Genomic DNA, 226,228 nt, shown 5'->3' on the forward strand with positions numbered 1-226,228 from the left:
CTGGCCACTCTGACTCAAGCAACGCAAGCCGACGTGGACGCAGCCGTCGCCGCCGCGCGCAAGGCGCAGCCCAAATGGGAAAAGCTGGGCGGGCCGGGGCGCGCCCGCTATCTGTATGCGCTGGCGCGGCTGTTGCAAAAACACGCGCGGCTGTTCGCGGTGCTTGAAACGCTCGACAACGGCAAACCCATCCGTGAGAGCCGCGACATCGACATTCCGCTGGCGCAACGGCATTTCTACTATCACGCGGGCATGGCGCAACTGATGGACAGCGAACTGCCCGACGCCCGCGCGCTGGGCGTCTGCGGACAAATCGTGCCGTGGAACTTTCCCCTGCTGATGCTGGCGTGGAAGATCGCCCCGGCGCTGGCGATGGGCAACACCGTCGTGCTGAAACCGGCGGAATGGACCTCGCTGACGGCGCTGCTGTTCGCCGACATCTGCCAACAGGCCGGTCTGCCCAAAGGCGTGGTCAACATCGTCACCGGCGACGGCGCGGTGGGAGAGAGGGTCGTGGCCGCCGAGGTGGACAAGATCGCCTTTACCGGCTCGACAGAGGTTGGCCGCAAGATCCGCGCCGCCACTGCCGGGCGCGGGATTTCACTAACGCTGGAGCTGGGTGGCAAATCCCCTTACATCGTGTTCGAGGACGCCGACATCGACAGCGCGATTGAGGGACTGGTGGACGCCATCTGGTTCAATCAGGGGCAAGTCTGCTGCGCCGGGTCGCGCCTGTTGGTACAAGAAGGCATCGCAGAGGTGTTCCACGAACGCTTGCGCACCCGGATGGACAAGCTGCGCATTGGCGACCCGTTGGACAAATGCATCGACGTGGGCGCACTGGTCGATCCCGAACAACTGCGCCGGGTCGAGGCGCTGGTGTCCGGCTCTGACGGGACGGTCTATCGCGCCAACTGCGATCTGCCAGAGGGCTGTTACTATCCGCCGACGCTGATCTATGGCCTCTCCCCGGCCTCGCCGCTGATGCAGGAGGAAATCTTTGGCCCGGTGCTGGTTTCCACAACCTTCCGCACCCCGTCCGAGGCGGTTGAGGTGGCGAACAACACCCGCTACGGGCTGGCCGCCAGCCTGTGGTCGGAGAACATCAACACCGCACTGGACATCGCGCCGCAACTAGTGGCCGGCGTGGTCTGGGTCAACGGCACCAACATGTTCGATGCCGCCGCCGGGTTTGGCGGCGTGCGCGAAAGCGGCTTTGGCCGCGAAGGTGGCTGGGAAGGCCTGCGCGCCTATACCCGCCCTGTCGAAGATGCCAAACCTCAAACGCCCGTTGTTGCATTCGAAGGCGACAGCGCCGAACCCCAACCGGTGGACCGCACCGCCAAACTGTACATCGGCGGCAAACAGGCCCGGCCCGACGGCGGCTATGCCCGCAACGTCTTTGACGCCAAGGGGGCGCTAATCGGTCAGGCCCCCATCGCCAACCGCAAGGATATCCGCAACGCGGTCGAGGCCGCCCGCTCCGCTGGCGGTTGGGCCAAGGCGACAGCGCACAACCGCGCGCAGGTCTTGTATTTCATTGGCGAAAACCTGTCGGCCCGAGCGGGCGAATTTGCCACCCTGATTGACCGGCTGACCGGCGGAAAATCCGGCAAATCCGAGGTCGAGACAGCGGTGAACCGGCTGTTCACCTACGCCGCATGGGCCGACAAGTTCGACGGCGATGTGCGCAGCGTGCCGATGCGCGGCGTGGCTTTGGCGATGAACGAACCCTGCGGTGTGATCGGCGCGCTGTGCCCGGATGAGGCCCCCTTGCTGGGCCTGATCTCTGTCATGGCCCCGGCCATCGCCATGGGCAACCGCGTGGTCCTTGTCGCGTCCGAGCCGTTCCCGCTCGCCGCGCTGGACTTCTATCAGGTGCTGGAAACCTCTGACGTACCGGGCGGGGTCGTGAACATCCTGACCGGCTCTCACACGGAACTGGCGCCGACGCTGGCCACGCATATGGATGTCGAATCGGTCTGGAGCTTTTCGTCGACGGATCTGGCCCAAACCATCGAAAACGGCGCTGCGGGCAATCTGAAACGCACTTGGGTCAACAACGCCAAGACGCGCGATTGGCAGGGTCCGGCAGGCGAAGGCCGCGCCTTTCTGGAGGCCGCAACAGAGGTCAAGACGGTCTGGGTGCCCTACGGCGCATGACGAAACGGGGCAAAAAGCGCTTGAAAAGAACGCTTCCAGGCCCCACCTGCATGCCTCGACACTGGCAACCAGTGCCCGAAATGCAAGTTTGCGCAGCTGATCACGCGCGCAGCGATCACCCGCCGACCGCGTGACATTGAGAATTTACTTTCGGGATGCTATGTTTATGACACCGCTTGGCGTCCGGGCATTGGGCGTCTGCACCGACAAAGGAGGACATTGTCCTGTCTTCGACGACACTTGCGGCACAAGCCGCGGATCACGGCCGGGGACTCTCGGCCATGGCGCAAAGCCTCCCGACCGCAGAGACACTTCTCTCGGTCGTGCTCGAAACTCTGAATGACAACAAGGCCGAGGAAATCGTGCAGATTGATCTGCGCGGTAAAACCGCCGTTTGCGATTACATGGTAATCGCATCGGGTCGGTCGTCGCGTCAGGTCGCGGCGCTGTCAGAGAATTTGGCCGATAAACTCAAACAGGACCACGGCGTGCTCTCAACGACTGAGGGCAAAGGCACCGGGGACTGGGTGCTCATCGACGCGGGTGATGTGGTGATCCACGTTTTCCGGCCCGAGGTGCGTGAGTTCTATCAGCTAGAAAAGATGTGGGCACCAATGACGGCCCCTCAGGCCTGAGTGTTGCGCCTACATGTCTGCGTCGTCGGCCGGCTCCGGAAGGGGCCGGAAAAGGCGCTTGTCGACGATTACCTGACACGGTTCGACCGGACAGGCCGGGCGCTGGGCCTTGGGCCTGCGCAGATGACAGAGGTTGAAGACCGCAAGGGCGGCGGCATGAGCGCCGAGGCCGCCCTGCTGAGCCGCGCCATTCCCACAGGCGCGCGGCTGTGCGCGCTGGACGAGCGCGGGCAGACATGGTCCTCACCTGAATTTTCCCAAAAGCTGGCAGGCTGGCGCGACACCGGCACACAGGATCTGGCTTTTGTGATCGGCGGGGCGGATGGCATAGACCCCTCCCTGCGCGCCGAGGCCCAGGATCTCATGTCCTTTGGGCCAATGGTCTGGCCGCACATGCTGGTCCGGGTGATGCTGACCGAACAGCTGTATCGCGCCGCCTCTATCCTTGCCGGCGCGCCCTATCACCGGGCCTGACGCACGGCGTCAACGGTAGGCGATCCACAGCAGGATCACGCCCAGAATGACGCGGTAGATCACATAGGGGGTAAAGCTGACCGACCGCAGCAGGCGCATCATCAAGGTCAACGCCCCCAACGCCGACACAAAGGCCAGCACGGCAGCAATCGCGCCGTCCCGCGCGGCCTGGGCGTCTGCGGTGGTGATCACCTCTGCCCCCAGCAGGACAGCGGATGCCAGTATGGTCGGGATCGACATAAGCATCGCCAGCTTTGCACCGTCGTGACGGGTGTACCCCAAATGTCGCGCTGCCGTGATCGTGATGCCGGACCGGGAGGTGCCGGGGATCAGCGCCACCGCCTGCCACAGCCCCATGATAACGGCGTCGCGCAGGGTCCAGTCGCCTTCGGTCTTGACCTGCGCCCCTCGCCGGTCAGCCCAGTAGAGGACAACGCCAAAGATCAGCATGGCCCAACCGATCACCGCAACAGAGCGCAGCATTTCGTCAAGCCCGGTCAATTTCAGCGTCAGCCCGACGACAACCACCGGAATCGTGGCCATCAGCAGTAGAAACGCCAGCCGCGCGCCGGGCGTGTCGATACGCCCCGTGATCAGGCGCAGCGTTCCCGCCGCAGCCAGCCGCACGTCGGACCAGAAATAAAGAACCACCGCAAAAAGCGTGCCAAGGTGCGCCGCAACGTCGATCACCTGCCCCTGATCCTGCATACCGGTCAGACTGGGCAAGAGAATCAGGTGTCCAGAGGACGAAATCGGCAAGAATTCGGTAACCCCTTGGATCAGGGCGAGAATCAGCAGTTGCGTAAAAGGCATTGTCGGGGTCCAATCGTGATCACGGCCCACGGTATAACCCCTTGTTTCGGGGGAGAAAGCGACTATTTAGGTCCGGATCGGAACAAAAAACACCTGCCTGGCCGAATGTTTTCAACAAAAAACCGATCAGAAAGCCATTATAGGTCAATAGTTCTGACTTTTATTCCCTCGCAAGCTTTTGTATGGAAGCCAGGACTGACGTGGGATCACCTGCAAGGGGATATGGAATGGCCAAGCAGCCGATGCTGAAATTTGTCGATATTGCGCGCGAAATGCCGTCCAAGCGGGATGCCTCGGATCGCCGAGCCGACTTTGACGAAATCTATGCGGAATACGCCGATGCAAAGGCGACAGAACAGGCCGCCCGGTGCAGCCAATGCGGCGTGCCCTATTGCCAGACCCATTGCCCGCTGCACAACAACATCCCCGATTGGTTGCGCCTGACCGCGATGGGCCGTCTGGAAGAGGCCTATGAGGTCAGCCAGTCAACAAACACCTTCCCCGAGATTTGTGGCCGCATCTGCCCGCAGGATCGCCTGTGCGAAGGCAACTGTGTCATCGAACAATCAGGCCACGGCACCGTCACCATTGGCGCGGTCGAGAAATACATCACCGACACCGCTTGGGAAAACGGCTGGGTCAAGCCGATCACCCCCACGCAGGAACGGACCGAAAGCGTTGGCATCATCGGGGCCGGACCCGGCGGGCTGGCCGCTGCCGACATGCTGCGCCGCGCCGGTGTGCAGGTCACCGTCTATGACCGCTATGACCGCGCGGGCGGGTTGCTGACCTATGGCATCCCCGGCTTCAAGCTGGAAAAGGACATCGTCACCCGCCGCAACGCACAACTGGAACAGGGCGGCGTGCGCTTTGTCCTGAACTGCAACGTGGGCGAGGATCTGTCGTTCGATGACATCCGCGCCCAGCATGATGCGGTCATTATCGCCACCGGCGTCTACAAATCGCGCGATCTGGGCGGACCGGGCGCGGGTGCCAAGGGCATCGTCCGCGCCATCGACTATCTGACCGCGTCGAACCGGGCGTCGAACTTTGGCGACAACGTGCCGGAATTTGACAGCGGTGAGCTGAACGCAAAAGGAAAGAAGATCGTTGTGATCGGCGGCGGCGATACCGCGATGGACTGTGTTCGCACCGCGATCCGTCAAGGCGCGACCAGCGTCAAATGCCTGTACCGCCGCGACCGCGCCAACATGCCGGGTTCGCAACGCGAAGTGCAGAACGCCGAAGAAGAAGGCGTTCAGTTCGAATGGCTGACTGCGCCCAAAGGCTTCAAGGGTGAGCCGGTCAATGCCGTCATCGTTGAAAAGATGCGGCTGGGACAACCGGATGCCACGGGCCGTCAACGCCCCGAAGTCATCGAAGGATCGGACTATGACGAACCCGCCGATATCGTCATCAAGGCGCTGGGCTTTGAACCCGAAGAGCTGCCGACGCTCTGGGGGTGCCCGGAGCTGGAAGTCACACGCTGGGGCACCGTCAAGGCAGAGTTCACCAGTGGCCGCACCGCGCTGCCCGACGTCTATGCCATCGGCGACATCGTGCGCGGTGCCAGCCTTGTGGTCTGGGCCATCCGCGACGGGCGTGACTGCGTCGAGGCGGTTCTTCAGGATCTGGCGGCAAAGGCAGCCATTGCAGCGGAATAAGCTGCGGTATTGAACAAAAGAGGCGCGTTTCGGCTGCGACAGGCAGTCTAGTCGTGCAAAAACCGGGCGCCCCTGTGTGGTTTGGTACAAGCGGGGCCTGAACACTGTCGACCTAACCACGGACGACGAGAACAACACCGCTGATCCGGGAGGGCAAAACGTTGATGAATGGCAAGGCAATGATCGCGGTCCTCGTTGGTCTACCTGCTGTGGTGTTGTTTGCCTCTCCGGCGGCAGCGCAGGTGCAGGGCGGGCTGTTCACCCCGCCCGAGGGCTGTGAAACCTATCTCACAGTGCAATCGCGCAGCTGCAATGTGAGCAATCATTTCATCTGCCCCCAGATCGACCCAGACCACAAGTTCCGCACCGATTTCGGTGAAACGGGCCCCTTCTTCACCAGCCACATCGACGGCGACGCCCAGTGGATCGAAAGCGGCCCGCCAGAGGCCCCGAGCCGGACCCGCACCGTGGCCCCGATCACCGATCCCGGCAGTGTGTCTGAACTGATCGAGACCGGCGTGGATAGCTTTGACTTCTACCAGTACTCGGAAGAGGATGGCCGCTACCGGGTGACCGGCTTTGACCGCATCATGGGAGAGGTCGAAATCGACGGTGAACCGCTGTTCCGCACCGAATTTGAAATGACCCGCCGCGACGCGGACGGACGTGTCATCGAACAGGTCCGGGGCAACGAATATGTGTCGGCCCGGCACAAACGGTTCTTTTCCGGTTTTGCCACCGACATCACCGAAGACGCGCGCGCGACCAATGCCCGCGACCGCAGCCCGGTCGAGTTCATCTATCCCGATGAGCCGGGCTTTCGCGGCACCTATCCGCGCTATGATTGTGACCTGATGAGCGCCCTGCGCCATTCGGAGGACATCGCATGAGCGGTACAACAACAGGTGGCTGCCTGTGCGGCGCGGTGCGGTTCACTGCGCAGAACGTCCCGGCAAAGGCAGGTGTCTGCCATTGCGAGATGTGCCGCCGCTGGACCGGCTCGGCGCTGATCGGTGTGACCGTCGCGCTGGAAAACGTGGACTGGCAGGATGAAACCCATCTTGGACGCATCCAATCATCGCATTGGGCCGAACGCGGGTTCTGCACGCGCTGCGGCACGGGGATGTTCTTCCGTGTAACGATGGACTCGGACTATTCTGGCGACATCGAACTGCCCATCGGCGTCTTTGACGACCCCGATGGCTTTGAGATCACCAACGAGATCTACATCGACGTCAAGCCCGACAGCTATGCCTATGAGGGGCAATCAGACCGTAAACTGATGACGCGGGCCGAATGTCACGCGAAATTCGGTGTTCTGGCAGAGAACGCCGACTAAGGAATTTTCGGCGGGAGGATCCCCGGATGGGATCGCCGCCATGACAGAAGAACCCGGGCCGCTGCGTGCGGTCCACGAACGGAGGGCTTGAGCCATGACCAAATTCGACGCCGACTGGGTACGGGCCGAGGAAACCAAGCGCAAGTGGATGTCTGAAAACGGCATGTACCACGAGAGCGAGGAACACAGCTCTTGTGGGGTGGGTCTGGTCGTCAGCATCGACGGCAAGGGATCGCGCCGCGTGGTCGAGGCGGGCATTTCCGCGCTCAAGGCGGTCTGGCACCGCGGCGCGGTTGACGCCGACGGCAAGACCGGTGACGGCGCGGGCATCCATGTCCAGATCCCGGCCCCGTTCTTTTATGATCAGATTGGCCGTACTGGCCACACCCCGCGCAAGAACGAACTGATGGCCGTGGGTCAGGTGTTCCTGCCGCGCACCGATTTTGGCGCACAGGAAACTTGCCGGACCATCGTGGAAACCGAAGTTCTGCGCATGGGATACTACATCTATGGCTGGCGCCACGTTCCGGTGAACGTGGAGGTTCTGGGCGAAAAGGCCAACGCCACCCGCCCCGAGATCGAACAGATCATCATCTCGAACTCCAAGGGTGTCGACGAAGAGACCTTTGAACGCGAACTGTATGTCATCCGTCGTCGCATCGAAAAGGCCGCCTCGGCGGTTGGCATCGGGCAGCTGTATATCGCCTCGCTGTCGTGCCGGTCGATCATCTACAAAGGCATGATGCTGGCGCAGGACGTGGCAGAGTTCTATCCCGACCTGCAGGACGAACGGTTTGAGAGCGCCTTTGCCATCTACCACCAGCGTTATTCGACCAACACCTTCCCGCAGTGGTGGCTGGCGCAACCCTTCCGCATGTTGGCCCATAACGGTGAGATCAACACGCTCAAGGGCAATGTGAACTGGATGAAAAGCCATGAGATCCGCATGGCCTCCTCGGCCTTTGGCGACATGGCCGAAGACATCAAGCCGATTGTGCCCAACGGGTCGTCCGACTCTGCCGCGCTGGATTCGGTGTTCGAGGTGCTGGTCCGCGCCGGGCGCAGCGCGCCGATGGCCAAGACCATGTTGGTGCCGGAATCGTGGTCCAAGCAGGCGGTGGAACTGCCGCAGGCATGGCGCGACATGTATTCCTACTGCAACTCGGTGATGGAACCCTGGGACGGCCCCGCCGCCTTGGCCATGACCGATGGCCGCTGGGTCTGTGGCGGTCTGGACCGCAACGGTCTACGCCCGATGCGTTATGTGGTGACCGGCGACGGTCTGCTGATTGCCGGCTCCGAAATCGGCATGGTGCCGACGGATGAGGCAACAGCCCGCGAAAAAGGCGCGCTGGGACCGGGCCAGATCATCGCCGTCGACATGAAAGAGGGCAAACTTTACCACGACACCGAAATCAAGAACCGTCTGTCGTCCAACCAGCCGTTTGGCGACTGGGTCGAAAAGATCACGGAACTGGATGAGCCGCTGTCCGCCGTCACCGAAAAGCCGCTGTTCGAGGGCACTGAACTGCGCCGCCGTCAGATCGCGGCCGGCTACACCATGGAAGAGTTGGAACAGATCCTGGCGCCCATGGCCGAAGACGCCAAGGAATCGCTGGCCTCGATGGGCGACGATACCCCCAGCGCGGTCTTGTCCAAAAAGTACCGCCCGCTGTCGCATTACTTCCGCCAGAACTTCAGCCAGGTGACAAACCCGCCGATCGACTCTCTTCGCGAATATCGCGTGATGTCGCTGAAGACACGGTTCGGCAACCTCAAGAACGTGCTGGACGAGGATTCCTCACAGACGGAAATCCTTGTTCTGGACACCCCTTTTGTCGGCAACGCCCAATTCACGGAACTTCAGGCCCATTTCAACGCCCCCTGCGTTGAGATCGACTGTACCTTCAGCGGCGGCCCCGGTGCCCTGCGTGAGGGACTGGCCCGCATCCGCGCCGAGGCAGAGGATGCGGTGCGCTCCGGGACCGGTCACATCATCCTGACGGATGAGCATTGCGGCCCCGACCGGGTTGCCATGCCGATGATCCTTGCCACCAGCGCGGTGCACAGCCACCTGACCCGCAAGGGCCTGCGCACCTTCTGCTCACTCAACGTGCGCAGCGCAGAGTGCATCGACCCGCATTATTTTGCCGTGCTGATCGGTGCAGGTGCGACCATCGTAAACGCCTATCTGGCCGAGGACAGCCTTGCCGACCGCATCAAGCGTGGTCTGCTGGACATGACCCTGACAGAGGCGGTCGCCCGTTACCGCGAGGCGATTGATCAGGGCCTGCTCAAGATCATGTCCAAGATGGGCATCTCTGTCATTTCGTCCTATCGCGGTGGCCTGAACTTTGAGGCCGTGGGCCTGAGCCGTGCGATGTGTGCCGAATACTTCCCCGGCATGGTCTCCCGCATCAGCGGCATCGGCGTCAGCGGCATCCAGAAAAAGGCCGAAGACGTGCATGCCCTTGGCTTCATCTCTGGCCGTGACGTGCTGCCGATTGGCGGCTTCTACAAGGCACGCAAATCGGGTGAGACGCACGCTTGGGGCGCGCAGACCATGCACCTGCTGCAGGCCGCCTGTGACCGTGCCTCTTACGAGATGTGGAAGCAGTACTCCAAGGCGATGCAATCCAACCCGCCGATCCACCTGCGCGACCTGTTGGCGATCAAGCCGCTGGGCGGGCCGATCCCGATCGAAGAGGTGGAAAGCATCACCTCGATCCGCAAGCGGTTCGTGACACCGGGCATGTCCCTTGGCGCGCTGTCGCCCGAGGCACACAAGACCCTGAACGTGGCCATGAACCGCATCGGTGCGAAATCCGACAGCGGGGAGGGCGGCGAAGATCCGGCCCATTTTGTGCCCGAACCCAACGGCGACAACCCGTCAGCCAAGATCAAGCAGGTGGCCTCGGGTCGCTTTGGCGTCACCGCCGAATACCTCAACCACTGCGAAGAGCTGGAAATCAAAGTCGCCCAGGGTGCCAAGCCCGGTGAGGGCGGCCAGTTGCCCGGCATGAAGGTCACTGACTTGATCGCCCGTCTGCGCCACTCGACCAAAGGCGTGACGCTGATCTCCCCGCCGCCGCACCACGACATCTACTCGATCGAGGATCTGGCGCAGCTGATCTACGACCTCAAGCAGATCAACCCGCGCTGCAAGGTGACGGTCAAGCTGGTGGCCTCGTCCGGTGTCGGCACGATTGCGGCCGGCGTGGCCAAGGCCAAGGCCGACGTGATCCTGATTTCGGGCCACAACGGCGGCACCGGCGCATCGCCCGCGACCAGCATCAAATACGCTGGCCTGCCGTGGGAAATGGGTCTGACAGAGGCGCATCAGGTTCTGTCGATGAACAACTTGCGCGGCCGGATCACCCTGCGCACCGATGGCGGGCTGCGCACAGGACGCGACATCGTCATGGCAGCCATGTTGGGGGCCGAGGAATACGGCATCGGCACCGCCGCCCTGATCGCCATGGGCTGCATCATGGTGCGCCAGTGCCAGTCCAACACCTGCCCGGTCGGCGTCTGCACCCAAGACCAGGCACTGCGCGACAAGTTCACCGGCTCGGCAGACAAGGTTGTGAACCTGATCACCTTCTACGCGCAGGAAGTGCGCGAGATCCTCGCCGAAATCGGCGCGCGCAGCCTCAAGGACGTGATCGGCCGCGCCGATCTGCTCAGCCAAGTGTCGCGCGGCTCCGATCATCTGGACGATCTTGACCTGAACCCGCTGCTGATCCGCGTCGACGGCTCGGACGACATCGTCTACGACCGCGCCAAACCGCGCAATGAGGTCCCTGATACGCTGGACGCCGAAATCGTGCGCGACGCCGCCCGCTTCCTGCAGGACGGCGAAAAGATGCAGCTGTCTTATGCGGTGATGAACACACACCGCACCGTGGGCACGCGGATCTCCAGCCACATCGTGCAGAAATTCGGGATGCGCAACGCGCTGCAACCCAACCACCTGCACGTCAAGCTGACCGGCTCCGCCGGCCAGTCGCTGGGGGCTTTCGCAGCGCCGGGCCTGAAACTGGAGGTGTCGGGGGACGCCAACGACTATGTCGGCAAGGGCCTGTCCGGCGGTCTGATCGTGGTCCGCCCGCCGCTGGTATCGCCGCTGGTGGCGTCTGAGAACACGATCATCGGCAACACGGTGCTCTACGGCGCCACCGATGGATATCTTTTCGCTGCAGGCCGTGCCGGCGAACGATTCGCGGTACGCAACTCCGGCGCGTCGGTGGTGGTCGAGGGCTGCGGCTCCAACGGCTGCGAATACATGACCGGAGGCGTTGCGGTGATCCTTGGCGCCATCGGCGCAAACTTCGGTGCCGGGATGACCGGCGGCATGGCCTATATCCATGACCCGGACGGCACCGCCACGGCGATGATGAACATGGAAGGGCTTGTTACCTGCCCGGTCACCGTCACCGCATGGGAAGACCAGCTCAAAGGCCTGACCGAACGGCACATGCAGGAAACCGGCAGCCGCAAGGCAACCGACATCCTGCAAAACTGGGATCTGGAAAAGGCACATTTCATGCAGATCTGCCCCAAGGAGATGCTGGACAAGATCCCGCATCCTCTGGGCATCGAGGGCGATCTGGCCGTCCCGGCCGAATAAGCCGTCGTGTAACCACAGTCCCAAGGGCCCGGTCACGCGACCGGGCCCTTTTTCGGTCCGCCCGACCCACCCGCCTGTTTCTTCTGTCCGGAAATATCCCGGGGAGCGCGAGGGGCTGGCCCCTCGCCTGCACAACATCCAGCACCGCACCACCGCTCAGGCGTTGGCGACCGGCACCGGCTGGGCTACAGAGACGTCATGGCAGTCAAGTCAAGAAAATCGACACGCGGCAAGCCGCGCGGAAAAAACAAAAAGGCCTCGCGGTCGTTTCGTCCCCTTGCCTTTGTCCGGCGCTGGCTGTGGCGAACCGGCTTGGCCCTGGCTCTGCTGGCGGTGTGCGTCGTTCTGCTGTTTCGCGTGGTCAATCCCCCCACAACACATACCATCTGGTCTGAATCGCGCCGCTTGGACGGCGTGCAGCGTACATGGGTTGATGCCGCGAACATCGCCCCGGTCATGCTGCGCTCGGCCGTGGCCGCAGAGGATGCAAATTTTTGCACCCACTGGGGCTTTGACATGGATGCCATCCGCGCCGCCATCGACGACGGCGCAAGCCGGGGGGGCAGCACGATCAGCCAGCAGGTGGTCAAGAACGTCTACCTCTGGCAGGCGCGCAGCTATGTCCGCAAGGCATTGGAGGCGCTGATGACCCCCCTGTTGGAGGCGCTCTGGCCCAAACGGCGTATCCTAGAGGTCTATCTCAACGTCGCCGAATTCGATGAGGGCGTCTTTGGCGTCGATGCAGCGGCGCGTCACTATTTTGGCGTCAGTGCGGGGGCGTTGACAGACCGGCAGGCCGCATTGCTCGCCTCGGTCCTGCCCAACCCCAAGGAACGCGAGGCCAACCGCCCCAGCGCCGCGATGAATAGGCGGGCGGCAACCATCATGGATGGCGCTGCGCTGATCGCCAAAGACGGCCGCGCCGCCTGTTTCGAAAACTGACAGGGTTTGATCTGATGATCCGATCACCCGCACGCGGCTGCCGCGTGCGGGTGTTTTTTCGGGCGCCTCAGAAGTCCAGCTTCAGCCCGTGTTCCAGTTGCAGGGTCTCTGCCTCCGGCATCGACAGCCGCGTCACGATCGCGCCACGGCCATTGGCAACCGGACGCTCCCGCTTGATGTTGAAGGTAAAGCGGCGGTTGTCGTCGATCTGCTCCACATCCACCTCAAGTCCCCAGGTCAAGCCGCTGGCAGCATCCGTCCGCTCCCAGGCAAAGGCCAGCCCCACACCGCAGTTCGTCGCGTCGTCGTACGACGACAGCTCGCAGACAAAGCGCGGGGTAAAGGCCGTGCGCATCATGCCGGCCAGTGCCTCTGCCCCGCCCGGTGCGGCCAGGCTTTCGAACCGGATTTCCGCCGTGGCGCGCACGCCGCTGAAATCGTCCAGATCGATCACGCCGTCATGGCTCAGCCCCAGTTGCGTGGCGGTGACATCCGCATCCCCGGCCTTGGCATAGGACAGGTCCAGCCCGACCCGCGGCTTCATCACAAAGCTGTCAAAGGCCCGCTCCCCCGAAACGCCAACCCCGGCAAACCCGGCAAGATAGCTGTATTGGCCGGTGGCGTTGATCGGCGCGGCGGCGGCATCAAAGTCGATGTCAAACGTGTGCCGCCCGGCTGCCCCGGCGACGTAGTAGTCCAGGAACAGCCCTTCCGCAAAGCTGCGCGCGCCGTACAGACCGCCATTGACACCAAATCCGTCGATGGACCCGTCGCCCAGTCCACTGACGTCGGTGCGGCTATAGTAGCCACCCAGGAAGTAACCGGACAACGCCTCATCGCTGATGAACCGCTCTCGCTGCCAGGCGAACTGCAACAGGGCCTGAACGCCGGTGTCCTCTGTCTTGTTCAGCGAGAAGGTGCCATCGAGGATCTCACGCGTGTCGGTAACACAGTTGTAAGCGTCGCGACCAAAGGTGCCGCGCGCAGCGCCGGTTCCGTCCTGCACCTGGACACTGCCATCGACGTCAAAACCCTCGATTGTTCCGCAATGCAGGTCACGTCCGGCCTGCAGGCGCTGCAACGCGCCCTTGGCCATCCGGCTGAACGCCTTGGTCTGGGTTGTGATCGTCTCCTTGAGATCGTCTTCAAGGATCTCGGTCAGCGGTTCACGGATCTGGTCGACAAGGTCGTCCGTCACCGTGACCGTCGCCAGTGCCAGCGGCGCACCGTCATAGCGGGTGTCGCCCGAGCTGACCACGACAGTCGGCTGACAACTGTGCGTGCCTTCCACCTTGTCATCGTCGATGGCGCGGATCGTCAGCGCCTGCGGCACCGCGTAGTCCGCCGACGTGAAGGTCATGCTGGCCGGGGACACGGAACACTGACTGTCGCCAGCAAAGCGCAAGGTGACCGGCGATGTGGGTGTTCCCAGCAACGCAAAGGTCATGGTGGCATCGTCGCCGCCGCCTTCGTTCGTCACAAGATCCACGTTGACCACCGCGATGTCGGCAAAGTCGTCATCGGCAATGTTGGCGCTGCGCGTGACCGTGGTGCCCAGCACCGTGGTCAGGTCACCCGCTGTAACGCCGGTCAGCGTGATCTCGACCGTTTCCGGCCCCTCGATCTCGCCGTCTTCCAGAACCGGCACGGTGATCGTGGCCGATATGGCGCCCGCCGGGATGGTCACGGTGCCCGAAAGCGCGGTGAAGTCCGTGCCGGACGTAGCAGAGCCTGCAACGGTGTAGCTGATCACCGTATCCACCGTCGAAACACGACCCTGCGTGATGGTAAAGGTGGCGTCGGTTGGCGCGCCGGCGTTCGCCTCTGCCCCGTCGGACGAGGCGGTGACTGTGACTAGGTTCTCGGCGCACTGTGTCATCGGGATGTTGTTGGACAGGACAAAGGGGTCGCCCGATTCAATCACAAAGCTGGTATAGAACGCCGGGTTTGCCGCCAGTGACGTGTCGGCAAGGAAACCGGTCGCGCCGGTCTCGGACGAGCCGATCACCGCCGGGTTGGCTGGCAGCAGCGTTGTCAGATCCAGCGTCCCAGAGGACAGCCGCGCCGTGCTGGGAATGCCCACCGCCGTGGGATAGTTGAGCGACATGGAATAGGTGCCCGGGCGCTGCGCGAACCACTGGATTTCGCCGGTTGTCCCGTCGCGGGTGATGTTGATGTCATTCAGCGTGCCCAGAGACCCATTGCTCCCCGAAGGCCCCGAGACGGTGAAGCCGCCGCCGGGGATGATGCGGCCATCGTCCTCGCAATAGAAATAGCCCTGCGGATCAAAGTCCTGATCGTCGGGGATGGCGTCACCGTCGCGGTCGCCAGTTTCTAGGATGTCGGCAACGCCGTCACCATCTGCATCCGGCAGCGGGGTCGGATTGGGCGTGCCGGTCAGGTCGGTGGTCACGTTGATCGCCGTGGCTGCATCGGACAGGTTGCCCGCCGCATCCGCCGCCGCGCCCGCGTCCAACGCGATTTCCACAGTGCCATCATGGTCCGGTGTGACGGTAAAGCTGTAGTCCGTGCCGCTACCAGTCAGCGCCGAAGCGGTGCCGTTGACCAGCGCGACACTGGTCAGGTCCAGACCGGTGACCACCTCCGAAAAGGTAAGCGTGGCAATAAAGGGATCGGCCTGAGGTGTGATCGGTCCGGCAAGGGTCGCAGTCGGAACAGCCACATCCTTGAGCTTGGTGTCTGTCGCATTCGCGCCAGTGTTGCCTGCCGGATCGGTCAGCGCAACACTCAGCGTTACAGTGCCATCAGACAGCGGCGACAGGTCCATACCGCTGATCTGATCGGTGGCGCTGGCGATGGTGCCTGCGCCGCTGACCGGCGTGCCGCCCCCGTCTGACGAGATGGTATAGGCAAAGCTGGCGCCGACCTCGGCCCCCGCAAAGGTAAAGCTGACCGCCGCCTGATTGCCCCCGTTGATCGGGTTCTGATCAAGGGTCGCACTATACCCGGCGGGCGCAACGACGTCCTTGGATACACTGGCAATGGCCTGCGGGGCCGGGTTGCCGGCTGCGTCGCTGGCATCGGCAGTCAGGCCAAGGGGGCCATCCGCAAGGGATGTCAGGTCAAGCGACACGGACCATGCTCCGCCGGTCACGGTGGCCACACCGGTCACAAGACCCGCTGCCGCATCGCTGACCGATACATTGACCATTGCCCCATCAAGCAGATCCGTTGAGGTGCCCGAGATCACGGTTGATGCCGCCTCTGCCCCATTGACCACGTCATCCCCGGCCAGCGGCGCGTCGAATGCCAGGCTGGGGGCTGTGGCATCCTTGATCGCGGTGTCTGTCGCATCATCGCCGGTGTTGCCCTTAAAGTCGGTCAACGTGACGGTGAGGGTCAAGGTGCCGTCAGGCAGGCTGGACAGGTCGATGCCGGTCACCTGATCGGTTGCGGTTGCGATGGTGCCGGTGCCGGTGACAGGCGCACCGCCCCCGTCCGAAGCGATGGAATAGGCAAAGGTCACGTCGGTGCCGGGCGCGCCGGGTCCAACCTCAGCATCGGCGAAGGTAAAGCTCACCGCTGTTGTGTTCGCGATGTTCACCGGGTCCTGATCCAGCGTGGCGGAATAGCCGGTGGGCGCGACAGTGTCCTTGAGGAAACTGGTCGAGGTCGAGGCGCTGTTGCCTGCGGCGTCGGAGACTACCGCCGTCAGGGTGATGGTCCCGTCGCCAAGCGACGACAGGTCCAGCGCATCGGTCCAACTGTGCGCAGGCGCGGGACCGGCGGTCAGGCCGGTCGTGACCGAAACGCTGCCCGCTGCGCCGTCGGTGGCGGTCAGGACAACCTGTACCGCGTCGGCGGCGTTCAGCGCCGTGCCCGATGCGGTGAACGCCGCAGCCTCTGCCGCGTTGACCGCGTTGGCGTAGAACGCGTTGGCGCCCGCCGCCGGATCGAGAATCTCGATCGTGGGCGCGGTGGTGTCCTTGGTCAGGGATGCGGTGTCCTGCACTGCCGGGTTGCCGGCCAGATCGGTCACGTCCGCTGACAGTTCATAGTCGCCATCCGCCAGTGCCGCGATGTCGAAAGTCAGGCTCCAGCTGCCCGCGCTGACCGGGGCCTCGCGATAGTAGACCGCCGTGCTGGCGCCGTCGCGCAGGATCAAGCGGACAATCGTGCCATCAACGACGCCCGTGGCGGTGCCGGAGACCGCAAAGGACGCGGCCTCGGCCCCATTGATCACATCATCAACCGCTATCGGCCCATCGATGGTGACAACGGGAACGTCGGCGTCTTTGGTGGCCGTGGCCGTGGCCTGCGGTGCCGGGTTGCCCCCGGCGTCCGAGGCGTTGGCAGTAAGGTTGAGAGCGCCATCGGTCAGCCCCGTGACATCCAGTGACAGCGTCCAGACGCCGCCCGCCACAGTGGCCGTGCCAGTTGCAAGCCCCACGCCGGTATCGGTCGCATTGACGGTCACCACGGCGCCATCGGCCAGCCCCGTCGAGGTGCCTGAGACGGTCACAGCTGCCGCCTCGGCGGCATTGATCACGTCATCTCCGGCCAGCGGGCTGTCGATCGCCAGACTGGGCGCATCGGTGTCCTTGGTCGCGGTGCCGGTAACGACTGCGCCCGCGTTCCCGGCCGGGTCGATCAGGATCACGCTGACGGTCAGTGTGCCATCGTCAAGCGAACTGAGGTCCAGCCCGGTCACATTGACCGTTGCCGTCGCCGCGGCAACCGTGCCGGGTGTGACAAGCGATGCGCCGCCATCGGACTCGATCCGCAGGGCGACAGTGGCCCCCACCTCAGCGCCGCTGACAGTGATGTCGATCGCGGTCTGGTTAGAAAGGTTCACCGGATCCTGATCAAAGGCCGCCGTGTACCCTGTGGGGGCGACGGTATCCAGTGTGGCGCTGGCCGTGGCCTGCGGGGCCGGATTGCTCGCCGCATCAATGGCATCAGCGGTAAGGGCCAGCGCCCCGTCCGCAAGTGCCGTCAGATTCAGCGTGGTCGTCCAGACGCCGCCCGTGACCGTTGCAGTGCCCGTGACGGATCCGGCAGCACCATCGGCCACCGCGATATTGACCGTCGCGCCATCCGCGAGGTCGGTAGAGGTTCCGGAAACGATGACCGCCGACGCCTCTGCCGCGCTGATCAGCCCGTCGCCCGCAAGGGGCGTATTGATCGCCAGCGCAGGTGCAACAGTATCCTTGCCGACAGTATCGGTGGCCTCCACGCCGGTGTTGCCCGCCACATCGGTCAGCGTGACCGTCAGGGTCAACGTGCCGTCACTCAGCCCCGACAGATCCAACCCGCCGATCACGTCGGTGATGGTCGCAATCGTGCCGGTCCCCGTGACAGCGGCACCGCCGCCATCCGACGCGATGCTATAGGCATAGCCCGCGCCAACCTCAGCCCCGGCAAAGGTAAAGCTCATCGCCGCCTGATTGGCCCCGTTCACCGGGTCCTGATCAAAGGCAACCGTATAGCCCGCAGGCGCGGTGGCATCCTTGGTCGTGGTGTCCGTCGCGTTCGCGCCGGTGTTGCCCGGCACATCGGTCAGCGCAACAGTCAGCGTCAGCGTGCCATCACCCAGAGCCGAGACATCGATGCCAGTGACCTGATCCGTCGCCGTGACGATGGTGCCTGTGCCAGTAATGGCTGCCCCGCCGCCGTCCGACGCGATGCTATAGGCATAGCCCGCGCCAACCTCTGCCGCTGCAAAGGTAAAGCTGACCCCCGTCTGATTGGCCCCGTTCACCGGGTCCTGATCAAAGGCAACCGTATAGCCCGCAGGCGCGGTGGCGTCCTTGGTCGTGGTGTCCGTCGCGTTCGCGCCGGTGTTGCCCGGCACATCGGTCAGCGCAACAGTCAGCGTCAGCGTACCGTCGCCCAGAGCCGAGACGTCGATGCCAGTGACCTGATCCGTCGCCGTGGCAATCGTGCCTGTGCCAGTAATAGCTGCCCCGCCGCCATCCGACGCGATGCTGTAGGCAAAGTCTGCACCAACCTCTGCCGCTGCAAAGGTAAAGCTGACCCCCGTCTGATTGGCCCCGTTCACCGGGTCCTGATCAAAGGCAGCCGTATAGCCCGCAGGCGCGGTGGCGTCCTTGGTCGTGGTGTCCGTCGCGTTCGCGCCGGTGTTGCCCGGCACATCGGTCAGCGCAACAGTCAGCGTCAGCGTACCGTCGCCCAGAGCCGAGACGTCGATGCCAGTGACCTGATCCGTCGCCGTGGCAATCGTGCCTGTGCCAGTAATAGCTGCCCCGCCGCCATCCGACGCGATGCTGTAGGCAAAGTCTGCACCAACCTCTGCCGCTGCAAAGGTAAAGCTGACCCCCGTCTGATTGGCCCCGTTCACCGGGTCCTGATCAAAGGCAGCCGTATAGCCCGCAGGCGCGGTGGCGTCCTGCGCCGTGCCGCTGACCTGGATGTCATAGACGGCTTCATCAACGTCGTTGCTGCCCAGCGAGAGATTAAAACTGAACGGCTGGCTGATGGTGGGATCGGTCTGAATCGCCGCTGCGGGCGTGTAAAGAATGGTGACGGTCGTGCTTCTGCCGATCGCAACAGAGGTCGAAAGCGGTCCGGTGACGCTGTCCACCACCACATTGGTCAACCCGAAAAAGACCGGCGATGGGGCCAAGGTCAAGACATCCGACCCCGTGTTGGAAATGGTCAGGGTCAGCGTCTGCTGCACGCCCGCGTCCAGTGTCCCCTGGATCAGTGTGCCGCCATCGGCAACCGCCCCCCCGACAGAGCCAGAGATGTCGATTTCCGGCGAGATCACGGTCAGCGTGGCCGACGCCGGGCCCGAATTGCCCAAAGATGAGGTCAGATCGCCGGTCAGATTGTTCAGCGCGCCCGCGGCCGTCGGCACGACATCGACATTGACGGTACAGCTGGACGCGCCGGCAAGGCTGCCGCCGGTATAGCTGAGGGTCCCTGTCCCGCCCGTGGCGCTCAGCGTTCCGCCGGTACAGGTGGTCGACGCGTTCGGGGTCGGCGCGACGACCAGATTGGCAGGCAGGGTGTCGATGAAGCTGATCGAAGTGGCGGCAAGACCGGACCCTGTGTTGTCGATGGTAAATGTCAGCGTCGAGGACTGGCCAAGACTGATGCTGGCCGGAGAGAACGCCTTGGTAAAGGCCGGCTGCGGCACAACGGTCAGCGTGTCGCTGGCGCTGCCCGAGTTGCCAAGGGATGAGGTCAGGTCGCCGGTTGTATTGACCAGGGCACCCGCCGTGGCGGCGGTCACATCAACCGCGATGATACAACTCGCCGAGGCAGCAACAGCCCCCCCGGAATAAGAGACGGTGCCGCTGCCCGAGGTAGCGGTCAGCGTGCCCCCGGTACAGGTGGTCGAGGCATTGGGCGTGGCCGCGACAACCATCCCGGCGGGCAGGTTATCGGTCACGTCCAGGGAACTGGCCCCGATGACTGCGGCACTGTTGTCCACAGTCAGGGTCATCGTCGTCGCAAAGCCTGCGGCGATTGTCGGATCGGCAAAGTCTTTGGAAAAGGTCGGTGCCGGAACCACCACAAGCGTATCCGACGCGGCAGATGCTGTCGGCACGCCGCTGACAAACAGTTGGCTGGTGGTATTGGAATAGTTGCCCAGCCCGGCGCCGCCGGGCACCGTGACCGTGGCGGTCAACGTGCAGGTCTGCCCCACTGCCACGCTGTAACCCGAGGCCGTGAGAAAGCCGCTGCCACTGAACGTGCCGCCGCCGCCACAACCTGCGCTGGCGGCGTGGCCAGTGGCCACCGTGCCGCTCAGCATCGCATCCAGATCGTCGGTAAAGCTGATGCCGGACACCGCTCCGCTGCCAGTGTTGACAACGGACAGGCTAAGCACGGTGCTGCCGCCCGCAGGCACACCCACATCGGCAAAGGACTTGCTGAACATCAGGTCAACGACCGCCGCCACCTCAAGCGTATCGCTGGCGGCATCACCTGTCACATTAAAACCGCCAATGGTCGCGGTGACGTCGGACGTGGTGTTCACGACCGTCCCCAGCGCGGCCGTGCCGGGAATGGTCAGCGATGTCGTTATGGTACAGGACGCCCCGCTCGCAAGCGCTACGCCGGACACGATGAACGAATCTGTTCCGGTGCCACTGAATGAACCGCCACAGCTATTGGACAGAACGCTGTCAATGATCGTCCCCGACAGCATGGCGTCCAAATTGTCGCTGAACGTGATGGCGCTGGCCGCGCGCGCTGGATCCTCGTTCGTCAGGGTGAATTCCAGCGTCACAGCGCCGCCCGGGGCAACTGGATCGTCGGTGAATTCCTTTGAGAGCGTGATCAGATTGCTTTGCACCTCCAGCGTCGCTGTCGCCGGATCAACGATGATTGCGCCTCCCATGTCCGCGGAAAGCGAGCTGGTCACGTTGCCATAAGTCCCGTCCGGCGCGCTCGCCGGTACCAACACCTCGACCTCTATTGTGCAAGTATCTCCGGACAGGACGGCCCCGCCTATATAGGTAAGGAATGTCGTTCCGGACAGCGACCCGCCGCAGGTGTCCGTGCTGGCCGGTCCCGTGGCCGCAAACCCCGAAAGATTGGCCTGAAGGTTGTCGGTGAAAAAGGTGATCGTCGCGTCATCGGTCGGGTGCACGTTCTCGATTGAAAAGCGCAGCGTAGTTGTCTCACCCGCAATCACCGGGGTGTCCACGAACTCTTTGGTAAAGTTCAGGCCGACCACGGACAGATCGTCACGCGCCGTGCCAAAGCCGAACGTCGTCCCGTTTGCTGTGCCGGACAGGGCATCTGTGGTGTTGCTATAGGTGCCGATTGCGGCGGAGGCGGGAACGTTCACTGTAACCGGAATGGCACAGGAATCCCCGTTCGCGCTCAGCGCACCGCCGGTGAAGGTCAACAAGGTGTTCCCTGCCGACCCTGATAGCGTCCCGCCACAGGCCGAGATCGGCAGCCCTGTCGCCGTGGCCCCGGACAACATGGCATCCAGATCATCGGTAAACGACAGCGCCGAAACAGCGGCGGATTCCGCGCCGGTGACAATATCAAACGTCAGGGTGACGGTACCGCCCGGCACCGCGCTGCTCGCAAACGTCTTGTTGAACACAACGTCCGCCCCGGCCCCCACGACAAAGCTGTCGCTGTCTCCCAGACCGGTGACGCTGCCGCCCGCAAGGGTGGCGGTCACTTGATCTGTGACCAGCGTGTAGGTGCCGCCCGACAGATCGCCCGGCGTGGTCAAAACAACGTCAAAAGTACAGCTTGCGCCGATCGCCAGCGAACCGCCCGTCAGTTCGATTCCCTGATCATCGGCACCAGGAAACACAAAGCCAATGCTCGAACCCGCGCCACAGGGGGCCGCAGGCAGGGTCGCGGTCAGCGGGAAGGACAGCGGCGGGATCGGATCCAGCAGCACCCCCACATCCGACGCGGCATCAGTCGTCGAGGTGTTGGTGATCGTGTAGCGCAACACGATGTCATCGCCCGCAGAAATCACCGGATCGGCGGCAAATGTGCCATCTTCGAGAATTTCGAACGCCAGCGTCGGCGCGCTGCCGCCTGCTGGGATGATCAGCGTATCAGTGGCCGCGTTGCCGGTGACCGGAACAGCGCCCACAGTGCCGGTGATCGTCGATGTCGTGTTGGGATAGCTGCCACCGACCGCACCGCCCGGCACCGCCAAGGCCACCTTGATCTTGCACTGATCGGCGGCGGGGACTGTTCCGCCAGTAAAGCTGATCGTCGAGGTGCCCGTGCCGCCAACTGTACCGCCGCAGGTGTTGGACAACAGGCTGTCATAGGTCAAACCGCTCAGAGCCGCGTCCAGATCGTCGCTGAACGCAACGCCCGTCGCGCTGTCAAAGCGGTTGAAATTGTTGATTGTGAATTCCAGCTCGGTGGTGCCGCCGGCATTTGCCGGGTTGATCAGGAAACTCTTGGCAAGGTTCAGCGCCGCCACCGTGACAGACAGCGTATCCTGAGCAGAGCCGACATCGACGAAATCGGCCTGCAGGCTGGTCCTGTTGACCAGATCGCCACCTGCGGTGGCCTTGACGTCAACCGTGACCGTACAAGAAGAACTGACCGGCAGAACCTCGAATCCGGGGAAACCATTGAAGCCGTTTGCGTCAAGCTGGATCGAACCGGACCCAGCCACCGCCGTCAGGGTCGTGTCCGGCGCGCTTAGGCTGATACAATCGGTCGTGGCATTGGCGGGGCTGGCAACCTCCATCCCCAAAGGCAAGGTATCGACAAGATCAAGGTTGCCGACCCGTACGCCGGCAGAGGGGTTGGTGATCGTAAAGGTCAGCGTCGATTTACCGCCCAACGACACGGAAGCAGGCGAAAAAGACTTGTCGAACGTCACGGCATCGGCGTCCACCGTCAGTGTGGTGCTCGCCGGGCCGGAATTTCCCAGTGTCGAGGTCAGGTCGCCCGAGGTGATGGTGCCGGTCGATGATGCCATCACGATCAGCACGATCTGACAAACACCGCCCCCAGCGATATCGGCATCGGCAAAGCTTAGCGTCGTACCGCCCGACGGCGCGGAAACGACCGCACCAACGCAGTCGGTATCCACTTCCGGATCACCCCGAAAGGTCATGCCTGCAGGCAAGGTAGTGGAAAAGGCCGCATCTAACGCCGCGCTCGCGCTGCCAGAGTTGTCAATCGAATAGGTCAGGGTTGAAACGTTGCCTGCGCCGATGGTCCCGGAGGACAACGCCGCGTTGAAGACCGGCTGCGCCATGGCGGCCGCCGATGTGAGAAGAGCTATGAACCAGACCGCCACAAACCGATTAAAAAGCTGACCGACCGACATAGAATTCCCTCCGCAAACGCCAAACCGCACATCTGCCCGCCAACCCTGAATGAGGGGGCACGCGACAGGTGTCCTGCGTATTTCACTTTTTCGTAACTGAGCGGTTTACCGCTGGGAAGCCTGCATGGTGGAAACAAGGCCAATTCTACCAAAGCGCGAAAAGAAGTGCGGCTTTCCAGAGACACCCATTAACGTCACCCGCCAAACCCCCGAAATTGAACACGGCTTGGCAATCAAGGGGAAAAGCGGCACCAAAGCCTCGTTTCAGGGCGCAACCAGCGTTTGCAGGTCAAAGATCGGCAACAAAACCGACAGCACGATTACCAGCACCATGGCCCCCACCAGCATCATCAGCGCCGGTTCCATCAACGAGGCAATCCTCTTGCGCTGAGTCGACAGGCCGTTTTCCACCAGCGCCGCCGCACGGCCCGTCATCCGTGCCAGTCGTGCCGACACCTCTCCGGCCCGGATCAACTGCCGCGCCACCGGGGGCACGACGCTCAGCGCCGTCAGCGCGCTGGACAGGGTTTCGCCTGCGCGGATCGCCTCTGCCACCTTGTCGGATTCGGCCCGGAACCGGGTGATTGTTAGGACCGATCCCGCGCTTTCCACCGCAATCGGCACCGTGTGGCGCGCATCCAGCACCAGCGCCAGCGTGCGCAGGTATTGCACCGCCGCGCCTTGCCGCATCAGCGTGCCCACCACCGGCAGCCGCAAAAACGCCGTGTCGCGCTTGTCGCGCAGCGACGGCACCCGCCCGCTGATCACCCCAAAGGCAATCAGCGCCAGCGCGATCCCACCCAGCAGCACCATATGTCCCTCGATCCAGCGCGACAGCGCCATCATGCGCCGCGTCAGGTCGGGCAAGGGACGGCCAGAGGTTTCGAACAGCGCCACGATCTCTGGCGCGACGGTCACAAACAGCACCCCCGCCACCAGAACAGAGACCACCGCCACAAATGCCGGATAAACCAGCGCCGACCCCAGTTGCGCCCGGTCGCTGCGCGCGGTCTCAAGATGCTCCGCCAGACTGTTGAATACGTTGGATAGTTCGCCTGCCCGCTCTCCCGCCTGTACGGCGGCCAGATAGTACCGGGGAAAGCCTGCTCCGCTGGTGTCCAACGCCACCGACAACGGCTCTCCCTCCAGCAGGGCGGCCTGCGCGCGGGCCACTACCTGATCCAGCGCCGCCGTGCTGCCCGCGCTTTTCAGCGTGCCCAGCGCGTCGTCCACAGCCATTTCCGCGCTCAGCAGCACCGCCATCTGCCGGGTAAAGACGGCCTGCAAATCCCGCGACAGCCGCGCCGGACCAAAGCCAAGGCTGCGCGCCCGCACCGTGCGCCCGCGCGACCGCGCCGTCAGGTCCGACACATACAGGCCCTGCGCCTTGAGCTGTGCAGAGGCATCCACCTCGGTCTCGGCCACAATCGTGCCCGCCTTGCGCGCCCCGTCGGCGGTATAGGCGACATAGGCAAAGGCCTTCATGCGCCGTCCCCGACCACGCGCAGTGCCTCGGCAAGGCTGGTTTCTCCAAGGGCCACCGCCCGCAGCGCCTGCCCGATCAGCCGGTCACGCGGCTCTAGCGTACTTTTCCACAACGCCCCCTCGCCCGCGCCATAGTTGATCGCCTCGCGCAGGTCTTCATCTACCGGCAGGATCTCAAAAATCCCGATCCGCCCGACGTAGCCCGACCCGTTGCAGGCCGGACAGCCCTTGGCCACATGCAACTCTGTCGGCAGCGGCATATTGATCATATGAAACTGCCTGACCTCGGATTCCGTGGGCGGATGCGGCTGACGACAGTCCTGACACAGCCGCCGCAACAGCCGCTGCGCAATGACCCCGCGCAGGGTCGCCGAGATCAGGAAATTCTCCAGCCCCAGATCGCGCAGCCGTACAACGGCGGCGACCGAACTGTTGGCGTGCAGCGAGGAAAACACCAGATGCCCGGTCAGCGCGGCCTGCGCGGCGGTGCTGGCCGTCTCCCCATCCCGGATTTCCCCCACAAGGATCACATCCGGGTCTTGCCGCAGCGTCGCCCGCAGCCCGGCGGCAAAGGTCATGCCAATCTCGGCGTTGATCTGGGTCTGCGATATCCCCGTCAGATCGTATTCGATCGGGTCCTCGACCGTGACGATATTGCGCTCTTCGCGGTCCGCCAGCTTCAGCAGGGAATACAGCGTCGTCGTCTTGCCCGCCCCCGTCGGCCCGGTGGCAAGGATGATCCCGTTCGGCGTCGCCGCCAGCTTTTCCAACAAGGCGATCTGCGCCTGATCCAGCCCCAGCTGCTCCAGCGGCATCAACCCGGCGGCCCGGTCCAGAATCCGCAGCACGATCCGCTCGCCATAGTTCCCCGGCAAGGAACTGACTCGCGTGTCGATCATCCGCCCGCCCAGCCGCAGCGGGATGCGCCCATCCTGCGGCAGCCGCGTCTCGGCAATGTCCAGCCCCGCCATGACCTTAAGCCGCGACACCACCCGTTTCACCGGTACGTCCGCCCGGTCCATCACCGTCTGCAAAAACCCGTCGATGCGCATCCGCGCGCGCAGCCCCCCCTCATGCGGTTCGATATGCAGGTCCGACGCGCCGTCCAGCACCGCCTTGCGCAGCAACTGGTTGACCAACTGGATCACCGGCGCCTCTTCGGCGTCCTCCAACAGATCGCGCCCGCGCCGCTGCGCCGCGTCATCGACCAGATCAAAGCTGACCCCCTGCGCCTCACCGTCGCGCTTGGCGCTGTGGTACAGCCGCGCCAGCACCGCCTCGAACCCCGCCGCGTCGGGCATGTCCAGCGGGGCCGCCAGCCCCGCGCGCCGCTGCGCCTCGCGCAGGCCGGTCAGCGTGGCCGCCGGTCCGGCCACCACCGTGCTGCCATCCAAGGCGACCCCGTGGTCGCGCGCAAAGGCGTAGGGCAGCGCCGGCAGCGGCTCCGGCGAGATCAGCAACAGCGGGTCCTCAGGGGTCTCGGGCATCGGGTCGTGTATCCTACGCAGGAGGTGCGCCACCCTTTGTGCCCTCAACACCACCGCCACCGCAACGATCTTTCCCAACTGCCTGCAATGCTTGACAAACCGCACCGCCGTTAACCCTATGGGAACCACAACGAGGCGCACAGCAGTATGACAGCACCACAGACCGTCCCTGACGGCCCGAAACCGGAATACCCGGATCAGGACCAGATCACCGCCTATGGGGCGATCTCTTTTCTCTATATGCGTGCGCCGAAATACGACCGCCTCGCCTTTAGCGACATCCGCCTGCTGATCCAGCCGCCGGTCGACCTACGGTTCTACTTCATTCGCCAGATCGAGGGCGTGCCGCGCGCCGCGATCACCTGGGCCTTTCTGTCACCAGAGGCAGAGGCGAAACTGCTGTCCGGGCAGATGATCGCCCCGCGCGACTGGGCCTCGGGCGGCCGTGCGTGGATCATGGAGCTGATCGCCCCCTACCCCGGATCAAACCTTGGCGCGGGCCTGACGCGGACCTTCCTAAAGGCGCTTGGCCCCAATCACCGAACCGCCCGCTTTCCCCGGTTCAGCGCACCCGGCGTGCTGAAACACGTCACTGAATTCCGCCGCGACGGCCCGGACAAGTGGACCAGCCACCGCATCCCGGCCCTCGACTTTACCTCCATTTCATAAGGACAAGACACATGGGCGCTTCCGGCACTATGCAACTTACCAATCCGTCATTGATGGCCTCCAGCACAACGCAAGAAAATGTTGGCCAACCCTACGCGACTGACGACATCTATAATTTTGACATCGATTTCAGCGCCATAGGCCCGACGTTTGTCTTCACCGGCGACTTTAATTTTTTCGACGGAGGCAACGGTAGTGGTTACACCTTCATCCCGTCAGGCGCGTTTCCCGGAACTTTCAATATCCACCCAAGCGATGGGGTCTTCACCTATACCGTCACAGCGGCGCAGGTGCAGGCTAGCGGCCTCAACAGCCATTCCGGTACGGTTAGTGCCAGTAGTTCCTTCGGCAGCTCCGATGTCGACACGCTGAACTTTAACTTCACCCTCTGTTTCGCGGTGGGCACCGGCATCGCAACGCCCGAGGGCGAACAAGCGGTCGAGGATCTGGCCATCGGCGATCTCGTGACCACCGCCGATGGCCGCAGCGTGCCGGTGAAATGGATTGGCCGCACCAGCATCCATCCGATGTTCAAACCCGCCGACCGGCTGGAGCCGGTGCGCATCCGCGCGGGGGCCTTTGCGCCGGGCGTGCCCAACCGCGACCTAATCGTGACCGCCGATCACGGCATGGTGCTGGACGGCATGGTGATCACGGCGGGCGCGCTTGTGAACGGCACCTCGGTGCAATGGGTTGACTGGCGGCGTTTTGGCCAGACCATCGCCTATTACCATGTCGAGACAGCGGCGCATGACGTGATCCTCGCCAATGGCGCAGCGGCGGAAACCTACATCGACTATGTCGCGCGCAGCAGTTTCGACAATCACGCCGAATACCTCGCGCTCTACGGGGATGAGGCCGCAATATCAGAGATGCCCCTGCCCCGGATCAGTTCCGCCCGGATGGTCCCGGCGCACCTGCGTGACCGGCTGTCGGGAACCGAGACGACCGGCCCCGCATGCGCCGCCACGTAACGGTCGCGGGCAATAGCCTAGGGCAGTGTCACCAACAGGGCCAATCCGGCCGGGAACGGGGCGCGCCCTGGCAAGCCCGGCCCGGTCCAACCCGGTCCGGCCCGCCTCTGGGCGATTGCCGCATTTCGGAGCCGAGGGCCCGGATTGCGGACCTGCGTTTCGAAAAAGGTTAACATGAAAACATCATCTTACTAAAAAGGCAGCACGAACGATTCATTCGCGCGCAGCACCGTGTCAGCATCAGGCCGGACGCCGCGAACTTTATTGCTAACGAGGAAAAACATGGCCACCTATGACGCAGGCTCATACTTCAGCTATGCGCTGAATTCCGGGACAACTTACGACTTTCTGGAGCAAGTTTCGTCGCCGCCATTTACTTACGACGATACCGAGGCGGACAACACCTTTGAGGTCGGCGACGACATCAATTCGAATGAGGTCGTCACGACATTTCTGGGAACGATCATCCTGCCGATTGCGGGCGGTGGCACGGTCGAAGCCATGGTCGGGGAGTTTTCCTCGGTCGGGTCCAACCAGCGCGTCTTGATCCTGCCGGATGGTCTGGACCCTTTAAACGTGACACTGCCCGCCAGCATCGACCTGAACGATCTGGACACCAGCGATTTCGTGACATGCTTTGCCAAGGGCACCGGGATTGCAACCGACCTGGGGACTCGTCCGGTCGAGGACCTGCGGATCGGCAATATGGTCACCACCGCGGACGGACGCCAAGTGCGCGTCAAATGGATCGGGCGCCAGACGATCCTGCCGCGGTTCCGCGGCGACCGCGCCCGGATGGTCTGCATCCGGCAAGGCGCCCTGGCAGAGGGGCTGCCGAATGCCGATCTCACGGTGACCGCGGATCACGGCATGGTGCTTGACGGATATGTGGTGAATGCCTCGGCCTTGGTGAATGGAAACGGCATCGACTGGGTTCCCCTTTCCGACCTGCCCGAGCGTTTCACTGTCTATCATGTCGAGACCGAGGCGCATGACGTGATCCTCGCCAATGGCGCAGCGTCGGAAACCTACATCGATTATGTGGCGCGCAGCAGTTTCGACAATCACGCCGAATACCTCGCGCTCTACGGGGCCGAATTTGCGATCCCAGAGATGCCCCTGCCCCGGATCAGTTCCGCCCGGCAGGTTCCAGAGTTTCTGCGCGACCGCCTGTCAGGACAGGGCCGAAACGTCGCCTAGGCGCGGCTCCTGCGCCGTCCGGATGTCCGGTGCGGCGCGGGCACAAATCCTAAGACTTTGTAAATTCGCCTCTGTAACCCATTGATTTTTGGTGACCTGATGGCTGTCCACGCGTGGACAGCCCAAAAGGTCAGTCCGAAAATTTCAACCGGCTGGGCAGCGGCGGATAGTTTTTTGTCTCCGCCGCGCGATCGATAAAGGTCGCGTCAAAGGGCTGGTTCAGATCGGCCCCGTCAAAGGGCAGCGCCCCCAGCGGGGTCTGTGGAAAACGCGTGCTATCCTCTGGCTGAATCGCAAGGCTCGCCTTCTTTGCCTCCCGCGCCAGCTCACGGGTCAGACGCGTCGCCTCCTTGTCAGAGGCCACGATCCGGGGCCGCAACAGCACCAGCAAAACCCGCTGGTTCTTGCTGCCTGATTTGCCCCGAAACAGCCCGCCCACCAGCGGCAGCTTCGAAATCCCCGGCACCCGCTGTGAGCTGGACCCAAAGCCGTTCTCCAGCAAACCGCCCAGCATGATCACATTCCCGTCGCGCACCAGAACCGTGGTCGACAGCGCCCGTTTGGCGGTGATCTCTCCACCCGCCGATGAGACCGCGTTGGTCAGGTTCGACACCTCTTGCTTGATCACCATCCGCACGGTTCCATCCGCATTGATCTGCGGCATCACGTTCAGCGTCAGACCCACGTCCTGCCGCTCAATGGTCTGGAACGGCTCATTCACCGCCCCCTGCCCCACCTGCGTGAACTGACCCGTCACAAAGGGCACGTTCTGGGCCACGACAATCTCTGCCTCCTGCCCGTTCAACGTCAGGATCGACGGCGTCGACAACAACCGCGTGCTGCGCGTCTCTGCGATGGCCGTCAACAGCCCCGCAATCCCGGTAGAGTTGTCCCCCGCCCGCCCGCCGATCACGCCGCCGTTGCCGGGGTTGGGCGTGTCGCCGTTCAGAACGGTTGAGACAAGGCTGGTCAGGCTGGGCCGCCCTTCCAAAGCAAACTGCACCCCACCGATGATCGCATCGTTAAGGATCGCGCCGAACTGGACCGACAGGTCGGAAAAGCCATCCACCGACATCTCAAAGATAACAGCCTCGACCAGCACCTGCGTCGGGCGGCGGTCCAGATGCTGCACCATGGTGATGATGTCCTGCATCCGGTCGGCCGGGGCGGAGATCAGCAGCGAATTGGTGCCCGGCTCTGGCACGATGCGGATCTGACCGCCCGTGCCGCCGCTGTCCGCGCCCTGAAAGCTGCGCAAGACCACATCCGCCAGTGTCGACGCCTGCGCATAGTTGATTTGCACCACGCGGCTTTGCTGGTTGTTTTGCTGCGCATCCAGACGGCCCGACAGGATACGGATCTGTTCGCGCAGGTCACGCGGCCCCAAGACCAACAGCGCGTTGGACCGCGCATCAACGCTGACGCTGGCGCCGTCGGGAACGATGCCCATGGACTGGATCACCTGCAGCACTTCGCGCGCGTCCGCGTTGCGCAGGCGGATCATCTCGATCGGCTCAGAGCGCGGCTGGTCGAGTTGGGAAATCAACGCCTGAATACGGCGATGATTGCCGGACCGATCCGACAGAATGATCAGCCGCGCGTTGGGCACGGTGGAAATCACCGCCTCGGACGGCAGCAGCGGGCGCACCACATCGACCACCTCAGAAACGGGGATGTGTTGCACATGGATGACACGGGTCTCGTAAAGGCCCGCCCCGGCCCCACCCGGAGACAGCTCACGCGCGGTGTTCAGCGGGACAATCCGGTCGGCATCGACACCTTGAACGATGGTCAGGCGGTTAACCTCCAGCACGTTGAGAAAGATCTCATACAGCGCGGCAGAGGTGACGTTTTCCGGAGCCAGCACGGTAACGGTGCCGCGCACGCCGGGATCAATGACAAAATTGCGCCCCGTTGCCTCTGACACGATTTCGACAAAGCTGCGCATGTCGGCATCGCGCAAATCCAACGCCCCTTGCGCCCGGACAAGCCCCGGCAACAGCATGAGAATAGCGATGATGCCCGCGAAAAACCGTGCGCGGAATCGCACCGGTCCGCTCATGTCGGTCATAGTTCCTGCCCGCACTTTCGTGCCCTCTCAATCATGTCATGCGCCGCGTGTTTCACGGTCGTTGCGCATAACATACAGGCAAAAAAAGGGCTTGTCTCCCCCCGGGCGAATCGTTCGTGCAGGCGGTCAGTCGCGGAAGGCCAGAAAGGCGTCTTCGCCGTGGTTGTCCACGCGCAAGCCCCCGGTTTCGATCCCGGTCACGATGACATTGTCGGTCAGAGTGTCACCAACCCGGATCAGGCGTTCGCCAGTGGGATGCGATATGATGGCCCACCGGGTATCCCCGTCGCTGACCACCCCTTTCAGCGCAAAGCCAAGGCTGTCCAATGGCGGCGCAGGCGGGCGCGGCGGTTCCTGAAAAACCGGGGTCGGCGGGCGCGGCGGCTGCGGTTCGGGCGGCTGATAGCTGCCGAACAACGACGGCCAGCGGAGCGGCGGCTGGGGCTGGGGAATATCCAGCTCTAGCGTGTCATCCACCGGCGCAGGTGCCAGCACCGCCGCCTCTGGCAAAGGGTTTTCCAGCGCGTGATACAGTCCCTGACCGGCCCAGATGGCGGCGGCAAGGGTCAGTGGCGTCAACAGCCAAGTAAGCCAGCGCATCACGCTCTCCATCCTATCCCACGGGCGGTCTTGGGTTTTCGTGGACGCCGCCCCCTGTCCAGTGGTATCATGCACGTCGATCAAGGCAAACCTTGGCGACGATAATGAGGACAGAGCAGATGACCCCCAAACGCATGATGCTGGCGTTCATGGCGCTAGGAGTGCTGTTGCCCCTTGCGGCCTGTGGCACCGCCGAGAGTACGTCTTCGGGTTTTCGCAAGAATTACGTCGTGGCGCGGTCGGCCCTTGAAGGGGGCGAATACGGACAGGCGAACCGGCAATATGCTCGACTGATGAGCAGCGCAGGCCCGTTCCTGCCCCGTATCCAGCTGGAATATGCCCACAGCCTGTTGCGCGCGGGCAACTATGCGCAGGCCGCCCAGATGGCCGAGGCGATGTCGATGGCCAGCGATGGTGCGGCCAGTGCGGCGGCGTTGGCGGTGGCGGCCACGGCCCGGCACGAATTGGGCCTTGAGGCGCTGGCAGAGGGCAAAACGCAGGCGGGCAAGATGCATCTTGAACACGCACAGGCCTCCATGGCGCAGGTGCTGTCCACGCACCCGGAGCTCGACCCGCTGGGATCACTCGCTGGACGTCAGGCCAGCATCGCGGTGCGGCTGAAGGCGCTTTAGCGGCGTCCCCAGCGCGAGCGTCGCCCTGGCGCGGGACGTGCCTTGGCCTGTTCGCGCAGAAAGACAAAAACCCCCGCCCCGATGATCAGCAGGCACCCGGCCCATGTCGCCGGAACCGGCCATTCGCCGAACACCATCCAGCCCCAGAAGATTGCCAGCGGCAGGCCGATGTATTCGAACGGCGCAATGGTAGCGGCATCCGCCATCCGGTACGCGGCTGCAAGGCAATAGCCGACCACCCCAGAACACAGACCCAGCCCCAGAAACACCACCCAGTCCCCGGGCGCGGGCCAGACCCAGGCCCGCAGAAGAAAGATCAGGCTTTCGTTCTGCACCCCTTCAGCAAAGCGCCCGTCTCCGGCGATCAGAAAGAACAGAGTTGAGACAATCAAGAACGTCCCCTGCACATAAACAGCAAGCGCCGAAGCGCGCGTGGTCATGCCCAACCGTCGTGTTAGCACCTGCATCAAGGCGTAGAACGCCGCCGCGATGACCGGCAACAGCAACACAAACCGCGAGGCGGACACTTCGGCCTTCCACGGTTCCTGCATCACGACCACGCCCGCGAAACCAACAATCACCGCGCCAATTCGCAGCGGCCCTACCTTTTCCCCAAGGACAGGGATGGACAGCAGCGTGATCAGCAAGGGCGCGACAAAGAACAGTGCCGTCGCCTGCCCCAGCGGCAGCACTGCCAACGCGCAGAAATAGGTCATGTTCGACAGCACGACGAGCAGCCCGCGCAACAGATGCAGGCCCGGTGTGCTGGTCTTCAGAACACCAAGGCCCCCTTCGGCAAAAACAAAGCCGAAAGAAAACACCAACCCGATGGCCGACCGGACAAAAATCATCTGATGCAGTGGATAGCCGCCTGACAACACCTTGATCAAAAGATCATTTACCGAAATAGCGACGATCCCGAAGCAGATGAACAGGATGCCAAGGGCGGGGCGGTTGAGCTTTGTGGGGGTCATGCCTTGGCCTTAGGGGGCGCCGTCCGGGGCTGCCTGTCTGTTTGCGACATGCATGGTCACTATGCGTTTGTGCGGAATTGCGCATCACGCAGCGACGACTAGGTTGCGCCACAGCGAACAAGGAGGGCCAATCATGCCCATGGTCGACATCCGCGACGTGCGGAAACAATACGATGACGGGTTCGAGGCGCTCAAGGGCGTCTCGCTTTCCATTGAAGAGGGTGAGATTCTCGCCCTGCTGGGGCCGAACGGCGCCGGCAAGACAACTCTGATTTCAGCTATCTGCGGCATCACCCGGATCACCGACGGCAGCATCGCTGTCGGCGGCCATGACGTGATCACCGACTATCGCGCGGCGCGCAGGCTGGTTGGTCTGGTGCCGCAAGAGATCAACCTTGAACCGTTTCAGAAGGTCGCCGATGCCGTACGCTTTTCGCGCGGGTTGTTCGGCAAACGCGGTGATGAGGCGCTGGTGGAACGGATCCTGCGGCGGCTGACGCTGTGGGACAAACGCGACTCCAAGGTGATGGAGCTTTCGGGCGGTATGAAACGCCGGGTGCTGATCGCCAAGGCGCTGGCACATGAACCGCGCGTGTTGTTTCTGGATGAGCCCACCGCCGGGGTCGACGTGGAACTGCGACGCGATATGTGGGAGACCGTGCGCGAACTGCAACGCGACGGCGTCACCATCATCCTGACCACCCATTACATCGAAGAGGCCGAGGCGATGGCCGACCGGGTTGGCGTGATCAACAAAGGAGAAATCCTGCTGGTCGAGGACAAGACCAGCTTGATGGCCCGCATGGGTCGAAAGGAACTGACCATTGATCTGGTCGATCCGATCGACACGCTGCCAGAGGCGCTGTCGGATTATGAGTTGCGCCTGACCGGCGACGGCAAGCAGATCGTCTACAGCTATGACACGCAGGCCGACCGCACCGGGATCGGACGGTTGATGGGATTGCTGGCACAGTCTGGCTGCAATGTGCGTGACGTACACACAGCGCAGAACTCGCTAGAGGACATCTTTGTCGGGCTTGTGGCCGATCAGAAAAAGGAGGCCACGGCATGAACCTCCCCGCAGTCCTGTCGATCTACAAATTCGAGATGCTGCGGTTTTTCCGCACCATCCTGCAAAGTTTCATTTCACCCGTCGTATCGACCTCGCTCTATTTCGTGGTGTTCGGTGCGGCCATCGGGTCGCGCATCGATCAGGTGGAGGGCGTCAGCTATGGCTCGTTTATCGTGCCGGGGTTGGTGATGCTGTCCGTCATGACGCAGGCCATTTCCAACGCCAGTTTTGCTATCTACTTTCCAAAGTTCATTGGCACCATTTACGAGTTGCTCTCTGCGCCGGTGAATTTTCTGGAAATCGTGCTGGGCTATGTCGGGGCGGCGGCGACCAAGGCGCTGTTCATCGGGGTCGTGATCCTTGGCACTTCGGCGCTGTTTGTGGATCTTGAAATCCAGCACCCCGGCGCGATGCTGGCCTTTCTGGTCCTGACCTGCGTCAGCTTTGCCCTGCTGGGGTTCATCATCGGCATCTGGGCCAAAAGCTTTGAACAGTTGCAACTGGTGCCGCTGCTGGTCGTGACGCCGCTGGTGTTTCTTGGCGGCAGTTTCTATTCGATCTCGATGCTGCCGCCCGCGTGGCAGACAGTCGCCTACTTCAACCCGGTGGTCTATCTGGTGTCCGGGTTCCGCTGGTCATTTTTCGGAATTGCGGATGTCCCCATCGCGGTCAGTCTGGCGGCCATCGCCGGGTTTACGGCGATTTGCATGATTGCGATCTGGTGGATCTTCAAGACCGGTTGGCGCATCCGTAGCTGAGCAATCCGCCCCGTCCGGTACTCCGCTGCCGGGCGGGTCCTTCGCGGGCCGAGAGCACGCCGTGATCCTCGGCAAAGGTCGTGATGATCTCTGACCTTCCCTCCATCAACATCACGCGTTCGCTGCACTGTCCGGAGATTAGGGTCCGGGGTCATTGCCCTGATGGAACTTGCGGCACCACCTCGATCACCGCCGAAACCAGCCCGTCTTCGGTCCCCCGCTCTATGCGGAAAGCGGCAAAGCGATAACCCCACAACGGCTCTACCTGGGTCAGCCAGGCGATCAGCCGGTCAAAACTGACTGCGTTGAACCGCATCTCGATCCCGTCCCCGCGCTGTGCCGAAAGCGTTGTCACGTTCTTGATCAATCCCGCGCCTTCCAGGCTGCGCTGCACCGCCGCAAGCCCGATGGGCGCGGCCGCGCCGGGACCGGTGGCAGAGCGCAGTACCTCGGAATCCCTGACCCGCGCCGCGACCCAGACGTCAACGGCCCGCGCCTCATCCAGTGCCGCCTGCGCCGCTGCCCGCCGCTCCAGCAAGGGCCAGAGCAGACCCGCCGCCGCGCCGCAGGCGAGGACAAGACACATCACCAGCAACAGCGCCCGCTCTCGCCCCGTCAACCTCAACATCTGTTCAACCAGCGCGCGCGTCATCCGCCATTCTCCGGCAGGCCAAGTTCCAGATCGGCTGTCACGCGGCCAGTGTCCTCGGCCAACCGAGCGTCACGCACGATCACGCGCAGTCCGTCTGCGGCCAACGCGTCAACCAGCGCATCGACCGCCTCGAAATCATCCGCCTTCAAGACCACCCGCATCCCGCCCGCTGGCTCCCAGGCAACCGTTTGCAGGTCAGCACCAGCGCCAGACAACACAGGTGCCGCATCGGCGAACAGATCAAGCGGCGACGCCTCATCGCTGCTGGCGCGCAGGGCGGCGCGCTCATCCGCCAGAACCCGCGCCACCTGCACCCTGATGTCGAGGATCGGGCCAGAGGGGACAAAATGCTGTCGCGTCGCCTGTAGCGCGCGCGCCGTCACGGTCGCAGTCTCTTCGTTCACCGCATGGATCACCGTCAGTTGCGTGGTAGCCCAAAGCGCCGCCGCCGCCGCCCCCGTCAACACAGGCCATTGCCACGCCCGAACCTGCCGCCGCAAACGCGTGCGCGCGGCCTGCGGATCGGCACGCAAATCCAGCGTCAATTCCCCGCGTGAAAAGGCCCGCAACGGCGCGGACCCGGTCCTGTCCGGATCGGTCTCTAGTGGAATGCCGACCTGCTGCAACCACCCCTCGAAGGACGGCAGAGGCGCTCCGTACCGCAAGACCTGTTGGGGGATCTCGCCCGCTGCAACCAGTCGCGCCGCCTGCAGGCACAGCGCGCCTTCAGTGGTCGTCGCGCCATCGCCGGGGCCAAACCGCACGCGCACCCGGTCGGGCGTGCCTGCGACTGTCCACATCCCCTCGGCCACCGGCAGCGCAAGGTAGTCGGGCAACACCGCCGCACAGCGCCGTCCGGACTGCCCGCGCCACGCTGCGATCTGCCCGCGCTCTGCGACCATGACCTTGGACCAGGTTTCGGCCATGCCCTCGGGCGCGAAGGGCCGCAGTTGCAGCGTCGCGGCGTCCGCGCCCAGCATGTCGGCCAGTTGCCGTTGGGCGACCTGTTCACGCCCGCGACCGCGCAATCCCTTTGGCAGGTCCAGCGTCACCACTGGCACCTCTTCGCCCGGCACCAGCGCCACATAGCGGCCACGCGGGGCCGGTTCCGTGATCGGGGCCGTTGCCAATCCGGGGTCCGGAGGCGGCGCTTTTATGTCTACTTTGTCAATCATCCGGCAAACGATAGTCGACCAACACGCCAACAGGAAGCGGATGCCGCGACAACACCACACGCCGCGAAGCAACCCGCCCGTCCAGCCGGGCAGAGGCGCGGGCCAGAAACCACTCTGATCCGATAGAAATCCGCGTGTCATCAAGTTCGGCAGCAACGGCGGGGGACAGCTCCAGCAGGAAATCTTGCACCGACGTGAACGGCGCGCGAGTGCGGCGCGCCACAAGACGCTGCGCCCGTTCGGCCGTCATGCCGGGCAGCCAGACAGCCAGCACTTCAGGCGTGGCGGTATTGACGTTCAACCGGGTGTCGCTGGGCAGCGCCGCGATCAATGGCTCCAGCCGGTCGAACTGTGCCCGCGACAGGCCCGGCATCCCCAGCAGTTGGCGGGTGTCCAGCAGCGGCCCGCCACGCGGCCGGGTGGCAGGGTCCAAACCCGAATAGGCATCAACATTCAGAGGCCCGCCCGGAGATAGAAACCCTGCGATTTGTGTGCCCAGTTCTGGCGGCATGCCCAGTCCGGCCAGCAGACGGGCAAACCCCTCTTGCGCGCCAAGGTCATCCGGGATCGCCAGCCAGTTCACGTTAAAACGCCCTTGCAAATCCTCGATAGTCCCGGTGACGGCACCGCGGTCCAGATCGACGGCGACAATCGGCTGCGCCCAGCCTTCGGTCGTCGTGTCCGGTCCCCCGGCGGGGTCCGCCTCAAGCACGGTTATCGCCAAGGCCTCGAACGCGTCCAGATAGGCGTCGATCTGCGCCGCGCCTTGCCATGCGGCCTGCCGCTGAACGCTCATTTCGGCGCGGATCAGCAGCACCGCCGCCGCCGCCGCCAGCGCCCCCACCAGAACCAGTGCATTGACCAGAATAAAGCCGCGTTGCGCCCTCATTGCAGTACCTCGATGAGGCGGATGTCTCCCAGCCCGTCGATCACCAGAGTGATCTCGATCGCGGCGGGCAGCGTGTCGGAATAGGTGTTGGCGACCAATGCAAAGGCGGTGTCACCGTCCGCAGCGCCGGGCGGCGGGGCATTGACGAACAGGTCTGCGCCGGTCCCCTCAATCCAGCCGTATCCCGTCCAGTAGCTACGCAGGCGCAGAGCCTGAACCCCGTCCAGCAAGTCCCGCGCAGGGGTGCGTAGACTGTCTCGAGCCGGGGTTGTGACCGGCCAGTAGCGGCGCGACAGAACGCCAGCCTCACGGTCCAGCCGCCATTCCGCGCGTTGGAACGGCGCATCGGCCCCGGCTGGTGCGGCAATGGTCAGCCCAATCTGCCCCTCCGACGCGCCCTGATACAGCGCCGATTGCGGCGGGCTGGCAGGCGGAAAAAACAGCAACGGCGCAACATGGTCCAAATCGGACCGGAGCAGCGCAAGCGTCACCCCAAGGCTTTGATCCCGGTCATCGCGGGCGGTCAGAACATCCCGGCTGCGGATCGTCCCGCTGAGGGTCTGCACCCCCATCACGGCAACCAGCGCAAACAGCGCCATCGCAACGACCAGTTCGATCAGCGAAAGCCCCCTGTCGCCCCGCACCATCATGGCACCCGCGTCGGAGGCAGCACGGTCACCAGCGTCGCGCCCGGACCACCACGGGAGGTCACGCTGACATCGGCGCGGGTCAATCCGGCGGCAGTGGTCCGCAGGCGCGTATCAATGTCAAAGCTGTAGGGACCAAGAGTGACCGTCGCGGGCAGCGGGCCGCTGTCGGGCAGGCGCAGTTCCTCGGCCCGGTTCTCTGCGGCCAGTTGCGCCAACAGACGCGGCGTTGCCCCGCCCAGCGTGGTGCGCGCCTGACCGATGGCGTTCAGTGTCGCCAGTGTACCCAGCGACAAGATGGCAATGGCGATCACCAGTTCCAGCAGGGTCAGCCCTCTGGGGAGATCGGGCGAAGGGGTCACTGGGCGCTGCATGTCAACTTGCTCCACCCATCAGAGGCACACCGCCATGCCGCGCCGCGTCTGCTGCTGAAGACCAGCGCGAAGGCGGTGCTGGTGCCGTCAGACCGGAACACGATGTCCGGCGTGCCGGGGTCCGGTAGCGGGCCTGACGCCGAAAACTGCGCCTGCCCACTCCAATCATAGAGCCGCGCGCCGGTGTTCCAGCCGTTCTCGCCCTTGCGGGTCAGGGCCAACGCATCTGGTGTGACGGACAGACCGCGTTGCTCTCGTCCTAGGATAGCCAACGCCCAGTTCTGGTCATGCGCACGGCGAAACCGCTCCGCATCGCGCGCGGCGGGTGACACGGCAGACCCGGTGGCCAGCCCAGCCCCCACCGCCAACACAGCCAGTACGGCGACCGAAACCATCAGCTCCAGCAGGCTGAAGCCCGCGTCACGCGGCGCTACCCCTGCGTCCACGACCCGATGTCCGCATCCGCCCCGGTGCCGCCGGGCACCCCGTCCGCGCCATAGGTAAACACGTCAAAATCGCCGTGAACCCCCGGTTGCAGATATTGATAGGGCCGCCCCCACGGATCCTGCGGCACCCGGTCCATATAGCCACCCGACGCCCAGTTCTGCGGTACGGGTTCGGTGCTGGGACGGGTCACCAGCGCCTCTAGCCCCTGATCGGTGGTGGGATACCGAAAATTGTCCAGTCGGTAGAGATTGATGGCCGCCTGCACCGCTGCAATGTCCGATTGCGCTCGGGCGGCGCGAGCCTGATCCGGGCGGTCGATGACGCGCGGCACGATGACCAGCGCAAGGATCGACAGGATCACCACGACCACCATCAGTTCGAGCAACGAAAAGCCGGCGTCGGCGGCACGGCGCGGCGCGGCTTGTTTTGTTTGTGACATATGCTCCCCGGGGGCTCTTGACGTTTTGCGACGATCCTAGACAAGAACCCACAGGCAGACAATTGCCGCCTGACAATGAGTTGGCGGCTCAAAGGAGGCCCATGACAGCCTTGCCGACGCTCTTGCTGTTGCTTCTTGCCCCGGCGATCGGATCGTTTCTGGCTGTGCTGGTCGACCGACTGCCGCGCGGCGAGGACGTGGTGGCGCGGCCCTCGCACTGCCGGAGTTGTGGCGCGCGACTGGGGTGGCGCGAACTGGTGCCGCTGCTGTCCTATCCTATTCAACGGGGGCGTTGCCGCCATTGCGGCACAGCATTTCCCGGCTGGCTCTGGCTGATGGAAGTCGCAGCTCTGGGGCTGGCGGTATTGGCACTGTTGCGCGGCGGGTCCGATTGGCAGGTCTGGTGTTCTGCCGGTTTGTTGTGGCTGCTGCTGGCACTGGCAGTCTGCGATCTGATCTGGTTCCGCCTACCCGATGCGCTGACCGCCGCGCTGGCAGCGTTGTGCCTTGGCGCAGCACTGGCGCAGGGCGTGTTCGTTCAGGCGCTGGCGGGTGGCCTATTGGGAATGGGCAGTTTTTTGGCCCTTCGCCTTGGCTACAAGGCATTGCGCAGGCGCGAGGGGCTGGGTCTGGGGGATGTGAAGTTGATGGCCGGCCTTGGTGCCCTGACCGGCCCGTTTGATCTGCCCTTGCTGGTTCTGGTCGCGGCCGTGGGGGCGCTATGCGTCACCTTTGCCCTCCACCGGACTCTGAAAGGCGACCTTGCTCTGCCGTTTGGCTCGGCCCTGTCTGGTGCGGGTGCGCTGCTCTGGCTGTTTGAAAAAACCTTGCTGTGAATGCACTACCCCCTCGCGCATCGTGTCAGGATCGCTAGGATCGCCCCGCGTTGCCCTGCACCCCGCCCGTGAAGAACCGGAGCCATCCACCATGACGTCCCTGTTTCGACCCTTTGCCACCCTTTTGCTGGCCTCGGCCACCGCTTTTGCCCCGCTGCCGCTAATCGCGCAGGACGTGGCCGACCCGCCCGCCGAAACGCTGGACGTGCCGGAAATGGCCGCGATCGAACGCGCTTGGGCAGCCGGGGATTTTGTCACAGTGCGGCAGGGCCTCAAGGCACTGGCCGAAGATCCTGGCACGGCACTGGCGCAGTACCGGTATGGCCGCGTGCTGATCGAGGGGCGCGGAGGCCCGCGCGACCCTGCGGGCGCGGCGCTCTGGCTGGACAAAGCCGTGCAACAGAACCACGTCGAGGCCGCCACGCTGCTGGCCCGGATCTATCTCAGCGATGTAGCGGGCGGGCCAGGGCGCGATGCAGCCAAGGCCGCCGATCTGTTAACCCGCGCCGCCACCCGCGGCGATGCCAGCGCGCAATATCTGCTGGGTCTGCTGTATCAAAACGGCCAGGGCGTCGCACGGGATCAGGACGCGGCGTTCAACTGGCTGCTGGCCGCTGCGGAACAGCGTCACGCCATGGCCCAATTCTCGCTAGCCGCGGTTCAGTTCGAAAACAACGATCAAGTCGAGGGACTGCGCTGGTTGCGCGCCGCCGCCGGTGAAGGCCTGACAGAGGCGCAAATCCAGCTTGCCTTGTTGCTGGACAATCCCGACAGCGGTGCCACCAACCGGGTCGAGGCGCTGGACTGGTTCCGCCGCGCGGCAGAAACCGGGCATGTCATGGCCCAGCGAATGCTTGGCACACGCTATCTGCAAGGCGACGGCGTGCCTGCCGACCCGCAAGAGGCGCTCCGCTGGTTGACGCTGGCTGCAAAGGCCGGCGACGCGGGAGCGATGAGCAACCTTGGCTACGCCTTTGCCCGAGGCGAAGGCGTGCCGCAGGATCTGGAACAGGCGGCGGGCTGGTACGGCATGGGGGCCGAACACGGATTGGGGCGCGCCATGGTCGCGCTGGCGCGGCAGATGGAGATTGGCTCTGGCGTGCCCGAGGATTTCGACACCGCGCTGTCGTGGTACACTCGTGCGCTGGAAACCCCGGACGCCCGCCTTGCGCGTATAGAACTGGGGCGGTTAGCGGCCGAAGGGCGTCTTGACGGACGGGCAGCGCCGCAGCGTGCGGTGCCTTGGGTTCTGGCGGCAGCAAAGGCGGGTCGCGACGGTGCAATTGACTGGCTGGACGCGCAGGCGAAGGCCGGAAATATCCCGGCGCAGTCGGCCCTGGCACGGCACTGGTTCGACACTGATATGGCACGTCACCAAGAGGCGCTGACGCTGATGCGCGCGGCGGCGGATGCTGGCGACGGCCCCGCCCAGTTCACCCTCGCCGGAATCCTTGCGCGCGGCGACCATGACGGCACGCCGGACTATGTCGAGGCGCACAAATGGTACAACATCGCGGCTACCTTCGGGCATCCCGACGCGCCGGAAAAACGCGAGGTACTAGGCGCATTGATGACGCCTGATCAGATCGCCACAGCGCAGGCTGCCGCGCGTACATGGTTTGAAACCGACGCCCTGCGCGTGCCAGCCCCAGAGGGCAACTGACCATGCGCGGCCTGCTTTGCCCCCTTGCCGTCGTGATTGCGTTTGCGACCGCGCCTGTGCTGGCGCAGGGCGACTTGCTTGCCGCCGCCGAGGCAGGCGATCCGGCTGCGCAATTGGCCATCGCCGAAAGATTTGAAAACGGCGATGGCGTAGTGCAGAATTATGCCCGGGCCGCACAATGGTATGACCGCGCCGCAGAGACCGGTAACCGAGAGGCCGCCAACCGGCTGGGACGGTTGTATCACGCCGGTCTGGGTGTACCGCGCGACCTGCCGCGCGCCATCGCCCTGTTGGAACGCGCAGCGGAAAGCGGCAAAGCGGGCCACCTGTATGACTTGGCGTTGGTGATCGAGGCCGCGCAAACGGACGAGGCGGCGCTGACCCGCGCGGCCACTCTTTACCGTCGCGCGGCAGAGGCCGGGCATCTCGATGCGGCGGTCAGCCTTGGCGTTCTGTTGCAGAATGGCAAAGGCGTGGCACAAGATTTTGCCGAGGCTGCCGCGCTGTATCAGAGGGCCGCTGACACTGGACATGCTCGGGCGCTCAACAACCTTGGCTTGCTCTTTGTGCGCGGCGATGGAGTGCCTCAGAATTATGAGCGCGCCGCAAAGTTGTTCAAGGCGGCGGCGGACAAGGGTCTACCCGAGGCCTTGACCAATCTGGGTGTGCTCTACGAAAACGGCTTTGGCGTTCCGCAAAGCGATGACCTGGCCGCGGCCTATTACCGCCAAGGTGGACAGGGCGTTGCGGATCCGCAACAAACCGATCACCTGATTTACGATGTCCGACTTACGCCGCCGCCAACCGACGAAGCCGCGTTGAAGGATCTGGAAAAAGCCGCCCGCGCGGGCGACCCGGTGGCCGAGTTTCAGGTGGCCTATCTAGTGCTTGAGGACGATCTGCGTGATCCGCGCCGCGATATCCGCGCGGCACTGATGATGCACCGCGCCGCCGAAGCGGGGCACGCGCCTGCAATGGCCAATCTTTCGCTATTGTACTTTCGCGGCCTTGGCGTGCCACAGGACTTTGTCCTTGGCCAGATGTGGCTTGTGCTGGCCGGAACCAGCGGTTTTGACGGCGCCGCCGGATTGAGCGCCCATTGGAGCGGGAAGATGACCGCAGACCAGATCAATGACGCGCAAGCACGCGCCGAAAAGAAATGGGCCGAATGGCAAAACGAAAGCCCTTAAATACACCCCAAACGCGTATCAAACTTGACCATGCGGAATCTTTCAGGGCATTGTGGAACCGAATAAGAGCAAACTGTTACAGTCGTGTTGAAATTGATTTACCCCGATACAAGGGAACCATAATGCGCAATGGCACTTCTCTTCGCGTCCTTGTGACCGCCGTTTTCACTCTGTCAGCGTGCATGGCTCAGGCCGCAGACCCTGTGGCGCAGCACAATTCCACCGCTTTTTGGTTTGTGAACTGGTTCGGCCTGTCCAATGCCGAGCTTGACGTGGTGGCGCCCAATGGCGAGATGACAACGGTCTTCGCGGCCTCGGGAACGCCGGTCTTCGAACTGGATCGCGGTCAGGCAACAGACGGCGTATACAATTATGAATTGACGGCCGCGACCGAAGAGCGTGTCAAGATCGTCAACCCACAAAACAACGGGCGCGGTGACGCCGCCTCGGACACTGCGGCGAAATCCTTTTACCTGACCGGACGATTCGTCGTTTCCCGTGGCGTCATAACGACACCTGACGAGATGACCGAAGAAGAAAATTGATTCGATAAACGAACAAACGCGCGCGAGGAAAGACACCATGGCCAACAAAACGAAATCGACGCGGAAGATTGCCGCGGCAGGCCTAGGTGCCTGGGTGGCGCTGTCCAGCAGCGCCTCTGCCGACGTTCAACACCTTGATGATGTCATCATCACGTTCAGCCTGTGCGTCGGCAACGACTGCAACAACGGCGAAAGCTTTGGTTTTGACACGCTGCGGCTCAAGGAAAACAACCTGCGGGTACACTTTGACGACACGTCAACGTCCGCGAGCTTTCCCAAGAACGACTGGCGTCTGGTTGCCAACGATACCAGCAATGGCGGCGCCAGCTATTTTGCGATCGAGGATTCGACCGCCGGTCGCATTCCCTTCCGGGTCGAGGCTGGTGCACCGGTCAACTCCCTGTACGTCGAGGCTGACGGTGACGTCGGCATCAAGACAGCCAACCCAGTTGTAGATATCCACGTCGTCGAGGGGAATACACCCACCCTACGTCTTGAGCAGGACGGCAGCGACGGTTTCACCGCGCAGACCTATGACATCGCCGCAAACGAGTCGAACTTTTTCATCCGTGACGTGACCAACGGCAGCAAGCTGTTCTTCCGTGCCAAGCCTGGCGCCCCTGGGGACAGCCTTTACATCGATTCAACCGGTGAGGTTGGTCTCGGGACTAGCAGTCCGACTGCCGCGCTGCATGTTCGCCGCACCGACGGAACAGCGGCTCTTTTGATTGACGAAGTGAGCAGTACTCCCGTTCTTCGTGCGCTTATGACCCTGCAAAACAACGGTGACGTTCTGTTCCGCTTGGACAACACCGATTCCCCCGACCACTGGGATTTCGCAACTGCCAAGGGCCTGAGCGCGCTCGCAATCAACGCCAATGGCGGTGCGTCCGAGTTCCTGCTCAACAGCAGCGGCAACCTGACCCTGCTTGGTACAATTACCACGTCGGGCAGCTGTGCGACCCCTTGCGACGCGGTCTTTGCGGATGACTACAACATCTTGCCGATCTCGGCGCGCGCCGAAATGATGTATGACCTTGGATATCTGCCCAACGTCGGTCCGACCGTCGAAAAGGGACAGTATGACCTGACCCAGAAGGTGCTGGGTATGCTGAACGAACTAGAGCATGCGCATATCTACATTTCGCAGCTGAACGAGCGTATCGCCGTTCTGGAAACTGCGCTGACCGACAAAGCCGACTGATCCAGCACATGATCACGCTGCGGCGTAGCTGATCCACGCCCCGCTTGCAGACCGCAAGCGGGGCGTTTTACATTCAAGACGAGCTTGGCCCATTAGGCTGTGGCGATCATGGCGACGCTTCATGACGCCATCACCTCAAACGACCCAAATCAGGAAAGACAGACCGTGGACAGCACCGCCCGAACTGACTGGCTTCGCCTTGCCATCGCATCCACCATCGTGATCGTTTTGGCCTATCTGTTCTGGACCGGATCGCGTTACCCTGCGCTGGACGAAAAGGCGATGATGTCAGGCGGCATTCTTTTGGAGGATCCGCTGGGCTTTGAGGCAAAATATCCGCTGACCGAAGACATGACTGTGCTGCAGCGCATGTTCTGGTCCACGCTCAACTGGATCAACACCAACAAAAAGGGCATGACCTTTGGCGTGCTCTTTGCCGCGGCTTTTCTGACCGCAGCGCCCTACGTCCGGCGCAAGAGCTTTAACGGTGGCTTTGCCAACAGCGCACTGGGTTTGGCCATCGGCACACCGCTGGGAGTTTGCGTGAACTGCGCCGCGCCCATCGCGCGCGGCATGTATACCGGTGGTCTCAGGGCGGAAACCACACTGTCAGCCATGATCGCCTCACCGACGCTGAACGTCGTCGTGCTGACGATGTTGTTCAGCCTGCTGCCGTTCTACATGGCCCTGACCAAGATCGCGCTCAGCCTACTGGTCATCCTTGTGTTCGTGCCGCTGATCTGTCGCCACCTACCGCAAAAGGAAATCCCCCCGGCACAGCGCGTGGCCACCGTGCCGCCCGCGCCTCTCAGCGACGTACATCGCGCATTGTGGGACGTGTTGGTCAGCTATCTGAAAAACCTCTGGTACATCGTCAAGATGACGGTTCCGTTGATGCTGTTGGCAGGGATGCTGGGGGCGGTGGTCGCCACGCTGCTGCCGCAGGATCTGATCACTGGGCTGAATTTCAGCTTGATCGTGCTGGTGTTGATCGCTCTGGTCGGTGTTTTCCTGCCGGTGCCGATCGCCTTTGACGTGGTCGTGACCGGCGCGCTGCTGGGTCTGGGCCTTAGCCACGGCTATGTCATGGCACTGCTATTCACCTTGGGCAGTTTCAGCGTCTATTCCTTTTTCATTGTGGCGCAATCGGTGGGCTTGCGCGCCGGTCTCTGGCTCGCCGCCAGCATCGCGGGACTGGGCATCCTGTCCGGTGCGGGCGCGCACTATTATCACGAATGGCAAACGGATCGCGCATTGCGAATGTTGACCGGCGAGGCGTCCCACGCGCCCCTTCTCTGGGCGGCACAGGCCGCCGAGGGCGATCCGTGGACTGTCACAACGCCCGACGCGCCCCGCATCATCGTCGAACCGCGCCCCTTTGCGTCGCCCTCCCCAGCCGCTGAGACTGTCTTTACACGGCTGGAAGGCTGGGAGATCGGGCTGGCTCAACCGATCGAGTTTTCCATGGCCGACATGTGGCCCCCGTTCTGGGAGGGGCGCAGCCTTGCCTCTGGTGACATTGACGGCGACGGCGATATCGACCTTGCTGTCGCCTCGACCGAGGTGGGCCTGCGCCTGTATTCCAACGACGGCACAGGGCAGTTCACTCCGATGGAGATTGACCTCGGCCCGCTGTCAGATGCGCCGGTCTTCAACGCCGTTCTTGTCGACATCAACAACGACGGCTGGCGCGACCTGCTTCTGGCCACCTACCAGCGCGGAAACTTCACCCTGATGAACGGCCCGGACGGATTTGGCGTCCCGCAGCAGGTCGACAACACGCCCGACGCGCCGCTGAGCATGGCACTGACCTTTGGCGACCCGGACCGCGACGGCGATCTTGATCTTGGCGTCGGCAATTGGGCGGCAGGCTGGTATCGCCGCATACCGGGCGAGGAGTCTCGCAATCGCGTCATTTGGAACGAAGGAGGCGCTTTGACGGGCACAGCTCATACCGTCCTGCCCGGCATCCCCGGTGAGACGCTGTCGATGCTGTTCACCGACCTCAACAGCGACGGGAAGGCGGATTTGCTTGTCGGCAATGACTTTGAGGTGCCGGACTATTACTATTTGGGTGACGGTGCCGGTGGCTTTCGCGCGATCACGCATCAAGACGGGATCATCCCGCACACCACCACAACCACCATGGCGATCAAGACCGTCGATCTGACCAATGATGGCGCGCCGGAATTGTATCTGGCGCAAATCGCCGGACGGTCTTCCGGGGTGTCGGCAAAGCTGAAGATGCAGCCGTTGGACCGCTACTGCGATGCCATCACCCGAGACGATCAGCGCGCGGTCTGCGCGCGGAACATGGCGATCAAACAGTGGTATCGCTCTGGCAACAGCTTTGACCCCAGCTATGCCAGTCGCTGCCAGGATCTGTCCGGACGCGATCAGGCTGAATGCAAGGCCATGCTGATCAAGGATCTGGCGATTCAGCGCAAGGACGCGGATCTGTGCGGCATGATCCCGGCGGGCCAGTACAAGGCACGCGCCTATTGCGACGTGCATTTCATGCCCTCGCGCCCCTTCACCGCAGAAGAAGCCGATGCTGCCCTGCCCCAGATCCAAAGCTTTAACGTCCTGCTGACCTCTGACGGCGCCGGTGGCTTTACCGATGTGGCCAAGGATATGGGGCTGGAGATTGGCGGCTGGAGCTGGGACACCAAGATCGCCGATTTCGATGAGGACGGGTTGAAGGATGTTTATATCGTCAACGGCACATGGGTTCCGAATGAGGTCAGCCCGTCAAACCTGTTCTACCACAACACCGGCAACGGCTTTGCCGAGGCCTCTGGCCCATTTGGGTTGGAGGATTATCTGATGACGGCGGCTGGGACGCAATTCGACATGGATGGCGACGGCGATCTGGATATCGTCACCTATACGGTGAACGGCCCGCTGGCGGTGTTCCGCAACAATACGCAAGAGGGCCGCGCACTGACGGTGTCGTTCGAGGATCTGGCCGGCAACCGCGATGGCATCGGTGCGACGATCCGGGTGACAGATACAAACGGCGTGACCCGGATGCAGGAATTGCAACTGGGCGGCGGTTTCATGTCATTCGACGCACCTGTCGCGCATTTTGGACTTGGCGCCGCGGTTGAGGCGACCCGGGTCGCGATCCGCTGGGCCGATGGCGATGAAACGGTGATCGAAGGCAAATTCGCAGCCGAGACGCACTATCGCATCCGCCGCGCGGCGGACTGAGGCGGCTCAACCGCGGGCGCGGTTGATCTCGACCAGATGCCCGTCCGGGTCCATCAGGAAGACCTGTGCAAACCCGGCATCACTGTCGCGCTGGACGCGCAGGCGCTTGGGGTCATCGGGTGCAGCGTCTTCGCTGTACCCCGCCGCTGACAGCCGGGCGATGAAACCGTCGAAGTCCTTAGTCGACAAGGCAAAATGAATGTCCCTGCCGGTGACCGGCCCGTTGCGATAGGTACCTTCTGGGTTGACAATCAGGTGCAACTGCCCGTCACCGCACCCATACCATAGCCCGTCAAATCCGAATTCTGGCCGTGGCAGTCTGGGGAGGCCCAATGTGTAATCATAAAACTCTGCGGACCGCGCTAGATCACGAACCGGGAGTGAGATGTGGTGCAGGGAAAGCTGTGTCATACACACACCCTAGACCGGGCCTAAGACCCAGGGAAAGCCCCTGCCCCGGCTCGTCCGATCCGGCGTGCGATTGCCACAGGCCATCAACCCCGTTGAATCCGCCACGCTTTCACGGCAAGTAGAGGGGGTTCCCCGAACCCCGGATCGCAAATGGCCAAGCTCTATCACGTTCCCCTCTCCCCGTTCTGCCGCAAGGTGCGTCTCAGCCTTGCGGAAAAGAAGATCGAATGCGAGCTGGTCGAAGAGCGCTATTGGGAGAAGGATCCGGATTTCCTGCGCCGCAACCCGGCGGCCAAGGTGCCTGTGCTGAAGATCGACGGCAAGACGATGTCTGAAAGCGCCGCGATCTGTGAATGGATCGAAGAGAAGTACCCCGAGCCGTCGTTGATGCCGCGCTCTGCCGACGCCCGTTACGAGGTGCGCCGCATCATTGGCTGGTTCGACGACAAGTTTCACAACGAGGTCACCTCGAAGCTGCTGTATGAGCGGGTGAACAAGAAGGTGATGAAGGCTGGGTTTCCCGACAGCGGCAACGTCAAGTCCGGGGCACGGGCGGTCAAGTATCACCTCGACTACATGGGCTGGCTGCTGGATCACCGTCGCTGGCTGGCGGGGGACAGCATGACGCTGGCCGATTTTGCTGCCGCTGCACATCTGTCGAGCCTTGACTACATCTCAGACGTGGATTGGCATCGGTCGGAGGTGGTCAAGGATTGGTATGCCAAGATCAAATCGCGTCCGGCCTTTCGGTCGATTCTGGCCGATCAGGTGCCGGGCTTTCCGCCGCCAGCACATTATGCTGACCTTGATTTCTGAGCGGGCAGCGATTTTTCGTCGAAAAATCGGTGGGGGCGCAGCCCCCGTCCCTGCGGGACTCCCCCGGGATATTTTCAGACAGAAGAAACAGGGGGCGGTTTGGTGGATCTGACTGAGCGCCTAAAACGTGAGGCTCTGGACGTTGGGTTTGCCGATTGCCGGATCTGCCGTCCCGGCGATGTGCCCGAGGTTATGGCGCGGTTGCGCGGGTTTCTACACAAGGGCTACCATGGTCAAATGGGTTGGCTGGCGGAGCGTGTCCATTGGCGCGGCGCGCCTGACGTGCTTTGGCCCGAGGCGCAATCAGTCATCATGCTGGCCGAGAACTATGGCCCCGACGACGATCCGCTTGCCGTTCTGGAGGTCCGTGACCGGGCTGCGATCAGCGTTTATGCCCGCAACCGCGACTACCACGATGTGGTCAAGAAACGGCTGAAACGGCTGGGGCGCTGGCTAATCGACACGGCGGGCGGCGAGATCAAAGTATTTGTGGATACTGCGCCGGTCCCTGAAAAACCGCTAGCACAGGCAGCCGGACTGGGTTGGCAAGGCAAGCACAGTAATCTGGTCAGTCGGCAGTTGGGGTCATGGCTGTTTCTGGGCTGCGTCTTTACCACGTTGGAGTTGACCCCGGACGGCGCGGAGCGCGATCACTGCGGGTCATGCCGCGCCTGTTTGGACATCTGTCCCACCAACGCCTTTCCCGCGCCTTATCAGGTGGACGCACGTCTCTGCATTTCCTACCTGACGATTGAGCACAAGGGGCCGGTCGATGAGGGACTCCGCCCCGGGCTGGGCAACCGCATTTACGGCTGTGACGATTGCCTAGCGGTCTGTCCGTGGAACAAGTTCGCCCGGCGGGCCGAAGAGGTAAAGTATCACGCGCGGGATGATCTGGTGGCGCCGCCATTGGCGGATTTGGCAATGCTGGACGATGCCAGGTTTCGGGCGCGATTTTCCGGCTCTCCGATCAAGCGGATCGGGCGCGACCGTTTTGTGCGGAACGTGTGTTATGCAATTGGAAATTCCGGTTTGCCCACTCTGATCCCAAGCGTTCAGGCGCTGTGCGAGGATACTGATGAAGCGGTCCGTGACGCCGCCCGCTGGGCAGTTTTGCGACTGCAAGCGCGTGTTTCCGGCCTCTCTGGAAAGCAGGACGGGCGCTGAGCTGCCATCCCAGCGCCCGGAGCGACAGTCGTTTTCTTGGGAGAAAGCACTTGTCACTCGACCGTTAAATGGCAGCAGCCCCCCTTTCGCGCAAGGGCCGCACAAGGCAACGTGACGTCGGTGACAATTCGCTTGGAAAAATGAGCCTCAACCCCATCTAATGGGAGGCGCGGCAGAATAGGAGGACAAAGTGGCGAAATATGAGCGAAGACCGGAGGTTATCAACAGCTTGACCCCCGAGCAGTACCACGTCACGCAAGAGGCCGGGACAGAGCGTCCGGGCACCGGCGAATTCTTGCACACAAAAGAGCCGGGGCTGTATGTGGACGTGGTTTCCGGTGAACCGCTGTTCGCCTCGGCGGCCAAGTACGAATCAGGCTGCGGCTGGCCCAGCTTTGTCAAACCGATCGAGCCGGACAATATTGTTGAAGTTCGAGACAACAGTCTTGGCATGATCCGTACCGAGGTCCGCTCGCGTCATGGGGACAGCCATCTTGGCCACGTCTTTCCCGATGGACCCATGGATCAGGGCGGCCTGCGGTACTGCATCAACTCTGCTTCGCTGCGGTTCATACCGCGTGACGAGATGGAAGCCGAGGGTTACGCAGCCTTGATGGATCAGGTGGAGGACATCCGATGACCGAACGAGCGATACTGGCGGGGGGCTGTTTCTGGGGGATGCAAGAGTTGATCCGCCAGATGCCCGGAGTGGTCGACACCCGCGTTGGCTATACCGGGGGCGATGTGAAGAATGCGACTTATCGCAATCACGGAACCCATGCCGAAGGCATCGAGATCATGTTTGATCCAAAGCGGATTTCCTACCGCAAGTTGCTGGAGTTCTTCTTTCAGATCCACGATCCGACAACAGCGAACCGGCAGGGCAACGACGTCGGGATGAGCTATCGGTCGGCCATCTACTATGTGGATGAGGACCAGCGGGCCTGCGCGCTGGACACCATCGCGGATGTCGAGGCCAGCGGGCTTTGGCCCGGCAAGGTGGTGACAGAGGTCGAACCCGTGGGCGATTTCTGGGAGGCGGAGCCTGAGCATCAGGACTATCTGCAACGTCTTCCAGGTGGCTACACCTGTCATTTCGTGCGCCCTGACTGGGTCCTTCCCAAACGCGACGCTGCGGAATAACACCCCGCACCGACGGTGGGCTCATGCGGTTTCGCATGGGTCCGCTGCGGTATTCGGCAATCCCTAATCGCGACGCTTTGCCGTATGAGCGCTCCAGACGTATTGAATGGAGACAGGGTTATGACGCCAGTGGCATTTTGGGACGGCATTGCACAGAAATATTCGACACAACCGATTGGCAACATGGACGCCTATGAGGCCACGTTGGATCGGGTGCGGCACTGGTTGCGGCCTGAGATGTCTGTGATGGAAATCGGTTGCGGCACCGGGACAACAGCGTTGAAGCTGGCCGATTGTGTGGCGGGGTATCTGGGCACCGATATATCAAAGGAAATGGTGCGGATTGCCACTGGTAAGGCGTCGTCCGTCGATCATGTGTCTTTTGTCGCCGATGCGGCCGAGACGGCAGGCGCCGGGATGACTTTCGACTCAGTGCTGGCCTTTAACCTCCTGCACTTGGTCGATGATCCGGCGGCCGTCATGGCGCATGTGCGCAAGCTGTTGCCCAAGGGCGGCTTGTTCATCTCCAAGACGCCCTGTCTGGGGGGGAAGCCGTGGTTTCGCCCCTTGATCTGGGGGTTGCAGAAAATCGGCAAGGCCCCTGCCCCGGTGCATTGCATGCGGCCTGCTCAGATCGAGTCCGCACTGATTTCGGCCGGTTTCGAGATAATCGAAACCGGCGGCTATCCTAAGAAGTTGCCCAACTGGCTGGTGGTGGCGCGGGCCGTCTGATCACGACGGCAGCACCACGCTGTCCGACATATCCTTGAGCAGGTTGGCAGAGAGGCGCAGCGCCTCTGTTTCCTCCTGATTGAGATCAGGCCAGAGCGTGGCGGACACCCCCTGCGCGCCGACGAGCCGGGGCAAGGACAGCGCCACGTCGGGCACGCCCAACACCTCCTTTTCGACAATCGAGACCGACAGCACCGCCTGTTCGTCCCGCGCGATGGCCTTGACGATCCGGGCCAGTCCCGCCCCGATGCCGTACCATGTCGCGCCTTTGCCGGCGATGATCGTGTAGGCAGCGCGGCGCACGCCGGTGTCGATACGGGCGCGAACCTCGGCTGTCAGAGGCGCGCCGACTTGGGCGGCAAAGGCGGTCAGCGGCACTGAGCCTGCGCAGGTGTTGGACCAGGCCAGCACCTCTGAATCGCCGTGTTCGCCCAGAACGTAGCCGTGGACCGATCCCGGCGCGATACCAAGGTGCCGCCCGATCAGCCAGCGAAAGCGGGCGGTGTCGAGGATGGTGCCCGACCCGATGACGCGGGCGGGCGGCAGGCCGGACAGATGGGTGGAGATATCGGTGATGACGTCGACCGGGTTGCTGGCGACCAACAGAATGGCGTTTGGGGAAACGCTCATGACCTCGCCGATGACGGCGCGGAACACCTCGGCGTTGCGGCCGAGCAGTTCGGGTCGGGTCTCGCCCGGCTTCTGGGAGACGCCGCAGGCGAGGATGACCACGGCGGCGTCGGCGATGTCCTTGTAGGTGCCGGAGCGGACGATGGTGGAGCCTGCGAAGGGGACGGCGTGGGCGATGTCCTCGGCCTCTGCCCGGGCGCGGGCGGCGTTGAGGTCGATCAGGACAAGATCCGAGACGATGTTTTGCAGGACCAACGCGAAGCCCGCGGAAGAGCCCACCATGCCTGCCCCGACGATACCGACTTTCATGCGAATCCCTCCTTGGCTGGCCGTTGGGAGGAGTGTGCCCGCTGGGGATTTGGATGCCAATGGGAGAGGGGCTTGGGGAAACTGTCCACGCGTGGACAGCCTGCCGAGTTTGCAAGATCAAGGGGTTACAGAGGCGTTTTCAGGTTTTGTTAGGGTTTGAGGGTGTGGGACGGGGGTAAGGACGGTCGGTTTGGGGTTTGGTCAAGGGTCTGTGCTGGGGACTCGATGTACTGTGGTTTGGATTGGCCATGATCGTCGTCGTTTTGGTGCGCGTGGAGGATGCGGATTCTTGGCGTCATTGGACAACTTGGAATGGCAATTGCGGCCGATAGCTGTCGTTCACTCATACGAACGTCGCTGCGATGCAGCTTCCTGAAAGCCGACGTTGGCATTGAGGTAACCTGCCTTTCTCCGACCAGTCACGATGCTGCACTGGCAGCCCTCATATATCTGCCAGCGCGTGGCATAACCACGCGCGAAGGCAAATCCGGTCAGCGCGTCATTAACATAAAACAAGGCTAATTGACCGTCAGTATCGTCAGCCATTCGGTGTCCGGCTGACGGTACTGACGGTACTGACGGTACTGACGATGGATTGACTGATGGTTTGTTTCTTCCAACTTCAGTAAGCCAAGCCACGCGCGACTAGGGCGCTCCAACAATTTATAGAAATTGGGGCTGGATGCGGCTCGATTGCGCGGACGAAGACATTCGTTTTGCCTATCTGCATTGCTTATACACGAAGCGCGTCAGTTGCACGGGGTGCCGTAGGCACCGGGTCCCACATCTTATTGCGACAATCGGCTCTGTTGCACGAATCCCGTGAGGAATTCATCCCGTGAGGGATTCATCCCGTGAATCCAGTGTGGTAGCTGGCATGCATGAGCAGACCGATACCACCGACCTACAAGACCAGGAAGTGGCCAGCCTATAACGAAGCGCTCAAGCGCCGCGGCTCGCTGACGGTCCATTGACCGGCAGGGCAGTGCAGAGCAATGTCCCGAGAGGTTGGTTCGACGCCGAGATGAGCTGGGATGCCGTGCCGACAGGCAGGCGTGGCCGCCAGCAGACCTACAGTGACACCGCCATCCAGACGTGCCTGACGACAAAGGTTCTGTTCGGCATGGCGCTCCGGCAGACGACCGGTTTTGTCGAGAGCCTGCTGAGGCTGGTTGGCCTCGACTGGACGGTGCCTGACTTCAGCACGCTGTCCCGCTGTCAGAAGACCCTGGCCGTCAACATCCCCTACCGTGGGTCAAAGGACCCGCTCCACCTGTTGATCCCCTCTCGTGACATTGCTGCGCAATGCACTGCCGGGCAGTGGACAGCACCGGAATCAAGGTCGAGGGCAAAGGCGAGTGGCGCGCTCGCAAGCCTGGTGGCCCCAAACGGCGGGTCTGGCGCAAGATCCACCTTGGGGTCGACGAGGAAACGCTGGAGGTCCGGGCTGTCGGGATCACCGGGAGCCACATCAGTGATGCGCCGGTCTTGCCCGATCTGCTCCGCCAGATCCCGATGGGCGAAAAGATCGGCTCGGTGGTCGCCGACGGTGCCTGCGACACCCGCAAGTGCCACGATGCCATCGCGGATCGCGGCGCCCACGCAGTCATCCCGCCCCGCAAGAACGCTAAGCCGCGGAAGACCGCTGGTGCCGTGGCTCGAAACGAGGCCTTGCGCGCTGCGAAAGACCTCGGCCGAGCCCTGTGCCGACGATGGAGGGGATACCACCGCCGGAGCCGCGTCGAGACGAAGATGCATTGTGTAAAGCTGCTGGGTCAGCACCTCATGGCACGGGACTTCGACCATCAGGTCGCCGAACTCCAGGTCCGCATCGCCGTCATGAATGGCTACACAGCACTCGGCATACCCGTCACAGAGCCTGTGGGATGAGACCGTCCGGGTAAAGGGGAACCTCGGTTTTCAGACGATTTGCGCAAAAGAGTCGATCGCACGCCCCGTGAGGTGTTCCAGGACGAGCGCGCGAGTCTTGTGCCCTACGTCGGCCCATTCGATCATTGCCCTGCAGGCGATTGCGAAGCAATCTGCCGAGAGGGGGCTTCCATGCCGTGCCGGCGTCGGTCTCGAAGACCTGCCTCGTCCGGTTTGACAAGAACCGCTACTCGGTGGATGGCCTTCCGTCTTTGGCGACGCCAAGATGACCACTACGCTCCTCGACCGCCTTACCCACCATTGTGAGATCGTCGAAACCGGCAACGAAAGCTGGCGCTTCAAGACCAGAGAATAAACGAACTCCCGCTGGCCCGATACGGCTGCGCTGTGTGGTGGTTACACCGCATCGGGCCAGCTACCCGAGGGCTCAGCAGGGGGTCATTTTTGGATGCCGATAGGGGGTCAAGATTGCCTGTCGATTGACACCACGCTGATAATCCGTTGTTAACTCAAGAGCGGACCATCCTTTTTAGAAAACCAGAATATAACAGGCGGGGCCATGACCCCGCCTGTTATCGTTGTAATCAGTCACTGTACAGCAGGGCCGAAACTCATAGCAAAAAGTTTGCGCACGCTTTTAGCTTTTCTTTGCGCACACTTCCCCTTGGACTGCCTCTATGACCTAGCGTTTCATTAAGAACACTTCGAATGCCCGCAAGACCCGCAGGTCATGCACCCCTCCACCATGCGTAGGTCTAATTGGCCGCAGTTCGGGCAGGCCGGGCCGCGGGGTTGGTCGAGGTTCACGACCTGGGCCTGGGGGTCGCTTTTCAGGCCCATGCCTTCGCCTTCAAGGAACCCGGTGGAGACCATGTGCCGTTCTATCACACCGCCGATTGCGGCCAGGATCGACGGGATGTATTTGCCCTGCACCCAGGCTCCGCCACGCGGGTCGAAGACGGCCTTGAGTTCCTCCACCACAAACGACACATCGCCGCCGCGCCGGAACACGGCAGAGATCATGCGTGTCAGCGCCACGGTCCAGGCGAAATGTTCCATGTTCTTGGAGTTAATGAACACCTCAAAGGGGCGGCGATGTCCTCCGACGATGATGTCGTTGATCGTCAGATAAATGGCGTGTTCGCTGTCGGGCCATTTCAGCTTGTAGGTATTGCCCTCGAGCGCCTGCGGGCGGTCCAGCGGCTCGGACATGTAGACGACGTCGCCATGCGGCTGGCGTGGTTCGGCGGCATCGGTGGCGACAATCTCCGGAGCCCCCTGCCCAAAGCGCAACCAAGCCGCGCTAACTTGCATTGCAGACGCAAGTTCTTCGATTTTCCCGAACTTCTCCACTCCCAAATTTTCAAGTTTGGAAATTGTCGCTTGATTTACATCCAGAGCGACCGCCAAGTCGTGCTGGGTCAAACCAGCTTTTTTCCTAGCTGTCTTCATTCGCATAGCGGAGGAATCCTCCGATACACTCAACACACTTCCCGTCACCGCATTCGGCCGGTAGGTCGTGCAGCCCTTGCAGCCCGTCTCGAACGCCTCAAGGTACACGTCCTTGAAATCCTCGAACGAGATATCCTCGGGGCAGTTGATCGTTTTGGAGATCGACGAGTCCACCCATTTCTGTGCTGCCGCCTGCATGCGCACATGTTCCAGCGGCGCCAATGTCTGGGCGTTCACAAAATACTCGGGCAACTCCGCGTCCGCGCCGTACATCTCGCGGTATAGCGTCACGGCATAGTCTGCGATCTCTTCCTCGGTCCGCGTTCCGTCCTTTTGCAGCACCTTGCGGGTGTAGGAATAGGCAAAGACCGGCTCGATCCCCGACGACACATTCCCGGCATACAGCGAAATCGTTCCCGTGGGCGCGATGGAAGTCACCAAAGCGTTGCGGATGCCGTGGGCGCGCACTGCCTCGCGGACATCCTCATCCATCGCCATCATAGTTCCGCTGGCCAGATACCCTTCGGCGTCGAACAGGGGAAACGCGCCTTTTTCCTTCGCCAATTGCACCGACGCCAGATACGCGGCGCGGGCGATCCGTTTCAGCCAACGCGCGGTCTGACGCGCCGCCTCCTCAGAGCCATAGCGCAGACGCACCATCAACAGCGCATCGGCCAGACCCGTGACGCCCAGTCCGATCCGGCGTTTGTTCATTGCCTCAAGGCGCTGCGCCTCCAGTGGAAATTTCGAGGCATCGACCACGTTGTCCATCATCCGCACAGCGGTGGCGACAAGTTCGTCCAGCGCGGCCTCATCCAGATGCGCATCGCCGGTGAACGGATCATTGACCAGCCGCGCCATGTTGATCGACCCCAACAGACAGGCACCATAGGGCGGCAAGGGCTGTTCCCCGCATGGGTTGGTGGCGCTGATCGTTTCGCAATAGTTCAGGTTGTTCGCCTGATTGATCCGGTCGATGAAAATCACGCCCGGCTCGGCATAGTCATAGGTGCCGCGCATTATCTTGTTCCAAAGGTCGCGCGCGGGCAGCGTGTGATAAACCACACCGTCAAACTGCAGTTCCCAAGGGGCGTCCGCCTTGACCGCCGCCATAAAGGCATCGGTCACCAGAACAGACAGGTTGAACATGCGCAAGCGGGCCGAATCAGACTTGGCGCCGATGAAATCCTCGATGTCCGGGTGGTCGCAGCGCATGGTGGCCATCATCGCGCCACGGCGCGACCCCGCCGACATGATGGTGCGGCACATGGAATCCCAGACATCCATGAATGACAGCGGCCCGGAGGCATCCGCCGCCACCCCCGCCACCGGCGCGCCCTTGGGCCGGATGGTGGAGAAATCATAGCCGATGCCCCCGCCCTGCTGCATGGTCACAGCGGCCTCTTTGAGCATCTCGAAAATGCCGCCCATATTGTCGGGAATCGTACCCATGACAAAACAGTTGAACAGGGTGACAGAGCGGTTTGTCCCCGCGCCTGCCGTGATCCGACCGGCGGGCAGGTATTTGAAATCCTCCAGCGCGGTGTAAAACCGGTCTTCCCACAGGGCGGGATCTGCCTCGACAGAGGACAGCGACCGGGCGATCCGGCGCCATGTATCCTCGACACTTAGATCAATGGGCGTCCCGTCCGCCTGTTTCAGGCGGTATTTCATGTCCCAGATCTGTTCGGCGATGGGGGCGGCAAAGCGCGTCATGTCAGGCGATTCCCTTAGGTGGCAGATCGGCAATCTAGCAAATCCACGCAACAGGTTGAATACGGGGAATGTGAGTATACCACATCATGAGGTTCACCAAAACGCGAATGGTTTATGTCCGTCCCTGTCGTTTTCGCAGCAACACCCGAACTTGAACCCCGCCTTTACCCCGCTATGATCCCCCGGACACGAAAGGCCCGTCATGCCCGTAACAACCCATCTGCTCAAACTCAGCGCTGGCACCGAAAGCGTCGACAGCCTGATTGATTGGCAGGCCACGCGGCGCGCCCATGGTAACGACGGTCTGCCCCGGCATGTCACGCGCATGTGGCCCCGGCGGGAGGACGAGGTGCTCAACGGCGGGTCGATCTACTGGGTCATCAAGGGACTGATCCAGTGCCGCCAACGCATCCTGCGGTTTGATCCGGTCACCGGACAGGACGGGATCAACCGCTGTGCGCTGGTGCTTGACCCCGAATTGATCCGCACCGCCGCCGCACCCAAACGCGCTTTTCAAGGGTGGCGCTATCTTGCCGCCGCTGACGCGCCACCCGATTTGCCCAAAACCCGCGCTGACGAAGAGCCGCTGCCGCCGGAACTGGCTGGCGCATTGGCACAAATTGGTGTCCTCTGAGATCAGGATTGGCCTGTATCAACGTGGCCGCCGTCCTGATCTGATAAAATTCGATTGTTGAACACAGTCATGAGGAGGTTCAATTGAAACGTCTTTTACTCGCCCTGACCTTGGTGCTTGTCGCGCCGCTGGCCGCTCAGGCCCAGCAGTTGATGGGATCCTACAACGCCTTTATCGGGCAGCAGGATCTGTTCAATTCCAACGGTGGGCGCCTGTCATCCGCCGCGCAGGTATTGCGTCAGGACCGGGCCAATTATCACCGCTTTGGCATCTCGCAGTACGGCGATGACTGGGATCCGTATTTTGGTGACATCAACAACCGTGGTCGGCTGGAACAACTGGTCAATAACGGCGGCCTGCCCCCCTATGTCGCCAACGCCATCATGGGCGGCAACGTGCATATCGTCGTAAACGTCTACGGTCAGAACGGCTGGATGCAATATGTCGAGATCATTGTCCCCGGTTGATCGTTCGCCCCTCTGCGGGGCAGCGCCCTAGCGCCCTGCCCCGCGCACCCAGTACCAGCCCAATGCCACGCCCTCCCGCGCCCAGGCCCGCACCACGCGCCACAGCGGGGCCCCTGTCAGTTGCGGGCTGTCTGTCCGAGCACGCAATCCGACACGCCGCGCCACAAGCCGCGCCCGCGCTGCGTGATAGCGGTCTGTCACCACAATCACCTCTTGCGCGCCCAAGGCCATCAGAATCGGCCGCGCCAACCGCATGTTGTCCTCGGTTGTCCTTGCCGCCCGTTCCAGAAAAAGAACCGCGTCTGGCACCCCAGCGTCGCGGCAAACCTGCGCCATGACCTCGGCCTCGGACGGTGGATACGTCCGCTCGCCCCCGGACAACACGATGCCCCGGACCATGCCTGCCTTCCACAATGCCGCCGCATGGCGCGCGCGCCGCTCTAACGCGGGAGAGGGTGTGCCTCCGGGCCGCACTGCCGCACCCAGAACCAGTGCCACCGGACTGTCGTTTCGATCATTCATGTGCGCAGAGTCGCACAGACCCTGTGCGCCGCCCAGCCCTGCTCTGGCATTCCGGGCCAAGAGTTGTACGGTCTACCCAACGCGACAGGAGACACTGCATGACCGAAAACTATACCCCCCCGAAAGTCTGGACCTGGGACAAGGAGAATGGCGGCGCATGGGCCAAGCAAAATCGGCCCATCGCCGGGGCCACACATGACAAGGTATTGCCAATCGGCGAACATCCCTTCCAGCTGTATTCACAAGGCACCCCCAACGGCGTCAAAGTGACGATCCTTTTCGAAGAGTTGCTGGCCGCCGGTCATGACGCGGAATACGACGCCTGGCTGATCCGCATTGGCAAGGGCGATCAATTCGGATCCGGCTTTGTCGAGATCAACCCGAACTCCAAGATCCCTGCCCTGCACGACCGTTCTGGCGACATACCGATCCGAATTTTTGAATCCGGAGCGATCCTGATGCATCTGGCCGAGAAATTCGGCGCGTTCCTCGGCGCGCCGGAGAAACGCGCCGAAATGCTGTCCTGGCTGTTCTGGCAAATGGGCAGCGCGCCTTACTTGGGCGGTGGTTTCGGCCACTTTTACGCCTATGCGCCTTACCCAATGGAATATCCGATCAACCGCTTCGCAATGGAGGTCAAGCGCCAGCTGGACGTCCTCGATCGGCACCTTGCCGAGAACCGTTTCATGGTAGGCGATGATTATACCATCGCCGACATGGCGATCTTTCCGTGGTATGGGCGCACCGTACATGGCGAAAGCTATGACGCAGGCGATTTTCTCGACGTCACAAGCTATACCCACGTCCGCCGCTGGGCCGACGAAATCGTCGAACGCCCCGCCGTACAACGTGGCCGCATCGTGAACCGGACCGGCGACGGGATGCTGGAAGAACGCCACGCTGCATCAGATTTTGACGGTCTGGTCTGAACACAGCTGCGCAGCGTGTTCGACAGGACAGGACAGAGGGCCGGGAAAGTGTTTTCCGGCCCTATGCCCTGCCAGCGGCCAAGCGGTCGTGCGTAACCGCCCCTCGCCGCAGCACTTACAGGCCCAGCCGGTCCTCGACTGCGCGCAGGGTCGCGCGCTCTGCCTCTGACTGCGCCGCAACACGTGACCTGAACAGGGTCGCTTGCGACCGCAAGACCGGCTCTTCCGCCAATACCTTGAGGTGGTTCGCCCGCAGTGTCTCGCCAGTCGAGGTGATGTCGGCAACAGCTTCGGCGGTCAGATTCTTGACAGTGCCCTCTGTCGCGCCCTGACTGTCGACCAGCTGATAATCCGCAACCCCGCCGTCATGCAGATAGGCCCGCACCAGCCGGTGATACTTGGTCGCGATCCGCATCCGGAACCCGTGCCGCGCCCGGAAGGCCGCCGCCGCGGCGTCCAGATCGTCCAGCGTGTCCACATCTACCCAGCAGGCTGGCACGGCTACGATCAGATCCGCATGTCCAAAGCCAAGCTCTGCCAGCGGAGCCACCTTTTGATCCCATTGCACCAGCTTTTCCTGAATGAGATCGGTGCCGGTCACCCCCAGATGGATGCGCCCAGCCGCAAGTTCACGCGGGATTTCCCCGGCGCTCAGCAGCACCAGTTCAACATCGTCGACACCGATCACCGCCCCCGAATACTCACGCTCGGACCCGGTGCGGGACAGGCCGATGCCATGCGCACCGAACCAGTCAAAGGTTTTTTCCATCAACCGGCCTTTTGAGGGCACGCCAAGCTTGATGCTCATGTCTCGGCCTCCTCAAGATCCACCAGCAGGCCGGGACGGATAACCCCGCCCACCGCCGGGATCTCACGCCCCTGCCCCAACTGCCGGGTCAGCGCGTCATAGCGCCCGCCCGAGGCCACCAGCGGCCAATCGGGATGCCCCGGCGCGGAAAAGCCAAAGACAAAGCCGTCGTAATATTCCATCGAGGTGCGCCCGAAATTCGCATCAAACGGCAGGTTGTTCACATCGACGCCCCGCGCTGCCAGTGCTTCGCAGCGGGCGGCAAGCCGGTCCACCGCTCCAGCAATCGCTGGCATGTCCACCGCAATGTCACGCAGTCGTTCCAGCGCATAACCGCAGGTTTCCGATACTCGCACCAGCGCCTCAATCAGATCGACCTGACCGGCAGGCAATGGCGGCTCGGCGGCATCGGCGCGCAGCGCGGCCAGACGTGTGGCAATTTCATCGTGGTCGCGTACACCGATCACCGGACCGGCCTCTGCCAGCGGATCGGCACACTTCAGCAGCGCGGCCCGTGTCGCCGGCACTGGCGCGCGGCCCGCGTAGCGTTCCAGCAACGCGCGAAACCGCCGCGGCCGCCAGATGTGCCGCATCATCGCGGCTTTGCGCGCGGCACTGGTGTCCAGACCGGACACTGCCGCGATCAGGATACCAATATCGCCAACAACGGCCCTCAGGCCGTAGGGGGCCAGCACATCGGCGAACCGGGCAAAAACCTCGGCATCCGCTCCAGCAGGGTCAGCTCTGTCAAAGACCTCATAGCCGACCTGATGGTATTCCGAGGGCCGCTCTGGATGCTCTTCTTGCCGCCGAAAGATCTCGCCCGCATAGGTATAGCGCGCAGGCTCTGCCCCCTCGGCCATATGCCGCTGCACCACCGGCAAGGTGAAATCCGGGCGCAGAATCACCTCACCCCGCACCGGATCGTGGGTCAGAAAGGCCCGCGTGCGGATATCCTCGCCATAAAGATCCAGCAAGGTCTCGGCCGGCAACAATACCGGGCAATCGACAGGCATCGCACCCGCCTCGGCGAAGCCGGCCTTCAGCGCCGCCGCCTTTGACTTGATTGCAGAAAGTGTCATTTGTGCAGGTCCAGAATCTCGCGCACCTTGGCGACCAGATCGCCGCGCGGCACCTCATATTGGCTGGGGTGGTCTTTCCACTCTTCAAGGCTCGCATCGGCCGCTAGCTTTGCCCCAAGGATCAGATCCTTGATCTGCACCACGCCGCGCTCTTTCTCATCGCCGCCCTCGATGACCGCCACAGGAGAGCCGCGCTTGTCCGCGTATTTCAACTGGTTGCCAAAGTTCTTGGGGTTGCCAAGATAGACCTCGGCCCGCAGCCCGGCGTTGCGCAGATCCGCCACCATCGCCTGATAATCGGCCATGCGGTACCGGTCCATCACCGTCACCACCACGGGCCCCTGCACCGCGCCACCAATGCGGCCCTTTTCGCGCAGCGCCGCCAGCAGACGGTCGACGCCGATGGACACCCCCGTGGCAGGCACCGCCTGCCCGGTGAATCGCTTGACCAGATCGTCATACCGCCCACCCCCGGCGACGGAACCGAACTGCCGCTTGCGGCCCTTCTCGTCAAAGATCTCAAAGGTCAGCTCCGCCTCGTAGACCGGCCCGGTGTAGTAGCCAAGGCCGCGCACAACAGAGGGGTCCACTATGATTTGATCGTCGTCATAGCCGAGCGACGATACAAGATCGCAGATTTCCATCAGTTCTCCGATGCCTTCGTGACCGACATCGGACTCGCCAATCAATTCGCCAAGACGCTCTAGAGTTTTGGTGTCATTTTCCCGTCGAGCAGTCACAAAGCCAACCGCAAGATCAATCTGTTCCTCGGCTAAGCCCACGCCGTCGATAAACGCGCCAGAGGCATCCAGCCGCCCCTTGCCCAACAGCTCACGCACACCGGCCTCACCGACCTTGTCGAACTTGTCGATGGTCCGCAGAACCGCGTCGCGCTGGGCGTCGTCCGACAGGCCCATGGTTTCCAGCACGCCGTTCAGAACCTTGCGGTTGTTCACCCGGATCAAATAGTCGCCGCGCGGAATCCCGACCTTTTCCAACGTATCCGACAGCATCGCGCAGATCTCGGCATCCGCCGCCACGCTTGCCGCACCCACCGTATCCGCGTCGCACTGATAGAACTGCCGATACCGCCCCGGTCCCGGCTTTTCATTGCGCCAGACCGGCCCCATCGCATAGCGCCGATAGGGCAAAGGCAACTCGTTGCGGTGCTGCGCATAGACCCGCGCCAAAGGCGCCGTCAGGTCATACCGCAGCGCCATCCATCCGTCGTCTTCATCCTGCCAGGCAAACACACCCTCGTTCGGGCGGTCCACATCGGGCAGGAACTTGCCCAGCGCCTCGACGGTTTCGACAGCCGCACTTTCCAGCGCCTCGAACCCGTATTGATGATAGACCCCGGCGATAATCTGCAACATCTCCGCCCGCTCTGTCACCTCCGGGCCAAAGTAGTCCCGGAATCCCTTCGGCGTCTGCGCCTTGGGGCGAGGAGATTTCTTCTCTTTGGCCATGGATCGTCCCCGGTTGTCGCTGCGTTTGCGCTTCCTCTAGCCCTTCGGCTGCAAAGGGGCAAGCACACCCCCTTGCAGCTTCTTCTCTGTGAAAATACTCACACACGAAGCCAGCAAAGGGGCAACCGCCATGAACGACAGAACCGACCTGCTCGAAGAACGCCTCGCCTACGCGATGCGCACCCTCGACGACCTGTCCGATACGGTCGCCCGGCAAGACCGTGAAATCGCCCGCTTGACCGCCCGGGTCGAGATGATGCTGCAACGTGAGGCCACGCGGGAATCCGAAGGCACCGGCGGCATCGTGCTGGGCGATGAACGCCCGCCGCACTACTGACGCGCGCCCGCATGGGACGGCGGGCGGGGCGATATGCGGTCCCGCAGGGCCGCAGGAGCGCCGTGCGGCGTCCCCGCCTAATTTTTCAGATCGACGGCCTCCACTTCACCGTCGTGCAGCAGGATGTTCTTCCAGCGCGGGTTGCTACCGAACCGCTCATAGACGCTGACAAAAACCGTATCGCGCGCCAATGTGCGCATCTTGCTGCCGCAGGGCTTGCCCTTGCGGACGCGGCACACCCGGCTTTTGACCTTTTCATAGGCCGCATCTGTCGAGGACACCGGCAGTTCCGCGCCGGACGGCCCATAGTGCAACTGCTCATAGCTCTCGGGCGCGCCAAAGATCACCAATGCCGCCGTGAATTGCCGCGCACAGCGATCCTTGAACCCTGTCAGGTAAAACGTCCGCGGCGTAGTTGTGCCCGGAACGCTGTCATACAGGACGTATTGACTGCCCTTTTCGGGATAACCTTCGATCTTCTTGCCCAGCTTGCGGTTCGGCACACCGCAGACCCGGGCAAGCTCGCCATAAGGCAGGGTAACACCCAAGGACACTTCTCGCGCGTCAGGCGCTCCGGGACGGGGTAGTCGCCCCGGCGCATCATCATCGCCCGTGGCCGCCGCCGCCTTGGCACCAAAGAGTCCCAACAACCCGCGCTGCGGTGCGTCATCGGTCACGGGCGCGCGCGGCGCGTCTGGCGCCAGCACGTCCGCTTGCCCGGCGTCATCGGCCAAAGGCACGTCACTGTAGCGTGGGACATCGGACAACGGATCGCCACAGCCTGCCAGCAACAGCCCCAGACAAAGGCCCAGACCCAAGGTCACTCCGGCTTTTGAAACGCCTGCGCGCATGTCGTTCTCCCGGCAAATCCACGGGTTTGTAGCGCGTGCAAGGGGCCCGCGTCCACCATCCGTCACGCCAACAGGCTGAGTTCAGCCCGCAACAGCCTCAAATTTCCTCAACCGCAAGCACCCCGTCCAGCGATTTCACCGCGCCCTTGATCTCGGGCGTCACCGGATAATCCAGCCCCGCGTCCAGTTCCACCTCACCCGGCAACGCCGGATCGTTGAGGCAGAGCGTGATCGGCCCGCGCGCAGCCTTGGGCATCTGTTCCGCCGCCCGCCCGAGGACGTTTGCGATATGACCAAAGGCATCCGCCGTCTCAACAAAGATGCGCAGTCCGGTCACGCCAGCGCCGGCCACGATCACATCCACCGGCGCAACAGACCGGCCCAGCAGTTTCAACTGGTCCGATTCCATGGTCGCCTCGACCGTGACCAAAACCTTGGCCCCGCTTTCTAGAAATTCACGCGATGCCTCCAGAGCCTCTGAAAACAGCGTGACCTCAAAGGCCCCGGTCGGGTCCGACATCTGGCAAAAGGCAAAGCGGTTGCCACGCGCCGACTTGCGTTCCTGCCGACCGGCAACCACCCCTGCCAGCTTGGCCACCATCGCGCCATTGCCCTGTACCTTGTGGGTCAATTCATCCAAAGTCATGAAGGCCCCCGTGCGCTCCACCCGGCGCAGGCGCGGCATGTAATCGTCCAGCGGATGCCCCGACAGATAAAAACCCACGGCCTTGAACTCTTCGGCCAACCGCTCGGCGGGCAGCCAATCGGCAACCGGCGACAGGCGCGGTTCCGGCAGATCCTCGCCGGCCTCACCAAACAGCGACACCTGCGCGCTGGCCTTTTGTTCGTGGATCGCCGCCGAATAAGCCACCAGCGCATCGAGCGAGTCAAAGATCCGCCGCCGGTTCGAATCCAGCACGTCAAAACATCCGGCCCGTGCCATCATTTCCAGCGGCCGCTTGCCGACCTTTTTCAAGTCTACACGCCGTGCGAAATCAAAGATCGTGGCATAGGGCCTATCCTCGCGCGCGGCGGCCACCATCCGCATGACCTCCAGCCCGACGTTCTTTAGCGCGCCCAACGCATAGACCAACTCGCCATTCACCACATCGAATGTCGCCTGAGAGCGGTTCACGCAGGGCGGCACCCACGGCAGCTTCAGCCCCTTACGGACCTCTTCGAAATAAACCGCCAGTTTATCTGTCAGGTGGATATCGCAGTTCATGACCCCGGCCATAAACTCGACCGCGTGGTTCGCCTTTAGCCAGGCGGTCTGATAACTGACCACCGCATAGGCCGCCGCGTGCGATTTGTTGAAGCCGTAGTTGGCGAACTTTTCCAGAAGGTCGAACACCTCGGACGCTTTCTTGGCGTCCACACCATTCTCACCCGCGCCCTTTTCGAACTTGGGGCGTTCAGCGTCCATCGCCTCCTTGATCTTTTTACCCATGGCCCGGCGCAACAGGTCAGCGCCGCCCAGCGTATAGTTCGCCATGACCTGCGCGATCTGCATCACCTGTTCTTGGTAGACGATGATGCCTTGGGTTTCTTCAAGGATATGGTCAATCAGCGGATGGACCGAGGTGATCTTTTTCAGCCCGTTTTTGACCTCGCAATAGGTCGGGATGTTTTCCATCGGGCCGGGACGGTACAGCGCCACCAGCGCCACGATGTCCTCAATACAGGTGGGCTTCATGCGCTTGAGCGCATCCATCATGCCAGAGCTTTCAACCTGGAACACCGCCACCGTCTTGGCGCTGGCGTACAGCTTGTACGACGCCTCGTCGTCCAACGGGATGGCGTTGATCTGGTTCTCGGCCCCCTCGGCGGGCTCATAAAGCTGGGTGCCATCCGCCGCGACATGCAAAGGCCGCCCGGATTTGAAAATCAGGTCCATCGCGTTCTGGATCACGGTCAGTGTCTTCAAGCCCAGAAAGTCAAACTTGACCAGTCCCGCCTGTTCGACCCACTTCATGTTGAACTGCGTCGCTGGCATGTCGGATCGCGGATCACGGTAGAGCGGCACCAGTTCATCAGTCGGACGGTCAGCGATGACGACACCGGCGGCGTGCGTGCCCGCAGAGCGTAACAGCCCCTCGACCTGCATGCCGTATTTCAGCAGCCGGTCGACGACCTCTTCGTTCTTGGCCTCTTCTGCCAGACGCGGCTCATCCCGCAGCGCCTGTTCGATGCTGACGGGTTTGACGCCCTCGACCGGGATCATCTTGGACAGGCGGTCCACCTGCCCGTAGGGCATCTGCAACACGCGGCCCATGTCGCGCACCGCCGCCTTGGACAAGAGCGCACCAAAGGTGATGATCTGCCCCACCCGGTCGTGGCCGTATTTCTCTTGCACATAGCGGATCACTTCCTCTCGGCGATCCATGCAAAAGTCGATGTCAAAGTCAGGCATCGACACCCGTTCCGGGTTCAGGAACCGCTCGAACAGCAGAGAATAGCGCAGCGGGTCAAGGTCGGTGATGGTCAGCGCGTAGGCCACCAGCGACCCGGCACCAGACCCCCGCCCCGGTCCGACCGGGATGTGATTGTCCTTGGCCCATTGGATAAAGTCCGCAACGATCAGAAAGTAGCCGGGAAACCCCATACCCTCGATGATGCCCAGCTCAAAATCCAGACGTTCCTGATATTTCTCGACCGTCACCGCGTGGGGAATCACCGCCAGACGCTTTTGCAGGCCCTCATTGGCGATGCGACGCAGTTCGGCCACCTCATCGTCGGCAAATTTTGGCAGGATCGGATCGCGGCGATAGGCCATAAAGGCACAGCGTTTGGCGATCTCGACTGTGTTTTCCAACGCCTCGGGCAGATCGGCGAACAGCACCGCCATTTCCTGCGGCGTCTTGAAATAATGCTGCGGAGTCAGGCGGCGGCGCGGTTCCTGCTGGTCGACATAGGCCCCGTCGGCGATGCAGATCATCGCGTCATGCGCCTCATACATCTCGGTCTTGGGGAAATAGACGTCGTTGGTGGCGACCAGCGGCAGGTCCATCTCATAGGCCATCTCGACCAAGCCGCGCTCTGACAAACGCTCGGCCTCGGGCGGGATGCCGTCCTCACCCGCGTGGCGTTGCAGTTCCACATACAGCCGGTCGCCAAAGATCTGCGCCAGCCGCGTCATCAGCGCCTGCCCTGCCCCGCGATGCCCCTGCCGCAGATGACGTCCCACTGGCCCGTCCGGCCCGCCGCTCAGGCAGATCACATCCTCAGAATGCGCTTCCAACTCCTCCAGCGTCACATGCGGCAACTCATTGTCGCGGCGCATGTAGAGGCAAGAGTTGAGCTTCATCAGGTGTTCATACCCGACCTCGGTCTGTGCCAGCAGAACCACCGGCGCGGGCGGCTTGACCCGCTCGCCCGGTTGCGGATCAACATACCGCAAATCCATCTGGCAGCCGACAATGGGCTGCACGCCTGCGCCTGCGGCCCCCACCGAAAACTCCAGCGCGGCAAACAGGTTGTTGGTGTCGGTCAACGCAACCGCCGGCATCCCCATGTCAGCGCAGAGGCCGGGCAGCTTTTTCAGCCGCATGGCACCTTCGAGCAGGGAATATTCGGAATGGACGCGCAGGTGAATGAATCGTGGATCTGCCATGGCGATATCCTATGCCGTGACCCGCGCGGGCAAAACCCCTGATCCACCTCGTACCTGTCCAAAGGATGGACGCAGCATCAGGCAAAAAGCACTTCTGTCAAAATCGTGCCACATTCGACCGGCACTCTCCAGCAACAGTGCCAATGTAGCCCAATCTAGAAATAATCGTTGTCCGATATGCAATTGAACGCCGCCGACATACTCGCCGCTGGGCCTGCGCCCGACCGGCCCGACGTCGATGACCTGTCGCCTCCCCCGCTCAAGGGGCCGGGGCTAAAGACGTTTTTGCGGCGTGCGGTGCTGACGTCCGCGGCAAGGGTTGCCCCCCGTCTCACCGCAGACCGGCTTGCCCGACGATACCTGACCCCAAACCAATCGGTCCTTGATGACTTGTCGACCCGCCGGCACGGGTATGAAATCTGCGACCTTGGCGCGGATACCGCCCTCTTGCGAACCTCAGCGCCCGCAGCCCCGTCCGGCGCGCCGCGCGTGCTGATCGTGCCCGGCCATGACGGCCATGTCCGTCAATTCACCCGAATTGTGCGCGCATTGCGAAAGCGCGGTGTGGCCGTCGATATACTGGTCTTTCCGGGCCATACGCACAACGCGCGCAGCATTTGCAGCATGCAGCACATGGTCACTGCAGTCCGCCGCGCCGACGCCTTCAATGGTCACTATGATGGGATCGTGGCGCATTGCGTCGCGTCCAATGCAATGTTGCAGGTTCTGGAGCAGGGGATGTCCTGCCCCCGGCTGGCGATGATCTCAACCCCGCTCGACCTGCCCGCGCTGGTTCGTTTCGGTGGACAGCAATACGGCCTGTCCGGCCGGTGTCTGGACTTCTTCGTGGACCGGGTAAACGCAATCAGCGCCCCCTGTGCCATCGACAAACCGTGGCGTCCGGTTGTCGAAACGTCTCAAGGTGAACTTTTGGTCGTTCACGCGCGCAATGACTACGCCGCCCCAATTGAAAAAACCCGTCCGCTGGCCGCTGCGTGGCCCGGTGCACAACTGGCGGAATTTGACCAAGGCGGACATAACGAGATCCTCAACGTCACCTCCGCCATCGACCGGATCGCCGATTTCATGGCCCCGGCCCAGCCATAGCCACCGCCGGATTCAGCCTCACGCCTCTGCGAGAGGCTCCTCCCGCAACAGCGTAGAGGCGACGCACGCCACCAAAGCGGCCACCGCCGCCGCCCAAAAGATCGGGTGCAGCGCATCAGAAAACCCATCCAGCACCCGCGCCTGTGTTTCCGCAGGCAAGGCGTGGACCATACTGGCCCCCAGCGCGCCAATGCCGCCCGACACCTCTCCCGGCAAGGTGTCAGCCAAATTGCGCATCAAACCTGCACTGAACATCGCACCAAAGACAGCTGTCCCAAAGGACCCGCCGATCAGCCGGAACATATTGGTCGAAGCGGTGCCAACCCCCATCATCGTCGGCGGCACCGCGTTCTGGATCGCCGCCACGCCGACAGCAAACACTGGGCCAAGACCCAGACCAACCATCACCATGACCGCCCCAATGACCCACAGCGCGCTGCCTGCATCCAGCCGCGACATCGCTAGCAGTGCCAACGCCAGCACCCCCGTCGACAGCGTCGGCATCAGTTTATACCGCCCCGTCGCCGACATGATCCGACCCGCCACCATGGACGACAAGATCAACCCTCCCATCATAGGCACAAGGAACAGGCCCGAAACGGTTGGGCTGACCTCTTTCACCATTTGCAGGAACAGCGGCAAAAAGGTGATGGTGCCAAACATGCCCATGCCGACCAGAAAGCCCACCACATTGACCACCAGAAAAGTGTTGTTGCGGAACAGCGACAGCGGCAAGATCGGCTCTTCGGCGCGCCGCTCAGTCAGGACAAAGCCAATCAACGCCAGCACAACGCCCAGAACCAGACCAAGGGTCTGCCCCCCGCCCCAGCCGAAACTGCCCGCGACATTGGGGATCAGAACGACACTGCCCAGCAACACCGCCAGCAACAGCGCGCCCAGATAATCCACCTTCTTTTGCGAACGCGCGACCGGCGTCGGCAGCGCCCGGTTCAGCACCACAAAGGCCACCACGCCAACCGGCAGGTTGACGAAAAAGATCCAGTGCCAGCCGATGCTCTCAACGATAGCACCGCCCAGCAGAGGCCCGATCACCGTCGACACACCAAAGGCCGCGCCAAGAAATCCCTGCGCCTTGCCACGCTCCCTCGGAGGCATCAGATCGCCCACCGCCGTCATGCAGGTCACGATCAGCCCGCCGCCGCCCAGCCCCTGCACCACACGTCCGGCGATCACCGTGTTCATGGTCCCCGCGGTGCCGCAGATCACAGATCCCACCACAAAGATCAGGATACCGCCCTGCAGGACAATCTTGCGACCATACAGATCCGACAGTTTTCCCGCCACCGGCGCGCCGATGGTCGAGGCCAGCAGATACGCGGTGATCACCCATGTGATATTTTCCATCCCGCCAAGGTCGGCGACCATGATCGGCATCGCTGTCGACACAATGGTCTGCCCAAGCGAGGCAAACAGCAATGTCGCCGCAATGGCCATCAAGGCCAGACGAACCGCCGCAGGGTCCGGGCGTTCAATCACGGGAATGGTCGGAACTTCGGCAAGAGACATGTAAAATCCTTGAAACATCGGACCCGCCCCCGCACACGGGACGTCCGGGGCAGGCGCAAGGATTGCATCAGGTCTGAACTGGGCCTAGATATGTGCTGAAGACAGATACATGTCAACAGCACGCTTTTGTCAAAGGCACGCAATTTTGCACATCGAGGGCGGCATGAGCGCACGGGATGACGAACTGAAAGCACAGTTGGCGCGCGCCGGCATCGACAGCGCCACGGCTCAGGCCGCGCTGGATGTCGATGCGATTCTGCAAGTCTGGCGCCGCAAGGTCTTCAAGCGCGAAATCGGCCTGCGCGCGATCTCGGAACTGGGGCTGGACATCGAACTGGCGGAACTGGACGTGCTGATGGCGGTCCGCGCCCCGTCCAATGAATTCGGCGACGCCACAGGCGAAGAGACCATGGTCTCGACCGTTGCCTCACGACTGGCTATCGACCCCTCCCGCGCCAGCCGCTTGACCAGCGCCCTAATCAAACGCGGTTTCCTGTGTCGGGCGGTCAGCCAGCAGGACGCGCGCCGCGCCGTTCTGCAACTGACCGACACCGGGGAACGCGCCATCGCGGCCGTGCGCAGCTACAAATTCATGGTCCTCGGATCGTACCTCAAGGGCTGGACGCCAGAGGAAATCGCCACTTTCCTGCCCTTGCTGGATCGCTTCTCCGCTTGGTCAGAAAGCGCCGCTTGCCCATCCGGCCCTGTGGTCGAGGAAATCGCCGCCCTGCGCGACACGCTGAACACCCCCAAACGCGACACCTGACCGACAGCCCCGCTCGCGCCGCACGGATCAGAAACAGACGGCACGCAGACCGGCCGACCGGCCCGACCGCCTGTTTTCACGCCGCTGCCCTCGCCCCTGCCCACAAAGACAGCGATTTTCCCTTGCCAATCCGGGCGCGCGCCGCCTAGCCTGATCGCTGAACATCAGGGACGCGCGCTTTCTACGCCGCATCGAAGGCGCGCACCGCGGCACCTCGCCGAGGGACACTAGGTAAGGCGGCGGAACACTGAAGACATGGATATTTCCTTTCTTCTGAACGGAGAGAGCGTGGAACTGCGGGAGGTCCCGGCCACCGTCACGCTGCTCGACTGGCTGCGCGAACAGCGCGGCCTCACCGGCACCAAAGAGGGCTGTAATGAGGGCGACTGCGGCGCCTGCAGCGTCATGGTAACGGACGCCAAGGGCGCGCGCACGCTCAACGCCTGCATCCTGTTCCTGCCGCAACTGCACGGCAAGGCGGTCCGCACGGTCGAGGGCCTGTCCGGCCCAAATGGCACCCTGCACCCGGTGCAACAGACGCTTATCGACTATCACGGCAGCCAATGCGGCTTTTGCACCCCCGGATTTGCCGTCTCCATGGCAACGGCTCACCTGAACGGCGACACCAATCACAACGACGCGCTGGCGGGCAACCTCTGCCGCTGCACCGGCTACGCCCCGATCCTGCGCGCCGCCCGCGCTGCCGCAGACGTGCCTGCACCGGATTGGCTCAAATCGGACCAAGGTTTCTTCTGTCCTGAAATATCCTCAGGGGGGGCCGGCGCAGCCGGGCGGGGGGCAGACGGCCCCCCTCTGCCCTGTCTCGCCCCGCAAACCACCGATGAACTGGCGCAACTCTACGCCGAAAACCCTGACGCCACGTTGGTGGCCGGGGCGACAGATGTTGGCCTCTGGATCACCAAACAACTACGCGATCTGGACAAGGTCATCTTTCTCAACCGCTGCGCGGACCTGCAAGAGATCACTGAAACGGACAGCACAATCCGCATCGGCGCAGGTGTCACCATGGACCGCGTCCACGCGCTGATGAAAGACCACCACCCCAGCTACGCCGAGATGATCCGACGCTATGGCTCTACTCAGGTGCGCAACGCGGCGACCATCGGCGGCAACATCGCCAACGGCTCTCCCATCGGGGACAATCCGCCAGCCCTCATCGCGCTGGGGGCCACCCTGCACCTGCGCCACGGCGACATCCCGCGTGACCTGCCGCTGGAGGCGTTTTTTGTCGATTACGGCAAACAGGACCGCGCCAAGGGAGAGTTTGTCGAGGCCGTCTCGATCCCGAAACAACCCGATACCCTGCGGGTCTACAAACTGTCCAAACGCTTTGATCAGGACATTTCGGCCGTCTGCGGGGCCTTCAACCTGACCATCACTGATGGGATCGTCACACAGGCACGCATCGCCTTTGGCGGCATGGCGGGCATCCCAAAACGCGCCACACATGTCGAGGCCGCAATCACCGGTTTGCCATGGACAGAGGCCACGGTAGACGCCGCTGCGCCCGCCTGGGCGCAGGACTTCTCCCCGATGTCCGACATGCGCGCCAGCGCCGATTACCGCCTGACCGCCGCACGCAACATGCTGCGCCGCGCGCTCGCCGAGGATCAGGGCCACGCCACCCGCGTGCTGGAGGTCCGTCCATGAGCGTGAACAAACCCCTGCCCCACGACGCCGCCCGCCTGCATGTCACTGGCCGCGCGCGTTACGTCGATGACATTCCGACACCGGCCAGTTGCCTGCACCTTGCCTTTGGCATCTCCCCCATCGCCGCCGGACGGCTGATCGCGCTGGACCTTGATGCCGTGCGCGCAGCCCCCGGTGTGGTCGGCGTCTGGACGCACGCGGACCTGCCTTCGGGCTGCGATTGCTCTCCGTCAAACCATGATGAGCCGATGCTGTCGGACGGCACGATCCACTATCAGGGCCAACCGCTGTTCCTTGTCGCCGCCGACAGCCACCTTGCCGCCCGCAAGGCGGTGACGCTCGCCGGGATCGAAACCGAGGCGACACCGCCAATCCTGACCATCGAACAGGCGCTGGCTGCCGACAGCCGTTTTGAAGAAGGCCCCCGCATCTGGTCGCGCGGCAACGTCGAAACCGCCATCTCCAGCGCCGCGCACCAGATCGAGGGCCGCATCGAGATCGGCGGGCAAGAGCATTTCTACCTCGAAGGTCAGGCCGCGCTGGTGACATCGCAGGAAGACGGCGACATGCATGTGGTGTCGTCGACCCAACACCCGACAGAAATCCAGCACAAGGTTGCCGATGCGCTGAACCTGTCGATGCACAACGTCCGAGTCGAGACGCGGCGCATGGGCGGCGGCTTTGGCGGCAAGGAAAGTCAGGGCAACGCGCTGGCCATCGCCTGCGCCGTCGTGGCCGCCGCCACCGGACGGCCCGCCAAGATGCGCTATGACCGCGACGATGACATGATCATCACCGGCAAGAGGCATGATTTCCGCATCGACTATCGGGTGGGTGTGGACAGCGACGGCGTGATCGAGGGCATCGAATTTCTGCACTACACCCGCTGCGGCTGGGCGCAGGATCTGTCCCTGCCCGTGGCAGACCGCGCGATGTTACACGCCGACAACGCCTATTTCCTGCCCGCCGTGCGGATTGAATCGCACCGGCTGAAAACCAACACCCAAAGCGCAACCGCCTTTCGCGGTTTCGGCGGTCCGCAAGGTGTGGTCGGGGTAGAGCGGGTCATGGATCACATTGCCCATGTTCTGGGTCGCGACCCGTTGCAGATCCGACGGGCGAATTATTACGACAGGTCAGAGGGGGGCGCTGCCCCCCACTCGGACAAGCCGAGCCCCCCCGGGCGTATTTTTGCAGAAAAGAAGCCGCGAAAGGTCACGCCCTACGGACAGGACGTCACCGATTTCATCCTGCACGAGATGACCGACACGCTGGCCCAGTCCTGCAGCTATGCCACGCGGCGGGCGGATGTGGCGGCGTGGAACGCCGCCAATCCGGTTCTCAAGCGGGGGTTGGCGCTGACGCCAGTCAAGTTCGGGATTTCCTTCACGCTCACCCATCTCAATCAGGCGGGTGCCTTGGTGCATGTCTATCAGGACGGATCCATCGCCATGAACCACGGCGGCACCGAAATGGGACAGGGCTTGTTCCAGAAGGTGGCGCAGGTGGCCGCGCAGGTTTTTGGCGTCCCGGTCGAGACCGTGCGCATCACGGCCACCGACACCGGCAAGGTGCCAAATACCTCGGCCACGGCGGCCTCGTCCGGGTCTGATTTGAACGGTGCCGCGGTCCGAATTGCCTGTGAGACGCTGCGCACGCGGATGGCCGACTATCTGGCGCAGATGCACCAGTGTCCGCCCGATAAGGTTGTTTTTGACGGTGGGCGCGTGTCGGTCGGCGGACAGGACTTGAGTTTCGCCGAAGCGGCCGCCTTTTGCTACGCGGGCCGTGTCAGCCTGTCGGCGACCGGGTTCTACAAAACACCCGACATCACATGGGACAGGCTGCGCGGAGACGGGCGGCCGTTTTACTATTTCGCCTATGGCGCCGCCTGTACCGAGGTTGTCGTGGACACGTTGACCGGCGAATACCGGATGCTGCGCGCCGATATCCTGCACGATGCGGGCAAGTCCCTGAACCCGGCCATCGACATTGGTCAGGTCGAGGGCGGCTTTGTCCAAGGCGCGGGCTGGCTGACGACCGAGGAACTGGTCTGGGACGATCACGGTCGTTTGCGCACTCACGCGCCGTCGACCTACAAGATCCCCGCCTGTTCGGACGCCCCCGAGGTGTTCAATGTGACGCTCTGGGACGGTGAAAACCAAGAGGACACAGTCTATCGGTCCAAGGCGGTCGGAGAGCCGCCATTGATGTTGGGCGTCTCGGCGTTTTTGGCGCTGTCGGATGCGGTGGCCGCCTGTGGCGCGGTCTATCCGGCGCTGGATGCCCCCGCGACACCTGAACGGGTGCTGGCCGCCATCGGTCGGGTACAGGCATGAGTTTTGACCGCGACGCCCTTGCCCGCGCCGTTGCCGCTCATGGTCGGGTTGCACGCGTCGTTGTTGCGGATGTGGCGGGATCAACGCCACGGGAAGTGGGCGCGTCGATGCTGGTCTGGTCGGACAGGGACGGCCTCCGGCAGGCTGGCACCATCGGCGGCGGCGCATTGGAGTTTGAGGCCGTGCGCGCAGCCTTTGACCGCTCGGGGCTGACACGGCACCCGCTTGGCCCATCGCTGGGCCAATGCTGTGGTGGGGCGGTGACCCTGTTGACGGAGCAATTCGACGCCGACGCCGTCGCCGCACTGGCGGACCGGGCCGTCGTCGCGCGGGGCGCGGGTGACATGCCCCTTGCCGTCAAACGCGTGCTGGATCGCGCCCGTGCCCGTGGCGAAGCGGCAGAGCCCCAATTGCGACAGGGCTGGATGATCGAACCTGTGGCGCCGCCCGCCTTACCCGTCTGGATCTGGGGCGCAGGTCATGTCGGACGGGCCATTGTGGCCACGCTGGCCCCCTTGCCGGGGCTTGCACTAACGTGGGTGGACACTGGACCGGATCGCTTTCCCGCGGATGTGCCCGAAGGCATCACCATTTTACCGACGCCCATGCCGGACCGCGCCATGGCCCGCGCACCGCAACACGCCGCGCACCTGATCCTGACCTACAGCCACGAGCTTGACTTTACCCTATGCCACGCGGCGCTCCGGCACGGCTTTGGCTTTTGCGGCTTGATCGGGTCGGACACGAAAAAGGCGCGCTTCTACAAACGATTGCAGGCGCTGGGCCACCACCCTGCGCAAATCGACGCCATCTGCTGCCCAATCGGGCAGAAAGACCTTGGCAAACACCCGCAGGCCATTGCCATCGGCACCGCGACCCAGCTACTCAGATTGCAAAAAACAAGGGATGACAGGGCGTGGACGACGCACTCCTCAGCCTCAGGGGCTTGACCAAGATCTATCCCGGCGTGATCGCCAATGACGACGTGTCCTTTGATATCGGGCGCGGCGAGATCCACGCCTTGCTTGGGGAAAACGGCGCAGGCAAGTCAACGCTGGTCAAGATGATCTACGGGCTGGTGGCCCCGGACAAGGGAGAGATGCAGCTGGATGGTGCGCGCTATGCGCCCGCCAAACCGTCAGAGGCGCGCCGCGCCGGTATCGCCATGGTGTTTCAGCATTTCTCGCTGTTCGATGCGCTCAGCGTGGCAGAAAACGTGGCGCTTGGGATGGAAACCCCGCCGCCCATGTCCGACCTCGCCCGCCAGATCCGCGAGGTGTCGGAAACCTATGGCCTGCCGCTGGATCCCGGTCGCACCGTTGGAACGCTGTCCGCCGGGGAACGGCAAAGGGTCGAGATCATTCGATGCCTGCTGCAGAACCCGCGCCTGCTGATCATGGATGAACCGACCAGCGTGCTGACCCCGCAAGAGGTCGACATCCTGTTCGAAACCCTGCGCAAGCTGAAGGCCGAAGGCACCTCCATCCTCTATATCTCGCACAAGCTGGAAGAAATCCGCGCCCTGTGTGACAACGCCACCATCCTGCGGCTGGGCAAGAAGGTGGACACCTGCATTCCGTCGCAATCCTCGGCCCGGCAGATGGCCGAAATGATGGTCGGGTCCAGCTTTGCCACCCCCGAGGCGCGCGGCGGCACCGCAGGAGAGGTGCTGCTGGCGGTGCGCGATCTGCAACTGCCCGCCCCCGGCGCATTCGGCACCCCCCTGCGCGGCATCAGCTTTGAGGTCCGCGCCGGTGAGGTGCTGGGCATTGGCGGCGTGGCGGGCAACGGTCAGGACGAACTGCTGTCGGCCCTGTCTGGCGAACGCGCCGCCCCGGCGGGCAGCATCATGCTGGACGGCAAGGACATCAGCCGCGCCGGTCCGGTGGCGCGGCGCGGGATGGGGGTGCTGTCCGGCCCCGAAGAACGGCTGGGCCATGCCGCCGCCCCGGATATGAGCCTGATCGAAAACGGCGTGCTGACAGCCGCGCGAAGCGAAGGGATGCTGACGCGCGGGTTCATCTCCTGGGCCAAGGCGCGGAGCTTTGCCGAAGAGGTGATTGCCCATTTTGACGTGCGCACGCCCAGCCCGGGCACGGCGGCGCGGGCGTTGTCCGGTGGCAACCTGCAGAAATTCGTGGTCGGTCGTGAGATCCTGCAAGGCCCGCAGGTGCTGGTGCTGAACCAGCCCACGTGGGGCGTGGACGCGGCGGCGGCGGCCTTTATCCGTCAATCCGTCCTCGACCTGGCAGCCAAAGGGGCGGCCGTTGTGGTGATCAGTCAGGATCTGGATGAGTTGATGGAGGTGTCCGACCGCTTCGGCGCTCTGAATGAGGGCCGCCTGTCGCAGACACCCCCGGTCTCCAGCCTGAACATCGAACAGATCGGCCTGATGATGGGCGGCGCACACGACATGGAGGTCGCCCATGTGGATGCCTGACCGCCTTCAATTCGGCGCCCAAGCCGGGCCCCGCCTCTGGAATCGCGTGTTCGACGACAATGCGCCCGTGCCAACACCCCCCGGAGGCCAGTCATGATCCGGCTTGAAAAACGCCCCCAGCCATCGCGGCTCTGGACCATCCTTGCCCCTGTTCTGGCCGTGCTGTTGACCATGTTCGTCGGCGGACTGCTGTTCGCCGCGCTCGGCGCAAATCCGTTCGAGGCGATCCGCACCATCTTCTGGGATCCGATCTTTAATGCGCAATTCGCGTCGTTCACCCGGCCGCAACTGCTGGTCAAGGCCGCGCCGCTGATCCTGATCGCCATCGGCCTCAGCATCGGGTTTCGCGCCGGGATCTGGAACATCGGCGCAGAGGGTCAATACATCATGGGCGCGATCTGCGGCGCCGCCGCCGGGCTGGCGCTCTACCCGTCGGAAAGCCTGCTGATCTTCCCGATGATGGTCCTCGCCGGGGCCTTGGGCGGCTGGGTCTGGGCGATGATCCCCGCCATCCTGAAAACACGCTTCGGCACCAATGAAATCCTCGTGTCACTGATGCTGGTCTATGTCGCCGAAACCATCCTTGGATCCGTCGCCACTGGCCTCCTGCGCAACCCGGAAGGCCGCGGCTTTCCCGGCTCACGCAACTTCAAACAATGGGACGCCGCCCACAACGCCGAAATTTTCTCCGGCACGGGCATGCACTGGGGCGTGGTCTTTGCCTTCATCGCGGTGATCGGCGCCTACGTCCTGCTGACCCGCCACATCCTCGGCTACAACATCCGTCTCACCGGAGAAGCCCCCCGCGCCGCACGCTTCTCGGGCGTGCGCCCGGCGCGTATCGTCCTGATCTGCCTTGGGCTTTCGGGCTTGCTGGCCGGCATGGCGGGCCTGTTCGAGGTCACCGGTCCTGCCGGGCAAATCTCCATCGACTTCAACTCAGGCTACGGGTTCACCGCCATCATCGTGGCCTTCCTCGGCCGCCTCAATCCCGTTGGCATCCTGCTGGCCGGGTTGCTGATGGCACTGACCTACATCGGCGGCGAACTGGCGCAACTGATGCTCGGCGTGCCCGGTGCCTCGATCCAGCTGTTCCAGGGCATGCTGCTGTTCTTCCTGCTGGGCGTCGACGTCTTCACCAACTACCGCCTGCGCATCGGCCGAAGAGAGATCGCATGACCCACACCCGCCGTTTCTTCTGTCCAAAAATATCCCGGGGGGAATGCGCCGCAGGCGCAGGGGGGCAGCGCCCCCGTTCCCCGGCAGACACGGGACACCCCGCATGGACCTGAGCTCAATCAATCCCATCCTCCTGATCGCCTCCATCATGGTTTCGGCGACACCGATCCTGCTCGCCGCCATAGGTGAGATGGTGGTGGAAAAATCCGGCGTCCTGAACCTCGGGGTTGAGGGCATGATGATCACCGGCGCGGTGGTCGGCTTTGCCGTTGCGGTCAACTCGACCTCACCCGCCGCCGGGTTTCTGGCCGCTGCCGTCGCCTCTGCCCTGCTGTCGCTGGCCTTTGGCGTGCTGACCCAGTTTCTGCTGTCCAATCAGGTCGCCACCGGCCTTGGCCTGACGCTGGTGGGCCTTGGCATGTCCAGCCTGATCGGCAAACCCTATGAGGGGATCAAATCCCCCACATTGCCCAAGCTGGACATCCCCGTTCTTTCGGACATCCCGGTGCTGGGTCGGATGCTGTTCAGCCATGACCTGATGGTCTACCTCAGCCTTGTGCTGGTCGCCTGCGTCTGGGCCTTTCTGAAATACACCCGCGCCGGGCTGATCCTGCGCGCGGTGGGCGAAAGCCACGACAGCGCCCATGCGTTGGGCTACAAGGTCGTGCGCATCCGCCTGTTGGCCATCCTGTTCGGTGGGGCCTGCGCGGGCCTTGGCGGTGCCTACCTCAGCCTTGTCCGCGTGCCGCAATGGACCGAGGGCATGACCGCAGGCGCGGGCTGGATCGCACTGGCCATCGTGGTCTTCGCCAGTTGGCGCGCGGGTCGCGTGGCCATTGGTGCCTATCTCTTTGGGGGCGTCACCGTGCTGCAACTGAACCTGCAAGCTGCCGGGGCCGATGTGCCTGTCGCGCTCTTGTCGGCCTCGCCCTATCTTGTCACGATCATCGTTTTGGTGATCATCTCGGCCCTTGGCGCACATGGCGCACCCGCTTCGCTGGGCCGACCATTCCACGCCTCATCCTGAGGCCAACAGTCACTCTTAAAAACCACTCCAACAGGGGAAAACACCATGAACAGAAGAACCCTCCTCTCTACCGCAGCCCTCGCGCTGACCCTTGGCTTTGGCACCGCTGCCGCCGCACAGGACGTCACCGCAGGTTTCATCTATGTCGGCCCGATCGGCGACGGCGGCTGGACCTATGAGCACGACAAGGGCCGCCTTGCCGTCGAAGAGGCCTTTGGCGACAAGGTAAAGACGATCTATCAGGAAAGCGTGCCCGAGGGTGCCGACTCTGAGCGCGCAATCACCCAGATGGCGCTGTCCGGCGCCGACATCATCTTTACCACCTCGTTCGGCTACATGGACCCCACCGTGTCCGTGGCTGCGAAATTCCCGAACGTAAAGTTCGAGCACGCCACCGGCTACAAGACCGCCGACAACGTCTCTGTCTATTCGGCCCGCTTTTACGAAGGCCGCGCCATTCAGGGCCATATCGCCGGGTCGATGACCAAGACCAATAAAATCGGCTATATCGCCTCCTACCCGATCCCCGAGGTCATTCGCGGCATCAACTCTGCCTACATCCACGCCAAGAAGGTGAACCCGGATGTGGAATTCTCGGTCATCTGGGCCTTCACCTGGTTCGACCCGGCCAAAGAGGCAGACGCCGCCCGTGCGCTGATCGAAAACGGCGCTGACGTGATCCTGCAGCACACCGACTCGACCGCACCGCAGGCCGCCGCCCAAGCGGCGGGCAACGTCATCACCTTTGGTCAGGCCTCTGACATGGGCGACTATGCCCCCATGCCGCGCGTCTCGTCGATCATCGATAACTGGGCCCCCTACTACATCGACCGCGTTCAGGCGGTCATGGACGGCACATGGGAAACCAAGGAGACCTGGGACGGCATCGGTCCGGGCATGGTCGGCATCGGCGAGATTTCCGACGCCGTTCCGGCAGAGGTCAAGGCAGAGGCGCTGGCGCTCAAGGACGCTATCGCGGCGGGCGACTACCACCCCTTCACCGGCCCGCTGAACAAGGCCGACGGGTCGGTCTGGCTGGCCGAGGGCGAAGTGGCCGATGACAGCACCCTGCTGGGCATGGATTTCTACGTCGAAGGCATCACCGGCGACATCCCGCAATAAGCAGGATCTTCGTTGCGAAACCACAAAGGCCCCGCATCACGCGGGGCCTTTTGCTATTCCTGTTCCGGTATCCAGTGGACCGGCATCCGACCGCCCAAGCCACGCATCGCAATGGACAAGAAGACCTGCACACGGATCAGAGAAGGTCAGTGGCGCGGAAGATCGACCAAGGATGTCAGCCCGTCAAAGACCGCATAATGCGGCAACGAAACACCTCTGATACCCAGTCCATTCTCCCCATCCAGCTCTTTCAATGCTTGCCAGACCTTCTCGGACGGGGCGTTCGTCTGGATATTCACCGCCGCAAAGCTCACCTCGACCGTTGGAAAATAAGGCCGCCCATTGGGATAGGTTGTGTCTGCGTTGTAGCGTTTGGTCGACTTCAGAAAATGGCCAAGGCTGCTGTCACGCAGGATACAAAGGTTGGTGTTCCGACGGAAATGATCCATGCGCACGGCCCAATACTTTTCGTTGATATAGCCGACACGCTCCCCCGCTTCTGCGGTATCGCGCAATCGTTGCAAATGCGCAGCCGCATCCGGCAGCGAAACGTCAACACCGCGATCCACCAGAAAGGCATTTTCACAAAGGTAAATCAGGTTCGCCTTGCGCAGCGTTTCCGGCGCCTTGACCGCAGTCACCTCGACATTTGCCATCAATGCCTCGGCCAAGGATTGGATGCGGAACATGCTGTCGCCCGGCGTTTCCAGAATGCGGGCATAGAGGAAATCATTCAAAGCATCGACACTGTCGTCGGTCGTTTGCTTGATCCTGAAATAATCCTCCGCCGATTTCAGCGCGATGCGAAAAGCTTTCTCCACGTCTTCCGCCGGATAGGTCGTCCCGACTGGCAGGTCGAGGCGGGGCGCGTGAAATCCCAGAACGCCACCCGGTTCGATGCTGCGCGAGGCAAAGCGGATCGCCAAAGTGCCCTCTTGGACACCACCGCCCAACCAGGCGATGGCACAGGCGGATTCGCATGTGTCCCCCGCGACCACCCGCGTATGCATCTGGCTGTTCCAGATCTCGTTGAACATCTTGATACCTTCGGGCAGCGACCCTCCGGGACTGTCCAAACACAGCGATGCCCCCGCCGATCCGTAGGTGTTCAGCGCGGCAATCTTGCGGGTGTCACCCGGGGCCACCTGCCCGGTGAACTTGTAGGTGCATTCCGCGTCGAAGCCGCCCAGCTCCTGAATTTCGCCTGAAACGGCGGGCCCCGCGGCGACGCACAACGCCAATAACAGTCGTCCAATCGTCATGTAAAAAATTCCTTTTGGTCGTGATGCCCTGACCTTAGGCAAGAGAAGGGCACAGAACCAATGAAAATGTATATGTATTGCAGAGGCTTCGCCGCCAACGGCCCCCTCGCGCGCACCACGCAATCCGCCCGCTACTGCAGCCTTGGTCGTTCTGGCGTCGGCAGCGCCCCCAGCACGTTGCAGGCCAGCGTCGTACGCAGCGCGCCAATCAGCTGGTCCACGGTTTCCGCGCTCACATAGTGCCCGCCGGTGCGGTCCGCCAGACAGCGTGCCACCGTGGTGCCCGCCGGATCATCCGGTTTGGCCCAGTCGAAATGATCACTGCGCACCTTGAAACCGATGACATGCACCGTCAGCCCCGGCGCGATGGCGGCAATCTCGGCGGCCAGAAGGCAAGGCGCGCCGCCGCAGGTTTCCTTGCCGTCCGTCACCAGCACGACGGTGCCCGATTGCCTAGTATAATCCAGCGTTTCCGCGGCCCGCCGCACGCTTTCGGTCAATGAGGTGCCCCCAGCGGGCCGCAGCGCGTCAACATCCGCCAGAATGCGCGGTCCCGCCTCCCATTGCGGGGCAAAGCGCAGATCGGTGTTCGCGCAGGTGCGGTCCCCGGAGGGTCCGTAGATCACCAGACCCAGACGCCGCACCGTTGCGATTGCGGGGATCGCCCGCCGCATGGCATCGCGCGCCTCTGAAATGCGTGGCACGCCGATGGCGTTGTACCCAATCTCGGCCATGCTGCCAGAGCCGTCAAAGACGATCATCGCATCTTCGGTACAGCTTTCCCCGGCACCCGTTGCGGCGGGGGAGCCAAGGGAGGCCGCCAGACAGACCGCACCGGCCATGTTGGAAAAGGGACGCATTTGCAGGGTTCCTTTCTTGGCCAGCATGGCAGGCACCCGCGCATCTGTCGAGTAACAGCCGCGTGCCAGATGCCCGACCAAAGTCGTGTTGGGCGCGCGCACGATGACAGGACAAATCCGCTTTTCCCGCCGCGCGTCCCGTGGCAGGGTCCGCCCATGACCCTGACAACGATTTCGGGCGACACGCCCGCGCCCTTCGCCTTTGGCTGCATGCAATTCGGTGGCCGCGCCTCGGAAACCGACAGCCGCGCCATGTTCGATGCCTGCCGCACCGCAAGTATCCGCCATTTCGACACGGCCTATGTCTACACAGACGGCCAGTCGGAACAGATGCTGGGCCGTTTCGCCGCCGCCGAGCGTGACAACCTGTTCATCGCCAGCAAGGCCAAATTCACCGGCGGCGCCAGCCGCGACAACATCCTTGCCTCGCTGGACGAAAGCCGCAGCCGCCTGAACATGGAGGTGATCGACCTCTATTACATGCACCGCTGGGACGGCGACACCCCGCTCGAAGATACGTTCGAGACGCTGGCCGCACTGCAATCGGACGGCAAGATCCGCTATGTCGGCGTGTCCAACTATGCTGCTTGGCAGGTGATGAAGGCGCAGGCCGTCGCCGCCACCTTCGGCACCCGCATCGACGTGATCCAACCGATGTACAACCTCGTGAAACGGCAGGCCGAGGTCGAAATCCTGCCCATGTGCGCCTCAGAGGGTATCTTGCCGGTGCCCTACTCGCCGCTGGGCGGCGGGCTGTTGACCGGCAAATACGCAGGCGGCGGCACCGGACGCCTGACTGAGGACTCGCGCTATGCCAGCCGCTATGGCCGCCCCGAAATGCATGCCACCGCACAGGCGCTGGCGGATCTGGCGCGCGAGTTGGGCACAGACCCGGCCACACTGGCGGTGGCATGGGTCGCCGCCCATCCCGCAGGCCCGGCCCCGATCCTGTCCGCCCGCACCGCCGAACAGCTTGCGCCCTCACTCGCCGGAATGACCTGTGCGATGGACGACGCGCTTTATGCCCGCCTGTCGGCGCTCAGCCCCACGCCGCCCCCTGCCACGGACCGGCTGGAAGAGGCCTAGACACCTAGCGCCAGTCCACCACCTCATCCAGCGGCGCGCGGTCTGTCCTGAACTGGTTGGCCGGGTGGTCGGGATCGCCGTAGCCCAGCGCGATCCCGCACAGCAGGTCGCGATCCTCGGCGATGCCGTAGCGGTCGCGCACAAACGGCGCAAACCCGGCAACCGACGCCATCGCACAACTGGCCACGCCCCGCGCCTGCAACGCCAGCAAGACGCCCGTCACATAGGCCCCGCAATCCAGCACACCGTAGGTGCCCAGCACCTTGGGGGTGGTAATCAGCAGGAAATTGGGCGCGCCGAACAGACGAAAGTTCTCGCGCATCTGCTGGCCCGACGCCGCGCGGTCGCCCTTTTGCACGCCCACCGCATCATACAACTGCCAGCCGCAAATGCTGCGCCGGTCCTTGTAAACGCCCTCATAGCGGGCCGGAAACGGGATGTCGCTCTGGTGTGCGGCGCTGGCCACGTGGTCATAGAGCGCGTGGGCAAACTCCGCCGTCTCCCCCTGCGACAGCGCGATCACCTGCCAAGGCTGCGAATTGCACCAGCTTGGCACCTTCTGCGCGTCCTGCAACGCCGTGTCGATCACCTCACGCGGGACCGGCTCCGGCAGAAACCCCCGGCATGAAAACCGCGCCTCTAACAGCTCGGCAAATGTCTCACTTTGGCTCACAGAAGCCCCCTTTCCGTCAATTCCTTCAAAATCACCGCGCCGTCCTCCCCGTGGCGCGGCGGGTCGCCCACCGGCATGACTGCCCCGATGTCGCGCTGTGGTCCCATCGACCGCATCAGCGCCTCAAATTCCACGATGCGGATACCTGTCAGCATATCGGTCCTCCCGGCGCGAGTTCACCGCATCCAAACCCGGAAGAAAAGCGCCAAAACCCCTTCCCCGCGATGTCCTGTTTTGCTTTTGCTGCTGCCGGGTTACGTCTCGGCTATGACAAGGCTCCCCGACGCTCTGCAGCACTGGTTCCACGCGCGCGGCTGGCAGGTCCACCCGCACCAACGCGCCATGCTGGACCGCGCCGATGCCCCCTGCCTGATGCTGATCGCGCCCACCGGCGGGGGCAAGACGCTGGCCGGGTTCCTGCCCACCCTGTCCGAACTGGCCGAAGACCCGCGCCCCGGCCTGCACACCCTCTATATCTCGCCGCTCAAGGCGCTGGCCGCCGACATCCGGCGCAACCTGCTCATCCCGATCGAAGAAGCAAACCTTCCGATCCGTGTCGAGGACCGCACGGGCGACACCCCCGCCAGCCGCAAGAAACGCCAGCGCGCCGACCCGCCGCATATCCTGCTGACCACCCCCGAAAGCCTAGCCCTGCTCACCTCATACGAGGACGCGCCGCGCATGTTCGCGGGCCTGCAACGGGTGGTGGTCGATGAAATCCACGCGCTGGCCGAATCCAAACGCGGCGACCAGCTGATGCTGGCGCTCGCGCGGCTGCAAACGCTCCGCCCCGACCTGCGCCGCGTCGGTCTGTCGGCCACCGTCGAAGACCCAGAGGCCATCGCCCACCTACTGGCCCACGGCGTTCAACCCTGTGACATCCTGCAAGCAGACCCCGGCCCCGATCCCGACATTTCCATGCTGATCACCGATGAGGCACCCCCCTGGGCCGGTGGCGGGGCAAAGTACTCCATCCCCGCCGTGCTGGAACAGGTCAAACAGCACCGCACCACGCTGATCTTTCACAACACCCGCGCGCAGGCGGAAATCTACTTCAACAACCTGTGGCTCGCCAACGAGGACTCGCTGCCCATCGGCATCCACCACGGCTCGCTCGACCGGGGCCAGCGGGAAAAGGTCGAACAGGCCATGGTCGCTGGCCACCTGCGCGCCATCGTCTGCACCGGGTCGCTGGACCTTGGCATTGACTGGGGCGACGTGGACCTTGTGATCCAGGTCGGCGCGCCGAAGAACGTCAAACGGCTGGTGCAGCGCATCGGCCGCGCCAACCACCGCTACAACGCGCCGTCCAAGGCGATCCTTGTCCCCGCCAACCGGTTTGAGGTGGTCGAGTGTCTGGCCGCGCTGGAGGCGGTCAAGGCACACGATCTGGATGGCGAGCCACGCGGCCCCGGCCCCCGCGACGTGCTCTGTCAGCATATCCTGATCGCCGCCGCCTCTGGCCCCTTCGACGCCGATGACCTTTTCACGGAAATGCAGGGCGCAGGCCCCTATGCCGGGCTGACCCGCGCGCAATTCGACGCCTGCCTCGATTTCTGCGCCACCGGCGGCTACGCCCTGCGCGCCTACGACCAGTGGAAACGCCTGCAACAGCGCCCCGACGGTCTCTGGCAATTGCGCGATCCCCGGTCCGCCGTCCGCATCCGCCAGAACATCGGCACGATTCAGGACACCGACACGCTCAAGGTGAAATGGCGCGGGCGCGGCGGCAAGCCGCTGGGAGAGGTCGAAGAGGGCTTTGCCGCCAGCCTCACCAAGGGCGATACCTTCCTGATCGGCGGCCAGATCGTCCGTTACGAAGGGCTGCGCGAACTGGTGGTCGAGGTGTCACGCGACCCCGGCCGCAAGCCCAAGATCGCCACCTTCATGGGCACCAAGTTTTCCACCTCCACGCAACTCTCTGACCGCATCCTGCGCCTGTTTCAGCAGGACGACTGGCCGAACTTGCCGCCCCACACGGCCCAGTGGCTGCGCCTGCAACGACAGGTCTCGCGCCTGCCGGAACCGGGCCGCCTGCTGATCGAAAGCTTTCCGCACGACGGACGCCAGCAACTGGTGGTCTACGGCTTTGCCGGCCGCAACGCGCAGCAGACGCTGGGCCTCCTCCTGACCAAGCGGATGGAGGAGATGGGGCTTGCGCCGATGGGCTTTGTCGCCACCGATTACGCCACGCTGATCTGGGGGCTGGACGCGGTCACGGACCCCGCGCCGCTGTTCGATCTGGAGGCGTTGGAAAACGGCCTCGATGGCTGGCTGGCGGGCAACGCCGTGATGAAACGCACCTTTCGCGCCAGTGCCACCATCGCGGGGCTGATCGAACGGCAGGTGGGCGGCCAGCGCAAGACCGGGCGGCAGGCCACCATGTCGTCGGACATCCTCTACGACACGCTGCTGAAATACGACCCCGATCACCTGCTTATGCAGATCACCCGCGAAGAGGCGATGCGCGGGCTGGTGGACTTTGCCCGCATCCGCGAAATGAGCGAGCGCGTCGGCGACCGCATCGACCATCTGCGTCTCAGCCGCGTCACCCCGCTTGCCGCGCCGCTGTTCCTTGAGGCGGGGCGCGTGCCGGTGAGTGGCTCGGCGGACGAACGGCTGATGGAAGAGGAGGTCACCCGCCTGCTGAATGAAAGCGGTCTGGCGCAGGTCGAAACCAAACCCGCATGGCGCGTGCCGTGGTAGGCTGCGAGCCTCACAACGCACCTACCCGATTGGACAAATTCCTATGCCATTGGACCGGGGATCATCCGTCCGTGACCGGAGATCAAAAGCCGTTTTTGGTTAGAAACGTCGCTAGTCCACCCGGTCCACACTGATCCTCGATATGGACCGCATTCATCGGCACCGCCTGAAACCCAGAAAGTGAACGCCATGTCTGGTCCCCTTGTCAAACCGAGCCACGCAGACTCTCCCTGCACCATGAGCATCCTCACCATCGTGGCGCTCAGCGCTCTGTGTTTCAGCACTCTGACGATCGCGTTGTGGGTCTCGGGCATTGACCTGAAATGGGCGCTGTTGCTGGGATGGCTAGGTGGCGGCGCCGCGACTTGCGCCTTGACCATCTTGCTGACCGCTGTCCTGTCTCTCTTCGCACCGCGAAACGACTGACCCCGCCACAGCCTCTTGCGGCCCGTCAGAGGGCGTGGCAGGAACAAGCCATGAACACCCACACCTTCACCTTCCACGGCGCATCCCTCATCGCCCTGCCTTCGGGGGCGTTGCATTGGCCAGAAACCGGCCTTCTGGTGGTGTCAGACCTGCATCTGGGGAAATCCGCACGACTGTCGGCGGTGGGTGGCGCGCAACTGCCGCCCTATGAAACGCGCGAGACCCTGCAACGGCTGGACGGGGATCTGGCCGCCACCGGGGCAACCCGCGTGATTTGCCTTGGCGACAGCTTTGATGCGCCGGGCATCGACGCCCATCTGCCAGAGGACGATCTGCTCTGGATCGCGCGACTACAGGCGGGGCGCGACTGGACATGGATCGCGGGCAACCATGACCCCGCGCCCGTCACGTTGGATGGTGCACACCGGGCCGAACATCGCGACGGCCCGCTGACCTTTCGCCACATCGCCACGCCGGACGGCACCGCCGAAATCTCGGGCCACTACCACCCCAAGGCGCGCCTTGCCGCGCGTGGGCGCAGCTTGACCCGGCCCTGTTTCCTGCTGGACGCGAACCGCCTGATCCTGCCCGCCTATGGCGCGTTCACGGGCGGGCTGTACTGCGACAGCCCGGTGCTCTGCGCGCTTATGGACCCCGGCGCGCAGGCCATCCTGACCGGCCCGCGCCCCGTCGCCATTCCGATGCCTCGCAGGGCTACGACCGGCCGCAATCCGCGTCAAACCTAGCTGCGGGTGCCGCGCCACAGGACGGCGGGCGCCACCGCCAACCCCGCCACGCCGATCCAGGATGTCCGCGTCATCGGTTGCCCCAGACCATAGGTCAACAGGCCCACACCCGCCGGGGCAACACACACCAGAACCAGCCCGACGGCGCTTGCAAAGACCTGTCGCCGTGCCCAGTTCGGGGCCGTTTCACGATGGTGCAGGGCGCGTGCCCAAACATACAGGGCCACCGCTGCGACAATCACCACAGCGCCTTCAAGGATATACATAATCACGTCTCCGACTGTACCTGACACCCGGACGGCGTCGCAACAATCAGGCGGCTTCCTGTCTGGGTGCTGTGGGATATTGGTATGCCACTACGTCAATGCAAGAGCCGCTTGCATACGACCCGCAAGATGGGCAACGCTGGGCGCATGACCGATATGGAAACCCGCATCAGGGACAGCTTTGACCGGCAGGGGATGCTTGTCACCCTCGGCGCAACACTGCTGCACGTCGCCCCCGGCGCGGTTGAGATCGCCGTACCGATCGGGCCGCAGGTGTCCCAACAACAGGGCCTTGCCCACGGCGGGCTGGCCTTTACCATCGGCGACAGCGCAGCGGGCTATTCCGCCCTGACCCTGCTGGATGCCGACAGCGAGGTTGTCACCTCGGAAATGGCGATCCACTACCTTGCGCCGGGCAGCGGCCAGCGCCTGATCGCGCGCGGGTCAGTCATCAAACCGGGCAAGCGGATGCTGGTCACACAGGCCGATGTCTACGCCGAGGATCAGGGCAAGGAACGCCACATCGCCCGGCTGACCGGGACGATGGTCCGCGTTCCCGCCCAACGCCCCTAGCCCAGCACGTCGCGCCAGCTATGCTGTGGTTGATAGCCCAGCATCCGCTTGGCCTTGGCATTGGAAAAGAACGTCTCGGTCTCGCCAATCTCGCCCTTCACCGGGACGCCCTGATAATACCGCTCGATCAGCTCGGCAGAACTCAACGCCACCGAATGATCGTCGTTCGAGACGTTGAACACCTCATAGCCCAACCCGTCTGTCTGCAGGCAACACTCCACCATCTGCCCCAGATCGCGCGCGTCGATATAGGCAAAGATATTGCGCCTCCGCAGGTCCGGATCATCCATATAGGCCGGAAAGTTCTGAGCGTATTCATGCGGCTCGATCACGTTGTTGATCCGCAGCCCGTAGATATCGAACCCCGTCCGCGCCTGAAAAGACCGCGCCGTCACCTCGTTACAGACCTTGGACATGGCATAGCTGTCCTCGGGCACCGTCGGGTGCTCCTCGTCAATCGGCAGATAGTCCGGCTTGCGCTCACCATCCGCGAAACAGACGGCATAGGTCGTCTCGGACGAGGCAAAGATCACCTTCTTCACGCCAAATTTCACCGCCGCGTCGATCACGTTATAGGTGCCCATCGTGTTCACCCGATAACATTCATTGTCCGTGGTGATCAGGATGCGCGGCACGGCGGCGAAATGCACAACCGCGTCGAATGTCGGCACGCCTGTGCCCGGCTCCAACTCATCAAGACCCGCTAGGCTGCTCATCACATCATACATCTGGCCCGCGTCGGTGATATCCGCGATGCGGTTGTCGACGCCCGGCAGATCCAGCGGCACCCGGTCCACGTTCAGCACCCGGTGCCCCTGCTCCAGCAGATAGGCCACCACATGCCGCCCCGCCTTGCCCGAGCCCCCGGTAAACAGAATACGCATGGTCAAACTCCTCCCCTTTTGACGCGCAACATGCCGTGCCGATCCGCGAAAGGCCAGCAGGCGGGCATCCATGGGCAAACCCGCGCGGCACACGGCATCCTGGCAACTGCATTCTCAAGCGGTCTGAAAAACAGCTTTTCGTTTCGCGCCGCACCGGAAACAGTCTGATAGGGATGTGTTCGTGAAAAATGAATTGGCATCCGGACAATCGAAATTACCTGCCAATTCCGGATGGGCCCCGACCAAAGACCGGGGCCCGGCAATTCAGGCAGTCTTGGTCGACATCGCACCGGCAATTTTTTCCGATACGAAGCCGAATATATTCCCAAGGATCAGCGAAATCAGAACAATAGAGGCCGCATTTCCCATTGCGGCCACATCGCCAATCGCAACCCCGGACAAGAGGCTAAAGGCCGCCGTCGATGCATAGCCGTAAACGCCAGCAGGAATAGTGTTGAGCATGGTCGAATGTGCGCCAAGAACCAGCACAACAACAGAAATCCCAATAATGATTGAGGTAACAACAGTTGTGCCTCCAACTGTTCCAACAACAAACAGCGTAACTGCGGCGACGGCAACGCCCCAGACATGGTTGATAGCGGATTTCGTCAACCCATCCGTTCCGCCACCCGAGTGATAGAAACTGCCCCAGCCAATAAAGAGCGCCCAAACTTGCAGTCCAAAGGTTGTACCAAGGCAAAGATAGGTCGCTACGGCGGCAAGAGCTCCGATAGAAATTGCGAGTGCTGTGATGATATTCATGTTGCGTCCCTCCCAAGACAAACGGCAGTCCTCATGCCTGATTGGCACCTGACTGGCCCGGGAGACTTTAATTGGAGTCTGGAATACACCAATCCGACCAAGGTCCATGCGACTTTGGTGTCTATTTCGCAAAGAACACCAAATAGAATCATGGGTCGGCGGTGCTTACTATAATCTCTCTGGCGTCCGTATTTCTAAGACCGATAAATACAACTGTTAGTCAGAAAAACACAGCTTGTTGCCGTCAAGATCCCGCACATAGGCAGAAAACCGTGGCCCACGCTGGCCCGGCGCGCCCTCACAGGTGCCGCCCAGATCAATGGCGAGCGCATGAAACCTTTTCACGTCATCAGCGTCTCCGACACAAAAGCCAACCATCGTTCCGTTGCCGTGGGTCGCGGGTTGTTCGTCAAATGGGATCGCCGTGGCAAACGCAAAATCCTCGACCAGCCAGTAGGTCATTCTGTCCGTGGGGGAAAAACCGCTGACGCCCAACGGCGCGAACAGGCCGTCATAGAATGTCTTGGCAGCGGCCATGTCGTTGGTGCCGACAACACTATAGTTCATCTTCATATTCAAATCTCCGTTGCGCCGATGTCCTGCCGTTTCGATCGGCCCCCCTGACGGTTGGCTTGGAACAGGTGGCAGGACGTCATCCTGATATTGAAATATATGACAGTTTATGTCCTATTTCTTGCATGGCACGAACCAACGCGAACGGCAGGCTGCGACGGATGGAATTGCTGGCCGTTCAGCTACAGCAAGAGGCGCATTGCACGATCTCGGATCTGGCGGCGCAGTTCGGTGTCAGCGCCCGCACCATTGCACGCGATCTGTCGCTGATGCGGGATCAGGGCATGTTGATAGACGCTGATCGCGGGCGCGGCGGCGGCGTGCGGCTGGACAGCAACTGGGGCGTCGGTCGGATGAACCTGTCCTATTCAGAGGCGGTCGACCTGCTGATCAGCATCGCGGTGGCCGAGCGGATGAACTCTCCGATGTTTCTGGCGAACCTCGGATCGGTCAGGCGGCAGTTGGTTGCCTCATTTTCACCTGAGAAACGCAACCGGGTGAACCGGCTGAACTCCCGCATCCTGATCGGCGTCACCGCCTCGACCTACGTTCAGGCCAGCGTCGCATCGCCGCCCGCACGGGTTGTCCAGACGCTGCACCGCGCTTTTGTCGATCAAGAGAGGCTGGACATCACCTATCGGCGCGAGGATGGCCAGACATCCCGGCGCAGCATCGACCCGCATTATCTCTTGCTGAAGTACCCGGTTTGGTACGTCGTCGCGTTTGACCATCTGCGGCAAGAGCCACGCACGTTTCGCTGTGACAGACTCTTGGCGGCCACAGGCACGGACACCCCGTTTCGCCTGCGGCCCAAGGCCGAATTCGGCGCCTCCCTTGTTGGCGACGATCTGTTGGTCTGAGCGCCGGGTGGGTGCCATCCAGAGGCGCTCAAACGTTACCCAAACGTAAAAACGCCTCTGTAACCCATTGATTTTACACAGGCCAAAACCTGTCCACGCGTGGACACCCTGATCAGGCGGTCAATCCTTCAGGCTCTTCCAACCCATTGGCCCGACAGCAGGCCGTCACCGTATTGGCCAGAAGGCAGGCAATTGTCATGGGCCCCACTCCGCCCGGCACAGGTGTGATCGCCCCGGCCACCTCAGCGCAGCTTTCATAATGGGCATCCCCCACCAGCCGGGTCTTTCCCTCACCTTTCTCGGGCGCATCAATGCGGTTGATGCCCACATCGATCACCGTCGCCCCCGGCTTGATCCAATCGCCCGGCACCATCTCTGGCCGCCCCACGGCAGCGACCACAATATCCGCACGACGCACCACTTCGGGCAGGTCTTTTGTCCGCGAATGAGCGATCGTCACGGTACAGCTATCGCCGAGCAAAAGCTGCGCCATCGGCTTGCCCACGATGTTGGACCGCCCGATCACCACCGCATCCATGCCCGACAGGCTCCCGTGATGATCCCGCAGCATCATCAGGCACCCCAGAGGCGTGCAGGGCACCATCGACTTCTGCCCGGTCCCCAACAGACCCACGTTGGAAATGTGGAAGCCGTCCACATCTTTGGCGGGATCGATAGCATTGATCACCAGATCCTCATCCAAATGCTTCGGCAGCGGCAACTGCACCAGAATGCCATGCACCGCCGGGTCCTTGTTCAGCGTGTCGATCAGCGTCAGCAGATCCGCCTCGGATGTGTCGATGTCCAGCTTGTGCTCATAAGAGTTCATGCCGACCTCAACGGTCATCTTGCCCTTGGACCGGACATACACCTGCGAGGCCGGATCCTCGCCGACCAGCACCACGGCCAACCCCGGCGTGATGCCGTTCTGTTCCTTCAGGCGGGACACATGTACCGCCACCTTTTCCCGGACCGTGGCTGCGAAGGCCTTGCCATCAATGATCGTTGCACTCATCCATCTATTCCTTCTTTGCCGATCACCCGCTCTTCGCGTGCAATCACAGCCTCGATCATGATCCGCCACATGGCCTCGGCCAATTCCGGGTCCAACCCCTGCGACAGGGCTTTGCCACGCACATTGTCCAGCACCGCCTCAATCCGCCTAGGGGCCCGCGCAGCGATACCTTCACGCGCCTTCAGATCCGGGGCGCGGTCCGTATAGCGCTCACGCTCGGCCAAAAGCTCCACTACGGCGCTGTCGATCTCGTCGATGCAAACCCGCAGGTCCGCCATGGTCTTGATGGTTTCGGGGGCAGGACGCGCCATAAAGTTTCCTCTTCGCCGTCTAGTCCTGCCCGCCCTAGCCGATAACCCACCCGGCATGCAACGCGCCGCCCTCCCCGATGCCCCGGAGAGGGCCAAACTCTTAGAACAAGCCTTCGATCAGGCCGTCTTCGTTCAGGTGGATCGATTCCGCCGCAGGTGTGCGGGGCAGGCCCGGCATGGTCATGATCTCACCGCAGACCACAACGATAAACCCTGCCCCGGCGGAAATGCGCACTTCGCGCACCGGGATGTCAAAGCCGGTCGGCGCACCGCGCATGGTAGGATCGGTGGTGAAAGAATACTGCGTCTTGGCAAGACAGACCGGCAGATGACCGTACCCCTGATCTTCCCAGTCCTTCAGTTGCGCGCGGATCTTGTTGTCCATCACCACACTGTCGGCGCGGTAGATCTCCTTGCAGACGGTTTCGATCTTGTCCGCCAGAGACATGTCATCGCCATAGAGCGGGTGATAGTCCGCCTCACCGGACTCACATAGTTCGACCACCTTTTTGGCGGTCTCGGTGATGCCCTCGCCTCCGAATTCCCAATGCTTGTTCAGAATCGCCTCGACGCCCAGAGACGCGCAGAAATCCATGACCGCCTGCACCTCGGCGTCGGTGTCAGTGACAAAGTGGTTGATCCCAACCACCGCCGGCACGCCGAACTTCTTCATGTTCTCGATATGACGGCCAAGGTTCGGGCAACCATCCTTGACGGCCTGTACGTTCTCCGCGCCAAGGTCGGCCTTGGCCACACCGCCGTTCATCTTCATCGCGCGCACCGTAGCCACGATCACCACCGCATCGGGGCGCAAACCGGCCTTGCGACACTTGATGTCCATAAACTTCTCGGCACCCAGATCGGCGCCAAAGCCCGCCTCTGTCACCACATAGTCGGCCAGCTTCAGCGCAGTCGACGTGGCGATGACAGAGTTGCAGCCATGCGCGATGTTGGCGAAGGGACCGCCATGCACAAAGGCCGGGTTGTTTTCCAGCGTCTGCACAAGGTTCGGCTGCATCGCGTCCTTCAACAACACGGTCATTGCACCTTCGGCCTTGATGTCGCGACAAAAGACCGGTGATTTGTCGCGGCGATAGGCCACGATCATGTCGCCCAGTCGCTGTTCCAGATCCTTGAGGTTTTTCGCAAGGCAGAGGATCGCCATGACCTCGGAGGCCACAGTGATGTCAAACCCGCCTTCACGCGGAAAGCCATTGGCCACGCCACCCAGCGACAGCGCCACATTGCGCAGTGCGCGGTCGTTCATGTCGACCACTCGGCGCCACGCAACGCGGCGCAGGTCGATGTCACATTCGTTGCCCCAATAGATGTGGTTGTCGATCATCGCCGACAGCAGAGAATGGGCCGATGTGATGGCGTGGAAGTCGCCCGTGAAGTGGAGGTTCATGTCCTCCATCGGCACGACCTGCGCCTTACCGCCGCCGGCAGCGCCGCCCTTCATGCCAAAGTTCGGTCCAAGCGAGGCTTCGCGAATGCAGATCATCGCGTTTTTGCCGATCTTGTTCAGACCATCGCCCAGACCCACAGTGGTTGTGGTCTTGCCTTCGCCCGCCGGTGTCGGGTTGATCGCGGTCACAAGGATCAGCTTGCCATCCTTGCGGTCCTGCACGCTGTCGATGAAGGGCTGGCTGATCTTGGCCTTGTCGTGGCCATACGGCAGCAGGTGTTCCGTCGGGATGCCAAGGCGATCACCGATTTCCTGAATCGGCTTCTTGTTGGCCTCGCGGGCGATTTCGATGTCGGACTTGAATGCCATTCTGCTGCGCTTCCTGTTGGGGGGCGGTGATTACTCTTGCCAAGGCATACAGAGGCATGCCCCGCACTGGGAAAGCGAATCCGACATAATCCGGCCGTGTTGCGGCGCAGACGGTTCACACCATGCTCAAATCGCCGCCCATCGGAAACGCCAGCCGCAATTCCGCTGTTGCGGGCGCGGCTTGGAGGGCGGGCCGCTGGCCGCGCAGCGGTCAGTCGGGGCGACCGGAAAGCAGCGCCTTAGGCGGGCTGCCAGCCACGTTGGTCGGGGATGTGCAGACGCAGCACGTCGCCCAAGGCCACGCGCCCCTCACGCGCGACTGAGGCGGTGATGCCACGGCGCCCATTCGCGGCAGGTTTGAAACCTTTGCCAAGGCCCGGCGCGACTTTGTCGATGCTCTTGGCCGGGAACTGACAGGGGCGGTTCTGCATGTCCACCGTCAAGGTCGCACCCGACGGGGCCTGCAACCGCGACGAAGGCGGTAGAAAACTGAAATCCGGCAACCCGCTAAGGACCATGGACGCGCCAAGTCGCGCGGGATCAATCCTGTCCAGACCCATCTGGGCGGCGATCTCTGACAGTTCCTCGGCGCTGATGATGCTCAACTGGCGTTCATTGCGGATTCGGGTGCCGGGCGAATATTGGGATTTAACCCGTGAACACGATTCCCGCGTCGCGCCGCCGTGGACAGATCCGGCAACCCCCTCAAACGTCAGATCCACAGCCGCAAGCACTTCGGCCAGCAGTTCAGCGCGGTCGTCATTTGTGACGACGCCAAGCCATGTCACGGTGGCTGTGTAGTCGGTGGGTTTCAAGGCAGGCATGGACGGTTTTCCTATGACGCAGATGCACCTTGCCCTGCGCGGACAACGGTAAAGAACAGGCGGCGAAAGGGGAACAGTGCGCTTCCGTCCGCCGACAGAGGATAGGCCTTGGGGATCAGATCATCATAGGCCCGGATCAGCCGTTCGCTTTCGCGGTCCGACATTGCTTGCAGAATAGGCCGTGCATACGTCGCCTCGGTAAAGCGACGTACCGGATGGCCGTCTTGCGACGGCGGCAGTTTCTGGAAATACTCCGTCTCCCAAAGGTTCACTTCCCCCAAGCCTTCGAGTAGGTGAATGTACTGGGCTGGCAAAAGGACAGACGGCAGGTCCACCTCGGACATCCGGCCCGGACACAGTTCATCGGCCAACGTTCGCCACAGGCGATGTGACGGAGCATTGTTCTGATGTGGCACTTGCACCGCCAGCGTCCCTCCCGGTGCCAGAGCAGAGACCAAGCGCGGCAAGAGGCTTCGGTGGTCATTCGACCAATGCAAGGAGGCGTTGGAAAAGATCAGCGCCGGCGCATCATGAGGTTCCCATAACGCAATGTCTGCGGCATCCAGTCGATCATGGAGCGCCAGAGCGCGCGCCTGTTGCAACATGGCGGGTGACTTGTCGACACCGATCAGCTTTGCGCGGGTAGTCTTGCAAAATCGCAGATGCAGGTCCGGCGCCACGTCGCCTGCGCCGCAGCCCAGATCAATCACATCCCCTTTGGGAAGAGAGCCGATCCGTGACAGAAGATCCAGAGCGGGCCGCAAACGATAACCCCGGAACCTATGATAGGTCCCGGGGTCCCAGTCGTTTTGCGGCGCATCGCTCATGCGGTGGGTTCAGGTTCCAGCCCGCCATCACCGGATGGCTTGGACTTCGGCTTGGTCTTGGGGATTGCGGTCAGCGACGGTTTGTCGTCCGCAGCTCCCGCCCCGCCATCGTCATCGCCCGAGTGGGGGTCCTCACCACGCATCACGCGCTTGATCTCATCGCCGGTCAGCGTTTCAAACTCAAGCAGGCCTTGCGCCAGCCGCTCCCATTCATCCTTGCGGTCGGTGAGGATCTGATAGGCGCGCTCATAAGCATCCTGAATAAAGCGGCGCACCTCTTCCTCGATCAATTCCTTGGTATGTGCGGAAACCGACAGGCCGGCTGTGTTGCCCTGATAGCCCTCATGGGCTTCAGCGTAATCGATATTGCCGATCTTGTCCGACATGCCCCAGCGCAGCACCATGGCCCGCGCCAGCGCGCTGGCCTGCTGGATGTCGCCTGCCGGTCCGTTTGAGACATTGTCTTCGCCATACTTGATGATCTCGGCGGCCTTGCCCGCCATGGTCATCGTCATCTTTTCCTCACACTCAGAGCGGTGCCAGTTCAGACGGTCGATTTCCGGCAAGCTCACCACCATGCCCAACGCGCCGCCGCGCGGGATGATGGTCGCCTTGTAGACTGGATCACACTGCGGCAGAGCCAGACCGACAACGGCGTGACCGGCCTCGTGATAGGCGGTCTTTTCTTTCTGCTCGTCAGTCAGGACCATGCTGCGCCGTTCAGCGCCCATCATGACCTTGTCTTTGGCCTGCTCAAAATCCTCCATCGTGACAAACCGGCGCCCGATACGTGCTGCCATCAGCGCCGCCTCGTTCACAAGGTTGGCAAGATCCGCACCGGAAAAGCCCGGCGTGCCGCGCGCGATGATGCGCAGGTCCACATCGGGTCCAAGCGGCGTCTTGCGGGCGTGCACGCCAAGGATCTTTTCGCGCCCCTTGATGTCCGGATTCGGCACCGTCACCTGACGGTCGAAACGACCGGGGCGCAGCAGCGCGGGATCCAACACGTCGCGGCGGTTGGTCGCGGCGACGATAATCACACCTTCGTTGGCCTCGAACCCGTCCATCTCGACCAGCAGCTGGTTCAACGTCTGTTCGCGTTCGTCGTTGCCACCGCCGTAACCTTGACCACGGGCGCGGCCCACGGCGTCGATCTCGTCGATGAAGACGATGCAGGGCGCGTTTTTCTTCGCCTGCTCGAACATGTCACGGACACGCGAGGCACCCACACCAACGAACATTTCGACAAAGTCGGACCCGGAGATGGTGAAAAACGGCACACCCGCCTCACCCGCGATCGCCCGCGCCAGCAGCGTTTTACCGGTGCCCGGAGGGCCGACCAGCAATGCGCCCTTGGGGATCTTGCCACCAAGACGGCTGAATTTCTGCGGGTTGCGCAGGAATTCAACGATTTCCTCAAGCTCTTCCTTGGCCTCATCAATGCCCGCCACGTCGTCAAACGTCACGCGGCCATGCTTTTCGGTCAAAAGCTTGGCCTTGGATTTGCCAAAGCCCATAGCGCCGCCTTTTCCGCCGCCCTGCATCCGGTTCATGAAATAAATCCAGACACCGATCAGCAGCAGGAAAGGCAACAGTGACAGAAGGAACGATTGAAAGCCGGATTGCTCCTGCGCCTCGGCCTTCATCGGGACGTTGTTGTCCAGCAGCAGGTTGGTCAATTCCGCGTCCTGCGGTTTGATCGTCACATAGTCCTGCCCGTCTTCTGTCCGATAGCGCACCTGCTCGCCATCGACCGTCGCGGAACTGACGTTCTGCGATTCAACGGCGCGCACAAAGTCGGAATAACTGACTTCGCGGCTTTGCAGCGTGGTTCCGCCGCCCGAGAACAGGTTGAAGAGCGCCAGGATCAGCAGGAAGAGGACGACCCAGAAGGCGATGTTTCTCGCGTTACCCAAGGGGGAACTCCTTTGAAAACTTTGGTGCGTCTTAGCACAGCGATTTGGTGTGTAACATAGACATCACGGGGCCGGGTTCAATGCGACAGCAGGAACCGGGCAAAGCTGCCCATCTCCTGTCCCATCGGCCAGAGGCGCGTGCCCGGCGTTCCGGTGTGGCCAAGCGCGTGACAGGCGACCAGCGTATCGCCCTGCCACAGGCTGGGCAGCGATTTGGCGGAATGAAAGGGCGGCGCCGCTTCGGGTCTTTCGCCGATCTGCGCCCAGCCGTCTTCCCCCAGCGCGCGCACGAATTCCCCCTTTGTGTCGGACCCATGCATCTGCCATCGCCCATCCCATAGCGGAACGCGCCCATCACCTTGGTCAAGCGGTTGGGTCAGGCCCTGCACCGCCTTGAATTCGCGGAAGATCCGCAATTTGTCCCGCTCCATCCGCGCCTCGCAGCCATGCAGCGTGCCAGCACCGCCAGCCAACAGACGGTCCAGCAAGGCATCCAAGGGGGCGATGCGCGGACGATATTCGGCTGATGACACCCATTGCAGCGCAGCGGCCAACAGGCGCAGTTGCGTGTCACGTTCGACCGGCTCAAAGCCGGAGCGGTCGAACAGGATTTCCCCAGTAGGTATGTGGCCTGCCCGGCCCTCGTGCCCGATCTCTTTCCAGACCTGAACGGCGCGCGCACGTAAGGCGTTCCGTGCGCGTGCCATACGTTCGGCGGTGTCGGCCAAAGTCGTCACGTCCAACCCCAGTTCCGCAAGCGCAGGCAGAGCTTGCCGGATTCGGCTGCGCCCGTAGGCCGGGTCATCATTCGACGGATCCTCGACCCAACGACCCTTTAATGTACGCAGGTAATGGCGCAACTCGGCACGGGTCATGGTTAGGCAAGGACGGACCACCTGGAACGCGCTATGGTGCCCGGGGCCGCCTTTGACCGGCATCGACTGCTGCGGCAAAACACCGTCAAACTCGGGAGCGGTCAGCGGACGCGAGCCACCGTGGCGCACCGTGCGACTGGCCGCCATCGCCGACAGCCCCTCAACCCCCGACCCGCGTGCCAGTCTCATCAGAAAGGTCTCGGCCACATCGTCGCGGGTGTGCGCCAACAGGACGTGCTGCAAATCGCCACGCCAGCGGTCGATCATTTCTAGCCGGCCACGCCGGGCGGCATCCATTTTGTTGCCTTGTCCGTCCCAGTGCCAGCGCAGCGTCGAATGAGGCCAGCCAAGTTCGCTGCATTCGCGGGCCACCATCGCCGCCTCATCGGCGCTTTCAGGACGGAACCCGTGATCAACTGTGACCACCCACAGGCGCACACCCCAAATCCGCGTCCAGTTGTGCGCCAGATACAGCATCGACATGCTATCGCCGCCGCCAGAAACAGCAAGGCCAATGTCGGACGGGAAACTGGGGCCCAGCAATTGCCCCATCGCCTCGGCAAACCTTTGATCAAGGCTCACCTCTGGCGGTACCAGCTTATTGGCAGCCAAGTGTCTGTCGGCTCGCCTCGGCCCGCGACACGGCGTCCGACCCCGGATACCGGACGCTGACCTCACCCAGCGTGATGCAGGCATCGTCAATCGACCCCAACGCGGCTATGGCGTCGCCCAGACGCCAAAGCGCCTCTGGCGCGACGGCAGCGTCCGGGAACCCGGAATAGGCCGACAGGTAGCGCCGCGCGGCCTCTCTAGAATCGCCCTGCCCTTCTAGGGCGCGGCCTTCGCCGACAAGCGCAGCAGGTTCCAGCGGCCCCATCGGATAGGTTTCGCGGAACTGCGCGAACAACAGTTCGGCGCCCGCGTAGTCGCCCTGCTCCAGCGCGTCCGCAGCCGACCGGAAATCCGCCTCTTCGCTGATCGCCAATTCGCCGTCAAACGGCAACGCATCGGTGGCGGGCGGCGTCGCGGGTTGCGCAACCGGGGCCGTTGGTACGGCATCACCACCCAACGGATCGGTTTCGCCCAGCTTGCCGATGTCGCAACCCGGCTCCAGCTCGCAGATGCGGAACTTGAGATCCCCGATCCGGTTGCTGCCGTCCTGAACGACGCGACCGATCCGGAACTCCAGTTCCTCGGCCTTGGCGGTGACACGCTGCAACTCACCCTCAATGGCGGCGATCCGGTCCAATGCCGATCCGCGAATCCCCAGGTCGGGCGATCCTGTGGTGTTCAGTTCGCTGCGCAAATTGCGCAGTTCGACCGTCAGAACCGCAAGATCCTGCTTTATGTCAGCCAGCGTTTCCGCCTGCTGCGCTGCGGCCATGCTGCCTGCCAAAAGGCAGGCCCCGAACACCATCCCCCGCAACATGGCTTAACCCGTCAGGCCAGTGGCCGAGATCACTGTCACGGCGCGGCGGTTCTTGGCATAACAGGCTTCTTCAGAGCAGATTTCCAGCGGGCGTTCCTTGCCGTAGCTGACGAACTTGAGCCGGTTTTGCGGGATGCCCTTGGCGACAAGATATTCCATCACTGCATTGGCACGGCGCGCGCCCAACGCAAGGTTGTATTCCCGTGTGCCCTGCTCATCCGCATGGCCCTCGATGATGGCGAGGTAATCGGGGTTGGTTTGCAGCCAGCTTGCCTGACCGTCCAGAACGCCCCGCGCCTCGGGGCTGAGCGACGACTGGTCGATCGCAAACAGCACACGGTCCCCGACACGGGCCGAGAAATAGGCGGGGGACTTGGGGTCATCAATGCTGCCTGGCACGATGGTCGATGTGTCCGGACCTCCGGCACCCCGGCTAGCATCTGGTCCGCCAAACCGATTTGGGTTGGTACAGGCTGCGGTCGCCAGTGCCGCGACCATCAGAAGGGCCATGGTTGTATGTTTCATGTTAAAGCAGTCCTGCTCTGGTTGTTGCGTCTGTTTTACCACAGCACGCAACATATGGGAATTGACGTTATTGTAGGGGACCCCAGCTGGGGTCAGAGGCACCGGCCGGTGTACGCACCCGTTTCAGATTTCGCCCGGAGACATCCACCGAATAAAGCGCCGACGACCCCTGAGCGCCCTGCGTTTCGCGTGAGAACATGATAACACGACCGTTGGGTGCCCATGTCGGCCCCTCGTCCAGGAAGGACGCAGTCAGCAGGCGTTCCTCTTTGCCGTCGGTGCGCATCACTCCGATGTGAAAGCGTCCGGCATTCTGCTTGGTAAAGGCGATGCGATCTCCGCGTGGCGACCAGACCGGCGTGCCGTACCTGCCCTCGCCAAAGCTGATGCGCTGCGCCTCACCGCCCATGGCGGGCATGACGTACAACTGCTGGCTACCGGAGCGGTCGGATTCGAACACGATCTGACTGCCGTCCGGGGAAAAGCTGGGTGCGGTCTCAATCGCCGGGGTCGAGGTCAGCCGTCGGGTCGCGCCCGAGGCAAGATCCATGGCGTAGATATCCGTGTTGGAGCCCTGCGTCAGCGAGTAGACCACCATGCGACCATCCGGCGAAAAGCGCGGCGCAAAGCTCATCTCGCCCTCGCCCACCTGCAAGATACGGCTGTCGACGTTGCCAACGGTCAACACATGGATGCGCGGAAACCCGGTGGCATAGCTGGTGTACAGAACCCGCTCGCCGTTTGGCGAAAAGCGCGGTGCCAACACCAGCGAGGAATCGTCGGTCAGGAACTGCACGTTTGCGCCGTCGTAATCCATGATTGCCAGCCGCTTCTGACGCGCATCCTTGGGTCCGGTTTCTGAAACAAAGACCACGCGGCTGTCGAAATAGGGCGTCTCGCCGGTCAGTCTACTATAGACCTGATCGGCAACCTTGTGCGCCAGTCGGGTCCACCCACTGGCGTCCGAGACAAACTGCATCCCCTGCCCCAGCTCTTGCCCGGCGAAGACGTCCCACACACGGAACTTGACCACCACGCGCCCAGAGGAATCCGCCGCAACCGATCCGGTGATCAGCGCCTGCGCGTTGATTGCCTTCCAATCGGCGAATTGCACCGGCGCGCCAAAGCTGCTGACGCGTGCGATGTGGGCATCGCGCGAAATCTCGCGGAACAGGCCCGTGCCCGTCAGGTCGGCGGCGATCACGCGGCTGATGTCGGTGGCAAACTGTTGCGCCGCCGGGCTTTCAGCGACGAAGTCGGGCACCGCAAACGGCATGGGCTCGATCACACCTTCGGTGAGCTCGATACGAAGCGGGCCGGACTGGGCCATGGCCTGCATCGGCAAGAGCGCCGTGGCACAGATAAGAACCAAGGCGGCAAGGCGTGCGATCATCTCGGGGACCCTCCTTCGGGTGCTGCTCGGACCGGATGCGGCGGGTCTGTGCCCGCCCTGCATCAACCTATCCTGATTTGGCCTGTCGCAAAACAGGCAATACATGTGGTGCAAGGGGGAATTTGCGCAGGAAGCCGCTCATTTCCACCCAATTCCTTCAGAGTACAACGCCGCCCAAGGGATCGCGGTTCCAGCAATCATCGCAACCGCATTGTGGCGGGGTTGAAAGTCATCTCTATTTCGCGCCACTGGTCGTATTTTTCGGCAGGCAAGGCATAGCCTTCGGCGCCCTGACATCGCAGCACGGCGCGCCGCGCCACCTGAAATGCGGTCTGGACCGCTGCGGCACTGCCCTGTGATGCATTCAGCATCTTCAGGCTGCTTTGGACGACCCGTCCGTCCTGCTCCATCTCGAAGCCCACGGTGACCGTGATGTTTGCCGCCTCGGATCCGACGTCCACCACCCAACACGCCTGCACTGCCAACCGCAGTGCCTCACGCTCTCCGGTGGTCATTGGCGGACCAGTGGGCGCGGCGGGGGCCGGAGCTGCGGACAGCGCCTCGGCCAGCGCCGAGGTAATGGCGTCATCCGCCCCGCTAAGGGGATCGGGATCGGGCTGGGCGGCCTCGGGCTGCGGTGCCGGATCGGGTCGGGTCGCCTGCGCGGCGCGCTGCGGTCGCGCCTGCGGGCGGATCGACTCGGAGGGGGCAAACCGCTCGTCCGCTTCTGTCACGATCTCGGTCGAGGTTTCAGGCGGGGCTGTCGCCTCGCGCAGTTCCTCTGCCACGTCGGGGCTGACGGCATCCGGGTCGGCCGCCTCTACCCGTTCTTCGGCGCGTTCAGTGTTCGGGTCCGGTGGAGCCACGGGGGTGTTGGCCACCCGGTCCGCCGGACGCGCTTTGGGACGCAACGATGCGGTCGGCGCGACTGGCGCGGGGGGTGGCGTAGGCAACGGCGCCGGTGGCACCGGAATCGGCTCTGGTTCCGGCAGCGGCGCGGGCACGGGAACCGGATCCGGTTCCGGAAGGGGTTGCGGGACGGGCGCTGGTTCTGGAGCGGGTTCTGGCGTCGGTTCCGGGGCGGGTTCGGGCACAGGTTCGGGTACCGGCTCTGGCTGGGGCGCAGGGGTCGGTTCCGGTACCGGAGCGGGTTCTGGCGCGGGCTCTGGTGTCGGTTCGGGCGGGACCACGGGCGTCACCGGCTCTGCCACCGGCTCGGGTGCCGGCGGCGCAGTCAGCGCTGCAAATTCCGCCTCGCTCAGCACTGTCACGTCTGCCACCTGCATCTGCGGCGGATCCGTCGCAAAGACATTGCCCAGCAGCAGCCAAGCGAGCACAAGGGCATGCGCCCCACCCGATATGTACAGATAGCGGTTCATTCGCGCCTCAGCCGCCGTCGGGCCCGTCGAGTGCCGGGCCACCCACATCCGTCACCAGACCGATCGAAGAAAATCCACCCGCGTTCAACGCGCCCATGATCTGGGCAACTTGTTCATAGGGCACTGACCCGTCGGCGCGCAGATAGACCCGGTCATCCGACCGTTCCGCCGCAATCGCGCGCAGCCGCCCGACCAGTTCGTCGCGTGAGACGACTGTGGTCTGGATCAGCACCTCGCCGTCCGCCGACAGCGTCACGGTCAGCGGCTCTTCGGTTTCTGCGGGCAACGCCTGTGCCGCCGTTTTGGGCAGTTCCACCGGCACGCCCACGGTCAACAACGGAGCGGCCACCATAAAGATAATCAGCAGAACCAGCATGACGTCCACAAAGGGCGTCACGTTGATTTCGGCCATCGGCTGTGCCCGGCTGCGACGCGAACCGCGCCGCCGCTTGCCCCCACCGGATTTGACGACCCCTGCGCCCATGGCTCAGGAATCCAGCTGACGGGAAAGGATGGTGGCGAATTCGTCGGCGAACGCCTCGTAGTTGCCCACGATCCGGTCCGCATCCGCCGAAAACTTGTTGTAGAAGATCACCGCCGGGATGGCCGCCAGCAGGCCAAGACCCGTCGCCAACAGCGCCTCCGCGATACCGGGGGCCACGACAACCAAAGAGGTGTTCTGCTGCGCGGCAATCTCGATAAAGGCGTTCATGATGCCGAAAACCGTCCCGAACAGCCCGATGAACGGTGCGGTAGAGCCGACCGTCGCCAGCACCGGCAGGCCGCGCTGCAACACATCGGCCTCTTTCTGGATCGCGACGTCCATCGACCTGTCGATCCGGCTTTGGGCATTGGCGATCAGCCCGCCGTCCTCACGGTGACTGCGGCGCCACTCCATCATGCCAGCGGCGAACACCCGTTCGGAGCGGCCCTTGGGTTCTGGCCCCAACTGTTCGAACAGCTCATCCAGCGGCTCACCCGACCAGAAAGCGCGGTCAAACCGCGTCGCCTCGCGCCGCGCCTTGCGGTAGCTGATGAATTTCTCGATGATGATTGCCCAAGCCCAGACCGAGGCCACCATCAGCAACATCATGACGAGTTTCACCGTCAGTGTCGCGCGCATGAAAAGTCCCCAGAAGGAGAAGTCGATCTCCGACGCGAGGGCAAGCGTTCCTGCTTCCATTAGTCCTGCTCATTTCCTGTCGGCCCCTGTGACCGGGGCTCTGATTACCGTGTTCTTTACCCGATTTGCAGGGGGAACGCTACTGAATAGGCGGCATTCCGCAGGAGGCCGCAGCCGGGCGTCGGCGCAAATCGGCTAGTGGACCCGCTGCCGCAGTTTGGCAGGCAGACGCGCGGGATGGCCATCGCGGGTCACGCAGACCGCCGTCACCTCGGCGCGAAAGACCACCTCCTCACCGCGCACCACTTCCTGACCCATGATCAAACGCACGCCGGTCATGCTGCGCACGGTGGTCCGCACCTCCAGCGCGTCGTCGTATTTCGCGGTCATCAGGTAGTCGGCCTCGATCCGCCGCACGACAAAGACAATACCGTCCTGTTCGCGCATGGCATTCTGATCCAGCCCTTGCTCCTTGACCCAGTCGGATCGCGCCCGTTCGATGAATTTCAGATAGTTGGCGTGGTAGACGATTCCCGCCATGTCGGTGTCTTCGTAGAAAACGCGGATCGGAAAACCATGCATGGGCGAACTCCTGTGTGGCAGGGTGACCCTAGGAGGGCCGCCGCAGCACGGCAAGCGACCCCAATGCCGCATTTCCGCAGGGCCCCGACCTTACCACTTGCGCCTACCGCCCGCGCGCGCTGCGGCTGTGAAACCCGGTGGTCGTCTAGCCATCCATGTCAGGAACCCTGACAATTCGCGATGCGTGCGCGGTTTGCGCACGGTGTTCAGGTCGCGCGCCAGTTGGCTTTCGGTGAACCGCGCGTGGATCTCGCTGTGGCAGATCTGGTGCAACTGAACCACCGCACCGCCCTTGCCACCTTTCAGCTTGCGGACAAGGTGATGCAGACTTTGTCGTGCACCCGGCGGAATCGGGCGCAAACACACCGGACAGACCGGGTCCTCACCCTCGACCACTTCGCTCCCCTTGTCCCCACGGCGCGCTTTGGGCAAGAGGATGGAACGACGACGCCAAGGATCAAACAGAATGAATTTCGACCTCGCCGACCAGCCCGAGTTCGTGCAACAGGCCGCCGACTATGCGCTGCACGGGTGGGAGATTGCCCGCGAATGGCTGATGTCGCCCGCCGCGTGGTCGCAATTTGGTCTGCTGGTGGCGGCCTTCGTGATCGCATGGCTCTCGACGCGTAAGCTGCGCCCTTGGCTGGAACGCGTCCTGACACCAGAGGCCGGGCGGACATCTGCCTTGGCCACGATCCGGCGTTTTCTGCTGATCTTCGTACCCCTGCTGTTGCCGTTGCTGGCCTTTGCCTTCACCGGCGTCGGTGAGGGCCTGACCCGCGCAATCTTTGGGTCGGGCGCCGTAATCGCATTTGGCAAGCGGTTCTTCTTGTTGTTGGCCGCCCGCGTTCTGGTGCGCGAGATCATCAAGGACGGCTTTCTCAAGGTGCTGGGCCGCCTGATCCTGTTGCCCGTCATGGCGCTGTACACACTGGGCCTGCTGGACGCCGCCACAGATCGCCTGAACGAACTGACCGTGAGCCTTGGCAATATCGAATTCACCGCCATGGCGGTGATCCGGGGCCTGATCGCCGGGTCGATCCTGTTCTGGCTGGGCCGTTGGTCCAACGACCAGACCGGCGCCTATATCCACAAGCAGGAGGAAATGCGCCCGGCCACCCGCCAGATTGCCGCCAAAGCAGCCGAGTTCGCGATCTTTGGCCTTGCCTTCATGCTGCTGATGAACATCGTCGGTATCCCGCTGACCTCGCTGGCGGTGATGGGTGGTGCTATCGGTGTCGGCCTTGGTTTCGGCCTGCAAAAGATCGCCTCGAACTATATTTCCGGCATCATCCTGCTGCTGGAGGGTCAGGCCACCGTGGGCGACTACGTCGAACTGGACAACGGTCAGACCGGAACCATCGTCAAAACCACCGCGCGGGCGATGATCCTTGAAACGTACGATGGCCGCTGGATCGTTGTCCCGAATGAGGATTTCATCACTACCCGGATCATCAACTATTCCGATCAAGGCAGCGCCAACCGGTATGAGGCGGATTTCTCGGTCAGCTACAAAACCGACATCAATCTGGTGCCCGCCATCGTCGAGGCGGCTGTGGCGCAGCATCCCGGCGTGCTGGACCTGCCCTATCCGCCCGATTGTGAGTTGCGCGGCTTTGGCGACTCTGGCGTGGATTTCGCAGTGGAGTTCTGGGTCAACGGAATCGACGACGGCCCGAACAAATACACATCCGACGTGCTGTTCCTGATCTGGAACGCGCTCAAGGACAACGGAATAGAGATCCCCTATCCCCATCGCGTCGTCGAATTGCATCAGGCGTCCGGGCCAGCCGCGCCATGAGCCATGCGCTGGTGATTGGTGGCGGGCCAGCGGGGTTGATGGCGGCGGATGCGCTGCTGTCGGCGGGGGTTCCCGTGGTGCTGGCAGAGGCGAAACCCTCAGTTGGGCGCAAGTTGTTGATGGCCGGAAAGTCAGGGTTAAACCTGACCAAGATGGAGGATCGCGCCGATTTTCGCGCCGCCTATGCCGATGCCGCACCAGAACTGGCCAAAATGCTCGACGCGTTTGGACCCGAAGAGGTGCGGACATGGGCGGAGGGATTGGGCCAGTCCACCTTTACCGGCTCCAGCGGGCGGCTGTTTCCGACCGCGATGAAAGCCTCCCCGCTGTTGCGCGCTTGGCTGGCGCGATTGGACGGCATGGGGCTGGACCGGCGCACGCGGTGGCAGTGGCTGGGCTGGGCCGAGGATGGCGGTCTGCGCTTTGACACGCCGGAGGGGCCAGTCGTTCAGCACCCGGCGGTCACGGTTCTGGCGCTTGGCGGGGCCAGTTGGGCGCGGCTGGGGTCGGACGGAGTCTGGGCGGATCATTTCCGGGCCGTGGGCCTGCCGGTGGCGCCGTTTGCCGCGTCGAATGCCGGGATTCTTGTCGATTGGTCGCCGCATATGGCCAAACATTTCGGCGCGCCGCTGAAGAATGTGACCTTTCGCGCCGGGCCATTGGAGAACCGGGGCGAGGCGGTGATTTCCGCGCGGGGGCTGGAGGGGGGCGGGATCTATCCGCTGACCCCGGCGCTGCGGGCGGGCCATGATCTGACGGTCGATCTGCTGCCGGATGTTTCGATGGATGTGCTGGTGGAGCGCCTGTCACGACCCAGAGGCAAGCAGAGCCGGGCCAATGCGATCCGCAAGGTGCTGCGACTGCCGCCGGCGGCGCAGGCTTTGCTGATGGAATTTGCCCGCCCCTTGCCCGAGGAGCCTGCCGTTCTGGCCGCGACGATCAAGGATTTACCCCTCCGCCATGCCGGGCTGCGGCCGATGGATGAGGCGATCTCGACCGCGGGCGGGGTGCCCTTTGCGGTGCTGGATGCGGGGCTGATGTTGAGGGACAAGCCGGGCTGTTTTTGTGCTGGTGAGATGCTGGATTGGGAGGCCCCGACGGGGGGGTATCTGATGACGGCCTGCCTTGCCACGGGGCTATGGGCGGGGCGTCATGCGGCCGCGTGGATGGAAGGCCAGCAAGAGGGGCGCCACAGTGGACAAGGTTAACGCCCCAACAAAATCAATGGCTTGCAGAGACGAATTTACCTGGAATTAAGGTTTACGCCTACTGCACCGCCTGCCCCGGCGCACGCCAGAACAACGATACATGTCGGTTGCGCGCCCGCCCTGCGTCACTGTCATTGTCGGCCACGGGCCGCGCCGACCCAAAGCCAACCACGTTCATTGCGCCCGGGCGCACCCCGCGTTTGGCGATCTCAACGGCCACCACAACGGCCCGTTGGCGGCTGATTGCCCGGTTCGCTGCGACCTCTCCGTCGGAGTCGGTATGGCCCTCAACCTGCACCTCTAGCCCGCCGTCCAGAACACACACGCGTGCCACAGCGGCCAGCGCATTGACGCCGCGCACCGATCTGGCGTCCAACCGCGCGGAGCCGGACAGAAAGTGGATCGGATCGGCGCGTTCGGCCAACAGGCTTTGCCGCGCGCATTCCGCGATCGAGGGCGTGAAATCCAGCTTTGGCAGCCAGTGGCCAGCAGCAAAGACTTGCGCCAAACCCAGTGCCGCATTTGTCCGCTCTGTCCCGGCCTCTGGAAAGACAGCCATCCGGCGCAAGCGCAGCGAGTCCTGCGGGTCGAGAATAGCGCGAATCGCCGCGTCGATCTGGGCCATGTCGACGCCGGGTGACAGCACGGCGTCCAGCGTTATTCCCTCTGGCCGGAGGGTCATGGTCAGATCCTCGACCTCTCCCAACCAGCGTTCGAGGGCCAGCAGAACCGTCTTTGCGCGTGGCAACGGCATATCCTTATCGCTGCCCGCACTGCCCGCGACGGCGGGCAGGCCCAACAGTGTCGGCACGTCCTGCGCCGTCAGATTTCCCGGCAAGGTGCCCTCAATCCGTGCGCCAGTTTGCGGCGTGTAGGTAAGGGTCGCGTCCAGAATCAGCCCGTCATCGACCAATTCGACCGTGCGCCGATAGTCCTGCCCCTGAGGGAGCGCCGTCAAAAGAGCATCGACCCGACCGGCACTGACCGGATCGGGCAACAGCGCGTCCAATGTGACGGCCCCCTCTTCGAACAGCAGCCGCCCTTCGACGATCTCGTCAAAGACGGTGCTGACAGCGTCCAATCCGTCCGACCAGCCCGTGATATCCGGGTAAAGCGCGTGTCGCAGCCCCGAGACATCCGCCCCCTCAAACGCCGCATCGAGGGTCTGTTGCGCCAGATCGACCGGCACAACGCCTTGGGCCGTGACCTTGCCAGCACGCCGTTCAAGCGCCAGCCAAAAAGGTTCCGGATCGGTCAGAGGAAGCCGCGACACCGCAAGCAGCGTTTCGCTTGGCAGATCGGCCCGCAGGGCGTCCAGCGCCTGATCCACGTCGTCGCCGCCGCGCAAGGCCGACAGGATCAGAGTGCCGGGGGTGACGGTGACGATCCCCTCATCCGCAACATCCAGAACACGCGCGGCGGCCAACATACTTGCGGCAAGCGCGGGATACCCCGGATCGACCGGACCGACCGACAGGGTTTCGGCTTGGACGCCCCGCGTGAACACCTCTGACAGGTCACGGGCCGATAGGGCGAGCGGCAGCTTGCCACGCAGGCTAACCCCAAGGCCCGGTTGCTTTTCCGCGATCAGGAAAAAGGGCCGACCGTCATCGCGCGCAATCAGATCCGATGTTACGGCGATGTCCGGGGGCAGTTCTGCAAGTTTGCGTCTGATTGCGGCCAGATCCGCAGGCCACAACGCCACGCCGCGGATTTGCACCGCGTCGCCCTTCAGCACGATGTCGGCCTCATCCAATTGGGCAACCGCCTGTGCCAGTGTCAGCACAGCCCCGTCCCAGACGTCAAAGGCCCCTCCGCTGGCCAGAGTGACCTCAGGGATCGGCCCGCCGGCCAGTTCGGTCAAAAATGCGATGGTATCGGCACGGCGTACATGACCCGCCAGTACCACGCCGTCGGTCCCCTTGCGCATCGAAAAGGCGAATTCTTCGACCTCTGGCAGCACCTGAAGGCGCGCGTTCACCTCTTTGACCCCGTCGATGGCGCGCAAATCGCTTTCGATCTGGCGCCGGACCGCGTGGCTTTGGACGCGGCCCGCAACGGTGATCTCGCGGCCCTTGACGGTCAGGGTCGGCGGATTGGGCAGGTCCGCCAGCAAGGCCGTGGCCTGCGCCTGCAGGCCCGCCTCTATCGTTGCGTCTTCGCGAGGCACCTGAAACAGGCCAAGCCCCGCCAGTGTCAGAAAGATCACCAGCGCGGCAATCGCCTCGACGAGCGCCTTGGCGGTCATTGGCTCAGATCGCGGCCTTGCGGCTTTCGTCCAGATAGATTTCGCGCAGGCGCAGGGCGCGCGGCCCCGGCGTGCCGGCGCCCAGCGCAACGCCGTCGATCTCAACCACCGGCATCACAAAGGTCGAGGCAGAGGTGATGAATGCCTCATCCGCGCCTTGCGCCTCTTCGATGGTAAAGTTGCGCTCTTCGACCTCCATCTGGGCCTCTTTGGCAAAGCGCAGCACGGCGGCGCGGGTGATGCCGTGCAGGATGTCGTTGGACAGGGCGCGGGTGACGATCCGGTTGCCCTTGATGAAATAGGCGTTGTTGCTGGTGCCTTCGGTGACAAAGCCGTCCTCGACCAGCCATGCGTCGTCGACACCGGCCTTCTTGGCCATCATCTTGCCCATCGACGGGTACAGCAGTTGCACCGTCTTGATGTCGCGACGGCCCCAACGCTCATCCGCGATCGAGATGACCTTGATGCCCTTTTTCGCGGCGGGGCTGTTGGCAAGGCCGGGCTTATTCTGGGTGAACAGCACGATGGTCGCGGGGGTCGTGTCCGGGTCGGGAAAGACGAAATCGCGGTCGTCGGGCGCGCCGCGCGTGATCTGAAGATAGACCAGCCCTTCGGTGATCTCATTGCGTGCGACCAGTTCGCGGTGAATCTCCAGCAGTGCGTCCATTGTCACCGGCGCGCGCATGTCCAGCTCGTCCAGCGAGCGTTGCAGCCGGGTGGCATGGCCTTTGAAATCGATCAGCTTGCCGTCAAGGACGGAGGTGACCTCATAAACGCCGTCACCCATCAGAAAGGCGCGGTCAAAGATCGAGACTTTGGCCTCGTGCTCGGGCAGGTAGTCTCCGTTGAGGTAAACGGTGCGGGTCATGGGCGTGGTCCTCGGGCAAAATGTTGTCGGTGTTGTAGGCAGGCGCCGGACGCGCCGCAAGTCTTAGGCGCGGCGGGGGCACGGCGGCTGTCAGCCCCACAGCGCGACCTCGGGCGGGTGCACGCCCTCCGCGTCATAGCGCAGGGGTGTGTCGCGGTCCTCAGACAGCAACAGCGGGCCGTCCAGATCGGTCACAGCAGCGCCCTGCGCCAGCAGGACCGCGGGCGCCATCGCGAGGCTAGAGCCCACCATGCAGCCGACCATCACACCGTAGCCCTCGGCCAGTGCGGCCTTGCGCAGGGCCAGCGCCTCTGTCAGCCCGCCGGTCTTATCAAGCTTGATGTTGACGATATCGTATTTGCCCTTCATCGCGGGCAGGGACGCCCGGTCATGACAGCTTTCGTCGGCGCAAACCGGCACCGGGCGGTCCATCCCGATCAACGCGGCGTCCTCACCCGCAGGCAAGGGCTGTTCGACCAATGCCACCCCAAGCCGCACCAGATGCGGGGCCAGATCGGCGTAGACAGACGCGCTCCACCCCTCATTGGCGTCAACGATGATGCGGGCCTGAGGCGCGCCGCGCCGCACTGATTCCAGCCGGGGCATGTCGTCAGGCGTGCCCAGCTTGATCTTCAAAAGGGGGCGGGCGGCGTGGCGCCGCGCCGCCGCCTCCATATTGTCGGGCGTGTCCAGCGACAGTGTATAGGCGGTCAACTCCGGCCCCGGCGCAGGCAACCCGGCCAGATCCCAGACCCGAACACCTGCGGCCTTCGCCTCCAGATCCCACAAGGCGCAATCGACCGCGTTGCGCGCCGCCCCGGCGGGCAGCGCCTCTTGCAGATCGGCACGAGAGATCCGCGCAGGCAACCCCGCAATCTCTGCCGCCACACTGTCCAGCGTCTCGCCATAGCGGGCATAAGGCACACATTCGCCCCAGCCACTCACCCCGTCCCGCGTCACCCGCACCGTCAGCACATGCGCCTCAGTCCGGCTGCCGCGCGAGATGGTAAAGGCCTCGGCCAGCTTGAACACGTCTCGCGATACGCTGATGGTCATCTCTGCCGCTCCTGCTTCTTCTTGGTAAAAATACTCAAACACACCCCCACCCCAGGCGACACCGCAAACCGCGCAGCGCCCCAAGGGATGGTGGGTGGGGCGTCTTTCGCGCGCAAGCGCGAAACAGCGTCCGGCCAAAGGCCGGACCGCCCTCCATCAGACGTTTTGCAGCGCCTCTGCCAGACGCTCTGCGCCGTGGCGGAACGGATCGACCGTCGGCAGACCCAGACGCGCCTCGACCTCGGCGCAATAGCTGACCGCCTCGGCCTCGCCCATGTGCTGGGTGTTGATCGACACGCCCACAACCTGACAGTCCGGGTTCGCCACCTTGGCCAGCGCCAGCGACAGATCACGCACCTCTTCCAACGAAGGCAGGGCATAGCCCGGCAAGCCGCGCATATGGGTGCGCGTCGGCTCATGGCACAGGATCAGCGCGTCGGGTTGACCGCCGTGGATCAGCGCCAGGGTCACGCCGGAGAAACTGACGTGGAACAGGCTGCCCTGCCCTTCGATCACGTCCCAATGGTCGGCATCATTGTCTGGTGTCAGATATTCGATCGACCCGGCCATGAAATCCGCCACCACGGCATCCAGCGGCACGCCGTCGCCGGTGATCAGGATGCCGGTCTGGCCCGTCGCCCGAAAGGTACTTTTCATGCCGCGCGCGCGCATCGCCTTGTCCAGCGCCAGCGTCGTATACATCTTACCGACCGAACAATCGGTACCCACCGCCAGCACGCGCTTGCCGGTCCGCTTGACACCGTCGGCGATCGGATACTCGACCTCCGGCACACGCACGTCGTGCAGGGCGCGGCCCGTTGCCTCGGCCACAGCTGCCAGATCCGCCTCGGCGCGCAGCAGGTTGTGCAGGCCAGAGGCCAGATCCAGCCCCTCTTCCAGCGCCGACACCAGCACCTTTTTCCAGGCTTTGCTGATCTTGCCGCCCCGGTTGGCCACGCCGATCACCAGCGTCTTGGCCCCAGCGGCCTTTGCCTCTTCCAATGTCATGTCAGGCAGGCCGAGATCCGCCTTGCATCCGTCCATGCGGAACTGCCCCACGCAGTTTTCCGGGCGCCAGTCGCGGATGCCCTGGGCCACCTTGGCCGCGAGCGAATCGGGCGCATCGCCCAGGAACAACAGATAGGGTGTTTCGATCATGGTCGTCTCCAGCGTCAGAATTTGCGCGACTCTGCCTCAACTCTTGCGAAACTACATTGCGTTTCTTCACCGCTGTCGCCGAATCTTCGAAGAAACTTGCTATCTTTCGGCTAGATGCCGAAGAATCGTGCAACCCGGCCATGGGTGTCGTCCGATTGTGCAACGGGTCATTCGCTCTTGGCGTCCCGGACCAATTGTGTTCGCAACATCAAAAGGTTGGATTTTGCGTTTCACCTTGTCTCCCGCTGTGAGGCCGCTTTTCTGACTGCCGCCGGACTTTTCTTCTCTCTGGCCGGACCCGCGTCCGCAGCACATTTCCTTGTCGGGGGCGATGGCGATCCGGAGTATATCCTGACCGTTCGGAGTCCGATTAGATCCGCGGAAAGCGATGGCTTTCGGGCCATGGTCGACCGGATTGTCAGCAACAGTGCAAGCCAACCTTATACCTTTACCGAGAGCGTTTTTCGGCATGTCCGACACCATACCGTGCCTGCGCTACAGCCGATCTGGCAATGCGTTGCGCTTTGAGGCAACGGCGCATTGAACGGCCCTGTGCCCCGCTTTGGCAGCGCGCACCGCATCGTGTCGGAAGTGCCGGACCCTCCGTCTGCCATAGGTGCTGACAGTGCACTTTTCTGCACCTGCAAAAAGACCTTGCGGGCGGCGGCGCAGTTTTATAACCCTCACGACAAGATACACGCAACTTTCTGACCGAAAGGCCCCGAAATGTCGTTCCGCATCCAGCCCCCTGCCCCCGCCTGTCCCAATCGCTGCCAGTTGTTCGGCCCCGGATCGCGCCCGGCCATCTTTGAAAAGATGGCGGCCAGTGCGGCGGATGTCATCAACCTTGACCTTGAGGATTCAGTCGCCCCTTCGGACAAGGACAGTGCGCGCGCCAATGTCATCAAGGCGCTGTCGGACATCGACTGGGGCAAAAAGACCCTGTCGGTGCGGATCAACGGGCTGGATACACCCTATTGGTATCGCGACGTGGTCGACCTGCTGGAACAGGGCAGCGAGCGGCTGGACCGGATCATGATCCCCAAGGTGGGTTGCGCCGGGGATCTCTATGCGGTGGACGCGCTGGTCACCGCCATTGAACGCGCCAAGGGCCGCGAGAAGGCGGTGAAATTCGAGGTCATCATCGAAAGCGCCGCCGGAATCGCCCACGTCGAGGAAATCGCCGCCGCCTCGCCCCGGCTGGAGGCAATGAGCCTTGGCGCCGCCGATTTCGCCGCCTCGATGGGGATGGCGACCACCGGCATCGGCGGCACGCAGGAAAACTATTACATGGTCCGCGAGGGCGCCAAGCATTGGTCCGACCCGTGGCACTGGGCGCAGGCCGCCATTGTCGCCGCCTGCCGCACCCATGGCGTGCTGCCGGTCGACGGGCCGTTTGGTGATTTCAGCGATGACGAAGGATTTCGCGCGCAGGCGCTGCGGTCTGCCACGCTGGGCATGGTCGGCAAATGGGCGATCCACCCGAAACAGGTGGCGCTGGCGAATGAGGTCTTCACCCCCTCCGAGGCGGCGGTGAACGAGGCGCGCGAGATCCTCGCCGCCATGGAAGAGGCCAAGGCCAAGGGCGAAGGCGCAACCGTCTACAAGGGCCGGCTTGTGGACATCGCCAGCATCAAACAGGCCGAGGTGATCGTGCGCCAGTCCGAGATGATCGCCGGTCAATAAGGCCAGTCAGTAACGACAACTTTGGCGTGGTCCGGGTCGGGCCGCGCCCCTTATGCCCGCTCATCCTTGGGCGAGCCCATCACGACATAAGACGTCAGGGTGCGCACCTGCGGCAGCGCGCCCAGAATTTCCGTGTGGAAGTGTTTGTAGGCAATCAGGTCGGCGACCTCGACCCGCAGCAGGTATTCCACCGGGCCGGTGATGTTGTGACACTCGCGCACCTGCGGCGCCGCCTCCATCGCACGCTCAAACGCCTCTTGTGCCGGTTTGGCGTGCTGGTTCAGACCGACAGTGATATAGGCGGTAAAGCCGATGCCGATCTTGTCAGCACTGAGCACGGCACGATAACCGCTGATGACCCCGGATTTCTCCAGCGCGGCGGTGCGGCGCAGACAGGCCGAGGGCGACAACCCCACGCGCTCGGCCAGCGCAAGGTTACTGAGCCGCCCATCGGCAGAAAGTTCGCGCAATATCTTGCGGTCTATGGCGTCCAGTTCAAGCATGGATTGCACAGATAGCCCATTTCCGCCGCACAATGCAATTTCATGCCATCACATTGGTGCATTTATTGCGCCATGACAGCCGACCTCCTCCTTGCGCTTGCGCTTTTTGCCGCCGCCACCGTGTTCTCACCCGGGCCAAACAACCTGATGCTGATGACATCGGGGGCCAATTTTGGCCTGCGCCGATCTTTGCCGCATCTGGCCGGGGTGGCCTATGGCTTTCCGCTGATGATCCTGCCGGTGGGTCTGGGCGTGATGCAGGTGTTCGAGGTCTGGCCCCCCGCCTACACGCTGCTGAAACTCGTCTCTGTCGCCTATCTGCTGTGGTTGGCGTGGAAAATCGCCCATCAAGCCGCCCCCGGAGAGGCACAGGCCAACGCCCGCCCGCTCAGCTTTGTGCAGGCCGCCGCCTTTCAGTGGGTCAACCCCAAGGCGTGGTCCATGGCGCTGGGGGCCATCACGCTCTATGCCGCCAGCCGCGATCTGTCCGCCGTCGCATGGGTGTCGGCCACCTATGCGGTGATCGGCACCGCCTCCGCCGTCGCATGGACGGTTCTGGGCACAGGGATGCGCCGCTGGCTGGCAGACCCGCGCCGCCTGCGCGTCTTCAACTGGACCATGGCAGCGCTGCTACTGGCCGCCATGGCACCGGTTCTGCTGGGCTAGGCACCTGCCAGAGGCACATGGATCTCCGTTATCAGATCGGCGGGCGCGGTGTCGCTTGGGTCGTTGAGATAAATCTCAAAGGGCGGGGAATCCGCGGGCGTCTCGCCGCTTTGCGGCAAGCCGGTGCAATACATGTGATCCCAGGCCGCCTGCAGCCCGGAATAAGGCCCCTTGAGCGTCAGAACAGCATGACGACCGCCCGGCAACAGCACCTCTTCGAGGTCAGACGGCATCGACACCCCATCCACCAAAATCACACCGGCGTGGCTGCGCAAGTCGGGTTCGGGCACGTCTGCCGGGCTGTCATAGTAGACACCCACCATGCCGCGCGCATGACCCCACAGGTTCTGAGCGGTAAAGACCGCCGCGACCTGCTGAAAGGCTCGGCCAATTTCTGGATAGGGGCCCTTGTGCGGCAATGCCGCCAGCCGTTGCGGCGCGCAGTCTCGGATTTCAAAAGGATACATCTGGGGAACTCCTTGTCGTAGGATCGGGGATTGCGGATCGGGCCGCCCAGCGGCACGAAACGCTGCGGGCGTCATGCCGTAGTGCCGCTGAAACACGCGGGCAAAACTGTCAGTGTTGGCATACCCCGCCCGCGCGGCCACCTGCGTCACCGGCCAATCGGTCTGTACCAGCCAACAGGCAGCGCGATGGGCCCGAATGCGGCGCACCGCTTGGGCGCAGGTCTCTCCGGTCATGGCGTGATGCACCCGGTGCCAGTGGAATCGCGACATCGCCGCCACATCGGCCAGCGCATCCAACGACAGATCACCAGCGGGGTTGTCAAAAATGTACTGGATCACGCGGCGCAGGCGGTCCTCATAGGGATGCGCCCCTCTGGCTTCTTCTTGGTCCAAATACTCAACTCCTACGGCGCGTCCGGGCCTGTCCTCTGCATAACGCGGGACAGATCGACAAATCTTGCTTTATTGCATCCGGAACGCGGCAAGGTCATATAGCGCCGTGCAAGGAGACGCCGATGACCCATTACCTCGACTTCGAAAAACCGCTGGCAGACATCGAAGGCAAGGCCGAAGAATTGCGCGCCATGGCCCGGAACAGTGAGGACATGGATGTCGAGGCCGAGGCCGCCGCGCTGGACGGCAAGGCCAAGACGCTGCTCAAGGACTTGTATGCCAAGCTGACTCCGTGGCGCAAATGTCAGGTCGCGCGGCATCCCGAACGTCCCCATTGCAAGGATTACATCGAGGCGCTGTTCACAGAGTTCACGCCGCTCGCCGGGGACCGCAACTTTGCCGAGGATGAGGCCATCATGGGCGGTCTGGCACGGCTGGACGACCGGCCCGTCATGGTGATCGGTCACGAAAAGGGCCATGACACCACTTCGCGCATCACCCGCAACTTTGGCATGGCCCGGCCAGAGGGCTATCGCAAGGCGTTGCGTCTGATGGACATGGCCGACCGTTTCGGTCTGCCGGTGGTGACGCTGATCGACACGCCGGGCGCCTATCCCGGCAAGGGCGCCGAGGAACGCGGCCAGTCCGAGGCCATCGCGCGGTCGACCGAAAAATGCCTGCAAATCGGTGTGCCGCTGGTATCGGTTGTGATCGGCGAAGGCGGCTCTGGCGGGGCGGTGGCCTTTGCCACCGGCAACCGCGTCGCCATGCTGGAACATGCGGTCTATTCGGTCATCTCGCCCGAGGGCTGCGCCTCGATCCTGTGGAAAGACGCCGACAAGATGCGCGAAGCCGCCGAGGCGTTGCGCCTGACCGCGCAGGATCTGCACCAGTTGGGTGTCTGCGACCGCGTCATTCCCGAACCACTGGGCGGCGCCCACCGTGCCCCCGAAACCGCGATCGACGCGGTGCGGACCGCGGTCAATGCGCTGTTGCTGGATCTGGACGGCATGAGCCGAGAGGATCTGATCCGCTCTCGTCGGACCAAGTTCCTGAACCTTGGGTCCAAGGGTCTGGCGGCCTGATCCGATGCTGGACGGGCTGGACCGCGTGGATTGGGCCGGTCTGACACATGGCCGCGGCCCGGCCACGGATGTCCCCGCCGCGCTGCGGGCGCTGGCGCTTGGCGGCGCATCGCAGGCCGCGCGCGCCCTTGCCACGCTGAACGAAACGCTCTGCCATCAGGGCGGCTGCTACACCGCCTCCGCCGCAGCGATTCCCTTTGTGGCGGAACTGGCACTGCGGCCCGGGCCGCGCACCCCCAGCCTGCTGCACCTGTTGCGCGCCATCGCAGCACCTGCCTGCGCGCGGATGCTGGCGCAAGGCCGGACCACGCGCGGCTACTACGCTGATGCGGCCCACAGCGCGGCGGAGCGCGACCATACCGGCACCTCGACGCGTGTCGAGGCCGAATGCCACGTCGCCGTCGCCCGCGCCTTGCCCTCCCTTTTGTCCCTACTGGACAGCGACGACCCCGCGCAGGTGGCCGCGGTGCTGATGCTGCTGGGCGAGTTTCCGTCCCTCGGGACCGACAGCACACAACGCATCACCGCCGCCATCAAGCGGTCCGACAATCCGGCGGTGCGGTGCGCCGGTCTGGCGGCACTGGGCCGCCTGTCGCGCTCTGTCGAGGTCGACCCCGCCGATCCGATCCTGCGGCGCTTGCTGGACCCGGCGCAGCCACTGCCGATCCGGGTCGAGGCGGCGCTGTCGATGACCGTGCAGGAAGCGGCCCGGCGCGACGTTCTGCTGGAGGGGTTGCGCCACAGTGATGCGCTGAATCAATCAGACACGGCGGACCGTGCGCTGTTCCCGCGCCCCGGCTGGACAGCGGACCGGGTCGCGACCTGTCTGGCCCGCTGGCGCGGCGGCGATGCGCAGCGGACCGAAACCGCGCAGGCGATCATCGCCGCACTGCCGCAGGCCCGCGCTGCGGGGGCCGCGACCACCGGGCAGACCCGCGCCCTGTTGGCGACACTGGCGGCAGGTGCCCCCATCGAAGGGATGTTCCGCGGCCGCCGGAGGTCCATGCTGTCAGAGCTTGACCGGCAAGCGCTACAGGCCATCGCCGCGCAGGGCGACTGGATCTCCGGGGATGTCCCCAACGCGATGTTTGCCACCCTGATGCGTCGCTGCGGTCTGCCCGACACAGCCCACGACCTTACCCGCTTTGCCACCCGTCCGGGTGCGCTGGCCCGTCTGCTGCGGCGCTGACCTGTCATATTCCCCCACGCGAGCGTGATGCCCCGTCAGGGCTTTGTCGGGTGACAGCGCGCGGAACTTTGGCAATATCGCGTCCATGGAACTGATATTCGCATATGGCGCGGGCCTCCTGACGCTGATCAACCCCTGCGTGGTGCCGGTGCTGCCGATTGTCATCGCCACGGCGTTGCAGGCCAGCCGCCTTGGGCCGCTGGCAATGGCCGCCGGGCTGAGCCTGTCGTTTGTCGTGCTTGGCTTGGGCATAACCGCCTTTGGCCATTTGATCGGGCTGGACGTTGACACCGTGGCCAAGGCGGGCGCGGTCCTGATGGTGCTGTTTGGTCTGGCGCTGTTACTGCCGCAGGGCGCGGCCCTGATGGAAACCGCCACTGCCGGGCTGGCGGCGCGCGCAGACGCACAGATGGACCATGTAGATCGCAGCGGATTGCGCGGTCAGCTTCTGGGCGGGATGCTGCTCGGCGCGGTCTGGAGCCCCTGTATCGGCCCAACGCTGGGCGGGGCGATATCCTTGGCCAGTCAGGGGCAGAACCTTGGCTGGGCTGCGCTGATCATGGTGTTCTTTGCACTGGGTGTGTCGACGCTGATCCTTGGGCTGGCTTATGGCACGCGTGGCGCAATTGGCCGCCACAATGCCCGGATGCGCGCGCTGGCGATCCGTGCCCGCCCGATCCTTGGCGCAAGTTTTGTCGCTGTCGGCCTTGCGCTGTTTTTCAACTTTCACCACCTGATCGAGGGCTGGCTGGTTGGCGTTCTACCCGGCTGGCTGATCGACCTTTCGGTCGCCCTTTGACCCTTTCTAGAGGAGACACCCCCATGGACCGCCGCACGTTTCTGACGCTTACCGCAGGCAGCGCGCTTGCCCTGCCTTTTGCCGCCGCTGCCGCCCCGCTGGGCTACACTCCCGGGCTGGTGACACAGCGCCTTGGTCAGGGGGAGACGGTGTTTCTGGACTTCAAGGCAAGCTGGTGTACGACCTGCGCTGCGCAGGACCGGGTGATCAAGGCGCTCAAGGATGAAAACGCGGCCTATGAGCAAAATATCACCTTTGTTGACGTGGACTGGGACACCTACGGCAAGTCCGATCTGGTCAAGTCGCTGCGTATCCCGCGTCGGTCCACACTGGTTGTGCTGAAGGGTGAGGCAGAGCTGGGCCGCGTTGTCGCGCAAACATCACGCGCCGCGATCAAGGGGTTGATGGACACGGCGCTGGGTGCGGCGATGGCGTAAGGGCTCGCGCCGCCACCATGATCAACGGTTGGAACGCGGGCGCGGCTGCCGCCCGTGGATACTAGCCTGCCAGCATCCGCAGCCCCTGCGTGACGTCCGAGCGCACCGCCAGCCGCAATCCCGGCTCATCCCCGGCATTCAGCGCGGCGATGATCAGTCGGTGATACTGCGGCGCCTCTGACCGGCGCAGCCGCCCGTACAGCGCCCGCATCGTCGGCCCCAGTTGCAGCCAGACGGTTTCCGCCATGGCCAACATCGCCGGGGCCTGCGCGCGCAGGTACAGGGTGCGGTGAAATTCCAGATTGGTCCGAATATAGCCGACCGCGTCGCGGTTCGACACCACATCGGCGATGCTGGCGTTGATCGTCTGAAGCCGCTCAATCAACGCGATATGCGCCCGTGGCAGCGCGCGCGAGGCCAGTTCCACCTCGATCAGGGCGCGCAGGGCCGCCAGTTCCTCGATCCGTTCGTTGGACAGTTCGGGGGTCGAGACCCTCCCGGAACTGGACATTTGCAACGCGCCCTCAGCCACCAGCCGGTTCACCGCCTCACGCGCGGGCGTCATCGAGACGCCAAATTCGCGGCCCAGACCGCGCAGGGTCAATGCCTGACCGGGGGCGATCTGGCCATGCATGATCCGCGTGCGCAGCCCGCGATAGACGCGGTCGTGGGCCGAAACGGCAACATCTGATCTGACGGTTCCTTGCATGGATGTGTTTGTGATCACGTTTCACGCTCCGGTCAATGGCGCTCAAACGCACACCCGGCCCCGCACGCCTTAACCTTTTGTTCAGAAACAAGCTGAAAATCATTCGCCGCGAATTTATAAACAGTTTGAGCGGCTTTTTTCCGGTCTGCGGGGGCAGGATCGGGGTGGAGCGCGCCACAGCTCTTGCCCGGAGGATTCGCCATGACCCGCATCGCCCCCCAACAGGCCTACACCGTTCTCGGAGTGACGCCCGAGGATGACTTTGCCACAATCCGCAAAGCCTGGGTTCGGCTGGTCAAGGCAAACCACCCCGATGCCCTTGGCGGCGACATCGAAACCGCGACGCGGCGGCTGTCGCGGATCAATGACGCCTACGACTCATTGCGCTGGCACAACCCGGAAAAGCAGCGCATCCATCAGGCGCGAGAGGCGCAACGCCGACAGGAAGCCCGCGCCGCGCGGACCCGGCATGTGGATGCCCTGCGCGCGGGTCGGCCAACGCCTACGGCCGATACATCCGCCCCGCGCGACGACACCGGCGAGGCGGCCTTTCCAAACCAACAGGCCCCCGCGCTGGTCGTGCGGCAGGGGCCAGGCAACCAGCTTGCCGAGAAGGCGCACCGCAAATACGGCGACGTTCAGAAGATTTGCGAAACTGCTACGCAGGCGATCATGACACGCACCGCCTAGTCGAACCGATACCGGTGCAGTTCCGTACCGTGTTCCTTCAGCCATTTGCGCGGCGCACGCCAATCGCCATACAGCGCCTCGACCTGCTGCCAGAACGCGGCCGAGTGGTTCATATGGGCCAGATGCGCCACCTCATGCGCCGCGACATAGTCCAGCACCTGTGGATGGCCCAGAATCAGCCGCCAAGAATACATCAAGCCACCGTCATGGGTGCACGACCCCCAGCGCGAGCGCGTGTCGCGCAGCGTCAGGCGATTGTAGCCCCGCCCCAGACGCGCCGCATAGCGGTCTGACGCCTCGGACAGGCGGTCGCGCGCCCGCGTCCGCAGCCAGCCTTTCAGCCGGGCCGCGGCCTGTTCTTCGGGGCCGGGCACAAAAAGCACACCCGCCTCTTGCCGTACGGTGCGTCCGGGTCCAGTGCGAATCTCATGCGGCACGCCCTCGACCGGCAGCCGCGCGCCCGGCCCCACCATCACCGGACCTGACACATCCGCCAGCTGGCCGCGCAGCCAGGCCTCTTTGGCGCGCAGAAAGGCCACGCCTTCGGCCTCTGGCACCGCATTGGGCAGCGTCAGCGTCACACGCCCGTCCAGCCGCGAGACCCGCAGGCTCAACCGGCGGGCGCGCGCCGACCGGCGCAGCTGAACCGCGATCAATGGGTTGCCAGCCAAGGTAATCTGCCCCATATGCCCTTAGCCTCGCTCCCTGCCGTCAAAACTTTTGACATCCGCCATCTGATATGGCAGGGGGCATAGATTGTCGACAGACACAAGAGTTGAAGGGGATCACCCATGCCCAAGGAAGAATGGGGCACCAAGCGTGTCTGCCCCACCACCGGAAAACGGTTCTACGACCTGAACCGTAACCCGATCGTCAGCCCGTATACCGGCGAGGTGGTCAACCTCGAAACCGGCAAGCGCAGCATGATCGCGGCGGACGCCGCCGATGCGGCCAATCCGAAGACGAAGAAGGACGAGGAAGAGGCCGAACTGGTCGATGACGATGATGTCGGCGTCGAGCTTGAGGACGATGATGTTCTTGAGGACGAAGACGACGATGACGATGTTTCGCTGGACGAAATCGCCGACGTCGCCAGCGATGACGACGACTCCTGACGCGAAACTCTTCGGGATTTTACTGCAACGCCGGTCGGTTCTCCGACCGGCGTTTTTCGTGGGTCTGGCGGCGCGGCCATGCGGGGCCTGACCCCGATGTGAAATTCTCGACCCGCCGCGATTTTCCGCTTGATCCCATCGTCGGCATTGCGTAATCACCCCGGCACGACGCCAGTGGCGTCGCCCAAGGAACGGGGCCTTAGCTCAGCTGGGAGAGCGCTACAATGGCATTGTAGAGGTCAGGGGTTCGATCCCCCTAGGCTCCACCATTCCCGCCGATCTTGATCGTACCGGACCACCCTTTTCCCGATTTTCGGTTTGCGCGCTGCCAAAGCCACGCGCACCTGATCGCCACCGCGTGCGACATGACCGGGCGCATCTTTTAGTGGCAAATCACCAGGAACGAGGCAACCTGCTCCGTGACATCAACGGCGTAGGGATTCAGCGCGCAGCTGTCGTTTAGCTTGACCGTGGTCGCCTGATATACCTCGACCGTCTCACTTGTCGCCTCGAACACGTCGGACATGGTGATTGCGACGTCGTTCTGGCCATGGAAATGCGCGGCCTTGTGCAGCGCGAACAACAGCGATTGCGTACTTCCAAGTCGCCGTTCCGGTTGGAATGCAACGCAGTCCATCACGCGCCCCAAGCGCACGGCACGCCGACCAGTCGCCCCTCCCCTACGGCGGGCCACGGTCAGGGAAACCGGTCTTGCCCGATGGCAAATGCTCGCCTAACCTGAGACGCACGTTCTAAAATTCAGGATATCCAGATGCATAGATTTTTTTGGCTAATGCTTTGCCTCTTGATGGCAAGCGGCGCGCATGAGGCCGCTGCGCAAAACAACAATTTCGCCGTCTACTTCAAAAACGAGTGCTGGCGGCGCATTCAAACAGCGATCCACGTTCGCGACATGTCCGGCAATTGGGTCACCAAGGGTTGGTATATATTGGAACCCGGTGAACAGGCCTTTGTCGCCACAACAACCAACCGGATCTTTTATACCTATGGCGAGAGCATTGCGCCAATCAACGAGCGGATCAACTGGGCCGGAACGGACCGGCATTACTACATTCGCGGGTCGTCCAATACTTATGGGTTCCGAACCCGCCGGATGGACATGTCGAACTGGGGTACATGGACCGAACGGTTCACCTGCAACTAATCGCGCGGGACAATCCAATCAGCAAACAGCCAGCTGACGTTTTACGCCTGCTGGCTGTTTTCTTTGTCAGTCCTGTTTTCAGGACGCTGTGGACCAGGCGGCCCGAGACCTAACCAACTAGGGCCACACCCCACATCCCAAGCCCGAAGACCGTATGCGCCACCAGACCCATGCCGCGCGCCTTCCACGGGGTTGCGGTGCGCGACGCGGCCCAGCCCAGCCCCATGCCCGGCTGCAGCAGGAACCAGCCTGCGGTGATGGTCAGCAGCGAAAAGATCCAGACCGGGACAAAGGCAGGATCGCCAAACCACGCCCGTCCAGCGATCAGCGCAAAGATCACGCCATAGGCGATGCCCACCGCATAGTGAAAGACCCAGCCCAGCGCGCGCTCCCCGGCCACCGGGGCAGCCTGACCGATATCGTCATGAAACACCCGCCCCCGGAACAGATGCGCCACCCAGCGCCCGACATTGCCCCAGTTCGGCCGAGGTTGCCCCGCGACGCGGGCCAGCAGCAAAGCCCATAGATCCATCGCAACGGTGCCGCCGATGCCGATCAGAATACCTGCGATGAGTACGCCCATCCATCTTTCCCCCAAAACCTTGGGCCAACATGGGGCAATCGGCCGGGGGCTGCAATGTATCCCGCTGCCTGCTCCTCTATGCACGGAGGCAATTCGGACCCGGGTCGCCCTCGGCAATGTCGAGACCACCATCTGAACTCACTTGATCCGAATCCCCGAATCTGAGATTTTTTCCGTGCTACGTTATCACTATCGTCTTCCTGTCTCCGCCTTGCGGCGTCAGCGCAATCGATACTGCTCTGACCTATGCCGGGCCGCAGCACTTCCGCGTGCGGCGCAAAACGAACATGGAGACATCACGATGGCGACTGGCACCGTGAAATGGTTCAACACCACCAAAGGCTTTGGCTTTATCGCGCCCGAAGGCGGCGGCAAAGACGTATTTGTCCACATTTCAGCGGTCGAGCGGTCCGGCCTGACCGGCCTTGCCGACAACCAGAAAGTCAGCTTTGAGCTGCAAACCGGCCGCGACGGGCGCGAGAGCGCCTCGGATATCGAATTGCTCTGATCTTATGCGCCGCCCGGGAGCTCGGACTCGGGCGGCACTTCGCGTTTGTTGCCAGCCTCGTCGATGGCCACATAGGTGAACACCGCCTCTGTCACCTTTTCGCGCTTGCCCACCCGGTCGCGTAGGGCCCATGCCTCTAGCCCGATGGCCATGGAGGTCCGCCCGACCCGCATCAGGCGCGCGTAGATGCACAGCACGTCGCCCACCTTGACCGGGCGGATGAATTTCATGGCGTCCACCGCGACGGTCGCCACCCTGCCCTGTGCGCGCTGGCCCGCGACAATGCCGCTGGCAATGTCCATCTGCGCCAAAACCCAACCGCCAAAAATGTCCCCGTTCACATTGACATCCGCCGGCATTGCCAGCGTCCGCAGCGTCAATTCGCCTTTTGGGCTGCTTTCATCCATAGACCTGTTCCCCCCTGCTGAACCGGGCTGCCCGCTGTGCGCGATGTGCCGGTCCCCATCTGTGACCCAATTCGCGTCATGTGACCAGCCAAACGCCGGACCGCGCCTATTTCAGCGCCCTGTTCAGGACCAGTCCGAACCCGGCAATCAAACTGCCCATCAGCCCCAGAAACAGCGCATGCGCCGTGCCGAACAGGTCCTGCCGGTTGGCCATCGGCTGCCCGCGTACAATGCGCACCCGGATGTCCGAGCCGAGCGGATAGGCCGCCACCAACGCGCGCGCGCGGTCAGCATCGCCCCGTTGCGTCAGTGCCAGCAGGCCACTGATGGCCACCTGCGCGCCGCTGTCGCGCGGCCATTCCACGGTAATCGCTGGGTCTGTCCGCGTGGTGCCGTTGCCCACCGGTGACGTGACAACCGTGGCGGTTTCCACCGTCAGCGTTTCACGCGGGCTGAACAACGACAGCGGAGGCGGCTCACCCCAGCGGGCGCTCAGCGACGCGAACCAGAGGAACAACAGGCCCACAGCCAGAATCCCGTACCGCAACACGATTGTCAGCATCCGCTCTCCATTCCTTTGCCAAACCGCATCCCTTGCCCTATCCGGCTGGCAGGCACACGCCATCAAACCCCCGGCCCGTCACCTTGGGGGTGCGCGACGGCCGGTGCGGCACCCGGCAGGCGACCACGGTCAGCCCGGCCGGGTTGGACGGCACCGACGACAGCCCCGCTGAGCCGGGATCGAACCGCGCCACCTCTCCCGGTGCAAGCGTCACCGACTGCGCGCAGGGATCGGGGTTCTGTTCCGTCGGCAGGCACAGCCCGACAGTGATCGGAAAATCGCAAGTGTTGGTCACGTCCTGCGGCTGCACCTGACCCAGCATCCCGTGCGTACAATTATTGACATCGGCCCGGAACGACGCCCGCTGGTAAGAGCCGGTGACAGCGTCCAACAGCGGCGGCACCGCAAATGTGGCCACGCCCCCCGCCAGTGCCGCCACCCACAATGGCACCCGGCGCGGCGCGCCCTTGCGTTCGAACAGCACCGCCGCAATCATCGCCACCCAGCCACCGATGAACAGCGCCCCGCCGGTCACCTCAGGCAACCATGGGGTGGACCGCCACAGATCCTGCGCCCCGGCCAGAACGGGCATCCCCAGCCACGCCATGGCGATGCCAACCAGCGCCGCGCCCCACAGCGGCAGCCGCCGAGTGCCCGACCGATTGACCAAAGCCCGGACCACAACCGCAGTCACAATCCCCCAGAAAATCGCGCCTTCCATCAACTCTGGCATGGCTTGTCCTCTTCGCCGCAACGCGCGGTCCGCAGGCCGCCGCCCAGCATTGCCGCAAAGCCTGTGCCGTCTCAAGGCCGTCCATGATGCCGCCCGCCGCCAGCCCAAAGGCCCCGCCGGGCGAATGGCTCCACGCGGCGAGGCGATGTTTGCGCTTGCACCGCGCGGCATTGGCGTTTTTCATGGTCGGGTATTCCAGAGGTTTCCCACATGCTGCACAACGTGCCCCCCATCCTGTCCCCCGACATCCTTCACACGCTGCGTGCCATGGGCCACGGCGATGAGATCGTGATTTCGGATGCCAATTTTCCTGCCTATTCAATGGGGTGCAAGGTGCATCGTCTGGACGGCATCACCGCGACGGATGTGCTGGAGGCGGTTCTGACCCTGATGCCACTTGATAGATACGTCAGCGACCCGTCGCAGACCATGCAGGTGGTCGACGACCCGGATGCTGTTCCCGAGATCGTACAAGAGTTTCAAGGGATTATAGACCGTGTCGCCGACAACCCCGCGCCTATCGCAACGCTGGAACGCTTTGCCTTTTATGAGCGCGCCAAGACCTGTTTCGCGGTGATTCAGACCGGGGAATCAAGGCTTTATGGTAATATCATCCTGAAAAAGGGCGTCATCTCGCCGCGCTAGTGGTCACATCCCTGACAGGTATTGGAAACATGACTGCCGAAAGCCCGCCTTCTTGCCCACATTCAATGGCAGAGAAGGAGACCAGAGATGACCAAGCACACACAACCCAGTCCCGCCCAGCCGACCTCGCCCACCCCGGGCAACACCAAACCGCAAACCTACCGCTTTACCGACTGGGCGGCGTTCTAAGCCGCCCGTCGCCGCCTGAACAAATGCGGTTTCCCGGTCAGCCGTGCAATCTGTCCGGGGCCAGCGCAGCCACAACATCCGCCGCCAAGGCCGGCGGTTCGCCTAGGCACAGGGCCGCCGTAAGACATGCCAGCGCAGGCGAGGTCTGCACGCCATACCCCCCCTGCCCCGCCAGCCAAAAGAACCCCGGCGCATCGGGGTCCATCCCCACCACCGGCGTCTTGTCTGCCAAAAAGCTGCGCATCCCCGCCCAGCTATGCGACGGACGCACCAACGGCAGGTCCACCATTTGCGAAAATCGGTCCAGCCCCTCGGCCAGCACCATATCGTCGGCGTGAATGTCCCCCGGCTCTACCGGGTCCTCATCCGCTGGTGAGATCATCAACCGCCCCGCCTCGGGCTTCGCGTACCATGTCTCGGCGATCGAACCGAACAGCGGCCAGCCATCAGGGTCGATGCCCGCAGGCACCGCCATGATCACCGCAGAGCGCCGTTTGGGCACCAGCCCCACGGGCCGCACCCCGGCCATCTGCGCCACCTGATCCGCCCAGCCGCCCGCCGCGTTGACCACGATCCCGGCGGCGAACACCTGTCCGCCCGCCTCGACCCGCCAGCCAGTGCCGTCCCGCGTGATGGCCGTGACCCGGCTGCCGGTCTCAATCACCCCGCCGCGCGCGCGCAGCAGACGCGCATACCCCTGCAACAGGCGGTCCACGTCGATACCTTGTGCATCCTGTTCCAGCATCGCCGCCGCGATCTGATCGGTGCGCAGGACCGGCACCAGTTCGGTCGCCTGCTGCGCGGTCAGCCGTTCGATCCCGGTTGAGCCGTCCAGATAGTCCTCGAGCACCGGCAAGTCCTCGTCGCGTGCCAGCATCACTTCGCCCCGTGGCGACAGCATGCTGTCGCCTAACAGGTCGCCAGCCAGAGCCGGATAGGCCGCCGCGTTCAGCGCCCGCAGCGTCGCGTTACCGTAGTTGCGGATAAAGATCGCGGCGGATCGGCCGGTCGCGTGATAGCCCAATTGCGGCTCTGCCTCGATCACCGTTACCTTGGCGCTGCGGGCCAGTTCCGCCGCTGCGCTAATCCCGGCGATCCCGCCGCCGATCACGATAACATCCTGTGACATGGTCAAAGCCCCGCGATTTCCCTTATTTCGCGCAGGATCTTGTCCACACCTTCGCCGCCCTTCAAGGCGGAAAACACAAACGGACGGCCCGCGCGCATCCGCGTGGCATCCCGTTCCATCACCTCCAACGAGGCCCCGACATAAGGTGCCAGATCGGTCTTGTTAATCACCAGCAGGTCCGACCGCGTGATTGCCGGACCACCCTTGCGCGGGATTTCCTCCCCCGCCGCCACGTCGATCACATAGACCGTCAGATCCGCCAGTTCCGGGCTGAAGGTGGCCGACAGGTTGTCGCCGCCGGACTCGATCAGCACCACCTGCACCTCCGGATGGCGCTGGCGCATCTCGGCCACGGCGGCAAGGTTGATCGAGGCATCCTCGCGGATCGCCGTATGCGGGCAGCCGCCCGTTTCTACCCCGATCACCCGGTCAGCGGGCAGGATCTGCATCCGCATCAGGGCCTCGGCGTCCTCCTGCGTATAGATGTCATTGGTGATCACGCCGATGGAAAACTCATCCTTCAGCCGCTCGGCCAGCCGCGCGGTCAGGGTGGTCTTACCCGCGCCGACAGGTCCGCCGATGCCGATCCGCAGGGGGCCGTTCATTTGGGTCATGACTGGAATAGCCTTGGTTCTAGTGTTTCATGTCGCATGGCGGCGACGTCTGACAAAAATGCGGTGGAGGACATGTCGTCCAGCGTCAACCCCCGGCCAGCCGCAGCCACATCGGCGCAAAGTGGCGTCAGCCGGGACAACACGCCTTGTGCTGCGGTCTGGCCCAGTGGCATCAGCCGTTGCGCCGCCGCGACAAGGTTGCCCGCAAAGGCGTGCAGATACAGCGCCGCCACCTGTTCCGGGTCCATGGCCATCTGCCGCGCCGCCGCCCCCAAAGCGACAGGCAACAGCATCGGTGGCAGGTCCAACCCCCAAACCTCTGCCGTGACCTTGGCAAAGGCCGCGCCCTGACGTTCTGCCTCACGCAGGCGTTCCTGCGCAGGCGACCATGCGCGCGCCATTGCGTCCAGTTCGACCACAGGGTGATCGCCCCGCCAAACCAGCCAGATCCACAAGGCGTCCGTCTTGCCGGAACCGGCGCTCAGAACGTCGCGCAGCCAATCCTCCAACGTGGCGGGATCTATCACCCAACCTGCCTGCACAGCCGTTTCCAGCCCGTGCGAATAGGCAAAGGCCCCCACCGGATAGGCGGGCGACAGCCATTGCGTCAGGGTCAGCAGATTGCGGTCAATGGGCATGGGCGGTGTGGCCGTGCTCATGACTATGGGTGCGACCATGGCCATAGGCCCCGCCCTCGGGCGCAAAGGGTTCCACCACCTCGGTGATGACCGCGCCCAGATGCTCCAACATGTGCCGGATCACTGGGTCACGCTGGATCAGCAGCCGCTCACCCGCCACCTGACAGGGCGTGTGCCGGTTGCCGATGTGCCATGCCAACCGGGGCAATTCGCCGGTCACAGCCAGCAAATCCTCTTCGGCTGCGATCACCTCGATCAAACGCCCGTCCGCCCGTTCAAGCGCGTCGCCGTGATCCAATGAGGTGGTCTGTTCCAGATCCACCACAAACCTGCCCCCCGCGACGGTGGTCAGCACCTTACGGCGCAAAAAGCGCGCGTCATAGGTCAGGCGGCAGGAGTCCTGCGCACCGGACCACGTCCCGGCACGATGCAGGGTCTGGGCGACGGGAAGGTCGGTCACTCGATCACCTCGATATTGGAATACATGTAGCGGTCCGCTCCATCGGCGTGATCGCTGCCCGCATAGTAGGAAAAGCCCAGGTCCGGCAGGTAGTACAGCAGGTCCACGGTGCCGGATTCGTCCGGGTCATAGCGGATTTCAATCGGAATCATCTGGTATTCGCAGGCCCCGAAGTTGATCACCGCCGCCTCACCGAAATCATAGGTCTGCCGTTCCTTTTTCAGGTCGCCAAGGCTGTTCATGACAAGATCATAGGCCACCTGCTGCCCCGATGCGGGCAGGGCCAGATCCTCGGCCCGACCGGGAAAGGCATAGGTTGTGCGGGTGTCCTGATCAGGGGCGCCGTCGACTAGATCCACCAATTCGATCAGATAGATCCCCTGCGCCAACAAACTGCGCGAGGTGGCCCCATCCGCCGTGATATACAGCGATTCAACCACGCCGGGGCCGGACTGGCGGTACTCCTCAGTATCGGTGCCATCGACGGTAAAACGGATGCCGGTGTCGAGATCCGCCGCCACCGGGCAATCCGCCAAGGCCGGGGCCGCGAACAAAAGGCTAAAGGCCACTAGGGGATAACGCATTTTCGTACTCCAGTTCGATCTGCCGGGCGCGGGTCAATGTTGCGCGAGCGCCTGCCAGAGATCAAGCAAAGGCAAGCGATGCCGCACCTCAGACCTCAGAACAGGAAATAGCGTTGTGCCATGGGCAGTTCCGTCGCCGGCTCGCAGGTCAGCAGTTCACCATCCGCGCGCACCTCATAGGTTTCGGGATCAACCTCGACCTTGGGGGTCGCATCGTTCAGCTTGAGATCCTTTTTGCCGATATTGCGCGTGTTGCGCACCGCCAATGTCTGCTTGGCCAGACCCAGTTCCGCGCCGATCCCTTCGGCCTGCGCCGCCTCGGACACAAAGATCACAGCAGAGTTTTCGACGCTGCGCCCAAAGGCCCCGAACATGGGCCGCGAATAGACCGGCTGCGGCGTCGGGATGGATGCGTTGGGGTCGCCCATCTGCGCGCAGGCAATGGTGCCGCCCAGCAGCACCATCTCAGGCTTGACGCCAAAGAAGGCCGGGTTCCACAGCACCAGATCGGCGCGCTTGCCCTCTTCGATGCTGCCGATCTCATGGCTCAACCCGTGTGCGATGGCCGGGTTGATGGTGTATTTCGCGATGTAACGGCGGACGCGGAAATTGTCGTTGTTGCCGACCTCCTCGGCCAACCGCCCGCGCTGCTTCTTCATCTTGTCGGCGGTCTGCCAAGTGCGGATCAGCACCTCACCCACCCGGCCCATGGCCTGACTGTCTGACGCGATGATCGAAAACGCGCCCATGTCGTGCAGGATATCCTCGGCGGCGATGGTCTCACGCCGGATGCGGCTTTCGGCAAAGGCCACGTCCTCGGGGATCGACTTATCGAGGTGGTGACAAACCATGAGCATGTCCAGATGCTCTTCCAGCGTGTTCACCGTAAAGGGCCGCGTCGGGTTGGTCGACGAGGGCAAAACATGCTCTTCACCGCAGATCTTGATGATATCAGGCGCATGGCCACCGCCCGCGCCCTCTGTGTGAAAGGCGTGGATGGTACGGCCCTTCAGCGCCTTCACCGTATTCTCGACAAAGCCAGATTCATTCAATGTATCGGTGTGGATCATGACCTGCACATCCATCGCATCTGCCACGCTCAGGCAGCAGTCGATGGCACCGGGGGTCGTCCCCCAATCCTCATGCAGTTTCAGCGAACAGGCTCCGGCCTTGACCTGCTCCTCTAGCGCGGCGGGCAGCGAGGCATTGCCCTTGCCCGCAAAGGCAAGGTTCATCGGAAAGGCATCCGCCGCCTGCAACATCCGCCCGATATGCCAAGGGCCGGGGGTGCAGGTGGTGGCCAGCGTGCCATGCGCGGGGCCTGTGCCGCCGCCCAGCATGGTGGTCAGGCCGGAATGCAGCGCATCCTCGATCTGTTGCGGGCAGATAAAGTGGATGTGGCTGTCAAAACCGCCCGCCGTTAGAATGCGACCCTCTCCTGCGATGGCCTCTGTCCCCGGACCGACAATGATATTCACGCCGGGCTGCGTGTCGGGGTTGCCCGCCTTACCGATCTTGTGGATGCGCCCGCCTTTCAGACCCACGTCCGCCTTGTAGACGCCACTATGGTCGACGATCAGCGCATTGGTGATGACGGTATCCACCGCCCCCCCGGCGCGCGTTGTCTGCGCCTGCCCCATGCCGTCGCGGATCACCTTGCCGCCGCCGAACTTGACCTCTTCGCCGTAGGTGGTGAAATCCTTTTCGACCTCGATGATCAGATCCGTGTCGGCCAGCCGCAGCCGGTCGCCGGTGGTGGGGCCAAACATGGCGGCATAGTCGGCGCGTTTGATAATGGCAGGCATTGTGTCCTCGTCCTTGGGGTCGCCCGACGCCTTGCGCCGGGCGCTACATCATTCCTTGAAAGCGTCATCCACCGGCACTTGCAGAGCACTGGCCAGCGCATTGGTCTGGTTCGCCATGCCCAGCACGGCCAGCAGCTCGCCGTACATCTCGGGCGTCATGCCCTTGGCGCGGGCGCTCGCGGTGTGCGAATGCGCGCAATATTCACAACCATTGCTGGCCGAGACGGCGACATACAGCATCTCTTTGACCAGCGGATCCAGCGCACCGGGGGCCATCACCACCTTCAACCGCTCCCATGTCGCCCTGAGCAAGGCAGGGTCATGTGCCAGCGCGCGCCAGAAATTGTTGACGAACTCCGCCCCCCGCACCGCACGAATGTCGTCAAAAACCGCGCGCGCCTCGGGTGTCAGTTGTTCATCGGACAACAGCGAAACAGTGGCCATCAGAACACCTTTTGGGGGCCGCGTTTTGCCAGCCGAAGAACATTGGCGCGCGTCTGACGCTGCAGGGGCTTGATAGCCGCAGCCAAAGGATCGCCGCCCCTCATCACCGCGCGCGCCGCTGCGGTCATGGCCTCGGGAAACCGCTGCGCCTTTTCATTCACCATCATCGAGTTCTCGCGAGGGCTGACGGACCAGATCCCCGCCATCCCCAACATCCGCATTGAAATGACCGCCTGCGCCTCTGCCGCCATGACAGCCAGCCGCGTCATGTTTACCCACATGTCAAAAGGGTTCATTCGGGTTTTGTCTCCTGTTTGCAAAACCAGCACGGATGTCCGTGCAGGCCCGCCGGTGCTAGTCCAGCGCGCCCATCACCATTTGGTTGAACCCATATATAGTACGTCCGCCTGAGATCGCGATCAGTTGCACTTCACGTGCCTGCCCCGGCTCAAACCGCACCGCCGTTCCGGCCGCAATATCCAGCCGCGTGCCCCGCGCCGCGTCGCGGTCGAAATCCAGTGCCGGATTGGCCTCGGCGAAATGATAGTGCGACCCCACCTGCACCGGCCTGTCGCCGGTATTGGCGACGCGCAGCGTGATCGCCGCGCGCCCTTCGTTCAGGGTCAGCGTGCCCGCCGCCGGGAACAGCTCTCCAGGGATCATCGGCGGTTCCAGGCGACCAGCGCGGCCACCCCGATCAGCGCGGCCATTGGCAACAGCGACATGCCGCTTTCCACGCCATGCGGATGCAGGTGTCCGCCCTCATGCGCCAGTGCCGGTGCCGCCGCCAACAGCGCGGCTACGAATGTCAGAACAGTTTTCATCTTGGTCCCCTTTGGTTTCTTCTCTGTAAAAATACCCACGATCACCGGATCGGATCGTGTACCGTCACCAGCTTGGTGCCGTCCGGAAAGGTCGCCTCGACCTGAACCTCGTGGATCATTTCGGGCACCCCTTGCATGCATTGCTCGCGGGTGATCACCTCTGCCCCCGCCATCATCATGTCAGCCACCGATCGACCGTCGCGCGCGCCTTCGACCACCGCATCGGTGATCAGGGCAATGGCCTCGGGGTAGTTCAGCTTTACGCCGCGGGCCAACCGCTTGCGGGCCACCTCGGCGGCCATCGCGACCAGCAGTTTGTCTTTCTCGCGCGGGGTCAGTTGCATAGTGTCAGAGTCTCCAAGAAGTCGGCAAAGTATCCCGGCTGAGCCGGTCAAGGATGGGCAGCAGGCTGCGCCGCAGTTCCAGACTATCGGACGCCAGCAGTCGCAACACCAATAGATCGTCCCGCATCAGCGACACGCCCCCGGTAACAGGCATCATGCCCCGCAGCGGTCCAAGCTGCGCCTCGGCGTCGGGCGCGACGTAGACAAGGCTCACCATCGCCCCGGCCCCGCCGCCCAGCGCCGGGCGCGCCATACATGTTTCAAGGTCGCCGCCCAGGTCCAGCCCGTCCAGATACAGCGGCGCGCCTTCGCGCCAGACCGCGATCCGGTCACTGAACATGACGTCCCGCAACCGCTCGCCCATGGCGGTGCGGCCAAAAATCACCGGCTCCGCCAGCAACAGCCGCGCGTCGGCGGCCAGATCCACCCGCAGGCGGCGACGCAGGCGCGCGCCCTCAAACAGGATCAGTTCCTGCGGCAACCACTGCAACAGCGATCCGGCCTGCGCCCCCAGCCGTGTTTCGACTCGCGCCACATCGGCACTGGCGCGGTAGACCCGTTCGGCGGCCTGGGTCGTCAACGTCAGCTGAGACCCCGCCCCGGCCACCGCCGTAAAAGACAGGGAATCGCCCCCCGTCAACCCGCCGGAGGTGTTGATTACAATCGCCTCGACGGCCTTTTCGCTGCGCGGAAACAACACCCGCACACAGCCAGATGTCCGCAGACGGTCAATCGCCGAACGGGTGCCACGCGGCTTGGTCGTCAGGTCCAGCGTCCCGCGCGCACGGGGCAGGATATCCGCCTTGGGCACGGTGGCCGCCTGTTTTTCGCGCATATGCAGTGTCATTGTCCCATCCGCGACCTGTCGCTGGCTGATACCGCCACCACAGGTCCGCCTTTGCAAAGCTCTTGGGGCAAAAGTTAACGAGTCCGCCCACATAAACGCGCAAAAATTAGACGATAACGCATGTTTAAGACTAATAATTGGGCAATCCGGATTACCGCCACGCCCGGAACCGCCGCGCGATTGACCAAGGGACAACCTCCACCAATGACTCAGGGCACCCAAGCCGTGCTGCTGTCAGATCGGCAAAAAAGGGTGTGTGACGACCTGAAAGGTTTGCAGCTCGAACAGGCCGCCACACTGGATGCAACATATTGTTGCGGGGGATGACCTAGTGCCTCGGCCAAGCCGGGACAAGGGAGGCTCACCCGCGGGGAGACAAGAATGAACCGTTTCACGAAACTGCTGTCCGGTGCCGCCACGCTGGCCCTTGTTGCCGGTGGCGCCAGCGCCCAGGATTGCCCAATCAAGGTTGGCGTTCTGCACTCGCTGTCCGGCACCATGGCGATCTCTGAAACCACGCTGAAAGACACCATGCTGATGCTGATCGAACAGCAGAACGCCGCCGGTGGTCTGCTGGGCTGTGAACTGGAGGCCGTTGTGGTCGACCCGGCCTCTGACTGGCCGCTGTTTGCCGAAAAGGCGCGCGAACTGCTGACCGTGCATGAGGTCGACGTGATGTTCGGCAACTGGACATCCGTGTCGCGCAAATCCGTGCTGCCGGTGATCGAGGAACTGAACGGCCTGCTGTTCTACCCGGTCCAGTACGAAGGCGAAGAATCCTCCAAAAACGTGTTCTACACCGGTGCCGCCCCGAACCAGCAGGCGATCCCGGCCGTGGATTACTTCCTTGAGGAACTGGGCGTCGAGAAATTCGCTCTGCTCGGCACCGACTATGTCTATCCGCGCACGACCAACAACATCCTCGCCAGCTATCTGGCGTCGAAGGGCATCGCCGAAGAAGACATTTTTGTGAACTACACGCCCTTTGGCCATTCCGACTGGGGTACAATTGTGGCCGACGTCGTGGCGCTGGGTGAGGACGGCAAACAGGTCGGCGTGATCAGCACCATCAACGGTGATGCCAACATCGGCTTCTACAAGGAACTGGCCGCCGCCGGCGTCTCTGCCGACGACATCCCCGTCGTCGCCTTCTCGGTTGGCGAAGAGGAACTCTCGGGTCTGGATACATCCAACCTCGTTGGCCACCTCGCCGCATGGAACTACTTCCAGTCCGCCGAAGGCGAAGCCAATGAGGAATGGATCGCCGCGTGGAAAGCCCGCATGGGCGAAGACCGCGTGACCAACGACCCGATGGAAGCCCACTACATCGGCTTCAACATGTGGGTGAACGCGGTCAAGGCTGCTGAAACCACCGATGTCGACGCCGTGCGCACCGCGATGTACGGGCAGGAATTCCCGAACCTGACCGGCGGCACTGCCGTCATGCTGCCGAACCACCACCTGTCCAAGCCGGTCCTGATCGGCGAGATCACGGCAGAGGGCCAGTTCGACATCATCAGCCAGACCGACCCGGTTCCCGGCGACGCATGGACCGACTTCCTGCCTGAATCGGCTGTGCTCAAGTCGGATTGGAAAGACCTCGGCTGCGGCATGTACAACACCGAGACCTCGACCTGCGTTCAGATCAAATCAAACTACTGATCGTCTCTGATCAGCGAGGGGCATTCACGCCCCTCGCCATCGCATGACCACTGGCAGGGCGATGTCCGCCCTGCCCGCCCCAACCTCAAAGGCAGGCCGATCCATGCTCCGTGCCCTTTTTGCGGCTCTATTTTTCGCGTGGCTGCCCGCGCCCGGATTTACCCAGGATCTGCAAACGATCCTGCAAGAGCACCAACCGCAGGTCGCCAAGCCCTCTCGCGGGACTGTCGGCCCTGTACTGGAAGCCTTGTCCGCCTCTGGCCTGCCCGATGTTCCGCGTTTTCTGGAACGCTGGCAGGAAAAAGAGGTCTATACCCGCGAAGACGACGGCCTGTTCTTTTACGTCGAGACAACTGGCGACACGGTTACGCTGATCGACTTGAGCACAGGTGAGCCTGCCCAGACCACCGTCGATCCCGGCACCCTTGACCAGATCAAACCAAACGGCGGTGTGCGCCGCGCCATCTCCGAGGCACTGGTGCAGTTCCAGTTGTCCGATCCCGACATCACCCGCCGGGCCGGGGCCGTTGACGCCATTGCGCGCGGCCTTGATCCCAGCCAGATCGCGCCGCTCGCCGCCTCGATCGACGGAGAGCCGGATGCCGCGCTCAAGCTGCGCAAGCAACGCCTGCTGAACTATCTCGCAGCCCGCTACGGTGAAACGCCAGAGGCGCGCATCGCCGCCATCAAGGCGCTCGGCTCTGACCTCAGCGTCGATGGCCGCGCCGTCCTGTCGCAAGTCCTGTCGACAACAACAGAAATCGCACAAGACATCCCTGCCTCGGCCAATGTCGCCCGCATCCTCAAGCCCGGCACTGACCTGTCAGCGGCAGATGCCTACGCGATGATCGCCGCAACGGCGGGTGCCCCCGCGCTGATCGACCCGTCCCGCATCCGCCCGACGCTGGAAGCCCACGTCGAAAACGGCCGTGCAGGCGGCATTCCCGCCGCCCAACTGACCACACCAGAGGCCCGCTTGCGCGCCTACGATGCGCTGGCCGCAGAGGGCACGGTTCCGCCCCGCGCCACGCCTGAAATCATCGCCGAAACCTTGGCAGGCTGGACCATCTATGAGGCCTACGACGAACCGGACGCCGCCATCACCGACGCCGCCGAAGTGACCCAGGCCGCCGTGCAAAGCCGGGTGGCCGTGTCGCAGGCCGCCGACCTTGGGCTGGACGCCATCTCTCTCGCGTCGATCTACTTTCTTGCCGCGATCGGCCTTGCCATCACCTTTGGCGTGATGGGCGTGATCAACATGGCGCACGGCGAATTCATCATGATGGGGGCCTATACCGGCTATGTCGTGCAACTGTTCATCCCCGATTACACCCTGTCGCTGGTCGTCGCCCTGCCGCTGGCCTTTGCCGTGACATTCGGGGCGGGTGTGGCGATGGAGCGGCTGGTGATCCGCTGGCTCTATGATCGCCCGCTGGAAACCCTGCTGGCCACCTTCGGCGTGTCCATCGCACTGCAACAACTGGCCAAAAACATCTTTGGCACACAGGCCCGCCCGCTGACCTCCCCGGCATGGCTGGATGGCGCGCTGCAGTTCAACGACGTGATCGCCATCAGCTATATCCGCATCGCCATCTTTGTGCTGGCGCTGCTGTTCCTCTGCCTGCTGCTCTTCATCCTCAAAAAGACCCGTCTGGGGCTGGAAGTCCGCGCCGTGACGCAAAACCCGCGCATGGCCGCCTCGATGGGGATCAACCCCGACCGGATCAAGATGATGACCTTTGGCCTTGGCTCGGGCATCGCGGGCATCGCCGGTGTCGCCATCGGACTTTACGCCAAGGTCACCTCGGAAATGGGCGCCGATTACATCGTGCAAAGCTTTATGACCGTGGTCGTGGGCGGTGTCGGCAACGTCTGGGGCACCCTTGCCGGTGCCTTCATGATCGGCACGCTGCAAAAGGGGATCGAGTTCTTCAACCCCTCCAACACGCTGGCGGCACAGACCTACATGATCCTTTTCATCATCCTCTTTATCCAGTTCCGGCCAAAGGGCATCGTCGCCCTCAAAGGCCGCGCAGCAGGGGATTGAGCCATGATCACCATCGAAACACTCACCGAACCCACACCGGGTTTTGCCGATCTGGTCGAGACGCACACCACCTTCTGCGATGGCACCGCCCCTCCTGAAAGCTGCCACCGGCTGCCGATCTCTGCCCTGTTCACCCCGGACCTGACGGTATGGACAGCCAGCGAGAACGGCACGCTCTACGGCATGGGCGCGATGAAGGCACTCTCCGACACAGAGGGTGAGATCAAGTCCATGCACACCCGCGCCGCCGCACGCGGCAAGGGGATCGCCCGAATTCTGCTGGAAACCATCATCCAAGAGGCGCGCCGCCGGGGATACACCGGCCTCTGGCTAGAAACCGGCGTGCATCCGGATTTCGCAGCGGCCCGCGCGCTCTATACCGCCTTCGGTTTCACGGAAACCGGCCCGTTTGGCAGCTATACCCGCGACCCGCACAGCGTCTTCATGACGCTCGACCTCACCGCCGACAGCAAAGCGAAGGCTCACACATGAACCGCAGCTTCATCTCCCGGAACCCCTCCGTTCTCTGGTTTCTCGCCATTCTTGGCCTGTTCACCCTTGGCGTGACGCTGTTGTCAGAGGCGACCGGCACCGGCCTGATCTCAACCAGTTTCGTCAAGACGCTGGGCAAGACGCTCTGCCTGTGTCTTGTCGCCATCGCGATGGATGTGGTCTGGGGCTATTGCGGCATCCTCAGCCTTGGCCATTTCGCCTTTTTCGGCATCGGCGGGTATGCTATCGGCATGTGGCTGATGTACGCAAGGACAGAGGTCATCGTCTCGGCCAGCATGGCCAATCAGGTGATCCCGCCCAGTGCGACAGAGGTGTCAGATGCCATCGCCAGCCAGATTTTTGGCGTGGTCGGCGCGTCGGAACTGCCGACGATCTGGTCCTTTGCCCACTCGCTGCCGCTGCAACTGATGATGGTTGTGCTGATCCCCGGCCTGCTGGCGCTGGTCTTTGGCTGGCTCGCCTTCCGCAGCCGCGTCACAGGTGTTTACCTGTCGATCCTGACTCAGGCGATGACGCTGGCGCTTTCGCTCTACCTGTTCCAGAACGACAGCGGCCTGCGCGGCAACAACGGGTTGTCCGGCCTGCAAAATATCCCCGGCTTTGAATCCACCCCGCAAAGCCTTGTCTCCATGGCCTTCTTCTGGGCCTCGGCCTTGGCGCTGGCCATCGGCTATCTTCTCTTTGCCTTTGTCACCTCCGGCAAGATGGGCAGCGTGATCCGCGCCATCCGCGACAATGAAACCCGCGTGCGCTTCCTTGGCTACCACGTCGAAAGCTACAAGCTCTTCGTCTTCACCCTGACCGCCATCGTGGCCGGCATCGCAGGTGCGCTGTATTACCCACAGGCGGGCATCATCAACCCGGCGGAAATCGCCCCCATCGCATCCATCTACCTTGCGGTCTGGGTCGCCATCGGCGGGCGCGGACGGCTGTACGGCGCGGTCCTCGGCACGGTCTTTGTCACGCTCGCGTCCAGCTGGTTCACCGGCGGCGGCGCGCCCGACATCAACCTCGGGTTCTACGTCGTCAAATGGACCGACTGGTGGCTGGTGCTGCTGGGCCTGTCGTTTGTCGCCGTCACCCTGCTCGCCCCCCAAGGCATCGGCGGCCTCGTCGACAAACTGGTGAGGAAAAAAGCATGAGCAAGACGCTCCTAGAACTCTCCGGCGTCTCCGTCTCTTTTGACGGCTTCAAGGCGATCAACAACCTCAGCTTCCAGATCGGCGAACCCGAACTGCGCGCCATCATCGGCCCCAACGGCGCGGGCAAGACCACCTTCATGGACATCATCACCGGCAAGACCAAACCGGATGACGGCCATATTCTCTGGGGGGACAAGGGCATCTCACTGCTCGGCCTGTCGGAATCCGCCATCGCCCGCGAAGGCATCGGCCGCAAGTTCCAGAAACCCACCGTGTTCGAGGCGCAGACCGTGCGCGAAAACCTCGCCATGGCGCTGAAAAACCCGCGCGGCCCCTTCGACGTGCTGTTCTACAAGAAAACCCGCCAAGGCGCCGACCGGATCGAGGCGATCGCCGAGCAGACCGGCCTGACAGACAGCCTCACCCGCCCGGCAGGGGAACTCAGCCACGGCCAGAAACAATGGCTGGAAATCGGCATGCTGCTGGCGCAGGAACCGCGCCTGTTGCTGGTCGATGAACCCGCCGCCGGCATGACCCCGGCAGAGCGCGAGAAAACCACCGAAATGCTGGTCGAGGCCGCGAAAACCCGCGCCGTCGTTGTTGTCGAACACGACATGGAATTTGTCCGCCGCCTGAACTGCAAGGTGACGGTGCTGAATGAGGGCTCCGTCCTCGCCGAAGGCTCCATCGACCATGTGACCAGCGATCCGCAGGTCATCGAAGTCTATCTGGGGCGCTGACCCATGGGCTTCTTCTCTGTCCAAATACCCACATCCGCCCGCGCGTCACAGCGCCACGTCCTGACGACAGGAACACCGCCGCCATGCTGAGCCTTTCCGACCTGACCCTTCATTACGGCCACAGCCAGATCCTGCACGGGATCTCGATGCAGGCGAAACCGGGTGCCGTCACCTGCCTGATGGGCACCAATGGCGTGGGCAAGACCTCCTTGCTCAAGGCCATTTCCGGCACCCATGCGCGCTCTGGAGGGGAGATGAACATAGAGGGCAACGACATGCCCAAGAACACCTCGGCCCATGCGCTGGCCCGCGCGGGCGTCGGATATGTCCCGCAGGGGCGGGACATCTTTCCGCTGATGACGGTGAAGGAAAACCTTGAGACCGGCTTTGCCTGCATCCCCAAATCCGAATGGCACATCCCCGATGAGATCTTTGAATTGTTTCCCATCCTGAAACAGTTCCTCGCCCGGCGCGGCGGCGACCTCTCCGGCGGTCAACAGCAACAGCTGGCCATTGCCCGCGCGTTGATTGCCAAGCCGAAACTGCTGCTGCTGGACGAACCGACAGAAGGCATTCAGCCCAACATCATCAAGCAGATCGGCGAGGTCATCAAATACCTGCGCGAAAAGGGCGACATGGCGATCATCCTTGTCGAGCAGTTCTTTGATTTTGCCTATGACCTTGGCGATCACTTCGTCGCGCTGGAACGGGGCCGCGTCATCCACGACGCAACCAAGGCGGACACCCCGCGCGACGTGCTGTTGCAAAAGGTCTCAGTCTGACCAAACCGGGTGGATCGCTATCCGCTCAGAGCAAAGCTGCCCAAAAGTACCGCAGTCTCCAGATTTGTATCAACCACATGCGCGGTGGCAGGCCGGATCTGTTCCGCACCGCATAAGATATTAACGTTTGCGGCGTCTAACCCGTCTGACAAGTGCTTGGCAGTCGATGGGACACGATATGACACCCGAACTAAAAAAGAAGCTCGCGCAATTCCAATTGGACGGCTCGGATACGGACACATTGCGCGAAGTCGGCAGGCTTCTCATCCCCGAACTCGACACCGTCCTGAAGGCGTTTTACGCCCGGGCGCTGCGCGATCCAGACACCGCCGCTTTCTTCGTTACCCCTGATCGGGTGGATTTTGCCCGCAATGCGCAGAAAAAACACTGGAGCCGGTTGCTGTCAGGCGATTTCGGCGATGACTACCTTGCCTCCGTCGATCGCATCGGGCGAACACATGCCCGGATCAATCTGCCGCTGGACACCTACATGTCGGCCTATTCGCTGGCGACATCCGATCTGATCGCCGCCCTGTTCAAGCGGGTACCGCGCCGCAGCCGAGGGCGTCTGGCGGACATGATCGGGGTTTTGACCCGAGCGTTTGCACTCGATATCGAAAGGGTTGTCGAAACCTGTTTCAGCATCCTTGCAGAGGAACAGACCGCTGCGTTTTCGCACCTCAACACCGCCATCGACAAATTGGCCGATGGCGACCTGACCCATGTGATCCCCGCGCCGCAGCACAGCGACTATCCCGTCCGGTTCGACGATGTGCGGCAAAAGCTGAACGCCGCCACCGGCAACCTGCGCGCAACGATGACGCAGGTCACGGGGACCATGGCGAATCTGGGCAAGATCATTGGTGAAGTCGCAAGTGCGTCGGACGACCTGTCGCAACGCACCGCCAATCAGGCCGCATCTCTGGAACAAACCGCCGCAGCGGTGCATGAATTGTCGGTCAACGTCGCCAGTTCGGCTGAAAACACGGCTGAGGCGGATCAGGTCGCCGCCAGCGCCGCACAGACCGCGATGGAGGGCGCCCGCACAGTGCAGGAGGCATCCGGTGCCATGACCCGCATCCAGACATCGTCCGACCAGATTACCCGGATCATCGGGCTGATCGACGACATTGCCTTTCAGACCAACCTTCTCGCGCTCAACGCCGGGGTCGAGGCGGCGCGCGCCGGCTCTGCCGGACGCGGTTTTTCCGTCGTCGCCGAAGAGGTGCGCGTGCTTGCAGGCAATGCCTCGGGTGCCGCGCGCCAGATCACCGAACTTGTTTCAAACAGTTCCAAAGAGGTGGCCGCTGGGGTCGACTTGATCGACAATGCCGGACGCAACTTGCAGGCTATCGTGGACAGCTTCGAAAAAGTGTCGAGCCTGACCGCAACCATTGCGACCGCCTCAGGCGAACAATCCACCGCATTGTCCGAAGTAAACTCTGCCGTCAGCCAGATGGATACGGTGACGCAACAGAATGCCGCAATGGTCGAACAGACGACCGCCGCCGCGTCTATGATGCGCCGGAACGCCGCCGATGTCGAAAGTGCTCTGGCCGGTCTCAAACTCACCGATGGGCACACCGCCGGAAACGCCGACATTGGCGCGATGCACGGGGACGTGGCCGCCTAGCGCAGCTCGGGAAAGGCGTCGCGAATAGAACGCTCCTGCGCAGTGCTCAGGTAGTCGGGCCGATGCTCTGCCAAAATACGCCGCGCCTCTGTTCGGGCGCGGGTCCAGGCATCCTCGGCCCCCGCCGCCTCCCATGTGCGCGGATCGGTGCGGTCAGCCATCCGGGGATAGACATAATCCCGCTCCATCGCGGCGTGGGTCTGGGCCGAGCCCAGAAAATGCCCCTCGCCCAGCACCGCCTCGCGGATTGCGTCATAGCCCAGCGTCTCCTCGCTGACCTCGACCCCGCGCAGCACGCGGTACACTGCGCCCAGCATCTCGTTGTCCAGCACAAACCCCTCAAAGCTCGCCCCTAACAGGGCCGCTGTCATGCCCGCGCTTTCATAGACCAGATTGCCGCCTGCCAGCCCCGCCGCCAGCGCCGTCATGCCCTTTTCCATTCCGTATTGCGCATCCACCGCCTTGGCGTCCGTCATCGACGCCGCCACGCCGGACGGCAGCCCCAGCCAGTTGGACAATTGCGCCGAGGCCGCATTCAACAGCGTCACCTCACCGCCTCCACCGGAAAACGCGCCCGTGCGCAGGTCGATCACCAAGGGCCAGTTGGAAAACACCATCGGATGTCCCGGGCGGATGGCATGCACCATCACAAGGCTGGCCAAGGTTTCGGCCAGCGACTGCGCAAGGAACCCCGCTAAGGGGGCCGGGGCGGTCGCGCCGGACTGGGCGGCGGTGATGCAGGACATCGGGATATTGTTGTCGATGCAGGCATAGACCACATCCACCGCGTCCTCGCCGTAGCGCATGGGCGAGATCACCGGGCTGATATGCGCCTTCACAAAAGGCCGCGCGGCAAAGGCCCCCTCTTGCCCCAGCGCCATGTCCATCATCGCCACCACCGGCGCGACGCTGGACGCCTCGGTAAACGCCGTCGCCACCGGTTTTGTCGTATGCGCCAGCAGCGCAAAGGCGGTGTTCAGGTCCAGATCCAGCACCCCCGGCACATCCGTGGCGATGCAACAGCGGGTGAACCAGCTGACGTTCTCCAGCGCGTCCTGCAACCGGGTGAAATCGCGCAAATCCTGCAAGGTGGCGGCGCGGTAGCGCGCGCTGTCCAGATCCAGCACCTGCACCGCCGCCCCCCCGGTGCCAAAATGCACCCGGTCGCCGCCCACCTCGATATCCCGCGCCGGATCGCGCCCGTATAAAGGAAAGCGTTTCGTCGCGCCGTCCACCGCCGCCTCGACCAGCGCCTCGGGGATCAAAACCCGGTCGCCGCGTGCCTCTGCCCCGGCGGCCAACAGATCACCGCGCAGTCGCGCGGGCACCTCCCCCATGCCCAGTTCCGCCAACAGCCGCTTGGCGGTGCGGTAGATCGCCCACAGTTCGGCATCCGTCAGCGGCGTATACTGCCCGCCCCGCTGCCCCGGCGGTGCCGGGTTCACCGGCCCCGCCGCCCGCGCCACATGCCGCGCCCCCCGGCCACCCAGCCTTCGTCCGCCTCGACCCCCAAGCAGGGGCCGCTGATCCTGAACATCAACCATGCCTGCCACTACGCGCCGCGCGGGCAAACCTGACAAGCGGCCCGACACACCTGCACTCATCCGAAATCGCAGTTTTCAGAAACGCAAAGTCGCAAGGAACCCCTTGCCCGAAACCGCGAAATCACCGCCGATACCGGCAATCCACGGAGGTTCCCATGAAGACGACCACACGCGCTGTCGTGATCGGCGGCGGCATCGCAGGCTGTTCCACGCTCTACCATCTGACCCAAGAGGGCTGGACCGATGTCATGCTGCTCGAACGGGATGAGCTGACCTCCGGCACCACTTGGCACTCCGCCGCACAGGTGACCAACTTTGGCATGACGCAGACCATGGTCGGCCTCAAAAGCCATTCCATCGCGCTGTACAAGGAACTGGCCGAGGACCCGGATTACCCGATCACCTACCACCACGCCGACGGCGGCATCCGCCTTGCCAATACCCAGGCGCATATGGACGGCTACCGCCACTTCGCCTCGATGGCGCGCGGCATGGGGGTCGAGTTTGAGGTTATCGACGCCGCCGAATGCGCCCGCCGCCACCCACTGATTTCAACCGACAACCTGATTGGCGGGCTCTGGGATCCGCTCGACGGCGACATCGACCCGGCGCAGCTCTGTCAGGCGCTGGCCCGCCGCGCGCGCAAGGCGGGCGCAGAGGTCCACCGCAACACCCCCGTCACCGCCCTGCGCCAACTGCCCGACGACACCTGGATCGTCACCACCCCCAAGGGCGAGATCCACGCAGAGGTGGTCATCAACGCCTGCGGCTACCGCGTGAACGAGGTCGGCGCCATGATGGGCGTGCACCACCCCGTCATGTCGATGGAACACCAGTATTTCGTGACCGAGGAAATCCCCGCCATCCGCGACGCGGACCACCGGATGCCGCTCCTGCGCTGCCCGATCTCGGACTATTATTCGCGGCAGGAAAAGAACGGGTTGCTGGTCGGCTTCTACGAACAGGACTGCCGCACATGGGGCATGGACGGGATCGACCCGAACTTCGTCAACGCGCTCTGCCCCGATGACCTCGACCGCGTGATGGACGTGCTAGAGGGCGCATTCGCCCGCATGCCCGCCCTGACAGAGGTTGGCATCACCACCATCGTCAACGGCCCCATCACCTACACCATCGACGGCGCGCCGCTGGTCGGCCCGATCCCGGGCAAGCGCAACGCCTATTGCATCATCGGGTTGCGCGCCGGTCTGGGGGAGGGCGGCGGCCACGGCTGGCTGCTGGCGCAACAGATCGTCCATGGCGAGGCGCAATACGACACATGGGTCATCGACCCGCGCCGCTACACCGGCCACACCAACGTCGAGCTTTGCGCGCGCTACGCCGTGCAGGACTATCAAAACGAATTCCGCTTTCACTTCCCCAACGAACACCGCCCCGCAGGCCGCATGGCCAAGACCACGCCCCTGACCCCGATCCTGCAAAACGAAGGGGCGCATTTCGGCCCCGTCAACGGCTGGGAACGGGCCGAAGTCTTTGCCCCCGGCCTGCACATCACCCCCAGCTTCCGCTTTGATGAGGCGCATGACGCCGTGGCCGCCGAGGTGGGTGCCGTCCACACCGCCGTCGGCCTGTGTGAGGTCAACGGCTTCAACCGGCTGGAAATCACCGGCGTCGACCGCCACGCCTTCCTTGACCGGCTCTGCTGTGGCCGCGTCACCAAAAAGGACGGCCGCGTGGGCCTTGGCTACCTGCTGAACGACCACGGCATGATCAAGGCAGAGGCGACCTTCGCCAACCTGCCCGCCTCTGACCGGGGGCCTGCGCGGGTCTGGTACGGCTCTGCCGCCGCGTCGGAATTCCACGACATGGACTGGCTCATGGCGCATAAACGCGCCGATGAGGACGTGCAGATCCGCAGCCTGACCAACGATTTGACCATTCTCGTTCTGGCAGGACCCAAGGCGCGCGAGGTGCTCTCCGCCACCTCACGCGGCAACTGGTCGGCGCAGGGCTTCCCCTGGCTGTCCACTCGCGAATGTTTCATCGGCTTCGCCCCGGCCACCGTTCTGTCGGTCAGCTTTTCCGGCGAACTCGCCTATGAAATCCACGTCCCCAACGCCTCTCTCTTCGCCGCCTACACCGCCCTGCGCGAGGCGGGGGACAAGCACGGTCTCCGCCTGTTTGGCAGCCACGCGGTCGACTCCATGCGGCTCGAAAAGGGCTTTCTGCACTGGAAGGCCGACCTGCTGACCGAATTCAGCCCCTTCGAGACCGGGCTGGACCGCTTCGTAAAGCTCGACAAGGAGTTCATCGGCAAAGCCGCCCTGCTGAAACGTCAGGCAGACGGCCCGCGTAAATGCCTCGTCACCCTCAGCCACACCGCCACCGACCGCCGCGCCGCGCCCGGAGCCTCGATGATGATCGGCGACAAGGTGGTCGGCACCGTGACCTCCGGCGCCTACGGTTTCCGCACCGGGCTGAACCTTGCGCTGGGATTCGTCGATCCGGACCTTGCCACCCCCGGCACCAAACTGGAACTGGACCTGCTGGGCCAGCGTTTCAACGCCGAGGTCATCGACCCAAGCCCCTATGACCCGGAGATGACCCTGCCACGGGGATGACGCGCCCGCCCTTGACCTTCCCCCAACCGGAACCCCCTATCTGGTCAGACAGCACCAGACAGGAACTGCAAACCATGACCAACACCATTCACCGCCGGGGCCTCCTTTTGGGGGGCCTCGCCATGAGCACCCTGACCACCCTGCCCGGCGCGCTGTATGCCGCCGCGCCGGAAATCCATGTGCTCAAGGATCGCAACTGCGGTTGCTGCAGCGCATGGGTCGACATCCTGACGCGCGCCGGGTTTTCCGTCACCACGCAGGACACGCACAACGGGGCGCTGATCCGGTACAAGATGGACAACGGCATCCCGCCAAAAATGGTCTCTTGCCACACCGCCCGCATCGACGGCTACCTGATCGAGGGCCACGTCCCACCCGCCGACATCCGCCGCCTGCTGGCCGAACGCCCCGACGCCCGCGGCCTTGCCGTCCCCGGCATGCCCTACGGCTCCCCCGGCATGGGGCCGGAGTCACAGCGCGAGGCCTACGACGTCCACCTCATCCGCCGCGACGGCACGACCGAGGTCTTTACTCGCTACGAGGGGGCCTGAGCCTCCATTGGTCGATGCGATGAGCAACCGCCCCCGCAAATCTTTGCCGGGGTGCGGTTGTCGTGAGTGACTGCTGTGCGGGACAAAGCTGACCTTCCTATCACTTCGGCTAACGTCAGCTGTCGATATGTTTACTCTCGCCTGTTAATCGTAGCCAGGTTAATTGCAGCGACGTCTCGTTAGAGGCCAATGGAGTATCAATATTTCTTGAGCAAAGCGGTGGTTTTTGCAAGACGCAGGGCGGCACCCATTGCAAGTGCGTAGGCGGCCCAATGAAGCATTTTGGGTGTCACGAAGTTTGTCGGTCGACTTGCTGCAACTAGTTCTTTGACCTTCTGCTGTGCGCTAGCGATTTCCACTCTGTCAAAGAACATTGCCTCAGGAAATACAGAGGGCATATCTGTTGTAATGTTTGGATTTTCCCATGTCGCAAGGTACTCGATAGCGTTTGGGTATGTCTTGCCAGTAAGCGTAACATACCCTCCTGTCGGGAAATCGAGAGAATGCCTGTGTTCTTTCAAGTTCTGGAGTTCATAGACCCAACTGTAGAGTGTGCCTTTTTTGTTTAGTTCCGATGCAAAACTTGCAACTCCAGTATCAAAAAACTCGCCTAGTTCAAATTTAAGCAACGCCTGCTTGGACAAATAGGCAGCCTCATTCGCATCGAATACGAATAACAAAAGGCTTCCGGCGGCCAAGAAGTACCAAAGGTAGTCGGTATAATCCCAAATGCGCTTACCACGAAAAATTAGCGCCAATACTTGCATGACAATTATCGACGCAATCAGAAATGCCGAGAATGTTTGATAGTCAATCATTTCCGAAATCCGTAACAGTAAGTAGTTTTACCAACTTCATCCCGTCTGCTATCTTCGTCAACACTTAATACGATACCATCAAAATCCACGTGTGGAAGTTGGTTGCTTCAAAATTATTGGCAACATAGAATTTTTTTTGCGGTGCGGATGTTGAAGCAGACTTTCACCAAGGTCAGATATTCTGACACTTTGGCCTCGGAGCGGACATTGCTCACCAAACGAACCTTCATGCCACATCGCACGATCAGCCCCACAATCGACAAGGGCCACCCCCTTGCCCCAATGCCGCTTCAAGGCCCCGAAGGCGATTGTCCGAGCAACCCGGCACAGCGGCGCTCCACCGCGCATTCCCTAACGAAGGGTAAAACCGCCCCTGTAACCCCTTGATTCTGCATTCCCGCTAAGCTGTCCACGCGTGGACACCCCAAACGCCCCCCTTGCCACACGGCCCCGATCCGGTCACAAATCCTCCAAACCCCGGACAATCAGGAGGCCCCCATGGCCCGCTACGCCCTCGGCAAGACCGACCTCGAAGTGACAGACCTCTGCTTCGGCGCCTCCGCCCTCGGCGACATGCCCGACACCTATGGCTATTCCGTCTCGGAGGACCGCGCCCATGCCACGGTCAACGCCATCTTCGACGGCTCGGTGAATTTCCTCGACACCTCCAGAAACTACGGCTTTGGCCGGTCAGAGGAACGCATCGGACAGGTCATCAAGGAGCGCGGCGGCCTGCCCGACGGCTTTGTCCTGTCGACCAAACTGGACCGCGACATGGACACCCGCCGCTTTGACGCCGCCCGCGTGCGTCAATCGCTGGAGGAAAGCCTGACAGCGCTGAACCTAGACAGCATCCCCCTGCTCCACCTGCATGACCCCGAACATGCCCGCGACCTGAATGAAATCACCGGCGAGGGTGGCGCGCTGGACGAATTGTTCAAGCTCAAGGAAGAGGGCCTCGCTCAGGCCGTCGGCCTCGCCATGGGGCGGCTCGACGTGATGGAGCCGATCCTGCGCGCCTACCCCTTTGACGCGCTGATCTCACACAATCGCTTTACCCTGCTGAACCGGTCGGCCGATGCGATGTTCGACTACGCCTATGATCAGGGCATCGCCATCCTGAACGCGGCCCCCTTTGCCGGTGGCGTGCTGGCCAAGGGCAGCGCGACCATGCCCCGCGTCACCTATCAGGTGGCAGACGATGCGGCCCTCGCCCCCGTCCGTGCCATCGAAGAGATCTGCGCCCGCCACGGCGTACCCACGGGCGTCGCGGCGCTGCAATTCTCGCTGCGCGACCCGCGCATCACCTCGACGGTGATCGGCGTGTCCAGCCCCGAACGGGTGCAAAAAACGATGGACTGGACGGCGATGAAACTGCCCGCCGCGCTGTGGGACGACCTGATGGCCCTGCCCTTCGCCGACACGGACCCAGAGGCCAACCGCGACTACAAACCCGGCTGACGGGCCGCGCCCAAACAGACCGGGTCAAGCCAAACACAAATTGACCGCCAAATCCAACACCAGCCCCCGAGCCAAATGCGCGCATCAAATTGACAACGCCCGCCCCGGAGGCAAATCTGGCAACAACCATAATCCGACAGGGACCCCTGCTATGAAACTCATGACCATGACCGCACTCGCTTGCGGCTTTGCCGGTGCTGCTTTTGCCCAGAACGACTGCGCCACGGGCAAGACCCTGATCGAAGGCACATTCACCGTCGCCACCGGCAACCCGGCCTTTTTTCCATGGGTGCTGGACGACGCTCCCGAAAGTGGCAAGGGGTTTGAGGCCGCCGTCGCCTATGCCGTCGCCGCCGAAATGGGCTTTGACGCCGATCAGGTGACATGGGTCCGCACCTCTTTCGATCAGTCGATTCAGCCCGGCGCCAAAGATTTCGACGTCAACATGCAACAATTCTCGATCACGCCGGAACGGGCGCAAGTCGTCGATTTCTCGACCCCCTACTATAGCTCGGCCATGGCTGTTCTGACGACAAATGCCGTGGTCGATGGCGGCGCAGAGGCCACAGTCTCCAGCCTCAAGACCCTGCTTTGGGGCGCGGATGCCAACACCACCGCCGTGCCGATGCTGATGGATCTGATCGCCCCCGACAAACAACCAATGATGTATGGCGACAACGTCGACGTGACCGCCGCCATGCAAGCGGGCCAGATCGATGCCGCGCTGTTCGACCTGCCAACCGCGCTCTACCTGTCGGCGGTTGTGGTCAATGACGGCGTGGTTTTGGGTCAGTTCCCGCCAGAGCGCAGCGAAAACCCCGATCAGTTCGGCATGCTGCTGGAGAAAGACAACCCGCTCACGGCCTGCGTCAATGCTGCGCTGGCCGCGCTATCCGACAGCGGCAAACTGGCCGAGATCGAGGCCGAATGGCTTCAGGCCACAACCGGCGTCCCCGTCATCGAATAACAGGGTCCGGGGCAGGCCCGGCGCCGCGCCCCGGCTTCTTCTTTGCAAAAATACTCCGGGGGAGTCCCGAAGGGACGGGGGCAGCGCCCCCTTTCCCCCGATGCAAATTCGTCCTACAGGCCATTCCATGCCCACCCGTCGCCAGATCTTCGAAGCGCGCCAGCGCCGTCGTGCCAACCTGATTGCCGCCGGATCGACCGGCGCAGTCCTGTTGGCCCTCATTATCCTTGTGCCGCTCGCCCCCGGATGGGACGCGGTGCAGCGCAGCTTTTTCAACGGCGCGGTATTTGCCAAGACCTTTCCGGGCCTGCTGAACGCGTTCCTGATGGACATCGCGATCTTTGCCTGGTGCTCGCCCATCATCGCGGCGCTGGGTCTGGCCGTGGCCGTGGCGCGCGATCTACGCACCCCGGCGCTTTACCCGGTCAAGCTGCTGGCGATTGTCTACACGGATATTTTTCGCGGTTTGCCGGTGATCCTTGTGATCTACCTGATCGGCTTTGGCATTCCCGGTCTGGGCCTGCCGCGCCCATGGAATTCCCCCTACATCTGGGGCTCTCTGGCGCTGGTGCTGGTCTATGCTGCCTATGTGGCAGAGGTCATCCGCTCTGGCATCGAATCCATCCACGACAGCCAGCGCGCTGCCGCCCTGTCGTTAGGGCTGTCGTCCTCGGATTCCATGCGTTTCGTAATCCTGCCGCAGGCGATCCGCCGCGTGGTGCCCGCCAACATGAACCTGTTCATCGCGCTGCAAAAAGACGTGGCCCTGCTGTCCTTTATCGGCCCGGTCGAGATTTTTCGACAGGCCGGCGTCTACAAGTCGCTGCTGGCGAATTTCACACCCTACGTCGGCGCGGCGCTGGTGTTTCTGGCGATCACCATTCCCGCCACACGATACGCCGACCACCTGATGAACCGCCAGCGCAAGGCCCGCAGCTGATGCCCACACTTGTCCTGAACGGCGTGCAGAAAAGCTTTGGCAAGAACCCGGTCTTGCAAGGGATCGACCTGACGGTCACCAGTGGCCAGATGGTCTGCCTGATTGGCGCGTCCGGGTCGGGCAAATCCACGCTGCTGCGCTGCATGAACCTGCTGGAGCCGATCGACGACGGCTCCATCACGCTGGACGGGATCGACATCTCGGAACCCGGCTATGACCCCCAACCGGTGCGCCAACGCATCGGCATGGTGTTCCAGAGCTTCAACCTCTTTCCGCACATGACCGCGCTGGACAACGCCCTGCTGGCACCGCGCCGGGTCCACGGCACCAGCCGCGCAGAGCTGGAGCCGAAGGTCGTAGAGTTGTTCAGCCGCTTTGGCCTTGCCGACCGGATGCACCACTACCCCGACCAGTTGTCCGGTGGTCAGCAACAGCGCGTGGCCATCGTGCGCGCGCTGGCGATGAAACCACAGATCATGCTGTTCGATGAGATCACCTCGGCCCTCGATCCCGAACTGGTGGGCGAGGTTCTGGACGTCCTTCGCCAGTTGCGCTCTGAGGGCATGACCATGGTTCTGGCCACCCACGAGATGGGTTTTGCCCGCGAACTGGCCGACACGGTTTGCTTTCTGGATCGGGGTCGCATCCTCGAATCCGGGTCGCCGGAACAGGTCTTTGGGGCCCCGGAACAAGAGCGCACGCGCGCCTTCCTGTCCCGGGTGCTCTAGGTCTGACTGGACCAAACAACGATTCATGTACGACAAACGCCGGATTTTCCCTGACTTTTCCGAAGGTCGGGTTTTCCTTCGTTGACGTGACGCCCCCTTCTGACGGAACATGAAGGCAACTTGTTAGCGTCAATTTTATCCAAAGGGGTCTGGCTGTGCGTACGTCGGCAATTCTGGCATCACTGATCGCCTCATTGGGGCTGTCGACCGTCGCGTCGACCCCGGCGCGGGCGCAGGACTTTGTCGGGTTCGACCGTACCAGCTTTGGCAGTGTCGTCCTCAGCCGCAACCAGTCCGCCGCTGGCGGCAGCGACATCACCCTTGAACTGGCGGTTGGCGACTACAACAACGAACCGATCCTGAACTATTCGGAAAACAGCGTGTTTTCCAAGCTGGGACTGGCAGTGGGTCGGTTGGACATCCTGACCGACACCGGCGTCTATCCCTGCACCGCCTTTATCGTCGACAAGAAACACATCCTGACCAACAACCACTGCGTACCCGGCATTCTGGAAAATGAACGCGCAGGCGCGACCCGTATCGATTCCGTGTTGTTTGTGGCGGGCTACCGCCAGCCCGGCGTAGATCAGGGAACCCGCCGGTTCACAGTTGTGCCGACGCCGGTCGAGACCTCCAAGGAACTGGATTATTCGGTGCTGGAGGTGATCGGCGATCCCTCGGCCGAATTCGGGATGCTTGATCTGGCCGCAATCACGCCGCAAGACAATGACCCCTACTGGGTGATCGGCCACCCGATGGGTGAGGCGCAGCGCATCAGCCGCGAAAAGTGCCGTGCCAATGCACCTGCCCTGTCAAACAAGCAGTTGCTGCACACCTGCGATACGCTGCCCGGCAACTCCGGCTCACCGGTGATTGACGCCTCCTTGCAAAAGGTGGTGGGCCTGCACCATGCCGGGTCCAACCGCGACGCGGTGAACTATGCCATTCCGATGGGGGACATTCTGGCCCAATCCAAGGTGCTCAAAGCCGCCTTTGTGCCCGGCGCCGTTGACCCGACTCCGCCAACCACCCCACCTGTGCCCGAGCCTATCGACACCGGCGAAACCGCGCCGCCGCCGGACGCCAAGGACGAAACCGCGCTCAAGCTGTGCGACGCACTCTATGACGAGGCCAAGGCGTTTTCCGAATGTTTCGCCTATGAAGCCTATCTTCAGGTCTGCGGCGACCACCCCTATGCGATCCTTGCCAAGTCCTATGTGGCGCGTTTGTGCACCACGCCCGACCCGGTCGAGGTGACACCGCCGCCCCCGGCCCCGCCCGAAGAGGTTGTCGACACGACGCCGCTGTTGTGGTGGTGCAAGTCCAGCGGGCTGAACGCGACAGAGCGCACGATCTGCGGCGACCGCTATCTTGCCGGTCTGGATGAGGAAATGGAACGCGCGTACAAATCGCCAGCCCGCGCAGTCTCTTCGACCCAGCAATCCGCGTGGCGCACCGGAACCCGTGACCGTTGTGGCGCGAATACCGACTGTATCTCTCGGGTGCTGATCGACCGGATCACCTACCTCAAGACCCCCGAAAAGGTCGTGACCCCGCCGCCGCCGGTTCAAACGTACACGATGTATGTCACCGGCACTGACCACCTCAACGTCCGCTCCGGTCCGGGCACGCATAACGGCGTCATCAACCGGATCGATTTCGGAGACAAGGTGACCGTGCTGGGCGAAAACGACGGCTGGAACAATATCCGCCTGTCGAACGGCCAGAACGGCTGGGTCTCGAACCGCTATCTGGCCTCGAACAAGCCGAAGGAACAGCCTGTCGCCCAATGCACGGCCACGGTGGTGAACCTCAACCGCTATTCCAGCCATACCCGCAACAACGGCAGTGGCTTCCTGAACATCCGGTCGCAGGCCAGCACCCGTGGTCGGATCCTCTCCGAAACGTATCTCGGCGACACCGTTCAAGTGCTGAACCAAAGCGGCAACTGGGCCCAAATCCGATGCCTGTCGGGACAGTGCAAGAACCCGTTCCGGGGCTCTGGCGGCGTGACCGGCTGGGCCTCCAAAAAGTACCTTTCCATCCGGTGCCGTTAATCAGAATTCCACCCAAGCCCTCTTTCAACAGGAGACTTATGTCATGCAACCCAACAACCTGATGAAGGTGAGCGTCATCGCCCTGGCGACCGCCTTCGCCCTGCCCGCTGTGGCGCAGGATCAGACCTTGCTGGTTGATCCAGAAGATCTGAATTATGAGCTGCCAGCCGACGCAACCGATTATGAAAAATCCGCTTATGGTGTCTTGCAGAAGTATTGCTCTGACTGCCACCAGGAAGGTGTGCTTGGCGATGGACTGACCAAACCCAAGGCCGGTTTTGGTCACGTTCTGGACATGCGTCGCCTGGCGAATGACCCCAAGTTCGTCGCGGTCGGCGATCCGGAAAAGTCCAAACTTTATCAGGTGATCACCGGCGGCGCGCCTGCCATGCCGGACAACTGCTGGGATCCCAGCTGTGTGCCGACCGAGGCAGAGCTGCAACAGCTTCAGGACTGGATCATCGCACTGGGCGACACCGCACCAGAACCGCGGACCTACATCTCGCTGGCTGATATGTACGCCATGGCCCATGCCGATTTGCAGGCCCAGCCCACCAACCGCCGCGACCGCATCCGCTATATCTCGATGCGGCCAATGTGGAACGACCCGGACGTGTCGGACGAAAACTACCAAGGTTACTTGGCGGCGACCGTCAAGCTGATGAATGCCCTCAGCTGGAACGCAAATGTCTACAAGTTCGAAAAGGTCGACGAGCACGGCATCCTGCTGCGTGTCTTCCTGCCCGAACTGGATTGGACCCATGAAACATGGGGGTATCTCGAAGCACAATATCCCTACGCCATGGAAAGCGACACCGACCCCTATCTTGGCTCACTGCAACACTTGTCAGGCTCCATGACCCCCGTCATTCGGGCCGACTGGTTCACCGCGACCGCCTCTGTCAGCCCGCTTTACTACGACATGCTGGGTCTGCCTGACACGATTCAGGGACTAGAGGCCAAGCTGGGCATGAGCATGAGCAGCAACATCCTGAACGAACAGGTCGTCCGCGCCGGCTTTCAGGATTCGGGCGTGTCCTCGCATAACCGTCTGATCGAACGCCACCCTCTGGGAACCGGCTTTTTCTGGACCTCTTATGACTTTGCCGGATCGAAAGGGCGTCAGAGCTTTTTCGAATACCCGCTGGGTCCGATCGACGCCTACGGCCCCGATCTTGCTTTTGAGCACGATGGCGGCGAGTCGATCTTTACCCTGCCCAACGGCTTTCACGCCTACTACCTCAACACTGCCGACGGCGCGCGTCTTGACGTGGGTCCGACCTCCATCGTGCGTGACACCGACTATCCGGACGGTACGGGTGAGGTTGTGAATGGGATCTCGTGCATCTCGTGCCACTCCAAAGGCATGCGCTTCAACGATGACTCTGTGCGTGAGGTTGCGCTGAACAACCTGTCGCTGCCCGCCTCGGCGCGTCAGACCATCGACGCGATCTATCCGGGCAAGGACGTCATTAATGAATACTTCCAGCGTGATTCCGACGCCTTCTTGAACACCCTCGCCAGCGCAGGGATCGAGCCGTCCATCAAAGCCGCCGGGTTGGAGCCGGTGCGGGGTCTGTTCGTCTATCACGTCGATTACTTCGTTGACTTCAATCAGGCCGCCAATGAACTGGGTCTGACGGCAGAGCAACTGCGCAGCCGGATGGCCTTTGCCGGTCATGACATGGCTGGCCTGTTGACCCGTCTGGATATCTCGCCGATTGCGCGGGATGAATGGACCGCCGCCTATCCTGTCCTGCTGGACAAGCTGACCGACTACCGTCCGTACAAGACGGACCATGTGGTGACTGCGGACCTGAGCTATTCGGTCAAGCAGATCGTCAAGGACACCGATTACGCCCCGGTGAAAAAGGTCAAAGTGGTCAAGCCTGTCGAATACAAGCCTGGCGATCCCGGTTACGTTCCGCCCGCCGCCGACTACAAGCCTGGCGATCCCGGCTATGTGCCGCCCGCTGCAGACCACAAGCCCGGCGACCCCGGTTACGTTCCGCCCGCCGCCGACTACAAGCCCGGCGACCCCGGCTATGTGCCGCCCGCCAATGACTATGTGGTGAAGGACGACAACTACAAGCCGACCGGCACGGACTACGTCGTGAAAGGTGACGAGCCGATCAAGACCCACAACGACGCCAAGAAATACGGCGGCGACTATGACCCGGTCCAGCACTCGGTCGCGGCACAAAGCCACCTGACGGTCTACACCAACCAGACCACCTACAAGGTCGGTGACGAACTGCAGGTCTTTATCGAACCGCGCCACGACTGCCGTCTGACGCTGATCTCAATCGACGACGATCACGATAGCTGCGTTCTCTACCCCTTCCCGGGTCTGGATGACATCGTTATCCCGGGTGGCACCCAGTATGTCTTCCCGCCGAAGGGCGCGCTGCGCACCTCCGAGCCGGGGCTGGAAACCATCCTAGCGATCTGCAACGGCGGTCAGGCTGCCATCGACAAGGTGACCCGCGACACGTCCAAGGTGTCCTGCTCGGTCGGCCACAAGGCCGTTTCCAAGGACCACTATGAGGGTATCGTGAACGAAACCTTGGTGCTTGACCTCAACGCCGGGGCCAAGGACGCCAAGAAATCGGACAGCGGCGTCGATTACCGCGCCGTGTCCAAACACAACCCCGACGTGACCAAGGCCCAGATCTCGGTCGTGGTCCGGGAATACTAAGGAGATGAGAGCGATGCGAAAGCTATTCCTGAGCGTCGCTCTCTGCCTTGGCCTGCCCCCCGTGGCAGGCCATGCGCAGAGCGGCGAAATCTTTATCCCCGGCAACGATCCGCTGGTGGAAATCAAACCGCAGCCGCAGAGCCAGATGGCCAACTGCCTGCTCAACCCCAACGCCGCCAACTGCGCTGGCGTCGACATCGACCCGGGCGGTATCGCGCTGGAAAGCGCCGGACCTTCGGTTACCTTTGAAACCCTTGTGCTGGATCTCGACAACAAGAAGGTCGTTGTCAGCAAGGCACCCCCGCCAGAGCCGCCAAGATACGACGCGCCGGAACCGCCCAAGACAGGCAAGGTCGCGCTGCCCTCCGTCGCCGTCACGATCGAGTTTGATTATGACAGCGACCGGGTGCGGGGCGACCAGCGCGGCAAGATCGACAGCCTGATTGCCGCTTTGAACGATCCTGCCCTTCAAGGCACCTCTTACGCTGTGATCGGCCACACCGACGCTGTCGGATCGGACGGCTACAACTGCGATCTCAGCCTGCGCCGCGCCGCCTCTGTCACGCGCCTGATCGAAGGGGCCTACCTTAGTGTGCCGCTCTATCCGGTCGGCTGGGGAGAGTATGTGCTCAAGAACGAATACGATCCCCGCGCGGCTGAAAACCGCCGTGTGACGTTCCTGCGACTGCCCGATACGCCGGGTGCCGTCTTGCAAACCGCCAGTACGCTCTGCCGGTACTGAGATACGCATATTTGCAGCGTAATTGACCCTCGCCCATCCCGGGCGGGGGTCTTTTGCGACCTGCGTTCCTTGGATTGGAAATAGCGACACCACAGATCCAGCGCATCAGGGCCCACCCGATAACGCTTGCCAGATCTTCGGTTGCATCGCTAACCTGACCGCATTGAATTGGAAACCGCAGGGCAACGCCTTGCTGGCAGGGAACCCTTTTAACATGGATGTCGACGACGACGTGGTGCCGCATTCGGTTGTGCCGCTCAACAGATTTCTCACTTACCGCCTTGCCAAGGTGCAGGCCAAACTCAGCGCTCAGGCCACGCGCATCTTGCGTGCCCATGCCGGGATCACGATCACACAATGGCGCATCATCGCCGTGCTTGGCGATACCGGGCGCTGCACGTCCGCCCAACTGTCGCGGTTGACCGAAATGGACAAGGGCCTGATCAGCCGCAGCGTCAAGACCTTGACCGCCGAGAGGATGATCACCGTCACCCGCGACGCCTCAGACAACCGCGCGCTGCATCTGGACCTGACCGCCAAGGGGCGTGAAACCTTTGAACGCACCATTCCGCGCATGCGCTCGCGACAGATGGGATTGCGGGCCTATCTAGACGAAGCCGAATTTGACACGTTGATGCGGGCCTGCGAAAAGCTGGAAAAGGCGGCGGAAGATCCTGAAATCTAGGTCTGGTTTCACAGTGACCTCGATGGCGCGCCCGCCTATACCCGCGCCAACAAGGCGGCCCACGGGGAAGATGCATGGCGCAGGATGACCAGAAACTCAGTATTGGATCGGCTGATCTGCTTTTGCCGCCCGATCACCACCTGCCGCGCATCATGCGGCAGCATCCGCAATACGATTACCTCTACTGGAACCTGATCCGCGTTCTTCTGGACGACAACAAAATGTCCAATGGCCCGCTGATCGACATCGGCGCCAACATCGGTGACACGATCAGCCATTTTCGCCGCTTTTCCAAAGGTCCAGTCTGGGGGATCGAACCGCATCCGGGCTATTTCGACTACCTTGAACGAAACATGTCTCAGTTTTCGGATGTGCGTCTCAGCCATGCGCTTGTTGCGCCGGACGCGGCACAGGATCGCGTGCGTTTGTCGATCAATCACGGCACAGGCGGCTCATCTCTAGAGCCTGACAGCGGTGAGGTCTTTGCCGGACCTCGCGTCTCTCCGCAACAGATTGCCGACACACTGACACCGGACACCGTGCTGAAATCCGACACCGACGGTTTTGACGGTCACATCATCAGCGTCGTGGCCGAGTACATGGCCCAACGCAAAGTGCGCCCCGCCATCGTCGCCTTTGAGGGGCCGACCCGCCGGCAGACCGAACAGGGGGAAATCCAGCGCCACCGCCACGCGCTGCACCGACTGCAACTGTTGGGGTATCGCATCCACATGCTGACCAACACCGGCCACCCGGTTGGGACCGTCGGCACCAGCGCCAGCGCGCTGGACTTGATGCTGGACACGCATCGCAACGCCCTGCTCTCGGGGACGATGATGTGCCCCTATCTGGATTTTATCTGCGTCGCGCCGGGACTGGGCGCAAGCGCGCTGTTCTATCCTCCGCGCGTGGAAAAGGCGCTGTGGGCGGACATCCCCCAACCCGAGGACGACACCGTCACAAAGTGATCCGCGCGCAATCGCGCCGCGCACTGTCGGCGATGGCATGGATCACCCGCTCAAACCCCAGCGCATCCTGCATTGACGGATATGCCTGCACGCCGTCACGGATCGCCGCCATCAGCTCTGCCGCCTCGATTGTCTTGAGGTCGCCAAACCCCAGCTGATGCCCCGGAGCCGGAACAAAGGCGCCGAATGGCGGGTGGTCTGGGCTGGACAACACCGTGCGGAACCCCTGTTCCGCCTTTGGCCCCTCGTTCAGATAGATCTGTAACTCGTTCATCCGCTCCTGCGCGAAACAGATCATGCCCTTGGTGCCGTGCACCTCCCAGTCCAGCTTGTTCTTGCGGCCCCAGGCCGACCGTGAGGTCGACAGCGACCCATGCGCGCCACTGGCAAAGCGCAACAAAGCCGTCGCCGTATCCTCATTCTCGATCGCGCCGCGCCCGGTGCCATCCGGCAGCGGTCGGGTTTCATGGATGATCTGCGCATCCGCCACAAGGCTTTGGATCGGGCCACACAGACCCACCATCAGTGACACCAGATGACAGCCCAGATCCCCCAACGCGCCCAGCCCGGCCTCGGCCAAACGCGCCCGCCATGTCCACGGCAGATCCGGATCGGCCTGATAATCCTCATCAACCCAGCCACGCACATGCACCACGCGCCCGATCCGCCCCTCGGCGATCAGCTTTTGCGCATGACGGAACGCCGGATTTCGGATGTAGTTGTAACCCACCATCGTCATGGTGCCCGCCGCACGGGCCACCTCGGCCATCTCTTCGGCCTCGGCCAGTGTCAGCGCCATGGGCTTTTCGCACCAGACATGTTTGCCCGCCTTCAGCGCCGCGCAGGCCATCTCGTGATGCAAGCCGTTGGGCGTGGTGATCGACACCACATCGACGCGCGGATCGCGCACCAAAGCGCGCCAGTCATCGGTCGCACGGGCAAAGCCGAACTGCCTCGCCATGGTGTCCGCCTTGTCGCGCGGCGTGTCGCACAGCAGTTCCAGCCGCGCCTCGGGCAGATCGCCCCCCATCACCGCGCGTGCCCCCCGCCACGCCAACGCGTGCGTCTTGCCCATAAAGCCCGTTCCGATCAGGCCGATTCCCAATTCCGCCATCATACCCTCCATCCCGCCCCCTCAGGACTAGCCAAACGGCAACAGCTTTCCCAGCACCCTCGCAGGCCCGGGATTGGATTCCTTGCAAAAACCATCATACGGTGCGACCGACTTTTATCATCAGACTGAGGACATCATGGCCAAACGCCCCACCATCTCCGACCTCGCCCGCGAATCCGGCGTCAGCGTTGCCACGGTGGACCGGGTGCTGAACGGGCGCGCCAAGGTGCGCGAGGAAACCGCCCGGCGAGTTTATGAAGCGGCGCAAAAGATCGGCTATCACGCGGCGGCGCTGATCGGGCAACGGATGTTTGCCGACTTGCCAGAGGTGCGCTTTGGCTTTGTCTTTCCCAAGGCGCGGCAACCGTTCTGGCAAAACGCCGCCCGCGAAATGGAGGCGGCCGTTGCCCGCGCCCCGGGCATCCGCGGTCAGATCGCGTTGGAGTTTGCCCCCTCGCAAAGCCCCGGTGACATCGCAGCGCTGATGATGGGTCTGGCGGACAGGTGTGACGCGATTGCCGCCTCTGCGGTGAACCATATGCAGATCACCGACACCGTCAGCTTGCTACAAGAGCGGGGCATCCCCTGCTTTTCCCTGCTCAATGATTTCGCCCAAGGCGTACGGCAAGGATATGTCGGGCTGAACAACATGAAGGCGGGGCGGATCGCGGCGCACATGATGTCCAAGGTTGCGGCACGCCCGGGAAAACTTGCCGTCTTTGTCGGAGGTTACAGGTGGCATGGGCATGAGTTGCGCGAAACCGGCTTTCGCAGCTATTTCCGCGAATACGCCCCGGATTTTACCATTCTCGACACGATGGTGAACCTCGAAACCCGGCAGTTGACCTATGAGGCGACACTGGAACTGCTGCAACGGCACCCTGATCTGCGGGGGCTGTATTGTTCCGGCGGCGGGATGGAGGGCGCCATCGCCGCGCTGCGCGAGGCCCGCGCCCCCGGTCAGGTGGCGCTGATCCTGCATGAGTTGATCCCGGAATCGCGCGCCGCCTTGGCAGATCGCTATGCCGAAATGTCCATCGCCACCCCGCTGGAACAGCTGTGCAACGACACTGTCGCGCTGATGATCGACGCGGTACAAAAGGCAGAGGCCCCCACCCCGGGCCAACACTTTCTCAAACCCGATCTCTACCTGCCAGAGTCGGTCTGACAGGCGGTACTGCGCCCCACCACTGACCGGCCCGCGACCTGCGCGGCCTTTCAGCGGCACGCCCACAGGGCCGCCGCGACCGTTCCAAAACCGCACCGCCACTCTCAGGCAAAACCTCTCTCGCACCCGCTTTCAAAACCTCTCATGAATGAGGCAAAGCGCGCAAAGGGGAATTGACCCGGCGCGCCCTGTCGGATCACTTTGCGTCAACACGGACCGCGCTGAGGAGAGCGGGCCGTTCTTTCGATGATCCGAAAAGGCAGAACGCATGGGCAAACCCCTGGACGTCATCACCATCGGCCGATCCTCTGTCGACCTCTACGGCGCGCAGATCGGCGGCCGGCTAGAGGATATGGCGAGCTTCAACAAATATATCGGCGGGTCGCCCACCAATATCGCTGCCGGCACCGCCCGGCTGGGCCTGAAATCGGCGCTGATCACCCGTGTCGGGGATGAGCACATGGGCCGCTTCATCATCGAGGAGCTGCAAAAAGAGGGGGTAGATACCCGCGGGATCGTCACAGATCCGGAACGCCTGACCGCCTTGGTGCTGCTGGGCATCCGCGATCAGGAACAGTTTCCGCTGATCTTCTACCGCGAGAACTGCGCCGACATGGCCCTGTGTGAGGACGACATCGACGCCGGCTTTATCACACAGGCCCGCGCCGTCACCGCCACCGGCACCCACCTCAGCCACCCGCGCACAGAGGCCGCCGTGCTGAAGGCGCTGACCATCGCGCGGGCCGACGGGATGAGGACCGCGCTGGACATCGACTATCGCCCGAACCTCTGGGGGCTGGCGGGTCATGGCGACGGCGAAAGCCGCTTTATCGCCTCGGAAAAAGTCACCGCAAAACTGCAATCGACTCTGCATCTGTTCGATCTGATCGTCGGCACCGAAGAGGAATTCCACATCGCGGGCGGCACCACTGATACGATTCAGGCGCTGCGCCATGTGCGCAAGGTCTCTGCCGCCACGCTGGTCTGCAAACGCGGCCCAATGGGCGCCGTGGCCTTTACCGGCGACGTGCCCGACACGCTGGACGAGGGGCAAAGCGGCCCCGGCTTCCCGATCGAGGTGTTCAACGTGCTGGGCGCGGGCGATGGCTTTATGTCCGGGCTGGTGAAGGGCTGGCTGACCGATCAGGACTGGCCCACCGCGCTGACCTACGCCAACGCCTGCGGTGCTTTTGCGGTCTCGCGCCACGGCTGCGCGCCCGCCTACCCATCGTGGACAGAGCTGGAATTCTTCCTCAAACGTGGCGTCAAACGGCCTGCGTTGCGCAAGGATGCGGAACTGGAACAGATCCACTGGGCCACCAACCGCAAGGGCGACTGGCCGGTGATGCGGGTCTTCGCCTTTGACCACCGGTCACAGTTGGAGGATCTGGAGGGCGCGACGCCGGACAAGATCGGCGCGTTCAAGACACTGTGCCTTGAGGCCTGCGCGCAGGTGGCCGACGGGCATGACGGTTATGGCCTGCTGGTCGACTCGCGCCTTGGCCGCGACGCGCTGTACAAGGCCGCCGGGACGGGTCTGTGGATTGGTCGCCCGGTGGAATGGCCCGGCTCCCGCCCCCTGACGCTGGAGCCTGAGATTGGCCCGGACTACGGCGGGCTGAACGAATGGCCGCTGGAACACGTCGTCAAGGTGCTGTGTTTCTATCACCCTGACGACCCGGCAGAGATGCGGGCCGAGCAGGAGGCCACCGTCATGCGCCTGTTCCACGCGGCGCGGCGCAACCGGCTGGAATTCCTGCTAGAGGTGATCCCGTCCAAGGCCGGGCCAGTGGGAGACGACACAACCGCACGGGTGATCCGGCGCTTTTACGACATCGGCGTCTATCCTGATTGGTGGAAGCTGGAACCGATGACCTCGGACGCCGCATGGCAGATGACCGTCGCCGCGATTCAAGACAATGATGCCCACACCCGTGGTATCGTGGTGCTGGGGCTGGGCGCGGATGAGGACAGCCTGAAAGCCAGCTTTGAGGTCGCCGCGCAATATCCGCTGGTCAAAGGCTTTGCCGTCGGGCGCACGATCTTTGCCGAGGCGGCCCGTGGCTGGATGACCGGCGCGCTAAGCGACGCGCAGGCAGTCGCGCTGATGAAGGACAAATACACACGTCTGTGCGGAGTCTGGGACGCCGCACGCGGGGAGGACTGAACCATGACCACGATCCGACTGACCGCCGCTCAGGCGATGGTGCGCTACCTGTCGGCGCAGATGAACGAGGAGGGCGAGCGTTTTCTGGCCGGGTGCTGGGCGATCTTCGGCCACGGCAACGTCGCCGGTCTGGGTGAGGCGCTGTATGGCGTGCGTGACACGCTGCCAACCAATCGCGGCCACAACGAACAGACGATGGCCCACGCCGCCATCGCGTTTGCCAAACAGTCGCAACGCAAGCGCGCGATGATGGTCACCTCCTCCATCGGGCCGGGGGCCACCAATATGGTGACCGCCGCAGCACTGGCGCATGTGAACCGTCTGCCGGTGCTGCTGGTGCCGGGCGATGTCTTCGCCCACCGTGGCCCCGATCCCGTCCTGCAACAGACCGAGGATTTCGGCGACGGCACAGTATCCGCCAACGACTGTTTCCGCCCCGTGACGCGCTACTTTGACCGGATCACCCGGCCCGAACAATTGCTGACCGCCCTGCCCCGCGCCATGGCCGTGCTGACCGATCCGGCAGCCTGCGGGCCAGTGTGTCTTGCATTCTGTCAGGACGTACAGGCCGAGGCATATGATTACCCGCAGGCGTTCTTTGAGCCGAAAACATGGTATCAGCGCCGCATCCGCCCGGATCATCACGAGTTGCACCGCGTCGTGGAAAAGATCCGCGCGGCGAAACGCCCGGTGATCATCGCGGGCGGGGGCGTGCATTACTCGGACGCTTGCGCGCAGTTGCAGGACTTTGCCGAGACGCACAACATCCCCGTGGTCGAAACGCAGGCGGGCAAGTCGGCGCTGGCATGGGATCATCCGCTGAACCTTGGCCCCGTGGGCGTCACCGGCGCGGCCTCTGCCAACACCGCCTGCGGCGAGGCGGATCTGGTGCTGGGCGTCGGCACCCGGTTTCAGGATTTCACCACCGGGTCATGGTCGCTGTTCAAGACCCCCGGCCGGACCCTGATTAGCCTGAACGTCAACGCCTATGACGCGGTGAAACACGGTGCGCTGCCGCTGCAATCGGACGCAAGAACCGGCCTCACCGACCTCGCGCTGGAACTGGCCAACTACCGGGCCGAGGATGTCTCACCACAGCTGAAAACCGACTGGTTCGCATCGGTCGACCCGCTCACCGACACGCCCACGGATGGCAACGCCCTGCCCACCGACATGCAGGTGATCGGCGCGGTCCAGCGGACCAGTGGCCCCGACACGGTAGTGATGTGCGCGGCGGGCACCATGCCCGGTGAGCTGCACAAACTGTGGAAAGCCCCGCGCCCCGGCGCCTATCACATGGAATACGGGTTCTCCTGCATGGGCTATGAGATCGCCGGTGCAATCGGCATCAAGATGGCCCAGCCCGACCGCGACGTGGTCTGCTTTACCGGCGACGGCACCTACATGATGGCCAATTCCGAACTGGCCACCGCCGTCATGATGGGGATCAAGTTCACCCTTGTCCTGACCGACAACCGTGGCTTTGGCTGCATCAACCGGCTGCAAATGGGCACCGGCGGGGCCGAGTTCAACAACCTGCTGGACCACGCCGTCCATGAGCACCCCAGCAACATCGACTTCGCCGCGCACGCCGCCAGCATGGGCGCGGCGGCCGTACACGTCAGCTCCATCGCCGAACTGGAGGATGCGCTAGCCCGCGCCAAGGACGCCACCGGCCCCTTTGTCATTGTCATCGACACCGACCCCTACCCATCCACCCCGCACGGCGGATCGTGGTGGGAAGTGGCGGTGCCCGAAGTATCGACCCGCACCGAGGTGCAAGACGCCCGCAAGGAATATGAAACCGCGCGGAAAGAGCGCGACTGATCCGGATCCGTAGGCCGGGCTTAAGCCCGGCTTACTCCCCCTGAAAACTGGCCCAGAACTGGAAAGCTAGACCCATGAGCGTCAAGATCGGGATCTCTCCCATTGCCTGGCAGAACGACGACCTGCCGGATCTCACCGCCGACTACACGATGGAACAGGCGCTGAAGGAAAGCCGCGAGATCGGCTATACCGGCGTCGAACGTGGCCAGCGGATGCCGCATGACACGCCGGGCTTGCGCGCCTACCTTGATGAATACGACATCGCGCTTTGCGGCGGCTGGTGTTCTGGCAACCTGCTGGTCAACGACGTCCAGCAGGAAATCGAGGCCGTGCGCCAGCAGGTCGAACAGTTCGTCGCGCTGAAAAGCCCCTGCATCGTCTATGCCGAATGCTCCAACACCGTGCAGGGCCAGATCGGCACACCGGTCAACAACCGCCCCAAACTATGCCGCGATCAGGTGCTGGACTACGGACGCAAGCTGTCCGAGGTCGCCAAGTGGATGCAGGATCAGGGCATGCCCATGGCCTATCACCACCACATGGGATCCATCATCGAATCCGAAGACGACGTGAACTGGCTGATGGAGGGCGCGTCGAACGAGGTGTCCCTGTGTTTTGACACCGGCCACCTGCTGTTCGGCGGCGGCGACGTCATGGCCACGCTGGACCGTTGGGCCGACCGGGTGCATCACGTGCATTTCAAGGACATCCGCCCCGAAATCGTCGCGGACGTGCGCGCGCAGGATCGCAGCTTTCTGGACGCCGTGATCGCCGGTGCCTTTACCGTGCCCGGCGACGGCTGCATCGACTTCCAGGCCGTCGCGGATAAGCTTAAGGTGATGGATTACGCCGGATGGATCGTGGTCGAGGCCGAACAGGACCCGGCCAAGGCACCGCCCTACGACTACTCCCAAAAGGGCTATCAACACATCGTTCAGGTCTGCGCCAAGGCCGGGCTGGAAATCGACGGATAAACCCATGAAAAATCGCGCATTGGACGTCCAACACCCGTTTTTCCTGCCCCTCTGGCGGCGGATCGTGACCGTCGCGCTGTGCCTTGGCTGGGCGGGGCTGGAACTCAGTTGGGGCAACCCGCTTTGGGCCACGTTGTTCGCAGCAGTAGGCACCTATTGCGCGCATCAGTTCTTTATCGCCTTCGACCCAGAGGCGATCCGGAAAAAACACACCGACGAAGGAGGATCGTCATGAAAGACAGTGCCTATTTCGACGTCACAAGCTGTGATCTGGCGGAATTTGCGCGGCTCACCGGTCAAACCCTGTCGCCCTCGGACCTGCGCTTTGCCGCGGCGGTGGACAAGAACGTGCCGATCTATGACATGGCGGCCCTCAATGGTGTGTTGTCCGACCCGGTGCAACGCGCCGAACTGCTCGCCGAATGGGGATTTGTGCTGGGCCGCTCTGCCGGGGTGTTGGTGCTGCGAACCGCCTATGCCGACACCACCCCCATCGACGCGGCCACCGCGATATTTGACCGGATCATCGCCCGCGAACAAGAGGCTGGCAAAGGCGCGGGCGACCATTTCGCCAAGGCCGGGTCGAACGCGCGGATCTGGAACGCGCTGCAAAAGCACTGTTTCGAGGACCCTCACGCCTTTGCGCTCTACTATGGCAACACCGCTATCGCGGCGGTCTGCGAGGCATGGCTGGGCCCCTTCTACCAGATGACCGCGCAGGTGAACCTTGTCCGCCCCGGCGGTCAGGCGCAAAGCGCGCACCGGGACTATCACCTCGGGTTCCAGACGGCGGAGGTCGCGGCGCGGTTCCCGGCCCATGTACACGACCTGTCGTCGGTGATGACGCTGCAAGGCGCCGTGGCCCATTGCGACATGCCGGTGGAAAGCGGCCCGACCAAACTGCTGCCGTTCTCGCAACTGTTCCGCCCCGGCTACATGGCCTACCGCCGCGACGATTTCCGCGCGTTCTTTGAGGAAAACTGCATCCAGATGCCATTGACCAAAGGCGACGCGCTGTTCTTCAACCCGGCGCTGTTCCACGCCGCGGGCGAAAACCGCAGCGCGGACATCCAGCGCATGGCCAACCTGCTGCAGATCTCCTCGGCGCTGGGGCGGGCGATGGAAACCATCGACCGCACGGCCATGTGCCGCGTCCTCTACCCGGCGATCCAGTCACTCAGGGCGCAAGGCGCGCTGGAAGACGCAAACCTCAATGCCGCCATCGCCGCTGCCGCAGAGGGCTATTCCTTCCCCACCAACCTCGACAACGACCCGCCGCTGGGCGGACTTGCCCCCGAAACCCAGAACGCCCTGTTCCACCGCGCCCTTGCCGAAGGCATCTCGCCTCAGGATTTCGCCGCCGCGCTGGCAGATCAGGACGCCCGCCGACAGCCCTGACCGGAGACCCTAGATGAGCCTGCTGCACCGAAAGCCCACCGCAACCACCGGCAAAGTCCATGAGATCACCGTCGCCAACGCCCGCACACCCGACAGCCCAAACTGGGGCTACGTCGGCTTTGACCTGTGGCGCCTACATATGGACGACCACGCCGAAGGCCAGACCGGCGACCGTGAGGTCATCCTCGTGCTGGTCGAGGGCAAGGCCCACATCAGCGGCGGCGGGCATGACTTCGGCGAACTGGGCGACCGCATGACCGTCTTCGACAAGGGCGCGCCGCACGCCGTCTACCTCCCCGCAGGCGCCGACTGGACCGCGACGGCCACCACCACCTGCACCCTCGCCGTCTGCTCTGCCCCCGCCATCGCCGACTACCCCGCTGCAAAGATCGGGCCAGAGGGGATCGAACTGGTGGACCGCGGTAAAGGCACCAACGCCCGCCACATCCACCCCATCGCGATGGAGGAACGCGACGTCGCCTCCTCGCTGCTGGTGACAGAGGTCTACACCCCCGCCGGACACTGGTCCTCCTACCCGCCGCACCGTCATGACGAGGACAATTTCCCGAACATGACCTACTTGGAGGAAACCTACTACCACCGCCTCAATCCCGCCCAAGGCTACGGCCACCAGCGCGTCTTCACCGAAGATGGCAGCCTCGACGTCACCATGTCCGTGTCCGATCACGACGTGGTTCTGGTGCCCAAAGGCCACCACCCCTGCGGCGCGCCCTATGGCTATGAGATGTACTATCTCAACGTCATGGCCGGACCGCTGCGCAAATGGCGGTTCCAGAACCACCCGGACCACGACTGGATCGCCCGGCGCGACGCCTGACAGGTTGCTTTTGGGTATTTGGACAAAGAAGAAGCCGCAGGCGCGCCCTGATGCTTCTTCTTTACAAAAATACCCACAGCAGCGCCGCCACCAGCGCCGCGCCTTCAATCGAAACGAGACCTCTCTACCAAACCCGAGCGTCCTGCCAAAGGCAGGGCGCGAGACATCCAGCGCGCCGCAGGCGCACCGCTTACTCCGGCAGCAGCTTACCGGGATTTAAGATGTCATGCGGGTCCAGCGCCGCCTTGATCGCGCGCATCATGTCCAGCGCCACGGGGTCCTTGCGCCGTGCCATCGACGGCCGTTTGGCCAATCCGATGCCGTGTTCGGCGGAAAACGACCCGCCCAGCGACAGCACCACATCCTCGACCGCCTCCATCACCGCGTTCTTTGCCTCTGGATTGGCAAGTTGCACCGAATAATGCACGTTGCCGTCCCCCAGATGCGCCACAACAGAGGTGCGCGCGCCGGGATCGATCCCCGTCAGCACAGTGTCGGCCTGCTCCAGAAAGATCCCGATCTTGTCCAGTGCAACGGCAATATCGTTGACCAGAACGTTGGGCCGCGCATAGGCCAGTTCGGCGGCGGCCTCCCGACGGGCCCACATCTCACTGCGCTGGGTGTCGTTCTGCGCCACCACGGCATCCACAACCGCGCCATCCTCCATCATGGTGGCAAGCACGTCCTCCAGATACCCCATCAGCGGCACCGACCCATCCGGTCCCGGCGTCACGTCACGCGGCGCGGTGGCCCCCAGTTCGACCAGGATATTGACCGCGTGGTCCTGCGCAAATGGCGCGCGGGTGCCAGGGTGCATGTCTGCATAGGCCTTGAGGTAATCGGCGGGCATGTATTCAAACGCCTCAACCGCACCGCCGGTCAGATCCTGCAAGCGGTTCAGCACCTCCAGCGCACCGAGCAAAGTCTGCGTCGCCACCATCGCCGTGACATAGGCGCGGGGCTGCGGCACCAGTTTCAGCACCGCGCGGGTGATCACGCCCAGCGTCCCCTCGGACCCGATCAGCAGGTGGCGCAGGTCATAGCCGGTGTTGTTTTTGTGCAGGTCGGACATCAGATCCACGACGCGCCCATCCGCCAGCACCGCCTCCAGACCCAGCACCAGATCGCGGGTATTGCCATAGCGCAGCACGTTGGACCCACCCGCATTGGTTGCCAGCAGCCCGCCGATCCGGGCAGAACCGCGCGCGCCGAATGTCATGGGAAAGTTGAGGTCCGCCGCCCCGGCCGCCGCGTGCAGATCGCTCAGGATCACCCCTGCCTGCACCACCGCCAGCCGCGCATCAGAGCGGATATCCTCGACCGCGTTCATCCGGTCCAGTGACAGCATCACCGCGCCTTCGCCATAGCTGCCCCCGGCTAGCCCGGTATGGCCGGACACCGGCACCACCGGCACCCGTGCGCCATGGGCGGCCTTGAGCACCGCAGAGACCTGCGCGGTATCGCGCGGACGCGCCACGCACAGAGGTGTCCATGCAAACTGCCCGGTCCAGTCCTGCGACCATGCCGCCATATCGTCGCCGGTCAACAGGCCGGGGCCGTCCAGCGCCTCGCGCAGCAGGTCAATCAAGCTCACTCTGGCACCTCGAACGTCAGAGAGGCCCACAGGCTTTCCCACGCCGGGTCGGTGTCCTCGGCGACCTCCAGTTCCCGCATGACCACCGCGTCCACCAGATAGAAATGCCCCGGTTTGACCTCGACCATCGCGCGGCCCTGATCATCGGTGCGGTACAGTCGGATCGTGACCTCGCCCGCCGCGTCGCGTTCAAACAGTTCCACCTGTGCGTCGGCGCGCGGCGCGCCCTCATACAGCACACGCACCGGAAAGCCCCCCGACAGGTCATCGGTATAGGGGTTCGCCTCGGCCACGATTTCAGTCAGCAGGCCCACCTCACGGTCGGCCCCGGCCCCGTCGCCCAGCGCGACAAGGCTTTTGGCGTGGCGCGAATAGCGTTCGTACACCCGTTCCTGCCCCAGACCGCGTTCCAGATGCCGGCCGATGGCCCAAGTGAAATCCTTATGTTCGCAAAAGGCGGCGAACTTTTCCCACTCGCGGTAGGTCAGGCTGTAGTCCCGTGTGACATGCACGATGGTGGCCAGCCCGCGGCCCTCGGGCACCATGTTCAGCGCCGGTTTGTCGCCCAACCGCCCCTCGACCGGCTGTACGCCTGCATCGGTGACAATCTCGAACCGGGTAAAGTTTTGCGGGTTATAGCTGTAGGTTGCGCCCTTCAGTTCTGATCCGACAAGGGTTTGCGCCATCACGGGCGCGCCCTCTTCCAGTGCGAACACCTCTGGTTCAATCCAGAATTCATGCGCCGACAGCGGAGAGGCCAGCAGGGCCAAGGCCCAAGTCAGACGGGTCAGGCGGTTCGGGTGGCGTCTCATGTGGCGTTCCTTTGGGCTGCGCTTGCGCTCAATCTAGCGCCCGATGCCACAGCCGCAACGGGTCACGCCATACCGCGCAGCCGGTTTTCCATGTCACCCGCCAATTCGCCGACCCGTTTGCGGAACCGCTTGTCGATGCCGCCGCGCGCCAGTTTGATGGATTGCAGGAACAATCGTGCCGACAGTGTCTTGGCCCCCAGAACGCTGGTGACATTGATCCGCGTCCGGGTCGGAGACAGCGCCACCACATCCAGCGTCAGCGCCATTTCAAGCCCGCCTGACACGCTGTCAAAAACCATCCGCTCCGGCGGCTCATATGTGGACAGTGTCACCGACGCGACGCGTTTCTTGCCGCGAAACTGGAACGTTGCGCGCCATGCCATGCCCACGCCGGGGCCGTCATCGGTGCGGATGATTTCGGTGCCGCGCCGCATCGCCTGCCGTTCGATCGTGTCAAAGTCCGATAACATGGCAAAGACCCGGTCTTGCGGGGCTTCGATGTCTTCGCGTGCCGTCAGTTCCATGTGCCTGCTCTTGCCTCTTTATTTTCGGCCTCGTGTCGGGTCGGTTACTGCAGGCCTCTTTCCGGCACTTTACCCCAACAGCGGTGTCAGTCCAGTCTATCCGCCATCCAGTTGTGCAACAGAAAGTGCGCAATTGCCCCTTTCCGGGCGGGCAGCAAATCGGGCCGCTGTCCGGCGGCGGCCTCGGCCAGATCCTCGCGGGTGATCCACATGGCGTCTTCCAGTTCGGCCGGGTCGATGGTGATGTCCTCATTCAGGGCCTCGCCGTGACAGCCGAACATCAATGAGGTCGGAAAGGCCCATGGCTGGCTGGCCAGATAGCGCACAGACCCAACGCGGATGCCGGCCTCTTCCCAGACCTCGCGGCGGACGGCGGCCTCTATCGTCTCGCCAGGTTCGACAAACCCGGCAAGGCAGGAATACATCCCCTGCGGCCAAACCGGAGAGCGCCCCAGCAGCGCGCGGTTGCCCCGGGTGATCAGCATGATCACCACCGGATCGGTGCGCGGGAAATGCTGCGCGCCACAGGCCGGGCAGATCCGCTGCCATCCGGCCTGATGCATCTCGGACGCCACACCGCAGCGCGAGCAGAACTTGTGCGAAGCGTGCCAGCCGAACACCGCCTTCGCCGTCGCCACCAGTTCCGCGTCGCGCGGGGTCAGTTGCGTCATGATCCGGCGCAGCTCGGCAAAGCGGCCCTCGGGACAGGTGCCATGGCTGTATTCGGTCGGATCAAGGAAAGAGGCCTGCGCCTCGGCGTCGAAATCCTCTGGCACCCAGCCAGAGATGTCATGCGCAAAGACCGCCGCGCCGTCCTCACGCCCCAACAGGATCGGCGGTCCACCCGCCTCTGCGAGGATCGGATGATCCAGCGGCAGACGCAGCGCCTGCAACGCATCTTCACCCGACACCAACGGCTTACCGCGCCAGATCAGTACCGTCCGCGCCGCCGGATCCTGCATCGCCGCCGCCAGCGCGCCAACGTCGCCCCGGATCTCTGCCGCCCGGTCCAGACCCGATCCGCCGAATGTCACCTCTTCCGCGTGTCTCATGCCCGCCCCTCTGTTGCTGGCCGCAAATTGCCCATCGCAGCACCGAAATGTAAACCGGCGGCACGATTATCTTTGGTACAATGCCGCGCCCTCGCTAGAGTTGAGTCCTGATATGCGTGACTGTCATGCAACTGTCGAAAACGTGGTGCATGGGGGTCGCCAGACCGAACCTCGAAAGGTATCCCATGTCCTTGCCCAACGCCCCCCTTTCGCGCCGCCAGTTTCTGGCTGGCACCACCGCCGGAGCTGCCTTGATCACGCTGCACCCCTTTTCCGCAAACGCGGCGACAAATCAGGCCCATCTCCGGATCATGGAAACGACGGACATTCACGTCCACGTCCACCCCTATGACTATTACGCCGACCGCCCCGTCGACACCGTGGGCCTGTCGCGCACCGCGTCCATCATCGACGGCATCCGCGCCGAGGCGACCAACACCATGCTGGTGGACAACGGCGACTTTCTGCAGGGCAACCCGATGGGCGATTACATCGCCTATGAGCGCGGCATGAAAGAGGGCGACATGCACCCGGTCGTCACCGCCATGAACACGCTGGGGTTCGACGCCGCCACCGTGGGCAACCATGAATTCAACTACGGCCTCGATTTCCTGATGAAATCCATGGCCGGGGCGGATTTCCCGGTGGTGCTGGCCAACCTCGCCAAGTCTCAGGGCGCGACCGCGCGTGAGGATGAAACCCTGTTCAAACCCTATGTGATCCTTGACCGGATGCTGACGGACGGCGCGGGCGAAACCCACCCGATCAAGATCGGTGTCATCGGGTTCACCCCACCGCAGGTCATGAACTGGGACCGCAAGCACCTTGAGGGCAATGTCACTGCCCGCGACATCGTCACCACGGCAAAGGCTTTTGTGCCCGAAATGCTGGAACAGGGGGCTGAAATCATCGTCGCCCTGTCGCACTCGGGCATCGGCTCGGCCGACCACACCGACGGTATGGAAAACGCAAGCGTCCCGCTGGCGGCGGTTGAGGGCATCGACGCCATGATGACCGGCCACTCGCACCTTGTGTTCCCCTCGCCCACCTATGCGGATTATGCCACTGTGGACGTGGACTCAGGCACCATCCACGGCACCCCCGCCGTCATGGGCGGCTTCTGGGGCTCGCACATGGGTCTGATCGACCTGCTTCTGGAACGCGACGGCAACACATGGCGCGTGGTCTCCACCACGTCAGAGGCGCGCCCGATCTCCAAACGCAATGAGGACCGCAGCTACACCGCACTGGTCGAGGATTATCAGCCCGTCATCGAGGCCACCCAGCAGGACCATGACGAAACGCTGGCCTATGTGCGTCGCGCCGTGGGACAGACCTCGGCCCCGCTGCACAGCTACTTTGCGCTGGTGGCCGATGATCCCTCGGTCCAGATCGTGTCGATTGCCCAGAAATGGTACATCGAACAGATGATGCAGGGCACCGAATACGAAGGCCTGCCCATCCTCTCCGCCGCCGCCCCGTTCAAGGCCGGTGGCCGTGGCGGGCCAGAGTATTACACCGATGTCGCCCCCGGCGCGGTGGCGATCAAGAACGTCGCCGACCTGTATCTCTACCCCAACACCGTCCGCGCGGTGAAGGTGACCGGCGCACAGGTCAAAGGCTGGCTGGAACGCTCTGCCGGGATGTTCAACCAGATCGACGTCGGCGCGCAGGATGCGCTGCTGCTGAACCCGTCCTTCCCGTCCTACAACTTCGACGTGATCGACGGCGTGACCTACCAGATCGACCTCAGCCAGCCGTCCATGTTCGGCCCCAAGGGAGAGCTGGAAAACCCCGACGCCAGCCGCATCGTCGACCTGCAATACAACGGTCAGCCGGTGACGGATGACATGGAATTCATCATCGCCACCAACAACTACCGCGCCTCGGGTGGCGGTGACTTCCCCGGTGCCAAGGGCGACACGATTGTGTTCGAGGCGCCCGACACCAACCGCGACGTGATCGTGCGCTACATCGTCGAACAAGGCACCATCAACCCCTCGGCAGATGCCAACTGGTCGTTCAAACCGCTCGAAGGCACCAGCGTGCTGTTCGAAACCGGCCCCAAGGCGCGCGACTACATCAATGACGTCAAGGCCGTGACCATCGAGGACGCAGGCGAAGGCGCGGATGGCTTCGCCCTGTTCCGCATCAACCTGTAAGATCGCGACATATCTTGTGACGGCGGGCGGCTTTCGGGCCGCCCGTTGCCGTTATACGCCACAGCCGAACCCAAAGCAGGACCGCCCATGCCCTATGACGCCGTGATCTTTGACCTTGATGGCACGCTGCTCGATACTGAACGGCTGGCCTTTGTCTCTGGCCAGCGGGCCCTTGCGCGCCACGGGCTGACCCTGACGGAACCACTGTTCTTGAGCCTTGTCGGCATCGACTCCGTCACCGGCCGCGCCATACTGAAGGACCATTTTGGCGATCACGACTTTGACGCCATCGACGCCGACTGGCAGGCAGAGGATCGCCAACTGGCAGAGGCGGGCATCCCGCACAAACCGGGGGCCGTGGCGCTGTTGACCCAACTGGCGGCACAGGGGACGCCCAAGGCCATCGCCACCTCATCCCGCCGCACCGGCGCGGAACACAAGCTGGCGAAATCGGCGCTTGCGGTGCATTTCGACGTGGTGGTCACGCGCGATTGCGTCACCCTTGCAAAACCCGCGCCAGAGCCGTTCCTTCTGGCCGCGCAACGCCTTGGCGTCGATCCGCGCCGCTGCCTTGCCTTTGAGGACAGCAATACAGGGGCCAAGGCCGCCTTTGCCGCCGGAATGACCGTGGTGCAGGTCGCCGATCTGGTGAGGCCCACCGGCCAGCACGCCCATCACCTTGCTGATGACCTGTTGAGCGGGGCGGAAATGGCCGGATTGCTCTGAAAGCGCTGTTGCGCAAATCGCGCGCCTCGCCTACTCCACAGGACACTGTTGGGTGACTAGGGGTGCGCCATGTTTCGCTTTCTTCTCGGTATGATTGCCATGGCGCTGATCGCCGCGTTTTTCACCAAACCGGGGCCAGAGGCGGCACAGGACGCGCTGCGCGACCAGATCCAACTGGCGGTGGCCAACGAAAAACTGGACAGCCGCTCAGGTCTCGACGCGGCGGCGCTGCTGCTCTGCCGGGTGGACCCCAAGGCCTGCACCGATCTTCTGGTCTCGGGCATCGACATGACCTACGAGGACCGCCACCTCTATGCCCGCGTGGATCTGAACGGCTACAAGATGACCGCCACCTGCTACGGTGCCTACACCCAGTTCTTCTGCCCCGGCGGGCTGGTCCGGGAGTAACCTCGCGTGACGCCGTAGGCCGGGCTTAAGCCCGGCAAAACCGGCACCCTCTCAACCCGGCGAAACCCTTAACGCCAGGTAAAAACGCCTCTGTAACCCATTGATCTTACACACCCGCCCGGCTGTCCACGCGTGGACAGCCCTAAATCCGCGCCTGATACAGCTTCACCTGAAGCCCCCCAAAAGACACCGGAGGCCCCGCCGTCAGGGCCAATCCCGTCGCCTTGGCCAGCCCCCCGTCCGAGGTCACCATCCCCAGCCGCCAGCCACCAAAACGGTCCTTCAAAACGGCCCCAAGGCTGCCATAGAGCGCGAACAAAAGCTTTCGATTGCCAATCCGCGCCCCATACGGCGGGTTCACAATGACCAATCCCGGCGGCCCCTCCGGACGCATCAAATCACTGACGGCGGCACGGGTGAAGCTGCACAAATCCCCCACCCCGGCCCGCTCTGCATTGGCCGTGCTGCTGCGGATAGCCCCATCATCCCGATCAGACCCATAAAACCGATGCGCCACGTCACGCCGCTCGCCCAGCGCCGTCGAGGGCAGGTCCAGCGCCAGCTTGTCAAAGGCAAAGCCCCGCGCCCGCCCCGGTGCCAGCCCCGCCGCAATCTCTGCCGCCTCAATCAAAAACGTGCCCGACCCGCACATAGGATCGACCACCGTTTCGGTCCCGTCATACCCACAAGCCCGCAAGAACATAGAGGCCAGCGTCTCACGCATCGGGGCCTTGCCCACCTGCTGCTTGTACCCACGCCGATGCAGCGGATCACCCGAGGTATCGACGGAAAAGACCGCCAGATCATCCTCGATCCGCACCATGATCTTCAGAGCTTCATCCGAGGCTTCCTTCAGAACCGGCGCGCCGACCGTCTCGGCAATGGCCGTCTCCACCCGCTGCCGCGCCGCGCGGTCATGATAGATTTTCGAGTTTCGGCACGTCACCTCGACCCGCACCGGCACATCGGGACGTAACAGAGCCGCCCAGTCCAGCTTGCGCGCGCGCTTGTCCAGCTGCGCCAGGTGCATGACCCGGAACGCCGCGAAACGCGCCAGCACCCGCCCCGCCCCGCGCAACTCACGATTGGCCCGCGCCACCTCGGCCCAGCCCCCCTGAAAGGTCACGCCGCCCGGCACCTGCGCGGGTGTGCCAAACCCCGCCTCCTGCACCTCTGCCAGCAGGAAAGGTTCCAGCCCCGGAGGCGCGCTTGCGAAAATCTCGAATGTCTGATCCATCCCGCTTCATAGCGTCCCGCAAGCCCGAACGGGAGAGGCCATCGCCCCCCATTGCATATTCGATCTGAGGGCCCTAAATAATGAGTCGAGAGGTTGTGCGGGCAAGCGCCTCGCCAACCCGGTCAGATCCGGAAGGAAGCAGCCGTAACGGGACCCGCTTGGGTCGTTACAATCTCTCACCATCAGCGGCCCGGTGCGCAAGCGCCGGGCCGATGCATTTCCGGTGATCGCTAAATGTCCGAAGTTCTCTGAACAGAGCTAGCCCGACTTGGCGTGGCGCACAAACGGCACCGGCTCACGCTCTGCCCGCAGGGACCAATTACGCTGCCACGGCTCCAACCGCGCCGCGCCTTGGACCGATGCCAGCCGCTCCTCAGCCTCGTCCGGGGCCTCTCCGGCCTCGATCATCAGGCGCAGCGCCACCATGCCTGCCCGGCCGCGCCCGTCGCGGCTGTTGATCATCACCCGGCCACCGCCCAGCAGCGCCTTGCGGACCTGCGTGCTGATCCGCGGCCAATCCTCTTCGATATTGGCATTGGGCGCTTCGCCCCGCTTGATCGGCAGATGCACCCAACGCGTGCCCTTGTCCTGAATGTCCTGGCCTAGCGATTTGGCGCCCGCCTCCAGCAGTTCGACATGCGACACCAGCGAGATGACAAAAGCAGGCCGAAAGCTGGACAGGTGATCAAGGTCGCCGCGATAGTCGCCGCGCGCACCCGGCAACGGCGACAGCGCCAAAATCCCGCCCCCTGTCGGCAGGACATGCAGAACGACAGAGCCGGACGCATCCGCGCTTGCCTGATCCTCCTCGACCATGTCCCATACTCCCCGAAACAGCAGCAACGGCACCGGACCGCCCCCACGGCCGCAGTATTCCGCCGATCAAAAGCATACACGCCCCGATCCGATGTCCTAGCGATTCGATCCCGCGAAACCGGCCATTCTGGGCCGGATTCGCGGGGGTTGCCGTCGGTTTTTCACGCACTGCGTTCAGAATGCAACGGAACCGACAGTTCCTGAACGCAAGAGACCTAGACGACCTGACCGGGGTGACGGTCGGCCCAATCCTCCAGTACGTCCCGAATATCCTCCCGCGCCACCTGCGAAATGGTGTGCCGTGGCAAGGCGACGCCGTGGTGCAGCGCATGCTCCAGACAGGTGACGTGATCGCGTTTGTCGCGGTCTGGTGCGTTTTCGGCCCCGTGCAGGATGGTCGACAGCAATGTGCCACCGTAGCGGTTCACATGACTGAGGTCGGGGCGCAGGCTGAGGAAATACGCCATGACCTCGGGCAGGCCTTGCCACCCGGCGAATTGCACCGGCGGCACGCCCTCACCGTTCGGCGCGTCCCACGGCAGACCCAACGCCATGAGCCTGCGCAGATGCGGCAGACGGTCAGGCAGGTGCAGGATCTCGTTGACGATCAGACGGTAGGCCGCGGGCAGTTTGTCGGGGTCGATGTACTGGCCGGGGCTGTCCTGTCCCTCTGCCGCGCGGGCCAGCAGCGTCTCTTCGGGGGACAGCGAGGGTTGCACGCCGCGCGCCTCGATCGCCTGCCAGACCGCCGGATTGCCAAGCGCGCGGGCATAGGCGTAGGCACTGGCCCCCTGATAGCTGCGGGCGGGATCGGCGCCCGCATCCAGCAACAGATCGACCATCCGGCGGTCACAGCCGCGCCGCGCCGCCTGATGCAGGGCGGGCACCACCCAAGGCTGTTCACCGCCAACCTCGGCGTCATTGTAGTCATCCGCCTTGGCCCCGTGCGCCAGCAGCATCTCGACCGCCGTATGATCGTGGAAATCCATCGCCCGCAGCAGTGCATTGGTCCCCTTGGGATCGGCCCCGGCCTGCAACAGCATCGACAGCCCCTCATGATGGCCCAGTTCGGTTGCGTGATACAGCGACTCGCCATCGTTCGGGTCGGCCCCGTGGTCCAGCAGCCAGCGGCCCAGCACCATGTTGTCCGCGTGCCCGATAGCCCCGTACAGCGCCGACAAAAGGTGATCGTCGCCCTCTGCAAAAGCATAGCCGTCGTTCACATCGGCCCCATGCGCCAGCAACAGTTCGGCCACCGCCAGCATGTCGGACTCCAGTTCCGGATGCGCCTTGATCCAGCGCGAAAAACTCAGGTGCAGGATGGGACGGCGCGGCCCGGCAAGGCGGGTCGCAAGGCCGGGGTCACGCGCCAGCGCCGCCGCGACGGCATCGCGCCGGTAAAACGCGCATTCAAGGCCAAACAGTCCATCGGCAAGGTCCGGGGTATCGGCCAGCAGGGTTTCCACCAGCGCCGTCTGGCCGTGAAACAACGCAATCTTCAAGCGTTGTTGTTTGGCGGCACGGTCCAATCCCACAGTCTCTGCCGCCAGCTTCAGCTTGGGCCAACTGGCAAAGCCGGTCTCTTGCGCGATCACATGCAGGAAATCGGCGCGTTTGAGATCATCTGTGGCGTGACGGGGTGGGTGCTGTTTCAGGCGCTGAACGGCCCAGACTTCGCGAGCGGCATAGGCGCGGTGCAGGCGCTTGGCCTCTATCCGCAGGTCATCAAGCACAAGGGGGACGTCGGGTGACATCGGTCGGTTTCCTCCATCAACGCCCGTGATCCGCTGTTCGGGCAAGAGAGAACCGAATTCTCAGTGAAAATTCGTCAATGGCCGGCGCAGGCGCTTTCCGCGGATCAGGAGGCCCCCGGCGAGCGGCCCTGTCCGTTTTTTGCCGTGCGCGGCGCGGCAAATCAAGCCCCGCCGCGCAGAAAACCTACAAACGATCCGTGTCGAAGGTGTTGCACTGGTTGGGATCACCCGACTCGTACCCGGTCACAAACCAGCGTTGCCGCTGCTCCGAGGTGCCGTGGGTAAAAGTATGCGGCTGCGGTACCCGTCCGGCGCGCTTCTGCAAATGGTCATCGCCGATCTTGCGCGCAGCATTCAGCGCCTCTTCAAGGTCGCCCTTTTCCATCAATCCGGCCACATTACGCGCCCAGACGCCGCTCAGGCAATCGGCCTGCAATTCCAGCCGCACAGTCAAGGCATTGGCCTCCCGCGTGCTGACCTGTTGGCGGGCGGCGTTGACCTGCCCCAGAATACCCAGCTCATTCTGGACATGGTGCGCGACCTCATGCGCGATCACATAGGCCGAGGCGAAATCACCCCCCGCGCCCAGTTGCTGCCGCATGGTGGCAAAGAAATCGGTGTCCAGATAGGCCTTTTCATCCGCCGGGCAGTAGAACGGCCCGGTCGCGCCAGAGGCATTGCCACAAGGGCTGGCTGTGACTTGCGAAAACAGCACCATCACCGGCGGGTCATAGGGTTTGCCGAACGCCTGCGGGAAAATCCCGGTCCAGACCTCTTCTGTCGTGGCCAGCACGCGGGCGCTGAATTCACCGGCCTGCTGTTCGGCCTCTGTCAACGCGCGCGGGGCACTGGTCTGTTGCGGCTGCGCACCGCCATTCAACAGCGGGGTGACGTCGATCCCGGTGAAATAGCCGATCGCCAGCACAAACAGCACACCGCCAACACCCAGCCCGCCAACTCCGGCCACACCCTTGCCGCCGCGTCCGCGCCGATCCTCGATGTTCCGGCTGCGTTTCACATTTCTCAGGCGCATTTCGCGTCTCCGACCTATCCCCGTTACACTTCAAACGCCGCCACGCACGCCCCGGTTCCCGGAATAAGCGCCCAACTGCTTGCGGTCTGCCCTGCCGACCCGATACCTTTGGCCCGTCGCCATAAGGACCGCCCATGACCGACTCGCCCGCCTATCAGGTGCTCGCCCGCAAGTACCGCCCCGAGACCTTTGCCGATCTAGTCGGTCAGGACGCCATGGTGCGCACCCTGAAGAACGCCTTTGCGGCGGACCGCATCGCCCAAGCGTTTATCATGACCGGCATCCGCGGCACGGGGAAAACCACCACCGCCCGGATCATTGCCAAGGGCATGAACTGCATCGGCCCGGATGGCGAGGGCAGCCCGACAACGGAACCCTGCGGCCAGTGCGAACACTGCGTGGCGATCATGGAAGGCCGCCACGTCGATGTGATGGAAATGGACGCCGCGTCGCGCACCGGCGTCAACGACATCCGTGAGATCATCGACAGCGTGCATTACCGGGCGGCCAGCGCGCGCTACAAGATCTACATCATCGATGAGGTTCACATGCTGTCCAAAAGCGCGTTCAACGCGCTGCTGAAGACGCTGGAAGAACCGCCCGCCCATGTGAAATTCATCTTCGCCACAACAGAAATCCGCCAGGTGCCGGTCACCGTCCTGTCGCGCTGCCAGCGGTTTGACCTGCGCCGCATCGAACCCGAGGACATGATCGCCCTGATGCGCAAGATCGCCGCCTCTGAGGGGGCAGAGATCACCGACGACGCGCTGGCGCTGATCACCCGCGCCGCCGAGGGATCGGCGCGCGATGCGACCTCGCTGCTGGACCAATCCATCTCACATGGGGCGGGCGAGACCACCGCCGATCAGGTGCGCGCCATGCTGGGTCTGGCCGACCGGGGCCGGGTCATGGACCTGTTTGAGCGCATCATGCGCGGCGATGCGGCGGGTGCTTTGCAGGAACTTTCAGCGCAATATGCCGACGGGGCAGACCCGCTGGCGGTGCTGCGCGATCTGGCCGAACTCACCCACTGGATTTCCGTGGTCAAGATCACGCCCGAAGCGGCCGAAGACCCCACCGTCTCACCGGATGAGCGGGGTCGGGGCCAATCCTTTGCCGACGGGCTGGGCATGCGCACGCTGGCGCGGGCCTGGCAGATGCTGCTGAAAGCCATCGAAGAGGTCTCCAACGCGCCCTCAGCCATGATGGCGGCAGAGATGGCGGTGATCCGGCTGACCCATGTAGCAGAGGGGCCAACACCGGACGAGTTGATGCGCAAGCTGGCCGACACTCCCCCCCCCCCGCCCCCACTGGGGGACATCCGGGTGGGCATCCGGGTGGTCCGTCAAATGGGCACACAGGGGGCCATTCAGGCAACGCGCAAGGCGGCCATGCCCCCCACGCCACGGCCCCACGCATGTCCTCCGGCAGCGGCCATGTTGCCGCCACCGCAGCCGCCCCCGCCGTGGCCGAGGCATTGGCCCGCTACCCCTCATTCGACCACGTTCTGGAACTGATCCGCACCAACCGCGATGTCAAACTGCTGGTCGAGGTAGAGGCCGGCGTCCGGCTTGCCGCTTATCAGCCGGGCCGCATCGAATTTACGCCGGCGCAGGACGCCGCCAATGACCTTGCACAGCGCCTTGGTGGGGCGCTGCAACGCTGGACCGGCAACCGCTGGGCGGTGACGCTGGTGAACGGTTGCGACGCGCCGACCGTGGTGGAAACCCGCGACGCGGCGGAGTTGGCACTGCGGGCAGAGGCGCGCGCGCACCCTCTGGTTCAGGCCGCCATCGCTGCCTTTCCCAAGGCGACGATCACCGGCATCCGCACCCCGCAAGAGGCCGCGACCGAGGCGCTGGAAGAGGCGCTGCCAGAGGTCGAGGATGAATGGGATCCGTTCGAGGAATGACGCGTCCCACACGCCCCCGGTCACCCGGCCTGTCGCGTGGCCTGTTCGCGATACTGGCGCTGATCTGGCCCTCATCGGCGCTGGCAGAGGCCTGCACCACCGAACGCCCCGGCTGGGACGGCACGCCTGCCAATGCCATCAGCGAGGCGCTGTTTCTTGCCTCTTCCCTGCCCGCTGTCGTGTTGATCGTCGCCACCGCCCTTGCCCTGCGCTTTCGCAGCAAATGGGGCGGGCTGGCGGTGGTCAGCGGCTGGTCGATCCTGATCTCTCTGCGGGTCTTCGGCACAGACCCCACCGGCACCCGGCAAAAGGCGACAATCGAGGGCTGCATCGGGTCGCCCACCTTGTTCATCGCCCTCGTCGCTGCGATATGTATAGCAACAATCCTGTACACCGCCCCGACAGAGCGGCGGTCCAACGACTAGGAGACGACACATGCTCAAGGGCCTCGGTGGACTTGGCGATATGGCCAAGATGATGAAACAGGCGCAGGAAATGCAGTCCAAGATGGCCCAGATGCAAGAGGATCTGGCCAATATGACCGTCACTGGCGAATCCGGTGCCGGACTGGTCAAGGCCACCGCAACAGCCAAGGGCGAACTGACCGGGCTGGAAATTGATCCCAGCATCTTTGTGCCGTCGGAAAAAGAAGTGGCTGAGGATCTGATCCTTGCCGCCATCAAGGACGCACAGGCCCGCGCCAGTGACCGCGCTCAGGCCGAAATGCGCGCCCTGACAGAACAGATGGGCCTGCCCGCCGATATGAAACTGCCGTTCTGATCCATGACACATCCGGTCCGGGGTTTCGCACGCGCAGGCCTTGCCTGCCTTGCCCTGTTTGTCGCCACATCCGGCGCACAGGCGCAGGACTGGGCCACGCGCGAGGTTTGCGAGCCGCCCCGGATCGCCGTCTTTGATGAGGTCTTTGCCCCCGAGGGCGCAGAGGAACTGCAACGCCGTGCTGCTCTGATCCCTAATTCCACGGGGCGATTCTGGCGCGTCACCGCACCGGACGGCGGCATCTCATACCTGTGGGGCACGATGCACAGCAGCCACCGCAGCGTGTTGGACCTGCCGGACACCGTTCTTGACGCGATCAAAGGCGCATCCCGCGTGGCACTGGAAATCGACCCCCGCTTTCCCGATCGCGAAAGCCATGACCGGTTCATGCAAGGCGCCGATGTCTACCGTCCCGCGCAATCCAGCTTTCGCTTTACCGATCTTGGCCTGCCCGGGGACATTGAAGAAAACCTTGGCAACCGACTGGTATCGCTGGGCTGGCCCCGCACGGCGTTGGACCAGTTGAAATTCGGCACCCTTGCCGAACTGCTGCTGTATGACCCTTGTGAGGATTTCACCGGCGGCGTGCTGCCGACACAGGACAGTTTCATCCAGACCCTTGCCCATATCCAGGACATCCCGATCCTGCCGCTGGAACCCCGTAACCGCCTGTCAAACAAGCTGAACACACCGGGAAATGAGGATCTGGCCCGCGCGATCATCGGCACCTACGCCATCTACCTGTCCCCTGGTGCCACGCCAGAGGCGCGCGCCACGGGTCTGGGTCTGTACCAGCAGGGGCGCGTCGGTGTGATGATGGCTTGGGATCACGCCCAGATCAGCGCCGCCCTTGGCAATGAGGGGCCCGCGCTCTACGTCCAGATGACCGACTATCTTGTGGATGAACGGAACGTCGATTTCGTGACAGCCGCGCGCGATGCGCTGGAACAGGGCGGCCTGTTTGTTGCCGTCGGCAATTTCCACTTGCCCGGCGACACCGGCATGATCGAACTGCTGCGCGCCGAGGGGTTCACTGTCACGCGGATTGCCTTGCCGGGTGAGGCGCCCTGACATGATCCGCAATTCCAGCCCCATTGACCGACTGATCGACCTCATGGCACGGCTGCCCGGCCTCGGGCCGCGCTCTGCCCGCCGTGCGGTGCTGCACCTGATCCGCAAGCGCGCTCACCTGCTGACACCCCTGGCCGAAGCCATGACAGAGGTCGCCCAGACCGCGCGCGAATGCCTGAACTGCGGCAATGTCGGCACCTCCGACATCTGCCCGATCTGCACCAATGAGGCGCGCGCCACCGGGCTGTTGTGTGTGGTGGAAGAGGTGGCAGACCTATGGGCGATGGAACGCGGCGGTGCCTTCAAGGGGCGCTATCACGTTCTAGGCGGCACGCTGTCGGCGCTGGACAATGTCGGCCCCGAGGATCTGCGCATCCCGCAACTGCTGCGCCGGATCGGGGCAGAGAACGTGACAGAGGTCATCCTTGCGCTGAACGCCACCATCGACGGCCAGACCACCGCCCATTACATTGCCGACCAGCTAGAGCCGCAGGGCATCGCACTCAGTTCTCTTGCGCAGGGCGTGCCCATCGGCGGAGAGCTGGACTATCTGGACGACGGCACCATCACCGCCGCACTGAACGCCCGCAAACGCCTGTAGCGCGCTAACCATCCCGTCCCGGCTCATTCGGGTTGCTGGAGAAGAGGGCGATCTTGTTGCCCTGCGGGTCGCGCAGATAACCAACAAAGAACCGCGGTCCATAGGCATCGCGAAAGCCCGGTGCGCCCTCATCATGGCCCCCGGCGGCCAGCGCGGCGGCGTGCAAGTCGCGCACCTGTTCCTGACCGCACGCCTCAAAGGCCACCATCGTTCCGTTGCCGGCCAAGGCAGGCCGTCCGTCAAAGGCTAGCTTGACGTAAAAGTCAGGCGAAACAGCCACCTGCCCCATTGGCACCGGCAGCGCATAGCTCAGCCCCTCTGGTCCTTCTTTCAGGTCATAGCCAAGCGCGGGCAGGATCGCGGAGTAAAACCGCTTGGCTCGTGCGATGTCATCCGCGCCAACTGTGACGTAGGCAATCATGCGTCCCGGGCCTTTCCCACATTCGACCATGCCCCAGAGGGGGCCGCCAAACCCTAGGCCAACGCGCATCGACGCTCAACAAACGCCGCCCCGTCAGCCACAAAAAACGCCCCCGCAGCAACCTGCGGAGGCGTGTATCTTTGGCATGACCGGATCGCGGCCTCTTTGGCCCCTCGCGGATCAGCTTTTCTTGTCGTCGTCTTCGTCGTCGTCCTTGCCACTCTCGGGAAGGTTGAAAAAGCTGTCTGCGTCCAGAAACTCGCTGTCGCTGCGACGGTCTTCTTCGTCGTCGTCGCCACGCGGATCGGACAGGCTAAAGGTTTCCAGCCCCTCGATCGCCGACGGCAGACGCGGTTCCGGCTCCATCCCAAGGCTCTGCTCGGTCGAGACCAGCTTGCGCCGCTCATCGTCCGTCATCACCTTTTCCATCGCCTTCGCGGCCTTGGCCACGGCGGCGTCCAGCTCGGACTGCTTGCACAGGCCCAGCGCCACCGGGTCAATCGGCTGCATCGCCTGAATGTTCCAGTGGGTCCGCTCACGGATGGTCTGAATGGTCGGCTTGGTGGTGCCGACCAGCTTGGCAATCTGGCTGTCCGCCAGTTCGGGGTGGAATTTCACCAGCCACAGGATCGCGTTGGGGCGGTCCTGACGTTTCGACAGCGGGGTATAGCGCGGGCCGCGCCGCTTGTCCTCATCCCGCGCCGCCGGGTTGTGCTTGACCTTCAGGCGGGCCAACGGATCTTTCTCGGCCTTGTCGATCTCGGCCTGATCCAGCTGGTTGTTGGCAATCGGGTCAAAGCCCTTGACCCCAACTGCCACGTCGCCATCGGCGATGCCCTGAATTTCCAACTCGTGGAATTCGGTGAAATCGGCGATCTGTTTGAACGTCAGGGTGGTGTTGTCCACCAGCCAGACGGCGGTCGCCTTGGGGTGCAGCAGCTTGGACATCTCGTCTTCATCTCCTTGGTCTTGCGGGGCCGCGTCCATGCCTCTTGCCAGACCCAGGGCCAGTCGGGGCCAAGGGCGGCTCCGGCGGGCGGAGCGGGTTACCGTTGTCGGGGAACTCGGCGTCTATATAGTGATGCAGACTCCAAAGGGGAAGTAAAAATGCGTTTTCTGAGTGTTCTGGTGCTGGGGACGGGTCTGATCGGCGGGATGCTGCGGGCCGATGGTGAACGCGCCGGAGAGTTTGACTACTACGTCATGGCGCTCAGCTGGTCGCCGAACTGGTGCGCATTAGAGGGCGATGCCCGCGACGCCGAGCAATGCGACACCGATGCCGGATGGCTGTTGCACGGGCTGTGGCCACAGTTTCACCGTGGCTGGCCGGCCTACTGTCCCACGACCCAACGCGCGCCTTCCCGGCGGATGACAGGCGAAATGACGGATATCATGGGGTCTGGCGGGCTGGCGTGGCACCAGTGGAAGAAACACGGAGTCTGTTCAGGGCTGTCGGCAACCCAGTACTTTGACCTGTCGCGCACGGCCTATGGCGCGGTCACGCGCCCGGACGTGTTTCGCAAGCTGGACAAGACCGTTACCCTGCCTGCCGAACTGGTCGAAGAGGCGTTCATCAAGGCCAACCCGTCGCTGGAGCCGGACATGATCACCATCACCTGTCTGGACGGCCATATCCACGAGGTCCGGATTTGCCTGTCAAAGGATCTGGACCCGGTGCCATGCGGCCAGGACGTGGTGCGCGATTGCAAGATGTCAAATGCCCGGTTTGAACCGATCCGGTAACAGTTACGCAAGAAATCAACAGGTTGCGGGTACGGCAGACGATATGCTTTGCCGCGTCTGCCGCGCACCCCGCAGCGCAACATCACACGTTACGGCAAAGACGCCCCAAACTGCACGCGCCGTGACAGGTGTCCTTGCTGACCCATGTCAAAGACATTCGATGATTTGAATGTTAACCTCTCTGGTGCGCCCACATCCCGACGGGGATGGTGCAGACCGTTTGACAAGGGAGAGAGACATGACACGCATTTTGGCCCTCGCCGCCGCCATCCTTCTGGCCGTTGCCGCCCCGCAGGTTCAGGCCGGGGACTGTACCGGCTGGGTTGTGGGCGTGCGCCCGATCAACCAATACAACCACTATTCCGGCAATGGCTTCCTTGCGGTCCGCACCGGCCCCAGTTCCAACAGCCAGCAAATCGGAGAGCTGTATCTGGGCGATGAGATCTCTGTCTGGAACCGCTCGGGCAATTGGTATCGCGTGCAATGCATGACGGGGCGCTGTCAGAACCCGCTGTGGGGCGCGGCCAATCCCAACGGCTGGGTCTACGGCAAGTACCTCAATATCGGCGGCGTCTGCCCGTAGAGCGTTTTCCGTTTGCGCCGCCCGGCCCGGCAGCGGGGCGGCGCGAATCGGTCAAAACACATAGCCAAACCGCGCAATATCCTCGGCGCAGACATCGGCAACCACCTCCCGCGTTGTCCGGTCATAGCTGGCACGATAGTCCGCCACCCGGTCAGAGCGGTTCTCATGCGGCATATCCGGCGTAAACCCAAGATGCCGGGCCAACGGCCCCATGTCCTGATCAAGGTGTTCCAGCCGCAGGAAATGCCCATGCTCATGGCCGCGCGCATCCCGCATGTAGCGTGCACTGGGCCACGCCCGCAATGTCGCCTGCGTGTGATCATGCCGCACAAATCCGGCGAAATCATGCGCCTGTGCGTGGCCAACAGCCGGATGATCAAACGCCTGCGCGCGCAGCCAATGGTAATAGCTGACCATCCGGTCCCACGGGTTGCGCACAAGGCAAAAGCAGAACATCGCGCCGATTTCCTCGGGGCTCAGCGCCCCGTCCAGATCCGCCAATGTCGAATGTTTCCAGATCCGCCCGCGCGCTGTCTCGGCCAGCTTGGTGGCGCGCGCCTTGCGGCGCTTTGCCTTGGGGGTGTCGCCGATCAGGATGTCGTCGCGATGCGCCCGCGCCTCCAGCGCCAGCGCCATCGAGGTGCCGCCGGTCTTGGGGATATGCACAAAGATGAACCGACGTCCGGGGGATAGGATCATGGCATTAGGTTTGCGACGGGATGCCGCGAAATGAAACCCTCTTGCGGGGCTTTTCTTGCGCAACACTCTTGCGCATAGTCGCGGCACAAAGCGGAAATGGAGGACTTCATGGGCTGGCTGGCAGATGAAACCGGACTGGGCAAAACGACAGCGAATTACACGCCCCTGACACCCCTCAGCTTTCTGCGACGCGCCGCCGGGATCTGGCCCGATCAGCTGGCCGTGGTCTATGGCCCGCACCGCAAGACCTACGCCCAGTACATCGAACGGGTGACACGCCTTGCCTCGGCCCTCGCCCGCGCTGGCGTCATGCCCGGCGACGTGGTCGCGACGATCCTGCCAAACATCCCCGCCCATGCAGAGGCGCATTTCGCCGTGCCCGCCTGCGGCGCGATCCTGAACGCGATCAACACCCGTCTGGACGTGACCACCGTGGCCTACATCCTCGACCACGGCGGTGCCAAGGCTGTCCTCTGTGACCCGCAATTCCTGCCCGTGCTGGCAGAGGCGCTGGACCTGATGGAGGGCGAACCGCCGATGATCGTCGAGGTCGCCGATGATCACGCCGGGGTCCACGCCCACGGCCACTACCCCGAATACGAGGCGTTCCTTGAAACCGGCGATCCCGATTTCGACTGGATCATGCCAGAGGATGAATGGGAAAGCATCGCGCTCAACTACACCTCCGGCACCACCGGGCGGCCCAAAGGCGTCGTCTATCACCACCGGGGGGCCTATCTGAACGCGATGGGCCAGATCGTCAGCTGGCGCATGACGTTGCACCCCAAGTATCTGACCATCGTGCCGCTGTTTCACTGCAACGGCTGGTGCCACACTTGGATGATGCCCGCGCTGGGCGGCACCGTGATCTGCTGCCGCGACATCACCGCCCCCGCCATCTTTGACGCCATCGCAGATGAGGGAGCGACCCACTTTGGCGGCGCGCCCATCGTGCTCAACATGCTGGTGAACGCCCCCGCCGACCAGAAACGCGAGTTCGACCATGTGGTCGAGGTCTTCACCGCAGGCGCCCCCCCCGCCCCCGCAACACTGGCGAAAATCGAACCGATGGGATTCAATGTGACCCAGGTCTACGGCCTGACAGAGGTCTACGGCCCCGCCACCGAATGCACATGGAAACCCGAATGGGAGCCGCTACAGGGCGAGGACCGCGCCGCCATCAAAGCCCGCCAAGGGGTCGCCATGCCCTTTATGGAAGAGGTCGCCGTGCATGACGACGAGGGCCACGACATCCCCCGCGACAGCGACACCAAGGGCGAAATCATGTTCCGCGGCAACGGCGTCATGAAAGGCTACTACAAGAACCCCAAGGCCACGACAGAGGCGTTTGCGCGTGGGTACTTCCACTCTGGCGACATCGCGGTGCAGCATCCCGACGGTTACGTCCAGATCGCCGACCGCGCCAAGGACATCATCATCTCTGGCGGCGAGAACATCTCATCGGTTGAGGTCGAAAGCTGCCTGATGGGCCACGATGCGGTGCTGCTGTGCGCCGTGGTCGCCAAACCGGACGAGAAATGGGGGGAAGTGCCGTGCGCCTTTGTCGAACTCAAGGACGGGCATGAGGCAACAGAGGCCGAAATGATCGCCTTTGCCCGAAACAAACTTGCCGGGTTCAAGACCCCCAAAAAGGTGGTGTTTCAGGAATTGCCCAAAACCTCGACCGGCAAGATCCAGAAATTCGCCCTCAGAGAACAGGCTAAGCACCTGACATAGCGCTGCTGCCCATGCGCTGTTCGAAAGCGAGACGTACACCGCCTTGATCCCGGTCCGCGACCGCGCGTTCAGCACCGACAGCGTCAGCATCGTCAGCTAGGTCCACTTATCTGCGGTCGATTGCCCCGCCTTGCCCCGCGTGATAACTTTGCCAAAATGCGAGGCAGAGCAGCCCCCCGATGACCGCCCTGAAACAGTTTGCACGTCTCGAAGCGACCGGCCTCTGGCGGGCCTCGCCAGAGGAACAGCGCCGAGAGGTGATCGTGTCGCTGGGCGACGCCACACTGACCCTGTCCGACATCAACGGCACCGCCTTGGCGCACTGGTCTCTGGGAGCGATCAACCGCGCCAACGGCAAGGATATTCCCGCCATCTACCACCCCGACAACGCGCCGGGTGAGACGCTGGAACTGGCCGGTTCGGAAACCCAGATGATCGAGGGTGTGGACCAGCTGTTGCGCGCGATAGAGCGCCGCCGCCCACGCCCGGGCAAACTGCGGTTTCTGCTAACCGGAGGACTGTTTGCGGCGCTGGTAGCGGGGGCGGTCTTTTGGCTGCCCGGCGCGCTGGAACGCTATGCGGTAAACGTTGTGCCGCCGGTCAAACGGGCCGAAATCGGCGGCCAATTGTTGCGTCACATCGAGAGAGTTTCTGGCAAACCCTGTACAACGCGCGATGCGCGCGGGCCGCTGGACAGGTTTTCTGCCCGACTGTTGGATCGCGGGCGTGTTGTGGTGCTGTCCGGCGGCGCACGGCGCAGCGCGCATCTACCGGGCCGGATCATCCTGCTCAGCCGCACCATTGTCGAGGATTACGAAGACCCCGATGTGGCCGCGGGGTTTGTGTTGTCGGAAACCGTCCGTGCCGCGCAAACCGATCCGCTGGCTGCGCTGCTCGATCACGCCGGGCTGGTGGCCAGCCTGCGGCTGCTGACCACCGGCACACTGCCGGACTCGGCGTTGGCGGCCTACGCCGAACATCTGATGGCGATAGAGCCAGAGCTGCCCGCGCCGGACGCGCTGATCGCCGCCTTTGCGCGGGCCGAAATCCGCAGCACGCCCTTTGCCTATGCGCTGGACATCACCGGCGAACGCACACTGGCCCTGATAGAGGCAGACCCGCGCAGCGGTCAGGACAGCCGACAAGTCCTCAGCGATGCGGATTGGGTGCGCCTGCAAGGGATTTGCGGCGGATAGAAAAACCGCCCGCACGCGGGGCGTACGGGCGGTTCTATCGAACGGGTTTTCGTTTAGCGGATATAGGCCTGTGTGTAGCCGGTGCTGTGCACCCGGCGCAGCGCGGTCTGCAACTGATCATAAGATGCATATGGACCAACCCGCAGCAGCGACAGGTTCTTGTGGCTGCCCATGCGGACCGTCAGTCCGGAGGATTGCAGGCGATGCGCGGCAGCGCGCGCTTTGTCGGCAGTGGTAAAGGCGCCGATCTCGATCCAGCGCCCGGTCTTGACCTTGGGCTCACTTGCCGCCTTGGGGGCGGAACTGCGGGTGGTCACAACCGGCGTCAAAGGCAACGGCGATGTGGTCCGGCCTACAACCACCGGCGGTTTGACCTCATGCCTGCGCGCCTGCGTGACCAGCTTGCGCGGCACGGTATTGGTCCAGATCTCTTGGGTGTCCTGATGCCCCTTCACGGTCTGCCAGGCGCGGTAGGAATTCAGCCGGTCATCTTCCCACGCCGGGCTATAGCCTTCGGGCACATAGGCCACCTGCGGGTCATGCTGTTCCAGCACATGTTTCGGCACGATGCGCGTCTCAGGCGGCAGCGTCAGGCTGCTGCCTTCCCAGCTGTTCTTGTTGTAATAGACGTTCTTGCCCGGCGCGGGCGCCTCGCCCCGGCGGACGATGGTCACATGCGGCGCAGTCTGCGGACCACAGCTTGCGCGCAGTTTCATCCCGTTCACAACGCGGAACGTCTCACCGTTGACGCAGGGGTATTTGCCCTGCACCACCGTCTTGGGCACCACCTTGACCGGGGCCTTTGCCACCGGGGCGGCGGCGGGCACACGGCGCACCACACGCGGCGGCTGGGCGGCCACGGGTTTGGCGGCGCGCACCACGGTGCGTCTGACCACCTTGGGCGCGGGAGCGGTGGTTGTCGCCTGAACCCGCGCCGGGGCCGGGGTCGCGGCCTTGACCGGCGGCGTGGCGATGATCTGCACCGGCTTGGTTGCGGTCGGCACAGGTGCGGCGGGTGCCGCAGCGGTCCTGCCACCAAAGGTCGGCGTTTGACCGCAGATCTGCTGGCGCTGGCGCGACACGCGCGGCACCCATGTCACCGCCCCGTCAAAGCCGGCCCGCACATAGACGCAGCCCCGGTTGTCGACGAATTGGCTGCCCGTGTACGAGGTCGGCGGAAAGTTCACCGGAACGTCCCGAGACGCGGATTGCGCATGCAGCGGTAGAGAAGAAATTCCGAATCCGGAAATTAGCAGCGCGATAAAAGAGAACGATTTCAAGGTCATGTCTGCCCCCACAGATTTGACCTATAGAATACCCCTTTGGAAACCATCCTGTAAAGCCTTGAAATTGTTAATGGCTTTGGGATGTCCACAGGCGGGATTGCGGAAAATTCGCCGATATGCCTGTGATTGTCACGGACCGCGAAACACGCGCGCTATGACTAGCGCGCGTGTCGCGGCCCGCCGCATCATTTGGTGCCGAACATCCGGTCGCCTGCATCGCCCAGCCCCGGAACGATGTACCCTCTGTCGTCCAACCGCTGGTCCAGCGACGCGGTGATGACCGGAACGTCCGGATGCGCCTCTGCCATCCGCGCGACGCCCTCAGGCGCGGCCAGCAGGCACAGAAACCGGATGTCCTTGGCGCCAGAGGCCTTGACCAGATCAATTGCGGCGGCCGACGAATTGCCCGTCGCCAGCATCGGGTCCACCACGATGGTCAGGCGGTCGCCCATCTGTTCCGGCAGTTTGTTGTAATACTGAACCGGCTTCAGCGTCGCCTCATCCCGGTACAGCCCGATAAAACCGACCCGCGCCGCCGGGATCAGCTCCAGAATGCCATCCATCAGCCCGTTGCCCGCCCGCAGGATCGACACCAGCGCCAGCTTTTTGCCCTCGATCACCGGGGCGTCCATCTCACACAAGGGCGTTTCGATCCGCTTGGTGGTCATCTGCATCTCGCGCGTGACCTCATAGGCCAGCAGCAGGCTGATTTCCCGCAGCAGCCGTCGGAAGCTGGCGGTCGAGGTGTCTTTTTCCCGCATCAGGGTCAGCTTGTGCTGGACTAGGGGGTGATCGACGACGGTGAGGTGCTTGCTCATGCGCTGGGCTCCAGTTTCTTCAGGACCGCTTCACGCGTGGCCGCATCGCAGAATGCAGCGTCGAGGGCGGTGCGGTTGATCATTGCGAACACCTCTTCGTCCCATCGATGCGCCTTGGCAAGGCCAAGGTACTCATCCTTCATGGTGGTGTGAAAGAACGGTGGGTCATCTGTGGACACCGTCACCCCGACGCCTCGCTCGCGAAGCCGCTCAATCGGGTGCTCTTTCAACGACGGAAAGACCCCCAGAAAGACGTTGGAACCGGGGCAGACCTCCAGCGTGATCTCGCGCTCGATCAGCATGTCGACCACCGCCAGATCGCCAATGGCGCGGACCCCGTGGCCGATGCGTTCAACACCCAGATCCTCAACCGCCTCGCGCACCTCACTCGGCCCCTGCCATTCGCCCGCATGGCTGGTCAGCCGCAGACCGGCCTCGCGCGCCATGTCGAAACTATAGGCAAAGTCGCGCTGTCGGCCCTGTTTTTCATCGCCGCCCATGCCCAGCCCGACAATCCAGTCGCCCGCGGTCTCTGCCGCGCAGCGCGCCGCCCGCTTGGCCTTTTCCGGGCCAAAATGACGGATCGGCGTGACGATGCCGCGCAGGGTGATGCCCATGTCGCGCTCTGCCGCATCCGCCGCCTCACGGATCGCGTGCAGGTATTCGCGCCACGCCGTCACATCGCCGCCGCCGCAGAAATCCGGGCTCAGGAAGGTCTCACAATAAACCACCCCGTTGCGCGCGCTTTCCTCCAGCAACGCTGTACAAAGCCGCGCGAAATCCTCGGGCGTCTTCAGAACCGATGTCGCCGCCTCATAAACCTCAAGAAAGTGCCAGAAATCGCGATACGCGTATGAACCGTCCTCGTTGAAGATCCCGCTGATATCGACCTTCTTTTCCTTCGCCAGCCCCCGGATAAAGGCAGGCGGTGCCGCGCCTTCGAAATGCAGATGCAATTCGATCTTGGGCAGGTTCGCGATGCGGTGCAGTTCGTCTTCGTCGGTGATGGGGTCGCGGTCAATCACAGGAAACTCCTTCCGGGGCCGTGCGATTGCACGCCAAGATGTGCAGCAATAGTGGCGGCGACATCGGCAAATCCGATCTGCCCCACCGTCCCCTCACCGCAGCCAGCCACCACAACTGGCACCCGTTCGCGGGTGTGGTCGGTGCCGATCCATGTCGGGTCATTGCCGTGGTCCGCGGTGATCAGCAACATGTCGTCCGGACGCAGACGCGCCAACAGCCCCGCCAGTTGCGCGTCGAACCATTCCAGATGCCGCGCATAGCCCGACACGTTGCGGCGGTGGCCATACAGGCTGTCGAACTCGACGAAATTGGCAAAGGTCAGGCTGCCGTCCTCGGCCTCGTCGATCAGGTCCGACAGGTGGCCCATCAGGTTGGCGTCATCGCCTTTGCGCACCTCGTCGATGCCGGTCATGGTAAAGATGTCGCCGATCTTGCCCACTGCATAGACCCGGCGGCCTGCGTCCTGCACCCAGTTGGTCAGCACCGGGTCGGGCGGCGTAATGGCATAGTCATGTCGGTTGCCGGTGCGGGTGAAGTTGCCCGGCTCGCCCACAAAGGGACGCGCAATCACCCGTCCCACCTTCATCTTGTGCAGGGTGGGGGCCAGCCCCTCACACAGATCCAGCAACCGTTGCAGGCTAAAATGTTCCTCATGCGCGGCGATCTGGAACACGCTGTCGGCAGAGGTGTAGCAGATCGGAAATCCGGTGCGGATGTGATCTGCGCCGAATTCTTCCAGCATCACAGTGCCAGAGCCGTGGCAATTGGCCAGCACGCCGCCGACACCGGCAATCCGGCAGACCTCATCTGTCAAATCCTTGGGAAAGGCCGGCGTGGTGTCGGGGAAATAATGCCAGTCCCACGGCACCGGCAGACCGGCCAGTTCCCAATGCCCCGACGGCGTGTCCTTGCCCTTGGACACCTCTGTGGCCGCGCCCCAACGCCCCATCGGCACCGTATCATCTGCGCGCGCCCCGCCCGAGGCCAGATCGGCGGCATGGCACAGGCCCAGCGCGCTCAGCGTCGGCAGGTGCAACGGGCCGCTGCGCCCCTTCTCTGCCGCGCCCTTGGCGCAGGCGTCAAGGATATGGCCCAGCGTGTCGGCCCCGGTGTCGGGCACCCCGTCATTGAAAAACGCATCAGCATCCGGCGCACCGCCGATGCCGACCGAATCCATCACAACCAGAAAGGCGCGCATCAGGTGATCCTCTCCATGACCAGCGGCACGGCGTCGGGGGCGCCCTCCCCCAGCGTGATGGACTGCAACACCACCTGCGCAGCGGCGGCGGCCTGTTCCTCACGCGCCGCATGGACCCGCAGCAGCGGTTGGCCCTTGGCGATCTTGTCGCCCAGCCGCACCACGTCGGAAAAGCCCACCGCCGGGTCCACCACATCGGTCTCAACCCGGCGTCCGCCGCCCAGATCGACCACCGCCAACCCCAGCGCCTCGCCGTCCATCTGCGTCACCACCCCGTCGCTTGGCGCGGGCACTTCCAGAATCACGGTCGCCTCCGGCAGGAACCGCCGCCAGTCATCAACAAAAGCCAGCGGCCCGCCCAGCGCATAGACCATCCGACCAAACCGTTCCGCCGCCTCGCCAGAGGAGATGGCCTTGCGCAGTTTGGCCTCGCCATCGGCGATCCCGGCAGTGGCCAGCAGTTCCGCGCCCAACGCGATGCTCAACTCCAGCAGCGGGCCGCTGTCCTGCCCGGTCAGAACCGCCATCGAGGATTCAACCTCCAGCGCGTTGCCCAGCGACGACGCCAGCGGCTGCGTCATGTCAGTGACCAGCGCGGTCGTCGGACAGCCTGCCGCATTGGCGGTGCTGACCAGCGCCTGCGCCAGCGCGCGCGACTCGGCCCTCGACTTCATAAAGGCGCCCGAGCCGGTCTTGACGTCAAGCACAAGCGACTGCAGCCCGGCGGCCAGCTTCTTGGACAGGATCGAGGCGGTGATCAGGTCAAGGCTCTCGACCGTGCCGGTCACGTCGCGGATCGCGTACAGCCGCTTGTCCGCAGGCGCGATATCGGCAGAGGCACTGACGATGGCACAGCCCACATCCCCCACCACCTGCCGCAGCATCGCCTCATCCACCGCCACCGAATAGCCGGGGATCGCCTCCAGCTTGTCCAATGTGCCGCCGGTATGGCCCAGCCCCCGGCCAGAGATCATCGGCACATAAACCCCGCAGGCCGCCAACGCCGGTGCCAGCACCAAAGACGCGCAGTCGCCCACGCCGCCGGTGGAATGTTTGTCCACCACCGGCGCGTCCATGTCCCAATCCAGCACGTGCCCCGAATCCCGCATCGCCAGCGTCAGTGCCACGCGCCCCGCCTCTGACAACCCGCGCAGACAGACCCCCATGGCAAAGGCCCCGGCCTGTGCCGCGCTCACCGATCCGTCGGCAAGGCCATGGGCAAACCATGCAAGTTCTCGCGGGGCCGGTTCCTCGCCACGGCGCAACTCGCCGATAATGCCACGCGCATCCATCAGGCGCGGTCCATATGGGTCTTGTCAAAGGCCCCCGGCAGCAGGTCGGCGACGGTGACAGTCTGCTCGGCCCCGTCGACCGTGGCCATGGTCACTGACACATCCCCGCGCGCGAATTCGAACAGTTTTTGCCGGCAGCCGCCGCAGGGGGCCACCGGATGCGGGCTGTCGGCGATAACATAAGCTTCGGTGATCTCTGTCTCACCCGCCGCAACCATCGCGGCGATTGCCCCCGCCTCGGCGCAGGTGCCTTCGGGGTAGGCGACGTTTTCGACGTTGCACCCGACATAGACCGCACCAGAGGGCGCGCGCAGGGCAGCCCCCACCTTGAAATGCGAATAGGGGACATAAGCGTTCTCACGCACCGCACGGGCGGCGGCGGCAAGCTCGGCGAATCCGGATTTGGAATTGGACATGGGATGGGCCTTCCTCGATGAACGCCCCCCATGTTGCGGAGCCGGTCTGCGGATTGCAAGGGGCGGAGAGCGTCGAATGTTAGCGCGAAACGGCAATACCCTGCCGGAACTACAGCCCGGATTCCATTTTCAATCGAATCCTGAAACTGCTATCGGACGCGAGACTCTTGCCGTGGGAGACCGGGGTCGTTTAACGCTCAACAAACTCTTCGGGAGGGCCTCTTCATGAACGACACCACCAATGAATCGCTGCGTCAGGCGGCATTGTTCTACCATGAGAACCCGCGCCCCGGTAAGCTGGAGATCCGCGCCACCAAACCGCTGGCCAATGGCCGCGACCTCAGCCGCGCCTATTCCCCCGGCGTCGCCGAGGCCTGCCTTGAAATCAAGGCCGACCCAGCCAACGCCGCCCGCTACACCACCAAGGGCAACCTTGTGGCCGTGGTGACAAACGGCACCGCCGTTCTGGGGCTTGGCAACATCGGCGCGCTGGCCTCCAAGCCGGTGATGGAGGGCAAGGCCGTTCTGTTCAAGAAATTCGCCAACATCGATTGTTTCGACATCGAGGTGAACGAACCGGACCCGGAAAAGCTGGCCGAGATTGTCTGCGCGCTGGAACCCACCTTTGGCGCGATCAACCTTGAGGACATCAAGGCCCCCGACTGTTTCATCGTCGAAAAGATCTGCCGCGAGCGGATGAACATTCCGGTCTTTCACGATGACCAGCACGGCACCGCCATCGTCGTCGGCGCTGCAGCTACCAACGCGCTGCATGTGGCCGAAAAGGCATGGGGTGACATCAAGGTCGTCAGCACCGGCGGGGGTGCCGCGGGCATCGCCTGTCTCAACATGCTGCTGAAACTGGGCGTCAAACGCGAAAACATCTGGCTCTGTGACATTCACGGTCTGGTCTATGAGGGCCGGGCCGAGGACATGAACCCGCAAAAGGCCGCCTTTGCCCAGACATCCGACCTGCGCACGCTGGACGATGTGATCGACGGCGCGGACCTGTTCCTTGGCCTGTCCGGTCCCGGCGTTCTGAAACCCGAACATGTCAGCCGCATGGCCGCCCGCCCGATCATCTTTGCGCTGGCCAACCCGACGCCAGAGATCATGCCGGACCTCGCCCGTGAGGCCGCGCCGGATGCCATCATCGCCACCGGGCGCAGCGATTTCCCGAACCAAGTCAACAACGTCCTGTGTTTCCCCTTCATCTTCCGGGGCGCGCTGGACGTGGGCGCAACGGAGATCAACGACGCCATGCAGGTCGCCTGCGTCGAGGGCATCGCCGCGCTGGCCCGCGCCACCACCAGCGCCGAGGCCGCCGCCGCCTATCGGGGTGAGCATCTCACCTTCGGGGCCGATTACCTGATCCCCAAACCGTTTGACCCGCGCCTGTCTGGCATCGTCTCGTCCGCCGTGGCGCGCGCCGCGATGGACTCCGGCGTGGCCCTGCGCCCGCTGGACGACCTGAATGCCTACAAGCAAAAGCTGGACGCCTCGGTCTACAAATCCGCGCTGCTGATGCGTCCGGTGTTTCAGGCCGCCGCCACCGCCAGCCGCCGCATCGTCTTTGCCGAGGGAGAGGATGAGCGCGTGCTGCGCGCCGCACAGGCGATCCTTGAGGAAACCACCGAAACGCCGATCCTCATTGGCCGCCCCGAGGTGATCGCCACCCGGTGTGAGCGTATGGGGCTGGAAATCCGGCCCGACCGCGACTTCAACATCGTCAACCCTGAGAACGATCCGCGCTATCGCGACTACTGGAACAGCTACCATGAGATCATGGCGCGGCGCGGCGTCACGCCCGATCTGGCCCGCGCAATCATGCGCACCAACACCACCGCCATCGGCGCGATCATGGTCCACCGCGATGAGGCCGACAGCCTGATCTGCGGCACCTTCGGCGAGTATCTCTGGCACCTGAACTACATCCGGCAGGTGCTGGGCGACGCCAAGCACCACCCGCAGGCCGCTCTGTCCCTGATGATCCTCGAAGACGGGCCACTGTTTATCGCCGACACCCATGTGCATCAGCTGCCCACCGCCGAACAACTGGCCGAAACCGCCATCGGCGCGGCGCGGCATGTGCGCCGCTTTGGCATCGAACCCAAGATCGCGCTCTGTTCACAGTCGCAGTTCGGCAACCAGCAATCCGACAGCGGCGTGCGCCTGCGCGACGCCATGCAGATCCTCGACAGCCGCGACTGTGACTTCAGCTACGAGGGAGAGATGAACGTCGACAGCGCGCTGGACGCCGAATTGCGCGAACGCCAGTTCCCCGGCAACCGGATGGAGGGCGCGGCCAACGTGCTGATCTTTGGCCACGCCGACGCCGCCTCGGCCACGCGCAACATCCTCAAGATGAAATCCGGCGGGCTAGAGGTTGGTCCGGTCCTGATGGGCATGGGCAACCGCGCCCATATCGTCACTCCCTCGATCACCGCGCGCGGGTTGCTGAACATGGCCGCCATCGCGGGCACACCCGTGGCGCACTACGGCTAAGCCGTCACGAAAAACGGCGGGCCTTCGGTCCGCCGTTCGCCGGAGATGCTGCCGTTTGTGGTGGGACGCCTTGCAGGCTCGGCGCAAAAGACCGCTTTCCCCAAAGCGCCCCTTGTAGTGAGAGCGCACTAGGTCAGGCGGCTTCGATATCTTGCACCTGAACATCGGCGTTCTTGAGTTGCTGCGCCATGATCTCCGTAAAGGGCAGTGTCGGGTTTGCCTCGGCAAGCATACCCACCTTTATCCAGAATTCCGCCTGCGCATTGATCGAACGACACATGACCGAACTGGACTTGCGCAGTTCCTCATGCAGGGCGTCCCCGATTTTCACGATGCCCATCGACGCACCTCCTGTTTATCTATATACGAAACGTATACGATTCGTATATACGCAATACTGGCTCACGGTCAATCTGACCTCTGTTACTGCGCCGGATTCTACAGATAGGCCACATGATGGACAGCTATATCAACGTGCCCGTCGCCCCCAAGGCAAAGGACGCACGCAGAACCGAGAGCATCAAGCTCTATGGACCGGACGCCTTTGAGGGAATGCGCCGCGCTGGTGCCTTGACCGCCAGATGTCTGGACGGTGTGTCCGATCTTGTCCGCGATGGCACCGCATTGGCACAGATCAATTCCTTTGTTCTCGACTTCGCCGCCGCCCATGGCGCGACGCCCGCGACACTGGGCTACAAGGGCTACCAATACGCCTGCTGCACATCCGTTAACCACGTCGTCTGCCACGGCTTCCCAAACGAGAAAAAGCTGCGCGACGGCGATATCGTCAATGTCGATGTCACGTTGATCCTTGACGGGTGGTATGGCGATTCAAGCCGGATGTATGTGGCGGGCAGGCCCTCGCGCGCGGCGGAACGGCTGATCCAGATCGCGCATGAGGCCATGATGCAAGGCATCAACGCTGTGCGGCCCGGCGCGCGACTGGGCGATATCGGCCACGCAATCCAGACCTATGCACATTCCGAACGCTGTTCCGTAGTCCGCGACTTTTGCGGCCACGGCATCGGTCAGGTCTTTCACGACTCCCCCAATATCCTGAATTTCGGGCGGGCAGGCACCGGCCCGGAACTGCGTGAGGGTATGATTTTCACTGTTGAACCGATGATCAATCTAGGACGCGCCGACGTAAAGACTCTCGCCGACGGCTGGACTGCCGTGACACGGGATAGATCCCTTTCCGCACAATTCGAACACTCGATCGGAGTGACGTCCGATGGCTATGAGATATTTACACGCTCGCCCACGGGGCTGCACGCGCCGGGGCTCCAGCTTCACGCCGGTTCTGCCTAACGGGCTTACGACGCTGTCGCAGCATCCGTCACATCGGGCTCAAAGCGGACATTGCGCATCGCGCCACCGTATCGCTGACCTGCACCTTTCACTGCAAAACGGCGGGCTTTGCGGCCCGCCGTTCCTTAACACAGTGTAAATTCGTCTCTGTAAGCCCTTGATTTACAACAGGCGTGCGTCTGTCCACATGTGGACACCCTCACCCCTTAGCATATCCCAGCCCCTGCAGGGCCTCGCGGATTTCATCCAAAATCGCCGGATCATCAATCGTCGCGGGCATCTTGAATTCCTCACTGTCGGCGATTTTCACCATGGTCGCGCGCAGAATTTTCCCCGACCGAGTCTTCGGCAGGCGATCCACCACGCAGGCCAGCTTGAACGCCGCCACCGGGCCGATTTTCTCCCGCACCAGTTTGACGCATTCCTTGACGATCTCATCATGGGTCCGGTTCGTGCCCGCATTCAGGCACAGAAATCCCATCGGCAGCTGTCCCTTCAACTGATCCGTCACGCCAATCACCGCACATTCGGCCACGTCCGGATGACCGGCCAAAACCTCTTCCATCCCCCCCGTCGACAGGCGATGTCCCGCGACGTTGATCACATCATCGGTGCGCGCCATGATGTACAGATAGCCCTCTTCGTCCTTCATCCCCGCATCGCCCGTCTCATAGTAGCCGGGGAAGGTATTGAGGTAGGATTTGCGAAAGCGATCCTCGGCATTCCATAGCGTCGGCAACGTCCCCGGCGGCAGCGGCAGCTTGATCGCGATGGCCCCCAGCGTGTCGGGACCAACCGGGTGGCCCGCCTCATCCAAAATCTGCACGTCATAGCCCGGCATCGGCTTGGCCGGGCTGCCCAGTTTGGTCGGCATCTCCTCGATGCCCAGCGGGTTGCCCGCGATGCACCAGCCGGTCTCTGTCTGCCACCAATGGTCGATCACCGGCACCTTCAGCATGTCTTGCGCCCAGGTGATGGTATCCGGGTCCGCCCGCTCACCCGCCAGATAAACCGCACGCAGCCCGCTAAGGTCGTATTTCCCGACGAACTCACCTTTGGGGTCTTCGCGTTTAACAGCCCGGAAGGCGGTTGGCGCGGTGAAGAACGACTTCACCTTATGTTCCTGGATGACCCGCCAGAACGTGCCCGCGTCAGGCGTACCCACCGGCTTGCCCTCAAACACGATGGTGGTGTTGCCATGCACCAACGGTCCGTAGGTGATATAGCTGTGCCCCACGACCCAGCCCACATCCGACGCCGCCCAGAACACATCACCCGGATCGACGTTGTAGAGGTTCTTCATGCTCCAGTTCAGCGCCACCAGATGGCCGCCGGTGTGGCGTACAACCCCCTTGGGCTGACCCGTGGTGCCAGAGGTATAGAGGATATAGGCCGGGTGGTTGCCCTCAACCGGGACACAATCAGCAGGTTCTACCCCGTACTGGAACCCGTGCCAGTTATAGTCGCGCCCCTCGATCAGCTTGGCCACTTCCTGCTCGCGCTGGAAGATCACGCAAAAGTCGGGCTTGTGCGTGGCCAGATCAATCGCGCCGTCCAGCAGCGGCTTGTAATGGATGACGCGGCCCGGCTCCATCCCGCAGGAGGCCGCGATGATCGCCTTGGGTTTGGCGTCATCGATCCGCACCGCCAGTTCCGTCGAGGCAAAGCCGCCAAACACAACCGAATGGATCGCGCCCAACCGCGCACAGGCCAGCATCGCCTCCAGCGCCTCGGGGATCATCGGCATGTAGATGATGACGCGGTCGCCCTTTTCTATGCCCTTGGCGCGCAGGGCGCCGGCCAGATTGGCAACGCGGTTGCGCAGCTCGACAAAGGAAATCTCGCGCTTGGTATGGGTGATCGGGCTGTCGTAGATGATCGCCGTCTGCTCACCCCGGCCCCGCTCTACATGGCGATCAACGGCGTTCCAGCAAGTGTTGACCATGCCGTCGGCAAACCACTCGTACATCTGGTCGCCCTTGTCGAAGAGCGCTTTCGAAGGCTTCCGGTCCCAATCGATAGCCTCGGCAGCTTTCATCCAGAACCCTGCTGGATCGGACTGGCAGCTGTCATAAACGTCTTGATACCCCATGGAGAGCCTCCTTTTCCCTGACAATCGGCTTAGGCGCTGGCTTGGCAGGCAGGCAAGTCTGTTACCGATGGTCAGGACAGAATACCGCAGAACATTTGCGAAATCCGCCTGCAAAGATTTGCAAACCCCTCGGATTCTTGCTGTATTCTTTGATGCGCAGGACTATTTGCAAAACTGAAAACCCCCTGGTGCCGCCGGACAAAAGATGCATCGCGGCGGTATCATCAGCCCATTTGCGCAGATGTGAACGGTTGCACGGGTTGACCTTGTGCTGTCGACATGGACTCATCCCCCGAACGGTCCAAAGGAGATTCCCTATGCAAAGCAATGCCTTCAAGACGCTGATCCTGGCCATACTGGCCGCCTGCGTCTGGAGCGGCGCCGCCCGCGCGGATTGGGAATTTATCGGTGGCGAAGAGGCGACAGTTCATACCGCCCGCGTGTGCAATGGAACGGAAGAGGTGCTGTGCCTGGAACTGGGCTGCACCACAGGAGATCCGCTGGCCTTTCGCCTGACCTCGCGGAACATGGCGGGGATGGTTGCGGCGGCGCAACTGGACACGTTGCTGTTTGTCGGCTCACAACTGGCCGGGTCGCTGGATTTCAGCCAGTCCGGGTTGGAAAGCTTTCACGCCCCGCTGGAAGAAACTCATCTGCGCGGCATTCAGCGGCTCAAGGCGGGCATTCGGGCGCAACTGCACGTCTGGTACAGCGGCGATGCCGCGCCCGAAGTGCATAACTTTACCCTGATCGGCAGTCGGAACGCGATCACAGCTGTGGAACAGGTCTGTCCGCAACCGGATTTCGCCGCCCGCGAGATGGAGCGGCGGACACTGCCCGATCCGGCCACCAAGATCCTTGGCGACATGCGTGAGGCCTGCACAGTGCTGGACGGCCAGCTGTCCGTGGGCGAGGATTTCGACGTTGCCATCGACATCGACGGCAAACCACCGATGGACCTGCGGGTGAACCACGGCGCGATGGTCTGCGACAGCACACCGGACATGGTGTGCGGAGCGGCGGGTTGCCTGACCTCGTTCTGGCTGGGTTTGGACGACGGTCGCTATCGCCGGGTCTTTCTGGATGCGACCCAGGACGCCACCCTGACCGGACAACCCGGCGTTCTGACGCTCAGCCTCAACGGCCCTCGGTGTGGCGGAGACGACACCGTTGCCTGTGACCGGATCTATGAGCTCGACGGGTTCGAGCTGAAACCGCAGCAGTAGCAGAGCGCGTCGGGGCCCGTCACATCAGGCCCCGACAATCACATTAATCCGTAAACGTGACGGAAATCACCGGATTGCCCGGCAATCCGTCATAAGTCACGCTGGCCGATCCCTTGGCCTGCGGCGGGGCCAGCAGCGGCCCGATGGACCCGACAGAGATCAGATCCCCCGCCTTGAACTCATAGCCCTTGGACATCAGCCACAGCGCCGCGTTGACCGGGTTTCCCAGAACCGCCGCGCCCGGCGCCTGTGACAGAACCTCGCCCTCTGCGTCGCGCACCGTGACCGTCATGTCCGCCAGCGCGGCCAGCATCACCGCGCCATCCTCAACCGGCAATGGCGCGCCCAACACCCCCAGACGCGCCGCAACACCGTTTGCCGTCAGCGTCACCGCACTAATCGGCTGCCCCTCGGCGTAGGCAAGATCAGGTAGTTCAATGAATGGATGCACCGCCGAGATATGGTCGATGGCCTCTTCCAGCGTGGTGGCATCGTTGATCGCCGCATCGCCCACCACCAGAATCAGATCCGCCTCAAACAGCGACCGCGCGCCAAAGGTTGCCGACACCTCGGCCCCGTCTTCCAGCATCATGTTTTGGTACAACACGCCTGCCACCGGCTCTGCCGCGCCGAAACGCTCTTGCGCGGGTTTGCTTGTCAGCCCGGCCTTGTAGCCGATCGCCGGACCAAGATGCGGGACCAATGCGGCCACCAGCTTGTCCTGTGTGCAGCGCGCATCCTCCATGTTTCCGTCCGGGACCAACGCGGCAGCCGGTGTCTTGGCCAGATAATCGGCCACATAGGCCGCAATGGCCGCGTCGTCGGCGCAGTCGGCCCATGCCGCACCCGCCGTCAATGCAATAACGCCCGCCGTGACGGGCAGAGCAGTAAATCTGGACATGAAAACCTCCCCAATGTCGCTTGATCTCAGCGTGGCGCATCCCGGCGAGTCGGGCAATGAAAAGGCCGCGCGCAGACCTATCCCAAAGCCTCACCTGTGCCGATCACGCGGGCTGGACAGGCCGACCCGCCGTTGCAGACGGTCTGCCTCTCTCTGCGCACGCCAGAAACGACGACGCTTGCGATCGGCAAAGAAGACCCAAGCCGATCCGATCAATGAGCGTAGCAAAATCAATTCCTCTGTGCCGAGAAGCAACAAACCCGACCAAGTCATCGCAAATGGACCTCATACGAACTGTTCGCGGATCAGACGTTCCTCCAGCCCGTGACCGGGGTCAAACAGGACATGATGCGCCACGTCCGGTTCGGACCGGATATGCACCCGCAGAACGTCGCGCACCGCCTCACCGTCTGCCTCGGCCATAACGGGGCGCTTTTCCGGCTCCAGCACCTCAAACGTCACCCCCGCCGATTTCGGCAACAACGCGCCGCGCCAACGACGCGGGCGAAAAGCCGCAACCGGGGTCAGCGCCAGCACATCCGCGCCAATCGGCAGGATCGGACCATGCGCGGAATAGTTATAGGCGGTGGACCCGGCAGGCGTCGACACCAGCGCCCCGTCACAGACCAGTTCCGCCATGCGCACCTGCCCATCGACGCTGATCCGCAGCCGCGCGGCCTGTGATCCCGACCGGTGCAAAGACACCTCGTTGATCGCCAGCGCATGATGGTCATGCCCATCCACACAGGTGGCGCGCATCATCAGCGGGTTGATCACGGCCTCTTCCGCCGCTTGCAACCGCTCGACCAACCCGTGTTCCGAATATTCGTTCATCAGAAACCCGACCGTGCCCCGGTTCATGCCATAAACCGGCACCTCCAGCGCCTGCGTCCGGTGCAGTGTGTGCAACATGAACCCGTCGCCGCCCAGCGCCACAATCACCTCTGCCCCCTGCTCGGCATGATCGCCATAGCGCCGGGACAAACCAGCCAGCGCCGCCTGTGCAATCGGCGCGCGAGAGGCACAAAAGGCGATCCGTAATGTCATCGGGGGTTTCCTGTCGTCTTCATTCCGAGCGGATGGAAGCACATGTTCCCCGGCAGGACCAGTGTTCGACCGTCGGTGGCGCTGGAATATTCCACTGCGTCGCTTTAGGTTCTTTGAAGCCAGCAGCGTTTCCGATACGAAACGCGCCATTAGGATTCCACAAGGAGCAGCGCCATGAACGCCCCTCACCGCGACACCGGTTTCTTTACCGAGTCGCTCTCCTCCCGCGACCCCGAACTCTATGCCTCGATCACCGGCGAACTCGGCCGCCAGCGCGACGAGATAGAGTTGATCGCCTCGGAAAACATCGTTTCCAAGGCCGTGATGGAGGCGCAAGGCTCTGTCATGACCAACAAATACGCCGAAGGCTATCCTGGTCGGCGGTATTACGGTGGCTGTGACTACGTCGACGTGGCCGAAAACCTTGCCATCGAACGCGCCAAACAACTGTTTGGCTGCGACTTTGCCAACGTGCAGCCGAACTCGGGCTCGCAAGCCAACCAAGGCGTGTTCACCGCGCTGATCAAGCCGGGCGACACCATTCTGGGCATGTCGCTGGATGCAGGCGGTCACCTGACCCACGGCGCCAAGCCGAACCAGTCCGGCAAATGGTTCAACGCCATCCAATACGGCGTGCGCCAGCAGGACAACCAGTTGGACTACGATCAGGTCGAGGCGCTGGCCAAAGAACACCTGCCCAAGCTGATCATCGCCGGCGGCTCTGCCATCCCGCGCCAGATCGACTTTGCCAAGATGCGTGAGATTGCCGACATGGTTGGCGCGTATCTGCACGTCGACATGGCGCACTTTGCCGGTCTGGTCGCGGCAGGTGAGCACCCCTCGCCCTTCCCGCACGCGCATGTGGCGACGACGACCACCCACAAAACCCTGCGCGGTCCGCGCGGCGGCATGATCCTCACCAACGATGAGGCACTGGCGAAGAAATTCAACTCCGCCATCTTCCCCGGCATTCAGGGCGGCCCCTTGATGCACGTCATCGCCGCCAAGGCCGTGGCCTTTGGCGAGGCACTGCGCCCTGAGTTCAAGACCTACCAGCAACAGGTGGTCAAGAACGCACAGGCCCTGTCCGATCAACTGATCAAAGGCGGGCTGGACACCGTAACCCACGGAACCGACACCCATGTGGTGCTGGTCGATCTGCGCCCCAAGAACGTCAAAGGCAACGCCACCGAAAAGGCGCTGGGCCGCGCCCATATCACCTGCAACAAGAACGGCGTGCCCTTTGACCCCGAAAAGCCGACCGTGACCAGCGGCATCCGCCTTGGCAGCCCCGCAGGCACCACCCGCGGTTTCGGTGAGGCAGAGTTCCGCCAGATCGCCGACTGGATCATCGAGGTCGTCGACGGACTGGCCGCCAATGGCGAAGACGGCAACGCCGAGGTCGAGGCCAAGGTAAAGGCAGAGGTCGCAGCCCTCTGCGCCCGCTTCCCGATCTACACCGACCTCTAAACCGGCGCTGGGCGGGGTTCACCCCGCCACCCTGCTGAATCAATGAAACCGCCGTGGACACGTCCACGGCGGTTTTTCCATTCGATCGGCCTCAGACGTGGTCTTTCAACGCATCTTCCAGCATCTTTTCGTTCCGAACATCCTCAATCCGACGCAAACGGTCCTCGGACATGCGGAAATCAAAGCGATACTTCACCACGTTGATCAGGCTGATGGTCAGCATAAACACCCCCATCGCCCAAAACCCCTTGGTCGACAGCGGCACTTCCGTGCTCAGCCAAAGCGAAATGCCCAGCAGGCCATAAGCCAACGCCACACCGGCAAAGTTGATGAACAGGATCAGGCTGTTTTCGTTGCGGTCCATGAGAATAGTCCTTTCAGGTTTCTGTGTATGAGATCAGTTTTGTGTCTTCAGGCGGCTCAAAACGTCCGCGGCGGTGCTTTTGCTGGCCGGACCGAACCCGGCCTCGGCCATGCGGTCGGCCATGTCGCCCCGGTTCAGGCCACTGTCGATCTCCCGCAGGATCTGGCTCTGCTCGAACGGGTCGTCCCGGTTCAACACCCGCTGGATCAGCGCCTCGGCCTCATCAAAGGCGGTGTCACGGGCCACATGCGCACCCAACCGTTTCTGGATATCCGCCTCACGTTTCGCCGCCCGCGCCGCCACCGCACCTTGCTTGAGGTCGATCAACCGCCGGTTCGCGGCCTCAACGGATTGACGCAACTGCAGGATGCGGGTTTCCAACCGGGCCACGGTTCCGCGCCGCACCTCCAGTTCATTCTCCATGTCGGCCACGGCCTGCGCCGCCTCAGCCGCCAGATCCTCGCGCCCCGCCTCCAGCGCCGCCTTGGCGCGGGACATCAGGTTCGCAACCCGCGCGTCCAGCGTGGCCACTTGCCGGGTCTCAGCCCGCTCACGCTGGATCAGGCTGGCCAATCCGTATTTCGCTGACTTCAAAGAAGCGTCGGCCTCACGGATCTTCTGGTCAATCAACTCTATGCAATAGCGGTCCCGTACCTGCTCCTCGGCCCGGGCATTGGCCCCCGCCACAAGGGTTCTGAAGGTCTCGAACATGTCGCTCTCCGTTTCATGAACATCGTTCATGAAACGAGATAGCGAATAAATGAACGTCGTTCAATCTTTTTCTTGAACACCGTTCACAAAGGTCAGGTATTCCCGACCTGAACCAGCAACTGGGCGATCATGCGCTCTATCCCATCTATCGGAACCGCCGAAATCCGCTTTTCCAGACCCAACAGAACGATCCCATGCACGGATGAGAACAACGCCCGCACCATCAGATCCAACTCACGCGCATCGAAACCGGGGAACAACTCGGCCACAGGTTCGGCAATGTGTTCGAACAACCCGCCCAAGGCATCCACATACCATTGCGGCACCGGACCATCGGACGACACATCGGCACTGAACAACGCCCGCCACAGCCGTGGCTGATCGGCGGCAAAATGCAAATAGGCCAGTGACATGGCAATCAGGCGCTCATGCGGACTGCCCTCATGCCCGTCAACCGCCGCCGACACCGCCGCCCCCAACCGCACAAAGGTGCGCCCGTTGACCTCCAGCGCCAGCGCGTCAAGATCCTCGAAATGGGTATAGATCGCCCCAACGGCGCATCCCGCATCCTTGGCCAGATCCCGCGCCTTAAGCGCCCGCAACCCACCAGAGGAAATCCGCGCCTCAGCCAAAGACACCAGCTTCTCGCGCAGCGCAGCCTTGCGTACCGCCACCTTGCTTGCCATGACACATCCTCCATGAACACAGTTCAAACGCTAGCCGTCACTCTCGTCTTACACAAGCGCGCGCTTCCGCTAGACTGACCGCCAACACTCCTCACCACAAAGGTTCCCCCATGTTGATCCACCGCGCAGGCTCCCGCCCCAGCGTCACGCCAAATCCGGATTACTTCACCGGCACCGTGCGCATTGATCCCGTCATCGCCCCGCCAGAGCCGTCCCGCGTCAACGCCCTGATCGTCACGTTCGAACCCGGCGCGCGCACCGCGTGGCACACCCACCCCCTTGGCCAGACGATCCACATCCTGTCGGGCCTGTGCCTTGCCCAGAAAGACGGCGAACCGGTGCAGGAACTGCGCCCCGGCGATACTGCCTGGTTCGCGCCCGGCGAAAAACATTGGCACGGTGCCGCCCCGGACGTGGCCATGTCGCATCTCGCCATTCAAGAGGCACAGGACGGCAGCGCAGCGGATTGGCTGGAAAAGGTGTCGGATGCGGACTATTCCGGCCCGCGCACGGGCTGAACGCGCCCCAGCCCCCCGGCTTCTTCTGTCCTGAAATATCCCGCGGGAGTCGACCGCAGGGAGACGGGGGTCATGCTGAAAGCATGCCTCTGGCATGACGCCCCCTCTTCCCTTTCATCTCGCACTGGCCCAAAGGTCAGGCATCCCTGACTGGCGCACGCCACGCCACCCCGTATCAAGGCCCGCATGACAACAACACGCCGCATCGAACGCGCGCTGGGGGATTTCACCCGCGCGCATCTCCCCACAGGTCTGGCCGACCTGCTTATGTTCATCCTCAAGCAGGGCTGGGCCTGCCTGTTCGGCTTTCTGATGCTGGGCGGCCTGCTGGTGACGGATCGCTTTTGGCCAGACGACGCCCCCCTGCACCGCTATGACCTGCTGTTCCTCTACGCGCTCTCCATCCAGATCGGCTTTCTGATCTTCAAACTGGAAACCCTGCAAGAGGCCAAGGTCATCCTGCTGTTCCACCTTACCGGCACCGCGATGGAACTGTTCAAGGTCAACGCGGGCAGCTGGGCCTACCCTGAACCCGCGCTATTGAAATTCTACGGTGTGCCGCTGTTTTCCGGGTTTATGTATGCCGCCGTCGGCAGCTACATGGCCCGCGTCATACGCATTTTTGACATGAAATTCGCCCCCTACCCGCCCTTCTGGACAAGTGTGGCGCTGGCGGTGGCGATTTACGTCAACTTCTTTGCTCACCACTACCTACCGGACGCCCGCTATGTCCTGATGGCCGCCAGCGTGCTGCTGTTTGCGCGCACCCGCGTCTGGTTCACCATCAACCGCACGCGCCGCTGGATGCCGCTGCCGCTCGCCGCTTTCCTGACCTCGATCTTTCTGTGGATCGCCGAGAACGTCGGCACCAACACCGGCACATGGCTGTACAACGGACAAAGCACGCTCGACCTTGTGCACCTGTCCAAGATGGGGTCGTGGTACCTGCTGCTCTATGTCAGCTTTGCCACCGTGACGCTGGTCCTGCGCGACGCCCTGTCGCCCGCGCCGCTGCATGTGGTCACAGGACCAGAACCAGCACCACAATCGACACCGTAAGCACGGCAATCCCGGCCAATTCGCGCGCCGTCACCTTTTCGCGGAAAAACAGCACAGAGGCCGCCAGCGACAAGATCAGCTCGACCTGCCCCAGCGCATAGACATAGGCCGCCGTCTGCAAGGTGAACGCCGTGAACCAGCTGAGCGACCCGGCCATAGAGGTCAGCCCCAGCCAGATCGCCTTGCCCCGCGCGTCCCAGACCGCAGTCAACTGCCCCGGCTCGCGCCAGCGCAGCCAGACTGCCATGCTCAGCGCCTGCAACAATGTCACGCAGACCAGTGATACCGCCGCCCGCAACACCGGATCATCGCTGGGCACCGCCAGCGTCGTGGCGCGATAGCCGATCCCCGCAATGGCAAAGAACACCCCCGACCCGACGCCAAGGATCACCGCCCGGCTGGTCAGCCCGCGCCACAGCCCCGCCGCATCCGGGGTCCGCGACAACATCAGCACCCCCACCAGCCCGATGCCGATCGCCAGCCACCCGGCGGCAGAGATCACCTCTCCCAGCACCACCAACCCCAACAGCGCGGTCAGTATCACCTCGGTTTTCTTGAATGTGATGCCCACCGCAAAATTCCGCTCGCGGAAACACAGGACGACAAGGACCGTGGCAAGGATCTGCCCCAACCCGCCGATCACCGCCCAGCCCAGGAAATTCGCCCCCGGCACGGGCAGTTCTGTGCCCGTCGCCCACAGATAGCCCGCCAGCACAACCGCCGCCGCTGGCATCGCATAGGCAAACCGCGCAAAGGTGCTGCCCGTGGCGCTCAGCGCGCCGCCCGCCAAGACCTTGTGCAGCATGAATCGCACCGTTTGAAACGTGGCGGCAGACAGGGTGGCAATAATCCATAAATCCATGCGGCCATTAGGGGCACCCGCAACCCAGTTGCAAGCCGCCGCTCCCAGTTAGATCAAAACCAATACGGCAAAGCCCCGCAAACCCCGCCCCGCATCAAGCCCTGCGTGCGACCCAATCAACTCTCCGGGTACAACGGATGCGGCACCGGGTCCTTGGCGCGCCAGAAATACCGCCGGAACACCTCGCCGTACGTCGCATAGCGATAGCCCCCGTTCCGGCTCAGATAGCGATCCCTGTTCTCCCGGTACAACGCAGGCAACCGGTACCACGGCACCATTGCGTGCATGTGGTGCACGATGTGAAAGTTGTTGTTCAGAAACAGCAGCGCCAGCAACCCGCGATCCTCAATGATCACCGTCCGCGCCTGCGCCGTCTCATGGGCGCGATGCTCCAGAAAGGTGCGGATCTTCAGCACCGACAGCGCCGCATAGGTGCTGACCAGAAACGCCCAGACCGGCATCTGCCCAACCGCGACCATCCACCAGACCACCACACCCACCGCTGGCACATGCAGCAGCCACCCCAGCGCCACACGTCGATCCCCGCGCCGCAAAGCGCGCGCATCCCACATCACAAACCCCAGTGTCCCGATCAAAGGCCCCAACAGCATCCGCCCCGCCAGAGTGTTGTTCACCCGCAGCAGCGCCCGCCCCCAGCGCGGCAACCGCCCCCAGACCTTGGGGTCCATGAAATTGCTCTCGGGGTCGTCATAAGGGTCCGTCAGGATCGCATCGCGGTGATGCGCCATATGCGTGTCCTTGAACCGCAGGTACGGCACCACCAGCGACAGCGCCGGGAACACCAGCACCGCGTTCCAGACAGGCGACGTGAACGGATGGCCGTGCAACATCTCATGGGTCAGCGACGAATGCAGCGCCGCCCCGATCACCACCATGACCATGCCCAACGGCAGCCACATCGCTGCACCCACCGTCGTCCCCAACGCCCACAGTGCATAACACAGCGCCAACAGAACCAGCGTCGGCCATTCCAGCCCACGCAAACGCTCAAACATGGCGGCCCCAGCGGATGCCAGCCCAGACGCGCTCATACAAAAGGTAGGTGACAAACCCCAAAGCGGCGTTGATCGCCGCCATGCCGCCGCCCACCATCAACGATCCGGTAAAGGCGAACCCCACCCCGATCATGACCACCAGCCCCAGCAACGTCCAAAGGACGGATTTCACCAGCGTCCGCGCCCGCGTTTCCATGTAACCTCCTGATTTTTCTGATCTCGCCACACGGTAACGCCAGCCCACGCCGCTGGGCACTCTGTGTATGGTTCACATTTCTCAGCAAACGTGACAATAATCACCACATGAGTGATATTCTCGACAAACGCGCCCGCGCCGCCCTGCTCCGCACCCGCCTGTCAGAGGCGATGGCCAAGGCAGGCTCGAATCAAACCGCTTTGGCGCGCGCTGTCGGCGTCGACCGCTCCACCATTTCGCAACTGCTCAAGGACAGTGGCGCGCGGCTGCCCAACGCGCATCTCATCGGGGCCTGCGCGCAGGCGCTTGGCGTCTCGGCGGACTGGCTGCTGGGCCTGTCGGAACGCCCCGAAAGCGCGGCGGACCTGCTCGCCAACTCCATGACCCTGACAGAGGCCCCCCGCGCGCTGGTCGATGAGCAGATCTTTGACTGGCACCGTGAGGCCGAGGGCTACAAGATCCGCTATGTGCCGCCCGCCCTGCCCGACATGCTCAAAACGCGAGAGCTGCTGGACTGGGAATACGCCCCCCATCTGGGCAAGACCACGCAGCAGGCGATCAACGCGTCAGAGGACCGGCTGAACTGGATGCGCCGCTCGCAGTCCGACTATGAGATCGCCCTGCCGCTGTTCGAGGTCGAGTCCTTCGCCGCCGGAACCGGTTACTACGCGGGCCTGTCCGCTGACATCCGGCGCGAACAACTCACCCGCCTCGCCGGACATTGTGAGTCGCTCTACCCCCGGCTGCGGTTCTACCTGTTCGACGCGCGGCGGCTGTACTCAGCGCCGCTGACGGTGTTTGGCCCGCTGCTGGCGGTCATCTACCTTGGCCGCAACTACCTCGCCTTCCGCGACACCAACCGGGTCGAGGCCATCACCCAGCATTTCGACCACCTCGTCAAAGAAGCCAGCATCACCGCCCGCGCATTGCCCGACCATTTGCGGGCGCTGGAGGCGCGGATTGGGGGGTAGGTGGGGTGACATCGTGGGGTCGCTGCGAAAGAATCAGTTAGTTAGGGCGGAAACCGGACCTTCTCTGCGCGCGCGAACTCACCCTTGCCAGGACGTGGAAGCGGACATACCGCGAAGTTCGCGCTGCGGAACCCCGGGTGACCTACAGGGAGAGCGGAACCTCTTCGCTTGCGATTGCGATTAATGCCAAGGGCGACCGTTCAGGAATGATCACGTTAAGACTTAAACCAGGAGACTGTCCGGGAGCCATTGGCAGGCTGCACGGCGCAGGGAAGGCGAATGTGAGCTTGCAGAGGCGTATTCGCGGCAAGAACATCCGCTGCCCCCACTCGGCGGAAGCTGCGTTGATGGCGAATATACGCTACGAGGTTCTTGGAATGCCCACAGCTTTCGGCATCGCCGGCTACTAAGGCGGTCACACGCGCCACGAGGTCGTTGGATCTCCGCCACCCGCAAAAACGAAGAGAGGTTGAAGAACAGCCATGACCCCCACATGCGAAGGTGTGGGAGATCTTCGACACACTTCGGGCTCGCAGACCGTGCCGCCACCGGTCAGTCGTAGAGACGGCTTTATTGCATAGTAATGTGTTTCGACATATATATTGGAGCATGGCTATGAAGATGTTCAGAAAAGGCTCCACCGCCAAAGGCAAGCCGCTCCGGTCTCGGCGCGGCTCTTTGCACGTGGGGATCAAGGATGTCAGCGCCAAATTCAAGCTTCGCAACGGCACCTTCGTGGTCCCGAACTCGGGAAAAGCCCGGAGGAAGGTCGTGCTGGGGCGGATAGCACGGATTCGGTCAGAGAAGCCCGAGCACGTCCCACTTACCGCAGAACACATGGCGCGTATCGAGGAAATCTGCGCGGAGCCAATGCGCCCCACCGAGCACTTGCTGGCAGCCATCAAGCGCGCCGAAAAGGTCAGCTGAAGGCTGTAAGCTGATTGAAGTTAGAAGCTCTCGACAGAACGACACATGACGTCGCGGCCTTCGATTCCGGTGTAGAGGCGTGTAACTCCGACCTCGTAAGCCAATCCAATAAGATACGGAACCGCTGCCAGGTGCTGTCAGAGGGCAGCACCATCTTGGCGTTCGGCCGATACTCGATCGTCGTCTCAGGGCCGAAGAAGGATCTCACTCCGCTTGTTCGCATCGACTACCTCGCGCGAGACCTGACCAGCCCTGCAGGCACCGGCACCGACATGCTGATTCACCTCTTTCGCACCATTGCCAACGATGAACGGACCCACGATTGCAAAGGCGTTCTAATCGACTGTCTGAACTGCGGCGACGCGAAGCAAACGGCACGACGATGGAGTTACTTCACCGAGAAAGTTGGTTTCCGTTCGATTGACGGCGACCCAAATGCGGTTTCAGGATACGCCTTTCTACCAATGGTAATAGTGCGAGCTTACGCCGCAGCATAGTTTGGTGTCCATTAGCCCGGTGCGGTTGCGCGCCAGACATCAAACGTCTCGGCTACAGTTCCTCAGGGACGCTGTACGATGCTGCGCAGTGCCAGGAAAGTCTGGTATGGGGAAGCCGCGCTGCGGCTATGGCCATGAAGCGAAAGGCGGCTCAGGGCCGTCAGTGACGTGAAGCCTCTCGCTACAAGCGCGAACTCGAACTGGCAAACCGTGGGTGGTTTCGACAGTAGCTGTCGAATGACGCAGCCTGTCTGCCAGTAAGCCTTCATACGCCGAAAATTACGCCTGACCCCGGCCTGAAACACCCCACTCCAAAACGCCAAACCCTAACAAATCCAAAAAATACCTCTGTAACCCATTGATTTTCCATAGGCGCAGGCGTGTCCACGCGTGGACACGCCCACAAAACCCTCAGATCAATAGGGCATCGGATGCGCCTTGTGCGCCGCATCCAGCGCCGCCAAAAGCTCCTCTGACAGCACCACTTCAGTCGCCCCCAACAGATGCTCCAGCTGCTCAAAAGTCGTCGCGCCAAAGATTGAGGAGGCCACAAAAGACCGCCGCGCCGACCACGCCAGCGCCATGTGCGAGGGATCAATCTCAAAGTCCCGCGCCACCTTCAGATAGGCGTCCACGGCGGCAAAAACCCGGTCCGTCTTGCGTCCGCCCATGCCTTCATTCAGGCTCATCCGCGACCCATCCGGCACGGCCCCGCCCTGATACTTGCCGGTCAAAAAGCCCGCCCCCAAAGGCGAGAACGGCAGCAGCCCCACATCCTCATAGATCATCATCTCGGCCAGATCCGTGTCGGCCAGACGGCAGAGCAACGAATACTCATTCTGAATGGACGCCACCCGCGGCCCCCCCACGCGCTCGGCCGCCTCCAGCCACATCTGCGTGCCCCAGGCGCTTTCATTCGACAGGCCAAAGGCGCGGATCGTCCCGCGCTGCACCTCTTCCTGCAGCGCGCCCAGACAATCCTCCATGTCGGCGATCACCTGCGCCCGCGTCCACCCCGACTGCGCCGGATCATAGCGCCAGTTCTTGCGGAACATATAGCTGCCCCGGTTCGGCCAGTGGAACTGATAGAGGTCGATGTAATCGGTCTTGAGCCGCTTCAGCCCAGCCTCAACCGTCTCACGGATCGTCTTGGACGAGATCGGCGCCCCATCGCGGGCAAAGCTGCCCTCGCCGGAATGTTTGGTGGCCAAAATCCACTCCCCCCGCCGCCCCGAGGCCTCGTTCCAGTCGCCGATGATCTCCTCCGTCCGACCCAAGGTTTCCGCACGCACCGGGTTCACCGGATACATCTCGGCGGTGTCGATAAAGTTGATCCCCGCCTCCAATGCGCGATCAATCTGGCGGAACGCCTCAGCGGGCTGCGTCTGGTTGCCAAAGGTCATGGTGCCAAGACAAAGCTCGGACACCTGCAGGCCGCTTCGGCCCAGCGGGTTCATTTTCATGGGATCGTCCCGTCATTTGTTTGCTTTGGCCGCAAAATGACACCCCCCGCCCGGATGGCAAGGGGGCATCACCCCGCGCGTCACATGTTGGAAATCCAATACGTGAAATATTGAGAACAAATGCGGAACATGCTATAGATCAAGACATGACCATGGCCTCTGCTCCCGCCCTTCTGTCCCGCCGCCCCCATGCGCCGCCGCCCGCGCTGGTGCTCTGGCGTGACCTCATCCTGCCGCTGTGCAGGGTGCATGAGCTGTGCGGGCAGGCGCGGCGCACGCTGGCGCTGCATGTCGCCGCGCAGGCGGGGGGGCCGGTGATCTGGATCACCCGCCGCCACAGTCCCGATCAGCTGAACCCCTGCGGCATGGCGGGTATCCTGCCGCCGGGCGATGTGATCTTTGCCGCCACCGACCGGCCCGACGACAGCCTCTGGGCGATGGAAGAGGCGTTGCGCAGCGGCGCAGCGCCCGTGGTGGTCGCCGATTTGGCCGAACCACCTGCTATGACCCCCGTGCGCCGTCTGCATCTGGCCGCCGAAGCTGGCGCTGAGGTCGGGCTGTGCCGTCCGCTGGGGCTGCTGCTGACACCGGGCGCGGGTGGCGCGCCGGGGATCGAGACGCGGTTTCGCTGTGACCCCGCCCATGCCCCCGGACAAACCGCATGGCGGGTCGAACGCCTGCGCGCGCGGATGTTGCCGCCCAAGGTGTGGCGGTTGACCGACAACCGACTAACCCACTGGTCCGAACCCGCCACCGGGTAAAAGGTCGAAAAGATAAATTTATGTCGCAAAGCCACCTGACATCCCTGATGGAAAGGCGCAGAACTCACTCATGCGACTGGTCATTTCATTTGCCTCCCTCTTTCTGTCCGTCATCCTGCTACAGCTTTCGTCCGGCAGTGTCGGACCGCTTGATGCGCTTTCAGGCCTGTCGCTGAACTTTACCACAGCGCAGATCGGCTTTCTGGGGTCGGCGCATTTCGCCGGTTTCTTCGTGGGGTGCTGGTGGGCACCGCGCCTGATGGGCAACGTCGGACATTCCCGCGCCTTCGCCGCCTTTACCGCACTGGGGACCATCGGCATCCTCGGCCATATCCTGACCGACAATCCCTATGCCTGGGCCGCACTGCGGATTGGTCAGGGGATCTGTGTGGCGGGATGCTACACCGTGATCGAGGCATGGCTGCACGCCAAGGTGACCAACGAAAACCGGGGCCGCGCCACCGGGGCCTACCGACTGGCCGACATCACCGCCTCGCTGGGCGCGCAGCTGATGATTTCCATCCTGCCACCTGCACATTACGTCAGCTACACGCTGTTGGCACTGCTCTGTACCGCCGCGCTATTGCCGCTGACACTGTCACGCCTCAGCCCGCCAGAAACGCCAGAAGCGCCACGCCTGACGCCGGGCCTTGCATGGGCGCGGTCGCCGCTGGCGGTGGCGGGGGTGCTGGTCTCTGCCCTGTCGAGCGCATCGTTCCGGATGGTCGGGCCAATCTATGCCACCGGCGTTGGCCTCCAGACCGGGCAGATCGCGCTGTTTCTGGCCTCTTTCGTTGCGGGCGGCGCACTGGCGCAATACCCGGCGGGTTGGCTGGCGGACCGCTATGACCGGCGCTGGGTGCTGATCTGGCTCTCCGTCGCCGCTATCGCCAGTTGCATGTTAACCGCCACCGCAACCGGCCTGCCCACAATCGGAATCATGCTGACAGCGGCACTGTTCGGCCTGACCACCTTTCCGATCTTCTCGATCGCCGCAGCCCACGCGCATGACTTTGCCACCTCCGAAGAACGTATCGCCCTCTCGGCAGCGTTGATGTTCTGGTACGCGGTTGGGGCCATCGCCGCGCCCTGGATCGCCTCGCTGCTGATCGAGAGGTACGGCCCGCCCGCGCTGTTTGTCATGATCGCAGTGGGCCATGCGTTGCTGGTAATCTTTGGCCTGATCCGGATGCAAAGCCGCCGAGCCTCTGACACCCGGACCCGCTACATCTACACACCGCGCTCCAGTTTCATGGTGGGCCGCCTGCTGTCCAACACGCGTGAGCGCGCGAAAAAGGGCGACTAAGACACCGCGCAACCGAACGGCCCAGTTTGCAACACGCTCTGGCCTCTTGGGCGTTGGGTCGGTACACCACGCGCAAACCTCAGGACGGACAAGCGCGCAGATCATGGCACGACATCTCATCACTTCCGCCATTCCCTACATCAATGGCATCAAGCATCTGGGCAATCTGGTGGGCAGCCAGCTGCCTGCTGACCTTTACGCCCGCTACCTGCGCGCCCGCGGACATGAGTTGCTGTTCCTCTGCGCCACGGATGAACACGGCACCCCTGCCGAATTGGCCGCCGCCAAGGCGGGCAAGCCGGTGGCCGAGTACTGCGCCGAAATGTGGGAAGTGCAGGCCAAGCTGGCCGAAGGGTTCCGGCTGTCGTTTGACCACTTCGGACGCTCATCGTCCGACCAGAACCGCAAACTGACGCAGCATTTCGCCAAGGTGCTGGATGAACAGGGCCTGATCCGCGAAGTGTCCGAGACACAGATGTACTCCAAGGCGGACGGGCGTTTCCTGCCTGATCGTTATATTGAGGGCACCTGCCCCAACTGCGGCTTCGACAGCGCGCGCGGCGACCAGTGCGACAACTGCACCAAGCAGCTGGACCCGGTCGACCTGATCAACCCGCATTCGACGATTTCCGGCTCCACCGATCTGGAAATGCGCGAGACCAAGCATCTGTACCTGCGCCAATCCGCGATGAAGGACCAGATCGAGGAGTGGATCGACACCCGCGAAGGCTGGCCCGTGCTAACCACCTCCATCGCCAAGAAATGGCTGAATGACGGCGACGGCCTGCAGGACCGGGGCATCACCCGTGACCTCGACTGGGGTGTGCCGGTGCAAAAGGGCGATGAGCCTTGGCCAGGGATGGAGGGCAAGGTTTTCTACGTCTGGTTTGACGCGCCCATCGAATACATCGCCTGCGCGCAGGAATGGGTGGACGCGGGTAAGGGTGACGATTGGGCCCGCTGGTGGCGCAATGACAAGGGCGCAGAGGACGTGCGCTATACCCAGTTCATGGGCAAGGACAACGTCCCCTTCCACACGCTGTCGTTCCCGGTGACGATCCTCGGGTCGGGTGAGCCGTGGAAGCTGGTCGATTACATCAAGTCGTTCAATTACCTGAACTATGACGGCGGCCAGTTCAGCACGTCGCGCGGGCGCGGCGTGTTCATGGATCAGGCGCTGGACATCCTGCCCGCCGATTACTGGCGTTGGTGGTTGTTGAGCCATGTGCCCGAAACCTCGGACAGCGAATTCACATGGGAATCGTTCCAGTCCGGCGTGAACAAGGATCTGGCCGATGTGCTGGGCAACTTCGCGTCGCGCGTGACCAAATTCTGCCGGTCAAAGTTCTCTGAGGCGGTGCCGGAGGGCGGCACCCCCGGTGAGGCCGAGGCCAAGCTGATTGCTGATCTGACGGCCAAGGTGCGCGAATATGAAACGCACATGGAGGCGGTTGAGATCCGCAAGGCCGCCGCCGCCCTGCGCGCAGCATGGGTTCTGGGCAACGAATACCTGCAAGAGGTCGCGCCTTGGTCGACCTTCAAGACCGATCCAGAACAGGCAGCGATGCAGATCCGTCTGGCGCTGAACCTGATCCGTCTCTACGCGGTGATTTCGGCCCCGTTCATCCCGGACGCCTCCGCCGAATTGCTGACCGCAATGCACGCCGAAGACGCGGGCTGGCCCGATGACGTCGAGGCGGCGCTGAC

General features: G+C 63.1%; 209 protein-coding genes, 1 tRNA gene, 1 other RNA gene and 4 pseudogenes (2 of these 215 only partly in view). 111 read left to right on the forward strand and 104 right to left on the reverse strand.

Annotated elements, in window-relative coordinates; translation table 11 throughout:
* The 3 genes from ANTHELSMS3_RS00915 to rlmH all read left to right on the forward strand — a co-directional run.
* A protein-coding gene (locus ANTHELSMS3_RS00915; RefSeq protein ID WP_094033236.1) for an aldehyde dehydrogenase family protein crosses the window boundary here: on the forward strand, positions 1-2,163 show its 3' portion. 174 nt of this gene lie to the left of the window's left edge; 2,163 of the gene's 2,337 nt are visible here — the last part of the coding sequence; its start codon lies off the left edge, out of view; the stop codon is at positions 2,161-2,163.
* 281 nt (positions 2,164-2,444) lie between these two features.
* On the forward strand, positions 2,445-2,798 hold the full coding sequence (rsfS, locus tag ANTHELSMS3_RS00920) for a ribosome silencing factor (protein WP_094036840.1): 354 nt from the start codon (positions 2,445-2,447) through the stop codon (positions 2,796-2,798).
* A 3-nt stretch (positions 2,799-2,801) separates the two neighbouring features.
* Positions 2,802-3,272, forward strand: coding sequence for a 23S rRNA (pseudouridine(1915)-N(3))-methyltransferase RlmH (gene rlmH, locus ANTHELSMS3_RS00925; RefSeq protein WP_094036841.1), 471 nt, complete (start codon positions 2,802-2,804; stop codon positions 3,270-3,272).
* A gap of 9 nt (positions 3,273-3,281) precedes the next feature.
* Here rlmH and ANTHELSMS3_RS00930 read toward each other — a convergent pair whose 3' ends face one another.
* Entirely contained in the window at positions 3,282-4,085 is an 804-nt protein-coding gene (locus ANTHELSMS3_RS00930) for an undecaprenyl-diphosphate phosphatase (RefSeq protein ID WP_094033237.1), read from the reverse strand.
* A 227-nt stretch (positions 4,086-4,312) separates the two neighbouring features.
* Here ANTHELSMS3_RS00930 and ANTHELSMS3_RS00935 point away from each other — a divergent pair, with 227 nt between their 5' ends.
* From ANTHELSMS3_RS00935 to mtgA, 5 genes are all read left to right on the forward strand, one after another.
* Complete coding sequence (locus ANTHELSMS3_RS00935; protein ID WP_094033238.1) at positions 4,313-5,749, forward strand: NAD(P)-dependent oxidoreductase; 1,437 nt, start codon at positions 4,313-4,315, stop codon at positions 5,747-5,749.
* A 164-nt stretch (positions 5,750-5,913) separates the two neighbouring features.
* The gene (locus ANTHELSMS3_RS00940; protein ID WP_094033239.1) at positions 5,914-6,639 is read left to right on the forward strand and encodes a hypothetical protein; all 726 of its coding nucleotides are present in this window, start codon (positions 5,914-5,916) and stop codon (positions 6,637-6,639) included.
* Complete coding sequence (locus ANTHELSMS3_RS00945; RefSeq protein WP_254694814.1) at positions 6,636-7,088, forward strand: GFA family protein; 453 nt, start codon at positions 6,636-6,638, stop codon at positions 7,086-7,088. Before ANTHELSMS3_RS00940 ends, ANTHELSMS3_RS00945 begins: the two co-directional genes overlap by 4 nt.
* Before the next feature lie 94 nt (positions 7,089-7,182).
* Entirely contained in the window at positions 7,183-11,718 is a 4,536-nt protein-coding gene (gene gltB, locus ANTHELSMS3_RS00950) for a glutamate synthase large subunit (protein WP_094033240.1), read from the forward strand.
* Positions 11,719-11,916: 198 nt separating this feature from the next.
* Positions 11,917-12,660 (forward strand): monofunctional biosynthetic peptidoglycan transglycosylase, encoded by a 744-nt coding sequence (gene mtgA / locus ANTHELSMS3_RS00955; protein WP_094033241.1) that lies wholly within the window; start codon positions 11,917-11,919, stop codon positions 12,658-12,660.
* A gap of 67 nt (positions 12,661-12,727) precedes the next feature.
* Here the strand turns inward: mtgA and ANTHELSMS3_RS00960 are convergent, their stop codons facing one another.
* From ANTHELSMS3_RS00960 to ANTHELSMS3_RS00970, 3 genes are all read right to left on the reverse strand, one after another.
* Positions 12,728-23,425, reverse strand: coding sequence for an Ig-like domain-containing protein (locus ANTHELSMS3_RS00960; protein WP_094033242.1), 10,698 nt, complete (start codon positions 23,423-23,425; stop codon positions 12,728-12,730).
* Positions 23,426-23,689: 264 nt separating this feature from the next.
* The gene (locus ANTHELSMS3_RS00965; protein WP_094033243.1) at positions 23,690-24,910 is read right to left on the reverse strand and encodes a type II secretion system F family protein; all 1,221 of its coding nucleotides are present in this window, start codon (positions 24,908-24,910) and stop codon (positions 23,690-23,692) included.
* On the reverse strand, positions 24,907-26,397 hold the full coding sequence (locus tag ANTHELSMS3_RS00970; RefSeq protein WP_094033244.1) for a GspE/PulE family protein: 1,491 nt from the start codon (positions 26,395-26,397) through the stop codon (positions 24,907-24,909). The genes ANTHELSMS3_RS00965 and ANTHELSMS3_RS00970 overlap by 4 nt, the downstream gene beginning before the upstream one ends.
* A gap of 147 nt (positions 26,398-26,544) precedes the next feature.
* On the opposite strand from ANTHELSMS3_RS00970, the gene ANTHELSMS3_RS00975 reads away from it, so the two are divergent.
* From ANTHELSMS3_RS00975 to ANTHELSMS3_RS00985, 3 genes are all read left to right on the forward strand, one after another.
* The gene (locus ANTHELSMS3_RS00975) at positions 26,545-27,066 is read left to right on the forward strand and encodes a toxin-activating lysine-acyltransferase (RefSeq protein WP_094033245.1); all 522 of its coding nucleotides are present in this window, start codon (positions 26,545-26,547) and stop codon (positions 27,064-27,066) included.
* 11 nt (positions 27,067-27,077) lie between these two features.
* The gene (locus ANTHELSMS3_RS00980) at positions 27,078-28,040 is read left to right on the forward strand and encodes a Hint domain-containing protein (protein ID WP_254694815.1); all 963 of its coding nucleotides are present in this window, start codon (positions 27,078-27,080) and stop codon (positions 28,038-28,040) included.
* Positions 28,041-28,322: 282 nt separating this feature from the next.
* Entirely contained in the window at positions 28,323-29,240 is a 918-nt protein-coding gene (locus tag ANTHELSMS3_RS00985) for a Hint domain-containing protein (protein WP_094033246.1), read from the forward strand.
* A 130-nt stretch (positions 29,241-29,370) separates the two neighbouring features.
* Here the strand turns inward: ANTHELSMS3_RS00985 and gspD are convergent, their stop codons facing one another.
* Entirely contained in the window at positions 29,371-31,311 is a 1,941-nt protein-coding gene (gene gspD, locus ANTHELSMS3_RS00990; RefSeq protein WP_094033247.1) for a type II secretion system secretin GspD, read from the reverse strand.
* Between the two features lie 126 nt (positions 31,312-31,437).
* On the reverse strand, positions 31,438-31,911 hold the full coding sequence (locus ANTHELSMS3_RS00995; protein ID WP_157733369.1) for a type II secretion system protein N: 474 nt from the start codon (positions 31,909-31,911) through the stop codon (positions 31,438-31,440).
* Between the two features lie 119 nt (positions 31,912-32,030).
* On the opposite strand from ANTHELSMS3_RS00995, the gene ANTHELSMS3_RS01000 reads away from it, so the two are divergent.
* The gene (locus tag ANTHELSMS3_RS01000; RefSeq protein WP_094033249.1) at positions 32,031-32,543 is read left to right on the forward strand and encodes a hypothetical protein; all 513 of its coding nucleotides are present in this window, start codon (positions 32,031-32,033) and stop codon (positions 32,541-32,543) included.
* On the opposite strand, the gene ANTHELSMS3_RS01005 is transcribed toward ANTHELSMS3_RS01000, so the two are convergent.
* Positions 32,540-33,517, reverse strand: coding sequence for a DMT family transporter (locus ANTHELSMS3_RS01005; protein ID WP_094033250.1), 978 nt, complete (start codon positions 33,515-33,517; stop codon positions 32,540-32,542). The two genes, ANTHELSMS3_RS01000 and ANTHELSMS3_RS01005, sit on opposite strands and share 4 nt — an antisense overlap.
* A 133-nt stretch (positions 33,518-33,650) precedes the next feature.
* On the opposite strand from ANTHELSMS3_RS01005, the gene ANTHELSMS3_RS01010 reads away from it, so the two are divergent.
* Positions 33,651-34,589 (forward strand): ABC transporter ATP-binding protein, encoded by a 939-nt coding sequence (locus ANTHELSMS3_RS01010; RefSeq protein WP_094033251.1) that lies wholly within the window; start codon positions 33,651-33,653, stop codon positions 34,587-34,589.
* Positions 34,586-35,347 carry an ABC transporter permease gene (locus ANTHELSMS3_RS01015; protein WP_094033252.1) on the forward strand — a complete coding sequence of 254 codons (762 nt, stop codon included), beginning with the start codon at positions 34,586-34,588 and terminating at the stop codon, positions 35,345-35,347. Before ANTHELSMS3_RS01010 ends, ANTHELSMS3_RS01015 begins: the two co-directional genes overlap by 4 nt.
* A gap of 151 nt (positions 35,348-35,498) precedes the next feature.
* Here the strand turns inward: ANTHELSMS3_RS01015 and gspM are convergent, their stop codons facing one another.
* Genes gspM through gspG form a run of 7 tightly spaced genes read right to left on the reverse strand, consistent with a single transcriptional unit; the run spans position 35,499 to position 39,970 of the window.
* On the reverse strand, positions 35,499-35,999 hold the full coding sequence (gspM, locus tag ANTHELSMS3_RS01020) for a type II secretion system protein GspM (RefSeq protein WP_094033253.1): 501 nt from the start codon (positions 35,997-35,999) through the stop codon (positions 35,499-35,501).
* Positions 35,996-37,129: a type II secretion system protein GspL gene (gspL, locus tag ANTHELSMS3_RS01025; RefSeq protein WP_198319861.1), complete on the reverse strand. Its 1,134-nt coding sequence runs from the start codon at positions 37,127-37,129 to the stop codon at positions 35,996-35,998. The genes gspM and gspL overlap by 4 nt, the downstream gene beginning before the upstream one ends.
* A gap of 37 nt (positions 37,130-37,166) precedes the next feature.
* Positions 37,167-38,063: a type II secretion system minor pseudopilin GspK gene (gspK, locus tag ANTHELSMS3_RS01030; protein WP_094033255.1), complete on the reverse strand. Its 897-nt coding sequence runs from the start codon at positions 38,061-38,063 to the stop codon at positions 37,167-37,169.
* Positions 38,060-38,713, reverse strand: a complete 654-nt coding sequence (locus ANTHELSMS3_RS01035) for a type II secretion system protein GspJ (protein ID WP_094033256.1) — start codon at positions 38,711-38,713, stop codon at positions 38,060-38,062. Before ANTHELSMS3_RS01035 ends, gspK begins: the two co-directional genes overlap by 4 nt.
* Positions 38,710-39,084, reverse strand: a complete 375-nt coding sequence (locus tag ANTHELSMS3_RS01040; protein WP_094033257.1) for a type IV pilus modification PilV family protein — start codon at positions 39,082-39,084, stop codon at positions 38,710-38,712. Before ANTHELSMS3_RS01040 ends, ANTHELSMS3_RS01035 begins: the two co-directional genes overlap by 4 nt.
* A complete protein-coding gene (locus ANTHELSMS3_RS01045) occupies positions 39,069-39,530 on the reverse strand; it encodes a type II secretion system protein (protein ID WP_094033258.1) in 462 nt (153 codons plus the stop codon). The genes ANTHELSMS3_RS01040 and ANTHELSMS3_RS01045 overlap by 16 nt, the downstream gene beginning before the upstream one ends.
* Positions 39,515-39,970, reverse strand: coding sequence for a type II secretion system major pseudopilin GspG (gene gspG, locus ANTHELSMS3_RS01050; protein WP_094033259.1), 456 nt, complete (start codon positions 39,968-39,970; stop codon positions 39,515-39,517). Before gspG ends, ANTHELSMS3_RS01045 begins: the two co-directional genes overlap by 16 nt.
* Positions 39,971-40,071: 101 nt before the next feature.
* On the opposite strand from gspG, the gene ANTHELSMS3_RS01055 reads away from it, so the two are divergent.
* The 6 genes from ANTHELSMS3_RS01055 (at position 40,072) to ANTHELSMS3_RS01080 (ending at position 48,621) form a co-directional block, all read left to right on the forward strand.
* The gene (locus tag ANTHELSMS3_RS01055; protein WP_094033260.1) at positions 40,072-40,806 is read left to right on the forward strand and encodes a prepilin peptidase; all 735 of its coding nucleotides are present in this window, start codon (positions 40,072-40,074) and stop codon (positions 40,804-40,806) included.
* 91 nt (positions 40,807-40,897) lie between these two features.
* Positions 40,898-42,469 carry a tetratricopeptide repeat protein gene (locus ANTHELSMS3_RS01060; protein ID WP_094033261.1) on the forward strand — a complete coding sequence of 524 codons (1,572 nt, stop codon included), beginning with the start codon at positions 40,898-40,900 and terminating at the stop codon, positions 42,467-42,469.
* Positions 42,470-42,471: 2 nt separating this feature from the next.
* Positions 42,472-43,659 carry a tetratricopeptide repeat protein gene (locus tag ANTHELSMS3_RS01065; RefSeq protein ID WP_094033262.1) on the forward strand — a complete coding sequence of 396 codons (1,188 nt, stop codon included), beginning with the start codon at positions 42,472-42,474 and terminating at the stop codon, positions 43,657-43,659.
* Complete coding sequence (locus ANTHELSMS3_RS25380; RefSeq protein ID WP_157733370.1) at positions 43,638-44,204, forward strand: hypothetical protein; 567 nt, start codon at positions 43,638-43,640, stop codon at positions 44,202-44,204. The genes ANTHELSMS3_RS01065 and ANTHELSMS3_RS25380 overlap by 22 nt, the downstream gene beginning before the upstream one ends.
* Positions 44,205-44,241: 37 nt before the next feature.
* Entirely contained in the window at positions 44,242-45,408 is a 1,167-nt protein-coding gene (locus tag ANTHELSMS3_RS01075; RefSeq protein WP_094033264.1) for a hypothetical protein, read from the forward strand.
* 108 nt (positions 45,409-45,516) lie between these two features.
* Positions 45,517-48,621, forward strand: coding sequence for an FG-GAP-like repeat-containing protein (locus tag ANTHELSMS3_RS01080; RefSeq protein ID WP_094036844.1), 3,105 nt, complete (start codon positions 45,517-45,519; stop codon positions 48,619-48,621).
* A gap of 6 nt (positions 48,622-48,627) precedes the next feature.
* On the opposite strand, the gene ANTHELSMS3_RS01085 is transcribed toward ANTHELSMS3_RS01080, so the two are convergent.
* Positions 48,628-49,032, reverse strand: coding sequence for a VOC family protein (locus tag ANTHELSMS3_RS01085; RefSeq protein ID WP_094033265.1), 405 nt, complete (start codon positions 49,030-49,032; stop codon positions 48,628-48,630).
* A 150-nt stretch (positions 49,033-49,182) separates the two neighbouring features.
* On the opposite strand from ANTHELSMS3_RS01085, the gene fzlA reads away from it, so the two are divergent.
* From fzlA to ANTHELSMS3_RS01110, 5 genes are all read left to right on the forward strand, one after another.
* Positions 49,183-49,848, forward strand: a complete 666-nt coding sequence (gene fzlA, locus ANTHELSMS3_RS01090) for an FtsZ-binding protein FzlA (protein ID WP_094033266.1) — start codon at positions 49,183-49,185, stop codon at positions 49,846-49,848.
* A 99-nt stretch (positions 49,849-49,947) separates the two neighbouring features.
* Positions 49,948-51,015 carry a tRNA epoxyqueuosine(34) reductase QueG gene (gene queG / locus ANTHELSMS3_RS01095; protein ID WP_094033267.1) on the forward strand — a complete coding sequence of 356 codons (1,068 nt, stop codon included), beginning with the start codon at positions 49,948-49,950 and terminating at the stop codon, positions 51,013-51,015.
* Positions 51,016-51,205: 190 nt separating this feature from the next.
* Positions 51,206-51,655: a peptide-methionine (R)-S-oxide reductase MsrB gene (gene msrB / locus ANTHELSMS3_RS01100; RefSeq protein ID WP_094033268.1), complete on the forward strand. Its 450-nt coding sequence runs from the start codon at positions 51,206-51,208 to the stop codon at positions 51,653-51,655.
* Positions 51,652-52,158 (forward strand): peptide-methionine (S)-S-oxide reductase MsrA, encoded by a 507-nt coding sequence (msrA, locus tag ANTHELSMS3_RS01105; protein WP_094033269.1) that lies wholly within the window; start codon positions 51,652-51,654, stop codon positions 52,156-52,158. Before msrB ends, msrA begins: the two co-directional genes overlap by 4 nt.
* 120 nt (positions 52,159-52,278) lie before the next feature.
* Positions 52,279-52,890 carry a class I SAM-dependent methyltransferase gene (locus ANTHELSMS3_RS01110; RefSeq protein ID WP_094033270.1) on the forward strand — a complete coding sequence of 204 codons (612 nt, stop codon included), beginning with the start codon at positions 52,279-52,281 and terminating at the stop codon, positions 52,888-52,890.
* Here ANTHELSMS3_RS01110 and ANTHELSMS3_RS01115 read toward each other — a convergent pair whose 3' ends face one another.
* Together ANTHELSMS3_RS01115 and ANTHELSMS3_RS25385 are read right to left on the reverse strand one after the other, a co-directional pair.
* Positions 52,891-53,829 carry an L-lactate dehydrogenase gene (locus ANTHELSMS3_RS01115; RefSeq protein WP_094033271.1) on the reverse strand — a complete coding sequence of 313 codons (939 nt, stop codon included), beginning with the start codon at positions 53,827-53,829 and terminating at the stop codon, positions 52,891-52,893. It abuts the gene before it with no gap.
* 339 nt (positions 53,830-54,168) lie between these two features.
* Complete coding sequence (locus ANTHELSMS3_RS25385) at positions 54,169-54,375, reverse strand: hypothetical protein (protein WP_157733371.1); 207 nt, start codon at positions 54,373-54,375, stop codon at positions 54,169-54,171.
* A gap of 335 nt (positions 54,376-54,710) precedes the next feature.
* Here ANTHELSMS3_RS25385 and ANTHELSMS3_RS01120 point away from each other — a divergent pair.
* The 3 pseudogenes from ANTHELSMS3_RS01120 to ANTHELSMS3_RS01130 all read left to right on the forward strand — a co-directional run.
* Positions 54,711-55,719, forward strand: a pseudogene (locus ANTHELSMS3_RS01120) (IS5 family transposase).
* 54 nt (positions 55,720-55,773) lie between these two features.
* Positions 55,774-55,961: pseudogene (locus ANTHELSMS3_RS01125) on the forward strand (Mu transposase domain-containing protein); the annotation flags it as partial.
* Positions 55,952-56,074 (forward strand): annotated as a pseudogene (locus ANTHELSMS3_RS01130) (ATP-binding protein); the annotation flags it as partial. The pseudogenes ANTHELSMS3_RS01125 and ANTHELSMS3_RS01130, both read left to right, overlap by 10 nt.
* A gap of 338 nt (positions 56,075-56,412) precedes the next feature.
* Here ANTHELSMS3_RS01130 and ANTHELSMS3_RS01135 read toward each other — a convergent pair.
* Positions 56,413-58,887, reverse strand: coding sequence for an adenosylcobalamin-dependent ribonucleoside-diphosphate reductase (locus ANTHELSMS3_RS01135; RefSeq protein WP_094033272.1), 2,475 nt, complete (start codon positions 58,885-58,887; stop codon positions 56,413-56,415).
* Between the two features lie 202 nt (positions 58,888-59,089).
* On the opposite strand from ANTHELSMS3_RS01135, the gene ANTHELSMS3_RS01140 reads away from it, so the two are divergent.
* Complete coding sequence (locus ANTHELSMS3_RS01140; protein ID WP_094033273.1) at positions 59,090-59,521, forward strand: DUF1489 family protein; 432 nt, start codon at positions 59,090-59,092, stop codon at positions 59,519-59,521.
* Between the two features lie 83 nt (positions 59,522-59,604).
* Positions 59,605-59,988, forward strand: coding sequence for a hypothetical protein (locus ANTHELSMS3_RS01145; protein ID WP_094033274.1), 384 nt, complete (start codon positions 59,605-59,607; stop codon positions 59,986-59,988).
* A gap of 27 nt (positions 59,989-60,015) precedes the next feature.
* On the opposite strand, the gene ANTHELSMS3_RS01150 is transcribed toward ANTHELSMS3_RS01145, so the two are convergent.
* Complete coding sequence (locus tag ANTHELSMS3_RS01150) at positions 60,016-60,510, reverse strand: YdcF family protein (RefSeq protein WP_094033275.1); 495 nt, start codon at positions 60,508-60,510, stop codon at positions 60,016-60,018.
* 98 nt (positions 60,511-60,608) lie between these two features.
* On the opposite strand from ANTHELSMS3_RS01150, the gene yghU reads away from it, so the two are divergent.
* Positions 60,609-61,439: a glutathione-dependent disulfide-bond oxidoreductase gene (gene yghU / locus ANTHELSMS3_RS01155; RefSeq protein ID WP_094033276.1), complete on the forward strand. Its 831-nt coding sequence runs from the start codon at positions 60,609-60,611 to the stop codon at positions 61,437-61,439.
* Positions 61,440-61,554: 115 nt separating this feature from the next.
* Here yghU and hisG read toward each other — a convergent pair whose 3' ends face one another.
* Genes hisG through hisS form a run of 3 tightly spaced genes read right to left on the reverse strand, consistent with a single transcriptional unit; the run spans position 61,555 to position 64,798 of the window.
* Positions 61,555-62,247: an ATP phosphoribosyltransferase gene (gene hisG, locus ANTHELSMS3_RS01160; protein ID WP_094033277.1), complete on the reverse strand. Its 693-nt coding sequence runs from the start codon at positions 62,245-62,247 to the stop codon at positions 61,555-61,557.
* Positions 62,244-63,329 (reverse strand): ATP phosphoribosyltransferase regulatory subunit, encoded by a 1,086-nt coding sequence (locus ANTHELSMS3_RS01165; protein WP_094033278.1) that lies wholly within the window; start codon positions 63,327-63,329, stop codon positions 62,244-62,246. Before ANTHELSMS3_RS01165 ends, hisG begins: the two co-directional genes overlap by 4 nt.
* Entirely contained in the window at positions 63,326-64,798 is a 1,473-nt protein-coding gene (gene hisS / locus ANTHELSMS3_RS01170) for a histidine--tRNA ligase (protein ID WP_094033279.1), read from the reverse strand. The genes ANTHELSMS3_RS01165 and hisS overlap by 4 nt, the downstream gene beginning before the upstream one ends.
* A 130-nt stretch (positions 64,799-64,928) precedes the next feature.
* On the opposite strand from hisS, the gene ANTHELSMS3_RS01175 reads away from it, so the two are divergent.
* Positions 64,929-65,135 (forward strand): SlyX family protein, encoded by a 207-nt coding sequence (locus ANTHELSMS3_RS01175; RefSeq protein ID WP_094033280.1) that lies wholly within the window; start codon positions 64,929-64,931, stop codon positions 65,133-65,135.
* 77 nt (positions 65,136-65,212) lie between these two features.
* On the opposite strand, the gene ANTHELSMS3_RS01180 is transcribed toward ANTHELSMS3_RS01175, so the two are convergent.
* The gene (locus ANTHELSMS3_RS01180; protein WP_094033281.1) at positions 65,213-65,986 is read right to left on the reverse strand and encodes a hypothetical protein; all 774 of its coding nucleotides are present in this window, start codon (positions 65,984-65,986) and stop codon (positions 65,213-65,215) included.
* Positions 65,987-66,083: 97 nt separating this feature from the next.
* Entirely contained in the window at positions 66,084-69,599 is a 3,516-nt protein-coding gene (gene dnaE / locus ANTHELSMS3_RS01185; protein WP_094033282.1) for a DNA polymerase III subunit alpha, read from the reverse strand.
* Between the two features lie 168 nt (positions 69,600-69,767).
* On the opposite strand from dnaE, the gene ANTHELSMS3_RS01190 reads away from it, so the two are divergent.
* A complete protein-coding gene (locus tag ANTHELSMS3_RS01190) occupies positions 69,768-70,706 on the forward strand; it encodes a hypothetical protein (RefSeq protein ID WP_157733372.1) in 939 nt (312 codons plus the stop codon).
* Positions 70,707-70,724: 18 nt separating this feature from the next.
* On the opposite strand, the gene ANTHELSMS3_RS01195 is transcribed toward ANTHELSMS3_RS01190, so the two are convergent.
* Positions 70,725-72,233, reverse strand: coding sequence for an MDR family MFS transporter (locus tag ANTHELSMS3_RS01195; RefSeq protein WP_094033284.1), 1,509 nt, complete (start codon positions 72,231-72,233; stop codon positions 70,725-70,727).
* Between the two features lie 163 nt (positions 72,234-72,396).
* Here ANTHELSMS3_RS01195 and ANTHELSMS3_RS01200 point away from each other — a divergent pair, with 163 nt between their 5' ends.
* The 8 genes from ANTHELSMS3_RS01200 (at position 72,397) to ANTHELSMS3_RS01235 (ending at position 82,777) form a co-directional block, all read left to right on the forward strand.
* The gene (locus tag ANTHELSMS3_RS01200) at positions 72,397-72,999 is read left to right on the forward strand and encodes a MarR family winged helix-turn-helix transcriptional regulator (protein ID WP_094033285.1); all 603 of its coding nucleotides are present in this window, start codon (positions 72,397-72,399) and stop codon (positions 72,997-72,999) included.
* Between the two features lie 255 nt (positions 73,000-73,254).
* Complete coding sequence (xdhA, locus tag ANTHELSMS3_RS01205) at positions 73,255-74,670, forward strand: xanthine dehydrogenase small subunit (protein ID WP_094033286.1); 1,416 nt, start codon at positions 73,255-73,257, stop codon at positions 74,668-74,670.
* Positions 74,667-77,009: a xanthine dehydrogenase molybdopterin binding subunit gene (xdhB, locus tag ANTHELSMS3_RS01210; RefSeq protein ID WP_094033287.1), complete on the forward strand. Its 2,343-nt coding sequence runs from the start codon at positions 74,667-74,669 to the stop codon at positions 77,007-77,009. Before xdhA ends, xdhB begins: the two co-directional genes overlap by 4 nt.
* Positions 77,006-77,959, forward strand: coding sequence for a xanthine dehydrogenase accessory protein XdhC (gene xdhC / locus ANTHELSMS3_RS01215; RefSeq protein ID WP_094033288.1), 954 nt, complete (start codon positions 77,006-77,008; stop codon positions 77,957-77,959). Before xdhB ends, xdhC begins: the two co-directional genes overlap by 4 nt.
* Entirely contained in the window at positions 77,926-79,449 is a 1,524-nt protein-coding gene (locus ANTHELSMS3_RS01220; RefSeq protein ID WP_094033289.1) for an ABC transporter ATP-binding protein, read from the forward strand. Before xdhC ends, ANTHELSMS3_RS01220 begins: the two co-directional genes overlap by 34 nt.
* Before the next feature lie 93 nt (positions 79,450-79,542).
* On the forward strand, positions 79,543-80,628 hold the full coding sequence (locus ANTHELSMS3_RS01225; RefSeq protein ID WP_094033290.1) for an ABC transporter permease: 1,086 nt from the start codon (positions 79,543-79,545) through the stop codon (positions 80,626-80,628).
* A gap of 103 nt (positions 80,629-80,731) precedes the next feature.
* The gene (locus tag ANTHELSMS3_RS01230; RefSeq protein ID WP_198319862.1) at positions 80,732-81,655 is read left to right on the forward strand and encodes an ABC transporter permease; all 924 of its coding nucleotides are present in this window, start codon (positions 80,732-80,734) and stop codon (positions 81,653-81,655) included.
* A 45-nt stretch (positions 81,656-81,700) separates the two neighbouring features.
* Positions 81,701-82,777: a BMP family ABC transporter substrate-binding protein gene (locus ANTHELSMS3_RS01235; RefSeq protein WP_094033291.1), complete on the forward strand. Its 1,077-nt coding sequence runs from the start codon at positions 81,701-81,703 to the stop codon at positions 82,775-82,777.
* 146 nt (positions 82,778-82,923) lie between these two features.
* Here ANTHELSMS3_RS01235 and ANTHELSMS3_RS01240 read toward each other — a convergent pair whose 3' ends face one another.
* Together ANTHELSMS3_RS01240 and ANTHELSMS3_RS01245 are read right to left on the reverse strand one after the other, a co-directional pair.
* Entirely contained in the window at positions 82,924-84,039 is a 1,116-nt protein-coding gene (locus ANTHELSMS3_RS01240) for a hypothetical protein (RefSeq protein WP_094033292.1), read from the reverse strand.
* Positions 84,040-84,170: 131 nt separating this feature from the next.
* Positions 84,171-84,926, reverse strand: coding sequence for a vWA domain-containing protein (locus ANTHELSMS3_RS01245; protein WP_254694816.1), 756 nt, complete (start codon positions 84,924-84,926; stop codon positions 84,171-84,173).
* A 129-nt stretch (positions 84,927-85,055) separates the two neighbouring features.
* Here ANTHELSMS3_RS01245 and ANTHELSMS3_RS01250 point away from each other — a divergent pair, with 129 nt between their 5' ends.
* Positions 85,056-85,985 carry an aldo/keto reductase gene (locus ANTHELSMS3_RS01250; RefSeq protein ID WP_094033293.1) on the forward strand — a complete coding sequence of 310 codons (930 nt, stop codon included), beginning with the start codon at positions 85,056-85,058 and terminating at the stop codon, positions 85,983-85,985.
* 4 nt (positions 85,986-85,989) lie between these two features.
* Here ANTHELSMS3_RS01250 and ANTHELSMS3_RS01255 read toward each other — a convergent pair whose 3' ends face one another.
* Together ANTHELSMS3_RS01255 and ANTHELSMS3_RS25390 are read right to left on the reverse strand one after the other, a co-directional pair.
* On the reverse strand, positions 85,990-86,658 hold the full coding sequence (locus ANTHELSMS3_RS01255) for a nitroreductase (protein ID WP_094033294.1): 669 nt from the start codon (positions 86,656-86,658) through the stop codon (positions 85,990-85,992).
* Positions 86,655-86,813 (reverse strand): hypothetical protein, encoded by a 159-nt coding sequence (locus tag ANTHELSMS3_RS25390; protein WP_157733373.1) that lies wholly within the window; start codon positions 86,811-86,813, stop codon positions 86,655-86,657. The genes ANTHELSMS3_RS01255 and ANTHELSMS3_RS25390 overlap by 4 nt, the downstream gene beginning before the upstream one ends.
* Positions 86,814-86,925: 112 nt before the next feature.
* On the opposite strand from ANTHELSMS3_RS25390, the gene ANTHELSMS3_RS01260 reads away from it, so the two are divergent.
* From ANTHELSMS3_RS01260 to pdeM, 3 genes are all read left to right on the forward strand, one after another.
* Positions 86,926-89,364, forward strand: a complete 2,439-nt coding sequence (locus ANTHELSMS3_RS01260; RefSeq protein WP_094033295.1) for a ligase-associated DNA damage response DEXH box helicase — start codon at positions 86,926-86,928, stop codon at positions 89,362-89,364.
* Positions 89,365-89,553: 189 nt separating this feature from the next.
* Positions 89,554-89,790: a hypothetical protein gene (locus ANTHELSMS3_RS01265; RefSeq protein ID WP_157733374.1), complete on the forward strand. Its 237-nt coding sequence runs from the start codon at positions 89,554-89,556 to the stop codon at positions 89,788-89,790.
* 50 nt (positions 89,791-89,840) lie between these two features.
* A complete protein-coding gene (gene pdeM, locus ANTHELSMS3_RS01270) occupies positions 89,841-90,536 on the forward strand; it encodes a ligase-associated DNA damage response endonuclease PdeM (protein ID WP_094033297.1) in 696 nt (231 codons plus the stop codon).
* Here pdeM and ANTHELSMS3_RS01275 read toward each other — a convergent pair.
* Positions 90,533-90,802 carry a hypothetical protein gene (locus ANTHELSMS3_RS01275; RefSeq protein ID WP_094033298.1) on the reverse strand — a complete coding sequence of 90 codons (270 nt, stop codon included), beginning with the start codon at positions 90,800-90,802 and terminating at the stop codon, positions 90,533-90,535. The genes pdeM and ANTHELSMS3_RS01275 overlap by 4 nt on opposite strands.
* Before the next feature lie 84 nt (positions 90,803-90,886).
* Here ANTHELSMS3_RS01275 and ANTHELSMS3_RS01280 point away from each other — a divergent pair, with 84 nt between their 5' ends.
* Positions 90,887-91,375: a PaaI family thioesterase gene (locus ANTHELSMS3_RS01280; protein ID WP_368074428.1), complete on the forward strand. Its 489-nt coding sequence runs from the start codon at positions 90,887-90,889 to the stop codon at positions 91,373-91,375.
* Here the strand turns inward: ANTHELSMS3_RS01280 and ANTHELSMS3_RS01285 are convergent.
* The 3 genes from ANTHELSMS3_RS01285 to ANTHELSMS3_RS01295 form a co-directional block, all read right to left on the reverse strand.
* A complete protein-coding gene (locus ANTHELSMS3_RS01285) occupies positions 91,372-92,259 on the reverse strand; it encodes an NAD-dependent epimerase/dehydratase family protein (protein WP_094036848.1) in 888 nt (295 codons plus the stop codon). The genes ANTHELSMS3_RS01280 and ANTHELSMS3_RS01285 overlap by 4 nt on opposite strands.
* A 264-nt stretch (positions 92,260-92,523) precedes the next feature.
* On the reverse strand, positions 92,524-93,021 hold the full coding sequence (locus tag ANTHELSMS3_RS01290; protein WP_157733375.1) for a DUF1097 domain-containing protein: 498 nt from the start codon (positions 93,019-93,021) through the stop codon (positions 92,524-92,526).
* A gap of 216 nt (positions 93,022-93,237) precedes the next feature.
* The gene (locus tag ANTHELSMS3_RS01295) at positions 93,238-93,594 is read right to left on the reverse strand and encodes a VOC family protein (protein WP_094033300.1); all 357 of its coding nucleotides are present in this window, start codon (positions 93,592-93,594) and stop codon (positions 93,238-93,240) included.
* Between the two features lie 161 nt (positions 93,595-93,755).
* On the opposite strand from ANTHELSMS3_RS01295, the gene ANTHELSMS3_RS01300 reads away from it, so the two are divergent.
* Positions 93,756-94,454, forward strand: a complete 699-nt coding sequence (locus ANTHELSMS3_RS01300) for a helix-turn-helix transcriptional regulator (RefSeq protein WP_094033301.1) — start codon at positions 93,756-93,758, stop codon at positions 94,452-94,454.
* A gap of 112 nt (positions 94,455-94,566) precedes the next feature.
* On the opposite strand, the gene folD is transcribed toward ANTHELSMS3_RS01300, so the two are convergent.
* The 15 genes from folD to ANTHELSMS3_RS01375 all read right to left on the reverse strand — a co-directional run bounded on the left by folD (position 94,567) and on the right by ANTHELSMS3_RS01375 (position 108,826).
* Positions 94,567-95,469 (reverse strand): bifunctional methylenetetrahydrofolate dehydrogenase/methenyltetrahydrofolate cyclohydrolase FolD, encoded by a 903-nt coding sequence (gene folD, locus ANTHELSMS3_RS01305; protein WP_094033302.1) that lies wholly within the window; start codon positions 95,467-95,469, stop codon positions 94,567-94,569.
* Entirely contained in the window at positions 95,466-95,780 is a 315-nt protein-coding gene (locus tag ANTHELSMS3_RS01310; RefSeq protein WP_254694817.1) for a chorismate mutase, read from the reverse strand. The genes folD and ANTHELSMS3_RS01310 overlap by 4 nt, the downstream gene beginning before the upstream one ends.
* Positions 95,781-95,880: 100 nt before the next feature.
* Positions 95,881-97,557: a formate--tetrahydrofolate ligase gene (locus tag ANTHELSMS3_RS01315; RefSeq protein ID WP_094033303.1), complete on the reverse strand. Its 1,677-nt coding sequence runs from the start codon at positions 97,555-97,557 to the stop codon at positions 95,881-95,883.
* Positions 97,558-97,796: 239 nt separating this feature from the next.
* Positions 97,797-98,381, reverse strand: a complete 585-nt coding sequence (locus ANTHELSMS3_RS01320) for an MOSC domain-containing protein (RefSeq protein ID WP_094033304.1) — start codon at positions 98,379-98,381, stop codon at positions 97,797-97,799.
* 11 nt (positions 98,382-98,392) lie between these two features.
* Complete coding sequence (locus tag ANTHELSMS3_RS01325) at positions 98,393-99,208, reverse strand: methyltransferase domain-containing protein (RefSeq protein WP_094033305.1); 816 nt, start codon at positions 99,206-99,208, stop codon at positions 98,393-98,395.
* Positions 99,205-101,124: an ATP-dependent zinc metalloprotease FtsH gene (gene ftsH, locus ANTHELSMS3_RS01330; RefSeq protein ID WP_094033306.1), complete on the reverse strand. Its 1,920-nt coding sequence runs from the start codon at positions 101,122-101,124 to the stop codon at positions 99,205-99,207. Before ftsH ends, ANTHELSMS3_RS01325 begins: the two co-directional genes overlap by 4 nt.
* Before the next feature lie 77 nt (positions 101,125-101,201).
* Positions 101,202-102,611, reverse strand: coding sequence for a tRNA lysidine(34) synthetase TilS (gene tilS / locus ANTHELSMS3_RS01335; protein WP_254694818.1), 1,410 nt, complete (start codon positions 102,609-102,611; stop codon positions 101,202-101,204).
* On the reverse strand, positions 102,598-103,428 hold the full coding sequence (locus ANTHELSMS3_RS01340) for a tetratricopeptide repeat protein (RefSeq protein WP_094033308.1): 831 nt from the start codon (positions 103,426-103,428) through the stop codon (positions 102,598-102,600). Before ANTHELSMS3_RS01340 ends, tilS begins: the two co-directional genes overlap by 14 nt.
* A 3-nt stretch (positions 103,429-103,431) precedes the next feature.
* Positions 103,432-103,953, reverse strand: coding sequence for a peptidoglycan-associated lipoprotein Pal (gene pal, locus ANTHELSMS3_RS01345; RefSeq protein WP_094036850.1), 522 nt, complete (start codon positions 103,951-103,953; stop codon positions 103,432-103,434).
* A 67-nt stretch (positions 103,954-104,020) separates the two neighbouring features.
* Positions 104,021-105,346, reverse strand: a complete 1,326-nt coding sequence (gene tolB, locus ANTHELSMS3_RS01350; RefSeq protein ID WP_094033309.1) for a Tol-Pal system beta propeller repeat protein TolB — start codon at positions 105,344-105,346, stop codon at positions 104,021-104,023.
* A gap of 197 nt (positions 105,347-105,543) precedes the next feature.
* A complete protein-coding gene (locus tag ANTHELSMS3_RS01355; RefSeq protein ID WP_094036851.1) occupies positions 105,544-106,725 on the reverse strand; it encodes a cell envelope biogenesis protein TolA in 1,182 nt (393 codons plus the stop codon).
* Between the two features lie 7 nt (positions 106,726-106,732).
* The gene (gene tolR, locus ANTHELSMS3_RS01360; protein WP_089277334.1) at positions 106,733-107,209 is read right to left on the reverse strand and encodes a protein TolR; all 477 of its coding nucleotides are present in this window, start codon (positions 107,207-107,209) and stop codon (positions 106,733-106,735) included.
* Positions 107,210-107,212: 3 nt separating this feature from the next.
* Complete coding sequence (tolQ, locus tag ANTHELSMS3_RS01365) at positions 107,213-107,908, reverse strand: protein TolQ (protein ID WP_094033310.1); 696 nt, start codon at positions 107,906-107,908, stop codon at positions 107,213-107,215.
* A 135-nt stretch (positions 107,909-108,043) separates the two neighbouring features.
* Positions 108,044-108,430: a tol-pal system-associated acyl-CoA thioesterase gene (ybgC, locus tag ANTHELSMS3_RS01370; protein ID WP_094033311.1), complete on the reverse strand. Its 387-nt coding sequence runs from the start codon at positions 108,428-108,430 to the stop codon at positions 108,044-108,046.
* 90 nt (positions 108,431-108,520) lie between these two features.
* Positions 108,521-108,826, reverse strand: a complete 306-nt coding sequence (locus ANTHELSMS3_RS01375) for an HNH endonuclease (RefSeq protein WP_094036852.1) — start codon at positions 108,824-108,826, stop codon at positions 108,521-108,523.
* 70 nt (positions 108,827-108,896) lie between these two features.
* On the opposite strand from ANTHELSMS3_RS01375, the gene ANTHELSMS3_RS01380 reads away from it, so the two are divergent.
* A complete protein-coding gene (locus tag ANTHELSMS3_RS01380) occupies positions 108,897-110,231 on the forward strand; it encodes a mechanosensitive ion channel family protein (protein ID WP_094033312.1) in 1,335 nt (444 codons plus the stop codon).
* The gene (locus tag ANTHELSMS3_RS01385) at positions 110,228-111,439 is read left to right on the forward strand and encodes a TIGR03862 family flavoprotein (protein ID WP_094033313.1); all 1,212 of its coding nucleotides are present in this window, start codon (positions 110,228-110,230) and stop codon (positions 111,437-111,439) included. Before ANTHELSMS3_RS01380 ends, ANTHELSMS3_RS01385 begins: the two co-directional genes overlap by 4 nt.
* A gap of 58 nt (positions 111,440-111,497) precedes the next feature.
* On the opposite strand, the gene ANTHELSMS3_RS01390 is transcribed toward ANTHELSMS3_RS01385, so the two are convergent.
* The 4 genes from ANTHELSMS3_RS01390 to dgcN all read right to left on the reverse strand — a co-directional run bounded on the left by ANTHELSMS3_RS01390 (position 111,498) and on the right by dgcN (position 116,769).
* The gene (locus tag ANTHELSMS3_RS01390) at positions 111,498-113,687 is read right to left on the reverse strand and encodes an OmpA family protein (RefSeq protein WP_094033314.1); all 2,190 of its coding nucleotides are present in this window, start codon (positions 113,685-113,687) and stop codon (positions 111,498-111,500) included.
* A gap of 4 nt (positions 113,688-113,691) precedes the next feature.
* Positions 113,692-114,555: a D-amino-acid transaminase gene (locus ANTHELSMS3_RS01395; RefSeq protein ID WP_094033315.1), complete on the reverse strand. Its 864-nt coding sequence runs from the start codon at positions 114,553-114,555 to the stop codon at positions 113,692-113,694.
* A gap of 90 nt (positions 114,556-114,645) precedes the next feature.
* Complete coding sequence (gene dgcA, locus ANTHELSMS3_RS01400) at positions 114,646-115,611, reverse strand: N-acetyl-D-Glu racemase DgcA (RefSeq protein WP_094033316.1); 966 nt, start codon at positions 115,609-115,611, stop codon at positions 114,646-114,648.
* A 156-nt stretch (positions 115,612-115,767) separates the two neighbouring features.
* Positions 115,768-116,769, reverse strand: coding sequence for an N-acetyltransferase DgcN (gene dgcN, locus ANTHELSMS3_RS01405; RefSeq protein ID WP_094033317.1), 1,002 nt, complete (start codon positions 116,767-116,769; stop codon positions 115,768-115,770).
* A gap of 726 nt (positions 116,770-117,495) precedes the next feature.
* Here dgcN and ANTHELSMS3_RS01415 point away from each other — a divergent pair.
* Complete coding sequence (locus ANTHELSMS3_RS01415) at positions 117,496-118,455, forward strand: L-malyl-CoA/beta-methylmalyl-CoA lyase (RefSeq protein WP_094033319.1); 960 nt, start codon at positions 117,496-117,498, stop codon at positions 118,453-118,455.
* Positions 118,456-118,505: 50 nt separating this feature from the next.
* On the opposite strand, the gene ANTHELSMS3_RS01420 is transcribed toward ANTHELSMS3_RS01415, so the two are convergent.
* Positions 118,506-118,958 (reverse strand): Lrp/AsnC family transcriptional regulator, encoded by a 453-nt coding sequence (locus ANTHELSMS3_RS01420; RefSeq protein WP_094033320.1) that lies wholly within the window; start codon positions 118,956-118,958, stop codon positions 118,506-118,508.
* Between the two features lie 72 nt (positions 118,959-119,030).
* Here ANTHELSMS3_RS01420 and ANTHELSMS3_RS01425 point away from each other — a divergent pair, with 72 nt between their 5' ends.
* Positions 119,031-119,624 carry a LysE family translocator gene (locus ANTHELSMS3_RS01425; RefSeq protein WP_198319863.1) on the forward strand — a complete coding sequence of 198 codons (594 nt, stop codon included), beginning with the start codon at positions 119,031-119,033 and terminating at the stop codon, positions 119,622-119,624.
* Here the strand turns inward: ANTHELSMS3_RS01425 and ANTHELSMS3_RS01430 are convergent.
* Positions 119,621-120,484, reverse strand: a complete 864-nt coding sequence (locus ANTHELSMS3_RS01430; RefSeq protein WP_094033322.1) for an AraC family transcriptional regulator — start codon at positions 120,482-120,484, stop codon at positions 119,621-119,623. The genes ANTHELSMS3_RS01425 and ANTHELSMS3_RS01430 overlap by 4 nt on opposite strands.
* Positions 120,485-120,606: 122 nt before the next feature.
* Here ANTHELSMS3_RS01430 and ANTHELSMS3_RS01435 point away from each other — a divergent pair, with 122 nt between their 5' ends.
* The 4 genes from ANTHELSMS3_RS01435 to ANTHELSMS3_RS01450 all read left to right on the forward strand — a co-directional run bounded on the left by ANTHELSMS3_RS01435 (position 120,607) and on the right by ANTHELSMS3_RS01450 (position 123,994).
* A complete protein-coding gene (locus tag ANTHELSMS3_RS01435; RefSeq protein WP_094033323.1) occupies positions 120,607-121,569 on the forward strand; it encodes an acetyl-CoA carboxylase carboxyltransferase subunit alpha in 963 nt (320 codons plus the stop codon).
* Between the two features lie 4 nt (positions 121,570-121,573).
* Positions 121,574-122,758: a hypothetical protein gene (locus ANTHELSMS3_RS01440; protein ID WP_094033324.1), complete on the forward strand. Its 1,185-nt coding sequence runs from the start codon at positions 121,574-121,576 to the stop codon at positions 122,756-122,758.
* Between the two features lie 85 nt (positions 122,759-122,843).
* Positions 122,844-123,557 carry a cytochrome c biogenesis CcdA family protein gene (locus ANTHELSMS3_RS01445; protein WP_094036853.1) on the forward strand — a complete coding sequence of 238 codons (714 nt, stop codon included), beginning with the start codon at positions 122,844-122,846 and terminating at the stop codon, positions 123,555-123,557.
* 23 nt (positions 123,558-123,580) lie between these two features.
* A complete protein-coding gene (locus ANTHELSMS3_RS01450; RefSeq protein WP_094033325.1) occupies positions 123,581-123,994 on the forward strand; it encodes a thioredoxin family protein in 414 nt (137 codons plus the stop codon).
* A 61-nt stretch (positions 123,995-124,055) separates the two neighbouring features.
* Here the strand turns inward: ANTHELSMS3_RS01450 and ANTHELSMS3_RS01455 are convergent, their stop codons facing one another.
* Entirely contained in the window at positions 124,056-124,703 is a 648-nt protein-coding gene (locus tag ANTHELSMS3_RS01455) for a GntR family transcriptional regulator (RefSeq protein WP_094033326.1), read from the reverse strand.
* 201 nt (positions 124,704-124,904) lie between these two features.
* On the opposite strand from ANTHELSMS3_RS01455, the gene ANTHELSMS3_RS01460 reads away from it, so the two are divergent.
* Complete coding sequence (locus ANTHELSMS3_RS01460; protein WP_094033327.1) at positions 124,905-125,393, forward strand: J domain-containing protein; 489 nt, start codon at positions 124,905-124,907, stop codon at positions 125,391-125,393.
* On the opposite strand, the gene ANTHELSMS3_RS01465 is transcribed toward ANTHELSMS3_RS01460, so the two are convergent.
* Positions 125,390-126,079, reverse strand: coding sequence for a M48 family metallopeptidase (locus ANTHELSMS3_RS01465; protein ID WP_094033328.1), 690 nt, complete (start codon positions 126,077-126,079; stop codon positions 125,390-125,392). The two genes, ANTHELSMS3_RS01460 and ANTHELSMS3_RS01465, sit on opposite strands and share 4 nt — an antisense overlap.
* A gap of 105 nt (positions 126,080-126,184) precedes the next feature.
* Here ANTHELSMS3_RS01465 and ANTHELSMS3_RS01470 point away from each other — a divergent pair, with 105 nt between their 5' ends.
* On the forward strand, positions 126,185-126,508 hold the full coding sequence (locus ANTHELSMS3_RS01470; RefSeq protein WP_094033329.1) for a TIGR02300 family protein: 324 nt from the start codon (positions 126,185-126,187) through the stop codon (positions 126,506-126,508).
* A 193-nt stretch (positions 126,509-126,701) separates the two neighbouring features.
* Positions 126,702-126,777 (forward strand) — tRNA-Ala (locus tag ANTHELSMS3_RS01475).
* A 113-nt stretch (positions 126,778-126,890) separates the two neighbouring features.
* Here the strand turns inward: ANTHELSMS3_RS01475 and ANTHELSMS3_RS01480 are convergent.
* Positions 126,891-127,145 carry a hypothetical protein gene (locus ANTHELSMS3_RS01480; protein ID WP_094033330.1) on the reverse strand — a complete coding sequence of 85 codons (255 nt, stop codon included), beginning with the start codon at positions 127,143-127,145 and terminating at the stop codon, positions 126,891-126,893.
* 135 nt (positions 127,146-127,280) lie between these two features.
* On the opposite strand from ANTHELSMS3_RS01480, the gene ANTHELSMS3_RS01485 reads away from it, so the two are divergent.
* Positions 127,281-127,673, forward strand: coding sequence for a DUF1036 domain-containing protein (locus tag ANTHELSMS3_RS01485; protein ID WP_157733376.1), 393 nt, complete (start codon positions 127,281-127,283; stop codon positions 127,671-127,673).
* 109 nt (positions 127,674-127,782) lie between these two features.
* Here ANTHELSMS3_RS01485 and ANTHELSMS3_RS01490 read toward each other — a convergent pair whose 3' ends face one another.
* Complete coding sequence (locus ANTHELSMS3_RS01490) at positions 127,783-128,256, reverse strand: DUF2938 domain-containing protein (RefSeq protein WP_094033332.1); 474 nt, start codon at positions 128,254-128,256, stop codon at positions 127,783-127,785.
* Positions 128,257-128,557: 301 nt separating this feature from the next.
* On the opposite strand from ANTHELSMS3_RS01490, the gene ANTHELSMS3_RS01495 reads away from it, so the two are divergent.
* Positions 128,558-128,764 (forward strand): cold-shock protein, encoded by a 207-nt coding sequence (locus tag ANTHELSMS3_RS01495; RefSeq protein WP_094036854.1) that lies wholly within the window; start codon positions 128,558-128,560, stop codon positions 128,762-128,764.
* Positions 128,765-128,766: 2 nt separating this feature from the next.
* Here the strand turns inward: ANTHELSMS3_RS01495 and yciA are convergent, their stop codons facing one another.
* The 3 genes from yciA to ANTHELSMS3_RS01510 form a co-directional block, all read right to left on the reverse strand.
* Positions 128,767-129,171, reverse strand: a complete 405-nt coding sequence (gene yciA, locus ANTHELSMS3_RS01500) for an acyl-CoA thioester hydrolase YciA (protein WP_094033333.1) — start codon at positions 129,169-129,171, stop codon at positions 128,767-128,769.
* 106 nt (positions 129,172-129,277) lie between these two features.
* Positions 129,278-129,733 (reverse strand): hypothetical protein, encoded by a 456-nt coding sequence (locus ANTHELSMS3_RS01505; protein ID WP_094033334.1) that lies wholly within the window; start codon positions 129,731-129,733, stop codon positions 129,278-129,280.
* A 37-nt stretch (positions 129,734-129,770) separates the two neighbouring features.
* Positions 129,771-130,466 (reverse strand): hypothetical protein, encoded by a 696-nt coding sequence (locus ANTHELSMS3_RS01510; RefSeq protein ID WP_094033335.1) that lies wholly within the window; start codon positions 130,464-130,466, stop codon positions 129,771-129,773.
* Between the two features lie 210 nt (positions 130,467-130,676).
* Here ANTHELSMS3_RS01510 and ANTHELSMS3_RS01515 point away from each other — a divergent pair, with 210 nt between their 5' ends.
* Positions 130,677-131,111: an RbsD/FucU family protein gene (locus ANTHELSMS3_RS01515; RefSeq protein WP_094033336.1), complete on the forward strand. Its 435-nt coding sequence runs from the start codon at positions 130,677-130,679 to the stop codon at positions 131,109-131,111.
* A 226-nt stretch (positions 131,112-131,337) separates the two neighbouring features.
* Here ANTHELSMS3_RS01515 and ANTHELSMS3_RS01520 read toward each other — a convergent pair whose 3' ends face one another.
* From ANTHELSMS3_RS01520 to ANTHELSMS3_RS01570, 12 genes are all read right to left on the reverse strand, one after another.
* Positions 131,338-132,429, reverse strand: coding sequence for an NAD(P)/FAD-dependent oxidoreductase (locus ANTHELSMS3_RS01520; RefSeq protein WP_094033337.1), 1,092 nt, complete (start codon positions 132,427-132,429; stop codon positions 131,338-131,340).
* Positions 132,430-132,431: 2 nt separating this feature from the next.
* Positions 132,432-133,043, reverse strand: coding sequence for an urease accessory protein UreG (gene ureG / locus ANTHELSMS3_RS01525; RefSeq protein WP_089277363.1), 612 nt, complete (start codon positions 133,041-133,043; stop codon positions 132,432-132,434).
* A complete protein-coding gene (locus ANTHELSMS3_RS01530) occupies positions 133,040-133,675 on the reverse strand; it encodes an urease accessory protein UreF (protein ID WP_198319926.1) in 636 nt (211 codons plus the stop codon). The genes ureG and ANTHELSMS3_RS01530 overlap by 4 nt, the downstream gene beginning before the upstream one ends.
* The gene (locus tag ANTHELSMS3_RS01535; protein WP_094033339.1) at positions 133,671-134,141 is read right to left on the reverse strand and encodes an urease accessory protein UreE; all 471 of its coding nucleotides are present in this window, start codon (positions 134,139-134,141) and stop codon (positions 133,671-133,673) included. The genes ANTHELSMS3_RS01530 and ANTHELSMS3_RS01535 overlap by 5 nt, the downstream gene beginning before the upstream one ends.
* Positions 134,138-134,725 (reverse strand): hypothetical protein, encoded by a 588-nt coding sequence (locus tag ANTHELSMS3_RS01540; RefSeq protein WP_094033340.1) that lies wholly within the window; start codon positions 134,723-134,725, stop codon positions 134,138-134,140. Before ANTHELSMS3_RS01540 ends, ANTHELSMS3_RS01535 begins: the two co-directional genes overlap by 4 nt.
* Positions 134,726-134,820: 95 nt before the next feature.
* Positions 134,821-136,530, reverse strand: a complete 1,710-nt coding sequence (gene ureC, locus ANTHELSMS3_RS01545; RefSeq protein ID WP_094033341.1) for an urease subunit alpha — start codon at positions 136,528-136,530, stop codon at positions 134,821-134,823.
* A gap of 48 nt (positions 136,531-136,578) precedes the next feature.
* Positions 136,579-136,974 (reverse strand): carboxymuconolactone decarboxylase family protein, encoded by a 396-nt coding sequence (locus ANTHELSMS3_RS01550; RefSeq protein WP_094033342.1) that lies wholly within the window; start codon positions 136,972-136,974, stop codon positions 136,579-136,581.
* A complete protein-coding gene (locus ANTHELSMS3_RS01555) occupies positions 136,974-137,270 on the reverse strand; it encodes a hypothetical protein (protein WP_094033343.1) in 297 nt (98 codons plus the stop codon). Before ANTHELSMS3_RS01555 ends, ANTHELSMS3_RS01550 begins: the two co-directional genes overlap by 1 nt.
* A 58-nt stretch (positions 137,271-137,328) precedes the next feature.
* Positions 137,329-137,637 (reverse strand): urease subunit beta, encoded by a 309-nt coding sequence (locus tag ANTHELSMS3_RS01560; RefSeq protein ID WP_094033344.1) that lies wholly within the window; start codon positions 137,635-137,637, stop codon positions 137,329-137,331.
* Positions 137,634-137,798 (reverse strand): peptidase M23, encoded by a 165-nt coding sequence (locus ANTHELSMS3_RS25395; protein ID WP_157733377.1) that lies wholly within the window; start codon positions 137,796-137,798, stop codon positions 137,634-137,636. Before ANTHELSMS3_RS25395 ends, ANTHELSMS3_RS01560 begins: the two co-directional genes overlap by 4 nt.
* A 41-nt stretch (positions 137,799-137,839) precedes the next feature.
* Positions 137,840-138,142, reverse strand: coding sequence for an urease subunit gamma (locus ANTHELSMS3_RS01565; RefSeq protein WP_089277371.1), 303 nt, complete (start codon positions 138,140-138,142; stop codon positions 137,840-137,842).
* A 4-nt stretch (positions 138,143-138,146) separates the two neighbouring features.
* Positions 138,147-138,989: an urease accessory protein UreD gene (locus ANTHELSMS3_RS01570; protein WP_254694819.1), complete on the reverse strand. Its 843-nt coding sequence runs from the start codon at positions 138,987-138,989 to the stop codon at positions 138,147-138,149.
* A 381-nt stretch (positions 138,990-139,370) separates the two neighbouring features.
* Here ANTHELSMS3_RS01570 and urtA point away from each other — a divergent pair, with 381 nt between their 5' ends.
* The 7 genes from urtA to ANTHELSMS3_RS01605 all read left to right on the forward strand — a co-directional run bounded on the left by urtA (position 139,371) and on the right by ANTHELSMS3_RS01605 (position 147,508).
* On the forward strand, positions 139,371-140,651 hold the full coding sequence (urtA, locus tag ANTHELSMS3_RS01575) for an urea ABC transporter substrate-binding protein (protein WP_094033345.1): 1,281 nt from the start codon (positions 139,371-139,373) through the stop codon (positions 140,649-140,651).
* Between the two features lie 103 nt (positions 140,652-140,754).
* Complete coding sequence (urtB, locus tag ANTHELSMS3_RS01580; protein WP_094036856.1) at positions 140,755-142,698, forward strand: urea ABC transporter permease subunit UrtB; 1,944 nt, start codon at positions 140,755-140,757, stop codon at positions 142,696-142,698.
* 3 nt (positions 142,699-142,701) lie between these two features.
* On the forward strand, positions 142,702-143,190 hold the full coding sequence (locus ANTHELSMS3_RS01585) for a GNAT family N-acetyltransferase (RefSeq protein WP_094033346.1): 489 nt from the start codon (positions 142,702-142,704) through the stop codon (positions 143,188-143,190).
* Positions 143,187-144,353, forward strand: coding sequence for an urea ABC transporter permease subunit UrtC (gene urtC / locus ANTHELSMS3_RS01590; protein WP_094033347.1), 1,167 nt, complete (start codon positions 143,187-143,189; stop codon positions 144,351-144,353). The genes ANTHELSMS3_RS01585 and urtC overlap by 4 nt, the downstream gene beginning before the upstream one ends.
* The gene (gene urtD, locus ANTHELSMS3_RS01595; RefSeq protein WP_094033348.1) at positions 144,350-145,093 is read left to right on the forward strand and encodes an urea ABC transporter ATP-binding protein UrtD; all 744 of its coding nucleotides are present in this window, start codon (positions 144,350-144,352) and stop codon (positions 145,091-145,093) included. Before urtC ends, urtD begins: the two co-directional genes overlap by 4 nt.
* 83 nt (positions 145,094-145,176) lie before the next feature.
* Entirely contained in the window at positions 145,177-145,875 is a 699-nt protein-coding gene (gene urtE, locus ANTHELSMS3_RS01600) for an urea ABC transporter ATP-binding subunit UrtE (RefSeq protein WP_094033349.1), read from the forward strand.
* 178 nt (positions 145,876-146,053) lie between these two features.
* A complete protein-coding gene (locus ANTHELSMS3_RS01605) occupies positions 146,054-147,508 on the forward strand; it encodes a globin-coupled sensor protein (protein WP_198319864.1) in 1,455 nt (484 codons plus the stop codon).
* Here the strand turns inward: ANTHELSMS3_RS01605 and ANTHELSMS3_RS01610 are convergent.
* The gene (locus tag ANTHELSMS3_RS01610; protein WP_254694820.1) at positions 147,505-149,112 is read right to left on the reverse strand and encodes a trimethylamine methyltransferase family protein; all 1,608 of its coding nucleotides are present in this window, start codon (positions 149,110-149,112) and stop codon (positions 147,505-147,507) included. The genes ANTHELSMS3_RS01605 and ANTHELSMS3_RS01610 overlap by 4 nt on opposite strands.
* Positions 149,113-149,207: 95 nt before the next feature.
* Here ANTHELSMS3_RS01610 and ANTHELSMS3_RS01615 point away from each other — a divergent pair, with 95 nt between their 5' ends.
* On the forward strand, positions 149,208-151,634 hold the full coding sequence (locus ANTHELSMS3_RS01615; RefSeq protein ID WP_094033352.1) for an FAD-dependent oxidoreductase: 2,427 nt from the start codon (positions 149,208-149,210) through the stop codon (positions 151,632-151,634).
* Positions 151,635-151,756: 122 nt separating this feature from the next.
* A complete protein-coding gene (locus ANTHELSMS3_RS01620) occupies positions 151,757-152,185 on the forward strand; it encodes a DUF411 domain-containing protein (RefSeq protein ID WP_254694821.1) in 429 nt (142 codons plus the stop codon).
* A gap of 197 nt (positions 152,186-152,382) precedes the next feature.
* Here ANTHELSMS3_RS01620 and ANTHELSMS3_RS01625 read toward each other — a convergent pair whose 3' ends face one another.
* Positions 152,383-153,003, reverse strand: a complete 621-nt coding sequence (locus tag ANTHELSMS3_RS01625; RefSeq protein ID WP_094033353.1) for a hypothetical protein — start codon at positions 153,001-153,003, stop codon at positions 152,383-152,385.
* 498 nt (positions 153,004-153,501) lie between these two features.
* On the opposite strand from ANTHELSMS3_RS01625, the gene ANTHELSMS3_RS01630 reads away from it, so the two are divergent.
* From ANTHELSMS3_RS01630 to ANTHELSMS3_RS01670, 9 genes are all read left to right on the forward strand, one after another.
* The gene (locus ANTHELSMS3_RS01630; RefSeq protein WP_094033354.1) at positions 153,502-154,464 is read left to right on the forward strand and encodes an aldo/keto reductase; all 963 of its coding nucleotides are present in this window, start codon (positions 153,502-153,504) and stop codon (positions 154,462-154,464) included.
* 151 nt (positions 154,465-154,615) lie between these two features.
* Positions 154,616-155,431, forward strand: a complete 816-nt coding sequence (locus ANTHELSMS3_RS01635) for an ABC transporter substrate-binding protein (RefSeq protein ID WP_094033355.1) — start codon at positions 154,616-154,618, stop codon at positions 155,429-155,431.
* 127 nt (positions 155,432-155,558) lie between these two features.
* Entirely contained in the window at positions 155,559-156,371 is an 813-nt protein-coding gene (locus ANTHELSMS3_RS01640; protein WP_094033356.1) for an amino acid ABC transporter permease, read from the forward strand.
* Entirely contained in the window at positions 156,371-157,099 is a 729-nt protein-coding gene (locus tag ANTHELSMS3_RS01645; protein ID WP_094033357.1) for an amino acid ABC transporter ATP-binding protein, read from the forward strand. Before ANTHELSMS3_RS01640 ends, ANTHELSMS3_RS01645 begins: the two co-directional genes overlap by 1 nt.
* Positions 157,100-157,254: 155 nt before the next feature.
* Complete coding sequence (locus ANTHELSMS3_RS01650; protein WP_094033358.1) at positions 157,255-159,156, forward strand: SH3 domain-containing protein; 1,902 nt, start codon at positions 157,255-157,257, stop codon at positions 159,154-159,156.
* A gap of 43 nt (positions 159,157-159,199) precedes the next feature.
* Positions 159,200-161,854 carry a DUF4384 domain-containing protein gene (locus tag ANTHELSMS3_RS01655; protein ID WP_094033359.1) on the forward strand — a complete coding sequence of 885 codons (2,655 nt, stop codon included), beginning with the start codon at positions 159,200-159,202 and terminating at the stop codon, positions 161,852-161,854.
* Positions 161,855-161,867: 13 nt separating this feature from the next.
* Positions 161,868-162,596: an OmpA family protein gene (locus ANTHELSMS3_RS01660; RefSeq protein ID WP_157733378.1), complete on the forward strand. Its 729-nt coding sequence runs from the start codon at positions 161,868-161,870 to the stop codon at positions 162,594-162,596.
* A 214-nt stretch (positions 162,597-162,810) separates the two neighbouring features.
* Positions 162,811-163,281, forward strand: a complete 471-nt coding sequence (locus ANTHELSMS3_RS01665; RefSeq protein ID WP_094033361.1) for a MarR family winged helix-turn-helix transcriptional regulator — start codon at positions 162,811-162,813, stop codon at positions 163,279-163,281.
* Between the two features lie 74 nt (positions 163,282-163,355).
* Positions 163,356-164,249: an FkbM family methyltransferase gene (locus ANTHELSMS3_RS01670; RefSeq protein ID WP_094033362.1), complete on the forward strand. Its 894-nt coding sequence runs from the start codon at positions 163,356-163,358 to the stop codon at positions 164,247-164,249.
* On the opposite strand, the gene ANTHELSMS3_RS01675 is transcribed toward ANTHELSMS3_RS01670, so the two are convergent.
* Positions 164,239-165,375 carry a Gfo/Idh/MocA family protein gene (locus ANTHELSMS3_RS01675; RefSeq protein ID WP_254694822.1) on the reverse strand — a complete coding sequence of 379 codons (1,137 nt, stop codon included), beginning with the start codon at positions 165,373-165,375 and terminating at the stop codon, positions 164,239-164,241. The two genes, ANTHELSMS3_RS01670 and ANTHELSMS3_RS01675, sit on opposite strands and share 11 nt — an antisense overlap.
* Positions 165,376-165,499: 124 nt before the next feature.
* Here ANTHELSMS3_RS01675 and ANTHELSMS3_RS01680 point away from each other — a divergent pair, with 124 nt between their 5' ends.
* From ANTHELSMS3_RS01680 to iolB, 7 genes are all read left to right on the forward strand, one after another.
* Positions 165,500-166,531, forward strand: coding sequence for a LacI family DNA-binding transcriptional regulator (locus ANTHELSMS3_RS01680; protein WP_094036859.1), 1,032 nt, complete (start codon positions 165,500-165,502; stop codon positions 166,529-166,531).
* A 268-nt stretch (positions 166,532-166,799) separates the two neighbouring features.
* Positions 166,800-168,698 (forward strand): bifunctional 5-dehydro-2-deoxygluconokinase/5-dehydro-2-deoxyphosphogluconate aldolase, encoded by a 1,899-nt coding sequence (locus tag ANTHELSMS3_RS01685; RefSeq protein ID WP_094033363.1) that lies wholly within the window; start codon positions 166,800-166,802, stop codon positions 168,696-168,698.
* A 3-nt stretch (positions 168,699-168,701) separates the two neighbouring features.
* Complete coding sequence (gene iolD / locus ANTHELSMS3_RS01690) at positions 168,702-170,525, forward strand: 3D-(3,5/4)-trihydroxycyclohexane-1,2-dione acylhydrolase (decyclizing) (protein ID WP_094033364.1); 1,824 nt, start codon at positions 168,702-168,704, stop codon at positions 170,523-170,525.
* Positions 170,526-170,599: 74 nt separating this feature from the next.
* Entirely contained in the window at positions 170,600-171,499 is a 900-nt protein-coding gene (gene iolE / locus ANTHELSMS3_RS01695; RefSeq protein ID WP_094033365.1) for a myo-inosose-2 dehydratase, read from the forward strand.
* A 4-nt stretch (positions 171,500-171,503) separates the two neighbouring features.
* Positions 171,504-171,734 carry a hypothetical protein gene (locus ANTHELSMS3_RS01700; RefSeq protein ID WP_094033366.1) on the forward strand — a complete coding sequence of 77 codons (231 nt, stop codon included), beginning with the start codon at positions 171,504-171,506 and terminating at the stop codon, positions 171,732-171,734.
* Positions 171,731-172,897, forward strand: coding sequence for a phytanoyl-CoA dioxygenase family protein (locus ANTHELSMS3_RS01705; protein ID WP_094033367.1), 1,167 nt, complete (start codon positions 171,731-171,733; stop codon positions 172,895-172,897). Before ANTHELSMS3_RS01700 ends, ANTHELSMS3_RS01705 begins: the two co-directional genes overlap by 4 nt.
* Before the next feature lie 13 nt (positions 172,898-172,910).
* Positions 172,911-173,735 carry a 5-deoxy-glucuronate isomerase gene (iolB, locus tag ANTHELSMS3_RS01710; RefSeq protein WP_094033368.1) on the forward strand — a complete coding sequence of 275 codons (825 nt, stop codon included), beginning with the start codon at positions 172,911-172,913 and terminating at the stop codon, positions 173,733-173,735.
* A 190-nt stretch (positions 173,736-173,925) separates the two neighbouring features.
* Here the strand turns inward: iolB and ANTHELSMS3_RS01715 are convergent, their stop codons facing one another.
* The 4 genes from ANTHELSMS3_RS01715 to nudC form a co-directional block, all read right to left on the reverse strand.
* Entirely contained in the window at positions 173,926-175,329 is a 1,404-nt protein-coding gene (locus ANTHELSMS3_RS01715) for an FAD-binding oxidoreductase (RefSeq protein ID WP_094033369.1), read from the reverse strand.
* Positions 175,326-176,141, reverse strand: coding sequence for a DUF4198 domain-containing protein (locus tag ANTHELSMS3_RS01720; protein WP_198319865.1), 816 nt, complete (start codon positions 176,139-176,141; stop codon positions 175,326-175,328). The genes ANTHELSMS3_RS01715 and ANTHELSMS3_RS01720 overlap by 4 nt, the downstream gene beginning before the upstream one ends.
* A gap of 62 nt (positions 176,142-176,203) precedes the next feature.
* Positions 176,204-176,665 carry an SRPBCC family protein gene (locus ANTHELSMS3_RS01725; protein ID WP_094033370.1) on the reverse strand — a complete coding sequence of 154 codons (462 nt, stop codon included), beginning with the start codon at positions 176,663-176,665 and terminating at the stop codon, positions 176,204-176,206.
* 86 nt (positions 176,666-176,751) lie between these two features.
* Positions 176,752-177,717 carry an NAD(+) diphosphatase gene (gene nudC / locus ANTHELSMS3_RS01730; RefSeq protein WP_094033371.1) on the reverse strand — a complete coding sequence of 322 codons (966 nt, stop codon included), beginning with the start codon at positions 177,715-177,717 and terminating at the stop codon, positions 176,752-176,754.
* A 185-nt stretch (positions 177,718-177,902) separates the two neighbouring features.
* On the opposite strand from nudC, the gene ANTHELSMS3_RS01735 reads away from it, so the two are divergent.
* The 3 genes from ANTHELSMS3_RS01735 (at position 177,903) to ANTHELSMS3_RS01745 (ending at position 181,013) form a co-directional block, all read left to right on the forward strand.
* On the forward strand, positions 177,903-179,879 hold the full coding sequence (locus tag ANTHELSMS3_RS01735; RefSeq protein ID WP_094033372.1) for a bifunctional 2',3'-cyclic-nucleotide 2'-phosphodiesterase/3'-nucleotidase: 1,977 nt from the start codon (positions 177,903-177,905) through the stop codon (positions 179,877-179,879).
* A gap of 87 nt (positions 179,880-179,966) precedes the next feature.
* Positions 179,967-180,605, forward strand: coding sequence for an HAD family hydrolase (locus tag ANTHELSMS3_RS01740; protein ID WP_094033373.1), 639 nt, complete (start codon positions 179,967-179,969; stop codon positions 180,603-180,605).
* A gap of 69 nt (positions 180,606-180,674) precedes the next feature.
* A complete protein-coding gene (locus tag ANTHELSMS3_RS01745; RefSeq protein ID WP_157733379.1) occupies positions 180,675-181,013 on the forward strand; it encodes a hypothetical protein in 339 nt (112 codons plus the stop codon).
* 142 nt (positions 181,014-181,155) lie between these two features.
* Here ANTHELSMS3_RS01745 and ANTHELSMS3_RS01750 read toward each other — a convergent pair whose 3' ends face one another.
* Positions 181,156-182,250 (reverse strand): THUMP domain-containing class I SAM-dependent RNA methyltransferase, encoded by a 1,095-nt coding sequence (locus ANTHELSMS3_RS01750; protein WP_094033375.1) that lies wholly within the window; start codon positions 182,248-182,250, stop codon positions 181,156-181,158.
* An 84-nt stretch (positions 182,251-182,334) separates the two neighbouring features.
* Between ANTHELSMS3_RS01750 and ffs the strand changes: the two genes are divergently transcribed.
* Positions 182,335-182,434: signal recognition particle sRNA small type (gene ffs, locus ANTHELSMS3_RS01755), an RNA gene on the forward strand.
* A gap of 74 nt (positions 182,435-182,508) precedes the next feature.
* Here ffs and ANTHELSMS3_RS01760 read toward each other — a convergent pair.
* The 3 genes from ANTHELSMS3_RS01760 to ypfJ form a co-directional block, all read right to left on the reverse strand.
* Positions 182,509-183,066, reverse strand: a complete 558-nt coding sequence (locus ANTHELSMS3_RS01760) for a protein phosphatase (protein ID WP_094036861.1) — start codon at positions 183,064-183,066, stop codon at positions 182,509-182,511.
* 215 nt (positions 183,067-183,281) lie between these two features.
* A complete protein-coding gene (locus ANTHELSMS3_RS01765) occupies positions 183,282-184,820 on the reverse strand; it encodes an ankyrin repeat domain-containing protein (RefSeq protein WP_094036862.1) in 1,539 nt (512 codons plus the stop codon).
* A gap of 184 nt (positions 184,821-185,004) precedes the next feature.
* Positions 185,005-185,853, reverse strand: a complete 849-nt coding sequence (gene ypfJ, locus ANTHELSMS3_RS01770) for a KPN_02809 family neutral zinc metallopeptidase (RefSeq protein ID WP_094033376.1) — start codon at positions 185,851-185,853, stop codon at positions 185,005-185,007.
* Positions 185,854-185,987: 134 nt separating this feature from the next.
* Between ypfJ and ANTHELSMS3_RS01775 the strand changes: the two are divergent.
* From ANTHELSMS3_RS01775 to recR, 5 genes and pseudogenes are all read left to right on the forward strand, one after another.
* A pseudogene (locus tag ANTHELSMS3_RS01775) lies at positions 185,988-187,765 on the forward strand (DNA polymerase III subunit gamma/tau).
* Positions 187,762-188,190 carry a hypothetical protein gene (locus ANTHELSMS3_RS01780; protein ID WP_094033377.1) on the forward strand — a complete coding sequence of 143 codons (429 nt, stop codon included), beginning with the start codon at positions 187,762-187,764 and terminating at the stop codon, positions 188,188-188,190. The pseudogene ANTHELSMS3_RS01775 and the gene ANTHELSMS3_RS01780 overlap by 4 nt, the downstream one beginning before the upstream one ends.
* Before the next feature lie 10 nt (positions 188,191-188,200).
* A complete protein-coding gene (locus ANTHELSMS3_RS01785) occupies positions 188,201-188,545 on the forward strand; it encodes a YbaB/EbfC family nucleoid-associated protein (protein ID WP_089279416.1) in 345 nt (114 codons plus the stop codon).
* 3 nt (positions 188,546-188,548) lie between these two features.
* Entirely contained in the window at positions 188,549-189,616 is a 1,068-nt protein-coding gene (locus ANTHELSMS3_RS01790; RefSeq protein WP_094033378.1) for a TraB/GumN family protein, read from the forward strand.
* A gap of 1 nt (position 189,617) precedes the next feature.
* Positions 189,618-190,217, forward strand: a complete 600-nt coding sequence (gene recR / locus ANTHELSMS3_RS01795; protein WP_439098663.1) for a recombination mediator RecR — start codon at positions 189,618-189,620, stop codon at positions 190,215-190,217.
* Between the two features lie 4 nt (positions 190,218-190,221).
* On the opposite strand, the gene ANTHELSMS3_RS01800 is transcribed toward recR, so the two are convergent.
* Together ANTHELSMS3_RS01800 and ANTHELSMS3_RS01805 are read right to left on the reverse strand one after the other, a co-directional pair.
* The gene (locus tag ANTHELSMS3_RS01800; protein ID WP_094036864.1) at positions 190,222-190,638 is read right to left on the reverse strand and encodes a VOC family protein; all 417 of its coding nucleotides are present in this window, start codon (positions 190,636-190,638) and stop codon (positions 190,222-190,224) included.
* A gap of 180 nt (positions 190,639-190,818) precedes the next feature.
* The gene (locus ANTHELSMS3_RS01805) at positions 190,819-191,586 is read right to left on the reverse strand and encodes a DUF1013 domain-containing protein (protein WP_094036865.1); all 768 of its coding nucleotides are present in this window, start codon (positions 191,584-191,586) and stop codon (positions 190,819-190,821) included.
* Positions 191,587-191,745: 159 nt separating this feature from the next.
* Between ANTHELSMS3_RS01805 and ANTHELSMS3_RS01810 the strand changes: the two genes are divergently transcribed.
* Both ANTHELSMS3_RS01810 and ANTHELSMS3_RS01815 read left to right on the forward strand, forming a co-directional pair.
* Positions 191,746-192,381 carry a ribonuclease T2 family protein gene (locus ANTHELSMS3_RS01810; RefSeq protein ID WP_094033379.1) on the forward strand — a complete coding sequence of 212 codons (636 nt, stop codon included), beginning with the start codon at positions 191,746-191,748 and terminating at the stop codon, positions 192,379-192,381.
* Positions 192,382-192,619: 238 nt separating this feature from the next.
* Positions 192,620-192,964 carry an SH3 domain-containing protein gene (locus ANTHELSMS3_RS01815; RefSeq protein ID WP_157733380.1) on the forward strand — a complete coding sequence of 115 codons (345 nt, stop codon included), beginning with the start codon at positions 192,620-192,622 and terminating at the stop codon, positions 192,962-192,964.
* Positions 192,965-193,015: 51 nt separating this feature from the next.
* Here the strand turns inward: ANTHELSMS3_RS01815 and ANTHELSMS3_RS01820 are convergent, their stop codons facing one another.
* Positions 193,016-193,663: a sulfotransferase family 2 domain-containing protein gene (locus ANTHELSMS3_RS01820; protein ID WP_094033381.1), complete on the reverse strand. Its 648-nt coding sequence runs from the start codon at positions 193,661-193,663 to the stop codon at positions 193,016-193,018.
* Positions 193,664-193,771: 108 nt separating this feature from the next.
* Here ANTHELSMS3_RS01820 and ANTHELSMS3_RS01825 point away from each other — a divergent pair, with 108 nt between their 5' ends.
* Together ANTHELSMS3_RS01825 and ANTHELSMS3_RS01830 are read left to right on the forward strand one after the other, a co-directional pair.
* Positions 193,772-195,400: an AMP-binding protein gene (locus tag ANTHELSMS3_RS01825; RefSeq protein WP_094036866.1), complete on the forward strand. Its 1,629-nt coding sequence runs from the start codon at positions 193,772-193,774 to the stop codon at positions 195,398-195,400.
* Between the two features lie 179 nt (positions 195,401-195,579).
* Complete coding sequence (locus ANTHELSMS3_RS01830; protein WP_094033382.1) at positions 195,580-196,596, forward strand: hypothetical protein; 1,017 nt, start codon at positions 195,580-195,582, stop codon at positions 196,594-196,596.
* A 53-nt stretch (positions 196,597-196,649) separates the two neighbouring features.
* Here ANTHELSMS3_RS01830 and ANTHELSMS3_RS01835 read toward each other — a convergent pair whose 3' ends face one another.
* The 6 genes from ANTHELSMS3_RS01835 to ANTHELSMS3_RS01860 form a co-directional block, all read right to left on the reverse strand.
* Positions 196,650-197,882, reverse strand: a complete 1,233-nt coding sequence (locus ANTHELSMS3_RS01835; RefSeq protein ID WP_094033383.1) for an SPOR domain-containing protein — start codon at positions 197,880-197,882, stop codon at positions 196,650-196,652.
* 185 nt (positions 197,883-198,067) lie between these two features.
* Complete coding sequence (gene upp, locus ANTHELSMS3_RS01840) at positions 198,068-198,700, reverse strand: uracil phosphoribosyltransferase (protein WP_094033384.1); 633 nt, start codon at positions 198,698-198,700, stop codon at positions 198,068-198,070.
* Positions 198,697-199,725, reverse strand: a complete 1,029-nt coding sequence (locus ANTHELSMS3_RS01845) for an adenosine deaminase (RefSeq protein WP_254694823.1) — start codon at positions 199,723-199,725, stop codon at positions 198,697-198,699. The genes upp and ANTHELSMS3_RS01845 overlap by 4 nt, the downstream gene beginning before the upstream one ends.
* Positions 199,722-200,924 carry a phosphopentomutase gene (locus ANTHELSMS3_RS01850; RefSeq protein WP_094033385.1) on the reverse strand — a complete coding sequence of 401 codons (1,203 nt, stop codon included), beginning with the start codon at positions 200,922-200,924 and terminating at the stop codon, positions 199,722-199,724. The genes ANTHELSMS3_RS01845 and ANTHELSMS3_RS01850 overlap by 4 nt, the downstream gene beginning before the upstream one ends.
* Positions 200,924-202,216, reverse strand: a complete 1,293-nt coding sequence (locus tag ANTHELSMS3_RS01855; protein ID WP_094033386.1) for a thymidine phosphorylase — start codon at positions 202,214-202,216, stop codon at positions 200,924-200,926. Before ANTHELSMS3_RS01855 ends, ANTHELSMS3_RS01850 begins: the two co-directional genes overlap by 1 nt.
* Entirely contained in the window at positions 202,216-202,632 is a 417-nt protein-coding gene (locus tag ANTHELSMS3_RS01860; protein WP_094033387.1) for a cytidine deaminase, read from the reverse strand. Before ANTHELSMS3_RS01860 ends, ANTHELSMS3_RS01855 begins: the two co-directional genes overlap by 1 nt.
* A gap of 225 nt (positions 202,633-202,857) precedes the next feature.
* On the opposite strand from ANTHELSMS3_RS01860, the gene ANTHELSMS3_RS01865 reads away from it, so the two are divergent.
* Complete coding sequence (locus ANTHELSMS3_RS01865; RefSeq protein WP_094033388.1) at positions 202,858-205,137, forward strand: NADP-dependent malic enzyme; 2,280 nt, start codon at positions 202,858-202,860, stop codon at positions 205,135-205,137.
* A gap of 133 nt (positions 205,138-205,270) precedes the next feature.
* Here the strand turns inward: ANTHELSMS3_RS01865 and ANTHELSMS3_RS01870 are convergent, their stop codons facing one another.
* The gene (locus tag ANTHELSMS3_RS01870; RefSeq protein WP_094033389.1) at positions 205,271-205,477 is read right to left on the reverse strand and encodes a ParD-like family protein; all 207 of its coding nucleotides are present in this window, start codon (positions 205,475-205,477) and stop codon (positions 205,271-205,273) included.
* 116 nt (positions 205,478-205,593) lie between these two features.
* Here ANTHELSMS3_RS01870 and map point away from each other — a divergent pair, with 116 nt between their 5' ends.
* On the forward strand, positions 205,594-206,448 hold the full coding sequence (gene map / locus ANTHELSMS3_RS01875; protein ID WP_094036868.1) for a type I methionyl aminopeptidase: 855 nt from the start codon (positions 205,594-205,596) through the stop codon (positions 206,446-206,448).
* A gap of 199 nt (positions 206,449-206,647) precedes the next feature.
* Here map and prpE read toward each other — a convergent pair whose 3' ends face one another.
* Positions 206,648-208,540, reverse strand: a complete 1,893-nt coding sequence (gene prpE / locus ANTHELSMS3_RS01880; protein WP_094033390.1) for a propionate-CoA ligase PrpE — start codon at positions 208,538-208,540, stop codon at positions 206,648-206,650.
* Positions 208,541-208,857: 317 nt separating this feature from the next.
* Here prpE and ANTHELSMS3_RS01885 point away from each other — a divergent pair, with 317 nt between their 5' ends.
* Entirely contained in the window at positions 208,858-209,766 is a 909-nt protein-coding gene (locus ANTHELSMS3_RS01885; RefSeq protein WP_094033391.1) for a hypothetical protein, read from the forward strand.
* A 43-nt stretch (positions 209,767-209,809) separates the two neighbouring features.
* Here the strand turns inward: ANTHELSMS3_RS01885 and ANTHELSMS3_RS01890 are convergent, their stop codons facing one another.
* Together ANTHELSMS3_RS01890 and ANTHELSMS3_RS01900 are read right to left on the reverse strand one after the other, a co-directional pair.
* Positions 209,810-210,667 carry a 2-keto-4-pentenoate hydratase gene (locus ANTHELSMS3_RS01890; RefSeq protein ID WP_094033392.1) on the reverse strand — a complete coding sequence of 286 codons (858 nt, stop codon included), beginning with the start codon at positions 210,665-210,667 and terminating at the stop codon, positions 209,810-209,812.
* 285 nt (positions 210,668-210,952) lie between these two features.
* Complete coding sequence (locus tag ANTHELSMS3_RS01900) at positions 210,953-211,714, reverse strand: NAD kinase (protein ID WP_094033394.1); 762 nt, start codon at positions 211,712-211,714, stop codon at positions 210,953-210,955.
* Positions 211,715-211,888: 174 nt separating this feature from the next.
* Here ANTHELSMS3_RS01900 and glyA point away from each other — a divergent pair, with 174 nt between their 5' ends.
* The gene (glyA, locus tag ANTHELSMS3_RS01905) at positions 211,889-213,184 is read left to right on the forward strand and encodes a serine hydroxymethyltransferase (protein WP_094033395.1); all 1,296 of its coding nucleotides are present in this window, start codon (positions 211,889-211,891) and stop codon (positions 213,182-213,184) included.
* A 91-nt stretch (positions 213,185-213,275) separates the two neighbouring features.
* Here the strand turns inward: glyA and ANTHELSMS3_RS01910 are convergent, their stop codons facing one another.
* The 3 genes from ANTHELSMS3_RS01910 to ANTHELSMS3_RS01920 all read right to left on the reverse strand — a co-directional run bounded on the left by ANTHELSMS3_RS01910 (position 213,276) and on the right by ANTHELSMS3_RS01920 (position 214,945).
* On the reverse strand, positions 213,276-213,548 hold the full coding sequence (locus ANTHELSMS3_RS01910; protein ID WP_439098664.1) for a hypothetical protein: 273 nt from the start codon (positions 213,546-213,548) through the stop codon (positions 213,276-213,278).
* Positions 213,549-213,581: 33 nt separating this feature from the next.
* Positions 213,582-214,259: a PspA/IM30 family protein gene (locus tag ANTHELSMS3_RS01915; RefSeq protein WP_094036869.1), complete on the reverse strand. Its 678-nt coding sequence runs from the start codon at positions 214,257-214,259 to the stop codon at positions 213,582-213,584.
* Positions 214,260-214,351: 92 nt separating this feature from the next.
* Entirely contained in the window at positions 214,352-214,945 is a 594-nt protein-coding gene (locus tag ANTHELSMS3_RS01920; protein ID WP_094033397.1) for a TetR/AcrR family transcriptional regulator, read from the reverse strand.
* 110 nt (positions 214,946-215,055) lie between these two features.
* Here ANTHELSMS3_RS01920 and ANTHELSMS3_RS01925 point away from each other — a divergent pair, with 110 nt between their 5' ends.
* Both ANTHELSMS3_RS01925 and ANTHELSMS3_RS01930 read left to right on the forward strand, forming a co-directional pair.
* Entirely contained in the window at positions 215,056-215,463 is a 408-nt protein-coding gene (locus ANTHELSMS3_RS01925) for a (R)-mandelonitrile lyase (RefSeq protein WP_094033398.1), read from the forward strand.
* Positions 215,464-215,649: 186 nt separating this feature from the next.
* Positions 215,650-216,522: a DUF817 domain-containing protein gene (locus ANTHELSMS3_RS01930; RefSeq protein ID WP_094033399.1), complete on the forward strand. Its 873-nt coding sequence runs from the start codon at positions 215,650-215,652 to the stop codon at positions 216,520-216,522.
* Here ANTHELSMS3_RS01930 and ANTHELSMS3_RS01935 read toward each other — a convergent pair.
* The 3 genes from ANTHELSMS3_RS01935 to ANTHELSMS3_RS01945 form a co-directional block, all read right to left on the reverse strand.
* On the reverse strand, positions 216,485-217,384 hold the full coding sequence (locus ANTHELSMS3_RS01935) for a DMT family transporter (RefSeq protein ID WP_094033400.1): 900 nt from the start codon (positions 217,382-217,384) through the stop codon (positions 216,485-216,487). The two genes, ANTHELSMS3_RS01930 and ANTHELSMS3_RS01935, sit on opposite strands and share 38 nt — an antisense overlap.
* A gap of 116 nt (positions 217,385-217,500) precedes the next feature.
* Positions 217,501-218,400 (reverse strand): fatty acid desaturase, encoded by a 900-nt coding sequence (locus tag ANTHELSMS3_RS01940; protein ID WP_094033401.1) that lies wholly within the window; start codon positions 218,398-218,400, stop codon positions 217,501-217,503.
* Positions 218,393-218,596: a DUF2061 domain-containing protein gene (locus tag ANTHELSMS3_RS01945; protein ID WP_089280462.1), complete on the reverse strand. Its 204-nt coding sequence runs from the start codon at positions 218,594-218,596 to the stop codon at positions 218,393-218,395. The genes ANTHELSMS3_RS01940 and ANTHELSMS3_RS01945 overlap by 8 nt, the downstream gene beginning before the upstream one ends.
* 107 nt (positions 218,597-218,703) lie before the next feature.
* Here ANTHELSMS3_RS01945 and ANTHELSMS3_RS01950 point away from each other — a divergent pair, with 107 nt between their 5' ends.
* The 3 genes from ANTHELSMS3_RS01950 (at position 218,704) to ANTHELSMS3_RS25775 (ending at position 220,991) form a co-directional block, all read left to right on the forward strand.
* Complete coding sequence (locus ANTHELSMS3_RS01950; protein ID WP_094033402.1) at positions 218,704-219,567, forward strand: helix-turn-helix domain-containing protein; 864 nt, start codon at positions 218,704-218,706, stop codon at positions 219,565-219,567.
* Between the two features lie 615 nt (positions 219,568-220,182).
* Positions 220,183-220,494, forward strand: a complete 312-nt coding sequence (locus ANTHELSMS3_RS01960) for a hypothetical protein (RefSeq protein WP_157733381.1) — start codon at positions 220,183-220,185, stop codon at positions 220,492-220,494.
* A gap of 14 nt (positions 220,495-220,508) precedes the next feature.
* The gene (locus ANTHELSMS3_RS25775; RefSeq protein ID WP_094033405.1) at positions 220,509-220,991 is read left to right on the forward strand and encodes a hypothetical protein; all 483 of its coding nucleotides are present in this window, start codon (positions 220,509-220,511) and stop codon (positions 220,989-220,991) included.
* Between the two features lie 416 nt (positions 220,992-221,407).
* Here ANTHELSMS3_RS25775 and ANTHELSMS3_RS01970 read toward each other — a convergent pair whose 3' ends face one another.
* Positions 221,408-222,454 (reverse strand): aldo/keto reductase, encoded by a 1,047-nt coding sequence (locus tag ANTHELSMS3_RS01970; protein ID WP_094033406.1) that lies wholly within the window; start codon positions 222,452-222,454, stop codon positions 221,408-221,410.
* A 152-nt stretch (positions 222,455-222,606) separates the two neighbouring features.
* Between ANTHELSMS3_RS01970 and ANTHELSMS3_RS01975 the strand changes: the two genes are divergently transcribed.
* From ANTHELSMS3_RS01975 to metG, 3 genes are all read left to right on the forward strand, one after another.
* Complete coding sequence (locus ANTHELSMS3_RS01975) at positions 222,607-223,215, forward strand: ImuA family protein (RefSeq protein ID WP_439098665.1); 609 nt, start codon at positions 222,607-222,609, stop codon at positions 223,213-223,215.
* A 70-nt stretch (positions 223,216-223,285) separates the two neighbouring features.
* Positions 223,286-224,521, forward strand: a complete 1,236-nt coding sequence (locus ANTHELSMS3_RS01980) for an MFS transporter (RefSeq protein WP_094033408.1) — start codon at positions 223,286-223,288, stop codon at positions 224,519-224,521.
* A 103-nt stretch (positions 224,522-224,624) separates the two neighbouring features.
* Positions 224,625-226,228 carry the 5' portion of a methionine--tRNA ligase gene (gene metG / locus ANTHELSMS3_RS01985; protein ID WP_094036870.1) on the forward strand. It continues 109 nt past the right edge of the window, so the window shows 1,604 of its 1,713 coding nt (coding positions 1-1,604); the start codon lies at positions 224,625-224,627; its stop codon lies beyond the right edge, outside the window.

The organism is Antarctobacter heliothermus (genome assembly GCF_002237555.1).
Lineage (GTDB): Bacteria > Pseudomonadota > Alphaproteobacteria > Rhodobacterales > Rhodobacteraceae > Antarctobacter > Antarctobacter heliothermus_B.

Bases quoted from the DNA above. Each gene is read 5' to 3' on its own strand.
- ANTHELSMS3_RS01135 (WP_094033272.1), bottom strand. From the start codon at position 58,887: ATGACGCGCTTTGCCGCCCCCATCGCCGAACAGATCTGGGACATGAAA.
- ANTHELSMS3_RS01885 (WP_094033391.1), top strand. From the start codon at position 208,858: ATGCAAAGCAATGCCTTCAAGACGCTGATCCTGGCCATACTGGCCGCC.
- xdhA (WP_094033286.1), top strand. From the start codon at position 73,255: ATGGATATTTCCTTTCTTCTGAACGGAGAGAGCGTGGAACTGCGGGAG.
- prpE (WP_094033390.1), bottom strand. From the start codon at position 208,540: ATGGGGTATCAAGACGTTTATGACAGCTGCCAGTCCGATCCAGCAGGG.
- ANTHELSMS3_RS01060 (WP_094033261.1), top strand. From the start codon at position 40,898: ATGACGTCCCTGTTTCGACCCTTTGCCACCCTTTTGCTGGCCTCGGCC.
- ANTHELSMS3_RS01620 (WP_254694821.1), top strand. From the start codon at position 151,757: ATGAGCACCCTGACCACCCTGCCCGGCGCGCTGTATGCCGCCGCGCCG.
- ANTHELSMS3_RS01865 (WP_094033388.1), top strand. From the start codon at position 202,858: ATGAACGACACCACCAATGAATCGCTGCGTCAGGCGGCATTGTTCTAC.
- gspM (WP_094033253.1), bottom strand. From the start codon at position 35,999: ATGACGCGCGCGCTGGTTGAACAGATGTTGAGGTTGACGGGGCGAGAG.
- ANTHELSMS3_RS00935 (WP_094033238.1), top strand. From the start codon at position 4,313: ATGGCCAAGCAGCCGATGCTGAAATTTGTCGATATTGCGCGCGAAATG.
- ANTHELSMS3_RS01325 (WP_094033305.1), bottom strand. From the start codon at position 99,208: ATGAGCGATGCGCCGCAAAACGACTGGGACCCCGGGACCTATCATAGG.
- dgcN (WP_094033317.1), bottom strand. From the start codon at position 116,769: ATGATCGAAACACCCTATCTGTTGTTCCTGGGCGATGCGCCCGATTCG.
- gspG (WP_094033259.1), bottom strand. From the start codon at position 39,970: ATGTCACAAACAAAACAAGCCGCGCCGCGCCGTGCCGCCGACGCCGGC.
- ANTHELSMS3_RS01625 (WP_094033353.1), bottom strand. From the start codon at position 153,003: ATGATTGACTATCAAACATTCTCGGCATTTCTGATTGCGTCGATAATT.
- ANTHELSMS3_RS01310 (WP_254694817.1), bottom strand. From the start codon at position 95,780: ATGGCGCGTCCTGCCCCCGAAACCATCAAGACCATGGCGGACCTGCGG.
- yciA (WP_094033333.1), bottom strand. From the start codon at position 129,171: ATGGATGAAAGCAGCCCAAAAGGCGAATTGACGCTGCGGACGCTGGCA.
- ANTHELSMS3_RS01480 (WP_094033330.1), bottom strand. From the start codon at position 127,145: ATGGACTGCGTTGCATTCCAACCGGAACGGCGACTTGGAAGTACGCAA.
- hisS (WP_094033279.1), bottom strand. From the start codon at position 64,798: ATGGCCAAAGAGAAGAAATCTCCTCGCCCCAAGGCGCAGACGCCGAAG.
- ANTHELSMS3_RS01235 (WP_094033291.1), top strand. From the start codon at position 81,701: ATGAACAGAAGAACCCTCCTCTCTACCGCAGCCCTCGCGCTGACCCTT.
- dgcA (WP_094033316.1), bottom strand. From the start codon at position 115,611: ATGACCATCAGCGTATCGCGAGACGTGTTCAAGCTGGCCGAGGCCTTT.
- ANTHELSMS3_RS01805 (WP_094036865.1), bottom strand. From the start codon at position 191,586: ATGTCCAAGCTGCTGCACCCCAAGGCGACCGCCGTCTGGCTGGTGGAC.
- ANTHELSMS3_RS01000 (WP_094033249.1), top strand. From the start codon at position 32,031: ATGACCCCCAAACGCATGATGCTGGCGTTCATGGCGCTAGGAGTGCTG.
- ANTHELSMS3_RS01230 (WP_198319862.1), top strand. From the start codon at position 80,732: ATGGACCTGAGCTCAATCAATCCCATCCTCCTGATCGCCTCCATCATG.
- ANTHELSMS3_RS01670 (WP_094033362.1), top strand. From the start codon at position 163,356: ATGGCGCAGGATGACCAGAAACTCAGTATTGGATCGGCTGATCTGCTT.
- ANTHELSMS3_RS01390 (WP_094033314.1), bottom strand. From the start codon at position 113,687: ATGACCGCCAAGGCGCTCGTCGAGGCGATTGCCGCGCTGGTGATCTTT.
- ANTHELSMS3_RS01820 (WP_094033381.1), bottom strand. From the start codon at position 193,663: ATGATCCTATCCCCCGGACGTCGGTTCATCTTTGTGCATATCCCCAAG.
- ANTHELSMS3_RS01385 (WP_094033313.1), top strand. From the start codon at position 110,228: ATGAGCCATGCGCTGGTGATTGGTGGCGGGCCAGCGGGGTTGATGGCG.
- ANTHELSMS3_RS01265 (WP_157733374.1), top strand. From the start codon at position 89,554: ATGTCTGGTCCCCTTGTCAAACCGAGCCACGCAGACTCTCCCTGCACC.
- ANTHELSMS3_RS01605 (WP_198319864.1), top strand. From the start codon at position 146,054: ATGACACCCGAACTAAAAAAGAAGCTCGCGCAATTCCAATTGGACGGC.
- ANTHELSMS3_RS01225 (WP_094033290.1), top strand. From the start codon at position 79,543: ATGATCCGGCTTGAAAAACGCCCCCAGCCATCGCGGCTCTGGACCATC.
- ANTHELSMS3_RS01285 (WP_094036848.1), bottom strand. From the start codon at position 92,259: ATGCGTATTCTGTTTACCGGGGGCTCGGGCAAGGCGGGGCGGCATGTG.
- gltB (WP_094033240.1), top strand. From the start codon at position 7,183: ATGACCAAATTCGACGCCGACTGGGTACGGGCCGAGGAAACCAAGCGC.
- urtD (WP_094033348.1), top strand. From the start codon at position 144,350: ATGAGCAAGACGCTCCTAGAACTCTCCGGCGTCTCCGTCTCTTTTGAC.
- ANTHELSMS3_RS01790 (WP_094033378.1), top strand. From the start codon at position 188,549: ATGACACATCCGGTCCGGGGTTTCGCACGCGCAGGCCTTGCCTGCCTT.
- msrA (WP_094033269.1), top strand. From the start codon at position 51,652: ATGACCGAACGAGCGATACTGGCGGGGGGCTGTTTCTGGGGGATGCAA.
- ANTHELSMS3_RS01425 (WP_198319863.1), top strand. From the start codon at position 119,031: ATGACAGCCGACCTCCTCCTTGCGCTTGCGCTTTTTGCCGCCGCCACC.
- ANTHELSMS3_RS01140 (WP_094033273.1), top strand. From the start codon at position 59,090: ATGCCCGTAACAACCCATCTGCTCAAACTCAGCGCTGGCACCGAAAGC.
- rsfS (WP_094036840.1), top strand. From the start codon at position 2,445: ATGGCGCAAAGCCTCCCGACCGCAGAGACACTTCTCTCGGTCGTGCTC.
- ANTHELSMS3_RS01280 (WP_368074428.1), top strand. From the start codon at position 90,887: ATGCCACTACGTCAATGCAAGAGCCGCTTGCATACGACCCGCAAGATG.
- ANTHELSMS3_RS01860 (WP_094033387.1), bottom strand. From the start codon at position 202,632: ATGTCCAATTCCAAATCCGGATTCGCCGAGCTTGCCGCCGCCGCCCGT.
- ANTHELSMS3_RS00985 (WP_094033246.1), top strand. From the start codon at position 28,323: ATGGCCACCTATGACGCAGGCTCATACTTCAGCTATGCGCTGAATTCC.
- ANTHELSMS3_RS01040 (WP_094033257.1), bottom strand. From the start codon at position 39,084: ATGCAGCGCCCAGTGACCCCTTCGCCCGATCTCCCCAGAGGGCTGACC.
- ANTHELSMS3_RS01275 (WP_094033298.1), bottom strand. From the start codon at position 90,802: ATGTATATCCTTGAAGGCGCTGTGGTGATTGTCGCAGCGGTGGCCCTG.
- ANTHELSMS3_RS01340 (WP_094033308.1), bottom strand. From the start codon at position 103,428: ATGTTGCGGGGGATGGTGTTCGGGGCCTGCCTTTTGGCAGGCAGCATG.
- ANTHELSMS3_RS01930 (WP_094033399.1), top strand. From the start codon at position 215,650: ATGACAACAACACGCCGCATCGAACGCGCGCTGGGGGATTTCACCCGC.
- ANTHELSMS3_RS01150 (WP_094033275.1), bottom strand. From the start codon at position 60,510: ATGAATGATCGAAACGACAGTCCGGTGGCACTGGTTCTGGGTGCGGCA.
- ANTHELSMS3_RS01555 (WP_094033343.1), bottom strand. From the start codon at position 137,270: ATGAACCCTTTTGACATGTGGGTAAACATGACGCGGCTGGCTGTCATG.
- ANTHELSMS3_RS01800 (WP_094036864.1), bottom strand. From the start codon at position 190,638: ATGATTGCCTACGTCACAGTTGGCGCGGATGACATCGCACGAGCCAAG.
- ANTHELSMS3_RS01380 (WP_094033312.1), top strand. From the start codon at position 108,897: ATGAATTTCGACCTCGCCGACCAGCCCGAGTTCGTGCAACAGGCCGCC.
- xdhC (WP_094033288.1), top strand. From the start codon at position 77,006: ATGAGTTTTGACCGCGACGCCCTTGCCCGCGCCGTTGCCGCTCATGGT.
- recR (WP_439098663.1), top strand. From the start codon at position 189,618: ATGATCCGCAATTCCAGCCCCATTGACCGACTGATCGACCTCATGGCA.
- ANTHELSMS3_RS01315 (WP_094033303.1), bottom strand. From the start codon at position 97,557: ATGGCATTCAAGTCCGACATCGAAATCGCCCGCGAGGCCAACAAGAAG.
- ANTHELSMS3_RS01200 (WP_094033285.1), top strand. From the start codon at position 72,397: ATGAGCGCACGGGATGACGAACTGAAAGCACAGTTGGCGCGCGCCGGC.
- urtA (WP_094033345.1), top strand. From the start codon at position 139,371: ATGAACCGTTTCACGAAACTGCTGTCCGGTGCCGCCACGCTGGCCCTT.
- ANTHELSMS3_RS01195 (WP_094033284.1), bottom strand. From the start codon at position 72,233: ATGTCTCTTGCCGAAGTTCCGACCATTCCCGTGATTGAACGCCCGGAC.
- ANTHELSMS3_RS01460 (WP_094033327.1), top strand. From the start codon at position 124,905: ATGACCCGCATCGCCCCCCAACAGGCCTACACCGTTCTCGGAGTGACG.
- ANTHELSMS3_RS01735 (WP_094033372.1), top strand. From the start codon at position 177,903: ATGTCCTTGCCCAACGCCCCCCTTTCGCGCCGCCAGTTTCTGGCTGGC.
- ANTHELSMS3_RS01900 (WP_094033394.1), bottom strand. From the start codon at position 211,714: ATGACATTACGGATCGCCTTTTGTGCCTCTCGCGCGCCGATTGCACAG.
- ANTHELSMS3_RS01245 (WP_254694816.1), bottom strand. From the start codon at position 84,926: ATGCTGGCCAAGAAAGGAACCCTGCAAATGCGTCCCTTTTCCAACATG.
- ANTHELSMS3_RS01565 (WP_089277371.1), bottom strand. From the start codon at position 138,142: ATGCAACTGACCCCGCGCGAGAAAGACAAACTGCTGGTCGCGATGGCC.
- gspK (WP_094033255.1), bottom strand. From the start codon at position 38,063: ATGAGGGCGCAACGCGGCTTTATTCTGGTCAATGCACTGGTTCTGGTG.
- ANTHELSMS3_RS00980 (WP_254694815.1), top strand. From the start codon at position 27,078: ATGGGCGCTTCCGGCACTATGCAACTTACCAATCCGTCATTGATGGCC.
- urtC (WP_094033347.1), top strand. From the start codon at position 143,187: ATGAACCGCAGCTTCATCTCCCGGAACCCCTCCGTTCTCTGGTTTCTC.
- ANTHELSMS3_RS01780 (WP_094033377.1), top strand. From the start codon at position 187,762: ATGACGCGTCCCACACGCCCCCGGTCACCCGGCCTGTCGCGTGGCCTG.
- ANTHELSMS3_RS01300 (WP_094033301.1), top strand. From the start codon at position 93,756: ATGGAATTGCTGGCCGTTCAGCTACAGCAAGAGGCGCATTGCACGATC.
- ANTHELSMS3_RS01765 (WP_094036862.1), bottom strand. From the start codon at position 184,820: ATGTCACCCGACGTCCCCCTTGTGCTTGATGACCTGCGGATAGAGGCC.
- ANTHELSMS3_RS01520 (WP_094033337.1), bottom strand. From the start codon at position 132,429: ATGTCACAGGATGTTATCGTGATCGGCGGCGGGATCGCCGGGATTAGC.
- ANTHELSMS3_RS01510 (WP_094033335.1), bottom strand. From the start codon at position 130,466: ATGCCAGAGTTGATGGAAGGCGCGATTTTCTGGGGGATTGTGACTGCG.
- ANTHELSMS3_RS01810 (WP_094033379.1), top strand. From the start codon at position 191,746: ATGCGTTTTCTGAGTGTTCTGGTGCTGGGGACGGGTCTGATCGGCGGG.
- ANTHELSMS3_RS01830 (WP_094033382.1), top strand. From the start codon at position 195,580: ATGACCGCCCTGAAACAGTTTGCACGTCTCGAAGCGACCGGCCTCTGG.
- mtgA (WP_094033241.1), top strand. From the start codon at position 11,917: ATGGCAGTCAAGTCAAGAAAATCGACACGCGGCAAGCCGCGCGGAAAA.
- dnaE (WP_094033282.1), bottom strand. From the start codon at position 69,599: ATGGCAGATCCACGATTCATTCACCTGCGCGTCCATTCCGAATATTCC.
- ANTHELSMS3_RS01785 (WP_089279416.1), top strand. From the start codon at position 188,201: ATGCTCAAGGGCCTCGGTGGACTTGGCGATATGGCCAAGATGATGAAA.
- ANTHELSMS3_RS01635 (WP_094033355.1), top strand. From the start codon at position 154,616: ATGAAACTCATGACCATGACCGCACTCGCTTGCGGCTTTGCCGGTGCT.
- ANTHELSMS3_RS01910 (WP_439098664.1), bottom strand. From the start codon at position 213,548: ATGGACCGCAACGAAAACAGCCTGATCCTGTTCATCAACTTTGCCGGT.
- ANTHELSMS3_RS01085 (WP_094033265.1), bottom strand. From the start codon at position 49,032: ATGACACAGCTTTCCCTGCACCACATCTCACTCCCGGTTCGTGATCTA.
- pdeM (WP_094033297.1), top strand. From the start codon at position 89,841: ATGAACACCCACACCTTCACCTTCCACGGCGCATCCCTCATCGCCCTG.
- ANTHELSMS3_RS01550 (WP_094033342.1), bottom strand. From the start codon at position 136,974: ATGGCCACTGTTTCGCTGTTGTCCGATGAACAACTGACACCCGAGGCG.
- ANTHELSMS3_RS01950 (WP_094033402.1), top strand. From the start codon at position 218,704: ATGAGTGATATTCTCGACAAACGCGCCCGCGCCGCCCTGCTCCGCACC.
- ANTHELSMS3_RS25395 (WP_157733377.1), bottom strand. From the start codon at position 137,798: ATGAAAACTGTTCTGACATTCGTAGCCGCGCTGTTGGCGGCGGCACCG.
- ANTHELSMS3_RS01415 (WP_094033319.1), top strand. From the start codon at position 117,496: ATGTCGTTCCGCATCCAGCCCCCTGCCCCCGCCTGTCCCAATCGCTGC.
- ANTHELSMS3_RS00930 (WP_094033237.1), bottom strand. From the start codon at position 4,085: ATGCCTTTTACGCAACTGCTGATTCTCGCCCTGATCCAAGGGGTTACC.
- ypfJ (WP_094033376.1), bottom strand. From the start codon at position 185,853: ATGCGCCTGAGAAATGTGAAACGCAGCCGGAACATCGAGGATCGGCGC.
- ANTHELSMS3_RS01615 (WP_094033352.1), top strand. From the start codon at position 149,208: ATGAAGACGACCACACGCGCTGTCGTGATCGGCGGCGGCATCGCAGGC.
- ANTHELSMS3_RS01570 (WP_254694819.1), bottom strand. From the start codon at position 138,989: ATGACACTGCATATGCGCGAAAAACAGGCGGCCACCGTGCCCAAGGCG.
- tolB (WP_094033309.1), bottom strand. From the start codon at position 105,346: ATGATCGCACGCCTTGCCGCCTTGGTTCTTATCTGTGCCACGGCGCTC.
- ANTHELSMS3_RS01015 (WP_094033252.1), top strand. From the start codon at position 34,586: ATGAACCTCCCCGCAGTCCTGTCGATCTACAAATTCGAGATGCTGCGG.
- ANTHELSMS3_RS01470 (WP_094033329.1), top strand. From the start codon at position 126,185: ATGCCCAAGGAAGAATGGGGCACCAAGCGTGTCTGCCCCACCACCGGA.
- urtB (WP_094036856.1), top strand. From the start codon at position 140,755: ATGCTCCGTGCCCTTTTTGCGGCTCTATTTTTCGCGTGGCTGCCCGCG.
- ANTHELSMS3_RS00970 (WP_094033244.1), bottom strand. From the start codon at position 26,397: ATGCCCGAGACCCCTGAGGACCCGCTGTTGCTGATCTCGCCGGAGCCG.
- ANTHELSMS3_RS00960 (WP_094033242.1), bottom strand. From the start codon at position 23,425: ATGTCGGTCGGTCAGCTTTTTAATCGGTTTGTGGCGGTCTGGTTCATA.
- ANTHELSMS3_RS01290 (WP_157733375.1), bottom strand. From the start codon at position 93,021: ATGAATATCATCACAGCACTCGCAATTTCTATCGGAGCTCTTGCCGCC.
- ANTHELSMS3_RS01975 (WP_439098665.1), top strand. From the start codon at position 222,607: ATGGCCTCTGCTCCCGCCCTTCTGTCCCGCCGCCCCCATGCGCCGCCG.
- ANTHELSMS3_RS01250 (WP_094033293.1), top strand. From the start codon at position 85,056: ATGACCCTGACAACGATTTCGGGCGACACGCCCGCGCCCTTCGCCTTT.
- yghU (WP_094033276.1), top strand. From the start codon at position 60,609: ATGACCGAAAACTATACCCCCCCGAAAGTCTGGACCTGGGACAAGGAG.
- ANTHELSMS3_RS01495 (WP_094036854.1), top strand. From the start codon at position 128,558: ATGGCGACTGGCACCGTGAAATGGTTCAACACCACCAAAGGCTTTGGC.
- ANTHELSMS3_RS01705 (WP_094033367.1), top strand. From the start codon at position 171,731: ATGAAAGACAGTGCCTATTTCGACGTCACAAGCTGTGATCTGGCGGAA.
- nudC (WP_094033371.1), bottom strand. From the start codon at position 177,717: ATGAGACACGCGGAAGAGGTGACATTCGGCGGATCGGGTCTGGACCGG.
- map (WP_094036868.1), top strand. From the start codon at position 205,594: ATGGACAGCTATATCAACGTGCCCGTCGCCCCCAAGGCAAAGGACGCA.
- ANTHELSMS3_RS01010 (WP_094033251.1), top strand. From the start codon at position 33,651: ATGCCCATGGTCGACATCCGCGACGTGCGGAAACAATACGATGACGGG.
- ANTHELSMS3_RS01035 (WP_094033256.1), bottom strand. From the start codon at position 38,713: ATGATGGTGCGGGGCGACAGGGGGCTTTCGCTGATCGAACTGGTCGTT.
- iolB (WP_094033368.1), top strand. From the start codon at position 172,911: ATGAGCCTGCTGCACCGAAAGCCCACCGCAACCACCGGCAAAGTCCAT.
- glyA (WP_094033395.1), top strand. From the start codon at position 211,889: ATGAACGCCCCTCACCGCGACACCGGTTTCTTTACCGAGTCGCTCTCC.
- iolD (WP_094033364.1), top strand. From the start codon at position 168,702: ATGACCACGATCCGACTGACCGCCGCTCAGGCGATGGTGCGCTACCTG.
- ANTHELSMS3_RS01420 (WP_094033320.1), bottom strand. From the start codon at position 118,958: ATGCTTGAACTGGACGCCATAGACCGCAAGATATTGCGCGAACTTTCT.
- ANTHELSMS3_RS01825 (WP_094036866.1), top strand. From the start codon at position 193,772: ATGGGCTGGCTGGCAGATGAAACCGGACTGGGCAAAACGACAGCGAAT.
- ANTHELSMS3_RS25380 (WP_157733370.1), top strand. From the start codon at position 43,638: ATGGCAAAACGAAAGCCCTTAAATACACCCCAAACGCGTATCAAACTT.
- ANTHELSMS3_RS01240 (WP_094033292.1), bottom strand. From the start codon at position 84,039: ATGACGATTGGACGACTGTTATTGGCGTTGTGCGTCGCCGCGGGGCCC.
- ANTHELSMS3_RS01850 (WP_094033385.1), bottom strand. From the start codon at position 200,924: ATGCGCGCCTTTCTGGTTGTGATGGATTCGGTCGGCATCGGCGGTGCG.
- iolE (WP_094033365.1), top strand. From the start codon at position 170,600: ATGAGCGTCAAGATCGGGATCTCTCCCATTGCCTGGCAGAACGACGAC.
- xdhB (WP_094033287.1), top strand. From the start codon at position 74,667: ATGAGCGTGAACAAACCCCTGCCCCACGACGCCGCCCGCCTGCATGTC.
- ANTHELSMS3_RS01610 (WP_254694820.1), bottom strand. From the start codon at position 149,112: ATGAGTGCAGGTGTGTCGGGCCGCTTGTCAGGTTTGCCCGCGCGGCGC.
- ANTHELSMS3_RS00940 (WP_094033239.1), top strand. From the start codon at position 5,914: ATGAATGGCAAGGCAATGATCGCGGTCCTCGTTGGTCTACCTGCTGTG.
- ANTHELSMS3_RS01920 (WP_094033397.1), bottom strand. From the start codon at position 214,945: ATGGCAAGCAAGGTGGCGGTACGCAAGGCTGCGCTGCGCGAGAAGCTG.
- ANTHELSMS3_RS01295 (WP_094033300.1), bottom strand. From the start codon at position 93,594: ATGAAGATGAACTATAGTGTTGTCGGCACCAACGACATGGCCGCTGCC.
- ANTHELSMS3_RS01485 (WP_157733376.1), top strand. From the start codon at position 127,281: ATGCATAGATTTTTTTGGCTAATGCTTTGCCTCTTGATGGCAAGCGGC.
- ANTHELSMS3_RS00945 (WP_254694814.1), top strand. From the start codon at position 6,636: ATGAGCGGTACAACAACAGGTGGCTGCCTGTGCGGCGCGGTGCGGTTC.
- ANTHELSMS3_RS01835 (WP_094033383.1), bottom strand. From the start codon at position 197,882: ATGACCTTGAAATCGTTCTCTTTTATCGCGCTGCTAATTTCCGGATTC.
- ANTHELSMS3_RS01395 (WP_094033315.1), bottom strand. From the start codon at position 114,555: ATGACCCGCACCGTTTACCTCAACGGAGACTACCTGCCCGAGCACGAG.
- ANTHELSMS3_RS01585 (WP_094033346.1), top strand. From the start codon at position 142,702: ATGATCACCATCGAAACACTCACCGAACCCACACCGGGTTTTGCCGAT.
- ANTHELSMS3_RS01665 (WP_094033361.1), top strand. From the start codon at position 162,811: ATGGATGTCGACGACGACGTGGTGCCGCATTCGGTTGTGCCGCTCAAC.
- ANTHELSMS3_RS01815 (WP_157733380.1), top strand. From the start codon at position 192,620: ATGACACGCATTTTGGCCCTCGCCGCCGCCATCCTTCTGGCCGTTGCC.
- ANTHELSMS3_RS01750 (WP_094033375.1), bottom strand. From the start codon at position 182,250: ATGGATCAGACATTCGAGATTTTCGCAAGCGCGCCTCCGGGGCTGGAA.
- tolR (WP_089277334.1), bottom strand. From the start codon at position 107,209: ATGGGCGCAGGGGTCGTCAAATCCGGTGGGGGCAAGCGGCGGCGCGGT.
- hisG (WP_094033277.1), bottom strand. From the start codon at position 62,247: ATGAGCATCAAGCTTGGCGTGCCCTCAAAAGGCCGGTTGATGGAAAAA.
- upp (WP_094033384.1), bottom strand. From the start codon at position 198,700: ATGAGCAAGCACCTCACCGTCGTCGATCACCCCCTAGTCCAGCACAAG.
- ANTHELSMS3_RS01505 (WP_094033334.1), bottom strand. From the start codon at position 129,733: ATGCTGACAATCGTGTTGCGGTACGGGATTCTGGCTGTGGGCCTGTTG.
- tolQ (WP_094033310.1), bottom strand. From the start codon at position 107,908: ATGGAAGCAGGAACGCTTGCCCTCGCGTCGGAGATCGACTTCTCCTTC.
- ANTHELSMS3_RS01320 (WP_094033304.1), bottom strand. From the start codon at position 98,381: ATGCCTGCCTTGAAACCCACCGACTACACAGCCACCGTGACATGGCTT.
- ANTHELSMS3_RS01445 (WP_094036853.1), top strand. From the start codon at position 122,844: ATGGAACTGATATTCGCATATGGCGCGGGCCTCCTGACGCTGATCAAC.
- ANTHELSMS3_RS01720 (WP_198319865.1), bottom strand. From the start codon at position 176,141: ATGAGACGCCACCCGAACCGCCTGACCCGTCTGACTTGGGCCTTGGCC.
- ANTHELSMS3_RS01440 (WP_094033324.1), top strand. From the start codon at position 121,574: ATGCTGGACGGGCTGGACCGCGTGGATTGGGCCGGTCTGACACATGGC.
- gspD (WP_094033247.1), bottom strand. From the start codon at position 31,311: ATGACCGACATGAGCGGACCGGTGCGATTCCGCGCACGGTTTTTCGCG.
- ANTHELSMS3_RS01355 (WP_094036851.1), bottom strand. From the start codon at position 106,725: ATGAACCGCTATCTGTACATATCGGGTGGGGCGCATGCCCTTGTGCTC.
- ANTHELSMS3_RS01455 (WP_094033326.1), bottom strand. From the start codon at position 124,703: ATGCAAGGAACCGTCAGATCAGATGTTGCCGTTTCGGCCCACGACCGC.
- ANTHELSMS3_RS01260 (WP_094033295.1), top strand. From the start codon at position 86,926: ATGACAAGGCTCCCCGACGCTCTGCAGCACTGGTTCCACGCGCGCGGC.
- ANTHELSMS3_RS01745 (WP_157733379.1), top strand. From the start codon at position 180,675: ATGTTTCGCTTTCTTCTCGGTATGATTGCCATGGCGCTGATCGCCGCG.
- ANTHELSMS3_RS01110 (WP_094033270.1), top strand. From the start codon at position 52,279: ATGACGCCAGTGGCATTTTGGGACGGCATTGCACAGAAATATTCGACA.
- ANTHELSMS3_RS01645 (WP_094033357.1), top strand. From the start codon at position 156,371: ATGCCCACACTTGTCCTGAACGGCGTGCAGAAAAGCTTTGGCAAGAAC.
- ANTHELSMS3_RS01180 (WP_094033281.1), bottom strand. From the start codon at position 65,986: ATGCGCGCAGGCGTTTCAAAAGCCGGAGTGACCTTGGGTCTGGGCCTT.
- ANTHELSMS3_RS01640 (WP_094033356.1), top strand. From the start codon at position 155,559: ATGCCCACCCGTCGCCAGATCTTCGAAGCGCGCCAGCGCCGTCGTGCC.
- ybgC (WP_094033311.1), bottom strand. From the start codon at position 108,430: ATGCATGGTTTTCCGATCCGCGTTTTCTACGAAGACACCGACATGGCG.
- ANTHELSMS3_RS01165 (WP_094033278.1), bottom strand. From the start codon at position 63,329: ATGACACTTTCTGCAATCAAGTCAAAGGCGGCGGCGCTGAAGGCCGGC.
- folD (WP_094033302.1), bottom strand. From the start codon at position 95,469: ATGAGTGCAACGATCATTGATGGCAAGGCCTTCGCAGCCACGGTCCGG.
- ANTHELSMS3_RS01655 (WP_094033359.1), top strand. From the start codon at position 159,200: ATGCAACCCAACAACCTGATGAAGGTGAGCGTCATCGCCCTGGCGACC.
- ANTHELSMS3_RS25390 (WP_157733373.1), bottom strand. From the start codon at position 86,813: ATGCTGACAGGTATCCGCATCGTGGAATTTGAGGCGCTGATGCGGTCG.
- ANTHELSMS3_RS01065 (WP_094033262.1), top strand. From the start codon at position 42,472: ATGCGCGGCCTGCTTTGCCCCCTTGCCGTCGTGATTGCGTTTGCGACC.
- ANTHELSMS3_RS01855 (WP_094033386.1), bottom strand. From the start codon at position 202,216: ATGGATGCGCGTGGCATTATCGGCGAGTTGCGCCGTGGCGAGGAACCG.
- ANTHELSMS3_RS01725 (WP_094033370.1), bottom strand. From the start codon at position 176,665: ATGGAACTGACGGCACGCGAAGACATCGAAGCCCCGCAAGACCGGGTC.
- ANTHELSMS3_RS01680 (WP_094036859.1), top strand. From the start codon at position 165,500: ATGGCCAAACGCCCCACCATCTCCGACCTCGCCCGCGAATCCGGCGTC.
- ANTHELSMS3_RS01450 (WP_094033325.1), top strand. From the start codon at position 123,581: ATGGACCGCCGCACGTTTCTGACGCTTACCGCAGGCAGCGCGCTTGCC.
- ANTHELSMS3_RS00995 (WP_157733369.1), bottom strand. From the start codon at position 31,911: ATGCGCTGGCTTACTTGGCTGTTGACGCCACTGACCCTTGCCGCCGCC.
- ANTHELSMS3_RS01685 (WP_094033363.1), top strand. From the start codon at position 166,800: ATGGGCAAACCCCTGGACGTCATCACCATCGGCCGATCCTCTGTCGAC.
- ANTHELSMS3_RS01080 (WP_094036844.1), top strand. From the start codon at position 45,517: ATGGCGACGCTTCATGACGCCATCACCTCAAACGACCCAAATCAGGAA.
- ANTHELSMS3_RS01890 (WP_094033392.1), bottom strand. From the start codon at position 210,667: ATGTCCAGATTTACTGCTCTGCCCGTCACGGCGGGCGTTATTGCATTG.
- ANTHELSMS3_RS01660 (WP_157733378.1), top strand. From the start codon at position 161,868: ATGCGAAAGCTATTCCTGAGCGTCGCTCTCTGCCTTGGCCTGCCCCCC.
- ANTHELSMS3_RS01980 (WP_094033408.1), top strand. From the start codon at position 223,286: ATGCGACTGGTCATTTCATTTGCCTCCCTCTTTCTGTCCGTCATCCTG.
- pal (WP_094036850.1), bottom strand. From the start codon at position 103,953: ATGAAACATACAACCATGGCCCTTCTGATGGTCGCGGCACTGGCGACC.
- ANTHELSMS3_RS01970 (WP_094033406.1), bottom strand. From the start codon at position 222,454: ATGAAAATGAACCCGCTGGGCCGAAGCGGCCTGCAGGTGTCCGAGCTT.
- ANTHELSMS3_RS01490 (WP_094033332.1), bottom strand. From the start codon at position 128,256: ATGGGCGTACTCATCGCAGGTATTCTGATCGGCATCGGCGGCACCGTT.
- ANTHELSMS3_RS01075 (WP_094033264.1), top strand. From the start codon at position 44,242: ATGGCCAACAAAACGAAATCGACGCGGAAGATTGCCGCGGCAGGCCTA.
- urtE (WP_094033349.1), top strand. From the start codon at position 145,177: ATGCTGAGCCTTTCCGACCTGACCCTTCATTACGGCCACAGCCAGATC.
- ANTHELSMS3_RS01945 (WP_089280462.1), bottom strand. From the start codon at position 218,596: ATGGAAACGCGGGCGCGGACGCTGGTGAAATCCGTCCTTTGGACGTTG.
- ANTHELSMS3_RS01870 (WP_094033389.1), bottom strand. From the start codon at position 205,477: ATGGGCATCGTGAAAATCGGGGACGCCCTGCATGAGGAACTGCGCAAG.
- ANTHELSMS3_RS00975 (WP_094033245.1), top strand. From the start codon at position 26,545: ATGACAGCACCACAGACCGTCCCTGACGGCCCGAAACCGGAATACCCG.
- ureC (WP_094033341.1), bottom strand. From the start codon at position 136,530: ATGCCTGCCATTATCAAACGCGCCGACTATGCCGCCATGTTTGGCCCC.
- ANTHELSMS3_RS01115 (WP_094033271.1), bottom strand. From the start codon at position 53,829: ATGAAAGTCGGTATCGTCGGGGCAGGCATGGTGGGCTCTTCCGCGGGC.
- ANTHELSMS3_RS01560 (WP_094033344.1), bottom strand. From the start codon at position 137,637: ATGATCCCTGGAGAGCTGTTCCCGGCGGCGGGCACGCTGACCCTGAAC.
- ANTHELSMS3_RS01940 (WP_094033401.1), bottom strand. From the start codon at position 218,400: ATGTTTGAGCGTTTGCGTGGGCTGGAATGGCCGACGCTGGTTCTGTTG.
- ANTHELSMS3_RS01935 (WP_094033400.1), bottom strand. From the start codon at position 217,384: ATGGATTTATGGATTATTGCCACCCTGTCTGCCGCCACGTTTCAAACG.
- fzlA (WP_094033266.1), top strand. From the start codon at position 49,183: ATGGCCAAGCTCTATCACGTTCCCCTCTCCCCGTTCTGCCGCAAGGTG.
- ANTHELSMS3_RS00965 (WP_094033243.1), bottom strand. From the start codon at position 24,910: ATGAAGGCCTTTGCCTATGTCGCCTATACCGCCGACGGGGCGCGCAAG.
- ANTHELSMS3_RS01675 (WP_254694822.1), bottom strand. From the start codon at position 165,375: ATGGAGGGTATGATGGCGGAATTGGGAATCGGCCTGATCGGAACGGGC.
- ANTHELSMS3_RS01055 (WP_094033260.1), top strand. From the start codon at position 40,072: ATGACAGCCTTGCCGACGCTCTTGCTGTTGCTTCTTGCCCCGGCGATC.
- ANTHELSMS3_RS01915 (WP_094036869.1), bottom strand. From the start codon at position 214,259: ATGTTCGAGACCTTCAGAACCCTTGTGGCGGGGGCCAATGCCCGGGCC.
- ANTHELSMS3_RS01515 (WP_094033336.1), top strand. From the start codon at position 130,677: ATGCTGCACAACGTGCCCCCCATCCTGTCCCCCGACATCCTTCACACG.
- ANTHELSMS3_RS01540 (WP_094033340.1), bottom strand. From the start codon at position 134,725: ATGCGTTATCCCCTAGTGGCCTTTAGCCTTTTGTTCGCGGCCCCGGCC.
- ANTHELSMS3_RS01925 (WP_094033398.1), top strand. From the start codon at position 215,056: ATGTTGATCCACCGCGCAGGCTCCCGCCCCAGCGTCACGCCAAATCCG.
- ANTHELSMS3_RS01960 (WP_157733381.1), top strand. From the start codon at position 220,183: ATGAAGATGTTCAGAAAAGGCTCCACCGCCAAAGGCAAGCCGCTCCGG.
- ANTHELSMS3_RS01175 (WP_094033280.1), top strand. From the start codon at position 64,929: ATGAACGACAGAACCGACCTGCTCGAAGAACGCCTCGCCTACGCGATG.
- ANTHELSMS3_RS01005 (WP_094033250.1), bottom strand. From the start codon at position 33,517: ATGACCCCCACAAAGCTCAACCGCCCCGCCCTTGGCATCCTGTTCATC.
- ANTHELSMS3_RS25385 (WP_157733371.1), bottom strand. From the start codon at position 54,375: ATGGCTGACGATACTGACGGTCAATTAGCCTTGTTTTATGTTAATGAC.
- ANTHELSMS3_RS01700 (WP_094033366.1), top strand. From the start codon at position 171,504: ATGAAAAATCGCGCATTGGACGTCCAACACCCGTTTTTCCTGCCCCTC.
- ANTHELSMS3_RS01760 (WP_094036861.1), bottom strand. From the start codon at position 183,066: ATGGTCGAGGAGGATCAGGCAAGCGCGGATGCGTCCGGCTCTGTCGTT.
- ANTHELSMS3_RS01435 (WP_094033323.1), top strand. From the start codon at position 120,607: ATGACCCATTACCTCGACTTCGAAAAACCGCTGGCAGACATCGAAGGC.
- ANTHELSMS3_RS01630 (WP_094033354.1), top strand. From the start codon at position 153,502: ATGGCCCGCTACGCCCTCGGCAAGACCGACCTCGAAGTGACAGACCTC.
- ANTHELSMS3_RS01465 (WP_094033328.1), bottom strand. From the start codon at position 126,079: ATGGGGCAGATTACCTTGGCTGGCAACCCATTGATCGCGGTTCAGCTG.
- ANTHELSMS3_RS01740 (WP_094033373.1), top strand. From the start codon at position 179,967: ATGCCCTATGACGCCGTGATCTTTGACCTTGATGGCACGCTGCTCGAT.
- ureG (WP_089277363.1), bottom strand. From the start codon at position 133,043: ATGACCCAAATGAACGGCCCCCTGCGGATCGGCATCGGCGGACCTGTC.